The 224,120-nt window shown below is 58.4% G+C and carries 230 protein-coding genes and 1 tRNA gene (2 of these 231 running past the window's edge); 123 read left to right on the forward strand and 108 right to left on the reverse strand.

Annotated elements, in window-relative coordinates; all coding sequences use genetic code 11:
- Positions 1-296: the beginning of a dimethylsulfonioproprionate lyase DddP gene (gene dddP / locus ACR0DS_RS04315; RefSeq protein WP_480558189.1), read on the reverse strand. It extends 1,048 nt beyond the left edge of the window; 296 of the gene's 1,344 nt are visible here — the first part of the coding sequence; it begins with the start codon at positions 294-296; its stop codon lies off the left edge, out of view.
- A 122-nt stretch (positions 297-418) separates the two neighbouring features.
- On the opposite strand from dddP, the gene ACR0DS_RS04320 reads away from it, so the two are divergent.
- Entirely contained in the window at positions 419-1,162 is a 744-nt protein-coding gene (locus ACR0DS_RS04320) for a heme-dependent oxidative N-demethylase family protein (protein ID WP_480558187.1), read from the forward strand.
- Between the two features lie 36 nt (positions 1,163-1,198).
- On the opposite strand, the gene ACR0DS_RS04325 is transcribed toward ACR0DS_RS04320, so the two are convergent.
- From ACR0DS_RS04325 to ACR0DS_RS04340, 4 genes are all read right to left on the reverse strand, one after another.
- Complete coding sequence (locus tag ACR0DS_RS04325) at positions 1,199-2,101, reverse strand: hypothetical protein (RefSeq protein ID WP_480558185.1); 903 nt, start codon at positions 2,099-2,101, stop codon at positions 1,199-1,201.
- Positions 2,102-2,301: 200 nt separating this feature from the next.
- On the reverse strand, positions 2,302-3,090 hold the full coding sequence (locus ACR0DS_RS04330; RefSeq protein ID WP_480558183.1) for a lytic murein transglycosylase: 789 nt from the start codon (positions 3,088-3,090) through the stop codon (positions 2,302-2,304).
- Between the two features lie 287 nt (positions 3,091-3,377).
- Positions 3,378-4,784 (reverse strand): type I glutamate--ammonia ligase, encoded by a 1,407-nt coding sequence (gene glnA, locus ACR0DS_RS04335; RefSeq protein WP_480473395.1) that lies wholly within the window; start codon positions 4,782-4,784, stop codon positions 3,378-3,380.
- A 33-nt stretch (positions 4,785-4,817) separates the two neighbouring features.
- Positions 4,818-5,156, reverse strand: coding sequence for a P-II family nitrogen regulator (locus ACR0DS_RS04340; RefSeq protein WP_209503542.1), 339 nt, complete (start codon positions 5,154-5,156; stop codon positions 4,818-4,820).
- A 169-nt stretch (positions 5,157-5,325) separates the two neighbouring features.
- Between ACR0DS_RS04340 and ACR0DS_RS04345 the strand changes: the two genes are divergently transcribed.
- The 3 genes from ACR0DS_RS04345 (at position 5,326) to tig (ending at position 9,908) form a co-directional block, all read left to right on the forward strand.
- The gene (locus ACR0DS_RS04345) at positions 5,326-6,969 is read left to right on the forward strand and encodes an NAD(P)H-hydrate dehydratase (RefSeq protein ID WP_480558181.1); all 1,644 of its coding nucleotides are present in this window, start codon (positions 5,326-5,328) and stop codon (positions 6,967-6,969) included.
- 309 nt (positions 6,970-7,278) lie between these two features.
- On the forward strand, positions 7,279-8,403 hold the full coding sequence (locus ACR0DS_RS04350; RefSeq protein WP_480504712.1) for a porin: 1,125 nt from the start codon (positions 7,279-7,281) through the stop codon (positions 8,401-8,403).
- Positions 8,404-8,576: 173 nt separating this feature from the next.
- Positions 8,577-9,908, forward strand: coding sequence for a trigger factor (gene tig, locus ACR0DS_RS04355; protein ID WP_480504714.1), 1,332 nt, complete (start codon positions 8,577-8,579; stop codon positions 9,906-9,908).
- 102 nt (positions 9,909-10,010) lie between these two features.
- Here tig and ACR0DS_RS04360 read toward each other — a convergent pair whose 3' ends face one another.
- The 6 genes from ACR0DS_RS04360 to rpsF form a co-directional block, all read right to left on the reverse strand.
- A complete protein-coding gene (locus tag ACR0DS_RS04360) occupies positions 10,011-10,865 on the reverse strand; it encodes an acyl-homoserine-lactone synthase (protein ID WP_480480382.1) in 855 nt (284 codons plus the stop codon).
- A 107-nt stretch (positions 10,866-10,972) separates the two neighbouring features.
- Entirely contained in the window at positions 10,973-11,674 is a 702-nt protein-coding gene (locus tag ACR0DS_RS04365) for a LuxR family transcriptional regulator (protein WP_267364591.1), read from the reverse strand.
- Positions 11,675-11,909: 235 nt separating this feature from the next.
- Complete coding sequence (locus ACR0DS_RS04370; RefSeq protein ID WP_480480384.1) at positions 11,910-12,395, reverse strand: transglycosylase SLT domain-containing protein; 486 nt, start codon at positions 12,393-12,395, stop codon at positions 11,910-11,912.
- Positions 12,396-12,560: 165 nt separating this feature from the next.
- Positions 12,561-13,181 (reverse strand): 50S ribosomal protein L9, encoded by a 621-nt coding sequence (gene rplI, locus ACR0DS_RS04375; RefSeq protein ID WP_480485272.1) that lies wholly within the window; start codon positions 13,179-13,181, stop codon positions 12,561-12,563.
- Between the two features lie 12 nt (positions 13,182-13,193).
- Positions 13,194-13,421 carry a 30S ribosomal protein S18 gene (gene rpsR / locus ACR0DS_RS04380; protein WP_005608650.1) on the reverse strand — a complete coding sequence of 76 codons (228 nt, stop codon included), beginning with the start codon at positions 13,419-13,421 and terminating at the stop codon, positions 13,194-13,196.
- Positions 13,422-13,449: 28 nt separating this feature from the next.
- A complete protein-coding gene (gene rpsF / locus ACR0DS_RS04385; protein WP_209503558.1) occupies positions 13,450-13,803 on the reverse strand; it encodes a 30S ribosomal protein S6 in 354 nt (117 codons plus the stop codon).
- Between the two features lie 353 nt (positions 13,804-14,156).
- Here rpsF and ACR0DS_RS04390 point away from each other — a divergent pair, with 353 nt between their 5' ends.
- Both ACR0DS_RS04390 and ACR0DS_RS04395 read left to right on the forward strand, forming a co-directional pair.
- The gene (locus ACR0DS_RS04390) at positions 14,157-14,603 is read left to right on the forward strand and encodes a hypothetical protein (RefSeq protein ID WP_480473389.1); all 447 of its coding nucleotides are present in this window, start codon (positions 14,157-14,159) and stop codon (positions 14,601-14,603) included.
- A gap of 125 nt (positions 14,604-14,728) precedes the next feature.
- Positions 14,729-15,301, forward strand: coding sequence for a YceI family protein (locus tag ACR0DS_RS04395; RefSeq protein ID WP_480558179.1), 573 nt, complete (start codon positions 14,729-14,731; stop codon positions 15,299-15,301).
- 57 nt (positions 15,302-15,358) lie between these two features.
- Here the strand turns inward: ACR0DS_RS04395 and ACR0DS_RS04400 are convergent, their stop codons facing one another.
- Entirely contained in the window at positions 15,359-16,582 is a 1,224-nt protein-coding gene (locus ACR0DS_RS04400; RefSeq protein WP_480558178.1) for a cytochrome b/b6 domain-containing protein, read from the reverse strand.
- A 174-nt stretch (positions 16,583-16,756) separates the two neighbouring features.
- Between ACR0DS_RS04400 and fabD the strand changes: the two genes are divergently transcribed.
- From fabD to mltG, 7 genes are all read left to right on the forward strand, one after another.
- On the forward strand, positions 16,757-17,695 hold the full coding sequence (gene fabD / locus ACR0DS_RS04405) for an ACP S-malonyltransferase (RefSeq protein ID WP_480558177.1): 939 nt from the start codon (positions 16,757-16,759) through the stop codon (positions 17,693-17,695).
- A 42-nt stretch (positions 17,696-17,737) separates the two neighbouring features.
- Positions 17,738-18,475, forward strand: coding sequence for a 3-oxoacyl-[acyl-carrier-protein] reductase (gene fabG / locus ACR0DS_RS04410; RefSeq protein ID WP_209596801.1), 738 nt, complete (start codon positions 17,738-17,740; stop codon positions 18,473-18,475).
- Positions 18,476-18,682: 207 nt separating this feature from the next.
- Positions 18,683-18,916 carry an acyl carrier protein gene (locus tag ACR0DS_RS04415; RefSeq protein ID WP_050602116.1) on the forward strand — a complete coding sequence of 78 codons (234 nt, stop codon included), beginning with the start codon at positions 18,683-18,685 and terminating at the stop codon, positions 18,914-18,916.
- 138 nt (positions 18,917-19,054) lie between these two features.
- On the forward strand, positions 19,055-19,594 hold the full coding sequence (locus ACR0DS_RS04420; protein WP_267364575.1) for a GNAT family N-acetyltransferase: 540 nt from the start codon (positions 19,055-19,057) through the stop codon (positions 19,592-19,594).
- Positions 19,595-19,717: 123 nt separating this feature from the next.
- On the forward strand, positions 19,718-20,461 hold the full coding sequence (locus tag ACR0DS_RS04425) for a 1-(5-phosphoribosyl)-5-[(5-phosphoribosylamino)methylideneamino]imidazole-4-carboxamide isomerase (protein ID WP_480480391.1): 744 nt from the start codon (positions 19,718-19,720) through the stop codon (positions 20,459-20,461).
- Positions 20,462-20,640: 179 nt separating this feature from the next.
- On the forward strand, positions 20,641-21,906 hold the full coding sequence (gene fabF / locus ACR0DS_RS04430) for a beta-ketoacyl-ACP synthase II (protein ID WP_480480393.1): 1,266 nt from the start codon (positions 20,641-20,643) through the stop codon (positions 21,904-21,906).
- A complete protein-coding gene (gene mltG, locus ACR0DS_RS04435) occupies positions 21,907-23,064 on the forward strand; it encodes an endolytic transglycosylase MltG (RefSeq protein ID WP_480473382.1) in 1,158 nt (385 codons plus the stop codon). It abuts the gene before it with no gap.
- Between the two features lie 90 nt (positions 23,065-23,154).
- Here the strand turns inward: mltG and ACR0DS_RS04440 are convergent, their stop codons facing one another.
- Positions 23,155-24,420, reverse strand: a complete 1,266-nt coding sequence (locus ACR0DS_RS04440) for a DEAD/DEAH box helicase (protein WP_480558338.1) — start codon at positions 24,418-24,420, stop codon at positions 23,155-23,157.
- 701 nt (positions 24,421-25,121) lie between these two features.
- On the opposite strand from ACR0DS_RS04440, the gene ACR0DS_RS04445 reads away from it, so the two are divergent.
- From ACR0DS_RS04445 to ACR0DS_RS04535, 19 genes are all read left to right on the forward strand, one after another.
- Positions 25,122-25,466, forward strand: coding sequence for a hypothetical protein (locus tag ACR0DS_RS04445; RefSeq protein WP_480473381.1), 345 nt, complete (start codon positions 25,122-25,124; stop codon positions 25,464-25,466).
- Entirely contained in the window at positions 25,444-26,745 is a 1,302-nt protein-coding gene (locus ACR0DS_RS04450; protein ID WP_480616693.1) for a DNA-packaging protein, read from the forward strand. The genes ACR0DS_RS04445 and ACR0DS_RS04450 overlap by 23 nt, the downstream gene beginning before the upstream one ends.
- A 163-nt stretch (positions 26,746-26,908) precedes the next feature.
- A complete protein-coding gene (locus ACR0DS_RS04455; protein WP_480538122.1) occupies positions 26,909-27,775 on the forward strand; it encodes a hypothetical protein in 867 nt (288 codons plus the stop codon).
- Positions 27,776-27,878: 103 nt separating this feature from the next.
- The gene (locus ACR0DS_RS04460) at positions 27,879-29,042 is read left to right on the forward strand and encodes a phage portal protein (RefSeq protein ID WP_480558176.1); all 1,164 of its coding nucleotides are present in this window, start codon (positions 27,879-27,881) and stop codon (positions 29,040-29,042) included.
- Positions 29,035-29,253, forward strand: coding sequence for a GTA head formation protein, RCAP_rcc01685 family (locus ACR0DS_RS04465; protein ID WP_267365006.1), 219 nt, complete (start codon positions 29,035-29,037; stop codon positions 29,251-29,253). Before ACR0DS_RS04460 ends, ACR0DS_RS04465 begins: the two co-directional genes overlap by 8 nt.
- Positions 29,254-29,267: 14 nt before the next feature.
- A complete protein-coding gene (locus ACR0DS_RS04470) occupies positions 29,268-29,825 on the forward strand; it encodes an HK97 family phage prohead protease (protein ID WP_480538118.1) in 558 nt (185 codons plus the stop codon).
- Positions 29,826-29,860: 35 nt separating this feature from the next.
- Positions 29,861-31,039 (forward strand): phage major capsid protein, encoded by a 1,179-nt coding sequence (locus ACR0DS_RS04475; protein WP_480504738.1) that lies wholly within the window; start codon positions 29,861-29,863, stop codon positions 31,037-31,039.
- A 170-nt stretch (positions 31,040-31,209) separates the two neighbouring features.
- Complete coding sequence (locus ACR0DS_RS04480; RefSeq protein WP_480558174.1) at positions 31,210-31,809, forward strand: head-tail connector protein; 600 nt, start codon at positions 31,210-31,212, stop codon at positions 31,807-31,809.
- Positions 31,806-32,144, forward strand: a complete 339-nt coding sequence (locus ACR0DS_RS04485; protein ID WP_480480407.1) for a phage head closure protein — start codon at positions 31,806-31,808, stop codon at positions 32,142-32,144. The genes ACR0DS_RS04480 and ACR0DS_RS04485 overlap by 4 nt, the downstream gene beginning before the upstream one ends.
- Entirely contained in the window at positions 32,141-32,554 is a 414-nt protein-coding gene (locus tag ACR0DS_RS04490; protein ID WP_267364995.1) for a DUF3168 domain-containing protein, read from the forward strand. Before ACR0DS_RS04485 ends, ACR0DS_RS04490 begins: the two co-directional genes overlap by 4 nt.
- A gap of 20 nt (positions 32,555-32,574) precedes the next feature.
- Complete coding sequence (locus ACR0DS_RS04495) at positions 32,575-32,988, forward strand: phage major tail protein, TP901-1 family (RefSeq protein WP_267364994.1); 414 nt, start codon at positions 32,575-32,577, stop codon at positions 32,986-32,988.
- Between the two features lie 4 nt (positions 32,989-32,992).
- Positions 32,993-33,313, forward strand: coding sequence for a gene transfer agent family protein (locus ACR0DS_RS04500; protein ID WP_267364992.1), 321 nt, complete (start codon positions 32,993-32,995; stop codon positions 33,311-33,313).
- Positions 33,310-33,519 carry a rcc01693 family protein gene (locus tag ACR0DS_RS04505; RefSeq protein WP_480558172.1) on the forward strand — a complete coding sequence of 70 codons (210 nt, stop codon included), beginning with the start codon at positions 33,310-33,312 and terminating at the stop codon, positions 33,517-33,519. Before ACR0DS_RS04500 ends, ACR0DS_RS04505 begins: the two co-directional genes overlap by 4 nt.
- The gene (locus tag ACR0DS_RS04510; RefSeq protein ID WP_480480413.1) at positions 33,506-34,168 is read left to right on the forward strand and encodes a phage tail tape measure protein; all 663 of its coding nucleotides are present in this window, start codon (positions 33,506-33,508) and stop codon (positions 34,166-34,168) included. The genes ACR0DS_RS04505 and ACR0DS_RS04510 overlap by 14 nt, the downstream gene beginning before the upstream one ends.
- 15 nt (positions 34,169-34,183) lie before the next feature.
- On the forward strand, positions 34,184-34,816 hold the full coding sequence (locus tag ACR0DS_RS04515; RefSeq protein WP_480558170.1) for a phage distal tail protein, Rcc01695 family: 633 nt from the start codon (positions 34,184-34,186) through the stop codon (positions 34,814-34,816).
- Positions 34,816-35,703 (forward strand): DUF2163 domain-containing protein, encoded by an 888-nt coding sequence (locus ACR0DS_RS04520; protein WP_480558168.1) that lies wholly within the window; start codon positions 34,816-34,818, stop codon positions 35,701-35,703. Before ACR0DS_RS04515 ends, ACR0DS_RS04520 begins: the two co-directional genes overlap by 1 nt.
- Positions 35,703-36,146 (forward strand): C40 family peptidase, encoded by a 444-nt coding sequence (locus ACR0DS_RS04525; protein WP_480545413.1) that lies wholly within the window; start codon positions 35,703-35,705, stop codon positions 36,144-36,146. Before ACR0DS_RS04520 ends, ACR0DS_RS04525 begins: the two co-directional genes overlap by 1 nt.
- On the forward strand, positions 36,146-40,255 hold the full coding sequence (locus ACR0DS_RS04530) for a baseplate multidomain protein megatron (RefSeq protein ID WP_480558166.1): 4,110 nt from the start codon (positions 36,146-36,148) through the stop codon (positions 40,253-40,255). Before ACR0DS_RS04525 ends, ACR0DS_RS04530 begins: the two co-directional genes overlap by 1 nt.
- Before the next feature lie 8 nt (positions 40,256-40,263).
- Entirely contained in the window at positions 40,264-40,560 is a 297-nt protein-coding gene (locus ACR0DS_RS04535; protein ID WP_480558164.1) for a DUF7742 family protein, read from the forward strand.
- On the opposite strand, the gene ACR0DS_RS04540 is transcribed toward ACR0DS_RS04535, so the two are convergent.
- Complete coding sequence (locus tag ACR0DS_RS04540) at positions 40,541-40,879, reverse strand: TraR/DksA family transcriptional regulator (protein WP_480616695.1); 339 nt, start codon at positions 40,877-40,879, stop codon at positions 40,541-40,543. The genes ACR0DS_RS04535 and ACR0DS_RS04540 overlap by 20 nt on opposite strands.
- An 84-nt stretch (positions 40,880-40,963) precedes the next feature.
- Here ACR0DS_RS04540 and cysE point away from each other — a divergent pair, with 84 nt between their 5' ends.
- On the forward strand, positions 40,964-41,773 hold the full coding sequence (gene cysE / locus ACR0DS_RS04545; protein ID WP_480473363.1) for a serine O-acetyltransferase: 810 nt from the start codon (positions 40,964-40,966) through the stop codon (positions 41,771-41,773).
- 69 nt (positions 41,774-41,842) lie between these two features.
- Here cysE and ACR0DS_RS04550 read toward each other — a convergent pair whose 3' ends face one another.
- The 6 genes from ACR0DS_RS04550 to ACR0DS_RS04575 form a co-directional block, all read right to left on the reverse strand.
- Positions 41,843-43,156 carry a pyruvate dehydrogenase complex dihydrolipoamide acetyltransferase gene (locus ACR0DS_RS04550; RefSeq protein ID WP_480558160.1) on the reverse strand — a complete coding sequence of 438 codons (1,314 nt, stop codon included), beginning with the start codon at positions 43,154-43,156 and terminating at the stop codon, positions 41,843-41,845.
- 14 nt (positions 43,157-43,170) lie between these two features.
- Positions 43,171-44,544 carry a pyruvate dehydrogenase complex E1 component subunit beta gene (locus ACR0DS_RS04555; RefSeq protein WP_480558158.1) on the reverse strand — a complete coding sequence of 458 codons (1,374 nt, stop codon included), beginning with the start codon at positions 44,542-44,544 and terminating at the stop codon, positions 43,171-43,173.
- Positions 44,545-44,559: 15 nt separating this feature from the next.
- Positions 44,560-45,549: a pyruvate dehydrogenase (acetyl-transferring) E1 component subunit alpha gene (pdhA, locus tag ACR0DS_RS04560; protein ID WP_209503593.1), complete on the reverse strand. Its 990-nt coding sequence runs from the start codon at positions 45,547-45,549 to the stop codon at positions 44,560-44,562.
- Between the two features lie 159 nt (positions 45,550-45,708).
- Positions 45,709-46,008 (reverse strand): FtsB family cell division protein, encoded by a 300-nt coding sequence (locus tag ACR0DS_RS04565; protein WP_480558156.1) that lies wholly within the window; start codon positions 46,006-46,008, stop codon positions 45,709-45,711.
- Between the two features lie 141 nt (positions 46,009-46,149).
- A complete protein-coding gene (locus ACR0DS_RS04570; RefSeq protein WP_480558154.1) occupies positions 46,150-46,494 on the reverse strand; it encodes a lysozyme inhibitor LprI family protein in 345 nt (114 codons plus the stop codon).
- Positions 46,495-46,566: 72 nt separating this feature from the next.
- On the reverse strand, positions 46,567-47,757 hold the full coding sequence (locus ACR0DS_RS04575; protein WP_480558152.1) for a phosphoglycerate kinase: 1,191 nt from the start codon (positions 47,755-47,757) through the stop codon (positions 46,567-46,569).
- Between the two features lie 133 nt (positions 47,758-47,890).
- Between ACR0DS_RS04575 and ACR0DS_RS04580 the strand changes: the two genes are divergently transcribed.
- Both ACR0DS_RS04580 and ACR0DS_RS04585 read left to right on the forward strand, forming a co-directional pair.
- Positions 47,891-48,397, forward strand: coding sequence for a peptidylprolyl isomerase (locus ACR0DS_RS04580; protein ID WP_209503601.1), 507 nt, complete (start codon positions 47,891-47,893; stop codon positions 48,395-48,397).
- Positions 48,390-48,947: a peptidylprolyl isomerase gene (locus ACR0DS_RS04585; RefSeq protein ID WP_480480435.1), complete on the forward strand. Its 558-nt coding sequence runs from the start codon at positions 48,390-48,392 to the stop codon at positions 48,945-48,947. Before ACR0DS_RS04580 ends, ACR0DS_RS04585 begins: the two co-directional genes overlap by 8 nt.
- 41 nt (positions 48,948-48,988) lie before the next feature.
- Here ACR0DS_RS04585 and ACR0DS_RS04590 read toward each other — a convergent pair whose 3' ends face one another.
- From ACR0DS_RS04590 to ACR0DS_RS04620, 7 genes are all read right to left on the reverse strand, one after another.
- Complete coding sequence (locus tag ACR0DS_RS04590; protein WP_480558150.1) at positions 48,989-49,831, reverse strand: alpha/beta fold hydrolase; 843 nt, start codon at positions 49,829-49,831, stop codon at positions 48,989-48,991.
- Positions 49,832-49,929: 98 nt separating this feature from the next.
- A complete protein-coding gene (gene aqpZ / locus ACR0DS_RS04595; RefSeq protein WP_209503607.1) occupies positions 49,930-50,619 on the reverse strand; it encodes an aquaporin Z in 690 nt (229 codons plus the stop codon).
- Between the two features lie 102 nt (positions 50,620-50,721).
- Complete coding sequence (locus ACR0DS_RS04600) at positions 50,722-51,543, reverse strand: M90 family metallopeptidase (protein ID WP_480558148.1); 822 nt, start codon at positions 51,541-51,543, stop codon at positions 50,722-50,724.
- Between the two features lie 119 nt (positions 51,544-51,662).
- The gene (locus ACR0DS_RS04605) at positions 51,663-52,163 is read right to left on the reverse strand and encodes a bactofilin family protein (protein ID WP_209596778.1); all 501 of its coding nucleotides are present in this window, start codon (positions 52,161-52,163) and stop codon (positions 51,663-51,665) included.
- Complete coding sequence (locus ACR0DS_RS04610; RefSeq protein ID WP_209503613.1) at positions 52,153-53,484, reverse strand: DUF5930 domain-containing protein; 1,332 nt, start codon at positions 53,482-53,484, stop codon at positions 52,153-52,155. Before ACR0DS_RS04610 ends, ACR0DS_RS04605 begins: the two co-directional genes overlap by 11 nt.
- Before the next feature lie 173 nt (positions 53,485-53,657).
- Positions 53,658-54,476, reverse strand: a complete 819-nt coding sequence (locus ACR0DS_RS04615) for a ferritin-like domain-containing protein (RefSeq protein WP_209597550.1) — start codon at positions 54,474-54,476, stop codon at positions 53,658-53,660.
- Positions 54,477-54,565: 89 nt separating this feature from the next.
- Positions 54,566-55,027: a peroxiredoxin gene (locus ACR0DS_RS04620; protein WP_209503615.1), complete on the reverse strand. Its 462-nt coding sequence runs from the start codon at positions 55,025-55,027 to the stop codon at positions 54,566-54,568.
- A gap of 68 nt (positions 55,028-55,095) precedes the next feature.
- Here ACR0DS_RS04620 and ACR0DS_RS04625 point away from each other — a divergent pair, with 68 nt between their 5' ends.
- The 4 genes from ACR0DS_RS04625 to ACR0DS_RS04640 all read left to right on the forward strand — a co-directional run bounded on the left by ACR0DS_RS04625 (position 55,096) and on the right by ACR0DS_RS04640 (position 61,645).
- Positions 55,096-58,482, forward strand: a complete 3,387-nt coding sequence (locus ACR0DS_RS04625; RefSeq protein ID WP_480558146.1) for a YhdP family protein — start codon at positions 55,096-55,098, stop codon at positions 58,480-58,482.
- 42 nt (positions 58,483-58,524) lie between these two features.
- A complete protein-coding gene (gene queA / locus ACR0DS_RS04630; RefSeq protein WP_480480446.1) occupies positions 58,525-59,574 on the forward strand; it encodes a tRNA preQ1(34) S-adenosylmethionine ribosyltransferase-isomerase QueA in 1,050 nt (349 codons plus the stop codon).
- 108 nt (positions 59,575-59,682) lie between these two features.
- Positions 59,683-60,960 (forward strand): MFS transporter, encoded by a 1,278-nt coding sequence (locus ACR0DS_RS04635; RefSeq protein ID WP_480485322.1) that lies wholly within the window; start codon positions 59,683-59,685, stop codon positions 60,958-60,960.
- 109 nt (positions 60,961-61,069) lie between these two features.
- Positions 61,070-61,645: a DUF924 family protein gene (locus tag ACR0DS_RS04640; protein WP_209504864.1), complete on the forward strand. Its 576-nt coding sequence runs from the start codon at positions 61,070-61,072 to the stop codon at positions 61,643-61,645.
- Between the two features lie 38 nt (positions 61,646-61,683).
- On the opposite strand, the gene ACR0DS_RS04645 is transcribed toward ACR0DS_RS04640, so the two are convergent.
- A complete protein-coding gene (locus ACR0DS_RS04645) occupies positions 61,684-62,118 on the reverse strand; it encodes a hypothetical protein (protein ID WP_480558145.1) in 435 nt (144 codons plus the stop codon).
- Positions 62,119-62,333: 215 nt separating this feature from the next.
- On the opposite strand from ACR0DS_RS04645, the gene lpdA reads away from it, so the two are divergent.
- Positions 62,334-63,728 (forward strand): dihydrolipoyl dehydrogenase, encoded by a 1,395-nt coding sequence (lpdA, locus tag ACR0DS_RS04650; protein WP_480558143.1) that lies wholly within the window; start codon positions 62,334-62,336, stop codon positions 63,726-63,728.
- A 156-nt stretch (positions 63,729-63,884) separates the two neighbouring features.
- On the opposite strand, the gene ACR0DS_RS04655 is transcribed toward lpdA, so the two are convergent.
- Complete coding sequence (locus ACR0DS_RS04655; RefSeq protein WP_480558141.1) at positions 63,885-65,270, reverse strand: M20/M25/M40 family metallo-hydrolase; 1,386 nt, start codon at positions 65,268-65,270, stop codon at positions 63,885-63,887.
- Positions 65,271-65,597: 327 nt separating this feature from the next.
- Between ACR0DS_RS04655 and hemA the strand changes: the two genes are divergently transcribed.
- The 4 genes from hemA (at position 65,598) to ACR0DS_RS04675 (ending at position 70,334) form a co-directional block, all read left to right on the forward strand.
- Entirely contained in the window at positions 65,598-66,821 is a 1,224-nt protein-coding gene (hemA, locus tag ACR0DS_RS04660; RefSeq protein WP_267364005.1) for a 5-aminolevulinate synthase, read from the forward strand.
- A gap of 129 nt (positions 66,822-66,950) precedes the next feature.
- Entirely contained in the window at positions 66,951-68,156 is a 1,206-nt protein-coding gene (locus ACR0DS_RS04665) for a helix-turn-helix domain-containing protein (protein WP_480558139.1), read from the forward strand.
- 71 nt (positions 68,157-68,227) lie between these two features.
- Complete coding sequence (gene ispG / locus ACR0DS_RS04670) at positions 68,228-69,349, forward strand: flavodoxin-dependent (E)-4-hydroxy-3-methylbut-2-enyl-diphosphate synthase (protein WP_480558137.1); 1,122 nt, start codon at positions 68,228-68,230, stop codon at positions 69,347-69,349.
- Positions 69,350-69,515: 166 nt separating this feature from the next.
- Positions 69,516-70,334 (forward strand): DUF2189 domain-containing protein, encoded by an 819-nt coding sequence (locus ACR0DS_RS04675; protein WP_480558135.1) that lies wholly within the window; start codon positions 69,516-69,518, stop codon positions 70,332-70,334.
- A 57-nt stretch (positions 70,335-70,391) separates the two neighbouring features.
- Here ACR0DS_RS04675 and ACR0DS_RS04680 read toward each other — a convergent pair whose 3' ends face one another.
- Both ACR0DS_RS04680 and ACR0DS_RS04685 read right to left on the reverse strand, forming a co-directional pair.
- Positions 70,392-71,150, reverse strand: coding sequence for a DsbA family protein (locus ACR0DS_RS04680; protein WP_480558133.1), 759 nt, complete (start codon positions 71,148-71,150; stop codon positions 70,392-70,394).
- Positions 71,147-72,529 (reverse strand): M48 family metalloprotease, encoded by a 1,383-nt coding sequence (locus ACR0DS_RS04685; RefSeq protein ID WP_480558130.1) that lies wholly within the window; start codon positions 72,527-72,529, stop codon positions 71,147-71,149. Before ACR0DS_RS04685 ends, ACR0DS_RS04680 begins: the two co-directional genes overlap by 4 nt.
- On the opposite strand from ACR0DS_RS04685, the gene ACR0DS_RS04690 reads away from it, so the two are divergent.
- The 3 genes from ACR0DS_RS04690 to ACR0DS_RS04700 all read left to right on the forward strand — a co-directional run bounded on the left by ACR0DS_RS04690 (position 72,528) and on the right by ACR0DS_RS04700 (position 77,562).
- On the forward strand, positions 72,528-73,691 hold the full coding sequence (locus ACR0DS_RS04690) for a pyridoxal phosphate-dependent aminotransferase (RefSeq protein ID WP_480558128.1): 1,164 nt from the start codon (positions 72,528-72,530) through the stop codon (positions 73,689-73,691). The two genes, ACR0DS_RS04685 and ACR0DS_RS04690, sit on opposite strands and share 2 nt — an antisense overlap.
- 66 nt (positions 73,692-73,757) lie before the next feature.
- On the forward strand, positions 73,758-74,978 hold the full coding sequence (locus ACR0DS_RS04695; protein WP_480558126.1) for an N-acetylmuramoyl-L-alanine amidase: 1,221 nt from the start codon (positions 73,758-73,760) through the stop codon (positions 74,976-74,978).
- 94 nt (positions 74,979-75,072) lie between these two features.
- Positions 75,073-77,562, forward strand: a complete 2,490-nt coding sequence (locus ACR0DS_RS04700) for a penicillin-binding protein 1A (RefSeq protein ID WP_480558124.1) — start codon at positions 75,073-75,075, stop codon at positions 77,560-77,562.
- On the opposite strand, the gene ACR0DS_RS04705 is transcribed toward ACR0DS_RS04700, so the two are convergent.
- A complete protein-coding gene (locus ACR0DS_RS04705) occupies positions 77,556-78,386 on the reverse strand; it encodes an aminoglycoside phosphotransferase family protein (protein WP_480558122.1) in 831 nt (276 codons plus the stop codon). The two genes, ACR0DS_RS04700 and ACR0DS_RS04705, sit on opposite strands and share 7 nt — an antisense overlap.
- A 77-nt stretch (positions 78,387-78,463) precedes the next feature.
- On the opposite strand from ACR0DS_RS04705, the gene prfB reads away from it, so the two are divergent.
- The 4 genes from prfB (at position 78,464) to ACR0DS_RS04725 (ending at position 82,608) form a co-directional block, all read left to right on the forward strand.
- Positions 78,464-79,591, forward strand: a complete 1,128-nt coding sequence (gene prfB, locus ACR0DS_RS04710; RefSeq protein ID WP_480558120.1) for a peptide chain release factor 2 — start codon at positions 78,464-78,466, stop codon at positions 79,589-79,591.
- Between the two features lies 1 nt (position 79,592).
- The gene (locus ACR0DS_RS04715) at positions 79,593-80,297 is read left to right on the forward strand and encodes a M50 family metallopeptidase (protein ID WP_480538082.1); all 705 of its coding nucleotides are present in this window, start codon (positions 79,593-79,595) and stop codon (positions 80,295-80,297) included.
- A 102-nt stretch (positions 80,298-80,399) separates the two neighbouring features.
- Positions 80,400-81,800, forward strand: a complete 1,401-nt coding sequence (locus tag ACR0DS_RS04720) for an amidase (protein WP_480558118.1) — start codon at positions 80,400-80,402, stop codon at positions 81,798-81,800.
- A gap of 22 nt (positions 81,801-81,822) precedes the next feature.
- Positions 81,823-82,608, forward strand: coding sequence for a DUF2189 domain-containing protein (locus tag ACR0DS_RS04725; protein WP_480558116.1), 786 nt, complete (start codon positions 81,823-81,825; stop codon positions 82,606-82,608).
- A 9-nt stretch (positions 82,609-82,617) separates the two neighbouring features.
- On the opposite strand, the gene ACR0DS_RS04730 is transcribed toward ACR0DS_RS04725, so the two are convergent.
- The 3 genes from ACR0DS_RS04730 to ACR0DS_RS04740 form a co-directional block, all read right to left on the reverse strand.
- The gene (locus ACR0DS_RS04730; RefSeq protein ID WP_480558114.1) at positions 82,618-83,337 is read right to left on the reverse strand and encodes a helix-turn-helix domain-containing protein; all 720 of its coding nucleotides are present in this window, start codon (positions 83,335-83,337) and stop codon (positions 82,618-82,620) included.
- 313 nt (positions 83,338-83,650) lie between these two features.
- A complete protein-coding gene (gene ilvN / locus ACR0DS_RS04735) occupies positions 83,651-84,211 on the reverse strand; it encodes an acetolactate synthase small subunit (RefSeq protein ID WP_209503637.1) in 561 nt (186 codons plus the stop codon).
- A gap of 68 nt (positions 84,212-84,279) precedes the next feature.
- Positions 84,280-86,031: an acetolactate synthase 3 large subunit gene (locus tag ACR0DS_RS04740; protein ID WP_480558112.1), complete on the reverse strand. Its 1,752-nt coding sequence runs from the start codon at positions 86,029-86,031 to the stop codon at positions 84,280-84,282.
- A 69-nt stretch (positions 86,032-86,100) separates the two neighbouring features.
- Here ACR0DS_RS04740 and ACR0DS_RS04745 point away from each other — a divergent pair, with 69 nt between their 5' ends.
- Both ACR0DS_RS04745 and ACR0DS_RS04750 read left to right on the forward strand, forming a co-directional pair.
- Positions 86,101-86,337, forward strand: a complete 237-nt coding sequence (locus ACR0DS_RS04745; protein ID WP_209596746.1) for a hypothetical protein — start codon at positions 86,101-86,103, stop codon at positions 86,335-86,337.
- Positions 86,338-86,451: 114 nt separating this feature from the next.
- Positions 86,452-87,297 carry a HalD/BesD family halogenase gene (locus ACR0DS_RS04750; protein ID WP_480558110.1) on the forward strand — a complete coding sequence of 282 codons (846 nt, stop codon included), beginning with the start codon at positions 86,452-86,454 and terminating at the stop codon, positions 87,295-87,297.
- A 104-nt stretch (positions 87,298-87,401) separates the two neighbouring features.
- Here ACR0DS_RS04750 and ACR0DS_RS04755 read toward each other — a convergent pair whose 3' ends face one another.
- Together ACR0DS_RS04755 and ACR0DS_RS04760 are read right to left on the reverse strand one after the other, a co-directional pair.
- Positions 87,402-88,049, reverse strand: coding sequence for a response regulator transcription factor (locus tag ACR0DS_RS04755; RefSeq protein WP_480558108.1), 648 nt, complete (start codon positions 88,047-88,049; stop codon positions 87,402-87,404).
- Complete coding sequence (locus ACR0DS_RS04760) at positions 88,046-89,479, reverse strand: cache domain-containing protein (protein ID WP_480558106.1); 1,434 nt, start codon at positions 89,477-89,479, stop codon at positions 88,046-88,048. The genes ACR0DS_RS04755 and ACR0DS_RS04760 overlap by 4 nt, the downstream gene beginning before the upstream one ends.
- 245 nt (positions 89,480-89,724) lie before the next feature.
- Between ACR0DS_RS04760 and ACR0DS_RS04765 the strand changes: the two genes are divergently transcribed.
- The 3 genes from ACR0DS_RS04765 to ACR0DS_RS04775 all read left to right on the forward strand — a co-directional run bounded on the left by ACR0DS_RS04765 (position 89,725) and on the right by ACR0DS_RS04775 (position 94,228).
- Positions 89,725-90,807 carry a TRAP transporter substrate-binding protein gene (locus tag ACR0DS_RS04765; protein WP_267363846.1) on the forward strand — a complete coding sequence of 361 codons (1,083 nt, stop codon included), beginning with the start codon at positions 89,725-89,727 and terminating at the stop codon, positions 90,805-90,807.
- Between the two features lie 122 nt (positions 90,808-90,929).
- A complete protein-coding gene (locus tag ACR0DS_RS04770) occupies positions 90,930-91,856 on the forward strand; it encodes a TRAP transporter small permease subunit (protein WP_267363848.1) in 927 nt (308 codons plus the stop codon).
- Between the two features lie 17 nt (positions 91,857-91,873).
- Positions 91,874-94,228, forward strand: coding sequence for a TRAP transporter large permease (locus tag ACR0DS_RS04775; RefSeq protein ID WP_480480486.1), 2,355 nt, complete (start codon positions 91,874-91,876; stop codon positions 94,226-94,228).
- Between the two features lie 134 nt (positions 94,229-94,362).
- Here ACR0DS_RS04775 and ACR0DS_RS04780 read toward each other — a convergent pair whose 3' ends face one another.
- From ACR0DS_RS04780 to ACR0DS_RS04795, 4 genes are all read right to left on the reverse strand, one after another.
- Entirely contained in the window at positions 94,363-94,752 is a 390-nt protein-coding gene (locus ACR0DS_RS04780; protein WP_480558104.1) for a VOC family protein, read from the reverse strand.
- A 7-nt stretch (positions 94,753-94,759) separates the two neighbouring features.
- On the reverse strand, positions 94,760-95,584 hold the full coding sequence (locus ACR0DS_RS04785) for an arginyltransferase (RefSeq protein ID WP_480480490.1): 825 nt from the start codon (positions 95,582-95,584) through the stop codon (positions 94,760-94,762).
- Positions 95,585-95,659: 75 nt separating this feature from the next.
- Positions 95,660-96,091 carry an RDD family protein gene (locus ACR0DS_RS04790; protein WP_209596678.1) on the reverse strand — a complete coding sequence of 144 codons (432 nt, stop codon included), beginning with the start codon at positions 96,089-96,091 and terminating at the stop codon, positions 95,660-95,662.
- 66 nt (positions 96,092-96,157) lie between these two features.
- Entirely contained in the window at positions 96,158-96,580 is a 423-nt protein-coding gene (locus ACR0DS_RS04795) for a DUF2852 domain-containing protein (protein WP_480558102.1), read from the reverse strand.
- 148 nt (positions 96,581-96,728) lie between these two features.
- Here ACR0DS_RS04795 and ACR0DS_RS04800 point away from each other — a divergent pair, with 148 nt between their 5' ends.
- Genes ACR0DS_RS04800 through ACR0DS_RS04820 form a run of 5 tightly spaced genes read left to right on the forward strand, consistent with a single transcriptional unit; the run spans position 96,729 to position 101,993 of the window.
- Positions 96,729-97,112, forward strand: coding sequence for a DUF4440 domain-containing protein (locus ACR0DS_RS04800; protein ID WP_480545449.1), 384 nt, complete (start codon positions 96,729-96,731; stop codon positions 97,110-97,112).
- Between the two features lie 49 nt (positions 97,113-97,161).
- Positions 97,162-99,957: a [protein-PII] uridylyltransferase family protein gene (locus ACR0DS_RS04805; protein ID WP_480558100.1), complete on the forward strand. Its 2,796-nt coding sequence runs from the start codon at positions 97,162-97,164 to the stop codon at positions 99,955-99,957.
- Positions 99,941-100,213: a hypothetical protein gene (locus ACR0DS_RS04810; RefSeq protein ID WP_480558098.1), complete on the forward strand. Its 273-nt coding sequence runs from the start codon at positions 99,941-99,943 to the stop codon at positions 100,211-100,213. The genes ACR0DS_RS04805 and ACR0DS_RS04810 overlap by 17 nt, the downstream gene beginning before the upstream one ends.
- Positions 100,214-100,251: 38 nt before the next feature.
- Positions 100,252-101,454, forward strand: a complete 1,203-nt coding sequence (locus ACR0DS_RS04815; protein ID WP_480558096.1) for an RSP_2647 family RNA methyltransferase — start codon at positions 100,252-100,254, stop codon at positions 101,452-101,454.
- The gene (locus ACR0DS_RS04820) at positions 101,451-101,993 is read left to right on the forward strand and encodes an RSP_2648 family PIN domain-containing protein (RefSeq protein ID WP_480538068.1); all 543 of its coding nucleotides are present in this window, start codon (positions 101,451-101,453) and stop codon (positions 101,991-101,993) included. Before ACR0DS_RS04815 ends, ACR0DS_RS04820 begins: the two co-directional genes overlap by 4 nt.
- A gap of 71 nt (positions 101,994-102,064) precedes the next feature.
- Here ACR0DS_RS04820 and ACR0DS_RS04825 read toward each other — a convergent pair whose 3' ends face one another.
- The 7 genes from ACR0DS_RS04825 to ACR0DS_RS04855 all read right to left on the reverse strand — a co-directional run bounded on the left by ACR0DS_RS04825 (position 102,065) and on the right by ACR0DS_RS04855 (position 107,685).
- Entirely contained in the window at positions 102,065-102,751 is a 687-nt protein-coding gene (locus tag ACR0DS_RS04825; protein WP_480480500.1) for a M48 family metallopeptidase, read from the reverse strand.
- A 101-nt stretch (positions 102,752-102,852) separates the two neighbouring features.
- The gene (locus tag ACR0DS_RS04830; RefSeq protein ID WP_480480502.1) at positions 102,853-103,449 is read right to left on the reverse strand and encodes an NAD(P)H-dependent oxidoreductase; all 597 of its coding nucleotides are present in this window, start codon (positions 103,447-103,449) and stop codon (positions 102,853-102,855) included.
- A gap of 100 nt (positions 103,450-103,549) precedes the next feature.
- Positions 103,550-104,734, reverse strand: a complete 1,185-nt coding sequence (locus tag ACR0DS_RS04835) for a vWA domain-containing protein (protein WP_480558094.1) — start codon at positions 104,732-104,734, stop codon at positions 103,550-103,552.
- A gap of 4 nt (positions 104,735-104,738) precedes the next feature.
- Positions 104,739-104,909: a hypothetical protein gene (locus ACR0DS_RS04840; protein ID WP_209503658.1), complete on the reverse strand. Its 171-nt coding sequence runs from the start codon at positions 104,907-104,909 to the stop codon at positions 104,739-104,741.
- Positions 104,910-104,916: 7 nt separating this feature from the next.
- Positions 104,917-106,284, reverse strand: a complete 1,368-nt coding sequence (locus tag ACR0DS_RS04845; RefSeq protein WP_480558092.1) for a DUF2927 domain-containing protein — start codon at positions 106,282-106,284, stop codon at positions 104,917-104,919.
- Positions 106,281-106,730 carry an N-acetyltransferase family protein gene (locus ACR0DS_RS04850; RefSeq protein ID WP_480480508.1) on the reverse strand — a complete coding sequence of 150 codons (450 nt, stop codon included), beginning with the start codon at positions 106,728-106,730 and terminating at the stop codon, positions 106,281-106,283. Before ACR0DS_RS04850 ends, ACR0DS_RS04845 begins: the two co-directional genes overlap by 4 nt.
- A gap of 109 nt (positions 106,731-106,839) precedes the next feature.
- Positions 106,840-107,685, reverse strand: coding sequence for an AAA family ATPase (locus tag ACR0DS_RS04855; RefSeq protein WP_480558090.1), 846 nt, complete (start codon positions 107,683-107,685; stop codon positions 106,840-106,842).
- A gap of 381 nt (positions 107,686-108,066) precedes the next feature.
- On the opposite strand from ACR0DS_RS04855, the gene dksA reads away from it, so the two are divergent.
- Both dksA and ACR0DS_RS04865 read left to right on the forward strand, forming a co-directional pair.
- A complete protein-coding gene (gene dksA / locus ACR0DS_RS04860) occupies positions 108,067-108,489 on the forward strand; it encodes an RNA polymerase-binding protein DksA (RefSeq protein ID WP_209504868.1) in 423 nt (140 codons plus the stop codon).
- A gap of 71 nt (positions 108,490-108,560) precedes the next feature.
- Complete coding sequence (locus ACR0DS_RS04865; protein WP_480558088.1) at positions 108,561-109,709, forward strand: FAD-dependent monooxygenase; 1,149 nt, start codon at positions 108,561-108,563, stop codon at positions 109,707-109,709.
- A 4-nt stretch (positions 109,710-109,713) separates the two neighbouring features.
- Here ACR0DS_RS04865 and xth read toward each other — a convergent pair whose 3' ends face one another.
- A complete protein-coding gene (gene xth / locus ACR0DS_RS04870) occupies positions 109,714-110,493 on the reverse strand; it encodes an exodeoxyribonuclease III (RefSeq protein WP_480538056.1) in 780 nt (259 codons plus the stop codon).
- A gap of 280 nt (positions 110,494-110,773) precedes the next feature.
- On the reverse strand, positions 110,774-111,097 hold the full coding sequence (locus tag ACR0DS_RS04875) for a HesB/IscA family protein (RefSeq protein WP_480558086.1): 324 nt from the start codon (positions 111,095-111,097) through the stop codon (positions 110,774-110,776).
- A 76-nt stretch (positions 111,098-111,173) separates the two neighbouring features.
- On the opposite strand from ACR0DS_RS04875, the gene ACR0DS_RS04880 reads away from it, so the two are divergent.
- From ACR0DS_RS04880 to scpB, 6 genes are all read left to right on the forward strand, one after another.
- The gene (locus ACR0DS_RS04880; RefSeq protein WP_480545461.1) at positions 111,174-112,313 is read left to right on the forward strand and encodes a deoxyguanosinetriphosphate triphosphohydrolase; all 1,140 of its coding nucleotides are present in this window, start codon (positions 111,174-111,176) and stop codon (positions 112,311-112,313) included.
- Between the two features lie 252 nt (positions 112,314-112,565).
- On the forward strand, positions 112,566-114,311 hold the full coding sequence (argS, locus tag ACR0DS_RS04885; protein ID WP_480558084.1) for an arginine--tRNA ligase: 1,746 nt from the start codon (positions 112,566-112,568) through the stop codon (positions 114,309-114,311).
- An 88-nt stretch (positions 114,312-114,399) separates the two neighbouring features.
- Positions 114,400-115,464, forward strand: a complete 1,065-nt coding sequence (locus tag ACR0DS_RS04890; protein ID WP_480558082.1) for an SPOR domain-containing protein — start codon at positions 114,400-114,402, stop codon at positions 115,462-115,464.
- Positions 115,461-116,468, forward strand: coding sequence for a beta-N-acetylhexosaminidase (nagZ, locus tag ACR0DS_RS04895; RefSeq protein ID WP_480558080.1), 1,008 nt, complete (start codon positions 115,461-115,463; stop codon positions 116,466-116,468). Before ACR0DS_RS04890 ends, nagZ begins: the two co-directional genes overlap by 4 nt.
- Positions 116,458-117,252: a segregation and condensation protein A gene (locus tag ACR0DS_RS04900; protein ID WP_480517368.1), complete on the forward strand. Its 795-nt coding sequence runs from the start codon at positions 116,458-116,460 to the stop codon at positions 117,250-117,252. Before nagZ ends, ACR0DS_RS04900 begins: the two co-directional genes overlap by 11 nt.
- Positions 117,245-117,892, forward strand: coding sequence for an SMC-Scp complex subunit ScpB (gene scpB / locus ACR0DS_RS04905; protein WP_480558078.1), 648 nt, complete (start codon positions 117,245-117,247; stop codon positions 117,890-117,892). Before ACR0DS_RS04900 ends, scpB begins: the two co-directional genes overlap by 8 nt.
- 93 nt (positions 117,893-117,985) lie before the next feature.
- On the opposite strand, the gene ACR0DS_RS04910 is transcribed toward scpB, so the two are convergent.
- The 8 genes from ACR0DS_RS04910 to ACR0DS_RS04945 all read right to left on the reverse strand — a co-directional run bounded on the left by ACR0DS_RS04910 (position 117,986) and on the right by ACR0DS_RS04945 (position 123,336).
- Positions 117,986-119,065, reverse strand: a complete 1,080-nt coding sequence (locus ACR0DS_RS04910) for a 2'-deoxycytidine 5'-triphosphate deaminase (protein WP_480558334.1) — start codon at positions 119,063-119,065, stop codon at positions 117,986-117,988.
- 61 nt (positions 119,066-119,126) lie between these two features.
- Positions 119,127-119,203: transfer RNA gene (locus ACR0DS_RS04915), tRNA-Pro, on the reverse strand.
- Positions 119,204-119,264: 61 nt separating this feature from the next.
- The gene (locus ACR0DS_RS04920) at positions 119,265-119,864 is read right to left on the reverse strand and encodes a MerR family transcriptional regulator (protein WP_480558076.1); all 600 of its coding nucleotides are present in this window, start codon (positions 119,862-119,864) and stop codon (positions 119,265-119,267) included.
- A 17-nt stretch (positions 119,865-119,881) separates the two neighbouring features.
- On the reverse strand, positions 119,882-120,184 hold the full coding sequence (gene ihfA / locus ACR0DS_RS04925; RefSeq protein ID WP_209503673.1) for an integration host factor subunit alpha: 303 nt from the start codon (positions 120,182-120,184) through the stop codon (positions 119,882-119,884).
- A 96-nt stretch (positions 120,185-120,280) separates the two neighbouring features.
- Complete coding sequence (locus ACR0DS_RS04930; RefSeq protein WP_480504849.1) at positions 120,281-121,252, reverse strand: beta-ketoacyl-ACP synthase III; 972 nt, start codon at positions 121,250-121,252, stop codon at positions 120,281-120,283.
- A gap of 22 nt (positions 121,253-121,274) precedes the next feature.
- A complete protein-coding gene (gene plsX / locus ACR0DS_RS04935; protein ID WP_480556341.1) occupies positions 121,275-122,363 on the reverse strand; it encodes a phosphate acyltransferase PlsX in 1,089 nt (362 codons plus the stop codon).
- A gap of 24 nt (positions 122,364-122,387) precedes the next feature.
- Positions 122,388-122,594 (reverse strand): 50S ribosomal protein L32, encoded by a 207-nt coding sequence (gene rpmF, locus ACR0DS_RS04940; protein ID WP_008756996.1) that lies wholly within the window; start codon positions 122,592-122,594, stop codon positions 122,388-122,390.
- A 205-nt stretch (positions 122,595-122,799) separates the two neighbouring features.
- Complete coding sequence (locus ACR0DS_RS04945) at positions 122,800-123,336, reverse strand: YceD family protein (protein ID WP_480480538.1); 537 nt, start codon at positions 123,334-123,336, stop codon at positions 122,800-122,802.
- An 85-nt stretch (positions 123,337-123,421) separates the two neighbouring features.
- Between ACR0DS_RS04945 and ACR0DS_RS04950 the strand changes: the two genes are divergently transcribed.
- The 3 genes from ACR0DS_RS04950 (at position 123,422) to ACR0DS_RS04960 (ending at position 126,613) form a co-directional block, all read left to right on the forward strand.
- A complete protein-coding gene (locus ACR0DS_RS04950; protein ID WP_480545467.1) occupies positions 123,422-123,895 on the forward strand; it encodes an outer membrane protein assembly factor BamE in 474 nt (157 codons plus the stop codon).
- A gap of 100 nt (positions 123,896-123,995) precedes the next feature.
- Positions 123,996-124,736, forward strand: coding sequence for a GNAT family N-acetyltransferase (locus ACR0DS_RS04955; RefSeq protein WP_480558074.1), 741 nt, complete (start codon positions 123,996-123,998; stop codon positions 124,734-124,736).
- Positions 124,737-124,804: 68 nt separating this feature from the next.
- Positions 124,805-126,613, forward strand: coding sequence for an ABC-F family ATP-binding cassette domain-containing protein (locus tag ACR0DS_RS04960; protein ID WP_480558072.1), 1,809 nt, complete (start codon positions 124,805-124,807; stop codon positions 126,611-126,613).
- On the opposite strand, the gene ACR0DS_RS04965 is transcribed toward ACR0DS_RS04960, so the two are convergent.
- The gene (locus ACR0DS_RS04965; RefSeq protein WP_480504857.1) at positions 126,610-127,140 is read right to left on the reverse strand and encodes a sugar O-acetyltransferase; all 531 of its coding nucleotides are present in this window, start codon (positions 127,138-127,140) and stop codon (positions 126,610-126,612) included. The two genes, ACR0DS_RS04960 and ACR0DS_RS04965, sit on opposite strands and share 4 nt — an antisense overlap.
- A 27-nt stretch (positions 127,141-127,167) precedes the next feature.
- Positions 127,168-127,923, reverse strand: coding sequence for a 3-hydroxyacyl-CoA dehydrogenase (locus tag ACR0DS_RS04970; protein ID WP_267363947.1), 756 nt, complete (start codon positions 127,921-127,923; stop codon positions 127,168-127,170).
- Positions 127,924-128,143: 220 nt separating this feature from the next.
- Between ACR0DS_RS04970 and ACR0DS_RS04975 the strand changes: the two genes are divergently transcribed.
- Complete coding sequence (locus ACR0DS_RS04975) at positions 128,144-128,842, forward strand: hypothetical protein (protein WP_480616698.1); 699 nt, start codon at positions 128,144-128,146, stop codon at positions 128,840-128,842.
- A gap of 79 nt (positions 128,843-128,921) precedes the next feature.
- On the opposite strand, the gene tyrS is transcribed toward ACR0DS_RS04975, so the two are convergent.
- Positions 128,922-130,175 (reverse strand): tyrosine--tRNA ligase, encoded by a 1,254-nt coding sequence (tyrS, locus tag ACR0DS_RS04980; protein ID WP_480473227.1) that lies wholly within the window; start codon positions 130,173-130,175, stop codon positions 128,922-128,924.
- Positions 130,176-130,480: 305 nt separating this feature from the next.
- Here tyrS and ACR0DS_RS04985 point away from each other — a divergent pair, with 305 nt between their 5' ends.
- Complete coding sequence (locus ACR0DS_RS04985; protein ID WP_480558332.1) at positions 130,481-131,575, forward strand: anhydro-N-acetylmuramic acid kinase; 1,095 nt, start codon at positions 130,481-130,483, stop codon at positions 131,573-131,575.
- 27 nt (positions 131,576-131,602) lie between these two features.
- Here ACR0DS_RS04985 and ACR0DS_RS04990 read toward each other — a convergent pair whose 3' ends face one another.
- Both ACR0DS_RS04990 and ACR0DS_RS04995 read right to left on the reverse strand, forming a co-directional pair.
- Positions 131,603-132,379: an extensin-like domain-containing protein gene (locus tag ACR0DS_RS04990; protein ID WP_480616700.1), complete on the reverse strand. Its 777-nt coding sequence runs from the start codon at positions 132,377-132,379 to the stop codon at positions 131,603-131,605.
- 90 nt (positions 132,380-132,469) lie between these two features.
- Positions 132,470-132,889: a cupin domain-containing protein gene (locus tag ACR0DS_RS04995; RefSeq protein ID WP_480558066.1), complete on the reverse strand. Its 420-nt coding sequence runs from the start codon at positions 132,887-132,889 to the stop codon at positions 132,470-132,472.
- 85 nt (positions 132,890-132,974) lie between these two features.
- On the opposite strand from ACR0DS_RS04995, the gene ACR0DS_RS05000 reads away from it, so the two are divergent.
- The 7 genes from ACR0DS_RS05000 to ACR0DS_RS05030 all read left to right on the forward strand — a co-directional run bounded on the left by ACR0DS_RS05000 (position 132,975) and on the right by ACR0DS_RS05030 (position 139,212).
- Entirely contained in the window at positions 132,975-134,393 is a 1,419-nt protein-coding gene (locus tag ACR0DS_RS05000; RefSeq protein WP_480558064.1) for a protein adenylyltransferase SelO, read from the forward strand.
- Positions 134,394-134,689: 296 nt separating this feature from the next.
- Positions 134,690-135,394 carry an endonuclease/exonuclease/phosphatase family protein gene (locus ACR0DS_RS05005; protein WP_480481649.1) on the forward strand — a complete coding sequence of 235 codons (705 nt, stop codon included), beginning with the start codon at positions 134,690-134,692 and terminating at the stop codon, positions 135,392-135,394.
- Between the two features lie 83 nt (positions 135,395-135,477).
- Positions 135,478-135,891, forward strand: coding sequence for a Fur family transcriptional regulator (locus tag ACR0DS_RS05010; RefSeq protein ID WP_209503686.1), 414 nt, complete (start codon positions 135,478-135,480; stop codon positions 135,889-135,891).
- Positions 135,892-136,026: 135 nt separating this feature from the next.
- Positions 136,027-136,905, forward strand: a complete 879-nt coding sequence (locus ACR0DS_RS05015) for a DMT family transporter (protein WP_480480558.1) — start codon at positions 136,027-136,029, stop codon at positions 136,903-136,905.
- Between the two features lie 136 nt (positions 136,906-137,041).
- Positions 137,042-138,319, forward strand: a complete 1,278-nt coding sequence (gene eno / locus ACR0DS_RS05020) for a phosphopyruvate hydratase (RefSeq protein WP_480517345.1) — start codon at positions 137,042-137,044, stop codon at positions 138,317-138,319.
- A gap of 48 nt (positions 138,320-138,367) precedes the next feature.
- Positions 138,368-138,907, forward strand: coding sequence for a GNAT family N-acetyltransferase (locus ACR0DS_RS05025; protein WP_480517343.1), 540 nt, complete (start codon positions 138,368-138,370; stop codon positions 138,905-138,907).
- Between the two features lie 140 nt (positions 138,908-139,047).
- Positions 139,048-139,212 carry a hypothetical protein gene (locus ACR0DS_RS05030; RefSeq protein WP_480517341.1) on the forward strand — a complete coding sequence of 55 codons (165 nt, stop codon included), beginning with the start codon at positions 139,048-139,050 and terminating at the stop codon, positions 139,210-139,212.
- Here ACR0DS_RS05030 and ACR0DS_RS05035 read toward each other — a convergent pair.
- From ACR0DS_RS05035 to mazG, 3 genes are read right to left on the reverse strand one after another with little or no spacing between them, the layout of a single operon-like run.
- Positions 139,209-139,658: a GNAT family N-acetyltransferase gene (locus ACR0DS_RS05035; RefSeq protein WP_480558062.1), complete on the reverse strand. Its 450-nt coding sequence runs from the start codon at positions 139,656-139,658 to the stop codon at positions 139,209-139,211. The genes ACR0DS_RS05030 and ACR0DS_RS05035 overlap by 4 nt on opposite strands.
- Complete coding sequence (locus tag ACR0DS_RS05040) at positions 139,655-140,596, reverse strand: nucleoside hydrolase (RefSeq protein ID WP_480558060.1); 942 nt, start codon at positions 140,594-140,596, stop codon at positions 139,655-139,657. The genes ACR0DS_RS05035 and ACR0DS_RS05040 overlap by 4 nt, the downstream gene beginning before the upstream one ends.
- Before the next feature lie 54 nt (positions 140,597-140,650).
- On the reverse strand, positions 140,651-141,517 hold the full coding sequence (gene mazG, locus ACR0DS_RS05045; protein ID WP_480558058.1) for a nucleoside triphosphate pyrophosphohydrolase: 867 nt from the start codon (positions 141,515-141,517) through the stop codon (positions 140,651-140,653).
- 66 nt (positions 141,518-141,583) lie between these two features.
- Between mazG and ACR0DS_RS05050 the strand changes: the two genes are divergently transcribed.
- From ACR0DS_RS05050 to ACR0DS_RS05065, 4 genes are all read left to right on the forward strand, one after another.
- Positions 141,584-142,747 carry a M20 aminoacylase family protein gene (locus tag ACR0DS_RS05050; RefSeq protein WP_209503692.1) on the forward strand — a complete coding sequence of 388 codons (1,164 nt, stop codon included), beginning with the start codon at positions 141,584-141,586 and terminating at the stop codon, positions 142,745-142,747.
- Between the two features lie 30 nt (positions 142,748-142,777).
- Complete coding sequence (gene speB, locus ACR0DS_RS05055) at positions 142,778-143,752, forward strand: agmatinase (RefSeq protein ID WP_480558056.1); 975 nt, start codon at positions 142,778-142,780, stop codon at positions 143,750-143,752.
- An 89-nt stretch (positions 143,753-143,841) separates the two neighbouring features.
- Complete coding sequence (speB, locus tag ACR0DS_RS05060; protein WP_480558054.1) at positions 143,842-144,789, forward strand: agmatinase; 948 nt, start codon at positions 143,842-143,844, stop codon at positions 144,787-144,789.
- Between the two features lie 66 nt (positions 144,790-144,855).
- Positions 144,856-145,257, forward strand: a complete 402-nt coding sequence (locus tag ACR0DS_RS05065) for a DUF1499 domain-containing protein (RefSeq protein ID WP_480558052.1) — start codon at positions 144,856-144,858, stop codon at positions 145,255-145,257.
- 15 nt (positions 145,258-145,272) lie between these two features.
- Here ACR0DS_RS05065 and ACR0DS_RS05070 read toward each other — a convergent pair whose 3' ends face one another.
- Positions 145,273-145,554, reverse strand: coding sequence for a hypothetical protein (locus ACR0DS_RS05070; protein ID WP_480558050.1), 282 nt, complete (start codon positions 145,552-145,554; stop codon positions 145,273-145,275).
- A gap of 62 nt (positions 145,555-145,616) precedes the next feature.
- Between ACR0DS_RS05070 and prfA the strand changes: the two genes are divergently transcribed.
- From prfA to ACR0DS_RS05085, 3 genes are all read left to right on the forward strand, one after another.
- Positions 145,617-146,672 (forward strand): peptide chain release factor 1, encoded by a 1,056-nt coding sequence (gene prfA / locus ACR0DS_RS05075; RefSeq protein WP_480481653.1) that lies wholly within the window; start codon positions 145,617-145,619, stop codon positions 146,670-146,672.
- Complete coding sequence (prmC, locus tag ACR0DS_RS05080) at positions 146,669-147,514, forward strand: peptide chain release factor N(5)-glutamine methyltransferase (RefSeq protein ID WP_480558048.1); 846 nt, start codon at positions 146,669-146,671, stop codon at positions 147,512-147,514. Before prfA ends, prmC begins: the two co-directional genes overlap by 4 nt.
- 239 nt (positions 147,515-147,753) lie before the next feature.
- On the forward strand, positions 147,754-148,347 hold the full coding sequence (locus tag ACR0DS_RS05085; RefSeq protein WP_267364566.1) for a DUF4167 domain-containing protein: 594 nt from the start codon (positions 147,754-147,756) through the stop codon (positions 148,345-148,347).
- Positions 148,348-148,402: 55 nt separating this feature from the next.
- Here the strand turns inward: ACR0DS_RS05085 and rsmA are convergent, their stop codons facing one another.
- The 5 genes from rsmA to lptG all read right to left on the reverse strand — a co-directional run bounded on the left by rsmA (position 148,403) and on the right by lptG (position 154,799).
- Positions 148,403-149,245, reverse strand: coding sequence for a 16S rRNA (adenine(1518)-N(6)/adenine(1519)-N(6))-dimethyltransferase RsmA (gene rsmA, locus ACR0DS_RS05090; RefSeq protein WP_480485400.1), 843 nt, complete (start codon positions 149,243-149,245; stop codon positions 148,403-148,405).
- An 85-nt stretch (positions 149,246-149,330) separates the two neighbouring features.
- On the reverse strand, positions 149,331-150,296 hold the full coding sequence (gene pdxA / locus ACR0DS_RS05095) for a 4-hydroxythreonine-4-phosphate dehydrogenase PdxA (protein ID WP_480558046.1): 966 nt from the start codon (positions 150,294-150,296) through the stop codon (positions 149,331-149,333).
- Positions 150,293-151,546 carry a peptidylprolyl isomerase gene (locus ACR0DS_RS05100; RefSeq protein ID WP_480480584.1) on the reverse strand — a complete coding sequence of 418 codons (1,254 nt, stop codon included), beginning with the start codon at positions 151,544-151,546 and terminating at the stop codon, positions 150,293-150,295. The genes pdxA and ACR0DS_RS05100 overlap by 4 nt, the downstream gene beginning before the upstream one ends.
- Positions 151,537-153,699, reverse strand: a complete 2,163-nt coding sequence (locus ACR0DS_RS05105) for an LPS-assembly protein LptD (protein ID WP_480558044.1) — start codon at positions 153,697-153,699, stop codon at positions 151,537-151,539. Before ACR0DS_RS05105 ends, ACR0DS_RS05100 begins: the two co-directional genes overlap by 10 nt.
- The gene (lptG, locus tag ACR0DS_RS05110; protein WP_480480588.1) at positions 153,699-154,799 is read right to left on the reverse strand and encodes an LPS export ABC transporter permease LptG; all 1,101 of its coding nucleotides are present in this window, start codon (positions 154,797-154,799) and stop codon (positions 153,699-153,701) included. The genes ACR0DS_RS05105 and lptG overlap by 1 nt, the downstream gene beginning before the upstream one ends.
- A gap of 229 nt (positions 154,800-155,028) precedes the next feature.
- Here lptG and ACR0DS_RS05115 point away from each other — a divergent pair, with 229 nt between their 5' ends.
- From ACR0DS_RS05115 to ACR0DS_RS05125, 3 genes are read left to right on the forward strand one after another with little or no spacing between them, the layout of a single operon-like run.
- Complete coding sequence (locus ACR0DS_RS05115; protein ID WP_480558042.1) at positions 155,029-156,495, forward strand: leucyl aminopeptidase; 1,467 nt, start codon at positions 155,029-155,031, stop codon at positions 156,493-156,495.
- A gap of 4 nt (positions 156,496-156,499) precedes the next feature.
- Entirely contained in the window at positions 156,500-156,958 is a 459-nt protein-coding gene (locus ACR0DS_RS05120) for a DNA polymerase III subunit chi (protein WP_480558040.1), read from the forward strand.
- A gap of 29 nt (positions 156,959-156,987) precedes the next feature.
- Positions 156,988-158,034 (forward strand): aldo/keto reductase, encoded by a 1,047-nt coding sequence (locus tag ACR0DS_RS05125; protein WP_480558038.1) that lies wholly within the window; start codon positions 156,988-156,990, stop codon positions 158,032-158,034.
- Positions 158,035-158,101: 67 nt separating this feature from the next.
- Here the strand turns inward: ACR0DS_RS05125 and ACR0DS_RS05130 are convergent, their stop codons facing one another.
- A complete protein-coding gene (locus ACR0DS_RS05130; protein WP_480558036.1) occupies positions 158,102-159,088 on the reverse strand; it encodes a GlxA family transcriptional regulator in 987 nt (328 codons plus the stop codon).
- A 133-nt stretch (positions 159,089-159,221) separates the two neighbouring features.
- Here ACR0DS_RS05130 and bcoG point away from each other — a divergent pair, with 133 nt between their 5' ends.
- The 3 genes from bcoG to ACR0DS_RS05145 all read left to right on the forward strand — a co-directional run bounded on the left by bcoG (position 159,222) and on the right by ACR0DS_RS05145 (position 162,443).
- Positions 159,222-160,136, forward strand: a complete 915-nt coding sequence (bcoG, locus tag ACR0DS_RS05135; protein ID WP_480517312.1) for a 3-dehydrocarnitine:acetyl-CoA trimethylamine transferase BcoG — start codon at positions 159,222-159,224, stop codon at positions 160,134-160,136.
- A gap of 85 nt (positions 160,137-160,221) precedes the next feature.
- Positions 160,222-161,688: a carnitine 3-dehydrogenase gene (locus tag ACR0DS_RS05140; RefSeq protein ID WP_480558330.1), complete on the forward strand. Its 1,467-nt coding sequence runs from the start codon at positions 160,222-160,224 to the stop codon at positions 161,686-161,688.
- Positions 161,685-162,443, forward strand: coding sequence for an SDR family oxidoreductase (locus tag ACR0DS_RS05145; RefSeq protein WP_480485410.1), 759 nt, complete (start codon positions 161,685-161,687; stop codon positions 162,441-162,443). The genes ACR0DS_RS05140 and ACR0DS_RS05145 overlap by 4 nt, the downstream gene beginning before the upstream one ends.
- Before the next feature lies 1 nt (position 162,444).
- Here the strand turns inward: ACR0DS_RS05145 and ACR0DS_RS05150 are convergent, their stop codons facing one another.
- Both ACR0DS_RS05150 and ACR0DS_RS05155 read right to left on the reverse strand, forming a co-directional pair.
- Positions 162,445-162,627, reverse strand: a complete 183-nt coding sequence (locus ACR0DS_RS05150) for a hypothetical protein (protein WP_267366128.1) — start codon at positions 162,625-162,627, stop codon at positions 162,445-162,447.
- 79 nt (positions 162,628-162,706) lie between these two features.
- On the reverse strand, positions 162,707-163,576 hold the full coding sequence (locus ACR0DS_RS05155; protein WP_480558034.1) for a helix-turn-helix domain-containing protein: 870 nt from the start codon (positions 163,574-163,576) through the stop codon (positions 162,707-162,709).
- 105 nt (positions 163,577-163,681) lie between these two features.
- Between ACR0DS_RS05155 and ACR0DS_RS05160 the strand changes: the two genes are divergently transcribed.
- Genes ACR0DS_RS05160 through ACR0DS_RS05170 form a run of 3 tightly spaced genes read left to right on the forward strand, consistent with a single transcriptional unit; the run spans position 163,682 to position 165,704 of the window.
- Positions 163,682-163,885 (forward strand): DUF2061 domain-containing protein, encoded by a 204-nt coding sequence (locus tag ACR0DS_RS05160; RefSeq protein WP_267366130.1) that lies wholly within the window; start codon positions 163,682-163,684, stop codon positions 163,883-163,885.
- Complete coding sequence (locus ACR0DS_RS05165) at positions 163,878-164,780, forward strand: fatty acid desaturase (RefSeq protein WP_480558033.1); 903 nt, start codon at positions 163,878-163,880, stop codon at positions 164,778-164,780. Before ACR0DS_RS05160 ends, ACR0DS_RS05165 begins: the two co-directional genes overlap by 8 nt.
- Positions 164,781-164,801: 21 nt before the next feature.
- Positions 164,802-165,704 carry an EamA family transporter gene (locus ACR0DS_RS05170; RefSeq protein WP_480558031.1) on the forward strand — a complete coding sequence of 301 codons (903 nt, stop codon included), beginning with the start codon at positions 164,802-164,804 and terminating at the stop codon, positions 165,702-165,704.
- On the opposite strand, the gene ACR0DS_RS05175 is transcribed toward ACR0DS_RS05170, so the two are convergent.
- From ACR0DS_RS05175 to ACR0DS_RS05190, 4 genes are all read right to left on the reverse strand, one after another.
- Complete coding sequence (locus ACR0DS_RS05175) at positions 165,701-167,047, reverse strand: DEAD/DEAH box helicase (protein ID WP_480558029.1); 1,347 nt, start codon at positions 167,045-167,047, stop codon at positions 165,701-165,703. The two genes, ACR0DS_RS05170 and ACR0DS_RS05175, sit on opposite strands and share 4 nt — an antisense overlap.
- A gap of 186 nt (positions 167,048-167,233) precedes the next feature.
- On the reverse strand, positions 167,234-168,163 hold the full coding sequence (locus ACR0DS_RS05180; RefSeq protein ID WP_480480607.1) for a glycosyltransferase family 2 protein: 930 nt from the start codon (positions 168,161-168,163) through the stop codon (positions 167,234-167,236).
- Entirely contained in the window at positions 168,160-168,903 is a 744-nt protein-coding gene (locus tag ACR0DS_RS05185) for a hypothetical protein (protein ID WP_480558027.1), read from the reverse strand. Before ACR0DS_RS05185 ends, ACR0DS_RS05180 begins: the two co-directional genes overlap by 4 nt.
- A 49-nt stretch (positions 168,904-168,952) precedes the next feature.
- Complete coding sequence (locus ACR0DS_RS05190; protein WP_267366522.1) at positions 168,953-170,557, reverse strand: peptide chain release factor 3; 1,605 nt, start codon at positions 170,555-170,557, stop codon at positions 168,953-168,955.
- Positions 170,558-170,666: 109 nt separating this feature from the next.
- Between ACR0DS_RS05190 and ACR0DS_RS05195 the strand changes: the two genes are divergently transcribed.
- The 8 genes from ACR0DS_RS05195 to ACR0DS_RS05230 all read left to right on the forward strand — a co-directional run bounded on the left by ACR0DS_RS05195 (position 170,667) and on the right by ACR0DS_RS05230 (position 178,106).
- Positions 170,667-171,029, forward strand: coding sequence for a nuclear transport factor 2 family protein (locus ACR0DS_RS05195; protein WP_267366520.1), 363 nt, complete (start codon positions 170,667-170,669; stop codon positions 171,027-171,029).
- 72 nt (positions 171,030-171,101) lie between these two features.
- Entirely contained in the window at positions 171,102-171,881 is a 780-nt protein-coding gene (locus ACR0DS_RS05200; RefSeq protein ID WP_267366518.1) for an SDR family oxidoreductase, read from the forward strand.
- A 2-nt stretch (positions 171,882-171,883) separates the two neighbouring features.
- Positions 171,884-172,996 carry a hypothetical protein gene (locus ACR0DS_RS05205; protein ID WP_480558328.1) on the forward strand — a complete coding sequence of 371 codons (1,113 nt, stop codon included), beginning with the start codon at positions 171,884-171,886 and terminating at the stop codon, positions 172,994-172,996.
- A gap of 106 nt (positions 172,997-173,102) precedes the next feature.
- Entirely contained in the window at positions 173,103-174,152 is a 1,050-nt protein-coding gene (locus ACR0DS_RS05210; RefSeq protein ID WP_480558025.1) for a methyltransferase domain-containing protein, read from the forward strand.
- Between the two features lie 107 nt (positions 174,153-174,259).
- A complete protein-coding gene (locus tag ACR0DS_RS05215) occupies positions 174,260-175,327 on the forward strand; it encodes an ABC transporter ATP-binding protein (protein WP_480558326.1) in 1,068 nt (355 codons plus the stop codon).
- 114 nt (positions 175,328-175,441) lie between these two features.
- Entirely contained in the window at positions 175,442-176,224 is a 783-nt protein-coding gene (surE, locus tag ACR0DS_RS05220) for a 5'/3'-nucleotidase SurE (RefSeq protein WP_267364192.1), read from the forward strand.
- Positions 176,221-176,871, forward strand: a complete 651-nt coding sequence (locus ACR0DS_RS05225; RefSeq protein WP_209503723.1) for a protein-L-isoaspartate(D-aspartate) O-methyltransferase — start codon at positions 176,221-176,223, stop codon at positions 176,869-176,871. The genes surE and ACR0DS_RS05225 overlap by 4 nt, the downstream gene beginning before the upstream one ends.
- A 62-nt stretch (positions 176,872-176,933) precedes the next feature.
- Positions 176,934-178,106, forward strand: a complete 1,173-nt coding sequence (locus ACR0DS_RS05230; protein WP_480558023.1) for a peptidoglycan DD-metalloendopeptidase family protein — start codon at positions 176,934-176,936, stop codon at positions 178,104-178,106.
- A 62-nt stretch (positions 178,107-178,168) separates the two neighbouring features.
- Here the strand turns inward: ACR0DS_RS05230 and ACR0DS_RS05235 are convergent, their stop codons facing one another.
- Together ACR0DS_RS05235 and ACR0DS_RS05240 are read right to left on the reverse strand one after the other, a co-directional pair.
- The gene (locus ACR0DS_RS05235; RefSeq protein ID WP_480480622.1) at positions 178,169-178,840 is read right to left on the reverse strand and encodes a helix-turn-helix transcriptional regulator; all 672 of its coding nucleotides are present in this window, start codon (positions 178,838-178,840) and stop codon (positions 178,169-178,171) included.
- Positions 178,841-178,861: 21 nt separating this feature from the next.
- Positions 178,862-179,167, reverse strand: coding sequence for a hypothetical protein (locus tag ACR0DS_RS05240; protein ID WP_267364188.1), 306 nt, complete (start codon positions 179,165-179,167; stop codon positions 178,862-178,864).
- Between the two features lie 222 nt (positions 179,168-179,389).
- Between ACR0DS_RS05240 and ACR0DS_RS05245 the strand changes: the two genes are divergently transcribed.
- From ACR0DS_RS05245 to ACR0DS_RS05260, 4 genes are all read left to right on the forward strand, one after another.
- The gene (locus ACR0DS_RS05245) at positions 179,390-179,605 is read left to right on the forward strand and encodes a twin-arginine translocase TatA/TatE family subunit (RefSeq protein ID WP_480473142.1); all 216 of its coding nucleotides are present in this window, start codon (positions 179,390-179,392) and stop codon (positions 179,603-179,605) included.
- A 6-nt stretch (positions 179,606-179,611) separates the two neighbouring features.
- Positions 179,612-180,070 (forward strand): Sec-independent protein translocase protein TatB, encoded by a 459-nt coding sequence (gene tatB / locus ACR0DS_RS05250; protein ID WP_267364187.1) that lies wholly within the window; start codon positions 179,612-179,614, stop codon positions 180,068-180,070.
- Complete coding sequence (gene tatC / locus ACR0DS_RS05255; protein WP_480558021.1) at positions 180,067-180,945, forward strand: twin-arginine translocase subunit TatC; 879 nt, start codon at positions 180,067-180,069, stop codon at positions 180,943-180,945. The genes tatB and tatC overlap by 4 nt, the downstream gene beginning before the upstream one ends.
- A 117-nt stretch (positions 180,946-181,062) precedes the next feature.
- Positions 181,063-181,905, forward strand: a complete 843-nt coding sequence (locus ACR0DS_RS05260; protein ID WP_480558019.1) for an ATP-binding protein — start codon at positions 181,063-181,065, stop codon at positions 181,903-181,905.
- Between the two features lie 60 nt (positions 181,906-181,965).
- Here the strand turns inward: ACR0DS_RS05260 and ACR0DS_RS05265 are convergent, their stop codons facing one another.
- The 10 genes from ACR0DS_RS05265 to alr all read right to left on the reverse strand — a co-directional run bounded on the left by ACR0DS_RS05265 (position 181,966) and on the right by alr (position 191,103).
- Positions 181,966-182,610: an SDR family NAD(P)-dependent oxidoreductase gene (locus ACR0DS_RS05265; protein ID WP_480558017.1), complete on the reverse strand. Its 645-nt coding sequence runs from the start codon at positions 182,608-182,610 to the stop codon at positions 181,966-181,968.
- A 42-nt stretch (positions 182,611-182,652) separates the two neighbouring features.
- Entirely contained in the window at positions 182,653-182,901 is a 249-nt protein-coding gene (locus ACR0DS_RS05270; RefSeq protein WP_209503732.1) for a hypothetical protein, read from the reverse strand.
- 298 nt (positions 182,902-183,199) lie between these two features.
- On the reverse strand, positions 183,200-184,723 hold the full coding sequence (gene purF, locus ACR0DS_RS05275; RefSeq protein ID WP_267364182.1) for an amidophosphoribosyltransferase: 1,524 nt from the start codon (positions 184,721-184,723) through the stop codon (positions 183,200-183,202).
- A 653-nt stretch (positions 184,724-185,376) separates the two neighbouring features.
- Positions 185,377-185,970: a CvpA family protein gene (locus tag ACR0DS_RS05280; RefSeq protein ID WP_267364181.1), complete on the reverse strand. Its 594-nt coding sequence runs from the start codon at positions 185,968-185,970 to the stop codon at positions 185,377-185,379.
- 39 nt (positions 185,971-186,009) lie between these two features.
- Positions 186,010-187,371 (reverse strand): DNA repair protein RadA, encoded by a 1,362-nt coding sequence (gene radA / locus ACR0DS_RS05285; protein WP_209503735.1) that lies wholly within the window; start codon positions 187,369-187,371, stop codon positions 186,010-186,012.
- Between the two features lie 67 nt (positions 187,372-187,438).
- On the reverse strand, positions 187,439-187,888 hold the full coding sequence (locus ACR0DS_RS05290; protein ID WP_480545509.1) for a paraquat-inducible protein A: 450 nt from the start codon (positions 187,886-187,888) through the stop codon (positions 187,439-187,441).
- A 77-nt stretch (positions 187,889-187,965) separates the two neighbouring features.
- Positions 187,966-188,448, reverse strand: coding sequence for a cytochrome b (locus ACR0DS_RS05295; protein ID WP_267364177.1), 483 nt, complete (start codon positions 188,446-188,448; stop codon positions 187,966-187,968).
- 98 nt (positions 188,449-188,546) lie between these two features.
- On the reverse strand, positions 188,547-189,293 hold the full coding sequence (locus ACR0DS_RS05300) for an ABC transporter ATP-binding protein (RefSeq protein WP_480558015.1): 747 nt from the start codon (positions 189,291-189,293) through the stop codon (positions 188,547-188,549).
- Complete coding sequence (locus tag ACR0DS_RS05305; protein ID WP_480480639.1) at positions 189,290-190,072, reverse strand: MlaE family ABC transporter permease; 783 nt, start codon at positions 190,070-190,072, stop codon at positions 189,290-189,292. Before ACR0DS_RS05305 ends, ACR0DS_RS05300 begins: the two co-directional genes overlap by 4 nt.
- A complete protein-coding gene (gene alr, locus ACR0DS_RS05310) occupies positions 190,069-191,103 on the reverse strand; it encodes an alanine racemase (protein WP_480616703.1) in 1,035 nt (344 codons plus the stop codon). Before alr ends, ACR0DS_RS05305 begins: the two co-directional genes overlap by 4 nt.
- Before the next feature lie 240 nt (positions 191,104-191,343).
- Here alr and ACR0DS_RS05315 point away from each other — a divergent pair, with 240 nt between their 5' ends.
- A complete protein-coding gene (locus ACR0DS_RS05315; RefSeq protein ID WP_480558013.1) occupies positions 191,344-191,883 on the forward strand; it encodes a GNAT family N-acetyltransferase in 540 nt (179 codons plus the stop codon).
- A 155-nt stretch (positions 191,884-192,038) separates the two neighbouring features.
- On the opposite strand, the gene ACR0DS_RS05320 is transcribed toward ACR0DS_RS05315, so the two are convergent.
- From ACR0DS_RS05320 to ACR0DS_RS05370, 11 genes are all read right to left on the reverse strand, one after another.
- The gene (locus tag ACR0DS_RS05320; protein WP_267366870.1) at positions 192,039-193,529 is read right to left on the reverse strand and encodes a replicative DNA helicase; all 1,491 of its coding nucleotides are present in this window, start codon (positions 193,527-193,529) and stop codon (positions 192,039-192,041) included.
- A 259-nt stretch (positions 193,530-193,788) separates the two neighbouring features.
- Positions 193,789-194,466 carry an orotate phosphoribosyltransferase gene (locus ACR0DS_RS05325; RefSeq protein WP_267366868.1) on the reverse strand — a complete coding sequence of 226 codons (678 nt, stop codon included), beginning with the start codon at positions 194,464-194,466 and terminating at the stop codon, positions 193,789-193,791.
- A gap of 148 nt (positions 194,467-194,614) precedes the next feature.
- On the reverse strand, positions 194,615-195,607 hold the full coding sequence (locus tag ACR0DS_RS05330) for a type II secretion system F family protein (protein WP_480558011.1): 993 nt from the start codon (positions 195,605-195,607) through the stop codon (positions 194,615-194,617).
- Between the two features lie 13 nt (positions 195,608-195,620).
- On the reverse strand, positions 195,621-196,589 hold the full coding sequence (locus ACR0DS_RS05335) for a type II secretion system F family protein (protein ID WP_480480649.1): 969 nt from the start codon (positions 196,587-196,589) through the stop codon (positions 195,621-195,623).
- A complete protein-coding gene (locus ACR0DS_RS05340; RefSeq protein ID WP_480558009.1) occupies positions 196,586-197,974 on the reverse strand; it encodes a TadA family conjugal transfer-associated ATPase in 1,389 nt (462 codons plus the stop codon). The genes ACR0DS_RS05335 and ACR0DS_RS05340 overlap by 4 nt, the downstream gene beginning before the upstream one ends.
- A gap of 12 nt (positions 197,975-197,986) precedes the next feature.
- The gene (locus ACR0DS_RS05345) at positions 197,987-199,174 is read right to left on the reverse strand and encodes a CpaE/TadZ family protein (protein ID WP_480616705.1); all 1,188 of its coding nucleotides are present in this window, start codon (positions 199,172-199,174) and stop codon (positions 197,987-197,989) included.
- A 38-nt stretch (positions 199,175-199,212) separates the two neighbouring features.
- Positions 199,213-199,860 carry a TadE/TadG family type IV pilus assembly protein gene (locus ACR0DS_RS05350; protein ID WP_267367915.1) on the reverse strand — a complete coding sequence of 216 codons (648 nt, stop codon included), beginning with the start codon at positions 199,858-199,860 and terminating at the stop codon, positions 199,213-199,215.
- The gene (locus ACR0DS_RS05355) at positions 199,857-200,354 is read right to left on the reverse strand and encodes a TadE/TadG family type IV pilus assembly protein (RefSeq protein ID WP_480558004.1); all 498 of its coding nucleotides are present in this window, start codon (positions 200,352-200,354) and stop codon (positions 199,857-199,859) included. Before ACR0DS_RS05355 ends, ACR0DS_RS05350 begins: the two co-directional genes overlap by 4 nt.
- A gap of 13 nt (positions 200,355-200,367) precedes the next feature.
- Positions 200,368-201,906, reverse strand: coding sequence for a pilus assembly protein TadG-related protein (locus ACR0DS_RS05360; RefSeq protein ID WP_480558002.1), 1,539 nt, complete (start codon positions 201,904-201,906; stop codon positions 200,368-200,370).
- 8 nt (positions 201,907-201,914) lie between these two features.
- Complete coding sequence (gene cpaB / locus ACR0DS_RS05365; RefSeq protein WP_480558000.1) at positions 201,915-202,874, reverse strand: Flp pilus assembly protein CpaB; 960 nt, start codon at positions 202,872-202,874, stop codon at positions 201,915-201,917.
- A gap of 135 nt (positions 202,875-203,009) precedes the next feature.
- Complete coding sequence (locus ACR0DS_RS05370; RefSeq protein ID WP_209503749.1) at positions 203,010-203,186, reverse strand: Flp family type IVb pilin; 177 nt, start codon at positions 203,184-203,186, stop codon at positions 203,010-203,012.
- Positions 203,187-203,859: 673 nt separating this feature from the next.
- Here ACR0DS_RS05370 and ACR0DS_RS05375 point away from each other — a divergent pair.
- Positions 203,860-204,537, forward strand: coding sequence for a helix-turn-helix transcriptional regulator (locus tag ACR0DS_RS05375; RefSeq protein ID WP_480492696.1), 678 nt, complete (start codon positions 203,860-203,862; stop codon positions 204,535-204,537).
- Positions 204,538-205,008: 471 nt separating this feature from the next.
- On the forward strand, positions 205,009-205,194 hold the full coding sequence (locus ACR0DS_RS05380; RefSeq protein WP_480557998.1) for a hypothetical protein: 186 nt from the start codon (positions 205,009-205,011) through the stop codon (positions 205,192-205,194).
- Positions 205,195-205,429: 235 nt separating this feature from the next.
- Here ACR0DS_RS05380 and ACR0DS_RS05385 read toward each other — a convergent pair whose 3' ends face one another.
- Positions 205,430-206,476, reverse strand: a complete 1,047-nt coding sequence (locus ACR0DS_RS05385; RefSeq protein ID WP_480557996.1) for a hypothetical protein — start codon at positions 206,474-206,476, stop codon at positions 205,430-205,432.
- Between the two features lie 209 nt (positions 206,477-206,685).
- Here ACR0DS_RS05385 and ACR0DS_RS05390 point away from each other — a divergent pair, with 209 nt between their 5' ends.
- From ACR0DS_RS05390 to ACR0DS_RS05400, 3 genes are read left to right on the forward strand one after another with little or no spacing between them, the layout of a single operon-like run.
- The gene (locus tag ACR0DS_RS05390) at positions 206,686-207,285 is read left to right on the forward strand and encodes a PepSY domain-containing protein (protein WP_480485466.1); all 600 of its coding nucleotides are present in this window, start codon (positions 206,686-206,688) and stop codon (positions 207,283-207,285) included.
- Between the two features lie 38 nt (positions 207,286-207,323).
- Positions 207,324-207,983 carry a response regulator transcription factor gene (locus tag ACR0DS_RS05395; protein WP_209503754.1) on the forward strand — a complete coding sequence of 220 codons (660 nt, stop codon included), beginning with the start codon at positions 207,324-207,326 and terminating at the stop codon, positions 207,981-207,983.
- Positions 207,983-209,338 (forward strand): ATP-binding protein, encoded by a 1,356-nt coding sequence (locus tag ACR0DS_RS05400; RefSeq protein ID WP_480557994.1) that lies wholly within the window; start codon positions 207,983-207,985, stop codon positions 209,336-209,338. The genes ACR0DS_RS05395 and ACR0DS_RS05400 overlap by 1 nt, the downstream gene beginning before the upstream one ends.
- A 125-nt stretch (positions 209,339-209,463) precedes the next feature.
- Here the strand turns inward: ACR0DS_RS05400 and ACR0DS_RS05405 are convergent, their stop codons facing one another.
- The 4 genes from ACR0DS_RS05405 to ACR0DS_RS05420 all read right to left on the reverse strand — a co-directional run bounded on the left by ACR0DS_RS05405 (position 209,464) and on the right by ACR0DS_RS05420 (position 212,943).
- Positions 209,464-210,645: an ammonium transporter gene (locus ACR0DS_RS05405; protein WP_480557992.1), complete on the reverse strand. Its 1,182-nt coding sequence runs from the start codon at positions 210,643-210,645 to the stop codon at positions 209,464-209,466.
- Between the two features lie 209 nt (positions 210,646-210,854).
- Positions 210,855-211,322, reverse strand: coding sequence for a CinA family protein (locus ACR0DS_RS05410; protein ID WP_480480675.1), 468 nt, complete (start codon positions 211,320-211,322; stop codon positions 210,855-210,857).
- Positions 211,319-211,816, reverse strand: a complete 498-nt coding sequence (locus ACR0DS_RS05415) for a phosphatidylglycerophosphatase A family protein (protein WP_480480677.1) — start codon at positions 211,814-211,816, stop codon at positions 211,319-211,321. The genes ACR0DS_RS05410 and ACR0DS_RS05415 overlap by 4 nt, the downstream gene beginning before the upstream one ends.
- Positions 211,813-212,943, reverse strand: a complete 1,131-nt coding sequence (locus tag ACR0DS_RS05420; protein ID WP_480557990.1) for a bifunctional 2-C-methyl-D-erythritol 4-phosphate cytidylyltransferase/2-C-methyl-D-erythritol 2,4-cyclodiphosphate synthase — start codon at positions 212,941-212,943, stop codon at positions 211,813-211,815. Before ACR0DS_RS05420 ends, ACR0DS_RS05415 begins: the two co-directional genes overlap by 4 nt.
- Before the next feature lie 181 nt (positions 212,944-213,124).
- Here ACR0DS_RS05420 and dusB point away from each other — a divergent pair, with 181 nt between their 5' ends.
- The 7 genes from dusB (at position 213,125) to ACR0DS_RS05455 (ending at position 222,200) form a co-directional block, all read left to right on the forward strand.
- Complete coding sequence (gene dusB, locus ACR0DS_RS05425; RefSeq protein WP_480557988.1) at positions 213,125-214,108, forward strand: tRNA dihydrouridine synthase DusB; 984 nt, start codon at positions 213,125-213,127, stop codon at positions 214,106-214,108.
- Entirely contained in the window at positions 214,105-215,193 is a 1,089-nt protein-coding gene (locus tag ACR0DS_RS05430; protein WP_209503761.1) for a two-component system sensor histidine kinase NtrB, read from the forward strand. The genes dusB and ACR0DS_RS05430 overlap by 4 nt, the downstream gene beginning before the upstream one ends.
- Positions 215,193-216,560 (forward strand): response regulator, encoded by a 1,368-nt coding sequence (locus ACR0DS_RS05435; protein WP_209503762.1) that lies wholly within the window; start codon positions 215,193-215,195, stop codon positions 216,558-216,560. Before ACR0DS_RS05430 ends, ACR0DS_RS05435 begins: the two co-directional genes overlap by 1 nt.
- Positions 216,561-216,683: 123 nt before the next feature.
- Complete coding sequence (locus ACR0DS_RS05440; RefSeq protein ID WP_480558324.1) at positions 216,684-218,948, forward strand: sensor histidine kinase NtrY-like; 2,265 nt, start codon at positions 216,684-216,686, stop codon at positions 218,946-218,948.
- On the forward strand, positions 218,945-220,354 hold the full coding sequence (gene ntrX, locus ACR0DS_RS05445) for a nitrogen assimilation response regulator NtrX (protein ID WP_480473070.1): 1,410 nt from the start codon (positions 218,945-218,947) through the stop codon (positions 220,352-220,354). Before ACR0DS_RS05440 ends, ntrX begins: the two co-directional genes overlap by 4 nt.
- Before the next feature lie 42 nt (positions 220,355-220,396).
- Positions 220,397-220,990, forward strand: a complete 594-nt coding sequence (locus tag ACR0DS_RS05450; RefSeq protein ID WP_480557986.1) for a helix-turn-helix transcriptional regulator — start codon at positions 220,397-220,399, stop codon at positions 220,988-220,990.
- Between the two features lie 43 nt (positions 220,991-221,033).
- Positions 221,034-222,200, forward strand: a complete 1,167-nt coding sequence (locus ACR0DS_RS05455; protein ID WP_480557984.1) for an MFS transporter — start codon at positions 221,034-221,036, stop codon at positions 222,198-222,200.
- Between the two features lie 41 nt (positions 222,201-222,241).
- Here ACR0DS_RS05455 and ACR0DS_RS05460 read toward each other — a convergent pair whose 3' ends face one another.
- Positions 222,242-222,721: a hypothetical protein gene (locus ACR0DS_RS05460; protein WP_209503766.1), complete on the reverse strand. Its 480-nt coding sequence runs from the start codon at positions 222,719-222,721 to the stop codon at positions 222,242-222,244.
- A 96-nt stretch (positions 222,722-222,817) separates the two neighbouring features.
- Here ACR0DS_RS05460 and trkA point away from each other — a divergent pair, with 96 nt between their 5' ends.
- Positions 222,818-224,120, forward strand: partial view of a Trk system potassium transporter TrkA gene (gene trkA / locus ACR0DS_RS05465; RefSeq protein ID WP_267366209.1) — the 5' portion only. It continues 74 nt past the right edge of the window; only the first 1,303 of its 1,377 coding nucleotides appear in the window; it begins with the start codon at positions 222,818-222,820; the stop codon falls past the right edge of the window.

Below are 224,120 nucleotides of genomic sequence, written 5' to 3' on the forward strand. Positions count from 1 at the left end.
TTATGCGTATTCCACAACTGCATGTTCGTGCTGTCGGTCGCATAGCGGATGTTCAGCGGGTCAAAAACCAGCAAACCTCCGTATCCGCGATCAACGATGGCCTGCGTCAGACGCTTCCAGCGGTGTTCCCGCATCCGTGCAAGGTTGGGCAGTTCCAGACCTGCCGCAGCCCATTCGTCAAAAGCCAGCTGTGTCGGTCCGATCTCGATCCGGTCATTTTCGTTTGGCGTGCCATCACCCAGCGTAGCGCCTCGGCTGGGGTCAATCTTGCGCGTGTCTCGGTAATGCTTGTTCATGACGGACCTCGTTGCTTGTTCAGTCAAACCTAAGGTGCCCATGTGGATCGTCTTGGAAAAATGCGACGGCGATCCTGTCGTTTTCGACCGACAAATATTTCGACCCATGCTAAGTCGCTGGCATGAATAAAATTCTGCAAGAAAAAATACCGTATGATGTCGGCGACCCGCGTGCTTTGCCGGGTATCCAGCCTGCAACGATGGAAAACTGGTTGCATCGGGACGAGGCTTTTGCCGGTCAGATGCGATGCCGGGAAAAGCTGCTGACGGAACGCCGCGATGACGTTCTGGCGCTTGATCCGCAGGCAGAACCCGCCGCTCGGGAACTGCTCGACCTTGTGCTGTCGCAGGTCTATCCCAATGCAGGTGAAGAAGTCGTCAGACCCGATGGTGTAACGGTCGCAGTCGACCGGGCCCAGCCGCTTGATACATTGTGTAGGCTGGTTCAGGAGGATTTTTGCATCCTGCAAAAGCGTGGAACTGAACATGTTTTGACCGGCGCAATCCTGTGTTTCCCGGCCAGCTGGCTTTTGTCCGAAAAATTCATGCGACCACTGATCGACATCCATGTGCCTGTCGCAAGTTACGACGAAAATATCGCCAAGCGGGTGCAGCGCCTGTTCGACGGGATACAGCCCGGTCGTCCGCTCTGGCGCTTTAACGCGCTTTGGTATGAAGACCCCGAACTGTTTCAACCCCGAAGCGCCAGTGACAGGCGGGGCGACACAGATCGACGTAAAACGTCCTACTTGCGAAGCGAGCGGCAAACCCTGCTGCGCTTGCCGAAAACGGATGCGGTCGTCTTTTCAATCCACACTTATGTTCTGGCCGCGAACACGGTTCCCAAAATGGAAAACCCCGCCTGAAGGCGGGGCATCCAAGGAGGGTCTTCTGTAGTTCTCTTATTGGCCCAAGGCGGCCGCAACATCGGCAAACGCGTTCGTTGCGTTCAGGGCAACTATCGCGAAGGTAAAGACAAGCACCTGTGTGTTGAGGCGAAAATCCTCACCCCGGATCAGATTGACGGCAGCCATTGACAGGGCAATCGGGGTCGAAACGCCTGCCAGTACACCCGTCATGCACCAACTGCTGAGACGCAAAACGTCGCTTGGCTTTACGACCCCATCTTCGTCATCCAATGTTTCCTGTCCTGGCCTGTTTGTATCTTCACTGCGAAACGCGATGCTGAGCAATTGTTCATCTGTCAGCTGGATCGGGCGGGACGTCGAAGCATGAAGAACACTTATGGTGTCATCGTTCTCGGGCACATTCACCCCCGAGAATTGCCCGGTCAGCGACTGAAAAATTTGTTTTCTGTCGCGTGTTCGGCTGGGGGCCAGAGTGTCAAAGGCGCTCATGAACTGCTCGACCGTCAGAACCGTGTGTGGCGACAGCCATTCAACGCGCCGGGTCGAACAAATATCGACCATGCGATACAGAATGACGACCATCATCAGTTCCGAAATCTCGGAGTCATCCAGCAGGGGGGAAACCGGCGTGATCGAAAGAACCAACCTGTTTTGCGGATTTGCGGCGCGGGGTTTTGTTATCGTTTTTAGCCCCGCGGCGCGATCCATACGCTCGTACCGGTCTTCCTGCTCGGGGGTGCCTGTATCCAAGGTCAGTCGCACAAGGTACTGACTTGAAACAATGCTTGCTTCGGAATTGCTCAGCAACGCCTTGCGTTCGACCAGATGGCCGTAATCTTCCAGCGTCGTGGCAACGATTGTGCCAAAACGCTCGATCGCGCCATTTGCGTCGCCATTGAATTGCAGGCCGCCATGGTAGCTGTGCTTCCGAGCCACTGCACTGTCCTTTTTTGCGTACTGTTCAGCAAACACTGTAACAACCATTCGTGAGGAGAATTTGGCGGAAAATGCAAAAAAGGTGATTTTACCCCGGCATTGGTTACGCATTGGAAACCAAGAAACTAAAGGCTTTTGTTTGTCACTGTGGCGGAAATGTGGCGAAAGAGGGTGCGGAGTGTGTTTTTGGTGCGACCGGGCTATTGGTCGATTCGGGCGGCCATGATTGCTATGGATTGCTGATAAACAGAGGCCGCGTTCCACTGTTTCAGCACTTGAAAATTCCGCTCCCCTGGCTGATAGCCACGCCCTGGCTTCCACCCTTTCTTGCGAAGATAATTGGCGGTCGAGGCAAGCGCGTCGGTCATGTCATAGAAGTCCACCCGACGGTCGCCGGTGGCATCGACGCCATAGGTCAGGGCGTTGCCCGGCAGGAACTGAGTGTGGCCCAACTCGCCATGTTTTGCCCCTTTTGTCGCCACGGTAATGCTTCCTGCATCGACCAGTTTAAGTGCCCCAATTGCGTGCGGAACAAAGAACTCGGACCGGCGACAATCATAGGCCAGTGTTGTGATTGCGGAAACAACCTGACTGTCTCCCATAAAATTGCCAAAGCCGGTTTCCATGCCGTGAATGGCGATCAGAATGCCCGGCGGAACACCGTATTGCCGTTCAAGCGCAGCATAGAAATCGGGATTTGCAGCCTTGCGTTTGCGCCCCTGCGCGACGATTGCATCAGCACCTCTGACACGCATGAATTTGTCCAGTGTGTATTTGAAGCTTTTCTGATTGCGGTCTGCCGCAATTGTGCCCGTGGCGTATTGAGCTTGGGCAAGCGCCTGAAGGCCCTTTTTTTTCACACCAGCCTTGCGGGCCTGCTGGGCGAAATCGGCCTTCCAGGCCTCGAACCCCGCGCTGGTATTCCCACAAGGCGCGGCCAGAAGGGGTGAGGACACAAGCAGGGCGAATAATACGTAAAGGCGAAACATGCAGGTAATCCGGTTGTGTTAAAATCTGAGGCCAGCCTACTTTGAGCTTTGAATTGGGCAAAGCAGTTCGTTGGAGTAGCACCAACCGCTCCTGCAAAAGCCTGTTGATTGGTCTGCAGAGCGCCTTTGAAGGGTTTCAGATCCTCAGCATCGGGCAGATAGCAAGGGCGAAGGTAAAAAGTGTGTATTCTGCGTCATGGCGCTCGAAAAGGCTGAACAGCGACAGACCGGCGCAAATGAAACAGGGGCGCCCGTTTGGGCGCCCCTGTAAATCCATGCCGTGTTGCTTAGCAGCTGTAATACATGCCGTACTCAACCGGGTGTGGTGTGTGCTCGTAGGTTTCGACCTCTTCCATCTTCAGGGCGATATAGCCGTCGATCTGGTCTTTGGTGAACACGTCACCTTGCAACAGGAAGTCGTGATCGGAAGCCAGCGCTTCCAGAGCTTCACGCAAGCTGCCGCAGACTGTCGGGATACCGGCCAGTTCCTCGGCAGGTAGATCGTACAGGTTCTTGTCCATGGCTTCGCCCGGATCGATCTTGTTTTTGATGCCGTCCAGGCCAGCCATCAACAGAGCGGCAAACGCCAGGTAGGGGTTCGCTGCCGGATCGGGGAATCGAGCCTCGACACGTTTTGCTTTAGGGCTCTCGGTCCACGGAATACGGACACAACCTGATCGGTTGCGGGCCGAGTAGGCGCGCAGAACTGGGGCTTCGAAACCGGGGATCAGGCGCTTGTAGCTGTTGGTTGCCGGGTTGGTGAAGGCGTTCAGTGTCTTGGCGTGCTTCAGGATACCACCGATGAAGTACAGCGCTTCGTCCGAAAGATCAGCGTATTTGTCACCCGCGAACAGTGGCTTGCCGTCTTTCCAGATCGACATGTTCACGTGCATGCCGGTGCCGTTGTCACCTGCGATAGGCTTCGGCATGAAGGTTGCCGATTTGCCGTACGCATGAGCCACGTTGTGGATGACGTATTTGTACTTTTGCAGTTCATCCGCCTGCTTGGTCAGGCTGTCGAAGATCAGGCCCAGTTCGTGCTGGCATGACGCAACTTCGTGATGGTGCTTGTCGACCTTCATGCCCAGACGCTTCATGGTGGACAGCATTTCCGACCGCAGGTCCTGCGCTTCGTCGATCGGGTTCACCGGGAAGTAGCCACCCTTGACGCCCGGACGGTGGCCCGTATTGCCCATTTCGTATTCGGTGTCGGTGTTCCATGATGCGTCAGTTGCATCAACTTCGTAGGATACCTTGTTGATCGTGTTCGAATACCGGACATCGTCAAACAGGAAAAACTCGGCTTCGGGGCCCATGTATGCAACATCGCCGATCCCCGATGCCTTCAGGTAGGCCTCGGCTTTCTGCGCTGTGCCGCGCGGGTCGCGCTCATAGGCTTCGCCTGTATCGGGCTCGACGACCGTGCAGTGTACGCAAATGGTTTTCTCAGCGTAGAACGGATCAACATATGCGCTTTCGGTGTCGATCATCAGCTTCATGTCCGATGCTTCGATCGACTTCCAGCCTGCGATGGACGAGCCATCGAACATGAAGCCTTCGTCCAGGAAGTCTTCGTCGACCTGATCGGCCATCAGGGTCACGTGCTGCAGCTTGCCGCGGGGGTCGGTGAAACGGACGTCGACATATTCGGCGCCCTCTTCCTTGATCAGCTGAAGAACTGCGTCCTTGCTCATTCTCTTGATTCCTCTGACTTGAAGATTGGTATGTTAGAGCGCGTCCGAGCCGGTCTCGCCGGTGCGGATGCGAATGGCTTGTTCAACCGGAGAGACAAAGATCTTTCCGTCGCCGATTTTGTCGGTCTTGGCAGCCGACACGATGGCTTCGATGGCGGCATCAACCTGGTCATCGTCCAATACGACCTCGACCTTCACCTTGGGCAAAAAGTCGACAACATATTCCGCGCCACGATACAGCTCGGTATGGCCTTTCTGACGGCCGAAACCTTTGACTTCGACGACGCTGAGACCCTGAACACCTACGTCCTGCAACGCCTCTTTCACTTCGTCCAGTTTGAACGGCTTGATGATCGCTTCGATCTTTTTCATTCCGGCTCACCTTGAATGGTTGTCTCAGGCGCAGTGATCACGTCTAAGATCGGGCGGCAACGTGATTGCGGTATCGGTTGGGTCGGTATCCGTTGAAATCAGGCTCTGTGCTAAATTTTAGGCGGTTTGCACAAAAAGTAATCGAAATTGAATCGTGCGAAGGTGTGATATGACGGAATTGCTGACAGCAGCGCAGATGAGAGCCATCGAGCACGCGGCCATCAGGTCCGGTGAGGTTACGGGTTTGGAGCTGATGGAGCGGGCAGGGCAATGTGTTGTCGAGGCGATCTTTGAGGAATGGCCGGATCTGGACAGGCGAGGGGCCAGCCCCTCGCGCTCCCCGGAGTATTTGGAAAAAGATGAAGAGGATCCGCTGCGTGCAGTCGTATTGTGCGGGCCCGGAAACAACGGCGGTGACGGGTTTGTCGTGGCGCGGCTTTTGCGGGAACTGGGCTGGAGGGTTGAGGTATTCCTGTATGGCGATCCCAAAAAGTTGCCGCCGGATGCCCGGGTGAGTTATGAGCGATGGGGTGGTTCGACAAAGGATGTATCTGAGATCGCACGGGGCAGAATCTTGTATCCGGATATTCTCATCGACGCATTGTTTGGGACCGGTCTAACACGATCGATTGAAGATGTGAGGCTATGGGAAGTTCTTTGGGCATATGATGACGCAGAGACGGCATGGGAGTTGCGGCGTCAGGATGGAGGTACGCACACAGTTCCTCCACGCACGGTCGCGATAGACGTTCCTTCAGGTCTTTGCGCAGACTCAGGCAAAGTCGTGGGAGAACTTTTCCCTCAGCATGGACGTCGCTGTGCACGATCAGCACTTACGGTTTCGTTTCATTCGAGAAAGCTTGGCCACGTGCTGAGTGAGGGACCATATTTTTGCGGACATGTTGTCACGAAAGATATCGGGTTGAGGCAGGATGCGGGGGGCGACGAGATTTCGAAGGCTGTGGATAATCTGCCTGGGGTTTGCCTTGGTAAGAGTATGAATGAGCACAAATACACCCATGGGCATGCCCTGATCCTTTCGGGTGGGCCCGGCAAGACAGGTGCGGCGCGACTGGCCGCGCGGGGGGCGTTGCGGATTGGGGCAGGGTTGGTGACGCTGGGGGTGCCATCCTTGGCTTTAGCAGAGGTTGCGAGCCAGATCACCGCCCTCATGCTACAGTGCGTTGATGGTTCTCAAATGCTGTCAGACGTACTGCAGGACGTGCGAATGAACGCCCTTTGTCTGGGCCCCGGTTTGGGGTTGGAGCGAGCGCGGGACCTGGTGCCGGTCGCCCTGATTGCGAAACGTGCGACGGTTCTGGATGCTGATGCGCTGACGGCATTTGCGGGCGATCCCGGAAACTTGTTTGAAATGTTGCATGACCGCTGCGTTCTGACCCCGCATGGCGGTGAGTTTGCGCGGCTGTTCCCCGATCTGGCTGAAAAGCTGAGCGAAACGCCGGTCAGAGGCCCCGCCTATTCCAAGGTGGACGCAACGCGAGAGGCGGCGGCGCGCGCGGGATGCATCGTGTTGTTCAAAGGGCCGGATACTGTCATAGCGGCGCCGGACGGGCGATGTTCGATCAATGCCGCATGCTATGGTCGCGCGGCCCCTTGGCTTGCAACCGCCGGGTCAGGCGATGTGTTGGCCGGTTACATCGCCGGGCTATTGGCGCGGGGATTCGATGCGATGGCGGCGGCTGAGACAGCAGCGTGGCTGCACGTGGAATGCGCGCGTCGTTTCGGGCCGGGATTGATCGCCGAGGATCTGCCTGAGCAGTTGCCCGATGTTTTCAAACAGCTGAATATCTAGTTGTTTTGGGCAGAAAGCAGCTCAGGCTCTGTCAGAATGGCATGTTTTCGCTGTCAAGATGTGCGCAGATGCATACCGCATATTTGCCAGATGCATAGGCAGGCATCACTAATCGTTTGCAAGCTGCCAGTACGAGCTGGAGCCGTATCTTGTAAGTTAATGAAAAATAATGTAAAATGTCAAAGTTATTTGTATGTTCTGTTGCTAAAATACAATTCTTGCGTAAGACAGGGCGCAGACCACTGGAACGCTCGGATTCAGTAAACAAATGGGCAGTATCTGAACCCCGAACCAACTATGGTGAGTGAAATGACCCCAAATATCAAAAAGATATCGGTTGCCGCCTTTCTGACTGCCACGGTCGCTGTTCCGGCAGCCGCAGAGCTGAAATACGAAAATAACAGCGGCGGCTATGTGCTGCTTTACGGGCAGTTAAACCCGGCCTTGATTTCGGTTGATGACGGCCAAGATACCGAGACCCGGGTCCTCGACAACGATCTGTCGAACAGCCGGGTTGGCCTGCGTCTGATGCAGCCATTTGGCCAGAACGAGTTTACCTTCCGCTTGGAATCGGCGTTGGGATTGCCGAATTCGACTGAATGGAACCAGAACGGTACAAACTTTAGCGGCTGGACCCGCGACGATATCCGGTTTGTGGATTTTGCCTTGAAGGGCAGCTACGGCAAGTTCTCGGCAGGTCAGGGCAGCATGGCGGCAGATGGTGCTGCAGAAGTGGACCTGTCCTATGTCGGCACCGCGCTGTATTCGTTCACAAACGATGAGAACTCTGGCTTTTTCTATCGCGGCACAAACGGTGTGCTGAGCGGTATTACGGTTGGTGACAGTTCCAGCAACTTTGATGGCTCACGTCGTGGGCGCGTCCGGTATGACACTCCAACGGTTAACGGATTCTCGGCCGCTTTTGCATATGGTCAGAACATTCTGTCCAGCAGTGACGATGATGACTACTACGATGTCGGCGTGTTCTATGAAAACACCTTTGCAGGCGGTGTAGAGTTTGCGGCAGCTGTCGCGTATTCGGTGCGGGAGCGGGATGACAATTCAGGGGATCGCAAGGATACACTCGGTTCGGCCTCGGTGCTGTTGCCCAGCGGTCTGGGGTTCACGATTGCCGGCGGCACGCGTGACGATGACCGAGCTGGCCAGACGGACCCGAATTACTGGTACGGCAAGGTCTCGTACGAGGGGAACTGGGTATCCTGGGGTAAGACAGGTGTCGGCATCGACTATTATGACGGCGCGGATTTCGAGACCAACGGGTCCGACACCAAGGCATGGGGTATCGCTGTCGTGCAGAAGGTCGAAGCGATCAATACCGATGTTTACCTGAAGTATCGCAACCACGATTTCGATGACGGAACGTCGTTCGAAAACAACGAGGCCTGGGTTTTGGGCGCGCGCTGGAAGTTTTAATTGCCTTCCAGCGATCCAACACGAACGCCCCGGTTTTCGGGGCGTTCTTTTTTGCCAAAACCAGGTTGATTCAGCCTTTGCCCCTTGCACGTTGGCGGCAGGGCAAATAGAAGGCGTCAAATTTGCCCGGCGCGCCCGTTTTGCGCGCCCCGAATCCTATGGGGACTACCAAAATGCAGGTTACCGAGACGCTGAACGAAGGTCTGAAACGCGGCTACAACATTGTTGTGACCGCAGCCGAACTGGACGACAAGGTCAATGAAAAGCTGACCGAAGCACAGCCGGAAATCGAAATGAAAGGCTTCCGCAAAGGCAAGGTGCCGATGGCGCTGCTGAAAAAGCAGTTTGGCCAACGCCTGCTGGGTGAGGCGATGCAGGAATCCATCGACGGTGCAATGAACAAGCATTTCGAGGACAGCGGCGACCGCCCCGCGCTGCAGCCCGAAGTCAAGATGACCAACGAGGACTGGAAAGAAGGCGACGATATCGAGGTCGCGATGTCCTACGAAGCGCTGCCCGCGATCCCTGAGGTCGATCTGAAATCGGTTGCGCTGGACAAGCTGATCGTCAAGGCGGATGACGCCGCTGTCGAGGAAGCGCTGAACAACCTGGCTGAAACCGCTCAGGACTTCAAAGCCCGCCGCAAGGGTTCGAAAGCCAAGGATGGCGACCAGATCGTGTTCGATTTTGTCGGCAAGGTTGATGGCGAAGAATTCGAAGGTGGATCGGCCGAAGATTACCCGTTGGTTCTGGGGTCAAACAGCTTCATCCCCGGTTTTGAAGAGCAACTGGTCGGTGTGAAGGCCGAGGAAGAAAAAGACGTCAACGTGACATTCCCGGAAGAATATGGTGCCGAACACCTGGCCGGAAAAGACGCGGTCTTCACCTGCACGATCAAGGAAGTGAAAGAGCCGGTTGCAGCCGAGATCAACGATGAGCTGGCGATGAAGTTCGGCGCCGAGGATCTGGCCGCTCTGAAAACTCAGATTTCGGAACGTCTCGAAGCAGAATATGCGGGCGCGTCGCGCGCGGTCATGAAGCGGGCCCTGCTGGACGTGCTGGACGAAAAAGTGTCGTTCGACCTGCCACCGTCGCTGGTTGAAGCCGAAGCCAAGCAGATTGCACATCAGCTGTGGCACGAGGAAAACCCTGAAGTAACCGGTCATGACCACGGTGAGATCGAACCCACCGATGAGCACAACAAGCTGGCCGAACGCCGCGTGCGTCTGGGTCTGCTGCTGGCCGAGCTGGGCCAGAAGGCAGAGGTGGAAGTCACCGACGCCGAGATGACCCAGGCGATCATGAACCAGGCGCGTCAGTACCCGGGTCAGGAACGCCAGTTCTTCGAGTTCGTGCAGCAGAACGCTCAGATGCAGCAACAACTGCGCGCTCCGATCTTCGAAGACAAGGTTGTCGACTATGTGTTCGAGCTGGCGCAGGTCAGCGACAAGGAAGTCAGCAAGGACGACCTGCAAAAAGCCATTGAGGCATTGGAAGAGGAATAATCCTCTTCCTTCCCTCTTTGTTCAGAGAGGGGCAAAAAAACGGAGCCGCCTGTAAACAGACGGCTCCGCATGGGTGGCTTTTGTATCTATGAGGTGAGGGGGTCAGGCCTCATGAGCAAAAGCACGGGGGGTATCTAGCAGAGCGATCTTCTGCTCTGGTGTGAACGTATCCGAGAGCGCTTCGATCAGCTTCAGAACGTCTTGGCGTTCAGCTTCGTTTCTTGCGGCGCTCATCTGTTCCACAAAATACTTCTCAAGATCAGTCAGTGGCTTGTGATCCTGATTGGCCGGGCTCTGGGTTGCTGCCTTCTTGGCTGCAAACAGTGCCAGTGCCTCTTCGTCATCCATAAAGACGTTCTCATGGATGCCTGCAAACTCACGCAGGCCCGAGATGCGTTCATCAGTACAATCCAACAGCGCGGCCAGTGCCGAAACTTTCCCCATGGGAACCGTTTCGCCGACATAGTCATATGGCGCGCAGTTCGACCGTTTCAGGACCCGGTCCATAACCGGATCGATTACGGTGATGATATCCTGAATGCCTGCGTTCTTGGCATATTCCAGAGAGCCGATCATCAGCTCGCAGGTGGCATAAGAGACAGAATTCTTTTCCTTGCCGCGTGTAAGACGCTGCGTGTCCACGCAGAAGCGTGTCGATTCCCACATGGTTGCGCTGCGAAGTGGTGCTTCCCCGCAAAGGATTGCCGAAAACACATCCGACAACATATGAGGTCCTGTGGTCTGAAGGGCACGCACGGCTGCGACGACATTCCCCCCGTCGTCGAGTCCGATTACATATGCCGGGTCCAGATGATCGAATTCATCAATTTCCTTACCGTCTTCGATCTTTACGTCCCATCCAAGACGTCCGCCAAAAACACGTGCTCTCAACTCGAACATTTCGTCAAGAACTTCGCTGAACATATGTCTGTTCAGGCCATCTACCACGATGATCATTTCTTCCCCCTTCGAGTGGTTGTTCGGTAATATTGACGTTACCGCTCTCGAAGGATTTTTCTATTGGGGGATTCCCGTATTTTGGCGGAATTTGGGGATTTTTTTGTTTATCCCGGGGTAATAAGCCCGATCGCTATCGCCCGCCCTACGGCCTGAGGGGTGGTCAGCGCACTAAGCTTTTCCCGGCTCGAACGCAAGTGTACTTCTACGGTTCGGTGCGAAATCGACAAAATATCGCCGATATCCTGCTGCGACTTACCTGCAGCGACCCATTGCAGGATTTCCGCTTCGCGAGAGGACAATGTCGGATGATATAGTGCGCCGGTCAGCTGATCCGAGGACACGACGTTGTCGTGGATGTGCACGGCCATGGCCTGCAAATCGCCGATAAAGTTCGTGTAAAGCTTACGCCACTCTTCCTTGCTGCAATTTCGGGTAGCGCTCAGCAGGCCAATATCACCGTAAGGGCCGCGTACCGGGATCGTAACACCCTGACTAGGCAAGCCAAAATCATGAGCATCCCGGAACACGCGTTGAAAGTCCGGACTTCTTTCCAGACGGCTCCAGTCCACCGGCGCAATACTGCGGCGAGCCATGTGGATGGTCGGATCAATCATGATCAGACCCTGTTTCTGGTAGTGCTCAGTCCAGGCGTCGTCATAGGTGACAAAGCCAGCCACAGTTCCTGCCGCCGGATTCATACCAGCATAGGCAGCATGATCCATGTCATGCTTCTCACAGATTTGCCTTAGAAATTCGGTATATCGAACTTCTGAATCCGGCAGGGTGCTCAGATCGACAATTTCCATGTGGCGCCTACCAGCTGTGGCCCATCTTGCTGCCCGATGGTGTCGTCGAGCATGCGTATTACACAGAGTGGAACCCGTTTACCTCACCAAGTCAGAACATCATACTTTTCTAAACATGACAAGGAGAGGTCTAAATTGTCTGTGCAATATCGCATATTGCGACACCCAATAGAACATTTTTGTCACTATTCAGTTTCAAGTGCTGATTCCGATCGAATTCTGACGCGAATGACCGTCAGGGTGTTGGCCTAAGCCCGGTTTCGACCAGCATTCCTCGGGCTTTAGCTTCGGGATAAAAACCTTTGGCGTACAGAAAAATTGCCCTGCGTTGGTCCCCATCTGAAAGCATCCACGCCCCGCGCAAGTACTTCCCGGCAAACTCAAGGTTGGTGTCGGCGTCCAGCAAACCTTCGGCTTTGCCGGTGTATCCCATCGAGCGCGCCGTGGCTGGCAGGATCTGAAGAAGGCCGTAATAGGGCCGGTTGACGGCCCATGGTCGATGTGTGCTTTCGCGAATGGCCAGCTTGTGAACCAGCTCCCGCGGAATTTCGTAATGGTCCGCCCATCTGTTGATCGAAGCTCTCAGCTCGGGCGTTTCATTCGGGTGGAGCGGCGGGTCAAAATGTGGCGTACCCGCCTTGGAGACCTGGTCTGCCCCGCAGGCAACCAACGACACAAATAGAAACAGTGCCAGGAAACTATGGCGCAGATAAACAAGCATTTTTCGGTCCTCTGGATTTCGGCGGCAATGATACGGAACGACAATGAGCCTTCAAGCGTACACGGGAAAATGGGCTGAAATTTGCCGGTACGACCTGTGAACACAAAGGGAAAAAGAAAAGGCCGCGCTTTGGCGCGGCCTTTTAAGTACTCACAAGCAGCCGGATCAGGCTTTGGCTTCGTCTTCCGCAACCGGTGCTGCGTCGGCAACCATGTCATCATCATCCGAAGCGGCCGAGCCGATGTCGTCGAACAGTTCGGCGATCTCGAATTCAGCAGCGGCTTCTTCTTCAGCAGCCAGCTCCTGAATCGATTTGCCCGAAGCCTGCAGTTCAGCTTCTTCTGCCGAACGGGCCACGTTCATCTTGATTTCGACTTCAACTTCGGGGTGCAGTTTAACGGCGACAGTGTGCAGACCCAGTTCCTTGATCGGGGCGATCAGGACAATCTGTTTCTTGTCGACGGTGAAACCTGCGTCGGTTGCGGCGTCAGCGGCGTCACGCGGGGTGACCGAACCGTACAGAGCGCCGGCATCCGATGCCGAGCGAATCACGATGAACTGCTGACCGTCCAGCTTTTCAGCCAGTGCTTCAGCTTCTTTCTTGGTTTCCAGGTTGCGGGCCTCAAGCTGCGCTTTCTGGGCTTCGAACGACGCGATGTTGGCGTCGGACGCGCTCAGGGCTTTGCCTTGGGGCAGCAGGAAGTTGCGGGCGTAGCCGGGCTTGACGTCAACGACGTCGCCCATCTGACCCAGTTTCGCAACGCGTTCCAGCAGGATAACTTGCATGTCAGTCTCTCCTTACTTCACAGCGTAGGGCAGCAGGGCGAGGAAGCGGGCGCGTTTGATAGCACGGGCCAGCTCACGCTGCTTTTTCGCCGAAACGGCGGTGATGCGCGAAGGCACGATCTTGCCACGCTCAGAGATGTAGCGCTGCAGCAGACGAGTGTCTTTGTAGTCGATTTTCGGCGCGTTCTCACCCGAGAACGGGCAGACCTTGCGGCGGCGGAAAAATGGTTTTGCGGCCATGGTTTAGTGTCCTTTACTCAGGCGTTGATCAACGGCGCTCGCGGCGTTCGCCACGTTCGTCACGCTTCTGCATCTGAACCGACGGACCATCTTCGTGGCCGTCGACTTTGATGGTCAGAACGCGCATGACATCTTCATGCAGACGCATCAGGCGCTCCATTTCCTGCACCGCGCCCGAGGGGGCATCGGTTTTCAGAAAGGCATAGTGGCCCTTGCGGTTTTTGTTGATCTTGTAGGCCATCGTCTTGACGCCCCAGTACTCGCTATCAACCAGCTTGCCGCCGTTGTCAGCCAGAACGGTGCCGAAATGTTCGACGAGGCTTTCCGCCTGCGCGTTGGACAGATCCTGACGCGCGATCATTACATGCTCATACAGTGGCATGTGCACTCCTGTTTATATCAAGGCGCATTTCATAGGCGGGGCCAAACGTTCCTTCGCGACCCTGCCACGAGAGGCTGCGCGATTCATACGACTGCGAAGGATGGCCCCGTATACACGTCTGAGCCGCAAGGGCAAGCCCTGCCACATATGCCTTTGAGACGCCGCCCAAATTCCTTTAGGCCGCCCAATTGCTGACGCTTTTCGGCTCAAAGTTGTTTTGCATACCGGACATCAACCGGATCAACAGAATTTCGAAAGTAACCTTAAAAGGGTGACGTGTTATGACCGCTACTAACACAAACGCATATCAGGAAAACGTTGCCGGCTCGCGATTTGAGAATTCAGTGCCGGTAATGATCACGTTTGCACCTAACTGGAAGGCCCGCCTGATCCTGGCGCGGATGGTCGGGGCGTTTTTGATCGTTTCTGCGTTCTCAATGTGGTTGATGCCCGGATCGGTGGTCGGCGCAGATGTTTGGCCGATCAAGATGGCGGCATCCATGCTGTTTCTGGTCGTTGGTGTCGCCCTGCTGACAATCGAGGTTCTTGACCCGCGCCCTGACGCCTATTTCGACCCGATCCGCCGCGAAGTCCGGGTGTTGCAGAAAAACGAAGACGGACGCCCTCAGACTGTCCTGCGCCGCAGCTATGACTCGCTGGGTGGGGCACGTTTCGAAGAGAATGAAGTTCATCTGTTTGACGTGGACGGAAGTCTTTTGATGAAGCTGCCACTTGAATCGGCGGACGTCAGCCGGGCGCTGAAAGGTCAGCTTAGCAAAAGCGTAACAATTTTCGGCTGAGTTTTATTCTGTTCAAAAAAGAACAGAAGTTGTGAATCAAAAAAGGTTGTGTGCTGCCCTTGGGTGGCACATTTTGCATTCAAGCAGTCCTGACGGACTGCATTCACAAAACCGCGGAGATTGATATGAAATCCACCCTTCTTGCTGCTGCATTGGCCGTATCAGCGACAACGGCATTCGCCAGCGCCGAGAAATACGTGTTGGATCCCAGCCACAGCCAAGTCATTTTCAGCTATGACCACCTTGGGTTTTCAACCACGACTGGCATGTTTTCCGGCTTTGAAGGCGAGATCATGTTTGACCAGGAAAACCCCGCCGCTTCGAGCGTGAGTGTGTCGATGCCCGTTTTGGAGATGTTTACCGGCTGGAAACCCCGTGAAGATCACTTCATGACCGAGGATTTCTTTGGCGCGTCCGAAGGAGATTTAATCACATTTACTTCGACAGGAATCGAGGTGACCGGTGACAACACCGCGAACATCACCGGCGATCTGACGATGAACGGTGTGACCAAATCGGTTGTTCTGGACGCAAAGCTCAACAAGGCTGACACCCACCCGATGGCAAATCAGCCCTGGGCGGGTTTCAACGCGACAACAACGCTTGTCCGCAGCGAATTCGACCTGGGTCAGTTTGCACCGTTTGTCAGCGACGAAGTGCAAATCCAGATTTCGGTCGAGGCACAAAAAGCCGAGTAATCACAGAATCACGAACAGAAAAACGCCGGTGATCAAATCACCGGCGTTTTTTTTGCCTTACTGACCGCGTGCCGCTGTGAGTTCTACGGATACTGCGACGGTAAAGCCCAGCGAGTCTTCGGTAGGCTGCGATGTGCCTACATCAAACTCCAGCCGGTTAAGCTCGATTGTGCCCGCCATTGTGGCTGTGTCGCCCTGAAGATCCAGCGAGAAGGGCAAAACGACATCGATCGACTTGTCGCGAATTGTAAGCGGACCGCGCGCCTCGTACCCACTTTCGGTTTTATAAAGGTCGGCCTTGAACTGAGCAGTCGGGAACCGGGCATTGTCGAAGAAATCCGGTCCCATGGCCTGATCGGTTACGGTTCCAAGACTAAGCGAACTTACGGCTATTGTGACATCGACAGATCCTGCCGGGCCCGGCTCTGTGGGTTCGTCAAAAGTAATTGCGGCCGTCCAGTCAGAGAACGTACCCGTGACGGGGCTGTTCAGTTGCGAAATCGTAATCGACAGCGTGCCGTTCTGAACCTGCCATTCGGATTGAACCTCGGCCAGTTGGACATCCGGTGCTTCACTTACGTTAGGGGTAAGCTTACCCGTTGCCCAGCCTCCGGTGACGACGACACCCCAGACCACCAATGCGGCGACGGCTGGAGTCAGTGAATGGGTTTGATGTGGTGGTTCCGGCACATCAGACAGGCCCGGTAACATCCGGCGCAATGTGCCGTCCTTGTCGATGACGTGATGTTTCAGCGCACCTGCAACGTGTAGGACAAGGGAAACAACCAGAACCCACATGAAAAGCCAATGCAGAACTCCTGTAACCTCGGCCACGGCGGTGGATTTCGGTACAAAAGGCAGGTTTTGGCCGAAGGGCCAAAGGATTGGGGCAAAGCCTTCGGTCGCGGCGTGGTGAATCCAGCCGGTCAGCGGCACAAGGACCAGCGAACCGTAAAGCAGCCAGTGGACGGTTTCAGCGGCGAAGGCTTCGGGCTTGTTGTCAGCATTCAGAAGGCCGGGCTTGGTTTGCGTGAACGCCCAAAGAATGCGGGCCAATGCCACGAAGAACACGCTAACCCCCACGGTTTTATGCAATGAGAACACGCGCGCCGCACGGGCAATTTCCAACTCGGTAGGGGCCGTTGCCGAGTGCAGTACCGCATGCGCCAGATTATCTGCGACCCAGCCGAGGGGCAAAGCCGTGAAGATCAGCAACGCGGTCAGCCAATGAAACGTCTTTGCGATGCTGCCGTAGCTTGAAAAGGAATTGGTCGATTGCATATGTCGGGCGCTCCGGGATTCTAGGGTGTGCCCAAGGTAAAGCCGGATGAAACAGACACAAGTGAGCGCGGGTGCACACAAAAGGTGCCAGAATGCAGAAAGCAGGCAATGCTTGTGCCAGACGGTCAGTCAGTTTACACCCCGCCGCAACCTGACACCATCCATGAGGTTGCAATGACACTCGCGTTCGTTTTCCCGGGGCAAGGCGCCCAGACCGTAGGTATGGGCAAAGCTCTGGCTGAGGCTTACCCGGCGGCTCAGGCCATCTTCGATGAGGTGGACGACGCGTTGGGCGAGAAGTTGAGCAGCCTGATCTGGGATGGCGATATTGCTGACCTGACACTGACCCAGAATGCCCAACCCGCGTTGATGGCAACATCGATGGCAGCCATGCGCGCTTTGGAAGCCGAAGGCGTATCTGTCAGCAAGGCGGCTTTTGTGGCGGGGCATTCACTGGGTGAATACTCGGCCCTGGCCGCGGCGGGTGCCTTGTCTGTTGCAGATACAGCGCGTCTGTTGCGCACCCGTGGTCAGGCCATGCAAAGCGCCGTACCCGTGGGCGAGGGGGCCATGGCCGCCATTCTGGGGCTGGATCTGGAGGCCGTGCGCGCTGTGGCGGAAAAAGCCGCACAGGGCGAGGTCTGTCAGGCCGCAAATGACAACGATCCTACGCAGGTCGTCGTTTCGGGTTCAAAAGCGGCTGTCGAACGCGCAGCCGAGATCGCCAAGGAAAAAGGCGCAAAACGTGCTGTTATGTTGCCTGTAAGTGCTCCATTTCACTGCGCGCTGATGAAACCTGCTGCAGATGTAATGGCAGAAGCGCTTGCTGCCGTCGAAATTAAGGCCCCTGTCATACCTTTGGTGGCTAATGTGCGCGCCGAGGCTGTCAGCGATCCGGATCTGATCCGTCAATTGCTGGTCGAGCAGGTGACAGGTTCGGTTCGCTGGCGGGAAAGCGTGCAATATATGGCGGCAAAAGGCGTGACCGAAACATGGGAAATCGGCGCTGGCAAAGCGCTGTCCGGTATGATCCGCAAGATCGATCGCGAAATCGCGGGTAAGGCTGTGGGCACACCGGAAGACGTCCAGAAGGCCATTCAGGCCGAATCGTAAGCTCAATTCGCGTTGTAACCGACGCAGCAAGAGGGAAACCGAATGTTTGATTTAACAGGTAAGAATGCGCTGATCACCGGTGCTTCGGGCGGTATCGGAGGCCACATCGCACGTGCGTTGCATGGCGCAGGTGCAACGGTTGGGTTGTCCGGTACACGCGTTGAACCGCTTCAGGCTCTGGCCGACGAACTGGGCGAACGCGCGCATGTTCTGCCCTGCAATTTAAGCGATCCGGAAGCCGTGGAAGCGTTGCCAAAGCAAGCGGCCGAGGCGATGGGATCGGTGGACATTCTTGTAAACAACGCCGGAATCACCCGCGACAACCTGTTCATGCGCATGTCTGATGAGGAATGGCAAAGCGTCATTGATGTGAACATGACCTCGACCATGAAACTGTGCAAAGGGGTGATCCGGGGTATGATGAAGGCGCGCTGGGGCCGGATCGTCAATGTCTCGTCCGTGGTGGCCGCAATCGGTAATCCGGGGCAGGCGAACTATGCCGCGTCGAAGGCCGGTATGATCGGGTTTTCCAAAGCTTTGGCTCACGAAGTTGCGACGCGCGGAATTACTGTGAATGCCGTGGCACCTGGATTTATCACGACGGCAATGACAGAGAAACTGACCGAGGAACAGAAAAAGGGTCTGTTGCTCAAGGTTCCAGCCGGGCGCATGGGCGATCCGGAGGAAATTGCAGCTGCGGTTCTGTATCTTTCCAGCCCCGAAGCGGGCTATGTTACCGGAAGCACCTTGCATGTGAATGGCGGTATGGCCATGTTGTGAGCGCGACAGGGGCGAGTGCGAAAGCGTTTGCCTCTTGCGTCGACTATGCTATAGGCGGCGCATCTATGCGGGGCCGGTCGTTCAGGTCGGCCTTCTATTTCCCGGTTCGCCGGGACCGAAACCGCCCAAAACGGGCAAACCAAAGCCAACCCGTGCGGGCAAGGGCAGAATCGGGCGGACCGCCCTGTAAAGGAATGAGGAATAGACATGAGCGACGTCGCAGATCGCGTTAAGAAGATCGTTGTTGAGCACCTGGGTGTTGAAGAAGATAAAGTCGTGGAAAACGCGTCCTTCATCGACGATCTGGGCGCAGACAGCCTGGACACTGTTGAGCTGGTCATGGCCTTCGAAGAAGAGTTCGGCATCGAGATCCCCGATGACGCAGCCGAGACCATCCAGACCTTTGGCGACGCCGTCAAGTTCATCAGCGAAGCGTCCTAAGCGTTTCTTTCTGATTAAAATCGGCGCTTCCGGGCAACGGGGGCGCCGTTTTTTTATGCCCGGCCGAATTTCGGGCTTGCGTGGCTATTGTGGCCTGCGCACTGTTTCCACTGAGGCAAAACTCAAAGTGGACAGGGCATGATAAGATCCACTCCGATGATAAATACCGCGCGTTTGACGCTGTGCGCTATGCGCCCAGAGGACTTTGACCGGTTCGCAGAAATCTGGCGTAACCCTTGCGTCGTGCGGCATATCGGCGGTTCTCCCCGATCGCGTGGCGAAGCGTGGGATTCTTTCCTGCGTAATGCGGGGCATTGGCAGATGGCCGGTTTTGGTCAGTGGGGCGTAATGCAGCAATCGAATCGCAAGCTGATCGGGCAAGCCGGATTCTTCTATAGCAACCGATGCATGGGCGACGATTTCGACGGCTTCCCCGAGGCAGGGTGGGTTCTGGTCCCCGAAGCACAGGGGCAGGGATTGGGATACGAGGCCGCCAAGGCTGCGCATGACTGGTTTGACCGGGTGATTCCCGGACCGTTGGTCGCGATGATAAACGCGTCCAACACGTCTTCGCAGAAACTCGCCAAGAAGCTTGGCTATGTTCTGATGCGGGAAGGGGTGTATAATGAAACCCCGGTGCATTTGTTACGACGCAACGGACCGCCAGCCCGCGCATAGATTCGCCACTTAATCAGTATGCCGCAAAATGGCCAAACTGTGCCGATCCCGGAGATTTCGGGCGGGCTTTCTGGATGTATGCTGCCGGGGATTTTCAGAGCGATTGAGCGGAGGACCAAGCTCATGAGGATTTACCCCACGATGGAACTGCAGAACGGCCGGTGCGTCTCGCTGGACAAGGGTCGTCTGGAAGAAGCGATGATCTGGCACGTGAATCCGGTAGAAACCGCACGGAGCTGGGCAGAGGCGGGTGCCGAATGGATGCACCTGACGGATTTCGACGCGATCGAGGGCAAGGATACCAACGCGCAGCTGGTCGAAGATATCATTCGCAAGGCCGAGATTCCGGTGCAGTTGGCGGGTGGCATGCGCTCGCGCGAGCAGATTGAGCGCTGGATCGACAAGGGCGCGGGTCGCATCGTGGTTGGTACGCTTGCTGCGCGTGAACCGAACCTGGTCAAGGATCTGGCCAAGCTGCACCCGGATCAGATCGTGCTGTCGGTTGATGTCTGGCAAGGCTTTGTCATGACTGACGGCTGGCGCAGCCAAAGTGCGTTCACGCCCGAAGCCTTTATTGACGCGTTCGGTGATGCGCCTTTTGCCGCCATCGTGGTAACCGATATCGACAGCGACATCGAAGATGTCGAGGCAAAGCTGGGTCTGATCTCGCGATTGGCAAACCATTCGCGTACCCCGGTGATTGCCAGCGGTGTCGTGCGCACGGCAGACGATATCTCGCGGCTGGCATACATCCCCAATATCTCGGGCGCGATTGTCGGGCGCGCGTTGTTCCGCAAGACACTGGACTTGGCCAAAGCACTTGAAACTGCCAAATCGGCCCACGAGCCAGTCGCGCAGTTTCAGTAAGCAACTCCGCCCTTTCGGCTGAACGCGCGAAAGGGCGGTTTTGACAAGCGCCGAATTTCCGGTTTCCTTGGGCATTCGGCGGCAGAACGCCGGGGCGGAAAGAACCGTTGCTCTTGCCCCCGCACCCCGGGCCGGGGTATGAGCGGTTCTCATAACAGGAAGCAGGCAAGAGGCACTTCATGCGCAGAGTCGTTGTAACCGGTCTTGGATTGGTCACTCCTTTGGCCAGCGGGGTCGAGGAAACCTGGTCGCGGCTGCTGGACGGAGAGTCCGGCGCAGGCCCAATCACGCATTTCGATGCAGAGGCAAGCGGGGTCACAACGACCTACGCCTGCGAGGTGCCGCGCGGCGACGGAACCAACGGGACCTTCAATCCCGATGACTGGATGCCGCTGAAAGAGCAGCGCAAGATCGAAGACTTTATTCTGTATTCCATCGCAGCCGCCGAAATGGCCTGTAAAGATGCAGGCTGGTTGCCGGAAGACGAAGAATCGCGCCTGCGTACTGGTGTTCTGATCGGCTCGGGCATTGGTGGTCTGGGATCGATTGCCAATACCGCGAACCTGATCCGCGACAAGGGTCCGCGTCGGGTATCTCCGTTCTTCATTCCGGGCGCACTGATCAACCTGGCCTCGGGTCAGGTATCAATCCGCCACGGGTTCAAAGGGCCGAACCACTCGGTCGTGACGGCATGTTCAACCGGGGCGCACGCAATCGGCGACGCCAGCCGCATCATCCGGGCGGGTGACGCGGATGTCATGGTGGCAGGTGGCGGCGAGGGCTGCATCTGCGAGATCGGTATCGCCGGGTTCAACGCATGCAAGGCGCTGTCGACCAAATACGCAGATAATCCCAAGGCTGCCAGCCGACCCTATGACGTGGACCGTGACGGTTTTGTTATGGGCGAGGGCGCTGGCATCGTGGTTCTGGAAGATTACGAGCACGCCAAGGCGCGCGGTGCCAAGATATACGCCGAAGTTCTGGGCTATGGTATGTCGGGCGACGCCTATCACATCACCGCCCCGTCCGAGGATGGCGACGGGGCCGAACGTTCCATGAGGGCGGCGTTGCGCAGCGCCGGGCTGGAGCCAAAAGACCTGGATTACATCAACGCGCATGGCACCTCGACCATGGCGGACACGATCGAACTGGGCGCGGTTGAGCGCCTGTTGGGCGAGCATGCCGGGAATGCGACGATGAGCTCGACCAAGTCGGCAACCGGTCACTTGCTGGGTGCTGCGGGTGCGATTGAGGCGATATTCTCAATCCTGGCGATCCGCGATCAGGTTGCACCGCCAACAATCAACCTGGACAACCCGGCAGTTGAAACCCCGATTGATCTTGCCCCCAACGCCAAACGCGAGCGTGAGATTAACGTGGCGCTGTCGAATTCGTTCGGGTTCGGTGGAACCAATGCCAGCGTGATTTTCGGAAAGGTCAGTTAAATGTGGCGGGCCATCGCTTCGAATGCGCTGACCATCCTGGTGGTCGGCCTGTTTCTGGTGGGCGGTCTGATCCTGTGGGGACAGTCGCAGTACAAGGCCGAAGGCCCGCTTGAGACCGCGATTTGCCTTCAGGTCAAAAGCGGTTCGAACATGACACGTGTCAGTCGCGATCTGGAAGATCAGGGTGCCATTCGAAGTTCAATTCTGTTTCGAATGGCCGCTGACTATACCGATCAGGCGCAGCGGTTGAAAGCGGGCAGCTTTCTGGTGCGCGAAGGTGCGTCGATGGCGCAGATCATCGAAGAAATCACCAGCAGCGGCGCCAGCACTTGCGGGTCGGAAATCGAATACCGTATCGGTGTGACACGCACCCAAACCCGCGTGCGTGAACTGGATCCGGCAACACTGGATTTTGTCGAGATTGCTTCATTTGATGCGGCAGAGGAACAAACGCCTGAGGCCTATACCGAGAAACGCAACGAGTCTGATACGCGCTATCGCGTGTCGCTTGCCGAAGGTGTGACCTCGTGGCAGGTGGTTGAAGCTCTGAAATCATTCGAAGCGCTGTCGGGTGATGTGACCGAGATTCCGGCTGAGGGCATGTTGGCCCCGGACAGTTACGATGTTGTGGCCGGACAGGATCGCAATGCGATTTTGCAAGCCATGCAGGACAAGCAACAACTGCGGATCAACGCGGTTTGGGAAAGCCGTCAAGGCGGGTTGCCGCTGGACACTCCTGAAGAGATGCTGATCCTTGCGTCTATCATCGAAAAGGAAACCGGTGTTCCGGAGGAACGCGGCCAGGTCGCCAGTGTGTTCGTGAACCGCCTGAAACAAGGGATGCGGTTGCAAACCGATCCGACCGTCATCTATGGCGTGACAAAGGGGCAGGGCACATTGGGTCGCGGGTTGCGGCGCAGCGAATTGAACCGTCCAACACCGTGGAACACCTATCAGATCGACGGGCTGCCTCCGACGCCGATTGCAAATCCAGGTCTGGCGAGCCTGGAAGCAGCGGTTGCGCCGGATGACACCAACTATGTGTTCTTCGTCGCTGACGGCTCGGGCGGGCATGCGTTTGCAGAAACCCTGCAGGAGCACAATCGCAACGTTGCCAAATGGCGCGAAATTGAAGAACAGCAGAGCTCGGGGAATTAAGCCGGGCGGATTGCTGGTTTTGTTAACAAAATACGCCGACGCCGGTATAAAAACTGGCGTCGGCGTTTTCTTTGGCAGGCTCTTCAGTTCTTAGGCGGCTGAGCGTCTTTTGTTGGGACGGCGCCGTCTGGAGCTGGAAGGTTTCCCATCGCCGTTGGCCGGCTTGGGCTTGAACCCGCGACGGCGGTTGTTTTGACGACGTGCAGGTTGCTGAACCTCGACCCCTTCCGGCATGGTGCCGCTTGTGACAGGGATTTCAATTTTCATCAGCTTCTGGATCTGACGCAACAGGTCGACTTCTTCCGGTGCACAGAACGCGATCGCTTCCCCTTCGCGCCCGGCACGGGCGGTGCGCCCGATACGGTGGACGTAATTGTCGGGCACGTCGGGTAGGTCGAAGTTGATGACATAGGCGACACCGGGGATGTCGATGCCACGCGCGGCAACGTCGGTGGCCACCAGTATGTTCACCTCTCCAGCGCGGAAGGCATTAATGGCCCGGTCACGCTGGCCCTGGCTTTTGTTCCCGTGAATGGATGCTGCGTTGAAGCCATCGGCGACCAGCCCTTTCATCAGCCGTTCAGCGCCGTGTTTTGTGCGGGTGAAGACCAGCGTCAGTGCATCCGCGTCCTGCGACAGGATTTGGCGAAGTTTAGAGGGTTTTTCGGCTTTTGGAACAAAATGAAGGGACTGGGTGATCTTGTCCGCCGCCTTGCCCGGGGGTGAAACCTGCACCCGCTGTGGATTGTTCAGATAGGCGCGGCTGAGCTCCTCCATCTGTTTCGGCATTGTGGCCGAGAACAGCATGGTCTGGCGGGGTGTTCCCAGTGCAGGCGCAATGCGACGCAGAGCGTGAATGAAGCCCAGGTCAAGCATCTGATCTGCTTCGTCCAATACCAGATGGCGCACCGAACCAAGGTCAACAGCGCCCCGTTCCATCAAGTCAATCAGGCGGCCCGGTGTGGCAACCAGAATATCGGTGCCGCGCGCGAGGAACATCACTTGTTTGTTGATCGACTGGCCACCAACAACTGTTGCGACTCGCAGCTTTGTTCCTTTGGTGAGGGTGCGCAAACTGTCGGCGATCTGGTTCACCAACTCGCGGGTGGGGGCGAGGATCAGCGCTTTGGCTGTTTTGGGATCGGGCTTGCCGGGTTGTGCCAGCAGGTGGTCGATCAGAGGCAGGCCAAAAGCCAGTGTCTTGCCGGTGCCGGTTTGGGCCAGCCCGAGGATGTCATGCCCGTTCAGGGCCAGCGGAATGGCCTGGTTCTGAATCGGGGTGGGTTGTGTAAAATTGGCGCGTTTCAACGCGTCGTTCAGTGTCGGCGCGAGGCCGAGCATATCGAAGTCGAACAAAAAATTATCCTTTACGGCCCGCAGGTTAAACCCCACGAGCAGGTGGTGACTGGCCACGTTCATGTGACCGGCAGGGTTGAGCGAGACCTCGGGATGCGCGAGCGAATCCAGCGCCATCCGGCCATCGCGTAAAGAACCCTGCGTGAAGGGGAACTGGGAGTTATGTGTTGGCGCTGTGGGGCCTGAAGCCCGACGATGCTCACGCGGTGGCGCCGTGATGAGGGGCACATGAGGGTTTCGGGAGGGAATGTCAAGGACTGGTTTTGCCGCGGGCAGGTTGCGCGCAGGACCCTGCGGCGCCGAAATCGGGTGATGCGGGCGATTTTGAGCGCGATTTCGGAAAATGTCAGTTTTGTACACGCGTCCGCGCGGGGGTTGTGCAATTTGTACACGCTGAAAGCGGCACGGGGGTAACCCTGTATTAATCCCTCTGGTCGGTGAGGCCGTCAGGAGTTGGATTGCCGAAGGGCCGGGCGGCGTTTAGGCCGAGGGTTACCACAGCCGGAAATTCACTTTCCGTTAACCCGCACCGTACGATCCCTGTTGCGCACCTGTTGCGTAAACCCTTGACTTTGCGCGCTTTATCCCGTATAGGTTGCGTCATGCTAGAAGAAGTGGGCGAACGGCCTCGGGGTGACCCGGTGGCCGTTTTTTCGTTTCTCTCGTGCGGAGAACACTCACGCATGAGGTCACAGGCAAACATGACTTTGATTACCCCGGAAGAGCGGATTTCCCAGACGGCTGAACTGTTGCAGTCCCTGGAAAGGTCCATTCGCGATCTGCGGCAAGCGGCAGAAGACCTGCGCAAACAGATCGGTGCCGGGGAGGATGCAGATCTTGCTGGTTCAGCCAAGCAACTCGGTCAGCTGGAGGGGCTGATCCGAAGTTGCCAGAAAGTGGAGACAAGCTTTGTCGAACAACATTACAGACAAGCCGGAATTGCCCAAGGAGGGTACGCGCTCGACCTTGAGCGGGCCCGATTTGAGATCGGGTGCAGGCTGGCTCGCCTCCGCCAATGCTGCGGTGCGGGAGAGATTTCTGAGTGAGATCGGGGAGGGGGGGCTGTGTGCCCTCCCTTTCCTGTTTGAATTCTGGGCGCTGCCGCATCAATTGCCGCCCGAGGGCGACTGGCGGTCCTGGGTGATCATGGGCGGGCGTGGCGCGGGCAAAACGCGGGCAGGGGCCGAATGGGTGCGATCGATGGTCGAGGGTCCGAAACCGCTGGACAAGGGCGAGGCGTGCCGCGTGGCGCTGGTGGGTGAAACATTCGATCAGGTGCGCGACGTGATGATCTTTGGCGATAGCGGGATATTGCAATGCTCGCCCCCGGATCGGCGGCCCACGTGGAAGGCATCGGAACGCAAGCTTATCTGGCCCAACGGGGCCGAGGCGCAGGCGTTTTCAGCGCATGATCCCGAAGGGTTGCGCGGGCCGCAATTTGATGCGGCCTGGGTGGATGAGCTGGCCAAGTGGAAGAAGGCGGGTGAGACCTGGGACATGCTGCAATTTGCGCTGCGCTTGGGCGAGCGGCCCCGGGTTTGCGTGACCACAACGCCGCGCAATGTGAAGGTTTTGAAGGAGTTGCTGGCGTCGTCGTCCACCGTGCAGACCCATGCGCCGACCGAAGCGAACCGGGCCAATCTGGCGGCGTCGTTTCTGGAAGAAGTGCGCGCGCGCTATGCGGGTACTCGGCTGGGGCTGCAGGAGCTGGACGGGGTGCTGCTGTCAGACGCGGAAGGAGCGCTGTGGACGGGTTCGATGCTGGAGGCGGCGCGCTGTGCGCAGGTGCCCGAATTGGATCGCATCGTGGTGGCGCTGGACCCGGCGGTGACGTCTGGGTCAGGAGCGGATGCCTGCGGGATCGTGGTGGTTGGCGCGCAAGTGCAAGGCCCGCCTGAGGCGTGGCGGGCGTTCGTGCTGGCTGACCGGACGGTGCAGGGCGTTGGCCCGGCGGGCTGGGCGCAGGCGGCGATTGACGCGATGGATGAGTTCGGGGCCGAACGGCTGGTGGCCGAGGTCAATCAGGGTGGGCAACTGGTGGAAGAGGTCGTGCGGCAGGTGGACCCGCTGGTGCCTTATCGGGCGGTACGGGCGTCACGCGGCAAAGTCGCGCGGGCCGAGCCTGTGGCGGCGCTGTACGAACAGGGGCGGGTGCGCCATGTGGCCGGGTTGGACGCGTTGGAGGAGCAGATGTGCCAGATGACCGCGCGCGGGTTTGAAGGGCAGGGCTCGCCCGACCGCGTCGATGCGCTGGTCTGGGCGCTGCATGAGTTGGTTGTGGGGCCTGCGGGGGTGTTTAGAAGGCCGAGGGTGCGGGCGTTGTGAATTGAATAGCAAATACCGCTAGAAGTCTGAGTAAGGAATTCCAGAATGGATATTTGAGACAGGCAGATGCATCTTGAATTCAAAGGGTATTTGTCATTTGTTTCCAATAAATTCGCCCACACTCTTTAGCTTGACCTTGGTCGCAGTCGCAATGTGTGCTGCTATGGCAGTTCGATTTAGGTCATTTTGGCGACTGCTCTTCACTGCGTTGCTCGCCGCGCTGCCATTGCTGTTTATCAGACAAATGCCTTCAGGCACGCAGTATGATGGGCTTGGCTATGTAATCGTTGTTGCAGCGTCGTTGCTTGCTGCCGGGGCTGGTGCCGGTTGGGGTGCAATTTTGCGTTTGCTCGGAGTGCCAGCAGTGGTTTCAGCAATTGTTGTTTGTGGATTAGCAGCACTGGTCGCAGGAAGTATGTTGTGGGGGCAGTACGTGCCAAACTCCTGCGACGGTAAACCTCTGCTGGTAAACGTTGCAGGTCAAAAACTAAGTATACCCTCGGAAATGCGCCCACTCGTATGGCCCGAAGAGAAGCAAAAATACTGGGCCAACCCAGAGAGAAAAAGAGAGCACTCCTACCTGTGTGGGATCAGCGAGAATGCTTCTCGAGTAATTTCTGTGAATGAGATCAAGATCAACCCTGTAGCCGTACACAAATCCTTGTCTGCTGTTTGTATGGCGTCTGATCCGCCGTCTTGGTGCAGCAATTACTCTAACCACTTCATGCCGTTGTTGGTGGAGTTCAGTGTTTCTTCCCCGGCAGACCCTGGGAAACCTGCATACTACTGGAATTGGGACTCACCTGATGTTTTTAGGCAAGGTGACGTGCGGGAGGGTTTTAGTTGTCTTTGGGATGCTGAAACAAAATTAGTGAGGGAATGTTCGATTTGGCAACCTTTCGGAACAGGTTTTCGATTGACGGTCGAAACTACAAATCGTCCTGGTGATTTCGAAAGTCTGTCCATTGACGAAGTGCGTGAAGGTATGATTGCAGCACGTAGTTCACTTCTTTCCTCAATTCAGAACTGACCCGTTGCCCCCCCCCCGTACGCCCCATTCCCAAGGCTTAAACGTCTTTCCGTCATAACTCCTTTCAACAAGCCGGGCAGAGCGGCGGCAGAAAGGAGCACAGATGGTATTCGATTTCTTGCGTCGTGGATCGGCTGAGGCAGCGCCCGAGGCGAAGGCGAGCGCGACGGGGCCTGTGGTGGCGTGGCAGACCGGCGGGCGCGTGGCGTGGAGCCCGCGGGACACGGTGTCTCTGACGCGGACGGGGTTTTCGGGCAATCCAGTGGGGTTTCGGTCGGTCAAGCTGATTGCTGAATCGGCGGCGGCTCTGCCCTTGATATTGCAGGGTCAGGGGCAGCGTTTCGATGCGCATCCGATCCTGGCCCTGTTGCGACGCCCGAATGCGGCGCAGGGGCGGGCAGAGATGCTGGAGGCCCTGTTCGGGCAGCTGCTGCTGTCGGGTAATGCTTATGTCGAGGCGGTGCAGGCCGAGGACGGGCTGCCGGTTGAGCTGCATGTTTTGCGCTCGGACCGGATGAGCGTGGTGCCGGGGGCGGATGGGTGGCCCAAGGCCTATGATTACAGTGTCGGCGGCAAGACGCACCGGTTCGCGACCGAGGCCATCTGTCATATCAAGACGTTCCACCCGCAGGATGATCATTACGGGTTCTCGCCGATGCAGGCGGCGGCGACGGCGATTGATGTGCACAACAGCGCCTCGCGGTGGTCGAAATCGCTGCTGGACAATGCGGCGCGGCCCTCGGGGGCGCTGGTGTGGAAAGGCGGTGATGGGCACGGAATGATGGCCGAGGAGCAGTTCCGTCGCCTGTCCGACGAGATCGAGCAGAACTATCGCGGGGCGCGCAATGCCGGCCGTCCGATGGTTCTGGAGGGGGGGTTGGATTGGAAGCCGATGGGCTTTTCCCCCTCGGACATGGAGTTTCAGAAGACCAAGGAAGCCGCCGCCCGCGAGATCGCGCTGGCCTTTGGGGTCCCGCCGATGCTGCTGGGGATACAGGGCGACGCGACCTATTCGAACTATCAGGAGGCCAACCGGGCGTTTTACCGCCTGACCGTGCTGCCCCTGGTGACGCGGGTGGCGGCGGCGGTGTCGGAGTGGCTGACGGGCTTTACCGGCGAGGATCTGATGCTGAAGCCGGATCTGGATCAGGTAACAGCCCTGTCTGCCGAGCGGGATGCGCAATGGGCGCGGGTCAACCGGGCGGAATTCCTGAGCGATGTGGAAAAACGCAGGTTGCTGGGGCTGCCGGAGCGTGCAGATGGCTGAGGGGTATCCTCCGTTCGAATGCGCGCCGGGGTTGCGTCTGGCCGCGCATGAGCGGGTGGCCGAGATCCAGCACGCGCATCTGTGCAGGCGGCTGGATCAGATCGAAGAGATGATGGAGCGGCTGGAGAAACGGCTGTGGCTGACGGTCTATGGCGTGGCCGCAGTGATCCTGGCGCAGGCGTTTCAATCATTCCTGGTGGTAACGCCATAAGTTCAGTGGGTTACATGGAGAAGTTCATGGATTTAGAACATAAGTTCGCAGGGTTCGGTGACATCCTGTCAGTGACCGAGGATGCGATGATCGAAGGCTATGCCAGCCTGTTCGGGCAAGTCGATCAGGGCAGTGACATGGTGCAACGCGGGGCCTATCGCGCCTCGCTTGAGGGGCTCGCCAAGGCGGGTCAGCGGGTCAAGATGCTGTGGCAGCACGACCCGGCGCAACCCATTGGTGTCTGGGACGAGGTGCGCGAGGACGAAAAGGGCCTGTGGGTCAAGGGTCGCCTGCTGGAATGCACCCAGAAAGGCCGGGAAGCGGCCGAGCTGATCCGGGCGGGTGCGATGGACGGCCTGTCGATCGGTTATCGCACCAAACGGGCCGTGAAGAATGACAAGGGCCAGCGGGTCCTGACGGAACTGGAGCTGTGGGAGGTGTCGCTGGTGACCTTCCCGATGCTGCCCAGTGCGCGGGTGGCGGCAAAGGGGAGCGACCCCGACGCCGAGAACACCTGGCGCAGTATTGCCGAGGTGTTCAACAACGCCCGGCAGGAGCTGGCGCGGACCTAGCGCGCCTCAAACCCACCCAAAAACAGGACATGCTGATGAGCAAGACCGAGACCCCGGCCTTGACCGGAGAGGGTGCGCCCCTGGTTCAGGAGGTGAAGCAGGCGATGGCTGGCTTCGTGAATGAATTCAAGGGCCTGAAGGCTGAAGTTAAAACAAAATTGCAACAGACAGAAGAGCGACTGACCATGCTGGATCGTAAATCAACCATCGCGGCGCGCCCGCATCTTGCGGCCTCGACCCTGGACGGAGCCCCGCACCAGAAGGCGTTCGACGCCTATGTGCGCTCGGGCGAGGATGACGGGTTGCGCGGGCTGGAGATGGAGAGCAAATCGCTGTCCACAGCCGTCAACAGCGATGGCGGGTATCTGGTCGATCCGCAGACTGCCGAGACGATCAAGTCGGTTCTGAACGCAACCGCGTCAATCCGTTCGATTGCGTCGGTGGTGAATGTCGAGGCGAATTCGTTCGATGTACTGATCGACCATACCGATGTCGGTGCCGGCTGGGCAGATGAGAATTCGGCCACTTCCGAAACCGGAACCCCGTCGATTGACCGTATCTCGATCCCGTTGCACGAGTTGAGCGCGCTGCCCAAAGCCTCGCAACGTTTGCTGGATGACAGCGCGTTCGATGTCGAGGGCTGGCTGGCCGGTCGGATTGCCGACAAGTTCGCCCGTGCCGAGGCGGCGGCCTTTATCACGGGTGACGGTGTGGACAAACCCAAGGGTCTGATGATCCACCGTGCGGTATCCGATGACACCTGGTCCTGGGGCAGCCTGGGGTACGTTGCCACCGGCATCGATGGCGGCGTCGATGCGGATGCGATTGTCGATGTGGTTTATGCGCTGGGCGCGCAATACCGGGTCAATGGCACTTTCGTCATGAACTCGAAAACGGCGGGTGTGATCCGCAAGCTGAAGGACAGTGATGGCCGTTTCCTGTGGTCGGACGGTCTGGCCGCCGGTGAGCCCGCGCGCCTGATGGGCTATCCGGTGCTGATTGCCGAGGACATGCCGGACGCCGCCTCGGACAGCTTTTCGATCGCGTTTGGCGACTTCAAATCCGGTTACACCATCGCTGAACGCCCCGATCTGCGCGTGCTGCGCGATCCGTTCAGCGCCAAGCCGCATGTCCTGTTCTACGCGACCAAACGCGTGGGCGGCGATGTGAGCGACTTTGCAGCCATCAAGCTGGTGAAATTCGGCATCGCCTAAGCGGTGACGAATCCGGGGGGCCATCGGCCCCTCGGGCGGCGGGCGCGGGCCGGGGTGAGATCCCCCGCGTTGTCTAGCTGCTCCCCTCCGTCCGAGCAACGTGGGGCGGCGCGTGCCCGTCATTTTCCTGACTGAGGCCCCGGTGGGGTCCGAGATTGCGGAGTGAATGGATGATGTTGATCGAAGAAACCGCCATCGCGGATGCGGCGCTGCCGGTGGATCAGTTCAAGGCGCATCTGCGGCTGGGCAGGGGCTTTGCCGAGGATGACGTTCAGAACGAGGTGCTGAAGGGGTTCCTGCGGGCGGCCATGGCCGCGATCGAGGCGCGCACTGGCAAGGTTCTGATCGAGCGCGACTTTTCATGGAGCCTGAGCGGTTGGCGCGATCCGTCGGGCGAGGTTTTGCCGGTTGCTCCGGTGACATCGGTGCTGGCCGTGACGCTGACCGATGCGGCAGGTTCTGAAACCGTTGCGGATGCGGCGGTGTATCGGCTGGAACGCGATGGCCAGCGCCCGCGGGTGCGGCCGGTCGGGTCGGCCCTGCCTGCGATTGCAACGGGGGGTGCGGTGAAGATCGCCTTCACGGCCGGGATGGCCACGGATTGGGCCGGTTTGCCTGCCGATCTTGGCCAGGCGGTACTGTTGCTGGCGGCGCATTATTACGAATACCGGGACGAGACCGCGCTGGGCGCGGGGTGTATGCCGTTTGGCGTCACCAGCCTGATCCAGCGCTATCGGATGGTGCGCTTTGGGGCGGGGGTGGTGCAATGAACACGCCGCGTCTGAACCGCAAGCTGGTGCTTGAGGCCCCGATGCGCAGCGCTGACGGGGCCGGAGGATATACCGAGGCATGGGCCGCGCTGGGAACGCTGTGGGCCGAGGTCACGGCGCGCAGTGGCGCGGAACGGCAGATCGCCGGCGTTTCCGTCTCGCGCGTGGGGTATCGCATCGTGGTGCGGGGCGCGCCCGAGGGATCGACCATGCGCCCGGCGCCGGATCAGCGGTTTCGCGAAGGCAATCGCCGTTTCGTCATCCGCGCCGTGGCTGAGCGCGACGCGCGCGGCCAGTACCTGACCTGTTTCGCGGATGAAGAGGTGGCGGCATGAGTTATGGCGTATCAGCCGCCCTGCAGGCGGCGGTGTTTCAGCACCTGACCGGGGATGCGGATGTCAGCGGCCAGTCCGGTGGCGCGATCTATGACGCGGTGCCGACGGGAACGGTTCCGCAGACCTATGTGACATTGGGCCCGGAAGAGGTCCGCGACGCTTCGGACCGGTCGGGCGCGGGTGCGATCCACCGCTTTACGGTTTCGGTGGTGTCCGAAGCCGCCGGGTTTGGCGCGGCAAAGACGCTGGCTGGGGCGGTGTGTGACGCGCTGGACAATGCGCCGCTGGTTCTGAGCCGCGGGCATCTGGTCGGGCTGTGGTTCGAGCGCGCCTCGGCCCGGCGGACCGGGACAGGCGGCAGCATCCGCCAGATCGACCTGAGGTTCCGCGCCCGCGTGGAAGACGACTAAGCAATCAACGGAGAGAGCACATGGCTGCCCAGAACGGAAAAGACCTTTTGGTCAAAGTGGATATGAACGGCACGGGCCTGTTCCAGACCATTGCGGGCCTGCGGGCCACGCGGATCAGTTTCAACGCCGAAAGCGTGGATGTCACCAGCCTGGAAAGTCAGGGGGGGTGGCGCGAGCTGTTGTCGGGGGCGGGGGTCAAATCGGCCTCAATCTCGGGCTCGGGCGTGTTCAAGGATGCTGGTACGGACGAACGTGCGCGGCAGCTGTTCTTTGACGGCGAGACCCCGGCGTTTCAGGTGATCATCCCCGATTTTGGCATTGTCGAGGGGGCGTTTCAGGTGACGGGCATCGAATATGCAGGCTCGCACAACGGTGAGGCGACCTATGAGATGAGCATGGCAAGCGCCGGTGCGCTGAGCTTTACGGCGCTGTAATCGCATGGCCAATCCGTGGACGGGCGAGGTGGCACTGACCATCGATGGAGAGCGGCGGGTGCTCAAGCTGACGCTGGGCGCTTTGGCGGAACTGGAGCAGGAGCTGAACACCGGATCCCTGGTCGAGCTGGTGCAGCGGTTCGAGGGTGGCGCGTATTCCAGCAGTGACGTGCTGGCGCTGATCGTTGCCGGGTTGCGGGGCGGGGGCCGGGATACCAGCCGCGCCGACCTGCTTCATGCCGAAATCGAGGGCGGCCCGATGGCTGCGGCCAAAGCGGCGGCCGAACTGCTGGCCCGCGCCTTCATGGTGCCGGAAACGACATGAGCGGGTTTGACTGGCTCGCCCTGATGCGGGCCGGGTTTCTGGGGCTGCGGCTGACGCCGGATCAGTTCTGGCGTCTGACTCCGGCAGAACTGCGGCTGATGCTGGGGCAGGGCGCCGGGATGCCCGCGATGAACCGGGCAGGCCTTGACGCGCTGCTGGCCGCCTTCCCGGACAAGCAACAAGGAGAGCGTGATGACGGATCGTGACGGGTTTGACGACTTGCAGGAACGGGGTGCAGCGCTGGGCGATGCCCTGGGTGATGCTGCGACGATGGCCGCGGCGTTTGACAGCCAGATGAAGCGGATCAGCGCCGCGTTCGAGGAAACCGGCAAGGATGTCGCCACGTTGGAGCGGGGCATGTCCAGCGGTTTGCGCAAGGCGTTCGATGGCGTGGTTCTGGACGGGATGAGCCTGTCGGGCGCACTGGATGTGCTGAAGAACTCGTTGATCCAAACGGCTTATGCGGCCGCAATCAAGCCGGTGACGGATCATTTTGGCGGATTGCTGGCAAACTCGGTCGGCGGGTTGGTGCAGGGTCTTCTGCCCTTTGCCGATGGTGGCAGTTTCAGCCAGGGCCGGGTGATGCCCTTTGCCAATGGCGGCGTGGTCAGCAGCCCGACGATGTTTCCGATGCGGGGCGGCACCGGGCTGATGGGCGAGGCCGGCCCCGAGGCGATCATGCCGCTGGCGCGCGGCGCGGACGGCAAGCTGGGCGTGCGCACGCAGGGCGGCGGGCGTTCGGTGAATGTGGTGATGAACATCACGACCCCGGATGTGCAGGGGTTCCGCCGCTCGCAGGGACAGATTGCAGCACAGATGAGCCGTGCGTTGGGGCGCGGCAATCGCAACAGGTAAATCAGGGAGCAGGTGATGACTTTCCACGAGGTGAGATTTCCCGCCAGCCTGAGCTTTGGCTCGGTCGGGGGGCCCGAACGGCGCACGGATATTGTGACGCTGGCCAACGGGTTCGAAGAGCGCAACACGCCCTGGGCCCATTCCCGGCGCAGGTATGACGCGGGGCTGGGGATGCGCTCGCTGGACGATATCGAGACGCTGATCTCGTTCTTCGAGGCGCGGCAGGGCCAGATGTACGGGTTTCGCTGGAAGGACTGGTCGGATTTCAAATCCGGCAAGGCCACGCTGGATGTCGATGTCGGAGATCAGGTTATCGCACGCGGCGACGGTGTGCGGACTGTGTTTCAGCTGATCAAGACCTATAGCTCGGGCGGGGTCAGCTATGCCCGCCCCATCGTCAAGCCGGTGCTGGGGACGGTGCGTCTGGGGCTGGATCAGGATGAGATCCGGGAGGGTGTGGAATTCGAGGTTGATCTGGCAACCGGCCGGATCACCTTTGCCGACCCGCCACCGGAAGAGGTGGATATCACCGCCGGATTCGAATTCGATGTACCGGTGCGGTTTGACACCGACAAGATCCATACCAGCGTCGCCAGTTTTCAGGCCGGAGAGGCGCCGAACGTTCCTGTGGTCGAGGTGCGTGTCTGATGGCTGTGGATGAACAGGGCCTGCACGCGCATCTGCAAAGCGGAATGACCACCGTGTGCCGGTGTTGGGCGATCAGACGCCGGGATGGTCAGGAATACGGGTTCACCGATCATGATCTGGAGCTTGGCTTTGACGGATTGACGTTCCGGGCCAGCACCGGATTGACGGCGGCGGCCATCGAACAGGCCACCGGCCTGTCCATTGACAACACCGAAGCCATGGGCGCGCTGTCGGATGCGGCCATTCGCGAGGAGGATATCGAGGCGGGGCGGTTCGACGGGGCCGAAGTGCGCGCGTGGCTGGTCAACTGGGCCGACCCGGATCAGCGTATCCTTCAGTTCCGGGGCTCGATCGGGGAATTGCGGCGCGCAGGCGGTGCATTCCACGCCGAGTTGCGTGGCCTGACAGATTTGCTGAACCGCCCGTTGGGGCGCGTGTATCAGAAGCCTTGTACTGCCGTATTGGGGGACCGGACCTGTCGGTTCGACATGGATACGCCCGGCTATTGGATTGAGGGCGCCGTCACCGGTTTTGATGGCGGAACCGTTCTGCTTGTTGCGGGCGGGGCAACCATCGATGACGGCTGGTTCGAACGCGGCAGGGTCGACGTTGTGTCGGGAGCGGCGAAGGGGCTTTGGTCTTCAATCAAGCATGACGGGCAGGTAGCGGAAGGGCGGCAAATCACGCTCTGGTCCGGTTTCGGGGAAAGCCTGGTGCCGGGTGACATGGTCAGGCTGCGGGCGGGGTGCGACAAACGCATGGAGACCTGCCGCCTGAAGTTCAACAACCTGCTGAACTTTCAGGGCTTTCCAGATCTTCCGGGCGAAGACTGGGTGATGGCCGTTCCCAAACAGAGCAAAGCCAACAGCGGAGGGAGCCTGAGGTGATGATGCACAGGCAGGATATTGTCGCAGAAGCGCGCAGCTGGTTGGGGACGCCTTATGTGCATCAGGCCTCGACCAAGGGGGCGGGCACGGATTGTCTGGGCCTGCTGCGCGGCGTCTGGCGCGCCGTGATCGGGCAGGAGCCCGAGGCGGTTCCGGTCTACAGTCTGGACTGGTCCGAGCCGCAGGGCGAGGAACGCATGTGGGCGGCGGCGCGGCGGCATCTGGTCGAAAAAACGGCCGCCGATTTTGCGGTCGCAGATGTGCTGCTGTTCCGGATGCGCGATGGCAGCGTGGCCAAACATCTTGGCATCGTCAGCGTCGCAGGCTCTGAGCCGAGGTTCATTCACGCCTATTCCGGCCATGGCGTCGTCGAGAACGCGCTGAGCGGCCCTTGGCGTCGCAGGGTCGTTTCCTGTTTCGAATTCCCGTTGGAGGTGCTCTGATGGCTACTATTCTTCTTTCCGCTGCCGGGGCCGCGCTGGGCGGGTCAATCGGTGGCACCGTCGCGGGCCTGTCCACCGCGATCATCGGCCGGGCCATTGGCGCGACGGTCGGGCGGGTTATCGACCAAAGGTTCTTCAGTCAATCCGTCATGGGCAGTGGCAGTGAAGTCGTCGAAACAGGCCGCATGGACCGGTTCAGGCTGACGGAAACCGGCGAGGGCGCGCCGGTGACCACTGTCTTTGGGCGTATGCGCGTGGGCGGTCAGGTCATCTGGGCCTCGGACTTTCTGGAGACCGAGACCCGGGAAACGCAGGGCGGCGGAGGCGGGGGCAAAGGCAAACCCAAGGCCCCCGAAGTGACCACCGTCAGCTACAGCTATTCGATTTCGCTGGCCATTGCCGTTGGTGCGGGTGAAATCGCCGATGTCGGGCGCATCTGGGCAGACGGGGAAGAACAGGACCGATCCGGGCTGAACATGCGCATCTATCACGGGACGCAGGATCAGTTGCCCGATCCCCTGATCGAAGCAATCGAAGGGGCGGGCACGGTACCAGCCTATCGCGGTACAGCCTATGTGGTGATCGAGGATTTCCAGCTTGCGAGTTTTGGCAACCGGGTGCCGCAGTTCTCGTTCGAAGTGGTGCGCCCCGCGCAGCGCGACATGCCTGATTACCCAAGCTCCTTGCCGCAAATCGTGCGCGGGGTGGCGATGATACCGGGCACGGGAGAATATGCGCTGGCCCGTTCGCAGGTGAATTATACGCAATCCGGGACAAGCTGGGCGGCCAATGTGCATTCTGCGTCCGGTGTATCGGATCTTGTGAGCTCGACCCGTGCGCTGGAGACCGAGCTGCCAAATTGCGATGCGGCCTCGTTGGTGGTTTCGTGGTTCGGTGACGATCTGAGATGCGGCACATGCACGATCCGGCCCAAGGTCGAACAGAGCGACACGGACAGCCGCAACATGCCCTGGATCGTGTCGGATCAGGTCCGCAGCACGGCGGGCCAGGTCGCGCGGCAGGACGGTCGCCCGGTCTATGGCGGAACACCCGCAGACCCGGCAGTGGTCGAGGCGATCCGTCACCTCAACCAGTCGGGTAAGCGGGTCATGTTCTATCCGTTCATCCTGATGGAACAATTGCAGGGAAACGGGCTGCCTGATCCCTGGTCGGAGGCCGCAAGCCAGCCCCATCTGCCTTGGCGGGGACGGATCACGCTGGATGTGGCACCGGGGCGCGCGGGGTCTGCTGATCAGACCGCTGCGGCGGACGCGCAGGTGGCCGCGTTCTTTGGGACAGCAAGTGCTGCGGATTTTACGATCAACGAAGGCTTTGACGACCCGGTGGACTCGGGCGGTGGCGGCGGCAGCAGTGGCTCGGGCCCGGTGCTTGGCGGGCGGCCGGATGATCGCGGGCCTGGTGATCTGCAATGGGTAAACGGTGGTGGCACGTTTGGCGGCTTGCTTGGCAATGGTCCGGTTCCGGCCACGAAAATCGTCAAATATTCTGGTCCGCAGGAATGGGGCCTGCGCCGGTTCATTCTGCACTATGCCATGTTGTGCAAGGCGGCTGGTGGAGTGTCGTCCTTCTGTATCTCGTCCGAGATGCGTGGCCTGACCCAGATCCGCGGAGCCTCGGGCTTTCCCGCTGTTGCGCAACTGCGTGCGCTGGCGGCAGAGGTGCGCCAGATTCTGGGCCCGGACACCAAGATCGGCTATGCGGCGGATTGGAGCGAGTATTTCGGATATCAGCCCGACGGAAGCGGAGACAGGTATTTTCACCTCGACCCGTTGTGGGCGGATGACAACATCGATTTCATTGGCATCGACAATTACATGCCGTTGTCTGACTGGCGTGATGGAGAAAACCACGTGGACGCCGAGGCGGGTGCGCCGTCAGTCTATGACCTTGGGTATCTGCGCGGCAATATCGAAGGGGGCGAGGGGTATGACTGGTATTATGCCGCGCCGGAAGAGGCCGAGGCACAGATCAGAACGCCCATCGAAGATCAGGAGCATGATGAGCCATGGGTCTGGCGCTACAAGGACCTGCGCGGCTGGTGGTCAAATCTGCACCACGAGCGGATCGGTGGCGTTCGTCAGCCCAATCCGACCGACTGGGTGCCCGGATCAAAGCCGATCTGGTTTACCGAGTTGGGATGTGCGGCAATCGACAAGGGCACGAACCAGCCGAACAAGTTTCTGGACCCGAAATCGTCTGAATCGCTGCTGCCCGCATATTCAAACGGGCTGCGCGACGATTTCATTCAGGTTCAGTACCTGGCGGTGACCCTTGGATATTGGAGCGACCCGGACATCAACCCGGTGTCGCAAGTCTATGGCGGGCCAATGCTGGATTTGGCGAATGCCTATGTCTGGGCGTGGGATACCCGCCCGTTTCCGACCTTTCCAAATTTGCGAAGCCAATGGGATGATGGGGCGAACTATGACCGGGGGCATTGGCTGAACGGCCGGTCCGGCTCGCGCACGCTGGCCTCGGTCGTGACTGAGATATGCCACGCGGCAGGGGTGACAGATATCGATGTTTCCGGGCTTTATGGCGTGGTTCGAGGATATGTCATCGAAGATGTGACAAATGCGCGGTCGGCTTTGCAGCCGCTGATGCTGCGCTATGGGTTCGACGCGATCGAACGGAACGGCATCTTGCGCTTTCAGATGCGCGATGGCTATGGCGCGATTGCCCTGAATCCCGATCATCTGGCGATCAGCGGTGATCTGGATGGCACGGTTGAGCACCGGCGAGAAGCCGAGGCCGAGATGACGGGCCGCGTGCGCCTGCGTTTTGTCCAGTCGGATGCGGATCACGATCTGGTTGCGGAAGAGGCGGTTCTGCCCGAGGACAGCACGCATTCGGTCTCGGTCAACGAGATGCCGTTGTCCATGACACGCACCGAAGGCCGGCAAACGGCCGAGCGCTGGTTGAGTGAGGCCCGTGTTTCCCGCGATACGGTGCGGTTTGCCTTGCCGCCATCGCTGCTGCATCTGGGCGCAGGTGATCTGGTGCGGTTGTCAGAGACCGAAAACAGCCCCCTTTACCGGATTGACCGTCTGGAATCTGCCGATCTGCAACTGGTCGAAGCGGTCCGGGTTGAACAGGGTGTGTATAAGGCATCGCAATTGCGCGACGACCCGGCGGTTGTCAGACCCTATGCTGCGCCCGTTCCCGTGTTGCCGGTGTTTCTGGACCTGCCGCTGATCACCGGGGCAGAGGTCCCGCATGCACCTTATCTTGCGGTGACCGCTGATCCCTGGCCGGGGGCCGCGACGGTTTATTCCTCCTCAACCGATGAGGGGTACAGCCTGAGTGATGTGATCCCCGGTCAGGCCATTGTGGGCGTGACCGAAACACCGCTGAGGCGCGCCAGTATCGGCGTCTGGGACGAAGGCCCGGCCGTGACGGTGCGGCTGTTGGCCGGTCAGTTGGAATCGCGTCCGCGTGGCGCGGTTCTGAACGGTGTCAATCTGGCGGCCATCGGCGACGGAACACCCGGCAACTGGGAGGTGTTCCAGTTCTCGGATGCCACGCTTGAGTCCCCCGGCGTTTACGCGTTGTCCGGGCGGTTGAGGGGCCAGTTGGGGTCGGATGCCCTGATGCCGGATGTCTGGCCGGACGGGTCCATATTCGTGTTGCTGAACGATCAGGTGCAGCAGATCAACCTGTTGCGTAACGAGCGGGGTTTGGCCAAACACTATCGCATCGGCCCGGCGACCCGTGGTTACGATGATCCGGCTTACCAGCATCTGATCGCCTCATTCGACGGCAATGGTTTGCGCCCGTATTCACCGGTTCACCTCCGGGTGCGATCCGACGCAACCGGCGATCACCTGACCTGGGTGCGGCGCACCCGGTTGGATGGGGATGACTGGTCAGGGCTGGAGGTTCCACTGGGCGAGGAAAGCGAATCCTATCTTGTGCGTGTCTTTGCTGGGGGAACCCTTGTCCGTGAAGAGATGACATCCCTGCCAGGGTGGTCCTATTCGGCGGCATTGAAGGCGGCAGATGGTCTGACCGGGTCATATGAGGTCGGGATTGCGCAGGTGTCGGCCATTTACGGCCCCGGTGCGATGGCGCAACTGGTTGTCGGGTAAGCGGCCCGATGCGACCGCTATTGCACGGTGATGTAAGTGCCGCGGCGCGCGCCTTGTTGGCGGCGCCGCCGCCAGAGCGGACCCGCTTATGCGTCCGGATGATCCATGAGGCGGAACTGGCCGACAATCACCGCGCACGCACGGGTCGGCTGCATCCGGTTCACGGCAACGGATCGTTGATGGCGGTTGCGCGCAACAGGGTGCTGGCCGATGAGCCGGGGTTTGACGATTTGCAATATTGTCAGTGTTTCTCGCTGGTTTTGCACCATCTTGCCGAGTTTCTGATCACCCGGTTGCGCAGCTGACGCATTTGCTGGCGGCCAGATCCAGATACAATCGCCCATCGGGAATACGGTCGCCGCAATCCTCGCAATAGCCGTATTCCCCCTCGTCCAGCCGCATAAGCGCGGCCTGAAGGCGGCGGGTTTCGACATTGCGATTCACCTGTTGCGCCTTTGCCATCGCCTGGTTTTGCAACGCATCCATGCGGCTGAGCCGACCAACCGCCTGCTGATCCAGTTCAACAACGGCCTGAGCCTGCTGGCCTGATGCGGACAATTGATCCAGTTCGGCCAGACGCTCGTGGATTCGTGTTTCAAAATATGCGCGTTCGGACTCATTCATTTTCGTTGTATCGCGGATCACGGGTTTGCGTTTGGCCTTTTTGCCACTAAATGGCATTCTAGGCGCAGCAAAGGATCAAAAGCTATGTTTGAAAAACGCAGCCCTGTGACACCGGTCGATCCGGTCTGGAACCGTATCACATCCGAAGCCCAAGCAGCCGTCGAGACGGAGCCGCTTATGGGCGGGCTTGTACACGCCTGTATTCTGCATCACCGCAGCCTTGAGCGTGCACTGTCCTATCGGATCGCGGCCAAGCTGTGTTCGAACGAAATGTCGATGATGGTTCTGCGTGAGATCGTGGACGAGGCCTATGCAAACGATCCCGGATTGCTGGAAGCCGCCCGCGCCGATCTGATGGCGGTTTATGAGCGTGATCCGGCCTGCCACCGGTTGTTGCAGCCGATCCTGTATTTCAAGGGCTATCAGGCCATGCAGGCCTATCGCGTGGCGCACTGGCTGTGGCGCAAAGGACGTTTTGATCTGGCCTATTTCTTCCAGATGCGATCGTCGGAGATATTCGGCATCGATATTCACCCGGCCGCGAGGATCGGCAAGGGGATCATGATCGACCACGCCCATTCCATCGTCATCGGTGAAACCGCCGTGGTCGGAGACAACGTGTCGATGCTGCATTCAGTGACGCTGGGCGGAACCGGCAAGGAGGAGGAAGACCGCCATCCCAAAATCGGAGATGGTGTTCTGATCGGGGCCGGGGCAAAGGTTCTGGGTAACATCAAGGTCGGCCATTGCAGCCGTATCGCCGCCGGTTCGGTGGTGTTGCAGGACGTTCCGCCGTGCAAGACCGTTGCCGGTATCCCGGCCAAGATTGTGGGCGAGGCCGGATGCGATCAGCCGTCGATCTCGATGGATCACATGCTGGGCAAAGATCAGTAGGTTGATTTGAACTAACAAAAAAGGCCGCCTCGATATTCGAGGCGGCCTTTTTTGCGAGGTCGGTATGGCTTACGCCAGCATGACCATCGGGTTTTCCAGATTGTCGACAATGGCCTTGAGCAGCTCGGCCCCCAGCGCGCCGTCGATGACCCGGTGGTCAACCGACATGGTGACAGACATCACCGTTGCCACGGTCAGCTCGCCATCATCCCCGACAACCGGTTTCTTGACGCCGGTGCCGACGGCCAGAATTCCGGCATGGGGCGGGTTCACGATGGCGTCGAAATTGTCGATGCCGAACATGCCCAGGTTCGAGATGGCAAAGGTGCCGCCCTGATATTCATGCGGAGCCAGCTTGCGCTCGCGTGCGCGGGCGGCAAGGTCTTTCATCTCGGTGGAAAGGGCTGACAAGGATTTCATGTCAGCGTCTTGCAGGACCGGCGTGAACAACCCGCCTTCGATTGCGACGGCAACAGCCACATCTGACGGTTTCAGTTGCAGCACCCGGTCACCTGCCCAGACGGCGTTGCAGGCCGGAACCTGTTGCAGCGCGTTGGCGACGGCCTTGATGATGAAGTCATTGACGCTGAGCTTGACGCCGCGACCTTCCAACTGCTTGTTCAACTGACCACGGAATTTCAGCAGCGCATCAAGCTTGATATCGCGGCGCAGGTAGAAATGCGGAATGGTCTGTTTGGCCTCGCCCAGGCGTGCAGCAATGGTTTTACGCATACCGTCGAGCTTGATTTCCTCGTACGGGCGGCCTTGGTACATCCGCGCGACCATATCCGCCGATGGACCAGACGGAGCTGTTGGGGCAGCTGCGGGCGCGGCGGCGGCGGGAGCAGTGGCAGGAGCCGCTGCCGGCGCGGTGGCAGTTGCGCCTTCGACATCGACCTTGACGATGCGACCATGCGGGCCGGAACCGGAAATCTGTGTCAGGTCGAGACCTTTTTGCGCAGCAATCCGGCGGGCCAGAGGCGAGGCAAAAATCCGACCGCCATCTGCCTTGGCCGGAGCGGCCGGGGCAGGGGCGGGCGCCTCGGGTGCCACTGGCGCGGCAGCCTCGTTGCCCGCGACGGCTGCGGGGGCAGCCGCCGGAGCAGCCGCCGGAGCCGTGCCGATGTCATCGGCGCTTTCGCCGTCTTCCAGCAGAACCGCGATGGCGGTGTTGACCTTGACCCCTTCGGTGCCCTCGGGAATCAGGATCTTGCCGATGGTGCCTTCGTCAACGGCCTCGAATTCCATCGTGGCCTTGTCGGTTTCAATCTCGGCCAGCAGATCACCGGAGGAGACGGTATCGCCTTCCCTGACCAGCCATTTGGCGAGCGTGCCTTCCTCCATGGTCGGGGACAGGGCGGGCATCAGAATTTCTGTAGGCATCTGTCTGTCGCTCCTTACCGGTAGGACACTTGTTTGACGGCGGCGATCACCTCATCCGTGGTGATCAGGGCCAGCTTTTCGAGATTGGCGGCATAGGGCATCGGAACGTCCTTGCCAGTGCAATTGATGACCGGCGCGTCGAGGTAATCAAACGCCTCCTGCATCACGACCGAGCTGATGTAGCTGCCGACAGACCCCTGCGGCCAGCCTTCTTCCACTGTCACCAGACGGTTGGTCTTCATCACCGAGTTGATGATAGCGCCAGTGTCCATCGGGCGGATGGTGCGCAGGTCGATCACTTCGGCGCTGATACCATCTTCGGCTAGCTTGTCGGCGGCTTCCAGCGCGTATTGCATGCCGATGCCAAAGCTGACGATGGTCACGTCCGAGCCCTCGCGCCAGATGCGGGCCTTGCCCAGCGGAATGGTCAGGTCATCCACCTGCGGCACCTCGAAAGAGCGACCGTAGAGGATTTCGTTTTCCAGGAACACAACCGGGTTGGGATCGCGGATGGCCGATTTCAGCAGACCTTTGGCATCAGCGGCTGAATAGGGCATGACGACCTTCAGACCGGGGATCTGCATGTACCACGCGGCATAGTCCTGGCTGTGCTGTGCGGCCACGCGGGCCGCGGCCCCGTTGGGCCCCCGGAACACGATGGGGCAACCCATCTGACCACCGGACATATAGAGCGTTTTGGCCGCAGAGTTGATGATCTGGTCAATCGCCTGCATGGCGAAGTTGAAGGTCATGAATTCGACAATCGGTTTCAGACCGCCAAAGGCCGAACCCACCGCGATACCGGCAAACCCGTGTTCGGTGATCGGGGTGTCGATCACGCGTTTGGAGCCAAATTCATCCAGCAGACCTTGCGAGATTTTATAGGCCCCCTGATATTCAGCGACTTCCTCGCCCATCAGATAGACGTTTTCATCGCCGCGCATTTCCTCGGCCATTGCATCACGCAAGGCTTCGCGCACGGTTTCGGATTTCATTTCAGCATCCGCGGGCCAGTCGGGTGACAGGTCCACCGCTGGAGCCGCGGGGGCTGCTGCGGCAGGAGCCGGGGCCGGGGCTGCTGTGGGGGCGGCCTCGGGCGTTGCTGCGGCTGCGGGGGTTGCCGCGGGCAGGGCAGAGGCGTCTTCGCCTTCTTCGACCAGCACTGCGATAGGGGTGTTCACCTTGACCCCTTCGGTGCCTTCCGCGATCAGGATCTTGCCAACGATGCCTTCATCGACGGCTTCGAACTCCATCGTTGCCTTGTCGGTTTCAATCTCGGCCATGATGTCGCCCGAAGATACGGTATCGCCTTCCTTGACCAGCCATTTGGCCAGCGTGCCCTCTTCCATCGTGGGGGAAAGGGCGGGCATGAGAATTTCGGTTGCCATGTCTTATTCGTCCTCTCAGGCGTAAATGTCAGTCCAGAGCTCTTCGACCGAAGGCTCGGGGCTTTCTTTCGAGAATTCGGCGGCCTGATTGACGATCTCCTTGATTTCCTTGTCGATCGCTTTCAGGTCATCCTCGGTCGCGTGCTTGCCGGTCAGTAGCAACTCGCGCACATGTTCGATCGGGTCGCTTTGTTCGCGGACCTTCTGAACTTCTTCGCGGGTCCGGTACTTGGCCGGGTCGGACATCGAGTGGCCGCGATAGCGGTAGGTCTTGATTTCCAGGATATAGGGGCCTTTGCCCGCGCGGCAGTGCGCGACAGCCTTTTCGCCTGCTTCCTTGACCGCCAGCACATCCATGCCATTGACGATCTCGCCCGGAATGCCGAATGCCTCGCCGCGATGGAAGATGTCCTTGGTCGAGGTCGAGCGGGACTGAGCGGTGCCCATGGCGTACTGGTTGTTCTCGATCACGAAAATCACCGGCAAGCCCCAGATGGCCGCCATGTTGAAGGTCTCATACACCTGACCCTGGTTCGCGGCACCGTCCCCGAAATAGGTGAAGGTGACGCGGCCGTTTTCCTTGTACTTGTCGGCAAATGCCAGCCCCGCGCCCAGCGGAACCTGCGCGCCGACGATACCATGCCCGCCGTAGAAGTGCTTTTCTTTCGAGAACATGTGCATCGAGCCGCCCTTGCCCTTGGACAGGCCACCGATGCGCCCGGTCAGTTCGGCCATAACGCCGCCCGGATCCATGCCGCAGGCCAGCATGTGACCGTGGTCGCGATACGAGGTGATGCGCTTGTCGCCTTCCTCTGCTGCGGCCTCAAGCCCGACAACAACGGCCTCTTGTCCGATATAAAGGTGGCAGAACCCGCCGATCAGGCCCATACCATAAAGCTGACCGGCCTTTTCCTCGAATCGGCGGATCAGCAGCATCTCGCGGTAGTATGTCTGGAGTTCTTCCGCAGAAACATTTGGTTTCTTTGTGGTTTTTCGCGCAGCCATCGTGGCGATCTCCCCCTTTCGGACAGATAGTTTAGCGTTAAACTATCTCATAAAGCATTTGGGGCTTTCTGGCGAGGGTAAATGTGACGCAGCGTTCGCCACGGCGCATCCCGGCCGAAACGCCGGGCCTGAGTTGCCTTTTCTGAATAGGGTATTTGATCAGCGGATCACGATTTCGTCCGACCGGATCATGCCCAGAACCGAGCGCGCCTGCTGGTCCAGCAGGTCCAGATCCAGATAGGTGTCGGACAGACGCCGTGTCAGGTTTTCCATCTCGGCGATTTCGACATTCAGTTTTTCCAGACGGCGTGACAGAGCGTCCCGTTCCGCCGCAATTTCGACCCGCCGAAACAGGCCGTAATCCCCCTGAACGGCGGCAAAGGTGAAATACACACCCAGCATGAAAGCCACCGAGAAGAAGAGAACTGCACCCAAACCGGGCCGATGGGAACGGGACACTCTGTTTACCGCCGTATGAAAACTTGCCTCAATAACGGGCTCTTTCCGAGCCTCTGATCGCACTATGTCACAGGCGATTCGGGTTGTGAATCCCCTGATTCGGTTTTTTCATCAGTATTTCGTGTGTGTCCCGGTTAAAGCTCAGCGCCAGGACTGAAGCTGCTGATTTCTTGCACGCGTCTGCTCTTTCATACAGGTCCAGTAGAACATGGGCGCAGCGCTGCCGCCGCCGGACAGTTCCTTGTCGCAGGTGGCGTCCCGCGCCTTTAGCCACGCACGTTGTTCATCCAGAAGGGCATCGCCGTTGCCACGTGCATCAGCGACCGGCTTGATCTGTTTCCACAACCGGTTGAGGTCGCGGTCAACGGCTTCCCATTGTTCCTTGGCACAGAAATTTGCATCAAGCTGTGTCTGGCCACCGCAACTGGATTGTGCTGTTGCAGGCCACGGCATTGCGAGAAGGATGAGCAGGTATAATGACCTCATGACATAATCCCCCGTTCAAATAGGGGATAATACCATGAACCGTGACAAGCGGCCAAATGCGATCAGTGCCGCTTATTGTTCCAGCGCAGCGACACCGGGCAGGGTTTTGCCTTCCATCCATTCAAGGAACGCACCGCCTGCGGTCGAGATATAGGTGAAATCCTTGGCTGCCCCCGACGCATTCAGCGCCGCAACCGTGTCACCGCCACCCGCGACCGAGATCAGCTGACCCGACCGGCTGAGGGCTGCGGCTTTCAGGGCCGCGGCATTGGTGGCCGCGTCGAACGGCTCCAGCTCGAACGCGCCCAGCGGGCCGTTCCAGATCAGGGTCTGGCTTTTGTCGAAAATCGCGGTAATCGCGGCGACGCTTTCAGGGCCCGCGTCCAGGATCATGCCATCCTCGGGGCACTGGTCGGCTGGCAGAACCTTGTGGGGTGCGTTGGCTTCGAATTTCTCGGCCACCACAATGTCACGCGGCAGGACGATCTGGCAGCCCGAGCTTTCGGCTTTGGCCAGAATTTCGGCTGCGGTGTCCTTCATTGCGGTTTCAGCCAGTGATTTGCCAACGCTGATGCCTTGGGCGACAAGGAATGTGTTCGCCATGCCACCACCGATCACCAGATAATCGACCTTGTCGATCAGATTGCCCAGCAGTTCCAGCTTGGTCGAGACCTTGGCGCCGCCGACAACCGCCGTTACCGGGCGCTTGGGCGCACCCAGCGCGCTTTCCAGCGCCTGCAACTCGGCCTGCATCAGACGGCCCGCACAGGCGGGCAGCAGACGGGCGATGGCCTCGGTCGAGCTGTGGGCGCGGTGCGCGGCTGAAAACGCATCGTTGCAATAGACATCCCCCAGCTTGGCCATGCCAGCGGCCAGATCGGCGTCGTTCTTGGTTTCGGCCGCGTGAAAGCGCGTGTTTTCGAGCAGCAGGACCTGACCGGGTTGCAAGGCTCCGGCGGCCAGTTCCGCCTCGGCCCCGACGCAATCGGCGGCAAACAGAACCTTGGCACCAAAAGCGCTTTCCAAAGTCGGGACCAGTTGTTTCAGTGACAGGCTTTCACGCCGTTCGCCACCAGGACGGCCAAAATGGGCCAGAAGGATCGGTTTGCCGCCAGCGGCCAGAATATCGCGCACCGAGGGGACGATCCTTTGGATACGGGTGGCGTCGGTCACAACACCGTCAACCACGGGCACGTTGATATCCACACGCACCAGCACGCGTTTGCCGTTCAGGTCCATATCGTCCAGTGTTTTCCAGCCCATTGTGCGATCCTTGTCGTTGGCAACCGATTTAGGCGGTTCTTTTCCTGCATTTTGCCCTCAGGTCAATGCGTCACTTGGCATTCGCACGCGTGCGTCATAGGTATTTGCGCAAGATAAACGACAGGAGGGCCTCATGGCCGAGATCAAAGACCCCGAAAACACAATCATCATCGAGCTGAAAGGCGGCAATGTCGTCATCGAGCTGCTGCCGGATGTAGCGCCTTTGCACAGTGCGCGGATGAAGGAACTGGCCCGTGGCGGTGAATATGACAACGTGGCGTTTCACCGTGTGATCGACGGTTTCATGGCGCAAACCGGCGACGTGCAGCATGGTGATATGGAAGACGGGTTCAACCTGCGCATGGCGGGCACCGGCGGTTCGTCGCTGCCGAATGTTCCGGCAGAATTTTCCAAGCTGCCCCATGATCGCGGCACGCTGGGCGCGGCGCGCTCGCAGAACCCGGATTCGGCCAATTCGCAGTTCTTCATCAACTTCAAGGACAATCACTTCCTGAACGGTCAGTACACGGTCTATGGCCGGGTCATCGACGGTATGGAGCATGTGGACGCCATCGTACGCGGTGAGCCGCCTGCAAGCCCAGACCGCATGATCAGCGTCAAGGTGGCCGCAGATGCATAAACTGGCTGCGGCTTTTGCCTTGCTGGCAAGCCCGGCGCTGGCCAGCGGTTTGCAGATCGAGGTCGAAGGGGAAGGGGCCAATGGCACAATCTCGATCGACCTGTTCGAAGATGTGGCACCCCAGCATGTGGAACAGATCACCGCTCTGGCTGCTGACGGTCAGTATGACGGCGTCGTGTTTCATCGCGTAATCGATGGCTTCATGGCGCAAACCGGCGACGTGCAATACGGCAACTCGGGCGCGGACGGCTTCGACATGCGCTATGCCGGGCGCGGCGGGTCGGATCGCGCGGATCTGCCGGCCGAGTTCTCGGACGTGAGTTTTGACAGGGGTGTTGTCGGCATGGCCCGGTCCAGCGATCCGGATTCGGCCAATTCGCAGTTCTTCATCATGTTCGCCCCCGGCCCGTTTCTGGACGGCCAGTATACCGTGGTTGGTCAGGTGACCGACGGTATGGATGTGGTCGACGCGATCAAGCGGGGCGATGGCCAGAACGGTGCGATCATCGGTGCACCGGATGTGATGAAAAAAGTTACCGTTACCGAATAAGATGATTTAGCCCGGCTCAAGCGCCGGGCTTTTTCTTTGGCCTATTGATCGATGAAATCGCGGATGGCACGGGTATAGGCACCGGGATCCTGAAAAGATGCGAAGTGGCTGACATCATCCAGAACAAGCAACTTGGCGCCCGGAATCGCGTCAGCAATTGCTTGTGAATGCGCCATCAGAATGGCCTCGTCATGTGCGCTTTGAACCACAAGTGTCGGGACGGTGATCGATGACAGCGCCTCAAGCCCACCGGGTTTTTCGGTGCCCCACATGGCGGCCACCCCACCAAGGAATGCCTCGAACCCGTCAGGAGTCGGGGACATGGCCGCATAATCTTGCGCCATCATGCCCACATAAGTGCCAAACACCTCGTTGGTTTCCACCGAAGGATCGATCCCGTCCAGTGTGACATTGCCTGCATGGGCAAAGTGACTGACCAGCCGATCCGGGTTGGTGGTCGAGATTGAATACCCGATATTTGCCCCGTCGGACCAGCCGACCAGATGCACCTGATCGACACCCAGATGATCCAGCAGCGCCAGATAATCCTGCGACAACAACGCGTAGGAATAGGGGCTGCCATCGTTTGTGGATCGTCCGTGCCCGCGCGTATCCGCCACGATTACCCTGTGGTCCTGGGACAGGTCGGCAACCTGCGCGGCCCAAACATCGCCATGGGCAAGCCCGCCGTGGATCATCAGAACCGGGGTGCCGCCCACATCGCCATATGTGGCGTAATACATGTTGATGCCGTTGATCTCTGCCGTGCCCGCTTCGGTGGCGGCGGGCATCTGGGGGGCTTGCGGAATGCTCAGCCATTTGTCTTCGGCCCAGCCTGCCGTCGCGGCGCAGCTTAGGAAAAGTGCTGTGGTGAATGTCTTCATTGTATCCTCCCGTTGAACCAAAGGCCGTAACCAAGCCAGATTTGACGGAAGGATACCGTGTTTTTCAGTAAACGGGATAATTACCTTTCCCGCGCGGATCAGTCATCCGAGGACATTGCCTTCCAGATCAAAGCGCCGATTGCGCCGCCAATCAGGGGGGCCACCCAGAACAGCCAGAGCTGAGCCAAAGCAGGGCCGTCGGCAAACAGGGCAACGCCGGTCGAGCGCGCCGGGTTGACGGAGGTATTTGTCACCGGGATTGAGATCAGGTGGATCAGGGTCAGCGCCAGACCGATGGCAATCGGAGCGAACCCTGCAGGTGCCTTGTCCGACGTCGCGCCCAGAATGATCAGAATGAAGAAAGCCGTCATCACGATTTCGATGATCAAAGCCGACATCAACGAATATCCCTGTGGCGAGGCCTCACCATACCCGTTTGACGCGAACCCACCGACACCAGCGAAATCGGGTGCGCCACTGACGATCAGGTACAGAACCACTGCGGCGGCAATTGCGCCAATGACCTGTGCAACCCAATAGGGCAGAAGGTCTTTGGCCGGAAACCGTCCTCCAATCATCAGACCCAAACTGACGGCCGGGTTGAAATGCCCGCCCGAGATTGGGCCGACCGTGTAAGCCATCGTCAAAACGGTAAGGCCAAAGGCAAAGGAAACACCAAGCCAGCCGATGCCGACATCTGCCACACCAGCCGCCAGAACGGCACTGCCGCAGCCCCCCAGAACCAACCAGAACGTGCCGAAGAACTCGGCAAGTAGTTTCGATGACATAGAAAATCCTCCGCCCAATAATGAGGTTAACCGTAATTCAAGAATTAGCTTATGTTAAATTGTTGCGAACGGGGAATTTTTTTCGACGCTTCCTCAATCGGGTCAGAACGGACCGCTGTGCCATTGAGCGGGATCAAGATGAAAAAGCTTTGACAGCTGTTCATAGATTGCCGGGTCAGAGGATTTCAGTGCATGTGGACGTTCAAAGAACACTTCGACCGAAACGGCAAAGAATTCTTCGTGACCTTCCGCGCCGTAGGGATCGATCACTGTAGGTTTTCCGTTTTCCACGGCAAGAACATGTGTCTTGTAACCGTTCAGAAAGGCGGTTTCCCATTCGCCAAAACTTTGTCCATTGCTGAGCACGGGAACACCATTGGTTGCGCCCGAGAGGTCATCAAGCTGGTGCGCGAACTCGTGAAAGACGACGTTCCGGCCATCGTGATCATTCAGGGCTCCGCGCTGGCTGTGGGCCCAGGACAGGATCACGGGGCCGCGGTTCCAGCTTTCCCCGCTGCGGATGATTTCCTGTTCGGTGACGACATAGCCACTGTGGCGACGCTGTTTTGACTTGAAGGCACCGGGGTAAACCAGAATGGTCGTCAGGTTGTCATACCACTGGTCCGTATTCACCACGAGCAGACAGGCTTGCGCGGCAATCGACACCTGCATGTCTTCGGTGACGTCCAGCCCGTCGCAGCCGACGAAATCGACCTGATCAAGAAACAGGTTGATCTTTCCTTCCAGCGCCCCGCGCAGGTCTTTGGGCAGTTTCCGGATAATTGGTACCTGAGCGTTCACAATATCGCGCTGGTGCCGGGACAGCGACGTGGCCAGCAAGGTCAGGCGGGATTGTCTTTTCGACCAGAAGTGAAAGGCCGCAACGCCAGCGATCAGCGCGACAACCGTCAGAAAAAGCAACATGGATCGACTGTAGCGCGATCAGAAAGGGACGAAAACGGGAATCCCGACCCCAAACGGTCACGCAAAAGAAAAGACGCCACGGGTTGCCCCACGGCGTCCTGACAAGAAATGCAGTCTGCTTACTGTTTGACTTCTGCCGCCGGGTTCGATCCGGCTTTGGCACTGCGGCCAGGGTTGAGGGGGTCGTCCTGACGCTGAACCGAGCCTTCGAAATGCGCGCCGCTTTCGATGGCAATGGTCTTGTGGATGATGTCGCCTTCGACCCGGGCCGTCGATGTCAGGCGAACCTTGAGACCACGCACGCGGCCAACGATGCGACCGTTGATCACAACGTCATCTGCGGTGACTTCGCCCTTGATCGTTGCCGATTCACCAATGGTCAGCAGATGGGCGCGGATGTCGCCTTCGACAGTGCCTTCCACCTGAATGTCACCGCTGGTCTTGATGTTGCCGGTGATGTGCAGATCCGAGGACAGGACCGAGGCCGGCGGCTTGGGCTTGGGTGCCATTGCAGGTTTCGCGTCAGCCGGAGCAGGGGCCGCTGGGGTCGCCGGAGCGGCAGGTTTGGCCGCCTCAGGTGCTTTGGGTGCGGGCTCGTTGATTTTGCTTTTAGAAAACATTTTTCGCAGCCTTGATGTAAGTCATTGGGTTTACGGGATTTCCGTTCACGCGCACCTCATAGTGCAGATGCGTGCCGGTGGACCGTCCGGTGCTACCCATATCAGCAATATGATCCCCGCGCGAGACCCTTTGGCCGACCTTTACGTTGATCTTGGTGTTATGAGCATAAAGTGTCTCAATTCCGAACGCGTGCTTGATCTTCACAAGGCGTCCGAAGCCTGATTGCCAGCCGGCATGCGTGACCACACCATCAGCGGTCGCGAATATATCGGTGCCTTGCGGTCCCGCAAAATCGACACCGTTATGCTGCCGACGACCACCGGACTTGGGGTCACGCCGGTTGCCGTAGCCACTGGTGAAACGCACGGCAGAATGTACGGGATTGGCGAAGGGGGCCTTTTCCGCAGCAATCCGGTACAGGTTCAGCTGATCCATCTGGCGCAGCAACGTGTTTGCGCGGACTTCTTCGGGCGAAAGCTCGTCTTCTTCGCCGCGTGTGCTAAGGGATAAAGGGGTCAGCGGACCGCCCATACCGCTATATCCGCGCCGGACCTCTTCGATGATGCGATCGGTGGGCATTCCGGCCTGACGGAACATCTTGTCCAGAGGTTCGACCGAGATGACCATCGCCTCTTCCAGCTGGCGGAAGATTTCGTCGCTGCGTTCCTGCATCAGACGGATTTCAAGTTCCAGATCGTCCCGCTGTTCCAGCGCGTCCTGCGCGTTGGAGGCGATCAGATCGCGTTCTTTGGCCGTCCTCGCCAAGGCGTCGGTCATGAAGGCCATCTGTACCGGGGCGCTGGAAACCGCGGCATACATATCAGAGCCGCTGGTGTCCTGTTTCAATTGGGCCAGCTCTGAGCGCGCCTCTTCGCGCTGTTTCATCGTGGCGCGCAATGTCGTCTGGATAACTTCGATACCTGTCTCAAGCTCGCGGCGACGGTTTTCCGAGGCCAGCAGTTCCGACTGCATCGCGGAAATCTGGTCCAGCGCGGCATTGAACCGGTCCTGAGCGGCCAGTGCTTCATGTGCGCGGGAATCGCGTTCTGCCGACAGGGTGTTCAGGCGTTCCTGATAGATGGCCTGATCGCGCTTTGCCTGTTCCCGGAAATTCCCGGCCCCGATGCTGTCCATCAACAGTATGGCTGTCGCAACCGCTGTCCATCCGACCATGACGGCAACTCCGGCCACTGCGACCACCTGAGTTTCCGAACTGAGCCGGATAAACCTTGTGTCCTTGTCGGATTTCAGAAAGACCCGGCGTTCCGGGAAATGCCTCTCAAGCAGTGAGTGCAGTTTTATTGTCAGACGTGTTCGCACGCGCCCTACCTTTCATCCCCAAGATCGGAACCGGTCGTGAGTGCCTGCCGTCCCTTGCGCCGATTGCATAAAGCGGCAGGGGCGTTCGGGCAAGTTTGTTGACCAATCAAGTGCAAATGGCGCTGATATCCCGCAAAGATCGGCGAGATTTTGCCGAATATTACGCAGAAGTGTCAGTTCGAGAGGTCTCCGGGCGCGGGCAGGTCTTCGGTCAGGGGCCAGTAGAAATCGGGGGGCAACCCGGCTTCGGCCCGTTTTTCTTCGTTGAAGGGCGGTTTGAGAACACCGTGGAAATACCGTCGGACCAGAGCGTGAAACACGTCCTTGGGGTCGGCGTTTTCGCGGCCGCACAGGAAGTGGAACCATTTTGAGCCGTAAGCGACGTGGCCGACCTCTTCGGCATAGATTACCTCGAGCGCGGCGATGGCCTGCTCGGCCTTGGCTTTGCGGAATATCTCGATCATGCCGGGGGTCACATCCAGCCCACGCGCCTCAAGCACCATGGGAACAACGGCCAGCCGTCCCATCAGGTCGTCTGCGGTGTCCTCGGCCGCGCGCCACATGCCTGCATGGGCGGGCAGGGCGCCATAGTGGCTGCCCATCTGTTCCAGGCAATCGCAGACCATCTCGAAATGGCGCGATTCTTCTTCGGCGCATTTCACCCAGTCATCGTAGAACCCGATGGGCATGGGTACATGGCCAAAGCGCGCGATGATGTCCCAGTGCAGATCGACAGCGTTCAGCTCGATATGGGCAACCGCGTGTAGCAGGGCAATGCGCCCGGCCTCGGTACCTGGTTTCCGTTTGGGTACCTCACGCGGGGACAACAGCGCGGGCTTGTCCGGGCGCGCGGGGGACAGGGGCGGTGATGCGGTGCCGATCTCGATGGGTTCACCCTCGGCCTTGCGGGAGGCAAACCACGCGGCGGCATGGGCTTTGGACAGGGCGGTTTTGGCCCGCCCGTCCGCTGTTGTCAGAACCTCTGTCGCCATCTGTGTCAGTGTTTTGGGCACCGGGTCGCTCCGCCTTTGGCATGTCAGCGCGGGTGATAGACCGGATGGCGCGGCAGGTCGAGGGGGGCTTAGATCGCCTTCACCGCTTCCAGCACCTCATCCACATGGCCGGGCACCTTGACCTTGCGCCAGACCTTGGCAATGCGTCCTTCGCTATCAATGACAAAGGTTGATCGCTCGATCCCCATCGATTTCCGGCCATACATGTTCTTTTCAACCCATACGCCATAGTCCTCGCAGACGGTCGAGCCTTCGTCCGACAACAGCGGAGTGGTCAGCCCGTGTTTGGCGACAAACTTGTCATGCTTGGCGACGCTGTCCCGCGAAATGCCGAAAACGTGAGCCCCTGCATCGGTAAACGCCTGAAGCTGCTCTGAGAAACCGATGGATTCCTTGGTGCAGCCCGGCGTATCATCACGGGGATAGAAGAACAAAACCACGGTGCCACCGCGCAACGCCGAAAGCGTCACCTCGCCACCGCCGTCGCGCGGCAAAGTGAAGTCGGGGGCGATGTCTGAAACGTCGGGCATTGGAAACTCCGCTAAAGGTTTTTAAAGGCTGCCCATCATCATAGGGCAACGCGTGCGGGTTGGAAGGCGTGGATAGCAAATTGAAGCAGCACGAAGACGACGAAGCAAAGCCGGGCAAGCCTGTTCGCCGTCGGTCGCGCCGCCGCACCGCTGGTCTGTGGGCCATGCGTGGGGCCATCGTGCTGGTGCTTCTGGCGATGTTCACCGGTTTCATGGTCGTGGGGCAGAGGATGCACGCGCCGGTCTGGCTGCGCGACAGGGTCGAAGCCCGGCTGGAACGGGCGCTGGGCGGGCTGCAAATCCGGTTTGGAGACGTCAGTTTCATCATCCACGAAGGCTGGCGCCCCCGTCTGCGGCTGACCGATGTTGCCATCAGTGACGCCGCAGGCCAGCAGATTGCGCAGGTATCCGATATGCGCGCCAGCCTGGCCATGCGCCCCTTGCTGCGCGGTCAGGTCCGGCCCAAGCGCATCATTCTGAGTGGCGCGCAGATCGCCATGACCCGCGATCAGGACGGGGCGCTGACCCTGACCGTGGGATCGGGCAGCGCGCCGGTTCAGGAAGCGCCGGACCTTGCACAGCTGATCGAGACCTCGGACGAGGTCTTTCAATCTCCGATACTGTCGGCGCTGACCTCGGTCGAACTTGATGCGATTACGCTGGATTACCGCGACCTGCGGCAGGGGCGGTCGTGGGTTCTGGACGGTGGGCATATTCAGGCGAACCGCAGTGATAACGAAGTGCGGCTTGCAACCGGGTTTTCGGTTCTGTCGGGGCGTGACTATGTCAGCAGTATCGAGGCCAACTATACCAGCGTACTGGGCACGCCTGCCGCCAGCTTTGGCATCTCGGTCACCGATCTTCCGGCCGAGGATATAGCAGGCCAAAGCCCGGCCCTTGCCTGGTTGCAGGTTCTGCGCGCACCGATTTCAGGGGCTTTGCGGGGCAGTGTCGATGAAAACGGGGCAACAGGAACCGTGTTCGCAACCCTCAATCTGGGGGCCGGGGCGGTGCAGCCCAACCCGGAAACACGCCCTGTCCCGTTCGAATCTGCCCGTACATATTTCACCTATGACCCGAACGCCCAGATGCTGGACTTCAATGAGGTGTCGGTGGTGTCGGCCTGGGGCACAGTTCAGGCCGATGGAAAGGCGTTTCTGCAAGGGGCTGAAGATGGTGTGCTGGACAGTCTGGAGACACAGTTGCGCTTGTCCGGGATCAATGTGAACCCGGCGAACCTGTTCCCGGAGCCGATTCAGCTGTCGCGCGCCAGTCTGGATTTCAAGATGGCGTTCAACCCGTTCCAGTTGCGCCTTGGCCAGATGACCATCGAGGATCCGGGCCACACCGTGCGCGCCTTTGGTGTTTTGCACGGACGTGCAGATGGCTGGGCTGTGGCGCTGGATGCCCATCTGGATCAGATGAGCTCGGACAATGTTCTGAGCTACTGGCCGGAGCGTCTGGCACCCAAGCCACGGGAATGGGTGACGGAAAACCTCTATCAGGGGGTTTTGTCGGACATGGATTTCGCCCTGCGTCTGGAGCCCGGTTCCAAACCGGACCTGTATCTTGATTTCGGGTTCGAGCAAGCCAAGGTTCGCTTTGCAAAGACCCTGCCGCCAATCGAAGATGCACAAGGTCAGGCCAGTCTGATCGACAGCCGGTTTACGGTCACCGCGCAGCAGGGGGTGGTGGTCGCCGATGACGGGGGGAGTGTGGATGCCGCGGGGACGTCCTTCATCATACCTGACACGGATATCAAGAAATCCGCGCCCGGCATCGCGCGTATTCAGGCAAGGGGCAGCGTGACCTCTGCGTTGTCGCTGCTGGACCGACCACCGCTGGAATTGCTGAGCAAGGCCGGGTTACCCGTTGATGTTGCCAAAGGCACGGTTGCGTTGACCGGAACGCTGTCCCTGCCGCTCATAAAAGAGTTAAAGTTTCAGGATACCGAATTTCACTTCAACGGAACGCTGGCCAATCTGTCCAGTGACCGTCTGGTGCCGGGATTTTCCGTAAGTGCCCCGATGCTGGATATTTCCGGCAATCAGTCGGGTGTTCAGATTCAGGGACTGGGTCAGTTCGGCGATGTTCCGCTAGAGGCGCTTTGGCAGCAGCCTATTGACGGCGAAACCGAACAGCGTAGCACCTTCACCGGCCAGATCGAACTGTCCCCGCGTCTGATGGATGAGATCAGGGCCGGCTTGCCGCCGGGGATGCTGACGGGCAAAGGGGTTGCTGATATTACGCTGGGTCTGGGCGCTGGGGCTCCTCCGAAACTGTCTGTTGTTTCGGACCTTCAGGGCGTCGCACTTGCCATCCCTGAACTCGGCTGGCGCAAAGAGGCAAACACCACAGGATCACTGACTGCGGACGCGACGTTGGGCGCGCAGCTGAAGGTGGACGACCTGCGGATCAATGCAGCGGGACTGCGCACAACCGCATCCATTTCCTTTCACGAAAACGGTGAATATGACCGCGTCCAGTTCAGCTCGTTCGACCTGGGGGACTGGCTTGCGGTTCCAGCGGAGCTGATCGGGCGGGGGGCTGCTGTCCCGGATATCCGCGTCTTAGGCGGTGTGCTGAACATGGGGCGTGCGAATTTCGGGGAAAGCGGCGGAGGATCGGGTGGCGGCGGGGCCCCCGGGCCGAAGCTGGACGTGGCACTGGACCGTCTTCAGGTCACCGAAACTGTCGCGCTGACAGGTTTCCGGGGGGCGTTCCAGACAACCGGTGGCGTAAATGGCACCTTCACAGCGCGGGTGAACGGCGGTGCGGCTGTTTCCGGTCAAGTCACCCCGCGAGGAAATCGAAGCGCCGTTGACCTGACGTCGAAAGACGCGGGGGCCGTTTTGCGATCAGCCGGGGTTCTGACACAGGCGCGCGGCGGTGATCTGGACCTGAAGCTTGAGCCAGTAGCTGCGCCCGGCAGTTACGACGTGATCCTGAAGATCGTTAATACCCGGATCACCGATGCCCCGGCCATGGCCGCGATCCTGAACGCGATCAGCCTTGTTGGTCTGCTGGACGAGATGGCCGGGCAGGGGATCTTCTTTTCGGCGATTGACAGCCGCATGAGGATATCGCCCACCGACATCAAAGTGCTGAGTGGCAGCGCTGTTGGCCCGTCAATGGGGCTTTCGTTTGATGGCACAATCGACACCGTGAACAGCCTGCTGAACCTGCGGGGGGCGATTTCACCGATTTACCTTCTAAATGCCGTTGGCAGCGTATTTACCCGCAAGGGTGAAGGCGTCTTTGGGTTCAATTACACACTCACCGGGCCGATATCCTCGCCCAAAGTCGCGGTGAACCCTCTGTCCGGTCTGGCGCCCCTTTTTCTGCGTGATCTCTTGCGTCAGCCTGCGCCAACGGTCTCGGACGGCCCCAATGCTGCGCCGGTGGAACCTGACGAGCCGAAACCGACTTTTGGCTCTCCTCCCAGTGACCGCTGACGGGATATGGCAGAATCTTTTGCGGGGTTGTAAGGCGCGGTCATGAAGCTCAGCGATTTTGATTTTGACCTGCCCGACGACCTGATTGCAACGCGGCCTGCCTGCCCGCGATCCTCTGCGCGCCTGCTTGTGGCGCAGGGGGGTGGTACAGTGGACAGCCACGTGTTCGATCTACCCGATTTCCTGCGTCCGGGTGACCGGCTGGTGTTGAACGACACACGCGTTATCCCGGCGCGCCTGAACGGGCGGCGCCACAGGGACAGCGCGCAAGGCCCGGTTTCCGCCGGGATCGAGGCCACTCTGCTGGACCCACAGGCCGATGGCACTTGGTCTGCGCTCATCAAGCCGCTGAAGAAAGTGAAGCCGGGGGAAGAGATTGTATTTTCCGCCGATCTGAGCGCGACGCTGGATCGGGTGGAAGACGGGCAGGCCTTTTTGCGCTTCAATCTCAGCGGTCAGGATTTCGACAAGGCGCTGGATCAGGCCGGTGTAATGCCGTTGCCGCCCTATATCGCCGCCAAACGTCCGGCGGACGAGCAGGACAAGATGGATTATCAGACCATCTGGGCCCGCAGGTCCGGTGCGGTGGCAGCGCCGACCGCCTCGTTGCATTTTGACGATGCCCTGATGCAGGCTTTGTCGGAACGGGGTGTCGCCGTCACACATGTGACCCTGCATGTTGGCGCCGGAACCTTCCTGCCGGTCAAGGTCGAGGATGTGACAACCCACAAGATGCATGCCGAATGGGGGCAGGTCAGCGCCGAGGCTGTTGCCGAGATACAGGCCACAAAAGCTGCGGGCGGGCGTGTCATCCCGGTGGGCACCACTGCCCTGCGCCTGATCGAAAGTGCTGCGCGTTCGGGCGCGATCGAACCGTGGGAAGGTGACACCGATATCTTCATCTATCCCGGTTTCCGGTTTCATGTGACCGATGCGCTGATGACAAACTTTCATCTGCCAAAATCCACGCTGCTGATGCTGGTTTCAGCGTTAATGGGTCAGGACCGGATGCGCGAGGTTTACACCCATGCCATCGCACAGAAATACCGGTTCTTTTCTTATGGCGATGCGTCGCTTTTGATCCCCGGATAGGCGCGCATACGGCATCACCGACAGGGAATGTCGTAGACAAGCGCGATGGAAGCGGTCTTTGATCGCAGAACAAAACTCAAACAAGGTTGGCACCTATCGGAGGCCCAAATGATTCAGGTTCTGTCCAGCGCATGGGCATTGTTGCTCGGCATGGGGTTGCTGATGGTCGGAAACGGCCTTCAGGGCACGATCTTGGGTGTTCGTGGGCAGCTTGAGGGATTTTCGACCCTTGAGATGTCTTTTGTAATGTCAGCTTATTTCGTTGGTTTTCTGGGCGGTTCACGGCTTGCGCCCGAGATGATCCGGCGTGTTGGCCATGTGCGGGTCTTTGCGGCACTGGCGTCTTTCATTTCGGCCGTGATGATCATGTATCCGATGCTGGCAGACCCGATTGCCTGGGTTCTGGGGCGCGTGGTGATCGGGTTCTGTTTCTCGGGCGTTTACGTCACTGCGGAAAGCTGGCTCAACAACGCAGCCAATAACGAAAATCGCGGGCAGGCCCTGTCGCTTTACATGATCGTTCAGATGTTGGGTATCATCGGCGCGCAGGGCCTTTTCCTGTTGGGCGACCCTGCCGGGTACGAAACATTCGTGATTGCCTCGATCCTTGTTTCGGTTTCTTTCGCACCGATTTTGCTGTCGATCTCACCAACTCCGGCGTTCGATACTACCAAGCCGATGACGCTGCGGGAGTTGATGAAAAGCTCTCCGCTGGGGTGTGTCGGCATGTTCCTGCTGGGGGGCGTGTTCTCGGCGCAGTTCGGGATGTCGGCGGTTTATGGGGCTCAGGCCGGATTGTCCTTGGTTGAAATCTCGGCATTTGTGGCGGCGTTCTATGTTGGGGCAATTGTCCTGCAATACCCGCTGGGCTGGTTTTCCGACCGGATGGACAGGCGTTTCCTGATCCTGTTGGTCGCGGCAACCGGTGCAGTTGGCGCCGTCAGTGGTATGCTTTATGGCTTTTCCTTCGAAATCCTTCTGGCGTCTGCTTTTGTGATCGGCGGAATGACCAACCCTTTGTATTCATTGCTGATTGCGCACACCAACGATTTTCTGGAATACGAAGACATGGCCGCGGCATCCGGCGGCCTGATCTTTATCAACGGCCTTGGTGCAATTACCGGACCTGTTATCACAGGTTGGCTGATGGGGGATGCAGTGTTTGGCCCTCCGGGCTTTTTCCTGATCATCGCCGTGTTGCTTGTCGCATTGGCCGCCTATTCGGTCTACCGGATGACCCAGCGTGCAGCAGTTCCTGTTGATGAAACCGGCACCATGTCGACGCTTTATCCCACCGCGTCGCCCGTTGCATTCGAGGTTGCACAGGAAGTTGCGATAGAGGCGGCAGAAGCCGAGTTCGAAGAGGGCGCGCGCGAAACCGCTTGAGACACGAAATTATGTCGTTTGTGTTGCAATATGTTACTGTAACAGTTCTGTAAAAGGGACTTAAATGACGTTACGTCTGGGGCGCGGGCAATTGACGGAGTTTAAGGCAATGGTAACGCCTGAAGAAGTATTGAGTTTTTGGTTAGATGAAGTTGGCCCTAAGGGTTGGTATCTTGAGGATGAGGCGCTGGATGCAGACATTCGGGCGCGGTTTCAGTCAACTTGGGAAGCAGCGGCAGCGGGTCGGTTCTCGCTCTGGCTGACTTATCCCAGTGGGGCGCTTGCCTATATCATCCTGACAGATCAGTTCCCGCGCAACATGTTCCGGGGGGAGGCGCGTGCCTTCTCGACCGATCGTGCGGCATTGGCGGCAGCAAAATGCGCAGTCGACAAAGGCTGGGACAAGAAGATCGACGAACCGGCCAGACAGTTCTTTTACCTGCCCATGATGCACTCGGAAAACCTGTGTGATCAGGAACGCTGTGTGCGTCTGATCTGCCAAAACATGAGCAGCGACGCAAGCAACCTGCTGCACGCCAGAGCGCATCGCGAGGTGATCCGCAAGTTTGGTCGTTTCCCGTATCGGAACGCAGCGTTGTCCCGCAGCTCGACCCCGCACGAAACTGCTTATGTCGACATGGGCGGGTACGGGACAACCGTGCGCGAACTACAGGCAACGGGCTAAGCGCTAAACCGCAACCGCGCTTTGGCCGCGGCTGCGCTTTATGACTTAGGCGTGCATCCACTTAATGCCAGAACGCGTTCCGCTGCGATATCGGCACCGGTTTGGATCGCCTGCGCAATCAGCACTTCTGGCGTGTCAGCAAGTTCCGAAATCCGCTCCTGAACCGTTTGCAGCTTCTGTTCTGCTGCATTCAGGCGGCCCAGCGTTGCCTGGAGGTTTTGCGCGGCTTGGCTGTCTGCCAACGTGTCTTGATGTGAAATCGCCGCCAAATCAGTCCGCAGCGCCGCAAGCTCGTCCCGAATGCCCTTCGCCTCATCCCGGAGGGGGGCCACGGCCTGAACCGTATGCGAGACTTCAGCAGTGATGCTTTCGGCTTTCGACGCCAGTTTCCAGCCCAGAAACAGGCACAGCGCAACAAGTATCAATGTGGCGTTGAGCAGGGCAAGCAGCAGATCTTTCAGAGTTTTGGCCATGGTCAGCCCCTTGAATGGGTTGAGAGAAGAATAGGTCCGACCGGTGTCGGCGTTTCTTTTCTAGCCATTGCATGGCCCGGGGTATAGGCTGAAATCCGCAAGTTCAGGCATCGCTTACCCTGCGTCCTATTTGTCGCGGGACGGGCATATTGATGCGTTCCGAATAATAGTTTAATGGTAAACTAAATTTTCAACTCCTGCGCCGAGAGGAACACATGGCTGCACAATCCTATGATCTGATCGTAATCGGGGCTGGCCCCGGCGGCTATGTCGCCGCAATCCGCGCAGCCCAGCTGGGTTTGAAAACTGCGATTGTCGAGCGCGAGCATTTGGGGGGGATCTGCCTGAACTGGGGCTGTATTCCCACCAAGGCGCTGTTGCGGTCGTCCGAAGTGTTCCATCTGATGGAGCGCGCCAAGGATTTCGGTCTGAAAGCCGAAAAGATCGGATATGATCTGGATGCGGTGGTCAAACGATCCCGTGGCGTAGCTGCGCAGCTGTCAGGTGGCATCGGCCATCTGCTGAAGAAGAACAAGGTTGCCGTTGTGATGGGTCAGGCCACGATCCCCGCAAAGGGCAGGGTCAGCGTCAAGACCGACAAAGGCACCGAGGAACTGACCGCCAAGAACATCATTCTCGCAACCGGGGCACGGGCACGGGAACTGCCGGGCCTTGAAGCTGACGGCGATCTGGTCTGGACCTACAAGCACGCGCTGCAACCGCCGCGGATGCCGAAAAAACTGCTCGTCATCGGGTCTGGTGCAATCGGCATCGAGTTTGCCAGTTTCTACAATACACTGGGCGCAGACACCACGGTCGTTGAGGTGATGGACCGGGTGTTGCCGGTAGAAGATGCCGAGATCAGCGCATTGGCCAAGAAGGCGTTCACCAAACAGGGCATGACCATCATGGAAAAGGCCATGGTCAAGCAGTTGGATCGTGGCAAGGGGAAAGTGACCGCGCATATCGAGGTTAAAGGCAAGGTTGAAAAACACGAGTTCGACACAGTGATCTCGGCCGTCGGGATCATTGGCAATGTCGAAAACCTCGGTCTGGAAGCTCTGGGCGTCAAGATCGACCGGACACATGTGGTCACGGACGCGTATTGCCGCACCGGGGTTGAGGGACTTTATGCGATCGGTGACATCGCGGGCGCGCCCTGGCTTGCGCACAAAGCAAGCCACGAGGGTGTCATGGTCGCGGACCTCATCGCGGGTCAACATGCGCATCCGGTCAAACCCGAAAGCATCGCAGGGTGCACCTATTGCCAGCCTCAGGTTGCCTCGGTTGGATATACCGAAGCAAAAGCCAAAGAACTGGGTTACGACATCAAAGTCGGTCGCTTCCCCTTTATCGGCAATGGCAAGGCCATCGCCTTGGGTGAACCGGACGGGCTGATCAAAACCGTGTTTGATGCGAAAACAGGCGAGTTGCTGGGTGCCCACATGATCGGTGCCGAAGTTACCGAACTGATTCAGGGTTACGTGGTCGGTCGCCAGTTGGAGACAACGGAAGAAGACCTGATGAACACCGTCTTCCCGCACCCGACACTGTCAGAGATGATGCACGAAAGCGTGCTGGATGCCTATGGCCGCGTGATCCATATGTAAGATCGGCGTATTTGCCCCGACCGGGTGGGGGGGGCTCTGCCCCCGCCGCGCGTGCCGCGCGCCTCCCCCGGGATATTTTGGGCCAGGTGAAGCAGGGATCCTTTATTCATCTGGCTGCAAATATCCCGGAGCGCGAGGCAGAGCCTCGCAAAAAACCTATGTGTTCAAAGCATCCAGAATGCGCGCCCATGACCGGATGCCCTTGTGGAAACTTTTCACGTCATATTTCTCGTTCGGCGAATGGATGGCATCATCTTCGTTTGCATATCCAACCAGCATCGAGTCGAGCCCCAGAACGGTGTTGAAATAGCCGACAACAGGGATTGATCCCCCCATGCCGGTGAACACTGCCTCGCGGTCCCATTCATCCGACAGCGCACCGCGCGCGGCTTCGAATTCGGAGCGGGTGATATTCATGACCGAAGCGGGAGAGCCTTCCATGTCGTTGTCCCAGACCACTTTGGCGTCAGGGGAGAGCCGATCCTCGACATGTTTGCGGATTTTGGCGCGCAGTGCGTCCGGGTCCATGTCACCAACAAGGCGGCAGGTAATTTTGCAATGGGCCTTGGACGGAATAACGGTTTTGGAGCCCGCACCGTTATAACCGCCCCACAGACCGTTCACTTCGAGCGTCGGTCGTGCCCATTGTTGCTCCAAGGTGGAGTACCCCTTTTCGCCATGCGGTTGGGTGTAGCCGACCGAATTCAGATAATCCGCTTCGTCGAAGCCGCAATTCTGCCATTGGCGCAACTGGTCTTCGGGTACTTCATGCACACCTTCGTAAAACCCGTCGACCGCGACCCGCCCGGTTTTGTCGTCATAAAAAGAGGTCACGATTTTCGACAGTTCGCGCAGCGGGTTCAGGCCCGGGCCGCCATAGTGGCCGGAATGCAGGTCGATGCGCGGTCCCACGATGGTAAATTCGTCCTTCAGCATGCCCCTCAACTGCGCCGCAATCGACGGAACGCCGCGTGACACCATGGATGTATCGCAGACCAGCGCCAGATCCGCTTTGAGTTCGGCGGCATTTTCCTTGAGGAAAGGAACCAGTGAGGGTGAGCCCGATTCTTCTTCGCCCTCGAAAAAGAAAGTTATGCGGCACGGCAAGGATCCGTGCACGGCCTTCCAGGCGCGGCAGGCTTCGACAAAAGTCATCAACTGACCCTTGTCGTCTGATGCTCCGCGTCCGCGGATGACCGGACCGGTTTCGGTGTCCTCAATGGCGGGATCGAACGGATCCCGGTTCCACAGATTCAGCGGATCGACCGGCTGCACATCGTAGTGGCCGTAAAACAGGAAATGCGGCGCAGTCGCCTCCTCACCCACGTGACCGACAACCATTGGGTGGCCCGGTGTTTCCCGTTTCTCAGCCGCAATTCCGATACTGTTCAGATCGGCAACCAGCCAGTCTGCGGCGCGGCTGACCTCGGCCTTGTATGCGGGGTCGGTCGAGATCGACGGGATGCGCAGCAGTTCCATCAGGCGGTCGATCGAGGTTTGCAGATCTTCGTCAATCCGGTTCAACACGGCGTCTAGCGACATGGGGGGCTCCTGCCTGTTTTTTGTTCCCGCGAACCCTAGCAGCGTTGTCAGCGCCGTCCAGAGTTGTTGACACGAATTGCGGCCCGGCAGCGTAAGCTTTGGGTAGGGAGGCGAGACCTGCGTCGTTTCCACGCGTTCGATGGCCGTAACTTTACTTGTCGGATGGGGTGCAAACTTATATTTGATGCAAATCAAAGTTGGGTTCACCTTTTCGGCTGTAACCAGCTGAATAAGGGAACACAAAGCCACCAAAACAGGGTAAGCTGTGGGAGGTGGCGAAAATATCGCCCAATGGGAAACCGGATACGGGCGTTCAAGGAGGGTCCTTTGGACTATACTGCTCAGCTCGATTCAGCGATTGCCAGGCTGCATGATGAAGGTCGTTACCGGACCTTTATCGATATCGAACGTCGCAATGGACATTTCCCCCATGCGGTGCGCACGCGTCCGGACGGGTCACAGCAGAATATCACCGTATGGTGCGGCAACGATTATCTGGGCATGGGGCAAAACCCGGTCGTTCTGAATGCAATGCACGAAGCTGTTGATGCAGCCGGTGCAGGTTCGGGCGGTACACGCAATATCTCGGGCACCACAGTTTATCACAAAAGGCTTGAGGCTGAACTAGCCGATCTGCACGGCAAGGAAGCCGCGCTGCTTTTTACCAGCGCCTATATCGCCAATGACGCAACGCTCAGCACGCTGCCCAAACTGTTCCCTGGCCTGATCATCTATTCTGACGCGCTGAACCATGCCTCGATGATCGAAGGCGTACGCCGGAATGGCGGAGCTAAGCGCATCTTCCGGCACAATGACGTGGCGCATCTGCGCGAACTGCTTGAGGCGGATGACCCTGCCGCGCCCAAACTGATCGTATTCGAGTCGGTTTATTCAATGGACGGCGATTTTGGTCCAATCGAAGAAATCTGTGATCTGGCAGATGAATTCGGCGCACTGACCTATATCGACGAAGTTCATGCGGTAGGCATGTATGGCCCCCGCGGGGGCGGTGTGACCGAGCGCGATAACCTTGCCCACCGGATCGACATCATCAACGGCACGCTGGCAAAAGCCTATGGCGTGATGGGCGGCTATATCGCGGCCAGCGCCAAGATGTGCGACGCCGTGCGGTCATACGCACCGGGCTTTATCTTTACCACTTCCCTGCCACCTGCGGTTGCGGCCGGGGCTGCCGCATCTGTTGCCTACCTGAAAACTGCACCTGAACTGCGCGAGCAGCATCAGACGCAGGCCAAAATCCTCAAGCTGCGATTGAAGGGGATGGGACTGCCGCTGATCGACCACGGAAGCCATATCGTGCCCGTGATCGTCGGAAACCCGGTCCATACCAAGAAGCTCAGCGATATGCTGTTGGATGATTACGGCATTTATGTGCAACCGATCAATTTCCCGACCGTTCCGCGCGGAACCGAGCGTCTGCGCTTTACCCCTTCTCCGGTGCATGGACCTGACGAAATGAACCGTCTGGTACAGGCGATGGACGAACTTTGGTCACATTGTGCGCTAAATCGCGCCGAACTTGCCGGTTAACCTCACGCCAAAGTGTGCAACGTATTTGCCGCGTGTTAAGCTTACGCTAACAAAATTGGCAGACGAATCGTTTTGGGGATGATTCGCCGCTAACGCGAAACACGCGACAGGCAGAATGGGGCAGCAGGAATGATTGGGCGCAGATCACAGCGCGAATCTGATGAGGACGTAGATGTCAGACCCAAAGGGTTTGATGATTACGAGGTACGCCTTGGTGACAAGATGCGCGGCGAACGCGCAACCATGGGCAAATCCCTGTTGGATGTTCAGCGCGAGTTGAGGATCAAAGCCAACTACATTGCTGCCATCGAAAACGCGGATCCCGACGCCTTTGACACGCCCGGCTTTATCGCCGGGTATGTGCGTTCTTATGCGCGTTATCTGGGAATGAACCCGGATGAAACATTCTCGACTTTCTGCGCGGAAAGCGGTTTTTCGGTCGCGCATGGCATGTCGGCCGAGGCTTCGGTGGTGCGAAAGCCGACCGGCGCGCTTCCGGCGCGTGGGCCAATGGGGCGCGATCCCTTCATCTCGCCCAATACGCCGTACATTCCGGGCAAGGAATCTCTGGTCAGTCAGATTGAACCGCGCGCCATCGGCTCGTCGCTGGTGCTGTTGGCGGTAATTGGCGGCATCGGCTATGGCGGGTGGGCCGTTCTGAACAAGATCCAGCAGGTGCAGGTCAGCCCGGTTGAACAAGCGCCTGTGGTGCTGTCCGACCTTGATCCGCTGGATGCCGTGCGCGGCGGCGTTGTCGATGATGTGGTTGCTGCGGCGAATACCGAGGCACTGGACCGTCTCTATCGTCCGCAGGCGTTGGATGTTCCGGTTCTGGTTGCCCGCGATGCGCCGATTTCGACCCTTGATCCGCGTGATGTCGGAACCTTCCGCCCGCCAAGCCTGCCGCAGTTCGAAGTTGCCGAAGTGCACACGGTTGAACGACCAGCTTTGCCTCAGGTCGTGGAACAGGTTGATACCACGCTGAAAATCGTTGCTGTCGATCCTTCTTGGATGCGGGTAACGGCGGCAGATGGCAGTGTCATTTTCGAAGGGACGCTTGGGACGGTCGAGCAAGGCAGTGTCTTTGAGGTTCCGCTGACAGAAGAACCGCCGCTGTTGCGGGCAGGGGCGTCGGGATCGGTTTATTTCTCGATGAACGGCGAGCACTATGGCCCGGCAGGGGCACCCGGCACGGTTGCCAAAGGGGTGATCCTTTCGAAAGTCGCAGTTTCGGAAGTTTATGCCGTTGCTGATCTTGAAGCGGATCAGAACAGCGCGCTCAAGCAGCTGGTGGCTGAACTGCAAACCGCGGCGACAGAAGCGCCCGCCGAGTGATCTTGCCATTGCGGTAACCCCTTTGCCGGACTATCTACTGTCGCAACTCAGGCAGACGCGGATCCGTCCTTATGTCCCTTAATCACGTGCGCCCCTGGCGCGACATTTATCGTCGTAAATCCCGTCAAATCATGGTCGGCAACGTCCCTGTCGGGGGCGATGCCCCGATCGCCGTTCAGACCATGACCAACACCCTGACCACCGATGTGGCGGCAACAGTGGCGCAGGTTCAGGCCGCAGCCGAGGCTGGCGCGGATATCGTGCGCGTTTCAGTCCCCGATGAGGCGTCGGCTAAGGCATTGAAAGAGATCGTGCGCGAAAGCCCGGTGCCCATCGTTGCGGACATCCATTTTCACTATCGCCGTGGTATCGAGGCGGCCGAGGCAGGCGCTGCCTGTCTGCGCATCAATCCCGGCAACATCGGCGATGAACGCCGGGTGAAAGAAGTCATTCAGGCCGCGCGCGACCACAATTGCTCGATCCGGATCGGCGTGAATGCGGGCAGTCTGGAAAAGCACCTGCTTGAGAAATATGGCGAGCCGTGCCCCGAAGCGATGGTCGAAAGCGGGTTGGAACATATCCGCATCCTTCAGGACAATGATTTTCACGAGTTCAAAATCAGTGTGAAGGCCAGCGACGTATTCCTGTCCGCCGCCGCATATCAGGGCATAGCCGAAGCCACTGATGCGCCCATCCATCTGGGTATCACCGAGGCGGGCGGACTGGTGTCCGGCACCATCAAATCTGCCATCGGGTTGGGCAACCTGCTGTGGATGGGGATCGGCGACACGATCCGCGTCAGCCTGTCTGCCGATCCGGTGGAAGAGGTGAAGGTCGGCTTTGAAATCCTCAAGTCCCTTGGTCTGCGCCACCGGGGCGTCAACATCATCTCATGCCCGTCCTGCGCACGGCAGGGGTTTGACGTCATCAAGACCGTCGAGGCGCTGGAACGCCGTCTGGAACACATCAAGACACCGATGAGCCTGTCGATCATCGGCTGTGTGGTCAACGGACCGGGCGAGGCGTTGATGACCGATGTCGGGTTTACCGGTGGCGGGGCAGGGTCCGGGATGGTCTATCTGGCAGGCAAGGCCAGCCACAAGATGTCCAACGATCAGATGATCGACCACATCGTGGAACAGGTCGAACAGAAAGCCGCGGAACTGGATGCGGCTGCGGAAGCCGCAGAGTAGTGTGGGGTTGGCTGTGTCGGTAAGGCAGGCATAGCGACCTTACTCATCCCTTGCCCTGATGCCTGAGCTGTTGCAAACTTGTTTCGTGACTGAACGATGCCTGTTTCGCCGCCGGTTCTGTCGGTAAACAGACCCGCGCGGACCCATGCTTTGGGAGGAGTGTGTCATGACATCCAAGACCGCAGGCCCTACGCCACCTGAGAACCTGACGCCAGACCAACAGGCCATGCCCAATGTCATTCGGGTTACTTCGGATGATATAAAGGCGTCGCTGAAAGCTGGGTTTTCCGACTTTCTGGCGCGCCCCTTCATGAGCGGTTTCTTCGGGCTTTTCTATGCGGTTTTTGGAATCCTGATGGTCTGGAGCTTGGTCTGGCTTGGCAAGATCTGGATGATCATTCCAGCGATTGTCGGGTTTCCTCTGGTCGCGCCTTTCGCCGCTGCGGGACTTTATGAGATGTCCCGGCGGTTACAGAAGGGAGAGGAATTTGGCTGGTATGAAATCCTCACTGTCATGGCCGATCAACGCAAGCGCGAAATGGGCTGGATGGCCTTTGTCACACTGTTCATTTTCTGGGTTTGGGTTTACCAGATTCGCCTTTGGCTTGCGATCATCCTGCAGAATTCATCCTTTTCGGATTTCGATGGATTCTTGAACATCATCTTGTTCACTCCGCAGGGGTGGACATTCCTTGCAATCGGCACCTGTGTCGGAGCGTTTCTGTCGGCTGTCCTGTTTTCGGTAACTGTCGTCGCCATGCCCATGCTTCTGGACCGGGAAACCAATTTCGTTTCAGCCATGTTGACGTCCTTACGCGTCGTCTCGGAAAGCCCTGTGGTCATGCTCGGCTGGGCAGCGATCATCTCGGTCACAATGTTGTTGTCGATGGTTCCGGCGTTTATGGGCTTGATCTTCACCTTACCGATCCTTGGCCATACAACGTGGCATCTCTATCAACGGGCCGTGGAACCGGCAGACGGCTGAGGTCAGCGATCAGTTAGTCTTTTTGTCTGGGGGCAGCTGTGCCGCCCCCAATACCTATCAACCCTGTTCCGCGCGAACGCCATCTGCAATCTGCTGCATCTGATCGGCGGGCAGATAGCCGCGCAGCAACTCGGTTCCCAGCACGAATGAGGGCGTGCCCGAAATCTGCATCCGTTGCGCCAGGGCACGGGTGCGGCTGATCTCATCCGTGACGCTGTCGCTGTCCATCGCGGCGATGATCGCGTCGCTGTCCAGGCCCAGCCCGTCAGAGATGCGGCGCAGGGTAACTTCGGACGGTTCGCCGTTGAAGGCCATCAGGGCATCGTGAACCTGTTTATAGGCGTCACCACCAGCGACGTGTTTGGTGGCCACGGCAAAGCGCGAGGACAAAACAGATGCGTCGCCCAGAATTGGCAGCTCTTTGATCACAAACCGGATATTGCCGTCGCTGGCCAGCAGGTTTGCCACTTCGGGCACCGCACGGCGGCAATAGCCGCAGCGGTAGTCCATGAATTCGACCAGCGTGATATCGCCATCCGGGTTGCCGCCGACCCAGCTATAGCCATCGTCGAACAGTTCGGCCGCATTGGCGGCGACCAGTTCTTTGTCGGCGGCCGCTTCGGCCACTGCGTTTCGCTGTTCGAGGATATTGATTGCCTCGATAATGACTTCGGGGTTCTCCAGCAGGTATTCGCGTACCTGAGCACCAAACTCTGCCTTTTCGGCATCATTCATCGCGTTCAGGTCCAGCGCCTGTGCCGAGGTCGCCGCCATGGAAAGCCCCAGAAGGGCAGGTGCAGCATGTCTGAGGATCATTTCCGTTTCCTTTTATCTTTCTTGAGTCGTTCTGAGGCAATCAGCACGTCTTGTGCCCTTTGCCAACCCGGAGAGCCTTCGGGCAACTGTCCTACAGCCCGTTTCGCGTGAATTCCGGCATCCTCCATCCGACCTTGCAGCGCATAGCGTTCTGCCGTCACGGTCGAAGCCATGCCGTTATTTCCGACCTGCGCATAAGCCACACCCAGATCCTGCATCAGGCGCGCGTTACGAAAATCGCGCGCGCGCGCCTGTTCCAGTGCGTTCAATGCCTGTTTCGTTTCCCCCTGCGCCAGCAGGGCACGCCCGTAGCTCGCAAGGATCAACGCATTGTTCGGGGCCATTTCAACAGCGCTAGCATAAGCTTTAACAGCCTCGCTTACACGTCTGTTTTCCAACAGTATTTGCCCCTTCAGATCGTAATAGAACGGGTCATCAGGACGTTCGGCAAGTGCTGCGTCAATTGCGGCACGGGCGCGGGACAGATCGCGGTTCTGATGATAGGCCGAAGCCTCTCGCATCAGGCGGATGTCTCGGTAGGATTCTTCGCCAGCGCGCCGCAAGGTCCAACTGGGCGACCGCAGAAAGGCCGAAAGCTTGCCTTTGACCCGCGCAAACCAGTAGTCCGCATTGGGGTTTGGAACGGCTCGGTCGCCAAACTCATCCAGGAACGCCTCGGCGGCACGCAGGCGGTCACGGCTTGTCGGGTGTGATCGCATATAGGGGTCCTGATTGGCGACACTCAGCAGTTCCTGACCGGCGAACTTCCGGTGCAGTTCCACCATCCCGCTGGGCGAGATTTCGGCCCATCGCAGGTAACTTGCCGCACTGCGGTCGGCGGATGCCTCTTCTGCGCGGGTGTGACCCAGAAAACCGCGAATTGCCGCGCCTTGGGTGCCAGCGGCAATTCCGATGGCGGCCTCGCCCCCACCCGCCGCAGCTGCCAGCAGGGCCAAAGCCGTGCCGAGACTGGCATTGCGCTGCGCAGCTTTCAGGTTCTCAGCCCGCCGTGCCAGATGACCATTCGAGATATGGGCGGCCTCGTGCGCGATGACAGCCTGCAACATCTCGGGGCTTTCGACGGTCAGAATCAGCCCGTAATTCACATAGATCGCGTCGTAGTCGATGACGAATGCGTTGAACGTGTTGTCGTTGACGACCAGAATCTGAACCCGGTTCGTGTTCAGCCCCGCAGCCCGCAACACCGGAAAGGCCAGTTCACGCAGGCCATGTTCGATATCAGGGTCGCGGATCAGGCTTTGCGCGTGCGATTGCACCGCTGCCGCCAGCCAGACGACAACGGCAACCATCAAGGCCGGGATTGACGCCAACCGGGATACGCGCTCAAAAGCCATGACTGCAACATGGGAGATGGGCATGAGAAACTCAACCCGGTCCGGGGTCGATCCCTTCATCGTGATGGATGTGATGGAGGCGGCACGCAAGGCCGAAGAGGCAGGTTGCCACGTGATCCACATGGAAGTCGGCCAGCCCGGAACCGGCGCGCCAAAGGGTGCGACCGAAGCTTTGGCCGCGGCGATGGAGCAAGGCCCGCTGGGCTATACGGTTGCCCTGGGTCTGCCCGCCCTGAGGCAGCGGATCGCCCGGCTTTACGGCGATTGGTACAATGTCGACCTGAACCCCGAGCGGGTGGTGATCACACCTGGCTCGTCCGGCGGATTCCTGCTGACCTTTACCGCTTTGTTCGACAGTGGCGACCGTGTCGGTATCGGGGCGCCCGGCTATCCGTCCTATCGCCAGATCCTGAAGGCGCTGGGTCTGGTCCCGGTCGACCTGCCGACCGCGCCGGAAAACAGGTTGCAGCCTGTCGCAGCGGATATTCAGGGGATGGACCTGAAAGGGCTGATGGTGGCTTCACCCGCAAACCCGACCGGTACGATGTTGGATCGCGCCGCCATGGGTGCCCTGATCGAGGCGGCTCATGGGCAGGGCGCGTCGTTCATCAGTGACGAGATTTACCACGGGCTGGAATACGAAGCCAAGGCCGTGACGGCGCTGGAACTGACAGATGAATGCTATGTGATCAACTCGTTCTCGAAGTACTTTTCGATGACCGGATGGCGCGTAGGCTGGATGGTGGTGCCCGAGGATCAGGTGCGCGTGGTCGAACGGATCGCTCAGAACATGTTCATCTGCGCCCCCCACGCCAGTCAGGTCGCGGCGCTGGCTGCGATGGATTGCGACAACGAATTGCAAGCCAATCTGGACGTGTACCGCCGCAATCGCGCGCTGATGCTGGACGGGCTGCCCAAGGCCGGGTTTTCGAACATCGCGCCGCCCGACGGGGCGTTTTATGTCTATGCCGATGTGTCTGATCTGACCGATGACAGCCGCGCATTTGCGGCCGAGATTCTGGAACAGGCCGGTGTGGCTGTGACACCCGGGCTGGATTTTGACCCGCAGCGCGGCCATACCACATTGCGTTTTTCCTATGCGCGCGCGACGGATGACATTCAGGAAGGGCTTGAGCGTTTGCGCCTGTTTATGATCCGGCGCGGTGCTGTCACGGAACGGGCCTGAGCCGTTCACAAACCGCCCCTTGTGGTATAGGGTGACCGACAAACGATCTCGGGAAAACTTGAGGCCATGAGCAGGATCTTCTTTAGCATTGCGCTGTTCTGGGCGTTGGCTGGTGGTGCCATTGCGCAGGATTTCAGCGCGTTGGCGCGTGTCCAGCCTGACCAGAGCCGTATTACGGATGTCGGGCGTACCGGTGTTCGGGTGGACATCGCCCTCAGTCAGGGCGTTCCCTACAGGATTTTCACCTTGCAGGATCCCTACCGTATGGTTCTGGACTTCAACGAAGTGGATTGGGCCGGGCTGACCCGCGAAGATTTCCTGCAATCCGATCGCATCAGCGGTGTGCAGTTTGGCGCATATGTTCCGGGTTGGTCACGTCTGGTGCTGGAACTGGGTGCGCCGATGGCAGTGACGAAAGCAGAATTGTCGGTGGCAGAGGATTCGGGGGCCGCATTGCTGTCGCTCGACCTCAAGGGGACGGATTTCGATGCTTTCAACGCCTCGGCGGGTGCGCCGCGAAACCCGGGCTGGGACCTGCCGGAACCGGCGGATGTGCCGCAAGCCGCGGTGCGCAGTGCCGACCGACCCTTGCGTGTCATGCTGGATCCGGGCCACGGAGGCATTGATCCGGGGGCCGAGACTGACGCGATTGATGAAAAAACCCTTATGCTGACTTTCGCGCGTGAGCTGCGCGAAATCCTTCTAAGATCAGGCGGGTACGAGGTGGTTCTGACACGGGTCGACGATCAGTTCGTCTCGCTGGAGCGCCGAATTGCGCTGGCGCACCGGGCCGGTGCGGACCTGTTCATTTCGCTGCACGCTGATTCCCTGTCCGAAGGGCGGGCGCATGGCGCGGTGGTTTATACCCTGTCTAACGATGCCTCAGATGTGGCCAGTGCGAAGCTGGCGGAACGGCACGACCGCGGGGATTTGATTTCCGGTATCGATCTGAACGGGGCGGATGATCAGGTCACCGATGTTCTGCTGGACATGGCCCGTCAGGAAACGATGCCACGCACAAGCGCGCTGGCCAAGGCCATCGCAAACGGCCTGGCACAACAAGGCGGGCCGATGAACGGCAAACCCTTGCGTACCGCATCTTTTTCAGTACTCAAGGCGGCGGACATCCCGTCGGTTCTGGTCGAGCTTGGATTTCTGTCCAGTCCCAGAGACCTGAAGAACCTCAAAGATCCTGATTGGCGTGCAAGAATGGCGCTGGGAATTCATCGGGGGCTTGAGGATTGGCGCCAGCAGGATGTGATCCGCAAATCCCTTATTGGTCAGTGACCTTGCGGCGCAAAACGGCTAGAATACGCTCGGTGTTTTGACCCTTGGGCGGCGCATCACTATATATGCAGCACCGCGAAAAAAAGGCAGTAACGTGATCCGGTTCATTCTTTCGATTTTCGGGGCGATTTTCAGCCTCGTGACATTGGGTATTTTCATGGCCGCGCTGGTGATCGGCGCGGTGTTCTGGATGTATGGGCGCGACCTGCCCAGCCACGAGTCACTGGCACAGTACAAACCACCCACGATCAGCCGGATCTATTCGGGTGAAGGCAAGCTGATTGATGAATTCGCGCAGGAACGCCGCCTGTTTACGCCATCCGAGGAAATCCCGGATCTGGTGAAGCAGGCGTTTATTTCGGCGGAAGACAAGAATTTCTACAACCATCAGGGCTATGACCCGCGCGGCATCATTGCCGCCGGGGTCGAGGCAGTGCGGACCAAGGGCGAAACCGTACGCGGTGCATCAACCATCACGCAGCAGGTCATGAAGAACTTTCTGCTTTCCGGTGACCGCCGGGCCGAGCGTAAGATCAAGGAAATCATTCTTGCGACTCGGCTTGAGGATACATTGGACAAGGAACAGATCCTCGAACTTTATATGAACGAGATCTTTCTGGGCCAGAACTCGTACGGTGTGACTGCCGCCGCGCAGACCTATTTCAACAAGACCCTGCAGGAACTTGCCCCGCATGAGGCCGCCATGCTGGCTGCCATGCCCAAAGCGCCGTCAGATTACCACCCCGTTTGGCAAAAAGAGCGCCTTCTGGCCCGGCGCAATTACGTGTTACGCGAGATGCAGCAGAACGGTTACATCGATCAGGCGACTTATGAGGCCGAGGTCGAATTGCCTCTGCGCTCGGTCCAGAACGGAGATTTTGAAAGCTTCCGTACGGCCCTGCCGCCCCGCGACTATTTCACCGATGAAATCCGTCGCCAGCTGAGCGAAGATTTTGGTGAAGGCGAGTTCTTTACCGGGGGTTTCACCGTGCGTGCATCGGTGGATGAGGAAATGCAGGTTGAGGCCGCACGTGCCCTGCGCGAGGCGCTCGAGAAATATGATCGGTCCCGTGGCAAATGGCGCGGAACAGGTGACGTGATCCCGGAAGAAAAACTGGCGGATGAGACGCAATGGCGCGAGGCGCTGGCGGCCATGGAAATTCCGCGCGACGTTATTCTGCCAACCCGTTGGTATCCCGCCGTGGTTCTGGGCGTGACCGACCAGCAACTGACTGTTGGTGTCGAAGAAGGTCCTGCCGATGGGTCTATCCCGCGCGCGGACATCAAATGGATGCAGGGTGATTTTGCGGCCAACTTCAAGCGCGGCGATGTCATTCTTGTTGTTGCGGGTGAAGATGGGCAATGGTCGGCGCGCCAGGTGCCCGAGGTACAAGGCGGCTTTGTCGCGATGGACGTGAACTCGGGTCGTGTTCTGGCGATGCAGGGCGGGTTCTCGTATCAGGACACCGTGTTCAACCGGGCCACACAGGCACAGCGCCAGCCGGGATCGTCGTTCAAGCCATTTGTCTATGCTGCTGCGCTGGACAGCGGATACAGCCCCGCGACCATCGTCGTCGATGCGCCGATCGAAGTGAACACGCCGCAGGGGCTGTGGCGCCCCAAGAACTCTTCCAACAAATTCTACGGTCCAACTCCTTTGCGCACAGGGATCGAACAGTCGCGGAACCTGATGACCATCCGTCTGGCGCAGGAAGTTACAATGCCTGTCGTTGCGGGCTATGCGGAACGGTTCGGTGTCTATGACCGGATGGGCGCATTCTTGGCCAACTCGCTGGGGGCCGAGGAAACCACGCTTTACAAGATGGTCGCGGCCTATGCGATGTTCGCCAATGGCGGCCAGCGTGTGGAACCCACTCTGGTCGACCGCATTCAGGACCGGTTCGGAAAAACCATCTATCGCCACGATGACCGTCAGTGTCTGGACTGTAACTCGACCTGGCTGGAACCAGATGAATCGCCCACCCTTGTCACGGATCGCGCACAGGTCATGGATGCGATCACCGCCTATCAGCTGACATCGATGATGAAGGGTGTGGTCGATCGCGGGACGGCATCCAGCGTTGTGAATCTGCCCGTGCCAACAGCGGGCAAAACCGGAACCACCAACGACTCCAAGGATGCGTGGTTCATCGGCTTTACGTCGAACATCGTGGCCGGTTGCTACATCGGTTATGATCGACCGCGTCCGATGGGACGTGGGGCCTATGGTGGCACGCTGTGCGGCCCTGTGTTCCAGAGCTTCATGGAAAAAGCGGTCGAGAAATACGGCGGCGGTCCGTTCGAAGTGCCCGAAGGCGGCCATTTCATCAAGATCGACCGCTTCAGCGGGGCCCGTCTGCCCGATGATGCCACCGGTGACTATGTCGTGGCCGAATTCTTCCGCGACGGTGTCGATGGTTTCATCGACCGTGTCTATGATGGTGGTTTTGCCATCGGATCGGACCTGCCATTGTTTGAAGAAGTCCAGCGCGCGGGGGTTCAGGTTCAGACGTCAACGGGCGAGACCGTGACCGTTGGACCGAAAGCTTCCCAAGGGGACCTGAGCACCGGTGGGCTTTACTGACCGGCCGCTTTCAGAAACAGGTTTAGTAGATCAGCTTCTGCGTCACCGCAGATCGGGCCGTCAGATCGCCAGTAGATGGACAATGCGCATTTCGCGGCAGCCCATTGAGCCAGCCGTATTCGTGGAACACTCATTGCTTTGGAATACTCCGACAGACAGGTTTCGATTTGCAGGGGTTGGCGCACAAGATCCGGCATTCCCTTAGGGTGTCGCAACGCGTTGGCCAGTTCAAAAGCGGGATCGCCTAGATAACCTTTTGCATCGATGATCCGGGGTCCTGATAGTGTCATAATGACATTGTCTGGGTGAAAATCCCCGTGAAGAGGTACGGGTGAAGGTTGGCTGTCTAACAGGTCTTCACTTAGTGCAATCGCTGACTTCACCGCGTTACGCAGTTGGGCAGGGCACTCGGCCGCAAAGGCGCATTCAGTCAAGGGGGCGAACACCTGTTGCAAGGGTTTCATTCCAGTGGCGCTGACCGGGTCCCCTGCGTGCAAACACGCTGCTGTTTCCGCAAGTGTCTTGACGGCTTCTTCGGGCCTGCCCGCGCGGGCGATATCTCCCAGAGATGGTCCATCCAACCACTCCATCAGTACGGCGCTCCGTGCCTCTTCCAAAATCCGAACAGCGCCCCTGTCGCGCCACCCGACCAACAAGTTTGTGCCCGGTTTTTCGTTCCCGCGATCTTGCCTGCGATAAAGCTTCAAGGCAGCCGGGCCGCAATTGGATTGTACTTTCCACACTCTTGCATGGCCGGTGTCCGCAACCAGTTCAGGAAAGTGCAAATCCCATCTGCCCAGAAACTCTTCGACTGTGTTTTGCATTCAGGTCCAGCCTGTCTTGTGGTGTCTCGCACCTCTTGCTATCACGCAGGCCTGATTGAGCAAGTTGGGACAAGACCATGCGCGCCGAAACCCAGAACATCGTGGCGGATATCAAAAAGTCACTGGAGCTGCTGGCGCAGCGTATGGACTATGAAACCGCGCCGCATCGCCTTGAAGAATTCAACGCGCGCGTCGAAGACCCCAACCTTTGGGATAACCCTGAAAATGCGCAGAAACTGATGCGCGAACGGCAGTTGCTGGTCGATGCAATCGAGACGTATGAATCCATCAAGACCGACCTCAACGACAATATCGAACTGATCGAGTTGGGCGAGATGGAGGAAGACCAAGAAGTCGTTCAGGATGCCGAAGCCGCGATCAAGACGCTGAAAGCCAGAGCCGCCAAAAAAGAGCTTGAGGCGCTGCTGGACGGTGAGGCCGACAGCAATGATACGTTCCTCGAAATCAACTCGGGCGCGGGGGGAACCGAAAGCTGCGACTGGGCGTCGATGCTGGCGCGCATGTATGTGCGCTGGGCCGAGAAAAAGGGTTACACGGTCGAGCTGCAATCCGAGACACCGGGCGAAGAAGCGGGGATCAAATCCGCAGCTTACAAGATTTCCGGTCACAATGCCTATGGCTGGCTGAAATCGGAAAGCGGCGTGCACCGGCTGGTGCGGATCTCGCCCTATGACTCGGCTGCCAAGCGCCATACGTCTTTCAGTTCGGTCTGGGTCTATCCGGTGGTCGACGACAATATCGAGATCGAGGTGAACCCGGCCGATATTCGCATCGACACCTACCGCTCTTCGGGGGCTGGCGGCCAGCACGTGAACACCACCGACTCGGCTGTTCGGATCACGCACATCCCGACCGGGATTGTTGTGACCAGCTCGGAAAAGTCGCAGCACCAGAACCGTGATATTGCCATGAAAGCCCTGAAATCGCGCCTGTACCAGCAGGAACTGGATCGCCGCAACGCGGATATCAACGCGGCGCACGAGGCTAAGGGCGATGCGGGCTGGGGCAACCAGATCCGGTCTTACGTCTTGCAGCCCTATCAGATGGTCAAGGACCTGCGAACCAATCACGAAACCTCGGATACCAAAGGGGTTCTGGACGGGGACCTGGACGGATTCATGGCGGCAACCTTGGCCCTGAACGTGGCAGGCAAAAGCCGATCCGAGGCGCAGGGCGACAGCTAAGGTGACACGCCAGCGTTCCTTTCCGGACCTGCTGAAAGGGCACTGGCAGCTAATCCTGATCACCGGTCTGGTCTTTGCGCTCTGGAACACGCCGTTTGTTGTTCCGCTAAAAATTCTGGTTGTCTTTCTGCATGAGCTGTCTCATGCCGTGACAATCCTATTGACTGGCGGCTCGGTCGAGAGTTTCACGATCTCACCCCAGCAAGGCGGAATGGTGATCGGCCGGGGCGGCAGCAGGTTTCTCAGCCTGTCCGCCGGCTATCTCGGCTCGCTTGTGTTTGGTATTGCGCTTTTGATCATTGCCTTGAGGACAAATGCTGACCGGGCTGTTTTGGCTGTTTTCGGCGCAATCATGTGTCTGATCGCACTGCTGTACATACGCGATGCTTTCGCCTTGCTGTTTTGCGCAGGCGTCGGGGCGGCAATGATTGCGACAGCGTGGTTCATGAGCCACGAGGTCAGTGATCTGGTGCTGCGCGTTGTCGGGCTGACCAGCATGATCTACGTGCCGTTTGATATCTTTGATGACACCATCCGACGATCCGGCGCACGCTCGGACGCGTTCCTGTTGGCCGAGGAATTCGGCGGCACCGCGATGCTGTGGGGTGGGGTCTGGCTGGTGTTGAGTGGTGGCGCCATTGCCCTTTGTCTACGGTATTGGTTGGGCCGGGACAGCAACCTGCCATTGCACCGCAGAGCGTTGTGATGCTGTTGTTTGTGAGACAAGAAAAGATACATCTAAACAGTGGGTTTAAATGAGGTGAACCGCTCGCTAGGCTGTTGAAGACCAACAACAGACTGGCGTGTTATGGACCTGACCCGGATATCTGCCACAGAGCTTCTGAACCAACTGGCTACCCGGCAGGTTTCGGCCACAGAAGTCATGCGGGCCACGCTGGATCGCATTGCCAAAGTCAACGGTGACGTGAACGCCATCGTGGCGCTGCGGGACAAGGGCGAGCTGATGGCCGAAGCGCAGGCCCGCGACAGCGGCCCTGTCACTGGCCCGCTGCACGGCCTGCCAATTGCGGTCAAGGATTTGGTCAATGTGGCAGGTATTGTTTCGTCGCACGGATCGCCTGTTTTCAGGGATGCCGTCCCTGACAGGGATGATCTGATTGCCGCCAGGATGCGGGCCGCGGGCGCCATCCTGATCGGCAAGACCAATACGCCGGAATTCGGGCTGGGCTCGCACACGTTCAACCCGGTCTATGGTGCGACGCGCAACCCGTATGACGCCAGTTACACCTGCGGCGGCTCATCAGGTGGGGCAGCAGTGGCTTTGGCGACGGGTATGGTCGCATTGGCCGACGGGTCCGACATGATGGGCAGCCTGCGCAACCCGGCGGCCTGGAACAATGTTTACGGCTTTCGCCCAAGCTGGGGCAGTGTGCCGTCTGATCCGGTCGGCGATAGTTTCCTGCATCAGCTGTCCACATTGGGTCCAATGGCGCGCAGTCCCGAAGATCTTGGCATCCTGCTCGACGTGATCTCGGGGCCCGATCCGCGCCTGCCATTGGTCGGAGAATATGCACCGGTTTCCCCGGTTGTCGCAGCAGATCTGAACGGGCTGCGCATTGGCTGGCTGGGCGATTGGGGCGGGGCCTTTCCAGTTGAAGCCGGAATCCTTGAGCTGTGCCGGGATGCGTTGAAGGTGTTCGAAGCGCGGGGCGCGCGTGTTGAACATGTCGCCCCGCCTTTCGATGCCGAACGGTTATGGACCAGTTGGATCACCCTGCGGTCCTGGACTGTCGCCGCAGGGCTGGAACCTTTGGCTGAACGACGGGACCATCTGAAAGACACAGCCCAGTGGGAGCTGGACCGGGGTCTGACGATGAGTGCCATGGACGTGCATCACGCCAGCGTAATTCGGTCAGAATGGTTCCGGCGCGCGGCGGAACTGTTCGAGCAGTTTGATGCCCTGGTCCTGCCATCCGCACAGGTTTGGCCGTTTGGGATCGAAACGCCATACCCCACCCGGATCGCGGACCGCGCAATGGATACATATCATCGCTGGATGCATGTCACGGTACCGGTCAGCCTGATTGGCTTGCCTTGTCTGGCCGCGCCCGCCGGGTTTGGTGTGCAGGGCCTGCCCATGGGCTTTCAACTGTTTGGACCAAAAGGATCGGATCAGAAATTACTGTCGGTCGGGGCGGCGTATCACACCGAAACCGACTGGCCTAACAAGAGGCCGGCGATGTCATAACGCCGATCAGGGAGGAGACTAAATGGAAAAGCCATTTGGCGTTCCGGACATGCGTCCGGTAGATACAGCCATGCTGCGCACAGCGTTGAAGCGCGCCTGGGCCGACTTTCGGCGCGCGCCGCAGTTCGGGTTGATCTTTGCCGGGTTCTACGTGCTTGCGGGATGGGCGATGGCATGGGTCACCATCCAGACTGGTACAACCTTCTGGCTGGTTCTGGCAGCTATCGGCTTTCCACTGATCGGCCCGTTTGCCGCTGTTGGCCTTTACGAGGTGTCGCACCGGCTGGAACAGGGCGAACCGCTGGATCTTGGTGCAATCTTTGGTGTCGTGCTGCAACAAAGCCGCCGGCAATTGCCGTCGATTTGCGCCGTCATCGTCGTGGTGTTTCTGTTCTGGTTTTTCCTGGGGCACATGATCTTTGCCCTGTTCCTTGGGCTGGCCACGATGACTAACGTGTCATCCTCGCTTGAGGTCTTTCTGACGGCGAATGGCCTGACAATGCTGGCTGTGGGCACGGTGGTTGGGGCGGTATTCGCAACCGTTCTCTATATGATCACCGTATTGTCGATCCCACTGCTGCTGGATCGCGAACTGGATTTTGTCACGGCAATGATTGCAAGTTTTACCTATGTGTCCGGGAATTTTCCGGTGATGCTTGCCTGGGGGGTAATCATCGCTGTTCTGACGTTCCTGGCCATGGTGCCCTGGTTTCTGGGCCTTTTGGTGGTTCTGCCACTGTTAGGCCATGCCAGTTGGCACCTGTATAGGCAAATCACCCAAGTCGAAGGGGAGGGCACATCGTCCTGAGAAAACCGCTCAGGGATACTGTGCCGGATTGTTGGTCGACAAGCGCGCAGCGGCGAAAATCGCCGTTGCATCGTGCCCGAGATATTTCAGAACCACGGGTTCCGGTGCCTCAGGGGCGGCCGGGCTTATGACCGTGCCGCGCCACTGAACCGCTGTTCCCGTGGGATCGGGTGAAATCATATAAACGCGGCTGTTCTGACCCGCTCGCTGAGAGGTCAGCATATAGACGGAACTGCCGGTGCAGGCGACGATCCCTTGTATTTCGCGCGCCTGCGGCGTTGCTTCGGGCATCGCGGCGCGCGAGACATATCCGCGTATCAATGTGCATTGGGCCAGTGGTCGGGCGTGCAGCAAGGTCATGCGGTGCGAGGCCGAGACGCTTTCGATCACGGCATAAAACCCCGGAGAAAACGCAGTTCTGGCGATCATGTCCACACCTGATCCCAGAAACTCAGTCAAGGCCGCCGCTGCGGGGTGGTCCTCGATCTTTTCAATTTCGTCCAGGGGCTTCAGGAGGATGCGCGCATCCACGTCGAAAAACCGGCAGATGCGATCCAAAACATCCGGCCGTGGAACACTTTCGCCCGAAAGATACCTGTTGAACTGCGTCCGATTCACGCCAAGCTTGCGGCACAGTGCCGAGACCGACCGATACCTTCGTGCCAGTTGCCGCAGATTCGCGCCAAACATAGCGCGAAGTTCAGCCGGGCTGCGAATGTCGTCGATCATGGATGCCCACGCCTTGCTAAGTTTCCTGAAAAACCATCGCAGCACTGGAACCAAGCCCCGGCGCGCATTGAAAAATCGTACAGATTGACCCCAAGCAACGTATCCCCACGTCGCGTTGCGCGTTGAGGCTAATGCCATAAAGCGCAATGGCAATGGGCTTTATCTGAAAATGCCTAATCTTTACCCGGAAAAGCTTACCCTATGGCAAATTTAGCGCATAGAAGGACGTGTGGGTTGATTTTGCAAATGCCCACCAACTCAAAGATGTGCTCCCGCCTTGGATGCAGGAAAAGCCCCAAGGCGGGTATATTGTTCAGTCGCCGCGCAGCAGGGCCGCCACGCCGGTGCGGGCGATTTCCATCAGGCCCAACGGGCGCATCAGGTCAGCAAAAGCGTCGATCTTGTCCGGCGCACCGGTGATCTCGAAGATGAAAGAGTTCAGGGTGCTGTCGACCACATTGGCACGGAAGATGTCAGCCAGGCGCAGCGCCTCGACGCGTTTGTCGCCTTCACCCACGACCTTGATGATGGCCAGTTCGCGTTCAACCGAAGGGCCTTCGACCGTCAGGTCATGCACGTCATGGACAGTCACGATCCGCCCCAGCTGCGCCTTGATCTGTTCGATCACCTGCGGTGTGCCGGTGGTGACAATGGTGATGCGGCTCAGGTGTCCTGTGTGATCCACCTCGGCCACGGTCAGGCTTTCGATGTTGTATCCGCGCCCCGAGAACAGACCGATCACACGGGCCAGGACACCGGGTTCGTTCTCGACCAGCACGGCAATGGTGTGGCGTTCCTGCACGTCCGAAAAAGTAGGCCGTAGGTTATAGGCCGAATGGCGGTTGGAGCCTTTTTTGATATGTAGGGCAGACATTTATGTCCCTTTCATCATCCTGTGTTTGCCGGGCGCAACGGTCGCCCGGCGGTAATCCTCGGACGGTATCAGACCAGAACCGAACCTTTGCTGTCGATCACGCCCTGCGTCTCGGCCTCGCCCAGCAGCATCTCGTTATGTGCCTTGCCCGACGGGATCATCGGGAAGCAGTTCTCGTGCTTCTCGACCAAACAGTCGAAGATGACCGGGCCGTCGTAGTTAATCATCTCCATGATCGCATCGTCCAGATCGGCGGGGTCGGAACACAGGATACCTTTGGCGCCAAACGCCTCTGCGAGTTTGACGAAATCGGGCAGGGCTTCGGACCAGGAATGCGAATACCGCTCGCCATGCAGCAGTTCCTGCCACTGGCGGACCATGCCGAGGCGTTCGTTGTTCAGGATGAACTGCTTGACCGGCAGGCGGTACTGAACGGCCGTGCCCATTTCCTGCATGTTCATCAGCCAAGAGGCTTCACCGGCGACGTTGATTACCAGCGCGTCAGGATGAGCCATCTGCACACCGATCGAAGCCGGGAAGCCGTAGCCCATCGTGCCCAACCCGCCCGATGTCATCCAGCGGTTGGGATCTTCGAACCCAAGATATTGTGCCGCCCACATCTGATGTTGCCCAACCTCGGTCGTGATATAGCGATCATGCTTTTTCGTGAGCTCTTCAAGACGTTGCAGCGCGTGTTGCGGTTTGATCGACTTTTCGCTGTTGGTGTAGGACAGACAGTTGATTTTGCGCCACTCGGAGATCTGCGCCTGCCATTTCTTGACGGCTGCCGCATCGGTCTTGCGCCCGCGTGACTTCCACACCTTCAGAATGTCTTCCAGTACATGCGCCACGTCGCCGACAATCGGGATGTCCACACGGATGACCTTGTTGATCGAAGACGGATCAATATCGATATGGGCTTTCTTCGACTTTGGAGAGAACGCGTCGATGCGCCCGGTGATCCGGTCGTCGAACCGTGCGCCGATGTTGATCATCAGGTCACAGCCATGCATCGCAAGGTTCGCCTCGTAAAGGCCATGCATCCCCAGCATCCCCAACCAGTTTTCGCCCGACGCCGGATAGGCACCCAGACCCATCAGGGTTGAGGTGATCGGGAAGCCCGTGGAATCCACCAACTCGCGCAGCAACTGGCTGGCTGCGGGGCCAGAGTTGATGACGCCACCGCCCGTATAGAAAACCGGCTTCTTGGCTTTTTCAATGGCTGCAACAAGCTCGTTGATTTCCTCCAGATCGCCTTTCAGCACCGGCTGGTAATGCGAGGTCGAAGGTTTGGGACTGTTGTATTCACCCGTGGCAAACTGCACATCCTTGGGAATGTCGATCAGAACCGGGCCGGGACGGCCCGACTTGGCCACATGGAAGGCCTCGTGCAGCGTCTCGGCCAGCGAATTCGTGTCCTTTACCAGCCAGTTGTGTTTGGTGCAGGGGCGGGTGATGCCAACGGTGTCGGCCTCCTGAAAGGCATCCGATCCGATCATGAAGGTCGGGACCTGCCCGGTCAGAACCACAATCGGAATCGAATCCAGCAACGCATCAGTCAGGCCAGTAACGGCGTTTGTGGCACCGGGACCAGAGGTAACAAGCGCAACACCCGGCTTACCGGTCGACCGCGCATAGCCTTCGGCGGCGTGGATCGCACCCTGTTCGTGACGCACCAGAATGTGGCGAATGTCGTTTTGCAGAAAGATCTCGTCATAGATCGGTAGGACGGCGCCACCGGGGTATCCGAATACCGTGTCCACGCCCTGATCCTTAAGGGCCTGAACCACCATCTTTGCGCCGGTCATCTCACGTGTCATCTGCTTTGCTCCGTTCGCGACATGTGTCTTGCGTTTGACAAAAAAAAGCCCCCGAATTTTCGGAGGCGCATGGGTTCGATTATGGTTTACCGTTACCGGCCCATGCGCGTGGTTCCTACGATTACGACTAGCGTTCTCATCGCCAGAGGCTCCTTTTTGCTTGCAGGGGACATTATGGTCGGGGGGGAGGAGCGTCAACAGGCAAATCTACCAATTTTCTATCTCAATGGCGGTATTTTGCGAAATTTTGTTGCGCAGATTGCCGCATGCCCGGAATTTCCGGGAAAAGGGCGGTCGTTCTCCTGAGGGCGGGACATTTATGAAGGTCTGAATGCGGCAGGCCGATGTCTGAAACTGGCATGATCCGGCGTTTTGTCTGGGTCACGCTGACCTTGTGTGCGCAAACGAGGGAGGCAGAGCATGTTACAGGACCTGGTAGATCTGGGGCGGTATCCGATCGATCGCCCGGATTCGCCAGCTTACAGGCGATTGATCGGGGATTTGCGACGCGAGTTGGAACAGGACGGATGTGCGGTTCTACCGGGTTTCGCACATGCGCAGGGGATCGAGCTGTTGGTGCAGGAGGCAGATGAGGTGGCGCCCAATGCACACCGGTCTTTCAATCGAACAAATGCCTATTTCACCAAAGACGACCTACGGTTCGACGCCGCCCATCCGATCAGACGGTTCTATGACCGTTCGAACGCGTTTGTTCCTGCCGACAATTTTGCGCATTCCGGTCCTTTGCGCAGGATTTACGAGTTTAGCGGATTTCTTCCCTTCATTCGGGACGCGCTGGATGAGCCTGAGGACCGCTTCTTTCGTTACGACGATCCATTGGCAGACGTGATCATCAATGTCGTGGAAGAGGGGCAGGGCTTTCCCTGGCATTTCGACACCAACAACTACACCGTGACACTGGCGATCCAGAATGGCGAGCAGGGCGGTGCATTCGAATACGCGCCCAATCTGCGCTCAGCCGAGGATGAGAATTTCGATCAGGTCGCTTCGGTTCTGGATGGAAACACGGCGCGTGTTCATCGGCTGGAATTGCGACCTGGGGATTTGCAGATATTCAAAGGCCGCTATTCCCTGCACAGGGTCGCCCCGGTCAAGGGCACGCGGCGGCGGTATGTGGGCATCTTTTCATTTGTCGAGGCCGAAGGCATGTGTGGTGGGATCGAACGGACGCAGCAGCTCTATGGACGCGTGTTGCCACACCATTATGAGCGTGCGGGTTTGCGAAAAGATCAGTTGCTGGATTGAAGGGGCACTACCGGAGGTCAAGGCTCCCGCCCGTCGTCAACGCGCCTGTGGCGCGTCTTATCTGCTTGGGCCGGGCAGCGCTGCGCGCTGCGGTTGCGCAAAGATCAGAAGCCGACCCCCGTGCCTTGCAGCATGCCATGTTCCAGCGCATAGCGGGTCAGCCCGGCGGTCGAGGATATTCCCAGTTTGCGCTTGATGTTCTTGCGATGCGTTTCAACCGTTCGCACCGAGATATCCAGCTTTTGCGCAACTTCTTTGTTTGATTTGCCCTGAGCCAGTTCCAGCAGAATTGTTTGCTCGCGCCCAGTCAGCGCCTCGCGTGCGTTGTCGCCTTTGGGTTTCAGGGACCCACTTGCACCTGTGCACAGATACTGCTCACCCCGCATGACCGCATCGATGGACTGCTTGATCTCTTCGGTTGGGACATCTTTGAGAACATAGCCTTTTGCGCCGTGGCTGAGCGCGGTCGAAATGTATTCGGGGCTGTCATGCATCGACAGGATCAGGATGCGCGTATCGGGCAGACGTTCCAGAATGATCTCCGTGGCGCTGAGTCCGCCGAGGCCAGGCATGTTCAGGTCCATCAGGATGACATCCGGGGCGAGGCCAACCGCCTGATCAACCGCGGCCTGACCGCTGCCGAGTGTTCCAACCACTTCGATATCGTCGTAGCTTTCAAGGATCGACTGAATGCCCTCGGCCACCATGGGATGATCGTCGACAATAAGAACTCGGATGTTTTTGGCGCTCATGTACCGGCCTTTCGGTTCGGAGTTGCGTCTTCCTGCGGAGGCAACAGGTGGCTCAGCGGCAGGCTGGCCTCGATTACCGTACCGCCGCGCGGTCCGCGTGATGACAGAATACGCAGCGATCCGTCAAGTTGCTCAATTCGCTCCTGCATGTTGCGCAGACCGATGCCGGTGGTCGGGGTCCCGGATTCTGCGCGCAACCCACGGCCATTGTCGGTGATCCGCATGGTTGCGCCTTTCTTGTGGCCGCGCAGGTCAATCGTCACATAAGAGGCATCCGCGTGGCGTTCGATATTTGTCAGCGCCTCTTGTGCGATGCGGTAGAGTGCGATCTTGCTGTCCTGATCCAGCCGGTTGCGGAATACGACGGTGGAAAACTCGGTCTCGATCCCGGTTCGTTCGCGAAAATCGTCGGTCAGAGCCTTCAACGCAGGTCCAAGGCCAAGGTCATCCAGCACGCCGGGGCGCAGGTCGCGGCTGATGCGGCGCACCTCGGTGATAGCGGTGCGAAGATGGTCAATGCCTTTGTCCAGCGGATCGCGCGCGCCTGCATCATCGCCGCGCAACAGCCGGCGGCGCGCATTGTCCAGCGCATAGCGAACCCCCACAAGGATCTGGCTTATGCCATCATGCAGTTCGCGGGCAACCCGGCCGCGTTCCTCTTCCTGCGCGTCGAAGACACGCTGCGTCAGTTCTTTCAACTTGGCATCCGCCAACCGTCTCTCGCGAATGTTCAGCAACATGCCCGAAGCAAAAACAATCAGAACCGCAGCAACAACAATGGCGCCGATATACATGAAGGTGCGCTGCACGCGGGTCTCAACCTCGGCCCTTGCGTTGGCGACCGTGGCGACAATGTCGTCAATGAAGACCCCGGTACCCACGACCCAGCGCCAGTCCTGCAACCCGACGACATAGGCGATCATCTGCGCCTCATCCCCGGTCGAGGGTTTTTCCCACATGAAGCTGTGCCACCCGGCTCCCTGACGGGCGAGGCGAATGAACTCGTCAACGATAGGTGTGCCATCGCTGTCGGTCAGACCTTCCCAGTTGCGGTTGATGAATTGTGTCTGACGGGGGCTGACCAGATTGTTGCCATCATAATCGTAAACGAAAAAGAACCCGTCCTGCCCATAGATCATTGCCGAGAGAATCTGCGAGACAAGGTTCTTTGACACCTCGTCATCCGGTTCAGCGCGGCCATAGATATAGGCAAACCCATTTCGCGCCTGCGTCACGTAGTTGCGAAGTTCTTCTTTCTTGGCCTCGATCAGGCTGCGCTCCAGGGCTTCGATCTCGCGCTCGGCGGTCGCACGCGCCTCATAGGCTACAAGCACAGCGATTGCGGCCACGGCCACAACCAGCGGGATTGCGGCCACCAGCGACAGTTTCTGCGCATAGGTCAGCGAGACCAGATGTCGAAGTCTTTGCATGGACGAATCGATACGCAAGCGGCGTCAAAAATGCAAAAAGATTGGCGTTGGTCTGTGAAATTCCGGTGTTTGGGCCGTTTTTGTTGGAGTTTTCGTTCGGAAATTTCACCGCATCCCCAAAAGAAATCGATTCTCTACGCAGTAGTAGGTATTCCCTTTCGCTTCGCTCACATTAGGCTGACGCGCACTGAATGCGACAGGTCCGGTTCTGCCGGATCGTGACTATGAAGGGGAGGAACACTCATATGGATCGTCGTTCATTTCTGAAAAAATCCGCGCTGGGCGGTTCGGCAGCTGCAGCAACCGCTCTGGCGGCTCCGGCCTATGCACAGGGACAGCGCACACTGACCATGGTGACCTCGTGGGGTCGTGGTCTGGCTGGCGTGTTTGACAGCGCACAGCGTTGTGCCGACAGCATCAACGCCATGTCGGATGGCAGCCTGAATGTTGAAATCAAAGCGGCAGGCGAACTGGTTGGCGCGTTCGAGGTGTTTGACGCGGTGTCGTCCGGTCAGGCCGACATGTATCACGCCGCTGACTATTACTTTGTGGGTCAGCACCCAGGTTACGCCTTCTTTACGGCTGTGCCTTTCGGCATGACCGCGCAGGAACTGGTGAACTGGTACTATCATGACGGCGGTATGGAGCTGCATGATGAGCTGGGCGAAATCTTTGGCCTGAAGTCCTTCCTGGCCGGTAACACCGGTGCGCAGGCGGGCGGCTGGTTCTCGAAAGAAATCAACAGCCCCGAAGACTTCAATGGTCTGAAGTTCCGTATGCCCGGTCTGGGCGGCAAAGCACTGGGCAAACTGGGCGCGTCTGTTCAGAACATCCCCGGTTCCGAAGTGTATCAGGCGCTGTCGTCTGGCGCGATTGACGGAACCGAGTGGATCGGACCCTGGGCCGACGAAAAGGCGGGCTTCCAGGAAATCACCAAGACCTACTACACCGCGGGCTTCCACGAGCCAGGCGCAGGTCTGTCGCTGGCAACCAACCGCGACGTGTTCAATGAACTGACACCGGCCCAGCAGAAGATCATCGAGATTGCTGCCGCAGAAGCACACCAGTGGAACCTGGCGCAATTCCTGGCCAACAACGGTGCAGCGCTGCAGCGCCTGCAGGCCGGTGGTGTCAAGGTCCTGGAATTCCCTGACAGTGTCTGGGATGCGTTCGGCAAGGCCAGCCAGGAAGTTCTGGACGAGAACATGGGCGATGAGCTGTTCAAGAAGATCCACGACAGCGCAATGCCGTCGATGGCGGCTTCGTCGGCATGGAACAACCTGTCGTCGGGTGTCTACACCGCACAGCGTGACCGTGTTCGCGGCTAATCCTTCCTGATCAAAGGAAAAACGGTTTCCCCGCACCTTGCGGGGAAACCTTTCCCGTTGCGTGAAAGGACTTGGGCAAGCCACAATAGGCCTGCGCGCAACTGAGACGACCTGGGGACAACATGCAGGACGAAAACGGTATCTCGTTCTTCGGCGCCCTGTGGAATGGACTGGTCTGGTTCATTCAGAACATTGCCGAAGCCTTCTATAATTTCGGATATGCGATCACGCATCCGCAGCTCTGGCTGGACTGGTCTGACAAGGCGTCGATCATGCGCTTTGTGTATTACGGCGGTTCGGTCGAGTTCTTCTTTGTGGTGTTCACCTTCTTTTTGGTTCTGACAGCCGTCGGGTTGTATTACCGGAACTTCATGTGGGCCATCGTGCGCGGCCTTGAAGGTTTTGCAAACACCACCGGGCGGTTCTTTGCCTGGGCGGGGCTGCTGATGGTGATTCAGCAAATTGTCATCGTATTCATGCAACGGGTCTTTACCCGTCCTGATATGTCCTTCGGTCTGGGCATACCGTTCCAGATGGATATCAGCTGGTTCGCGGAAGAGCTGAAACTGTATAACGCCATGGTCGTCTGCCTGTGCTGTACCTACACATTTGTGCAGGGCGGGCATGTGCGCGTTGATCTGATCTATGCCGGTATCAGCCACCGCGCCAAGCGTGTGGTCGATATGTGCGGCGCGTTGCTGTTCATGATGCCAATGGCGGTGCTGACCTGGATGTACGGCTGGTTCTTCCTGTGGCGTCACTTGATCGTGCCGAACCCTTCCGCCAGTGATGCGTTGGACCGTCTGGTTGCCAAATCCCGCGCCCTGCGTTGGAACGTGGAAACCATCGGGTTCAGCCCCAACGGGTTCAATGCTTACTTCCTGTTCAAGATCCTGCTGGTGGCGTTTGCAGCCATGGTGTTCCTGCACGCCATCGCGTTTTTGTACCGGTCGTATCTGGAATACGTGGAAGGACCGGACAGCGTTGGAAAATACCTCGACAAGGACAGCCTTGGTGAGGGTGAAGAAGCCTATGAAGGCGCGCATTAAGGGCGGAGACAAAGACAATGCTATTCGGACTTGATGGCGTCGAGATAGGCCTCATTATCGTATTCTTTTGCCTTTTCGGGGGCATTCTTTCCGGCTTTCCGGTGGCTTTTGCCATCGGCGGGGCAGGGATAATATCCTTTGGCATCATCGCCGCGCTGGACAGCGCGGGGTTGCTGATCCACCAGGCGATTGACGTCGGATCGCAAAGTTATCGGGACCTTGTGAACTCCGGGATCAAGCCGGACACCATATCCGTGTTCCGATACCCGGATTTGCCAAGGCTCGCCGAACCTGTTTTTGCCTCGGGCTGGGAAACCGCGCTGGACCGCAACGTGTCGTTCATCGTGAACCGAATGAACGAGCGCGTGCTGGCCGGGCAATCCATCGAGACCCTTCTGGCCGTGCTCATGTTCGTCCTGATGGGCATCACGCTGGAACGTTCAAAGATTGCCAACGATCTGCTGACGACGATGGCACGTGTTTTTGGCCCGCTTCCGGGTGGTCTGGCCGTGTCAATTGTGGTTGTGGGGGCGTTTCTGGCGGCTTCGACCGGTATCGTTGGCGCGACCGTTGTGACGATGGGCCTGCTGGCGCTTCCAACCATGTTGCGCAACAACTATTCGCCGGAACTGGCGACCGGTGTGATCGCGGCATCGGGCACCTTGGGGCAAATCATTCCACCGTCGATCGTGATCGTCCTGCTGGGCACATTGGCGGGGGATCTGTATTCGACAGCGCAGGAAACCCGGGCTGTTGAAGCCGGTTGTACCGACGCGCTGACCTATCTGGGTGAGCCTGCGGTTGTCTCGGTCGGGACATTGTTCCAGGCTGCGCTGTTGCCAGGGATCATGCTGGCGCTGCTCTATGCGCTCTATGCCTTTGGTTATGCATTGCTGAATCCACACAAAGCGCCCGCTGTGGCTGTGTCCGGTGGTTCCGGGGAACCCATTACGCGGTCAGAAGGCCTGACATGGTTGCTGGGTGCGCCTGTAGCCCTGATCGTCGGTGCGGTCCTTTTGGGCAATGTCGGTGTGATCGGAAGCCAGAATATCTCGGTCTCGGCCTTCTCGGATATCGGCGAGGGTGCGTCGCTGAGGACCAACGTTTCGGCAGAGTGCAAGGCGTCGATGATCGATCTGCACGGGCAAGTTGCCTGGGATCAGGCTGTTGCCGAGCAGGAGGCCATTGATGCCGCTGGCGGCACAACCGAAGCGCATCGCCTGACAGAAGAGGAACTGGCTGCTGAACAACAAAAAAGGATTGCCGACGCGGCGCCGATCGGCACTGGAGTGGCGGTTACCCTTGTTCTGCTTGGTCTGACCCTGGTTCTCGGCCGTGGTATCGCACCGTCGCGGTCACCGCAGCCGCTGATCCTTGGCGCGATCGGGCTGTTGCTGATGGCACTGGTCGATATCCTGATGATATCGCCGACCACATCCTCTGGCGTGACTTTCGTGCTGCTCGCCCTGCCGTTCGCGCTGGCCATGTATGGTTGCAAAGAGGCTGCGGCCCGCTGTGCCACAAACGATCTGATCCGCGTGGTCTTCCCGCCGCTTGTTCTGATCATAGCGGTGCTGGGCTCGATCCTGGGAGGTGTCACCAATCCGACACCAGCGGCTGCGCTGGGCGCGGGTGGCGCGATCATGCTGGCGGCCTATCGCAAGCTGCAGGATCAGGGCCGTTCGGGCAAAGTGGTCATCTGGTCGACCTTCGCCGTTGTCATTGCACTGCTGATGGGGGTCAACTTTGACCTGCGTATCAATCAAGGCAGTGTGACGGTGGAAACCTGGATCGCCTTCATCATTGCTTATGCGGCCTATCTGTACGCCCTGTTCGGGCTGCTGTACGGATGCTGGGTGCTCTATTCCAGCGGTGTTTTGACCCCGGTGGTGCGTGAGACAGCCAAAGTGACCTCGATGGTGTTCACCATCCTGATCGGATCGCAGTTGCTGAACCTCGTGGTCATTTCATTCGGAGGGGAGCATTATATCCAGCAATTCCTGAAGAGCTTTGACAACGAGTTCACGGTTTTCCTGATCGTGATGCTGGTGCTGTTCATTCTGGGGTTCGTGCTGGATTTCCTCGAGATCATCTACATCGTGATCCCCATCGTGGGCCCGGTGATCTATGGCGGCTCGTTCGATCCGAAATGGGTCACGATCATGGTGGCGGTGAACCTTCAGACGTCGTTCCTGACGCCACCTTTCGGGTTTGCGTTGTTCTACCTTCGAGGGGTTGCGCCGAAAGAGGTCACAACAGGTCATATTTATCGCGGGATCGTTCCGTTTGTTCTGATCCAGGTGATGGGGATCGCGATCTTGTGGTTCTTCCCGACGATTGTCACGATCGTTCCGGACCTGATGCCAAACTGATCCGATCCGGAAGAGAATATTGCAAAGGGGGCCGGCTGGCCCCCTTTTCTGTTTATTTCGGGCAAGGGGCCAGCCCCTTCTTGGCCTGCGGCCAATTCATCCCCGGGATACTTATAGCCAGATGAAGATGCGGATCAGGTGAACTGGATCAGGTCCCAGCGATTGCCGAAGGGATCACGCCAGACAGCGACGACGCCATAGGATTCTTGGCGGGGTTCTTCTTCGAAGTGGATATCCCTGGCGCGCATGTTCGCATGGTCGCGATAGAAATCATCGGTTTGCAGGAAGAACCCAACGCGCCCGCCGGTCTGGTTGCCTATGGCGGCGGTTTGTTCAGGTCCGTCAGCCTTTGCCAGAAGAAGGCAGCCGCTGTCTGAACCGGGAGGCGCGACCAGAACCCAGCGCTTGCCATTGCCGAGGTCGATGTCCTTGATAAGTTGGAAGCTGAGCGTCTTTGTATAAAACAAGATGGCGTCGTCGTAATCCGGCACCACAAGGGTGACGGCATGCAGGCTTTGTTTCATCGCGCGGTCAGCCTTTGGTCGGGTGCCGGTCAGGGAGCTGGATATTGGCGACCTGTTCGGCGATTGGCGGCGCCGACAAGGGGTGATGCGATGTGCCGGTATAGGCATCCGGATCGCTGATTTTTTGCCAGCCCCCCTGAATATAGGCCTCGAGCCCTGAAAACTTGGCTTTGTAGCCCATCTTGGGGCTGCCGGGGACCCAGTACCCCAGATAGATATAGGGCAGGCCCGCCTCACGTGCGATGTCGATATGGTCGAGGATCATGTAGGTGCCGAGTGAGTTTTGCGGCTGTTCCGGGTCGTAGAAAGAATAGACCATACTTAGCCCGTCATCGAGCACATCGGTCAGGCTGACGGCGATCAACTCGCCCGTTTCAGGATCGGCATATTCCACAACGCGGCTGCGGATCGGTGTTTCCTCGATCATCGCGGCGAATTCGAAAACATCCATGTCAGCCATGCCGCCATCGGCGTGACGGGTATCAAGATAACGGCGGAACAGCTCGTATTGCTCATCCGTGGCCCATGGCGAGGTTGCGCGGCGTTCCAGGTAACCATTCCGCCTTGCTGCGCGCTTCTGGCTTTTGGTCGGCCGGAAGGCTGAAACATCGATCCGGGCCGACAGGCAGGCTGCGCAATCCGTACACGAAGGACGGTAGAGTACATTCTGAGACCGGCGAAATCCTTGTTGAGACAGGGAGTTGTTCAGCTGTTCAGCCCCTTCGCCTTGCAGGGCGGTGAACAGTTTACGTTCCATCCTGCCGCCAAGATAAGGGCAGGGCTGCGGTGCCGTGACATAGAATTGTGGCGCAATTGGCAGCGTATGTCGCATGAAATCCCCATCCAACCTCGGGAGGGATGATAGCAACCGTTCCCGAGACCGCCAAGTGTTTCACGCAACCTTGCGTCAGGCCCGTTGGTTGATCATCACGGTGCCCAGAAAACTGTCGGTCAGACCCTGGCCACGGGCGCTGGTCATCATCATGATGACCGAGATGATCTGGACCACGGGAAAGGCCATGCTGACAAAATAGCCGGCAGTGTGGGCAAGCGCCTTGCCCAGGTCCATTCGTTCTCCGAACGCGTCACGCAGCTCGATCCCCATAAAGCGCATACCCAGCGTGGCTGAGCCGTTGGCGATGGTCACCACCCGGTAGACGAAACTGACAACGGCGTAGATCAGGGCCAGGAAAAACAGACCCAGAAACGCAGTAAAGAGGATTGCCACCGTGCAAAGCAGCGAAATGAAGGCGATATCGAACAGCCAGGCGACAAAGCGTTTGGTTGTCACGGAACGATAGAAATCGGGTTGGGTGTCCGGGTTGGGCAGATGGTTCATTCGATAGGTCCGAAAAACTGGGGTGGGGGCACCCTGTCCCGAAACACCGGGGCAGGGCAAGGTCAATCAGGCGGGCTCGCCCTTGCCTTCTTCGTCATGGTTCTCGCGGGCGCGTTCATCCATGAATTGGTCGAATTCGGCCTTGTCCTTGGCGTCACGCAGGCGGCGCAAAAATGCTTCGAAATCCTGTTGTTCGCGTTCCAGGCGGGCCAGTGTATCTGCTTTGTAGGCGTCAAAGGCGCTGTTGCCCGAGGGCTTCATTGCACTCATGTGGCTGTGCCAGGATTTGCGGCGGTTGCAGGATTTGCTGAACATGCGTTTGCTCCAGATCATATAGGCCAGCAGGGCAAGGCCAACGGGCCAGAAGAAGATAAATCCAAGAACCATGGCGGCGATCCAGGCCCCTTTGCCTTTGTCGTCCAGCCAGGCTTCGGTTCGATAAAGCCATCCCGGATTCGCGGGGACGGCGGGGTCGGACAATGCGGTCATTTGAGCTCTCCAGGGTTGATGTAAACTCTATTCACATTGCATAGATGGGGTATCGTTTGGTTGGGTGCAAGGGGTAATGTGAAAAAGATTTACATTAAGCAATCCGGTTGACGTTTCAGGATCTGGCTCGCAGGTTCTGGGTATGGATATGACGGACAACAAAGCTGCCCCTGCACTAAAGGACATTCTTGAACTGGAAACGCAGGTCTGGGTGGCGCTGGTTGAAGGCGATGCAAGCGCCGACCGCGCCTTGCTGAGCGCGGATTTTCTAGGCGTTTATCCCACGGGTTTTGCCAATCGGGACGATCACGTCGGGCAATTTGCAGATGCGCCAACGATGGCCGAGTTTGATCTGAGTGATGCCCGGTTACGCATTCTGACCCCGGATATCGTCTTGTTGTCCTACCGTGCCGACTACCTGCGCCCGGGCGCAGATCGGCGCGAGGCAATGCTGATTTCATCTTTGTGGGAAAGAAGAAACGACGTTTGGATCAACAGCTTCAGTCAGGATACGCCGGTTCAGGTAACCTGATCAGAATGCCCCATTGACGATTACGCGCCGCAATGCGCAGGGTGCGCGCATGACTGACGCTCTTGCCATTACCCGCCTTCCGCGTGCGTTTGATCCGTCTCTGGGCGATGAAACCCGCGCTCTGATACCTGATCTGTCGCAGGAGATGGGAGAGCTGGTGGCGGGAACCGCCGGGTCCAGCCCATATCTGAAAGGCTTGATCGAGCGTGAAAGGGAATGGCTGCCTGATGCCTTATTGCGCCCGGATCAGGCACTGTCTGAAGTCATGGCGGATGCGCGTAAGCTGCCGACGGATCAGCTGAAATCCGGCTTGCGGCAGGTCAAGCGGCGGGTGGCGCTGTTGACCGCGCTTGCCGACATTGCAGGTGCCTGGCCGCTTGAAAAAGTCACCGCGGCACTGACCGATTTCGGGGCACTGGCCGCGGATACTGCGGCCAAGGCCGAGATTGCGACGTTGATCCGGCGCAACAAACTGCCGGGTATGACCGAGGACGATATCGAAACTGCCGCCGGGATGGTCATTCTGGCCATGGGCAAGATGGGCGCGCATGAGCTGAACTACAGCTCGGATATCGATCTGATTGTGCTGTTTGATGAGACGCGGTTTGACCCCGATGACTTCTACGAGGCCCGGCAGGGCATGGTGCGGGCAACGCGGAACTTCTGCGCGACGCTCAGCGACAAGACTGCCGATGGCTATGTTTTCCGTACCGATCTGAGGCTGAGGCCAGATCCTGCCGTAACACCGGTCTGCATGGCGATGGAGGCCGCTGAACGGTACTACGAAAGCCTCGGCCGCACGTGGGAGCGCGCGGCATATATCAAGGCCCGCCCCTGCGCCGGAGACTTGGCCGCGGGGCAGCGGTTTCTGGACACATTGCGCCCCTTTGTCTGGCGTCGCCATCTGGATTTTGCCGCCATTCAGGACGCGCACGATATGCGTCTTCGGATTCGCGAAAACAAAGGTACGGGCGGTGCCTTGTCGATCCCCGGCCACGACGTGAAGCTGGGGCAGGGCGGTATTCGCGAGATCGAGTTCTTCACCCAGACCCGTCAGCTGATCGCAGGTGGTCGCGATCCGGATTTACGGGTGCGCGGAACGGTTCCGGGGTTGGCGGCGTTGGCGTCAAAAGGCTGGGTGCCGCAGGATGTCGCGGACAAACTGACCGATCATTACCGGGCACATCGCGAAATCGAACACCGCATTCAGATGGTTCATGATGCACAGACGCATAAGGTGCCGAAATCACCGGAAGGCATTGAACGCATCGCCTGTTTGATAGGGATCGGCAGCGATGAACTGAAACAGGACCTGAAAAACCGCCTGACCGAAGTGCACGAACTGACTGAAGGATTTTTTGCGCCTGGACCCGGTCCTGCACCTGTGGCGGCACAGGATGTGGAGTTTGACCAGAGTGTTCTGGCCCGGTGGACGACCTATCCGGCCTTAAGGTCCCAGCGCGGGTCGCGGATATTCGAAAGGTTGCGGCCCGAGTTGCTGTCGCGTCTTGCCAAGACCGCCAAACCGGATGAGGCGTTGATGGCGCTGGATGGGTTTCTGTCTGGCCTTCCCGCCGGGGTTCAGCTGTTTTCCTTGTTCGAGGCCAATCCGCAACTGATCGACCTGCTGGTCGATATCGTTGGCACATCTCATGCTCTGGCTTCGCATCTGTCGCGCAATGCCTCGGTTTTCGACGCGGTGATCGGCGGCAGTTTCTTTGCCGATTGGCCGGGGCAGAAGGCATTGCAAATCGAACTGGACCGTGCGCTTGCGGAAGAGCCTGACTATGAAACCCGGCTCGACCTTGCACGGCGCTGGTGCAAGGAATGGCATTTCCGGGTCGGTGTCCACCACTTGCGGGGTCTGATCGACGGGGCACAGGCAGGCCGGCAATATGCAGAACTTGCACAATCGGTGATTGCCGCCATCCTGCCATATGTTGCCGAGAATTTCGCCCGCAAACACGGGCCCGCCCCGGGGCGCGGAGCGGCGGTGTTGGGCATGGGGTCGCTGGGCGCAGGACGGATCAATTCGCAATCCGATCTGGACATGATTGTGATCTATGATCCGCAGGATCAGGACATGTCCGATGGTCCGCGTCCTTTGGCCACGCGCACCTATTATGCGCGGTTCACGCAGGCGCTGATCACGGCACTTTCGGCTCCGATGTCACAGGGGCGGCTGTATGAGGTCGACATGCGACTGCGCCCGTCCGGCAATCAGGGACCAGTCGCCACCAGTTGGGCCAGCTTTACCAATTATCAGCAGAATGAGGCCTGGGTGTGGGAACATCTGGCCCTGACCCGTGCTCATGTCGTTGCGGGTGATGCCGGTTTGGCAAATGATATCGAAGCGTTCCGCGCCGGGTTTCTGTCGCGCCCACGCGAGCGGGACAATGTCTTGCGCGAAGTCGCCGAGATGCGAACGCGTCTGGCCGCAGCCAAGGCACCCGCCGGGACCTGGGATGCCAAAAACGGGCCCGGCCGCCTGATGGATATCGAACTGATGGCCGAAACCGGTGCCTTGCTGGCAGGGACTACGGCACGCGATGTGTCCTCGGGCCTCGATGGAGCCGTCGCTGCCGGGTTGCTGGATGTCGCGCAGGCGCAATCCCTGAAAGACTGCTACAGCCTATGCTGGTCGGTGCAATGTGCGGCCCGGCTTCTTTCGGGCAAGGTCATCGAGGCGGAACAGATTGGTGAAGGAGGTGTGGATTTCCTGTGCCGCGCCACCGGATTTGAACAGGTCGATGCACTGCAACGGGCATTGCAGAAGAGTTACACAACCGCGGCCGACCTGATCGGCAGCGTGATCCAAGAGGGCGAAGATGGCACGCAGCACTGATCCCAATGACCACAAAGGTCTGATCCAGGAAGCCTATCGCATCGAAGGCATCACCTTGCCGGAATGCCGCAGCATATTTCTGGATTGGGCGCTCAGCCTGCCCGAAGAGCGTGACCAGAACTCGGCGCTGACCGAGTTGCATGCGGCATACGCGCTGCACAGCCCGGACCATCCCATGACTCAGGTTCTGTCCGAGGGCCTTCAGGCGGCCCAAACCCCGAAACGACGTGGTGGCTGGCGCTCTCGGAACCGCTAGGGCTTTTCCATCGGCACATTCGCGACTAAGAGGGCGCCATGACCCAATCTGCCGACCGCCCCCGTATCCGCCTGAAACCCAAAGCCAACGCGCGCGGGCTGCGCCATGGCTTCCCCTGGGTCTATGCAAATGACATTGTCACCGACCGCCGCACGCGCAAGATCCCCGCAGGCGCTCTGGCGATTCTCGAGGATGACAACCGCGCGGCGCTTGCGCTGGTGGCGGTCAACCCTGACTCAAAAATCATATGCAGGGTGCTGGATCGCGACACCAACGCGCAGTTGGACAATATTTGGTTCGAAACCCGCCTCAGCCGCGCCGTTGCACTGCGTGAAACTCTGTTTGATGCGCCTTTCTATCGTCTGGTCCACGCCGAGGCCGATGGCTTTCCCGGTGTGATCATCGACAGGTTTGGCGATAGCTGTGTCATCCAGCCCAACGCGGCCTGGGCCGAGATGCATCTGGATACGCTCACCGACGCGCTGATCAAGGTCGCAGGCGTGACGACGGTGCTGAAAAATGCCTCGGGCCGTACGCGCGGGCTGGAAGGGCTGGACGATGAGAACCAGACTTTGCACGGCACCGCACCCGACGCACCCCTGCCTGTGCCGATGAATGGTGCCACGTATATGGCCGACCTGACCGGAGGTCAGAAAACCGGCTTGTTTTACGATCAACGCCCCAACCATGCCTTTGCCGCACGGCTGGTACATCCCGGAGCGCAGGTGTTGGACGTGTTCAGCCATGTCGGCGGCTTTGGTCTGGCAATGCTGGCCGCAGGTGCCGGACAAGCCCTGTCCGTCGATGGGTCTGCGGCCGCGCTGGAACTGGCCACCAAAGGCGCTGCGGCTTCGGGCCTTGCCGACAGGTTCCAGACCCGGCAGGGCGACGCGTTCGATGTGTTGACCCAATTGGGGGACGAGGGTGCGGCGTTTGACGTGGTCATCTGTGATCCACCTGCCTTTGCCCCCTCAAAACAAGCGCTGGATGCGGGATTGCGCGCTTATGAGCGTATCGCACGGCTTGCCGCACCTCTGGTCAAACCCGGCGGCTATCTGGGGCTGTGTTCGTGTTCTCATGCCGCCGATCTGGGGCGGTTCCGCGACGCCTCCTCCCGCGGGATCGGCCGGGCGGGCCGACAGGCGCAACTGATCCACACCGGATTTGCCGGGCCGGATCACCCGCAACTGCCGCAACTGGCGGAAAGCGGCTACCTCAAAGCGGTGTTCTATCGCCTATGAAGGCTGTTCTCGACACTTGCGTCCTCTATCCCACGGTCATGCGCGAGATGCTGTTGGGTGCCGCGCGATTGGGGCATTTCACCCCGCTCTGGTCCGCCCGCATCCTTGAAGAATGGGCCCGCGCCGCCCGCAAGCTGGGCCCGACAGGTGAGGCGCAGGCGCGCGCCGAGATCGCGTTGGTGCAAGCGGCCTGGCCGGATGCCGAACGTCCAGCGAACGAGGGTCTTCAAAACCGCCTGTGGCTGCCGGACGCCGCAGATGTCCACGTGCTGGCCACAGCAATAGCTGCTTCCGCTGATCTGATTGTCACGGTTAATGCCAAGGATTTTCCCAGAAATATCCTGACTGATGAAGGGCTTGACCGGCAAGATCCCGACAGCCTGCTGTACGGCTTTTGGCAATCCAATCCAGAAGGCATGAGCACACTTGCCACTCAGGTCCTGACAGAGGCCAATCGCCTCTCAGCCGAAAAATGGACCCTTCGCGCGCTCATGAAAAAAGCCCGGCTTCCGCGATTGGGCAAGGCACTCGCCACCTGAGCGAGATCCAGCTTCATCTGGCCAAAAATATCCCGGAGAGCGCGAGAGGCTGGCCTCTCGCAGCACAGGCTTCACTGCTGTGCCCAACGCTGTTCAAGCTTTTCCAGCGCCGCAACACGTTCATCTGTCTTGGGATGGCTCATCAGCCATGCCGGGACCACCCCGGCGCGTTGCTGTGTCAACTCTTCCAGCTTATGAAACAGTGATTTCTGCGGACCGATTCCGATACCGGCTTTTGTCAGCAAGGCGGCCGCATATTCATCCGCTTCATATTCATCCCCCCGCGACAGGCGCGAGGCGATCAGTGCGGTCAACGCGTTGGCAATCATCGCTCCGACAAAAGGGATGAACCGGTTCAGGACCATGATCAGCGCCGTCCGCATCGCATTCTGCCCCGAAAAATCGATCATCCGCCGCCGCGCGTGACCTAGTGCCACATGGCCCAACTCATGCGCGATTACACTGGCCATTTCCTCAGCCGAAACCTCGCCGTTGCGGAACTTGCGGTAAAATCCCCGCGTGATGAATATCCGCCCGTCCGGTGCGGCCAGCCCGTTCACCGGGTCGATCTCATAGATATAAACCGGAACCCGCTCGATCTCGAGCGCGGCAGCCAGCCGGTCGGTCATGCGCTTGAGGGCCGGGTCAACAAGTTCGGTCGACTTTGCGTCCAGTTCCCGATGGGTGCGCCAGACGGAAATCCGGTACATCACAATTCCATAGGCAATGGCCAGCAGGATAGGGGTCAGACGCAGCATGGGCTAGATATGGGTTTTCAACACCCCAAGAGCAAATGGAAAATAGAAGCTTCTCACAATCCAGCCGCATTTCAAAGTGAGGCTGCAGAGCGCGACCGTGTTCATGGATCGCTTTCAGGTTGCGGAAGCGTACGTCCAATTTCATAGCAACGTTCCAAAAGCGCCTGTCGCCGCGGGGCTGATCCGGTCGCGCCATGCAACAGCTCGAGTTTCCGGGGTGAAAACCCGAAATACCCGAACGTGCCTTTGGTCCAGAGTGTCTCAAGCGCGTCGGTGTATCCTTTGGCTTCCATTTCGTCAGAACGCGCACCGGCTGGCACCAACAGTAATCCTGTTCGCGACCTCTGGAGGGACTTTTCCGGGTCGTCCAACTGATCGTAGGCCCAGTCCCACATCCACACGCGGTCGACCCAGCCTTTCATCATCGAAGGCATTCCCCACCAGAACAACGGAAAGGCCAGGCAGATTGCATCGGCGCGCGCAATCCGTGTTTGTTCCGCAAGTATGTCTTGCGGTGCGCCCGTGCCTGCTTCGCCTTCTATATCCGCCATTGACCAGCGTGGATCGAACCCTTCTGCATGCAAATCCGCAACCTCGGTGGTATGGCCAGCCGCCTTTGCGCCTTCGCAGAGTTTCGCGACAGCGGCGGCCGTAAAGGAGTTCGGCTTTGGGTGATCCAGGATTGTCAGCAGATGCACAGTCAGCTCCTCAGGTTTTTAAACGGCAACCGGGATACTGTGAAAGCTCAACCCTGCTTGAGGTCAAGGTTAAATCAGCAGGAATACCTGAAGGTGTGTTTCACCGCGTCAGCTCGCGCATTCCCTTTTCAAGACCAGCCAGTGTCATGGGCACCATGCGATCTTCAAAGATGTCGCGGATCATGCTGATGGAATGGGTATATTCCCAGTATTTCTCGGGCACCGGGTTGATCCACAGGTTTGACGCCCACTGTTCGCGCGCGCGTTGCAGCCAGACCTGACCGGCTTCCTGATTCCAATGTTCATTGGCACCGCCGGGATAGGCGATCTCATAGGGGCTCATCGAGGCGTCGCCGACAAAGATGCACTTGTAGTCGGACCCATAGGTGCGCAGCACTTCGTGGGTCGGGGTCTGTTGGTTCCAGCGGCGGCGGTTGTCGCGCCAGACCCCTTCATACAGGCAATTGTGAAAGTAGTAATATTCCAGATGCTTGAACTCGGTTCTTGCAGCGGAAAACAACTCTTCAACCACCTTGATATGCGGGTCCATCGAGCCGCCGACGTCCAGAAACAACAGTACCTTCACCGCGTTGTGGCGCTCGGGCCGGGTTTTGACATCCAGATAGCCATGCTCGGCCGTGGCACGGATGGTGCCGTCCAGATCCAGCTCTTCGGCTGCTCCCTCCCGCGCCCAGCGGCGCAGGCGTTTCAGGGCGACCTTGATGTTGCGGGTGCCCAGTTCAACCGTGTCATCAAGGTTCCTGAATTCCCGCTTGTCCCAGACCTTGACCGCACGCTGGTGGCGGCTTTCTTTCTGACCAATACGGACGCCTTCAGGATTGTACCCATAAGCCCCGAACGGAGAGGTTCCTGCGGTGCCAATCCATTTGTTACCGCCCTGGTGGCGGCCTTGTTGTTCCTTGAGTCGTTCGCGCAGTGTTTCCATCAGCTTGTCGAAACCGCCGAGCGCTTCGATCTCGGCCTTCTCCTCATCCGACAGGTGTTTCTCGGCCATCTTGGCGAGCCAATCGGCGGGGATATCGACAGCTTCCAACACCTGATCGAAACTGATCTCGACCAAGCCCTCAAAGCTGGCGGCAAAGGCGCGGTCGAACTTGTCGATATTGCGCTCGTCCTTCACCATCGACACGCGGGCAAGGTAGTAGAACGCTTCGACATCATAGGTGACCAGACCCTTTTTCATGCCTTCCAGAAAAGTCAGATACTCCCGGAGCGATACCGGGATGCCAGCTTTGCGGAGGTTTTCGAAAAAGGGCAGGAACATCGCGTCACGCCACCATGCGAAGCAGAACCAGCGAGATCACCAGCCCCACAAGCGCAAAAGCGATCCCATATCCGGCGGCATACTGCGCCATGTCGGCGCCGTTTCCATTGCGTTTTTTTGCGGTCAAAGCACCCAGGATTGCACCCAGTATCGCCATTCCCAGTACTAGCAACATATGCGTTTCATCCGTCTTTCGTGCTGTCAGCGGGGCGTCGGCTACTGTTTTGAGCCAGAGATTGAGCCACCAAATCCGAACCGAACCCGTATCGCGCCCATCCAAGGCTGTCCAGCCTGACGGCACGTGCCTGCTGCAATTGACCGGCCTGTTTCAAGGCCTCGGATTTCAACAGCAGCAACGTTGCCAGCAGCGAAGCGTTTTCCGCGCGGGTCATCACGTCGATGGCCTGATCCAGTTCGGGCAGAACCTCGGGCCCGCGATCCTGCGCAAGCGCAAAGGCTGCGGTTTGGGTTGAGACATAAGCCTGATGAACCTCGGTTCCGGGCGTCGCGCGAAGAAATTGTTGCGCGATCTTGAACTGCCGCTGGGCTTCTGCCGGATCACGAAACTGCTCCATCCGGCCCATCAGGTAGTGGGGATAGGCGCGGCGGTGATCCGTCCATCCCTGTTGCTGCCCGATGCGGGCTGCCTTTTGCGCGGCGCGCATCTGTCGGGGGGAACCCGGCCCCGGTCCCAGTGATTTCTGGATCGCGTTGATCCACTCTCGGGGGGTATTTGTGGGGGGTTGCGCAGCTAGTCGGTCGCCGCGTGGATTCAGACGGCTGAGAATTCCGGGGATAACGGCAGCGACCTGATCGCGGGTCATGCCGGTGTGCAGTTCGGGCGCATAAGCCGCGCGCAGGATCAGCATGTCGAACCCGGTCAAGACCGTATGAATATTGTCGTCGTTGAACACCGAATCCGGCAGATGATAGAGGTCGTTCAGAGGACCGAGGGCCTGTGCCAGTTCTTCGTGCAGACAATCGCGCATTTCCTGCGGGCTGACGTCGTAGGGGATAAAAATCCCCAATCTTTCGCGCTGGCGCAGCTCAACCCAACTGCTTTTGGGTTTGCGGCGGTCGCGCTGATACTCAGCCAGGCTGGACGCGTTTGGCACCACGAAACAGGCCGCGTTTGGCAGCATTTGCAGAATGTCCTTCTGGCTGACCGCTTCGATCGTGATATTGGTCTGCCCGTCGTTGATTTGTCGGATGTTGATACCCGCCTCGCGCTTCAGGCGGTTCAGCAGCCGGGTCAAATCCTGCTGCATACTTTGTGTCGGCGATCCGGTCAGGCGAACGGTGATCGGCGTTTCGAACCGGGTGAAAACGGGCAGGGCGGCCCCGCTTTCGAGTTCGAAATGCAGGGACAGGAAATCCGACGCGATGTTCGTATTGGACCGTGCCGGTGGAGAGGGACGCGGTGCCGCAAAAGACTTGGCCGGCGGCAACGCCACTTCGACATATGGGACATCGTTCCCGAGTTCGATTGTCTCGACAGATGTGCAGCCAGCGACAACCAGCGCCAGAAAAAGGGCGCCCAAACGCATCATGGGCGGGCGTACTTGATGAACGGTGTCAGGGTGCCGATGCGATCATAAAGGTGGCGTGCCGTGGTGTTGAATTCTTGCGTCAGCCAGTAAACGGATGGGGCGCCCTGGCGATCCGCCTCTTCATAAACCGCCTGAATCAAGGCGCGACCGACGCCCGTTCCTCGGGTTTCAGGTCGGGCGAACAGGTCTTGCAGATAACAGACCTTTTCCACTTTCCAGGCGTGGCGATGAAACAGGTAATGCGTCAGTCCGACCAAAACACCATCCTGTTCCGCGACAAAACAGGAAAAATCCTGCGGGTCGTCGCCGACCAATCTGGAAAAGGTTGTTTCATACACGTTTTCAGGCAGGGTGGTTTCATAAAACGCCAGATAATCCCGCCACATTTCGGCCCACTGATCTTTGTCCTCGGCCCGCAGGGTCCGGATTGTCAGAGCGTTCGCCAAGTGATGACCCCAATATTGCTGCTTCGAAACGCGGTTGCGTCAGGTATCTCGATGCTGACACCCGAGATACCCAATGGCAAGCCGTGATCACAGATTGTTCACACGCAGGCTAGCGTTTGCCACGTGCCATGAATGCAAGACGTTCGAACAAATGCACATCCTGTTCATTTTTCAGCAAAGCGCCATGCAGCTTCGGCAGCGCGCTGGCCCCGTCACGCCTGAGGTCTTCCGCCGTCAGGTCTTCGGCCAGCAACAGCTTCAGCCAGTCCAGCACCTCTGAGGTCGAGGGCTTTTTCTTGAGCCCTTGCGTCTCGCGGATTTCATAGAATTGCGTCAGTGCGGCAGTCAGAAGTGCGTCCTTGATGCCGGGGTGATGCACATCAACGATCCGGCGCATCGTCGCCTCATCCGGAAAGCGGATATAGTGGAAGAAACAGCGGCGCAGGAAGGCGTCGGGCAGCTCTTTTTCGTTGTTCGAGGTTATGATGACGATAGGGCGGTGCTTGGCCCTGACCGTCTCGCCCGTTTCATAGACATGGAACTCCATCTTATCGAGTTCCTGCAACAGGTCATTGGGGAACTCGATATCCGCTTTGTCGATTTCGTCGATCAGCAGAACAACCTTTTCGTTGGCGTCGAAGGCCTGCCACAACTTGCCCTTGCGGATATAGTTCGACACATCATGGACACGCTCTTCGCCCAATTGGCTGTCACGCAGGCGGCTGACGGCATCATACTCATAAAGACCCTGCTGCGCGCGGGTGGTGGATTTCACATTCCACTCGATCATTCTCAGCCCCAGCGCACCGGCCACCTGCCTGGCCAACTCGGTCTTGCCGGTACCGGGCTCGCCCTTCACCAGCAGGGGGCGTTCCAGCGTGACAGCGGCGTTCACGGCAATGGTCAGATCGTCGGTGGCGACATATTCGGCTGTACCTTGGAAACGTGCGGTCATGGGCCTCTCGTACGTATATTGTGTTGGACGGGCAGGTTGTGGTTTCCGGGTTACAGAGCGGCAAGGTTTTTTACAACCCGCGTCCTTGCGTCGCCCGGCGGGAATTGTGCTGCAACTCCAAGCCCTTTTGCTTGATTCCGATATAGACCAATCCCGGGCGCCGTGCCTCTCGCCCCAAAAAAGCCTGTCAAATTTCGTAGAAATACAAGGTTTTGTTGATGTTTGTCTCATAGTTAGACAAATCCGCAGGGGTGCACTGTTGCGCAACGTTTGTGTAGTGACATTCCACCGCCCGTCGGCTAAACGCTGCGCAGAAGGGAGAGCCAAATGTCAGCTGAAACAGCCTCGAACGACGTCACTGGCCATACCGAGGGAGCAAATATGAAGCAGGAAGTTTTTCTGCCGGAAGATTACCGTCCGGCCGAAGATGAGCCTTTCATGAATGATCGTCAGCTTGAGTATTTTCGCCGCAAGCTGCTGGATTGGAAGACAGAGTTACTGGCTGGTAGCCGCGACACCATCGAAGGGCTGCAAGACAACACCCGTAACATTCCGGACGTCGCGGACCGCGCCAGCGAAGAAACAGACCGTGCGCTGGAACTTCGGACCCGTGATCGTCAGCGAAAGCTGGTCGCCAAGATCGACTCAGCCCTGCGCCGGATTGATGATGGCGAATACGGGTATTGCGAAATGACGGGCGATCCGATCTCGCTGAAACGTCTGGACGCACGACCGATTGCAACCATGACACTTGAAGCGCAAGAGCGCCACGAGCGTCGCGAAAAGGTCCACCGCGACGATTAATCGCCGGGTATGTGTGAGAAATCCAAACGCCGGGGCCTGTGGCTCCGGCGTTTTTGCGTTATGCGGGTGTCATGAAGATAGACGGATTGAAATTCTGTGTAATCGGCGGTGGAATCGGCGGCCTGGCCTCGGCACTGGCGCTGCAACACCGTGGCGCGCATGTCACGCTTCTGGAGCAAGCCCCGGCTCTGACCGAAGTCGGTGCTGGTTTGCAGATCAGCGAGAACGGGATGCGCGTTCTTCATGCACTTGGCGTCACAGGTCTTTCTGTCGGGCAGAAATCCCATGGAACTGTCTTGCGCGATTACCGAAATGGGCGCGTGGTCAGTCGGCTGCCAGGCCCCGCAGCTGGTCCGACCTACTACTACCACCGTGCCGACCTTCTGAACCTTCTTCATGATGCGGCCTGTGACGCAGGCGTGGATCTCCGGTTGGGTGCCAATGTTTCGCATGTGCAAAAGCACCCCAACGAGGCAGAGGTGGTCTTGGCGTCAGGCGAGCGAATTCGCGCAGAATGCGCCATTGCGGCCGATGGCGGCCGCAGCGTGCTCCGCCCGGCTCTGAACGGGGCAGAGGCGCCGGAGTTCACGCATCAGGTAGCGTGGCGCGCCACCATCCCCTGGCAGCCCGGTCGCGACCCGGTTTCGGCGTCCCTGACCATGGGGCCTGGGCGGCATGTGGTAACCTATCCGTTGCGTGACGAAAGCCTGATGAACATTGTCGCGGTCGAGGAGCGTTCGGACTGGCGGGAAGAAGGATGGCGTCAGACGGGCGATCCTGACGAGTTGCGTAAGCGATTTGCCGATTTCGGTGGCCCCGCGCGCGACATTCTGTCGAAAGTCACGGATGTGCATCTGTGGGCATTGTTTCTTCGGCCTGTCGCCCAAAACTGGCAGAATGGTCGGTTGGTTCTGCTAGGGGACGCGGCCCATCCAACATTGCCGTTTATGGCACAGGGTGCATGTCTGGCCCTCGAGGACGCCTGGGTGCTGACGCGCGCGTTTGACGAACGATCGGGTATCACCAGCGCGTTGGCAACCTATGAAACGACCCGCAAACCAAGGGCGCAGCGCGTTGTCGCGGCGGCCGGATCAAATGCGCGGAACTTTCATCTGCGCGGCCCAGCCCGATTGGCTGCGCAATGTGTGCTGAGAGTCGTTGGTGCCCGGTTGTCCCAACGCTATGAATGGATCTACAGTCACGACGTCACGGTTGCCTAGGGCCTCAAAGATCCAGGTCAATCCAGACGGGAACGTGATCGGATGGCTTTTCGTGCCCCCGAACAGCCGCATCAATCTGGCAATCCTGCATGAGGTCGGCCGCTTGTGGCGTCAACAGGAAATGATCAATCCGAATTCCGTCATTCCGGTTCCACGCGCCAGCCTGATAATCCCAGAAGGAATAGTGGTCGGGACCCTGCGTTGTCGCGCGGAAGGCCTCGGTAAAGCCAAGGTTCAGGATTTTTCGAAAGGCGGCCCGGCTTTCCGGGCGGAACAACGCGTCTTCCCGCCAGGCATCGGGGCGTTTGGCATCCTCGGCCTGTGGGATGATGTTATAATCGCCCGCCATTAGCGCCAGCTCTTCTGATTCCATCAAACCCTTTGCGCGTTCATAAAGCCGTTCCATCCAGGCCAGCTTGTAATCGTATTTCGGTCCGGGTGCCGGATTCCCGTTGGGCAGATACAGCCCACAGAGGCGCAAGGCCTTTTTGCCCACGACGGTCGCCTCGATCCACCGCGCCTGTTCATCATTGTCATCACCGGGAAGGCCGCGTGATACATCCTCCAGCGGAAGCCTCGACAGGATCGCAACACCATTGAAGCTTTTTTGACCGTGTGTTTCCACGTTGTACCCGCGATCTTCAAACATCTCGCGGGGGAAGTTTTCGTCGACGGATTTGATTTCCTGAAGAAGAACAACGTCGGGTTGGGCATCGTCCAGCCAGCGGGGCAGCGCCTCGGTTCGCGCCTTGATGCCATTGATGTTGTACGTGGCGATTTTCATGCGCGATCCTCCGAAACCTTGTGGCAACCTATCGCTCAGAACGGGCCCAGCGGCAAGTCGGAGATCGGATTAGCGAGGCTCTGCCTCGCGCTCCGGGATATTTTTAGCCAGATGAAGAAACGGATCCTTAACCATTTTCTCGATACTTGAAAGGGCGGTACAGGCGGGGACGCCGATGACCTCGCCAGGTGAAGCTCTCTGGTCGTTATGGTCAGAGAGTGGATTCCTGCTTCATCTGGCTGAAAATATCCTGGGGGTGTGGGGGCAAAGCCCCCACCGGTTACATCGAAAACGACGTGCCGCAGCCACAGGAAGAGGTGGCGTTGGGGTTGTCGATCACAAACCGCGCACCAATAAGCTCCTGAGTGAAATCTATCACCGCGTTTTCAAGAAAGGGCAGAGAGATCGGGTCGACGATGACTTTCTGCCCTTTGCCTTCAAGAATGAGGTCGTCGGAGTTTGGCGTATCCAGAGCAATTTCATATTGAAAACCGGAACATCCACCGCCCTCCACTGCGACACGCAGGGCTTGCCCCTGTTCCGCGGCACCGATTTCGGCAAGGCGGTCGTAGGCGCGTTCGGTGACTGATGGGGGCAGATTCATGCCGGTCTCCAAAGGTTTATTTCCCAAGCGTCCTACAATATATGAAACCAAAAGACAGGCGACAAGGACAAGGCCTTTGGACAGAGCAGGTTTTGCTTCGGACCCAGACCGCGCAAGGGGGCGGCTGGTTCCAGAGGAAGAAAGCAGCTTCCGGTCAAGCTTTCAGCGCGATCGCGACCGGATCATTCATGCCAGTGCGTTTCGACGGCTCAAGCACAAGACGCAAGTCTTTGTCGAGCACGAAGGTGACAGCTATCGAACACGGCTGACCCATTCCATCGAAGTCGCTCAGGTCGCGCGAACCATTTCAGGGGCGTTGGGCCTGAATCCTGAACTCACCGAAGCTGTAGCCCTGGCGCACGACCTGGGTCATACCCCCTTTGGTCATACGGGTGAGGACGCCCTCCACGCGCTGATGGCGCCTTACGGGGGGTTTGATCACAACGCTCAGGCCATTCGGATCGTAACCAAGTTGGAGCGGCATTATGCCGGGTTTGACGGATGCAATCTGACCTGGGAGTGCCTGGAGGGTATCGCCAAGCATAACGGCCCGGTTGTTGGCGAATTGCCCTGGGCCCTGGCGGAATGCAACCAGGGCTTTGACCTTGAACTTCATACCCATGCAAGTGCCGAGGCGCAGGTGGCGGCCTTGTCTGATGACATTGCTTACAACAATCACGACCTTCTGGATGGGTTGCGTGCGGGGTTGTTTGAAGATGATGATCTGCGCCACCTTCCGATCGTGGGGGCGTGTTATGCGGATGTGGATGCGAAATACCCCGGTCTTGATCCGTATCGGCGGCGTCATGAAGCACTGCGGCGGGTTTTTGGGGTCATGGTGGCAGACGTCATCACAACGTCGCGCGACTTGATCGCGGCCTCGGGCGCGCAGTCGGTCGAAGAGATTCGCCATCTTGGGCATCCTGTCATCCAATTCTCGACCGGGACTTGGGCGGATCTGAAACAAATCAGGGCGTTCCTGTTCACCCGGATGTATCGCGCACCCAGCGTCATGAAGGTGCGGGCCGAGGTTGCAACGGTTGTCGAAGACCTGTTCCCGATCTACCTGAACGATCCGAAACAGATGCCGGCACGCTGGCACGAGGATATTGAAGCTGCGGCGGACGAGACTGCTCTGGCCCGGATCGTATCGGACTATATTGCAGGAATGACCGACCGCTTCGCTTTGCAGGATCACGCCCGGCTGACGGGCTGATTGCGCCGCAATGAAACGGGTAATGGTCCATGTTTGCGACCTTTATTGCGGGTTGATTGGTACCTTGCGCAGGCGGGAAGCGATGATCAGAAGCCGTACGACGGACAGTGCGCAGGGTACTTGAAATCTCAGACAGAGGATATCTGGGCGCCATTGGCAGACATTGGGCGCAAACCATGTCCAAACAATAGGCGTCCATTGACCTTGCCGTGATGCATGGTAAACCGCCGGGCAAGCAAAAGGACATCCGAAATGAACCTGTTTTCCGAGATCCGCGGCCTTGTACTGGACGCGCTGGCACAGATGCAGTCCGAAGGCGCGTTGCCCGAGGGGCTGAGTTTTGACAACGTGGCGGTCGAACCGCCGCGTGATGCGGCGCATGGCGACATGGCGACCAATGCGGCGATGGTGCTGGCAAAACCGGCCAGGATGAAACCGCGTGACATTGCCGAGGCATTGGCAGGGAAGCTGGTGGCAGATGACCGCATCACCAGCGCCGATGTGGCAGGTCCGGGCTTTCTCAATTTGCGGCTGGCACCGTCGGTCTGGCAAGGCGTGCTGGCGGCTGTGCTGGAGAAGGGCACCGATTATGGCCGCTCGACTATGGGCCATGGGCAAAAGGTCAACGTTGAATATGTTTCGGCCAACCCAACCGGTCCGCTGCACGTGGGTCATACACGGGGTGCGGTATTCGGTGACGCTCTGGCAAGCCTGCTGGCCTATTCGGGCCATGACGTGACCCGTGAGTATTACATCAACGACGGCGGTGCGCAGGTGGATGTGCTGGCGCGCTCGGCTTACGAACGCTATCGCGAGGCCAATGGTCTGAGCCCCGAGATTGCCGAAGGTCTTTATCCTGGCGACTACCTGATCCCGATCGGTGAGGCGTTGAAAGAGAAATACGGCGACAGCCTGATCGACAAGCCGGAAAGTGACTGGCTGGAAGAGGTGCGTGAGTTCTCGACCGACGCGATGATGGATCTGATCCGCGCTGACCTGAAAGCGCTGGGCGTCGAGATGGATGTGTTCTTCTCGGAAAAATCTCTCTATGGCACTGGTCGGATTGAGGCCGCATTGCAATCGCTGACTGACAAGGGCCTGATCTATGAAGGCGTGCTCGAGCCGCCGAAGGGCAAAAAGCCCGAGGATTGGGAGCCACGCGAACAGACGCTGTTCAAATCGACCGAACATGGCGACGACGTCGACCGCCCTGTCAAGAAATCGGATGGCAGCTGGACTTATTTTGCCCCGGATATTGCTTATCACTATGACAAGGTGACCCGTGGTTTTGACGCACTGATCGACGTGTTTGGCGCCGACCATGGCGGCTATGTCAAACGGATGAAGGCGGCTGTTTCGGCACTGTCCGACGGTAAGGTGCCGCTTGATATCAAGCTGACACAGCTGGTGAAGCTGTGGAAGAATGGTGAGCCGTTCAAGATGTCCAAGCGGGCAGGGAACTTTGTCACGCTGCGCGATGTGGTCGATCAGGTGGGCCCGGATGTGACGCGGTTTGTTATGCTGACCCGCAAGAACGACGCGCCGTTGGATTTCGATTTTGACAAGGTGCTGGAACAAAGCCGCGAGAACCCCGTGTTCTACGTTCAGTATGCACATGCCCGTGTCATGAGCGTGCTGCGTCGTGCGGCCGAGGCTGGAATTGCGGCTGATGATGCGATCCTTGCGGGTGCTGACCTGAGCAGGAACGATCATGTCTCGGAACTGGTTGTTGCGAAGAAGCTGGCAGAATGGCCACGGCTGGTGGAGATTGCGGCCCGAACCAATGAACCGCACAGGGTCGCCTTTTATCTCTATGAACTTGCAGGCGACTTTCACGCGTTGTGGAACAAGGGCAATGACGAGACGCAATTGCGTTTCATCCAGGATGGCGATGTTGCCACAAGCCAGTCAAAAATCGCTTTGGCCCGGGCCGTTTCTGTTGTGATTTCAGCGGGCTTGGGTATTCTTGGCGTTACTCCGGCGCAGGAGATGCGGTAACGAATATCGCCCGAACCGCCGGTACGAGGTAGGCAAGAAATGACCCGCGGGCCTTATTTTCAGGCGCGAAACGGGCAGTGAGGCGGACATGGCGAGTTACGATTACTCGGGGCACCAAAGCCCCGGGCAGATTCATTACCCGAATCAAGCGCATTCTGATGATGTGTATGATTTTCCCGAAGACATGCAGGGAGATGACGCGCCGCGTGGCTCGTTTGGTCTGGGCAGGGCGGTCAATTTCCTGGGGGCTGTTGCATCCTTGGCGCTGGTCGCCGGTGTCGGGGTCTGGGGCTATCAATTGATCATGCGCGATGTCAGTGGCGTGCCGGTTGTTCGCGCCGCCGAAGGGCCGATGCGTGTACAGCCGGAAAATCCGGGTGGAACTCCGGCCGATCATCAGGGCTTTGCCGTGAATGCCGTCGCCGCCGAAGGCAGTGCTGCGGCGCCAGCCGACCGGTTGATCCTTGCGCCGCGCCCGGTGTCCTTGACGGACGAAGATCTGCCCGCCGGAGAACTGAAGCCGACCCCTGCGCTGCATGTGGTCGAAGAACCGATCACCACGCAGGAGGCCGCGCGCTTGCGCCAGAACGCAGTAGATGCGCTGGTTGCGGAATTGGCGGGTGCGGCAGCAGAAACGCAGCAAGAGTTCGAAGACGGTGTGCAACTGGCATCGCTGACCACCCCTGATGAAGAACCCGCCATTGACCCGGCAGATTTTGCTGCGGCCTTGCCGGACCCGAGCTTCGCAGAGTTGCCGGGTGTGCGCCGATCGTTGCGCCCTGTGACGCGTCCGGCACGGTCCACCCGCAGTCAGGTCGCGCCCAGCGAGAATTCCGAAGACGCCATCAATGCAGCGGTGAAAGCCGCGGTCGGGGTGGATGTTGATCCGGATACGTTGGCAAAGGGAACCCGGCTGGCGCAGCTTGGAGCTTATGACAGCACGCAAGTGGCACAGGTCGAGTGGGACCGATTGAATGGTCTGTTTGGTGATTATTTGTCGGGAAAACAACGAGTTATCCAGAAAACCTCAAGTGGTGGACGGACCTTTTACCGCTTGCGTGTTCTGGGGTTCGAAGACCTGAGCGACTCGCGCCAGTTCTGCGCTGCTCTGGTCGCGCAAGGCGCTGATTGTATCCCGGTGGCCGTGAGGTGAAGTTCGGAGCAGCGATCACAGATGCTGAAGGACTGCGCCTGACGCAGGAGGAAAGAGACCTGTTTCACCAGATGAACCCGTTTGGGTTCATCCTGTTCTCCCGCAATATTGAAAGCGCCGATCAGGTGCGGGCCTTGTGTGATGATTTCCGCGAGGCCGTTGGGCGCAACTGTCCCATTACCATTGATCAGGAAGGTGGGCGCGTACAGCGTTTGCGCGCACCCTTGGCTCGCGAATGGCTGCCGCCGCTGGATCATGTGATCAGGGCGGGTGATCAAGCGGAACGCGCCATGTACCTCAGGTACCGCCTGATTGCGGATGAGCTGTTTGGTCTGGGCATCGACAGCAATTGTGCCCCTATGGTCGATGTGGTGCGGCCCGAGACACACGCGTTTCTGAAAAACCGCTGTTATGCCTTTGATCCTGAGCAGATTTCCAGGATCGGCAGGGCTGTGGCGCAGGGCCTATTGGACGGGGGCGTTCTTCCGGTACTCAAGCACATTCCCGGCCATGGCCGTGCCACTCTGGACAGTCACCATGACCTGCCGCACGTTGATTTGCCGCTGGAAGAGTTGGAATACAGCGATTTCGCGCCGTTCCGTGCCTTGAACGACCTGCCGATGGGGATGACCGCGCATCTGGTCTTTGATCAGATAGATCCCCGGCCGGCCACCATTTCCGCGGCCATGATGGGTCTGATCCGAGACAATATCGGCTTTGGCGGGCTGATCATGACCGACGATATCTCGATGAAAGCGCTCAGCGGGGCGTTGACGGACCTCTCCCGCCAATCTTTGAAGGCGGGCTGCGATGTAGTCCTGCATTGCAATGGCAGTTTTTCTGAACGTGCCGCTGTAATGGAAACTGCCGGAGAAATGTCGGATGTGGCACAAGCCCGCGCAGAACGGGCGCTGGCGATGCGCAAACGCCCGCGGGAACTTGACATCCAAGCCGCCGAAGCGGAACTATCTGCCCTAATGGGCGGGCAGGTATATGAACGATAATCTTTTTAGCGAAGACCCTGTCTCGGTCGCGGATCGTCTTGCGGCCGAAGCGCTGATTGTTGATGTCGACGGGTTCGAAGGCCCGTTGGACGTTCTGCTGACCCTGTCACGCACGCAAAAAGTGGATCTGCGCAAGATCTCGGTTCTTGCGCTGGCGCAGCAATATCTGGCCTTTGTTGAAAAGGCGCGTGCGCTGCGCATTGAACTGGCCGCCGATTATCTGGTCATGGCGGCGTGGCTCGCCTTTCTCAAGTCCCGTCTGTTGCTACCGCCAGATCCGGATGACGATGGGCCATCGGGTGAAGAACTGGCCGCACATCTGGCGTTTCAACTTGAACGCCTGCAGGCAATGCGCGACGTCGCTGCGCGGCTGATGGCCCGCGACCAACTGGGTCGTGATTTTTTCAAGCGCGGGCAGGGCGAGGACGTAACCCGCATCCGCACCGTAACATATTCCGCCACGCTGCTGGATCTGATGCAGGGATATGCCCGTATTCGCACCCGTGACGAGTTCCGCCCCTTTGTGATGGACCGCGACTCGGTGTTCACGATGGAGCAGGCACTGGAGCGGATGCGCCCGCTGATCGGTTTTGCGGGGACGTGGACCGATATGGAAACCTATCTGCCCGATGGTTGGGATACTGACCCGGTGCGCCGCAGGTCGGCGACGGCTGCGACCTTTGCGGCCTCGCTGGAACTGGTGAAAGAAGGACATATGGAGATCAAGCAGAGCGAGACATTCGCACCGATCCATTTGCGCAAGAGGACCCAGACACGTGACTGACGCCCCAGAAGAAACCGGCACCCTGTTCGAGGCGCCACCATTGGCGGAACAGGAGCGTATGGTCGAGGCCGTTTTGTTTGCCAGCGCCGATCCGGTGACGATTGCCGACCTTGAGGCGCGGATGCCGCATGGAAGCGACGCCGCACAAGCCGTTGAGTTGCTTCAGAGACGTTACGAAGGGCGCGGCGTGCGTGTGGTGCGCGTTGGAGAGGCATGGGCGATCCGTACGGCCCCTGATCTGGGCTTTCTGATGCAAAAGGAAACGGTTGAAACTCGTAAACTCAGCCGAGCCGCGATCGAGACATTGGCCATCGTCGCGTATCACCAGCCCTGCACCCGCGCCGAGATTGAGGAAATTCGCGGTGTGTCAGTTTCTCGCGGGACGATTGACCAGTTGCTTGAGATGGAGTGGATCAGGTTGGGCCGTCGCCGTATGACACCGGGTCGTCCGGTGACATTTGTGGTAACGTCCGAGTTTCTGGATCATTTTGGTCTGGAGAACGCCCGCGACCTGCCGGGTCTCAAGGAACTAAGGGCTGCGGGTTTGTTGGAAAATCGACCTCCGCCGGGGGCGATCCCGTTGGGCGAGGCGCGCGAAGACGAAGTGGACGAAGACCAGTCGGAACTGTTTGAGGAGTAAAAATCCGGACAGGTCACTACAGGTCAGACGCAGAACCTACGACAGGCAACGCGGGTTATCTAGCACAAGCACCGTTGCAAGAAATTCTGAGGATTAGCCAACCGCTTTGAAGTGCTTGGACAGTTTCAGGCCTTGCCCCTGATAGTTCGATGCAATCCCGGCACCATATAGCTGCGTGGGCATCTCGGCCATTTTTTCATAGACAAGACGCCCGACCACCTGTCCGTGCTCCAGGACGAAAGGCGCTTCGTGGCATCGCACCTCAAGCACGCCACGCGACCCGGCCCCCCCGGCGGCTGCATGGCCAAAGCCGGGATCGAAGAATCCGGCATAATGCACCCGGAATTCACCAACCATCGCCAGATAAGGTGCCATTTCGGCGGCAAACATCGGCGGGATATGGACCGCCTCTCGGCTGACAAGGATATAGAATGCACCGGGGTCAAGTATGATGCGACCGTCCTTGGTGCGTACTTCCTCCCAATAGTCCTGGGGGTCGTATTCGCCAATTCGGTCCAGATCAATTACCCCGGTATGGGGCTTGGCGCGATAGCCGACCAGATCGGTGTCGGGCAGTTGCAGATCGACCGAAAAGCCAAGACCGTCCTGAATTACAGCAGGGCCGTCTACCAACGGCGATTCGGCGTGCAGGGCGGTCAGTTCCGCGTCAGACAAGACGGCCTGACCTTGACGGAAACGGATCTGGTTCAGACGCATACCGGGCCGGACCAGAACCGAAAACGAACGTGGACAGATCTCGGCATAAAGCGGGCCTTTGTAGCCTGCGGGCACGCGATCGAACTCGGTGCCACCATCGGTGATGGTACGGGTCAGAAGGTCAAGCCGCCCGGTCGAGCTTTTGGCATTGGCGACGGCGGTTATATCGCGGGGCAGGGCAAGCGATTCCATCAGAGGCACCAGATAAACGCAGCCCTTTTCCAGAACAGCGCCGCCCGAGATGTCGATGCGGTGCATCTCGAACTCGGCCAACCGATCCGTAACGGTCCGTCCTTCGCCCGCGAGGAACGAGGCACGAACGCGGTAGGCCACTGTTCCCAAACGCAAATCAAGGCTGGCCGGTTGAATTTGCGCTGGCAGGACATCGGGGTTGGCGGCAATCTCTCCGCGCGCGATCATTGCTTCGATTTGCTGGTTCGCGCAAACACCTGTCATCTCGATCCCCTCATGTGCCAGAGCGGGATCTGGCCTTTGTGCCATAAACGTCGGTGTGATTTGGTCGGGCTAGCAGGACTCGAACCTGCGACCTTCCGTCCCCCAGACGGACGCGCTACCAGGCTGCGCCATAGCCCGACGTTGGGCCGTTCATAAAGATTTTCCCGGCAGGGGCAAGAGGAAAACACTGCCTTTTTTCCTAACCCGTCGCCTGTGTTTCGACCCGATCCAGCCAGCGGCGCAGGTCTTTTGCAATTGGTGCAATCCGGCGCAGAAGTTCGTCGTCAAACTCGGCACGCTTCCACGCCAGAGAAGCAATTCCACCCATCAGGGGCGCTGTGTTCAGGTCTGGTTCTTGTTCTGACACAGCCGTGGGACGTGCGTTGGCCTGCATGCATTCATTCACCGGCTGCTCGGACGGTCCGTCCAGATCCATAGGGATTTGTTCGGTGGCGGCAGCGGGTTTGGGTTCGAACGGCACCACAGTACCTTGAACGGGTTCAATCAGGGCAGGACCCGGTTCGTCCAGAGGCGGAGACAGTGCTGCGACATGTGCGACGCCTTGCTCGCGCAGGATTCGCTGTACGCCCTTGATTGTGGTCCCGTCTTCGTGAAGCAGTTTCTTTATGCCCCCCAAAAGACGCATGTCATTGGGGCGATAATACCGGCGCCCGCCCGCGCGTTTGACCGGTTTGACCTGAGCGAACCTGCTTTCCCAGAATCGCAAAACATGGGCCTGAACCCCAAGCCAATCCGCTACTTCACTGATCGTGCGAAACGCGTCGGGAGACTTGCTCATATCCGCGTGACCCAGGGTTACTTGCGATTCCCGACGGCGACGCGATCTTTCATAAGATGCGACGGGCGAAAGGTCAGTACGCGGCGGGGCTGTATCGGAACTTCTTCGCCGGTTTTGGGGTTGCGGCCGACTCGCGCGGTCTTGTCGCGAACACTGAATGTACCGAAGGACGAAATTTTCACCTGCTCACCGCGCACCAGAGCGTCGGACATGTGGTTCAGAACGCTTTCGACCAGCTGCGCACTTTCGTTGCGTGAAAGCCCGACTTCGCGAAAGACGGCCTCGCTCAGATCCATTCGAGTCAGTGTATTGTCGCCCATGTCATTTCCCCTGTTGCTGTCAAAGCATATGGGTATGGCAAATTCGCTGTCAATATCAATGAATTGCAAGCAGCTGTGTAAGCTGGATTGCGCCGGTTACCAGCGCAGAACCACCGCGCCCCAAGCCAGACCGCCGCCAATCGCTTCGGTCACGATCAGGTCGCCGGGTTTGATCTGCCCGCGTTGTTTACCAACCGACAATGCCAATGGGATCGATGCAGCCGAGGTGTTGCCGTGATCCTGAACGGTCACAACTACGTTTTCCATTGGCAGGCCCATCTTTTTGGCCGTGCCCTGAATGATGCGAATATTGGCCTGATGAGGAACAATCCAGTCTACGTCAGCGCTGCTCAGCCCCGCGCGGCCCAGGGCTGTCTCAGCGGTTTTGGTAAGCTTTTCAACGGCATGTCGGAAGACCTGATTGCCCTGCATACGCAGATGCCCGGTGGATTGGGTCGAAACACCCCCATCGACATAAAGCAGGTCCTTGTAGCGCCCATCCGAGTTCAGATCGGTTGCAAGTATGCCGCGATCCGCAGCGGTGCCTTCGCCGTCCTGCGCTTCGAGTACCAATGCGCCGGCGCCATCCCCGAACAAAACGCAGGTCGAGCGGTCGGTCCAGTCCATAATCCGGGAAAAGGTTTCGGCACCAATGACCAGCACGCGTTTGGCTTGGCCGGACAGGATCAACGCATTTGCGTTGCTGAGCGCGAAAACGAATCCCGCGCAGACAGCCTGTACGTCGAAAGCAAACCCCCTGGTCATGCCCAGCCGGGCCTGAACCATGGTCGCGGCAGAAGGAAAGGTCAGGTCCGCGGTCGAGGTCGCCAGGACAATCGCGTCGATATCATCCGCTGTCAGGCCCGCATCGGCCAGCGCAGCCTCGGCGGCCTTGGTGGCCAGGTCCGACGTCGTTTCGTCATCGGCGGCAAAGTGACGGCGTTCGATCCCCGACCGGGTTCTGATCCACTCATCCGTCGTGTCCAGCGTTTTCTCGAACTCGGAATTTGGAACAATACGTTCCGGCAAATAATGCCCGACACCTACTACAACTGAACGGCCTGCCATTTTTGAGGTACTGCCTTTTTTGTTATTTATCGGTCTGCGGCGCAGCTTGCGCGGCATCTTGTGCAAGCTGGGCCGTGGATGCAACCCGCGCAGCTAATTTTTCGGCAAAGCCGGACTGTGCCAGGGTAAAGGCCAGTTTGATCGCCGCCGACACTCCGGTCGCATCTGCCCCGCCATGGGATTTAATAACTGTCCCGTTCAGACCCAGAAACACGCCACCGTTCACGCGCCGCGGATCAATACGCTTTTTCAGGCGCTGCAGCGACGTGATGGCCAGGACCGAAGCCAATCGGGACAACGGAGAGTATTTGAACGCCTCACGCAGAAGTTCTCCGATCAGGCTGGCGGTGCCTTCGCCCGTTTTGATCGCAACATTGCCCGTAAACCCATCAGTAACAATGACATCTGCCTTGTCACCGGGAATATCACTGCCTTCGACAAAGCCAACAAATTCGAAATTCGCCTGTTCCGCGAAATCCGAGATCAAGGCGTGCGCTTCTTTCAGTTCCGCGCGGCCCTTATGCTCCTCGGTGCCAACGTTCAGCAGCCCAATCCGGGGGCGGTTCAGGGCCATGCCGTTGCGCGCATAAGACGCGCCCATCAGGGCGAATTGCAGCAAATCCTTGGCGTCGGCGCGTACATCGGCGCCCACATCCAGCATTACATTGAACCCTTGCGGGTTGCGCGAAGGCCACAGGATCGCGATTGCGGGGCGGTTCACACCCGGCAATTTGCGCAGACGCATCATCGACAGGGCCATCAGGGCACCGGTGTTCCCGCAGGACACCGCGCCATGAGCTTCGCCCTGACGAACCGCTTCCAGCGCGGACCACATCGAGGTCTGCTTGCCGTTGCGCACAACCTGGCTGGGCTTGTCCTCCATCGTGACAACGTCGGGGCAATCACGAAAAACGACGCGCCCTTCAAGGACACGTCGTTTGGCAACCAGCTTGCGCAATACCTGTTCGGGCCCGTGCAGCAGGAACCCGATATTCGGGTTCTTGCCAGCCGATTTTGCCAGACCTGCAACGACGACAGCGGGGCCTGCGTCCCCTCCCATTGCGTCAACCGAGATGGTGATCCGTCCGGCGTGCGTGGGCTGATCGTTCATGCCTTGGCCTGTGCTCGATCAGGCTTAGGCTGCGTCTTCGTCCAGATCGATTTCGTCGGCCTGTGCGACGACTTCGCGATCGTCATAGTGGCCGCAAGATGCACAAACGTGGTGCGGGCGTTTCAGCTCGCCGCAGTTCGGGCATTCGTTCGGGTTTGCAGCAACCAGAGCGTCGTGTGCGCGGCGGTTGTTGCGACGCGACTTGGAAACTTTGTTCTGTTGGACGGCCATGGTCTCAACCTTTGTCTGACTGGGGGCCGCAGATTCGCTGCCGACCCGGGTTTCGTAGTTCGTTTATCGTGGTTTGACGCGCGTTTAGGCGACGAGCCCCGCAATGTCCAACCCAAAATCCGATGAGCGCGCGAAAATACTGCGATTCTCGGCATGTTCAAGCGATTTTTCTGACCGCCTGCTATGACAGGAAATCCGGCACCTGTCACTCGTCTTTTTTTAGCACATCGCGCAATCCTGCCAATCCTGCAAAGGGTTTGGCATCGTCATCCGTCATCGCCTGTTTGCCCGGTTCTGTGTAGGCAGCCTGACCCAGTTCCGCGCCGTCTTTCCGTGGATATTGTGGCAGAGCCAGAGACAGGGTCTCGATCATGACAAGGGCCGGATCGATTTCAGGTCCCAAAGGTTCAGATTCGTCATCTTCCGGGATCTCGAACTCTGGATCATCAGGGTCCGCCCAATCCGCAAGAAATGTCCGGTGCACTGGAATGTCGATCCTTGTCGTCACCGGTTCCAGCGTCACCACGCAAGGTTGGGTGACAGTTGCGCCGAGTTTGCCGTTCAATACCCAGTCCCGTTTGCCTTGTGCCCGCAGTTCGCCGGAAAAGCTGAGCTTTCGCAGCCCCAGCAGCCCAAGGTCTTGCCTGATTTGCTCAAGCACGGTGGTTGCAGGGCGCAGATCAAACCGTGTCGGGGCGTTCTGCGGCAGGTCAGACACCCGAAATGATGTCGTGTTGCTCATTCGTGAGCCTTTCTATGTGTTGAACCGTGGCAACGGTTTATGTAATCGGATAGAAGCCGAAGAAGGCCAAGGCAAGAGGGTGCAGATGTTGAAGGTAGTGAACCGGTTGAAACCAGCTGCGAAATCGCTTGTGTTTGTTGCCTGTCTGGCTGCGACCGGAGCTTGTACGGCTGTCTTCAAGAATCACGGCTATGTGCCACCGGCCGAGGAACTGGCGGAAATCAAAGTTGGCGTAGATACGCGTGACAGCGTGCAAGAGGCCATCGGCGCGCCGGGCGCATCCGGCGTGGTTCGGGATTCGGGCTATTACTATGTCCGCTCTCGCGTGCGTCACTACGGTCCGAAACGGCCCGAGGTGGTATCGCGCGAACTGGTTGCCATCAGTTTTGATCAGCGCGGTGTTGTCAGAAACATCGAACGCTTTGGTCTTGAAGACGGGAATGTGATTGCTCTGGAGCGCCGCGTTACCGATTCCAACGTTCAGGACAAGGGCTTCCTGCGTCAGCTGCTGGGCAATATCGGCAACTTCAATCCGGCCAACATTCCGGGCGCCAACTAATTTGCGCCAAAACCTTGCGGTGGTCACAGGGCAGTCACATGTCTTGTGCTAACGGTGTCGTACCGACGCCTGAGGGTCGGTAACCGTGGAGGACGCGACCGTGGCAACGGCAGTTTTGTTAAGCAAGGGGCGCTATCGCGCCAGACTGGCGCAGTCGCCCGAGGATATCAGAACAGCTCAGGCATTGCGGAGCTTGGCTTTTGGCACAGAGCAACCGGACTGCGACGAGTTTGATGCACGCTGTAGCCATATCCTGATCGAGGATATGCGCTCGGCAGACCGGCTGGTCTGCTGCTTTCGGATGCTGACCATGGATAATGGCGGCGAGATCGGACAAAGTTATTCAGCACAGTTCTATGACCTGACCACGCTCGAAGGCTTCGAAGGCCGGATGGTTGAAATGGGACGATTTTGTATCCACCCCAATCACAGCGACCCCGACATCCTGCGTGTCGCTTGGGGGGCAATGACGGCCTACGTTGACCGGAACAACGTCGAGATGCTGTTTGGATGTTCCTCTTTTGCCGGAACCGAAACTGAGCAGTATCTGGATGCGTTTGCGATGCTCAAACACCACCATCTGGGCCCGAAACGTTGGTTGCCACGCGTGAAGGCTCCGGATGTGTTTCGATTTGCCGCGCGTCTGCGGCGCAGACCGGATGTGAAAAAGGCAATGCTGCGGATGCCACCCTTGTTGCGGACCTACCTGATGATGGGCGGTTGGGTCAGCGATCATGCGGTGGTGGATCGCCACATGAACACGCTGCACGTTTTTACAGGGGTGGAAATCGGTGCGATCCCCCCGGCACGCAAACGTCTGTTGCGGGCGGTGGCCGGGTAGATTGAGTATTTTTCAAAAGGTGAAGACGGGGCGTTGACGCAATGTGTCAGCCGGTTTAGCTGGCGCACATGGCGAGAATTCCTTTGTTGCAGATGTCCGGCATTTCCCTGACTTTCGGGGGTGACCCGGTGTTTTCCGAACTGGATCTGGTGGTTCAGCCCGGTGATCGTGTTGCGCTGGTGGGGCGAAACGGGTCCGGAAAATCCACGCTGATGAAAGTGATGGCCGGTCTGGTCGAGGAGGATCGGGGCGAGATTGTCGTGCCGCCCGGAAAATCCGTTGGCTATATGGAGCAAGATCCGACGATGGTGGGCTTTGCCACGTTGGGGGATTACGCGTCCAGCGGGTTGGAGCCGGGAGAACTTTACAAGGTTGAACGGGCCGGTGAAGGGTTGAAGTTCGATCCTTCACGGGCAGTTGAGACGGCTTCGGGCGGAGAGAGGCGGCGGGCTGCGCTGGCCAAGCTGATGGCCGAAGCACCGGATCTGATGTTGCTGGACGAGCCGACCAACCATCTGGATATCGAAGCCATCGCGTGGCTGGAACGCGAACTTGGCGCGACCCGAGCGGCCTTTGTGCTGATCTCGCATGACAGGGCCTTTCTAAGGGCGCTGACGCGGGCAACACTTTGGATCGACCGGGGGGCTGTTCGGCGACAGGAACAGGGCTTTGAAGCCTTTGAGGCCTGGCGGGACAAGGTATGGGAGGAAGAAGACCAGCAACGCCACAAGCTGAACCGCCTGATTAAGTCAGAAGCGAAATGGGCGGTTGAGGGCATTAGCGCCCGACGCAAACGTAATCAAGGCCGGGTGCGGGCCTTGCAGGCGTTGCGGGCCGAAAAGGCGGCGCAGATCAAACGTCAGGGTTCGGCTGCAATGGCATTGGAGGCCGGGCCAAAATCAGGCCGTAAAGTGATTGAGGCCAGGGCGCTGGCCAAAGGGTTTGGCGACAAGCAGATCGTTCGGAACTTTGATCTGCTGGTACAGCGCGGCGACCGGGTGGCCTTTGTCGGGCCGAACGGTGTTGGCAAAACAACGTTGCTGAAGATGCTGCTGGGGCAGGTGGAGTCGGACGAGGGCTCGGTTTCCTTGGGGACGAACCTTGAAATCGCGGTGTTCGATCAGACCCGTGCCCAACTGGACCCCGAGATGAGCCTGTGGGACAGTCTGACCGGCGATCCGGAAATGCGGGTGTCGGGCAAGGCCGATCAGGTAATGGTGGGCGGGCAGCCCAAACATGTTGTAGGGTATCTCAAGGAATTTCTGTTTGACGAACGGCAGGCCCGAGCAGCCGTCAAATCCCTGTCGGGTGGGGAAAAAGCCCGGTTGTTACTGGCCAAACTGATGGCGAAACCCTCGAACCTTCTGGTGCTGGACGAACCGACCAACGATCTGGATGTCGAGACGCTGGACCTGCTGCAAGAGCTTTTGGATGATTATGACGGCACCGTTCTGCTGGTGAGCCATGACCGGGATTTTCTGGACCGCGTGGCGACAACCACCATCGCGATGGAGGGGAACGGACGGGCGGCAGTCTATGCTGGCGGCTGGTCGGATTACATCGCGCAGCGTGGCGACGTGATCCAAAAAAGCGTAGAAAAAGCAAAAGCTTCAAAGCCAAAGATCAAGCAGGAAGAAAAGCCGAAATCCGGCCTATCCTTCTCGGAAAAGCACCGGCTGGAGAAACTGCCTGCCGAGATCGCGCGCCTTGAGGCCGAGATTGCCAAGCTGGAAGAGCTGATGTCCGACCCCGGGCTGTTCACGCGCGAACCGGTGAAGTTCCAAAAAGCGACCGAGGCGCTGGTTGAGCGGCAGGAGAAACTCTCGGCCGCTGAAGAGGAATGGCTGACGCTCGAAGAGAAGGCTGAAAGCGCTTAGCGCGCCAGACGTTTTGCCGGATTACCTGCCACGGTTTCTCTGGCGGGGACGTCTTTGGTGACGACGCTGCCTGCGCCGATTGTGGCGTAGTCGCCTATGGTAATGCCGGGCAACAGGATCGCTCCGCCGCCAACCCAAACCTGCCTGCCGATGGTGACGGGCAGGCCGATTTCCAACCCTTGTGCCCGATCAGCCGGGTCTTTGGCATGATGAGCGCAGTAAATCTGAACATTGGGGCCAAACATCGTGTCGTCGCCGACCCGAACGAGGGCCGTGTCCAGAACCACGCATCCGGCATTGAAGAAAACCCGGCTGCCCAGATGGATGTTCATTCCATACGCGCAGTGAAAAGGGGCTTCGAGAAAACAGTCCTCGCCGACATGGCCCAGCAGCGCGTGTAGTTCCGGGGCCATCGCGCCGCGTGTGTCGGGCGGACAGGTGTTGTGAGCGTGAACAGCCCGTCGTGCCCGCGCGCGCAGATCGTCCAACTCAGGATCGAGACAGCAATACCACTGCCCGGACTGCATTTTCTGGCGCTCCAACATAGAGCTGTCTTATCGCATCCGCAGAGCGCCGTCGATGCGGATGACCTCGCCGTTCAGGTAGCCCATTTCAACGATGAAACCGGCCAGCCGCCCGTATTCCTTAGGGTCGCCCAGGCGGGCCGGGTTCGGGACGTCGGCGGCCAGTTGTTTCTGCACGTCTTCGGGAAGGCCCGCCAGCATCGGGGTCATAAAGATACCCGGCGCGATGGTCATGACGCGAATCCCGGTCGAGGCCAGATCACGGGCCATTGGCAGGGTCATGCCAACAACCCCGCCTTTCGATGCAGCGTATGCCGCCTGTCCCTTTTGGCCGTCGAATGCGGCAATAGATGCAGTGTTGATGATCACACCGCGCGCCCCGTCCGGTTCGGGTTCGTTCTTTGCCATCTCGGCAGCGGCCAGCCTTGAGACGTTGAATGTGCCGACAAGATTGATGTCGATCGTACGCTGGAACGCGTCCAGCGGGTGGGGCCCATCCTTGCCGACTGTCTTGATTCCATAAGCGATACCCGCGCAGTTCACAGTCGCGGTGATCTTGCCCATCTTGTCCATGCCGTGGCGCACGGCAGCAGCGACCGAGGTTTCGTCGGTTACATCCGTCAGCGCAAAATATCCGCCGATTTCGGAGGCGACTTGAGCGCCACGGTCCGCGTCACGGTCCAGAATAGTGACTTGCGCGCCCTGCGCGGCAAAGTGACGGGCGGTGGCTTCGCCCAGACCGGATGCGCCGCCGGTGACAAGAGCGGCTGTGGTGGACAAGTGCATCGGAGCTCCTCCCTGGGATATGAACAACTGTTCAATAACTGCTTTGCAGGGGCGGTGTCCACATCTTTGAGCCTGAACGCCAAAAGGGGCGGGGCGGACTGACCGCCGCCGGGTCAATACGCATCTTTAAGGCATCTTAATCCGCGCTTCACGAAAACGCGCCTGTTCGTGAACGAAGTAATCACAGCCATTGCGTGTTTTTTCGTCAGGAGGTTCCGATATGGTAAATGGTATGAAACAAACACTGGGCGCTGTTCTGGCTGCACCTGTCTTTGGGATTGTGGTTGCCGGCAGTGCTGTTGCAGCGCCGGAAACGTGTAACTGGAAAACGGCTCGAAATCTTGCGAATGCAGGCGACTATGCCGGTCTTTGCGATTGTGTTCAGGTGACCCCGAGCTTTCTGGACAGACTTCAGAAGCGACCGGATTTTGAGACAACGCTGCGCGTTACCGGGGCGCAATGCCCGGGCCTGGCCGCTTTGCTGACAGATGTGCCAACGGCAAGCCAGTCCGGTCTGGCAGAGAATCGGGGTGAAAGTCGCGGTTCAGAACCCGGCGGGGCGGGATTTGCGAATGCGGTTGGTCCTGACGGCCCCGGTGGCGGAGGACAGCCTGACAACGGCGGCCAAGAACCCGGTGGTGGCGGTGGTGAACCCGGCGGTGGTGGTGGAGAACCCGGCGGTGGTGGTGGAGAACCCGGCGGTGGCGGTGGAGAGCCCGGCGGTGGTGGTGGAGAACCCGGCGGTGGCGATGGTGAACCCGGCGGTGGCAAAGGCAATAACGGCGGCGGCAAAGGTGGCGATAAGGGTAACAATGGCGGCGGCAATGGCGGCGAAGGCAGTAGTCCGGGTCGCGGAAACAACGCCAATGACGATGAAGGCGAAAGCGACCGGCCCGGTCGCGGAAAGGGACGTCAGTAGCCTTGCCCATTCCAAATTAGATACGGCCACCCAATCGGGTGGCCGTTTCCTGCTTTGCAATCAAAGGTGAAAAGGGGCGTCAGCCCAGTTGCACCAATGCGTGGCGTTTCTTGCCTGCACTCAGCTTGATCGGAGACGTCAATGCACCCGCGTCGATCATCAAGCCCGCATCCGTCAGCGGAGCGTCGTCCAGTTTGGCCCCGTTTTCGGCAATCAGGCGCTTGGCCTCTTTGCCGGATTTGGCGAGGCCTGATTTGACAATGATCTGCACGATGGACATGCCGTCGCCCAGCTCGTCCGCGCTGAGGGTCAGGGTGGGCAGATCGTCTCCAACGCCACCTTTTTCGAACACTTCACGGGCCGTGGCTTCGGCCGTTGCCGCAGCTTGCGCCCCGTGCAGAAGGGCTGTCACCTCATTGGCGAGGCGGATTTTGGCCTCATTGATTTCGGACCCGGCAAGCGCGCCAAGACGGTCACATTCATCCACGGGCAATTCGGTATAGAGCTTCAGGAACCGCCCGACATCCGCATCGGTGGTGTTGCGCCAGAACTGCCAGAATTCATAGGGTGAGCGCATCTCGGCGTTCAGCCAGACCGCGCCATCCTGCGATTTGCCCATCTTCTTACCGTCGCTGGTGGTCAGCAGGGGAGAGGTCAGGCCGTAGATTTCGTGATCCAGCACCCGGCGGGTCAGGTCGATACCGTTGACAATGTTGCCCCACTGGTCGCTGCCGCCCATTTGCAGAACACAGCCATAGCGACGGTTCAGCTCCAGAAAGTCATAGGCTTGCAGGATCATGTAGTTGAACTCGAGAAACGACAGCGACTGTTCGCGATCCAGCCTGGATTTCACCGATTCAAAGCTGAGCATCCGGTTGACGGAAAAATGCCGCCCGATGTCGCGCAGGAAATCGAGGTAGTTCAGATCATCCAGCCATTCGGCATTGTTCAACATCAGTGCCTTGTTTTCGGCGTCAGTGTCGTAATCGATATAGGCCGCGAACACTTTCTTGATGCCCGCGATGTTTTCGTCGATCTGTTCGGGTCCCAGCAGGGGGCGTTCATCCGCGCGGAACGAGGGATCGCCCACCTTGGTGGTGCCGCCACCCATAAGGGTGATCGGCTGGTGGCCGGTCTTCTGGAACCAGCGCAACATCATGATCTGGATCAGGCTGCCCACATGCAACGACTTGGCCGTTGCATCAAAGCCGATATAGGCCGGCTTGCACCCACTGATCAGCGCGTCGTCAAGGCCCTGATAATCGGTGCAGTCGGCGAGGAAGCCGCGCTCGATCATCGTGGCGATGAAATCCGATTTGGGGTGGTAGGTCATATCGTGCCCTCGGGGTTTGTGTTGCGCCGCACTGTATAGGCGGCGCTGCGGATGAGGAAAAGCCACCTTTTCACTCTAAAAGCGCGTGCCGTGATATGCGCGCGCAACTTGATAGCAGGGGTGTTGATCCTGAAGCGCGGCGTCGGAAAAAAACCGACGCCCCCAATCAGAAGGCTTGCCAAGGCGGCATAACAAAAGCACCTTGACCAAGCTGCAACCCAGAGGTGAAGTCCAGAGCTTCGGGCACGGCGGAAACATTGCCAGATCAGGAGGCGGGCGTGGGCCAAACCATCAAGAAACACGGAATGGTTCGGGCATTGGGCGCGATGTCCGGTACGTCGCTGGACGGGGTGGACGCTGCGGTGGTGGAAACCGACGGGCATTCCATCGCCGGATTCGGGAAAAGCGGCTATCGCGCCTATACCGAAGCCGAGCGCGAAGTGCTGCGGGCGGCTTTGGGGCAATGGCACGGCCCGCAGGTCGATGCGGCGGCTGAAATGGTGACCTTTGCCCATGCCGAGGCGCTGTCCGAGTTCGAAGATGTGGATCTGATCGGCTTTCACGGCCAGACGCTGGCGCATGAACCGCGCGGGCGTGGCACATTGCAGGTGGGTGATGGTCTTGGTCTGGCGCAGGCGCTGGGGCGCCCGGTGGTCTGGGACTTCCGAAGCGATGACGTGGCGATGGGGGGCGAGGGTGCTCCGCTGGCGCCGTTTTTTCACTTTGCTTGCGCCAAGTGGTTTGGCGCGGACCGCCCGTTGTGCTTTCTGAACCTGGGCGGTGTTGGTAATCTGACCTATGTGGACCCAAGCTTTGATGGTCCCGAGGCGCCGGGGGCGCTGCTTGCCTTTGATACGGGGCCGGCGAATGCACCGGTCGATGACCTGATGCAGGCCCGGCTGGGGCAGCCGATGGACCGGGATGGTGCGGTTGCGCGCAATGGCACCGTCGAAATGGGTGCGCTGGAGCTGTTCCTGGCTGAGCCTTTCTTCGCACGCATGCCGCCCAAGTCGCTGGACCGGAATGATTTCTCTGAGATGATCGACCTGGTGAAAGAACTGGGTGACGCTGACGCGGTGGCGACCCTGACCGGGATGTGCGCAGCGGGGGTGGTGCAGGGGATGGAACACTGTCCGCAACCGCCGTCTTGCGTGCTGGTTACAGGCGGTGGACGGCGCAATCCGGTGTTGATGGAGATGCTGCGCGTATCTCTCGACTGCCCTGTCGAACCGGTCGAGGCCGTGGGGCTGGACGGCGATATGCTCGAGGCGCAGGCTTTTGCCTATCTGGCCGTGCGCGTGGCGCGGGGATTGCCAACCTCGTGCCCCGGAACAACCGGGGTGAAAGCGCTGGTAGGCGGCGGTATGGTCAGTACAGTGAACGCTCAACCGGTGGGTTGAGGCTACATCCAGGTAACGGCTAACGCGTTATCGACACACAGGCTTGCCACTGCGACGGGCTGTGTCGAAGTGAAAATGCCCTTTGTGATACCGGTCAGCATCAGGACCAAGAACAGTTCCAAACAGGCCACAGGCTCCGCTGTGCAACTCTCGTAACACGGTGCTTTGATCGGTGTCGCTCCATCCGTTCTGAACGGTGATCTGCGTTCCGTCCTGCAACACGAAGGTCGAGATATCGATGGCCCGACCTCGCGCATGTTCGGAGATGCGCGCATAGGGCTGGTTGTTCTGCGTCTTGCAGGCATAGTGGCCAACAACGCGCATCCCCTTGAGCCCACCACCCAGTTCGGCGAAGGCGGGTTTGGCGACGTTTTCGATCCACGTTTTCAGCGTAACGGCTGTCTGACAGTCCATCAGCGAGAACTGGCTGAGCGCAATGTCCGAAATTCTGTAAATCCGGACCGGGTTGGCGATGCCGCAACCTTGCGCTTTTCCAGCCAAAGACGCGCGGGTTTCGCCCAAGATGGTCCAGTCACCACAGACCGCGCCGCGGTCGCGCATACGCTGACGACCCACTTCAAACTGGCGGAACTTGCAAGGGCGCAGCGCAGGGCGTTTCGAGATCAGCACCGCAGGTTCAACAGTCGCAGCAGGTTCGATGTGTTCAGTTGCGACTTCCTCCTCCAAATCGGGTAGTGCCAATTCGGATGAATGGGGGGATTCTGCACAGGCGGTCTCTGCGCTCGCAAGACAGGTGCTTGCGAACAGAAGCAGAAGGACCAGAAAGATGTGTTTCACAATCACCCGATGCTCCGATACCTGCGGTTGCGTTTACAGAATGATAAATGCGTAACTTTCTGTAAACTCACCTTTTCAGAGCATCCCCAGATCAACCTATCCCCGAGGGATATCAAACCCAGGTTCTGCCAGTTGGAACCCATCGAATTGAAATCCGGGAGACACTGTACAACTGACCAGCGTGTAATCACCGGTGCTGCGCGCGGCCTGCCAATGGCCGGTGGGAACAATCAGTTGCGGTGCGCCCCGAGACAAATCGGGTGACAGCACATGGTCAACCGCCGGGCCCTTGTCTGTTGCGCTCAAGGACAGGATTAATGGCGCGCCCGCGTGGTAGAGCCAGATCTCGGTCGCGTCGACCCGGTGCCAGTGGCTGCTTTCCCCCGCCTGCAGCAAGAAGTAGATGCAGGTGCCGGTCGGGCGGCCCTCGTTCTCGGCGCGCCAGGTTTCCGCGTACCAGCCGCCCTCGGGGTGAGGTTGCAGGTTCAGGCGGTCGATGATCTCTTGTGCGGTCATGTGGCCCTCGTGTGTTTGACGCGATTATGCACGGCAAGGTGTGATCCGCTATGGTATTCGTGCGCACGGGGAATATGTATGCCGCATGACACTGACCATTCCATTCGATAACTCATATGCCCGCCTGCCGGACGCGTTTTTCGCGCGACAGAATCCGGTGCCTGTACGCGCGCCCAAGTTGATCGCGTTCAATGATGATCTGGCACGGCTGTTGCAGGTCCATCCGGGCGACGTGCAAGAGATGGCGGAAGCCTTTGCAGGTAATCGCATCCCCGATGGTGCGGACCCCATCGCGCAGCTTTATTCCGGGCATCAGTTTGGCCAGTTCAACCCGCAGCTTGGGGACGGGCGCGCGGTGCTGTTGGGCGAAACTGTCGGAACGGATGGTGTGCGGCGGGATGTTCAGCTGAAAGGCTCGGGCCCGACGCCGTTTTCACGTAGGGGCGACGGCAGGGCGTGGCTGGGTCCGGTTCTGCGCGAATACGTGGTGTCCGAGGCGATGCACGCGCTGGGCATCCCCACAACACGCGCACTGGCGGCGGTAGAGACCGGTGAAACCGTGTTCCGGGAGGGTCCGATGCCCGGTGCGGTGCTAACCCGGGTTGCAACCAGCCATTTGCGAGTAGGTACCTTTCAGGTCTTTGCCGCGCGGGGGCAGTTGGACAATCTGCGGTGCCTGACAGACTACGCCATCGCGCGCCACTACCCCGGCGTCGAAGGGCCAATGGGCCTGCTGCGGGCCGTTCGGGATGCGCAGGCCCGCCTGATCGCTTGGTGGATGAGCGTGGGCTTTATCCATGGGGTCATGAACACCGACAATTGCTCGATCGCGGGTGAGACCATCGATTATGGCCCCTGTGCCTTCATGGACGTTTATCACCCCAATACGGTCTACAGCTCGATAGATCGGATGGGCCGTTATGCCTATGCCAACCAGCCAGATATTGCAGTGTGGAATCTGGCGCAGCTGGCAACCTCACTGATCCAGCAGATGGACAACAAGGACGCCGCTGTTGAGGAGGCGACCGAGATCGTGCATGCCATGCCGGACCTGCTGCAACAGAACTGGTTGACCCGGTTCCGGGCAAAGGTCGGACTGACGACCGCTGAAGAAGGCGATCAGGCGCTGATCACCGATCTGCTAAAACGCATGGCCGAGGGGCAGGCTGATTTCACCAACACCTTCCGTGCGCTGGGCAAAGATACCGCGCGCGATCAGTTTATCGACCCGCAGGCCTTTGACAGCTGGGCAGAGGGCTGGCGTCCACGCTTGGCACGTGAGGCGTTACCGCATGACGTGATGACCGCAGCGAACCCAGCCTTTATTCCGCGCAATCACCGGGTCGAGCAGATGATCCAATCAGCGGTGGCGGGGGATTACCAGCCGTTCCATCGGCTGAACGCCGTCCTCGCACGGCCTTACGACGATCAGGCAGATGCGGAGGACCTGAAACGGCCCCCGACCGATAACGAGGTCGTGCACGCCACGTTCTGTGGTACGTGACGGTCAAACATCTCTGGTAGTCGCTCGGTGCGGTATGGTTTCGCGGGGAGGGGCGAATTGTTTTGTCCGGTCTAAATCGGTGTTGGATGCGCTGAAACTGCGGCACTTCCGTTCTGCCGCTCCCGGATGAAATGAGGGGAAACCCATTTGTTTCCGGCCGCGTCACGTGCCGGGTTTTTAAGCGATATACCATGCCAAGGCGACTTCCCCGGTTGCCGTTGCTGCGAAGTGAAACTGAAGGGTTGCGTCCGGCGGCAGGCGTGTCACTTTGGGTCAAGCCCACTGGTCAGATCTATATGCAGTCATCTTCCACCCTTCGCATTGCCAGCTATAACATTCAGAAATGCCTCGGGCTGGATTTCCGGCGCCAGCCGCAGCGCATTTTGCAGGTCATCGAACATATGCAGGCCGATATCGTTGTGTTGCAGGAGGCCGACAAACGTCTGCCGCCGCGCCCGGCGGCCCTGCCGCATTTCATGCTGGATGAAGCCGGTTGGCAGATCGTCGATCTGGGCGGTGCCGGCAGTCTGGGCTGGCATGGCAACGCGGTGATCTGGCGTGGCGAGGGCCTTTCGGTCCGGCGGACCGGACATCACGAATTGCCCGGGCTTGAACCGCGCGGCGCGGTCCGTGTCGAATTTGATACCCCTATCGGGCCGTTGCGGGTGATGGGTATGCATCTGGGGCTGTTGCCCGCATCGCGACGTCAGCAGATCTCGCATATCAGGCGGTTTGATAAAGAGCTGGAGCAGATGCCGACTGTCTGGGCGGGGGATTTCAACGAATGGTCCCGACAGCCGATTCTGGATCACCTGGCACCCGAAATGCGTTTCCTGCCCCCCAAGCCAAGTTTTCCCGCCGCGCAGCCGCTGGGCGCGCTGGATCGGATCGCGCTGGGCGCGGGCGTCAGGGCCACTGCGCATGGTGTCCATGACGCGCGCCCCGCACATATCGCATCGGATCATTTGCCGGTTTGGGCTGATTTGGCGCGCGTGGCTTAACTTCAACGGAAAAGAAGAAATCCCTGTGGCGCAAAGTGCGCAGACATACTAAGACAGACACCCGAGCAATTCTGAGGGGCATCATGTCGGAAACGATTATTGGACGTTGTGAGGCCAAAGGTCTGCGCATGACCGGTCAAAGAAGGATCATCGCGCAGGTATTGGAACAAAGCGACGACCATCCGGATGTCGAAGAACTGTACGCGCGTGCTTCTGCCATCGACACAGGCATCTCGATTGCGACGGTGTATCGTACGGTCAAACTGTTCGAAGAGGCCGGTATTCTGGAGCGTCTGGAGTTCGGCGATGGGCGGGCCCGTTACGAGGATGCCGAGCGCGATCACCACGATCACCTGATCGACATGCAGTCGGGCGAGGTCATCGAATTTGTCGATCCCGAGATCGAAGCCCTGCAGGAAAAGATCGCCGCCAAGCTTGGGTACAAGCTGAAAGGGCATCGGCTGGAACTGTACGGCGTACCGCTCAAGCAGGAGTGATCCATCACAAATCGCGAACGGCCCCACCACGTTAATTCATTGAACGTTTCGGGAATTGGCTTGCCAGACGTCGCCGGTTGCGGTTCATGTGCCCGGACACTGCACCCCAAGTACCCTTTTCCTGTGGACGCGCGCATGAATAACGTAAACGGCATCCTTTTGCTGATCGGCTCGATGGCGGCCTTTTCGCTTGAGGATATGTTCATCAAGTTCCTGTCGGGCGCTGTGCCGACCGGTCAGATCATGGTGTGTCTGGGTGTGTTCTGCGGGCTTGTCTTTGCGGTGATGTCGGTGGTCACCCGCAAACGCATCTTCGATCCCGTGGCGTGGAAACTGCTGCCGATGCTACGCGCAGGGACAGAAGGATTCGGTGCCGTGACCTTTGTCACCGCGCTGTCGCTGATCGATCTGTCCACTGTCGCCGCCGTGTTTCAAGCCATGCCGCTTGCCGTGACCATGGGCGCGGCCCTGTTTCTGGGAGAGCAGGTCGGCTGGCGCCGCTGGAGCGCCATTGGTGTCGGCTTTGTCGGTGTTCTGATGATCATTCGCCCCGGATTGGAAGGGTTTCAGCCAGATTCACTGTTTGTCGTTCTGACCGTGTTTGCGATTGCGGCGCGTGATCTGATAACCCGCAAGCTGGATGTTCGGGTGGCTTCATCCGTTGTGGCGATGCAGGCGTATATCGCAGTGGCGCTGGCCGGGTTGCTGTTGATGGTTATTTCAGGAACACCCTTCGTGCCGGTACAAAGCGACCAGGCAGGTCCGTACCTGGGGGCGATCGGTTTTGGTGTTCTAGGGTATTACGGCATCGTCACGGCCATGCGGGTTGGCGAGGCTTCGGCCATGATGCCATTCCGTTACACGCGTCTGGTGTTTTCAATCCTTGCCGGAATGCTGATGTTCGGGGAACGCCCTGACGCGCTGACAATGGCAGGGGCGAGCCTCATCATCGGATCTGGCCTGTACACCTTTATCCGCGAGCGACGTTTGGCGCGCAATCTGGTCCCGGCGTGAACCTGTTGGCGCAAACAGCAAACTGTTAGCCCTAAAGGTCGGTAAATATGCGTGTTAGCGATAACGGAACCGGTTTACTTTTGGCCGGTTGCTGTTATGACGCGTGCAACCGACTGCAGCCATAGGGACAGACCTCATGAGCACCATTATTGACATCCACGCGCGCGAAATTCTGGACAGCCGGGGCAACCCGACAGTCGAGGTCGACGTGATTCTGGAGGACGGCACCATGGGCCGCGCCGCCGTACCGTCCGGTGCGTCCACCGGCGCACATGAAGCCGTTGAAAAACGCGACGGCGACAAATCCCGCTATATGGGCAAAGGGGTTCTGGAAGCCGTGGCCGCCGTGAATGGTGAGATCGCCGAGGAATTGGTGGGCTTTGACGCGACAGAACAAGTGGCCATCGATCAGGCGATGATTGAACTGGACGGAACCAATAACAAAGGCCGTCTGGGTGCCAACGCCATTCTGGGCGTCTCGTTGGCCACAGCAAAGGCAGCAGCCGATTTCACCACGCAGCCCCTTTATCGCTACGTCGGCGGCACCTCGGCCCGCGTACTGCCGGTGCCGATGATGAATATCATCAATGGCGGCGAACACGCCGACAACCCGATCGACATTCAGGAATTCATGATCATGCCAACCTCGGCCGCGAATATCCGCGAGGCCGTGCGAATGGGGTCCGAAGTGTTCCATACGCTGAAGAAAGAACTGTCTTCCGCGGGGCTGGCCACGGGCGTGGGCGATGAGGGCGGTTTTGCCCCCAACATCGCCAGCACCCGCGAGGCGCTGGATTTCATCCTGAAATCCATCGAAAAGGCGGGCTACAAACCCGGCGAAGAAATCCACCTGGCCTTGGATTGCGCGGCGACCGAGTATTACAAGGATGGTAAATACGTTCTGGCGGGCGAGGGGATCACCCTGACACCCGAAGAAAACGCAGCCTATCTGGCGGCTCTGGTCAATGACTATCCAATCATCTCGATCGAAGACGGCATGTCCGAGGATGACTGGGACGGCTGGGAAGCCCTGACCGACGCCATCGGCGACAAGGTGCAGCTCGTGGGCGACGACCTGTTTGTGACCAATCCGGCGCGCTTGGCCGAAGGGATCAAGCGCGGCTGCGCGAACTCGATGCTGGTTAAGGTGAACCAGATCGGATCGCTGACCGAAACCCTGCGCGCCGTCGATATGGCGCACCGTGCGCGTTATACCAACGTGATGTCGCACCGTTCGGGCGAGACCGAGGATGCCACTATTGCCGATCTGGCGGTGGCGACCAATTGCGGTCAGATCAAAACCGGCTCGCTGGCGCGGTCGGATCGGTTGGCCAAATACAACCAGTTGATCCGCATTGAGGAATCGCTGGGCGAGGTTGCGGAATACGCAGGCGCGTCGATCCTTCGCAAATAACGCGCTTGGCGCTAGGCTGGCCCCTGGTTTTAATCCGGGGGTCGCGTTGTGCTGAACATCATCGAACCGGAAACGCCGGACCAGATTGAAGCGGTTCGGCGTTTGTGTTGGGATTACAGGGATTTCCTGCTGGCACTGGATGAAAGAACCGCCCAGATTGTGCAGGCCTTCTACCCAAGCGAAAAATACGCCCGCGTGATGGACAACATCGACACGGAACACACACCGCCGACCGGTGGGATCAAACTGGCATTGCTGCATGGGGAACCGGTCGGCTGCGGTATGTTTCACACGTACGAACCCGGTGTAGCTGAAATCAAACGTGTATTTGTAACTGACGCAGCAAGGGGGACCGGAGCAGGCCGTGCCATCATGCTTTCGCTGATCGAAATGTGCCGAGATATTGGGTTCGACTATATTCGAATGGACACCGGCAAACCCCTGGAAGCGGCGACTCGGTTATACCTGTCTTTGGGCTTTCACTTGCGCGACGCCTATTACGAAACTCCTGAAATCGCACGCGACCACCTGCTTTTTTTTGAGATGCCGCTATTTGAGAATGGCACCCTCAGGCCAGAGAAAAGTTAAATTTTTCAGGGACATGTTCGTTTGCGGTTGAGGTGTTTGATAAAAAAAATGTGGCTTATCTATTCTTATGTGTGAACTTGTTACTTATCACGCCCGCACAGAATGCCGTAGTTTGTCTTCATTGCAGAAAGGAGACTACGATGTCTGTATCCAAATTCCTTCTGATAATCGTCACAGCGTCCATCACAGTATTGTCCGCCTGCGCGGGTCCGGGAACGTATCCGATAACCGGAGAAGAGGTTTCGTCGAATGACCCGGTTCAGCATATGAATCCGGCAAATATCTTCCGCGGCGAGTCGCGCTAAAGTACCTTGCTCATCAGCATATACCTGTCGCGTTGTCTAAACCCGGTACGCAGATAGAGCTTATGGGCAGATTCATTGTTTCGGTCGACTTCCAGATGAAGAGCCATCAGGCCTGCCCCGGCAAGAGCTTTGGGCAGATCCAAAAGAACCTCGGTGGCAATGCCGCGGCCCCGAACGGCGGGGCGTATATAGATTTCGTCCACGAAACCGTCCATGCCGCCAAACTCGACTGACCAGCCAAAGGTTAGGATGATATATCCCAAAGGCGCGCGCCCGGGCCCAATCAGATAGACACAGCCATGAGGGATACCATCCAGCATGGGGGCGAGGGCATTGCGTGTCTTGTCGGCGTCCTGTGTCAGCCCGGCCTCGGTATGAAAGGCGGTGACCAGCGTCATCAGGCGATCCAGATCTTCGGGGCGCGCAAGGCGGAGGGCGGCGCTCATAATCTGGCCAGCCTTTCTGTCAGCAAGGTGAAAAAGCCGTCAGCGTCGATTTCCCCCATGAACAACGCATTTGGTGCGCGGTTGGTGACACCCCACCAATCCGCAACGGTCATGCCCAGGGTCAGGTCGGACCCTGTTTCAATCTCGACATTCACGTGGCGACCCGAAAACAGCTCGGGGCGGATCAGATAGGCGGTGACGCAAGGGTCGTGCAGGGGGGCGCCTGCGCTGCCGTATTTCTCTTTGTCGAAGCGTTCAAAGAAATCCGTCATCTCGGCCACGGCATGTCCAACCTTGCTGTCCAATGCGCGGAACGCGTCGTTTCGTGATTTGGTCACCAGCGCTTTGTGTGTGACATCCAATGGCATGACAACGATTGGCCTTCCGGATTTAAAAACGATATCAGCAGCTTCTGGGTCGACATAGATGTTGAATTCAGCAGTGGGGGTGATGTTGCCGACTTCGAAATACGCCCCACCCATCAAGACGATTTCCTGCACGTGGTCGATGATATCGGGGGCCTTGCGAAATGCAGTCGCGATGTTTGTAAGCGGACCCAGTGGACAAAGGGTCACGGTCCCCGGCTCTTCAGCACGCAGGGTGTCGATGATGAAATCCACAGCGTGACCTTTGGCCAGGGGCATCTGCGGATCCGGCAGGACCGGGCCATCCAGCCCGGTTTTCCCGTGCACATGTTCTGCGGTGACAAGCGGACGGTTCAGCGGTTTGTCGCAGCCCGCATAAACCGGCACATCCGTACGTCCGGCCAATTCACAAACGATTCGGGCGTTCTTGGCTGTAAGGGCGAGCGGGACGTTACCCGCGACGGCCGTGATACCCAGAACCTCGATCTCGTCCGGGCTGGCCAGCGCCAACAGTATGGCGACGGCGTCATCCTGTCCGGGATCGGTGTCGATGATGATCTTGCGAGGGGGCATGGGCGTCTCCGGGGGTCGTGAAGGTGGGACACTCGCAAGTGTCGGATCGCTTGTCTACCCGTTTCTGGTCGCCGCCAGTGCATCCACCGGCGGGAGTTTGCCATTGGCGCGATGCTCTTCCGTTTTGACCTCGTCCCACAGCGCATCCATCTCGGCCAGATCGCTTTGCGTGGGGGTCTTGCCCCGTTCGGCCAGCCGGGCTTCGACCTTTTCAAAGCGACGGGTGAACTTGGCATTGGTGCGACGCAGGGCGGCTTCGGGTTCGATGCCAAGATGACGGCCCAGATTGACCATCACGAACAGCAGATCGCCGAACTCGTCTTCCAGCGCGTCGGCATCCATTTTGTCGCGCGCCTCTTCCAGCTCGGTCGCTTCTTCGGTGATCTTGGCCAGCACATGGCTGGCGTCAGGCCAGTCGAACCCCACCCGAGCGGCTCGTTTTTGCAGCTTATGCGCGCGCAACAGGGCGGGCAGGTTTGCGGCCACACCGTCCAGTGCACCTTTTTGTTCTTTGCCCGCCCGCTCGGCGGCTTTGATGGCTTCCCAATCTTTGGTTTGCTGGTCGGCCGACTTGTCGCGGGATTCATCGCCAAACACATGCGGATGGCGGCTGACCATCTTGTCGGACATGGTGCGCACCACGTCCTGAAAGGTGAAATGTCCTGCTTCTTCTGCCATTTGGGCGTGAAACACGGATTGGAACAGTAAGTCCCCCAGCTCTCCCTTAAGCTCGTCATAGGCTTCGCGTTCGATGGCGTCAGCGACCTCATAGGCCTCTTCGATCGTATAGGGGGCGATGGTCGCGAAATCCTGTTCGATGTCCCACGGGCAGCCAGATTGCGGATCGCGTAGGCGGCGCATGATTTCCAGCAGCCGTTCGATACCTGCATTGCTGTCATGGATCAGAGGATTTTCAGCCATTGCGAACCCTTTCATTCCGGTGTCAGATGCATCCATTCCGCAGTCCCGATCAGGAGTCCACCCCAGATGCCCGTCGTCAACCGAATTGCCGATTTCTCTGCCGACATGACCAGATGGCGCCAGTATCTGCATACCATCCCCGAGTTGGAATTCGAATGCCATGAAACGGCAGCCTTTGTGGCCGAACGTCTGCGTGAGTTCGGGGTTGATGAGTTGCATGAGGGGATCGCAAAGACCGGGATGGTCGCGATCATCAACGGGCAGGGCGACGGGCCGACGATTGGCCTGCGCGCCGATATGGATGCGTTGCCAATTACCGAGGAAACGGGCGTTGACTATGCCTCTCAGAACCCCGGAAAGATGCATGCCTGCGGCCATGACGGGCATACTACCATGCTACTGGGCGCGGCACGTTATCTGGCCGAGACGCGAAATTTCAGCGGTCGCGTGGCGCTGATCTTTCAACCCGCCGAGGAAGATGGCGGTGGTGCTGGTGTGATGGTCGAAGAAGGCATCATGGACCGGTTCGACATCTCGCAGGTCTACGCGCTGCACAACGCGCCGGGATTTGCCGAAGGGACATTCTATACAACGCCGGGGCCGATCATGGCGGCTGTCGATACATTCGAAGTGCATATTCAGGGTGTCGGCGGCCACGGTGCGATGCCGCATGAAACCCGTGATCCGGTTATGGCGGCCTGTGGGATTGCGCAGGCCATTCAGACCATTGTCAGCCGCAACCATTATGCGTTGGATGATCTTGTCGTCTCGGTCACGCAGATCCACACCGGCACGGTCAACAACGTTATCCCGGATACGGCCTATATCAACGGCACCGTTCGAACATTCGACCCGAACGTCCAGCAGATGGTGATGCGGCGCATGGCCGAGATTGTCGAGGGGCAGGCCAAATCCTATGGGGTCGAGGCGCGATTGGAATACAATGTAGATTACCCTGCCACCATCAATGATGCCGAAAAGGCGGGCTTTGCGACCGAGGTGGCGCGTGAAATATCCGGTGACGACCGGGTCACCGGCAATACCGGGCGCGAGATGGGGGCCGAGGATTTCTCGTATATGCTGCAAAAGCGCCCCGGTGCTTATTTGTTCCTTGGGCAGGGCGAAGGCGCAGGGCTGCATCATCCGAAATACAACTTTAACGACGAAATCGCGCCGGTGGGCGCGTCGTTTTTCGCGCGGATCGTGGAAAAAGCGCAGCCGTTGAGCTGATAAAGGTTCGGGAAAGGGACTACGGAAGACATGGCACTGGAAGACGCAAGAAACCAGGTGGATGAGGCATTCACCAATCCGGACCTCAAGGGGTTGTCTTATGAAAACACGTTCGGCGGGGCGACGTCTTTTTTGCGGCGGCTTTACACCAAGAACCTGAAGGGTGTGGACATCGCCGTTACTGGCGTGCCGTTTGATCAGGCGGTTACGAACCGGCCCGGCACGCGCCTTGGCCCTCGGGCGATCCGTGAGGCCAGCGCTTTGCAATCGCCTGATGCGCCCTATGGCTGGCCCTTTGATGCGCTGAGTGAACTGGCGATCGTGGATTATGGCGATATGGCTTATGATTACGCCAATATCCCGGCCTTTCCTGACACGCTGACCGACCACATCCGAACCATTCTGGCTGCTGATGTGGCGTCGGTTGCGCTGGGTGGCGATCACTATATCAGCTTTCCGATCCTCAAAGCCTATGCCGAGAAATTCGGGCCAATGTCCCTGCTGCAATTCGATGCGCATACCGACACATGGGCCGATGATGACATGTCTCGCGTGGATCACGGGACAATGTTCTACAAGGCTGTAAAGTCGGGCATTGTCGATCCGAAACGCTCGGTCCAGGTGGGTATTCGCACGACGAACGAGGATACGCTGGGCGTGAACATCATTGATGCGCGCGAGGTTTATGAATCGGGACCAGCTGCTGTGGCAGAGAAGATCAAGAACATTCTTGGTGACAGCCCCGTTTACCTCAGCTTTGACATCGACGGTCTTGACCCGGCTTTTGCCCCTGGTACGGGCACGCCAGTCTGGGGTGGGTTAAGCTCGATTCAGGCGCAAATCATCCTGCGCGACATTGCCGGGATCAATATCAAGGGCGGGGACGTTGTCGAAGTATCGCCGCCCTTTGACACCTCAGGTGCGACAGCGATTGCTGGGGCCCATGTGGCGACGCAGATCATTTGCCTGTTGGGGTGGAACAAGCTGGATAAAGAAGATGGGTAAACCCGCAAGGGTTCACGTTAACCAACAGTTAGCCATGCTTAGGGTATGTGCTGGATCAAGTGACGAACAGGGACGGGACCATTACGCACATGACCGAATACAACCAACCACTTAGCGGGAATGATCTGGCGCGGTTTTCCGGGCCGAACACATTCATGCGCCTGCCGCAGGCCTCCTCGCTTGAGGGGTTGGATGTGGCGGTGCTGGGGGTGCCGATGGATATCGGCACGTCGTGGCGGTCGGGCACGCGCTTTGGCCCCAAGCAGATCCGCGGCGAAAGCGCGATGATCCGGCCCTATAACATGGCCACCAGAGCGGCCCCGTTCGACAGCTTGCAGATAGCCGATATTGGGGATCTGGCGATCAACACCTTCTCGCTTGCAGACAGCCTCAGGATCATCAAGGAAAGCTATGACGCCATTTTGGCGAAAGGCGTGATCCCTGTGGCGATGGGGGGCGATCATTCGATCACCCTGCCGATCCTGCGAGCCATCAAGGCCAAACACGGTCCCGTGGCGCTTGTGCATGTGGATGCCCATGCCGATGTGAATGACGAGATGTTCGGTGAACGCGAAACCCACGGCACCGTTTTCCGCCGCGCCTATGAAGAGGGGTTGATTGTTCCCGACAAGACGTTCCAGATCGGCATTCGGGGCTCGGGTTATGCAGCCTCGGATTTTACCGAAGCCAAGGACTGGGGCTTCCGCCAGTTCCCCGCATGGGAGCTGTGGCAGCAGAATCTGACCCAGATCGGATCGCAGGTTCGCAAGATCATTGGGGACCACCCGGTTTACATCTCGTATGACATCGACAGCCTTGATCCCGCATACGCTCCGGGCACCGGCACGCCGGAAATCGCGGGTCTTTCGACACCGCAAGCGCTGCAACTGATCCATGCACTGCATGGGGTAAACGTAGTGGGATGCGATCTGGTCGAGGTCTCACCTCCTTATGATCCATCGGGCAACACTGCACTGACAGCAGCCAACCTGATCTATGAGATGCTGTGTATCCTGCCGGGTGTGACGTCGCGGTAAGACGCGGTGGAATGTCTTGCCGCCGGTTTTGTTCCGCTTAGGGTTCACCAAAAAGGATAGAGCGGGATGAAAAGGATGGTTTTGTGGGCGGTGGTTGCGCTTGTGGTTGGGGCGGGCGCCTATGTCCGGCTGGCACCGTCAGACCCTGCGCGGTGGCACGTCGCTTTGGTTTCGACCGAAAGCCAGAACTTGCCCGGTGGTGTGTTGCGCGTTGTTGAAACCGGTCCCGACGGGTTGCAGCGTCTTGATGAGATTGCCCAAGCCACGCCGCGCACCACGGTTTTGGCGGGTTCGGTCAGTGAGGGCATGATCACCTATGTTACCCGCACGAAATGGATCGGCTTTCCCGACTACACCACGGTACAGCAGGACGGAGACATCTTGCGCATCCATGGCCGTTTGCGGTTCGGTCGCAGGGATTTCGGTGTGAACAAGGCGCGGGTCGATGGGTGGTTGGCACAATTCTAGTCGTTGCGCAAACGGTCAGGACGCATCGTCCAGATCTATGGGGTCGAAAGGCTCACTCTGTAATTTGGACGACAAACACCCCTCCTGAACCTCGCGCCACATGGGAACGTTAAGGGACATCTGGCATTGCGCGGTGAACATGCGTCCGTCGACCTGAAGGCAGATCATCTCACCCAGTTCGATGCGAGACCCGGATGTGTCGGTGCAATAGCAATCCCGCGTCTTGCCATCAGGGCCGATGTAATCCGCGAATGCAGGCGTCGTTGTCAGCAGCAGAGTAATTAAAACCCGTTTCATGGCCGCAAGCTTAGCATGACGTTGCCCTTGACCAAAGCCCCCGGATGAGAGACACCGCCGGGATGATCCCCGAAGAACGTCTTGAACAGATCACCCAGCGTTTCCAGTACCTCGAGGCAGCCATGGCCGATGGCGCGTCGGGTGGTGACATAGCGGCGCTGGCCAAAGAATATTCCGACCTCAAGCCTGTCGTCGATCAGATCATGGCCTGGCGACAGCTGGTGGGAGATCTGGCCGAGGCGCAGGCGATGCTGACTGACCCGGACATGAAAGAGCTTGCCGAGGAGGAGATCCCCGAGTTGCAGGCCCGCATCCCCAAGGCGGAAAACGCGCTCCAACTGGCATTGTTGCCAAAGGACGCGGCGGATGCCCGTCCGGCGATGCTGGAAATCCGCCCCGGCACCGGCGGGGACGAGGCCGCTTTGTTCGCAAGCGACCTGTTGCGCATGTATCAGCGTTACGCCGAGGCGCGTGGCTGGAAATTCGAGATTATCGAAGAACAGGCCTCGGATCTGGGCGGCATCAAGGAAGTAGTAGCCCATATCAAAGGCGACAACGTCTTTGCGCGACTGAAGTACGAATCCGGCGTCCATCGGGTGCAACGCGTGCCCGAAACCGAAAGCGGCGGGCGCATTCACACCTCGGCGGCGACTGTGGCGGTTCTGCCCGAGGCCGAGGATGTAGACATCCAGATCGACGCCAATGATATCCGAATCGATACGATGCGAAGCTCGGGCGCGGGCGGACAGCACGTGAACACGACTGACTCGGCTGTGCGGATCACGCATCTTCCGACGGGATTGGTGGTGACAAGTTCCGAGAAGTCCCAGCATCGCAACCGCGAGATCGCCATGCAGGTTCTGAAGACGCGCTTGTACGATCTGGAGCGGCAGCGGATTGACAGTGAACGCTCGGCAGATCGTGCCAGTCAGGTTGGCTCGGGGGATCGATCGGAACGCATTCGTACTTATAACTTCCCGCAGGGGCGCATGACCGACCACCGGATCAACCTGACGCTATATAAGCTGGATCAGGTGATGCAGGGTGATCTGGACGAGGTGATTGATGCGTTGACGGCGGATGATCAGGCCCGGCTGTTGGCCGAGATGGCACAATGACGGCTCTGCAAACAGCGGCACAGGCGATGGTCGCGGCGACAGCGCGTCTGCGTGCGGCCGGAGTGGACGATCCGGCACGCGACGCGCGTCTGTTGCTGGCCCATGCTGCACGGATTGAAGCCAGCCGCGTGACGCTGATTGCCCCGGAAGAATTACAGCCCGAAATCGCCGAGCGTTATGACCAGTTGATCTCCTTGCGGGCCATCCGGGTTCCGGTGTCGCATCTGTTGGGTGAGCGGGAGTTCTACGGCCGCAGGTTCCGCGTCAGCCGGGATGTCCTTGATCCGCGCCCGGAAACTGAAACCCTGATCGAAGCAGCGTTGAGCGAACCATTTGATCATGTCCTCGACCTGGGGCTGGGCTCGGGGTGTATCCTGATAACCCTTCTGGCCGAACGCAGCAGTGCCACGGGCGTGGGTGTTGATCTGAGCGAAGCCGCCTGCCTGCAAGCCAGTGCCAATGCGGTTCAGCATCAGGTAGAGACGCGGATTGAGATCCTTCGATCAAACTGGTTCGAAAACATTGAAGATAAATTCGACCTGATTGTTTCCAACCCTCCGTATATCTCAGTGTCTGAGATGGAAGAACTTTCGCCCGAAGTGCGTGAGCACGAGCCGCGCATGGCCCTGACGGATGAGGGGGACGGGTTGGGCGCGTATCGTCGGATCGCAGCGGCGACCCCGGATTTTCTGTTGGCGGGCGGGCGAATTCTTGTCGAAATCGGTCCGACGCAGGCGGCAAAAGTGTCAGCCTTGTTCGATGCCGCTGGGTTGGTGGACGTCCGGGTAATCCCCGATCTTGACGGTCGCGACCGCGTTGTTGGCGCAAGAATGCCGGATTGAGTGGCGGGTTTGCGGCAAAAAACGCCAACCCGAACAAAAAAGCTTGTGAAAACCCGAGATTCCTCTTGTCTGCGCCGTCAGGACATGTTTACTCAGGATTAGTCGGCGAGGTTGACGCTGTTGCAGCGCACCCCTGACGCCAAGCCCAAAAAGTCGACTTCCCGTCACGGCAAACGCCTTAGAGCAGTGCAAAACACGGGTTGAGCGACAGCGCATTGATAAGGCTGACGTAAAGTAAGATGAGATCTTCCAAACCCCGTTCGCGGGCCAAGAATAACCGCAATCGTCCTTCTGGCGGCAACGTCGTAAACCGGGTTTTTGACAGCTCGGGTCCCGAAGGCAAGGTCCGTGGCACGCCGCAGCAGATTATTGACAAATACAACCAGTTGGCACGTGACGCTCAGCTGTCGAATGACCGCGTGGCGGCAGAAAACTTCCAGCAACACGCGGAACACTACCTGCGGATGCTGAGCGAAGCGCAGCGCGAGATTGACGCGCGCCGTGAAGAGCAGGAGCGCCAGAACCGCGAACGCCAGGCCGAGCGCGACCGTGAACGTGCCGAACGTCAGGAACGCGAAGCGACCCGCCAGGCTGATCCGGCCGAAGCACCGCAGCCTGATGTAATGGACCTGTCTCAGCAAGTTTCAGAGCCCGATAGCGGTCTGGTGGAGACCCCGGAAAACAAAGAAACCCCGGCGGCTGAAACACCGGAAGAGGCTCCGCGCAAGGAAAAACCCGCGCGTAAGCCACGCGCCCGGAAGCCCAAAGCTGCGCCCGAGGCAAAAGAGGATGCTCCTGCCGACACGGGGGACGCACCGGAGGCGGCAGAATAAAGCCGATGTCAAAAGAACCAAGCCCCGAGGTTTAACTCGGGGCTTTTTCGTTTGATCAGGTTTTCTTAACTTCGCGCGCCAAAGCGCAGAACGCTTCCAGCGGGACTTGCTCGGCACGGTCCGTGGGCTTGATACCTGCGGCCAGAAGGCGGTCTTCGATATCCGGGGCAATGCCTTTGAGTGAGGCGCGCAGCATCTTGCGGCGTTGGTTGAAGGCGGCAGCCACGACGCGCGACAGGGTGGCGGCATCGGCGGGATAGCGTGGCTCGGGCAAGGCGGTCAGGTGGACCACGGCGCTTGAAACCTTGGGCGGCGGAGTGAAGGCCCCGGGGGGAAGCAACATGGCGATACGTGCCTCTGCCCGCCATTGGGCAAGGATGGCAAGGCGTCCATAGGCTTTGCTGCCGGGTTGGGCAACAATACGCTCGGCCACTTCGCGTTGGAACATCAGCGTCAGGCTCTGCCAGAATGGGGGCCATTCGGGCGGTGTCAGCCAACGCACCAGCAGCTCGGTGCCGACATTGTAGGGCAGGTTGGCGGCGACGCGGATTGGCGGTGTCAGATATTCAAGCGGGTTGATCTCCAGTGCGTCGCCGTTGATCACCTCAAGCCGACCCGGATACGCGGCGGCGATGTCGTTCAGGGCGGCAATGCACCGTGTATCTTTTTCGACGGCCACGACCTTGCGCGCGCCTTCGGACAGCAGGCCTCGTGTCAACCCACCGGGACCGGGGCCGATTTCAAGCACATCGCATTCTGACAAATCGCCGGCTTGTCGGGCGATCTTGGCAGTCAGGTTCAGATCCAACAGGAAATTCTGCCCCAGCGATTTGCGCGCCGAAAGCTGGTGGGTTGCGATGACCTCGCGCAGAGGGGGAAGCGTGTCTATAGCGCTCATGATCGGAATACCTTGGCGCCTGTGAAAGGGGCTGTGCCCGAGATTTTTGTGCCTCCGGCGGGGATATTTTCAGCCAGGTGAAGGATCAAGAGCTTTTTACCATGCGTTGGGCAAGTTTCAGGGCTTCGATAAGGCTGGAGGGGTTGGCGATGCCTTTCCCCGCGATGTCCAGTGCTGTTCCGTGGTCGGGTGAGGTACGGATGAACGGCAGGCCAAGGGTGACATTCACGCCCCGGTCGAAATCCAGCGTCTTGATCGGGATCAGGGCCTGATCGTGATACATGGCGATGGCGGCGTCATAGCGGGCGCGGGCGGCTGCGTGAAACAGCGTATCCGCAGGGTGGGGGCCTGTAATCGTCGCGTCCTCGGGGTTCAGATCAGCCAGCATCGGAGCAATCCAGTCGAGCTCCTCTGTGCCCATCTTGCCGCCTTCACCTGCATGCGGGTTCAGGCCTGCAACTGCGATCCGGGGATGCGCGATATCGAACTGATCACGCAAACCGCGTGCAGTGATTTCAATCGTTTCGCGCAGAAGATCAGGGGTAAGTGCCGCGGGAGCTTGTGACAATGGAATGTGAATCGTCGCGGGAACGACGCGCAACTGCTCGCTGGCCAGCATCATGACTACCCGGCGGGTTCCGGAAAGGGCTGCCAGAAACTCGGTATGGCCAGGAAAGGTGAACCCTGCGCCGTCAATCAGGGCTTTCTTGTTGATCGGTGCGGTGCAAAGCGCTGCGGCCTCACCGGTCTGTACCAGTTCGGTACCGGTTTCGATGGCATCAACCACCGATGGCGCGTTGGCCGGATTCGGCTGGCCGAATACGTTCGCGGCGGGAAAATCCATCTGAAGAACGGGCAGGGCCCGGCCACAGGCTTCAGCAACCTGACTTGGGTGTTCGATTTTAGCAACGGGTGTGCCTGCTGGCAGGTGGCTGGCGTCCCCGATATAGAAGAACGGGCAGGCATCGCGCAGTTCAGCCCACGCCTTGGCCGCGATTTCCGGGCCGATACCGGCCGGTTCGCCGCAGCTGAGCGCGACGGGCCGTATCATTCCTGAGTAATGACAGCGTCAGCCCGCAGCTGCTCCACCAGACTGGCCGCAAAGGCCTGAAGACGTTGCTGCGCCAGCGCGTTGGCGACATCGCCCCGAGAGGTGTCTTCGCCCAGATCCCGCGTGCGGTTGCACAGCATCAGAAACACAAGCGTCTGACCATTGTTGCGGGTCAGAGTCGCCGACGCTTCGTTCCGGTCCAGCTTGGCCAGTTCCACGGCAATATCACCGGGCACCTCGGAAGGTGCGGCTTCGACCCGGTCCAGAACTTCGGCGGGCTGATCCTTGGCAATGCCATAGAGATCATCACAAGTGTCGATTTCTTCTTTCAACTTCGCGGCCCGCGAAAGGGTTTCGGCGCTGCGCCCGCCAGGCAGGTAATAGGCGGCATAATCCAACTTTGAAATGCGCGGAGCGCCGGTTGCGACTTCGCGCAAGCCCCGCATCTGAAACAGCGCAACCGCGTTCGGCAGGGTGATCGGGTCGGTGATCTCACCGGTCTGAAGCCCCAGGATGACAGGTTGAAGCGCCGGGGGCAGGTTCGAGATGTTCAGCCACTCCAGACGTCCACCCTGACCCCGTGTTGCGGCTGCGGAATACTGAGCGGCGGCGGCAGAAAACGCGTCCTGCCCTTCAAGGCGCGAGATTTCTTCGGCCAACAGCTCGGTCTGGGCAACCGTTTGCGGGTTTACCGGGATAATGATTTCGGACAGCAGGACCTGCAATCCGCCACCGCCCGTCTGGCCCAGCGCGCGATCAATCTCATCCTCGGTCGGGCGCGCCTGCGACAGATAGCGCGAGCTGATGTAGTCGCGCCATGCCAGTTGATCCGCGACATAATCCCGGACCGTTTCAGGGTCGACGCCCGCGTCGCCGAGAAGTTTCAGGAATTGTTCGGATGACAATTGTCCGCGCGAGGCGAATTCGTCGATGCCCAGCTGAACGGCCTCGGGCGTCGCTTGTACGCCGGCGCTGCGCATGACCTGCCTGCGCAGTTTTTCATCAATCAGGGCATCCCTGACGTCAGCTTCGTTACCACCGGGCAAACCCAGAACATTCAGGAATTGCAGGCGCTGTTCAAGCTCGTACCAGGTGACAATATCCTGATTGACGCGGATCGCGGGTGAGAACAGGCTTTGCGCGCTTCCCTGAAGAGGCGCGATTGCAAAAACTGCGGCAACCAGTGCCGGTGTGACCGGTTTAAGCCAACCGGAACGGAGAAACCTGGAGAAACCTGATATCAACTGCATGTTCTCTTGTATGTCTTGCCACCGCCTTCAAGGGCGTACCCTGTCAGAGAAAGGGTAAAGCCGAATTCTGTCGAAGGCTCAATAGTGGATGTTGAAGTAAAGCGCCGACTTACGGACATGTTAACCCGAACGCATTCGTTCTGATAGGTCACACCCAGACCCAACCGGATCGGTTCCGACTCAGCCAGATCGTAGCGCGCCAGAGCATTGGTCAGCCAGTTCTGATCGACCTGGTAGCGTCCGAGAAGCAGAATTTCCGAGATTTCTTCGGTGATGTTTTCCGCCGGGTCCGGTTCCTGCCAGATATAGCTGCCGGAAAGGCCGGCATTTTCGGATGCCCATGCGCCGCGCAGTTCGGCTTTGACAAAGCTGAAATCCCCGTCGATCAGACCGCGTCCGGCAAGTGACCAGCCATTGGCCGTGCTGATCTGCCCGGCCACCAGCAAATCCGACGATGTGCCCTGCAATCCCGATGTCAGCGTGAAGTTTGGATCGGCGTCGGCCCGAAACACTTGGCCCACAGTCGCTTGGGCCTGCCAGCCACCCGCGCCATACCGGGCCCAGTTCAGGCCAACCACACCAGTGGCACTGTTCTCGCGCTGATCTTCAGCAGGGAACCGCGAGAGGGACAGAAGGTTACCCTGATCGAATTCCTGAAAAGTGCTTTCATCATTCGGAACATCGGTGTCCGATACATGTGTCCATCCGAACTGCGCAATCGGTTCGAGGAACTGAACAGCCCCCGATTCCTCGCGCCGGGTCATTGGATAACGGAGAGTCAAAGCCGCGCGCGGCGTAGATCGGGTCACGTTGTCGGGGTAGTTGCTGTCGTGACGAATGTTGAAAGTGTCAACCGACGCCCCAAGCGTGGTATCGACCCGCAACCCCGATGAGAAAGTCCAGCTGCGTAGCCATTCGGCATCGAAGGTGGCCCGTGCCATGTCGCGACCAACAACATCTGTATCGCTGGTGCGTTCGTGCGCATGACCGATGAATGCCAGCCGAACCTCGCCCCCTAGCGTGCTGGGAAAATAGCGTTTTTCATAGTTGAGGTCGAAGACGCGGGACGGGATTTCGTCCTGATTTTCGCTGTCCCGAAGTGTTTTGTAGTAGATCAGGCCGGTTTTGAACGCACTATCGCGCTTGATCCGCTCCAGTGCGATTTCGCTGCGCAAGCGGTCCAGATCCGGCAAGCCGTAATCGGCTAGGTAGGCATCGTCGGATGTAGTTTCCAGATTGAAGGTCAGACGGAAATCGTTCTTCAGATTAAACCAGCCGGTGGCAAACAGGTAGCCGCGATCCTGATCGGGTTGCACATCATCCCGTGTATAAGCGCCTTCCACCTGAATGCGTCCGTTCACAAAGGCCTGACGATAGCGGTATCCCAGAGTTGTCGTCTTGGCTGAGATGTAAGGCGTAAGTGTCAGGTCCTTGTGATCGCCAAGTTTGAAGAAATACGGAACCTGAACGCCAGTGCCCAATTGCGAGGTGCTGCGGATCGAAGGAACCAGAAAGCCGGTTGCCCTCTCTAGCGTTGGGTCAGGCAAGCGCAGATAGGGAAAGTAGAATACCGGATAATCCAGGACCCGAAGCTGCGCGCCTTCGAAATATAGTTGCCGTTCCAGTTGATCATGCGTGACTTTGCGCGCCCTGATCTGCCACAGAGGCGGCCTGCCGTCGGTGCAGACATGACAGGATGTGGCTGAAACCTTGCTGAATTGCGTATAACGTCCTGCGGCCCGTTTCGCCTGAACCGAGGCGATCTGTACCTGCTGTTCAAACACCATGCGTGCACCGATCAGCAGTCCGTTCTGAATTCCGCTGTCCAGTTGCCCTGAATCCGCCAGCAGCGTGGTCTGACCACCCTGATCGATACGAATGGGGCCTTCCAGTATCAGCTCGCCAGTCTCGCGGTCATACGTGATACGATGGGCGGACAACTTGGTGTCGCCCTGAAAGGCTTCGACATTGCCTTCAGCCACAAGTTTGCGCTCAGGCGTGATGAATACCTTGTCGGCCACCAGCAAGGCGGGCTCTTGCTGCGCTTGTGTGCCCTGTGGTTGTGGCCGGCCTTGGGATGTCTGTGCTGCAGTTCCCGCCGGGACGGACAAAGCCAGTGCACTGGTAAGCAATACAGGAACGATGTGCCGCATCAGCCGTCCTCCGCATGCAGTAGCAGACCAAGAGACAGCAGAATTGCGGCAAAGGGCGGTGCCCAGGCAGCGATATAGATGGGCAATTGTCCGTTTTCCCCGAGGATTTGCGCGAAATTGCGCACGAAATAGATGGCAAATCCAAGCAGAACGGCTGTCAGGACGGCGATCCCTGTGCCGCCGAACCGAACGTGGCGCATGGTAAACGCGGCCCCGATCAGAACCATCGAGATCAGAAAGAAAGGCCGGGCCAGCTGTACCTGCAGCCAAACCTCATATTGTTTGGTCGAAAATCCCGCCTCGCGCAGGTCGCTGATCAACTGGGGCAGGTCATAAACAGAAACCGAATCCTGTTGCCCAAACGTATCCATGATCCGCTGTCGGGTCAGCGAGGTCGGCAGCTCCAGACGCTCGTGCACAACTGAATTGGATTCAGGGTTTTGCCCATCCTGCAAGGCCCAGGTTTTTGCCTGATACAGAACCCAGTTCCCGTCTTCCAACTCTGCCCGATCCGCAACAATTTGCTGGGTTGGTTTGCCATCCCGCCCAAAGGTGATGACGGTAACACCGTCCAGCCGCAGCTTGTCTTGGTTCGATGTTGCCCGGGCGTGGATAACGGCCTGCCCATTCTCGGCAGACTGGCGCAGCCACAGGCCCTCGCTGCTGATCGAAAGGGCCGAACTGCCGTTGTTTCGGTATGAATCCGACAAGCGGCGGAACTCTTCGGATGTGGCCGCCGCGATGGGATTCAACAGTGCAACGGCCAGAGCGCCGATGATCAGCGACAACAGGACAGGGGCGACCAAAGCGCGGATGCCCGAGCGGCCAGTTGCACGGGTCACCACAAGTTCGGACGTACGTGCCAGCCCAACGAACAGCGCGATGGTGGACAGGATGACCAGCAAAGGCAGCATTTCGCTGATGGCGGCCGGTGTATTCAGCAGTGTGAGGTGGAGCAGCTGGGCAAAAGACAGGTCGAAATCGTCAAAGCGGCGAATCTGTTCGATCAGATCGATGAGAATCATCAAGGTCAGGAAAATACCTCCGATGACCATGAAGCTTTGCAGAAACCGGCGGGCAAAATAACGGTCCAGGATCATAGGCGCGACCCCGCTGCGCCTGTAGTGCGGGGCGTCGGGCCGATATCGCGCCTGCGCAATGCTGTGCGCGACGGCGTATGCCTGCCCTCTCGTACCACGTCTTTCTCCCCCGAGCCTGCCGGTCATTTTTTCGGGACCTTAATGCAATTGAAAGGCGGGGAAAACTGCTATCTGGTCAATGCGTGCCCCGCGGGCTAGGTCTTGGGGAACAGAATTCGAGGAGTGTACAATGAGCAGTCTGATACCGATCCGTTTTCAGGAATTTGACCTGGAGGCTATGGCGCAGGCCGGGGGGCGCGTCGCTATCATCATTCCGGATGACGGTAAGATGAGCCCGGCAGCCCGCCGGGCAAACCGTCTGACGAAGGGCGGCTTGGCGCGGCTTGTTGAAAGCGAGAGTTTCAGAAAGTCGAAGACAGGTGATGTCGTCTCGATGGCATGGCCCACAGGGATGGCGGCAGAGGCGCTGGATGTTCTGGTTCTGCCACGTCGCCCCGAGGCCGGCGAAGCCCGCAAGGCAGGGGCGGCGCTGGCTAAGCTGGCAGGCGGCAAGGACATGCTGGTGATGGTGGGCAATCAGGCGCGGGCCGAGGATCTGGCACTGGGGATTGTTCTGCGCAGCTATGATTTCGACGCGCATAAGACCAAGGAAAGCCAGAAGGCGGGCACAGTGACAATCAGCCACGCAAAGCCTGCGGAGGCCGAGGCAGATTTTGCACCTCTCTATGCAATTGCTGATGGCGTTCGGATGACGCGCGATCTGACCAATGAACCAGCAAATGTTTTGACCACCACTGAATTCGCGGACCGCCTGGTTGAGATGCAGGGGCTGGGTCTTGAGGTCGAAGTACTGGACGAAGACAAGCTGGCCGAGCTGGGAATGCGCACGTTGCTAAGCGTCGGGCAGGGCTCGGACAGCCCTTCGAAAGTGGTGGTGATGCAGTGGAATGGCGGGGCCAAGGATGACGCGCCTTTGGCACTGGTCGGAAAGGGCGTGGTGTTCGACACGGGTGGTATCTCGCTCAAACCCGCTGCTGGCATGGAAGAGATGACCATGGACATGGGCGGCGCCGGCGTTGTTGCGGGCACCATGCGCGCGCTGGCCAAGCGCAAGGCAAAAGCCAATGTCGTGGCGCTGGTCGGTCTTGTCGAGAATATGCCATCAGGTAACGCCACCCGTCCGGGTGATGTGGTCAGGTCGATGAAGGGCGATACGGTCGAGATCATCAACACCGACGCCGAGGGCCGCCTAGTTCTGTGTGACGTGATGTGGTACGCGCAGGAACGATTCAAGCCGGTCGGTATGATTGACCTGGCAACTTTGACCGGTGCGATCATCATCGGGTTGGGCCATGAAAACGCTGGTGTCTTTTCGAACAATGACACGTTTTGTGATGCCTTCCTGAAATCTGCCAAGGCCGAGGATGAAGGCGCTTGGCGGATGCCATTGGGCGACGCCTATGACAAGTTGCTGAAATCGCGCATTGCCGACATGAAGAACGTGGGCGGTCGCCCCGCCGGTTCAGTCACCGCCGCGCAGTTCCTCCAGCGGTTCGTGAAAGAGGAAACGCCGTGGATTCACCTGGACATCGCGGGCGTCGCCTCGGTGGCTGAAGAGACCTCTTATGCGCCCAAAGGTGCCACCGGCTGGGGCGTGCGCGCATTGAGCCGGTTTGTGCAGGACAATTTCGAGTAAGCATATGGGCGCTGTCTATTTCTACCACCTGACCCGCCTGCCGCTGGAGCACACCTTGCCGGTGCTACTGGAAAAGGCGCGGCAAGCCGGGTGGAGGATTGCCGTGCGGGGTACTGACCCTGCGCGGATGGACTGGCTGGATGAAAAGCTGTGGCTGGGCCCCGAGGAGGGATTCTTGCCGCATGGTCGCGCTGGTGGCCCGCACGACGCGGACCAGCCGATCCTGCTGACCACCGGCGCCGTTGCGGGAAATGGCGCGACCTGCATCATGGCTGTGGATGGCGCGCCGGTCGAAGCGGAAGAAGTCGCCGCGCTGGAACGGGTTTGTATCCTGTTCGATGGCAATGACGACATGGCTGTACAACAGGCGCGCGGGCAGTGGAAAGCGCTGACGGATGCCGGATGTTCCGCACAATATTGGTCGGAGGAGTCCGGGCGGTGGGAGAAGAAGGCTGAAGCCTGACCGGCCCGCGTTTTTCAGGAGATACGACAATGCAGAAGAAGCCCTTGGGCCGTACCGGAATTATGGTGAGCGATCTGTGCCTTGGCACGATGACATTTGGCTCTCAAACATCTGAAACGGATGCGCACCGGCAGATGGATATGGCGCTGGACGCGGGGATCAACTTTGTCGACGCGGCCGAAATGTACCCGGTGAACCCTGTCGCGAAGGAAACGATCGGGCGCACCGAAGAGATTTTGGGAAACTGGAATGCCGCCAATCCTACCCGCCGGGGTGATTATGTTCTGGCGACCAAGCATTCCGGCGCGGGGCTGTCCTTTGTCCGTGATGGTGCGCCGATCACCGCCCGCACCATACCCGAAGCGATTGAGGGGTCTTTGCGACGATTGCAGACCGGGTACATCGACCTCTACCAGTTCCACTGGCCCAATCGGGGCAGCTATATGTTTCGGCAGAATTGGGATTATGCGCCGTCTGGCGAAAACACGAACGAAGTGCTGAGCAACATGCAGGAATGCCTTGAGGCATTGCAGGCTCAGGTGGACAAGGGCAATATCCGTGCCTTTGGCCTGTCGAATGAAAGCGCTTGGGGAACCGCGCAATGGCTGCGGCTGGCCGAACAGATGGGGGCGCCGCGCGTGGCATCGGTGCAGAACGAATATTCATTGCTGTGCCGCCATTTCGACACCGACCTGGGTGAGTTGAGTGTGCATGAAGATGTTGGGCTGATGGCGTTTTCCCCTTTGGCGGCAGGATTTTTGACCGGGAAGTATCAAAATGACTGCGTCCCCGACGGATCGCGTATGTCCTTTGTGCCCGAGATGGGAGGCCGGAAATCCGGTCGTGTTTTCGAGGCGGTTGCAGCTTATCTGGACATCGCCGCGCGGCATGGTCTGGATCCGGTGCATATGGCACTGGCGTGGTGCCGGACGCGCCCGTTCATGATGTCGGCAATCTTCGGGGCCACGACTGTTGCACAGCTGGATCATATTCTGGAGGGCGTGGATCTTGAATTATCCAAGGATGTCTTGGCCGAGATCAGCAGGGCACATCGGGCGCACCCAATGCCGTTTTAGGGGCTCTGCCCCCGTCGCCTTTGGCGACGCCCCCGGGATATTTTTGGCCAGATGAAGGCGGATCTGGTCAGTGATGGGTGGGATGCGCGCGTTCGTGTCTCAGGTCGCGGGCCGATTGACCGTGGGCGGTGCGGAAAGCGCGGGCAAAGCTGGATTGCGAGGCAAAGCCGGTGGCGAGCGCCACATCCATCAGTGGCATGTCGGTGTCGGTGACCAGACGGCGGGCCTCGGCCAGGCGCAGCTGCAGATAGTGGTCCTGCGGCGTCGTGTTCAGGCGCAGTCGGAACTGTTGTTGCAGCGTCCGTGGGCTGGTGCCCAGGCGGTCTGCGATGTAGGCCAGCGGCAGAGGATCATCCAGTGACGCCTGCATCATCGAGTTGGCCTTGGCGGTCAGCGCCGTGTGGCGATGTGGCGCGCCTGTGCGGCTTTGCGGTTTTCCAGGGTCGGGAGCACCATCGTAAAGGAACAGGCCCGCAACGCGCGCGGCGAAACTTGCGCCATGACGGGCGGCGATGATGTGCAGCATCATCTCGACAGCCGGAATTGCGCCACCCGAAGTCAGGCGGTTGCCGGAAACGGTGAAGCGATCGGTGCGCACATCAACTTCGGGAAACCGAGTGGCAAAATTTTCGAGGTCTTCCCAGTGGGTTGTTGCCAGATGGCCATCCAGTAGCCCGGCCTCGGCCAGGAGCCACGGGCCGCCATCAATGCCTGCCATCGTTGCGCCTGTGCCCGCGATGCGCCGCAGACCAGCCAGCAGGCTGGGGGTGGCGTGGCGGGCCAGTTGGAAACCGGCGACCACGATCATCAGGTCGCAGGATTGCAACCGGGCCAGTGGGATACCGGGCACTTGCAACGCACTGGTAAGCACCGCGGGTTCTGGCGTCGCGGTCACATAGTCCCAGTCAAAGGCCGGGCGGTCCGCCAGACGGTTCGCGGCCCGCATCGGGTCCACCGCAGAGGCAAAGCTGAGCGTGTTGCATTCGTCCAATACAAGCACCGCAGTTTTTAGGGCGCGGTGTTCCGGTTGCAGTATGTTTTTTGCGGATTTCATCAAGTTTGATTCGCATATTGCCAAGTGGGTTTCCCAAAGCTGCGCCAGAGTCGGGTCAGAACGCAAATCGGAATCCGGGGAAAAGCCTGGGGAAAACCCAAGGCAGAACCGGGTATAACTTGGGGAAAACATCATGCCTCTGGAAATGAACCGCGAAGTCTTCATTACCTGTGCCGTAACCGGCTCGGGCGGGACGCAGGACCGCAGCCCGCATGTGCCGCGGTCACCGCGGCAGATCGCCGACAGCGCGATTGCCGCCGCCAAGGCCGGGGCGGCAGTGGTTCACTGCCACGTGCGTGACCCTGAGACCGGCGTGCCAAGCCGCCGGCTGGATCTGTATCGCGAGGTAACGGATCGCATCCGCGACGCTGATGTGGACGTCGTATTGAATCTGACGGCCGGGATGGGCGGCGATATCGTGTTCGGCGGTGTTGAAAACCCGTTTCCAGTGGCCGCGGGCACGGACATGGTCGGAGCATCGGAACGCGTGGCGCATATTGCAGAATGTTTGCCCGAAATTTGCACCCTGGACTGCGGCACAATGAACTTTGCCGAGGCAGATTATGTTATGACGAATACGCCCGGGGCATTGCGCGCCATGGGCAAGATGATGACCGATCTGGGTGTCAAGCCCGAGATCGAAGCCTTTGACACTGGCCACCTGTGGTTTGCAAAGCAACTGGTGAAGGAAGGGATTCTGGCACCAAACGCTTTGGTCCAGCTGTGCATGGGGGTACCGTGGGGCGCGCCGGATGATCTGAATACCTTTATGGCGATGGTGAACAACGTGCCGGATGACTGGACCTTCAGCGCGTTTTCGCTGGGACGGAACGAGATGCCGTTTGTCGCGGCTTCGGTTCTGGCGGGCGGCAATGTGCGCGTTGGGCTTGAGGACAACCTGTGGCTGGATAAGGGCGTAATGGCCGAGAACTGGCAACTGGTGGAACGTGCAGGATCCATCATCGAGAATATGGGCGCGCGCGTGATCGGCCCTGACGAAGTCCGTGCGAAGCTGGGGCTGACCAAGCAGGCACCTGTTGCAAAATAATGGACACGCAGGTTTTTGGGGGCCAGCCCCCAAGCCCCCGGAGTATTTCTAAAAAGATGAAACATGAGCAGCCAGTAGGTGGGGAATCATGAAAACGGCGGCAATTATTGGGGGCGGAGTTATCGGCGGCGGATGGGCTGCGCGGTTCCTGCTCAATGGCTGGGATGTGCGGGTGTTTGACCCTGATCCCGAGGCGGAACGCAAGATTGGCGAGGTGTTGGACAACGCAAGACGGTCCTTGCCGGGGCTGAGTGACGTTCCGTTGCCAGCCGAGGGTGCGCTGAGCTTTCACAGCGACATGGCCGAAGCGGTTAAGGGTGCGCGTTGGATACAGGAGAGCGTGCCGGAGCGTCTGGATCTGAAACTGAAGGTTTACAAAGGCTTGCAGGAGGCTTGCGATCCGGGCGCGATCATTGGATCCTCGACCAGCGGGTTCAAGCCGTCCGAACTTCAGGACGGAGCGCTGCGCCCCGAGCAGATCGTAGTGACGCACCCCTTCAACCCGGTTTACCTGCTGCCTTTAATCGAGCTTGTACCAACGGACAAGAACCCGCCCGAGATGATCGAACAGGCCCAGGACCTGTTGAATTCGCTTGGGTTCTTCCCGCTACACGTCAAGAAAGAGATCGATGCGCATATTGCCGACCGGTTCCTGGAAGCTGTCTGGCGCGAGGCGCTTTGGCTGGTCAAGGATGGCATTGCGACGACCGAAGAGATTGACGAGGCCATCCGTATGGGTTTCGGCATCCGCTGGGCGCAGATGGGTCTGTTCGAAACCTACCGCGTGGCCGGTGGCGAGGCGGGGATGCGGCATTTCATGGCGCAGTTCGGACCTGCCTTGAAATGGCCGTGGACCAAGCTGATGGATGTTCCCGAGTTCACTGACGAACTGGTCGATTTGATCGCCAGTCAATCTGACGCACAATCCGGGATGCATTCGATCCGAGAGCTGGAGCGTATTCGCGACAACAATCTTGTTGGCATGATGCGGGCCCTCAAGGCGCAGAATTACGGCGCGGGTGCGGTGCTGAACCAACATGACGCACGGTTGAAACCTGGAGCGCTGCCGACGCTGGATCAGGCGGATTTGAGCCAGCCCATCCTGACCCTGTCGCGGGCCGTCCCGCTGGACTGGACGGATTACAACGGCCACATGAACGAAGCGAGATATCTGGAGGCCTTTGCCGCCGCCACCGATCGGTTCATGGAAATCATCGGATGCGATGCGGATTACATTGCCTCAGGCGGCAGCTATTTCACAGCGGAGAACCACATTCGCTATTTGGATGAAGCTCATGCCGGTGCAAAAATCGACGTGCGCACGCAGATGCTGTTGGGGCAGGGCAAGAAGCTGCATGTGTTCCACAGCATGTATGAGGACGACAAGCTGCTGGCCACGGGTGAAAGTTTTCTGCTGCATGTCAGCCTGGAAACCCGCCGCCCCAGCGCGCCATCTGCTGAAATCGAAGCGGCTATGGCGCGGGTTGCAGAGGCTCAGGCCGGATTGCCTTATCCCGAGGGCGCAGGCGCAGCGATCAGGAAGCCTTCATGACGCGCCGGGTTCTGGTGACGGCTGGCGCGTCAGGCGTCGGCCGGGCCATGGCCGAGGCGTTTGACGCGGTTGGCTATGACGTCCGGGTTACTGATATCGATCAGGCGGCGTTGGATACTTTGCCCGAACATTGGACCGGGCACCGAGCCGATGTTGCGGACGAGGCTGACATGCGCGCGGTATTTGACGCCGTCCGTTCGACAGGCGGGTTGGATGTGCTCTGCGCCAATGCCGGTATTGCCGGCCCGACAAATGACATTGAGAATATTGATCTGGACGCGTGGCGTTCTTGTGTCGCGGTCAATCTGGACGGTGCTTTTCTGGCGGCAAAATATGCAGCGCCGCTGATGAAAACGGCGCGGGCGGGCAGCATCATTCTGACCTCGTCGACAGCCGGGCAGTATGGCTACCCGTTCCGGGCGCCCTATGCGTCGGCAAAATGGGCGGTCATCGGGTTGATGAAAACACTGGCGATGGAGCTGGGGCCCTATGGCATCCGTGCCAATGCCATTTGTCCGGGCGCAGTTGAAGGCCCTCGGATGGAGGGCGTCCTGACCCGCGAGGCCGCAGCCAAGGGCATGACCCGTGATGAGGTCTATCGGGGCTATGCCTCGGGCACCTCAATGGGGCGCTTCGTCGAAGCGCAGGATGTCGCCAATATGGCAGTCTTCCTTGCCTCAGATGCGGCACGTCTGGTTTCAGGTCAGGTGATTGCGGTGGATGGCCACACGGTCAACCCGGACCCGAAATTGTAACTCAGCCCTGGTTTGGACCACGGATCTGGCGGATGGTCTGACGGACTGCCTGCCAGTCCTGGGCTTCTTGCCGGTTTCCGGCAGCTTCGCAGTCGCGCATTTTTTGCGCGGCTTCGGCCTCGGCTTGGTCTCCATGGGCGGCAAAAAGTGCACGTGCGTATTGAGCGGTTTGAATTGCGTCCATTCCTGTGCTCCTCCGTCTGTGTTCGGAATGCCTTATGGTTCGCGCCACAGTAGAATAGCACAGGTTGGATGGCGCTGCATCACCAGTCGCGGGAAACCGCCGTTCTGAGGCGACGCAGGTGGTTTGGAAAGTCCCGGGCGGCCACGTCGGCCTCGCGTACCAGTGTGTCGAAATGGCGTGAGAATGTCTCGATCCGATCCCGGTCGCGGAAGGCCATATAGTGACTTCCTGCGTAGAATACACAAAGCAGCGGGCCGAAAATCGTCACCGGTGCCGAATAAAGCCGTTTTGCGTCAAACAGATAGATGCGCATCCGCGGATAGAGCTGTTCGCACAGCGCCAACAGGTGATCGATCTGTTCCAGCCGAACTTCGGGGCCGAGACCCTGATAATACCCGGTCGCGTATGCAAAGCTTTCGATTTCGAATAACGGCATAGCGATCTCATAGTCCGACTGGGCGCTGCGCATCCATGCCAGACGATCCGCCGACGCGCCGATGGCTTGATCAGCGGTCCGACCCAGATGCGGGGCGTATTCCCATTCCAGTATCGCACGCGTCTTCAGCATGTCGGGCAGGGTGGCCGGGACATAGCGGATCTTGTACCCGGCGGCCTCCTGGTGCCACTCGAAGATACGTTCATCGACAAGGGCGCGGGGGGCCTCGGTAAAGGTCAGCGAGCTAGCCAGAAGCTCGGCCGCGCTTTCCGGCCTGTCAGAAAGGCTCAGCAACCAGTCAGCCGACACGCCAAGTGCCGCTGCGCATCCGCCAACGACATGCGCGTTGGGCAACCGCGCGCCATGATCTGTCAACAGTTGGGAAACGGTCGAGCGGTCAACGCCAATATTGCGCGCAAGGGCACTTTGGCTGACATGGCGCTCTTCCATCGCGCGGGCGAGGCGGAGACGAAATTGCGCGGCACGATCGCGCTTGTCGATATTTTCCTGCATGCCGTGATTTTTATCATATTTGATTAGTTTTGTTAATCATATTCAGAATTTTCAATGCCGGGGTCCGGATGTAACGCTTTGAGTAAGAAAAAAACGGGGTTCGGAATGGAAACGCGGCGAAGATCAGTCGTGAAAGCAATCGTTTGGAATGCGATGGGGTTGGCGATCATGACAATGGTGGGCCTGTTGGCAACAGGCTCTGCCGCTGTAGGAGGGGCGCTGGCGCTGGTGAACACGGCCATCGGCCTGACGATGTACGTGATTTACGAAAGAATTTGGGCGAACATTTCGTGGGGCCGAAATGGCTGACCCCACGACACCCAAATCGCCCGAATGGGGCACGTTTTTCCTGATCGTCTTGTGTTATGCTGCGTGGCTTGCCGGTCTGTTCTGGCTGGCAAACACATCCTTGTGGTTGGCTATCCCTGCTCTGGGTGTTGTTGCGGCTTTGCATTCGTCACTGACGCATGAGGCCCTGCACGGGCACCCATTTCGTGCCAAATGGCTGAACGAGGCGTTGATGGCACTGCCGTTGACATTGGCAATTCCGTATAACCGCTTTCGGGACCTGCATCTGGCGCATCATCAGGATGCCACCCTGACAGACCCTTATGACGACCCGGAATCGAATTATCTGGATCCGCATATCTGGTCGGGATTGCCGCGGCTGGCGCAGATGATCCTGAGCCTGAACAACACGCTGTTGGGGCGGATGGTACTGGGGCCTGTCCTTGGTCAGGTTCTGTTTATGCGTGACGAATGGCGTGGGTTGATGCGCGGGGACAGGGCGGTCCTGCTGGCATGGGCTGTGCACCTTCCCGGCGCGGTGGTGGTTCTGTGGGTAGTTGCGCAATCGGCCATGCCGGTTTGGGCCTATCTGGTCGCGGCCTATATGGGGCTGTCGCTTTTGAAGATCCGCACGTTTCTGGAGCATCGTGCACATGAAAAATCCCGCGCCCGCACGGTGATAGTCGAAGATCGCGGACCTCTGGCATTTTTGTTTTTAAACAATAACCTACACGTCGTTCATCACATGAATCCGGCGGCTCCGTGGTATCGCTTGCCTGCATTGTACCGCGACGGAAAGGACAGGTACTTGGCTTGCAACGAAGCCTATGTTTACCGGTCCTATGCACAGATACTCCGGCAGTATTTCGTTCGCGCAAAAGACCCTGTGCCACATCCTCTCTGGCCAAAGCCTTGAATTGACGACACAACGGGTGGCATGAGTCTCTGGATCCCCGTCACCATCGCCGCCGCCAGTTTTCAGACTGTGCGTTTCATGCTGCAAAAATCTCTGGCCAGCGTGAAACTATCTGCTGCAGGTGCAACTTTTGCGCGGTTTGCCTATTCCATGCCGTTGGCGGTTATCGGGCTATATGTTGCGTTGCAGATAACCGGGGCGAGCATGCCTCGGCTTGGCAGTTTGTTCTGGCTTTACGCGGTCATCGGAGGGACAGCGCAAATCCTTGCAACGATCTGCGTGGTGGCGTTGTTCAAACAACGTAATTTTGCCGTTGGAATTACCTTCAAGAAAACCGAGGTGATCCAGACTGCGATAGTTGGCTTCCTGATCCTGGGGGACAGTGTGTCGCGCGGCGCGTTGATCGCGATCCTGTTGGGGTTGATGGCTGTGCTTTTGTTGTCAAAAACACCCGGTGGGGACGGCCCCTGGTGGCGCCATCTGACCAATCGGGCCTCGCAATTGGGGCTTGGATCGGGTGTCTTGTTTGCGTTTTCCGCCGTCAGCTATCGTGGGGCTTCGCTGCAACTGGGCGATATCGATGCGTGGTTCCGGGCGCTGGTAACATTGGCAGCCGTGGTGACACTCCAGTTTACCGGCATGGGGATATGGCTGCTGTGGCGCGACCGGGCCGAACTGCGCGCAGTCTGGCAAACGCGAAAGACCGGGGTATTTGTCGGCCTGACCAGCCTCGGTGGCTCGTTTTGCTGGTTCTGGGCCTTTACCTTGCAGAATGCGGCTTATGTCAAAGCGCTGGGGCAGGTAGAGCTGATCTTTAGCCTGATGGCGTCGATCCTGTTCTTCCGCGAGACGATCACCCGGCGCGAAATCGCCGGGATGATGTTGCTTGGGTTTTCGATTTTAGCGCTTGTTCTGGCAATCTAGCTGGCGCGACGTTCGTCAAAGCTGAGCGCGATGAAGCTGGGCAGGTGATCTCCCATGCCCACGACGGCCGGGCCGGTGTCTTCCTTGCGCCCACGACTGCGCCCCTTCGGTTCGCGAACCTTTTTGCCTTCTTTCGGGCTCTCGGGGGCTTTGGCCTTTTTCTCAGGCTTTGGCTGTTCGGGTCTGGGGTCGTCCTGAACCGGGTTGTCTATGCGCGGGATGTCTTTCTGGATCAGCTTCTCGATCGCAACCAGTGCTTTTTCGTCGCGTCCCGAACAGATTGTGATGGCTTTACCTTCACGGCCGGCGCGGCCGGTGCGGCCAATGCGGTGCACATAATCCTCGGGGTGGCCGGGGACGTCGAAATTGAACACATGGCTGACGGCTGGCACATCCAGGCCACGCGCAGCCACGTCTGAGGCGACCAGCAGGCGCAATGATCCCTCACGGAAACCGTCCAGTGTTTTCATCCGCTGCGACTGGTCCAGATCGCCATGGATGGCGGCCGCGTTGTAGCCATGTTTTTTCAGGGATTTTGTGCAGATATCCACGTCAGTCTTGCGGTTGCAGAAGATGATCGCATTTGTGCATTTGTCGCCTTCAGCATCGATCAGCGCACGCAGAACCTTTCGTTTGTTGCTGGCTTCGCGGTCCCGACGGCCGCCTTTGAACATGACCACGCCCTGTTCGATGGTCTCGGATGCGGTCGCCTGACGGGCAACTTCGACTCGGGCAGGGGCCGACAGGAACGTGTCGGTGATCCGCTCGATCTCGGATGCCATGGTGGCTGAGAAGAACAGGGTCTGACGGGTGAAAGGTGTTAGTGAGAAGATGCGTTCGATATCGGGGATGAACCCCATGTCGAGCATACGGTCCGCCTCATCCACCACCATGATCTGCACGCCGGTCAGCAACAGCTTGCCGCGCTCGAAATGATCCAGCAGACGGCCCGGCGTGGCGATCAGAACGTCGACGCCACGGTCAATCAGGGCTTCTTGCTCTTTGAAGCTGACACCACCGATCAACAGCGCTTTGGTCAGTTTCAGGTGTTTGGTATAGGTGTCGAAATTCTCGGCCACCTGAGCGGCCAGTTCCCGCGTCGGGCACAAGACCAACGAACGTGGCATACGGGCACGCGCCCGGCCACGGGCCAGCAGTGTGATCATCGGCAGCGTAAAGCTGGCGGTTTTTCCCGTGCCTGTCTGGGCTATGCCCAAAACATCGCGCCCTTCCAATGCGGGCGGAATCGCACCTTCCTGGATCGGAGTTGGGGTTTCGTATCCGGCTTCCTCAATGGCTTTGAGGACCTTCGGGTTCAGGTTCAGTTCGCTAAACTTTGTCATGTAAGTCCGGTTGAATGCGGACACTTGACCTGGCCCGCGCGTATAAGATGTGCCGGGCCCGGATGGCCATGCGCATGATGCGACATTTCGGCTTGGACGCGGACATAACAAAAACGTTGGTCGGGGTCAAATGAAGACCGCTACATCAGGGTTTCATCGAGACAGGTTCGAGTTTTGCGCAACAATTCAGCAACTTCCGGGAAAGTGTTTCGCCAATTTCCCGTCCAGATTCAACACGCGGTGGCGGATCAGCCCTTTCTGCTCCAGCCGGGCGCGGACTTCTGGGTCAGCGCCGCTCATCTCGTTGAAGAACGCGCGCAGCCCGTCCTCGCCGTGTTCGCTTTCAATCCAGCTGAGCAATTCATTCTTGTTCAGCCCCCCCATCTCGCGCGGGGCATTCGGGGCCATGCCAGCCTGATACGAGCCGCGATCCAAGCGGAACGGATAATGTGCAATCCAGTGATCCCAGTCCGGCGCGTGGCGGTGGCATAGATCGACCTGCGCAAGTTCGTATTTACACGGCAGCAATTTCCCGTTCTGAAACAGGTTGTGGATACGAAAACTCAGACGTTTCAATCCCGTGCGCGCAAACAACTTGCCCTGTACATGGCTGAGGAACCCGCCAAGGACGAAAGCCCCATAGTTGGGATAAAGCATCTCAATCAGCTGTGTTCGGGCCGGGCTTTGTGGAACATGCGCCTTGTACAGGTCTTCACCGCCCGCCAGCGCCTCGATTGGGCGGACCCGGGCGGCGTGAACCTTGTCCCCGATATCGCGCAACACATCCGAGATTGGGGTCGGCGACCACAGAAACTCGTCAACATCGATATGGGCCAGCCAATCCAGGTGCGTTTCACGATAGGCATAGGTGGCGTTGACCGATTGGCGAACCTGGTGCTTGTCCGGTCGTGTGCGTTTTAGCTTTTGCCAATAGGCATCATCGCAAACCTGTACGCAAACACTGGGATGTGCCTTCAGCGCCTCGAACGTGCGCTGGTTCGGCTCATCCAGATAGATATAGATGGTCTCGGCACCCAGATCGAGGTGATAGGCTACGAACCGAAGGACGTCTTCGGTCGGTCCCCTGACCATCGACACGACACCCCATGTGGTCATGTGCGCTGCGCGCGCGCTTCGCGCATGAGTTTCAGGCGGCGAAAGACACCGCCGGGATCACTGTTGAGCTCGGTCATCAAGTGATCGACCAGCGGCGCGATGGTGGTGTCGCTTAGGGCCTTGGTCCAGACCGGAGCAATCAGATTGACGTCCAGCCCGCCACTTCCAAGGGAAAACCCTTTCATCTGATAGGGCAGCGGGACGCGTTTCAATTTTTGATACGGAAACGGTGTTTCCGGGGGCAGCCCGGAAAAGCGCCTCTCGAACTCATAAAGCTTCATCATGCCGAACAACATGCGCAACGCATGACCAACCTCGCGCTGGGTTGCAGTTTGGCCGTGGTCCGCAAAGGTCTGAACCGACGAGACCAGCCATCGCAGGTCAAGCGTGGACAAAAGGTGGTCAGACTGTTCGTCCCAAAGGCGGCAAAACAGAAGCGGGGCGTGGCGCGGGAAGGACCGCTTTCGCAGGTTCGAGATCAACTGGGCATTCAGGAAGGCAAGTTCCGAATTTCCGACAAATTCCCGCGCAATCTGAGCACGCTTGCGATCCCAGCTTGTATTAGGCTTCGGCGGGGGCACAGTCGCGCTTTCGGGCAATGTGCGACCGGCCAGTTCAATAAGGTCAATGTCAAGGTCAGGCAACGAGGTGGTGCCGAACTGAAACGGGCTGCGCCGGTTTTCATACCTGTCCAGCATGTCGGGCAGACCGCCGGGGAAAGTCAGTTCATCCTTGCTCATGCGCGCAGAATTGCACAGGCAGACTCGGCTGTGCAATCAGTCAGTTGGATCACACCATCATCTCTTTGGTGGCGGTCAGGTTCAGGGCGGGATAGTCCCGAACCACCCGGTCGATGTCCCATTGCAGCCGGGTCAGATAGACAATGTCGCCGTCATGGTCGTGCGCGATGTGCTGCTTGTTTGCATTCACAAACTTTTCGACCTCGGCCTTGTCACCGCTGACCCAGCGGGCCGAGGTGAACTGAGACGCCTCGAAACGCACGGGCAGGCCGTATTCCATCTCGATCCGGCTGGCGAGCACTTCGAATTGCAACGCGCCGACGACACCCACGATAAAGCCTGACCCGATCGAAGGTTTGAACACCTTGGCCGCGCCTTCCTCGGCGAACTGCATCAGGGCTTTCTCCAGATGCTTGGCCTTCATCGGATCACCCGCACGGACGCCTTGCAGCAGTTCCGGCGCGAAAGAGGGGATGCCGGTGACGCGCAGCGCCTCACCCTCGGTCAGCGTGTCACCAATGCGCAACTGGCCGTGGTTGGGAATGCCGATGATGTCACCGGCCCAGGCCTCTTCTGCCAGTTCCCGGTCAGATGCCAGAAACAGCACTGGGTTTGAAATCGCCATCGGTTTCTTTGACCGCACATGGGTCAGTTTCATGCCGCGCTTGAAATGGCCGGAGGCCATGCGCACAAACGCCACCCTGTCACGGTGCTTGGGGTCCATATTGGCCTGCACCTTGAAAACAAAGCCTGCGACCTTCTTTTCATCCGGCGATATCTGGCGGGGTTCGGCGGACTGAACCTGCGGCTGTGGGCCATAAGCGCCGATGCCTTCCATCAGTTCCTTGACGCCGAACGAGTTGATGGCCGAGCCGAACCAGATCGGTGTCATATGCCCTTCAAGCACCGCCTGCGGGTTCAGCGCGGGCAGCAACTCGCGCGCCATCTCAACCTCTTCCAGCAGCTTTTCCAGCAGGTGCGCAGGAATATGTTCCGACAGTTTCGGGTCATCAAGCCCGTTAATCTCGATGCTCTCTGCCACCTTGTTGCGGTCGGCGCGGTCCATCAGCTCCAGCCGGTCGCGCAGCATGTCGTAGCAGCCGATGAAATCACGACCTACGCCAATTGGCCATGCGGCGGGGGTGACGTCGATGGCCAGCATCTCTTGAATTTCGTCGATGATCTCGAACGTATCGCGGCTTTCGCGGTCCATCTTGTTACAGAAGGTCAGAATCGGCAGATCACGCAGGCGGCAGACCTCGAACAGCTTTTGCGTCTGGCTTTCGACACCCTTCGCGCCGTCGATCACCATCACGGCCGCATCCACGGCCGTCAGCGTGCGGTAGGTATCTTCCGAGAAATCGCTGTGGCCGGGCGTGTCAACAAGGTTGAACCGGAAATTGCCATAGTCGAACGACATGGCCGATGCGGAAACCGAGATTCCGCGATCCTTCTCCATCTGCATGAAGTCCGAGCGTGTCCGCCGGGCCTCGCCCTTGGCGCGCACCTGACCAGCCATCTGAATGGCGCCCCCGTAAAGCAGGAACTTTTCAGTCAGCGTCGTCTTGCCCGCATCCGGGTGCGAGATGATGGCGAATGTCCGGCGACGGGCAATCTCGGGCGGCAGGGCAGGTTGGTTCGAGGTATCAAGCATGACCGCGCGTATAGGCGGGGAATCCTGCCGAAGCAAGACAAAGGGGGTGGTTCGAATCACAGGCTTGTGGTTATAAGAACATATAGTGAACAAATTGTGGAGAAGACCAATGGATTTGAAAGAGATTGCCAATGAATTGGTGGCTGGCTGCCGTGAGGACCGCGCCAAGGAAAATCTTGAGAAATTGTATGCGTCGGACGCAGTTTCTGTTGAAGCGGTCGATTACTCAGGTATGGGGCGCGAAATACAGGGGCGTGACGCGATCCGTGGCAAACATGAATGGTGGGAAGGAGCCCACGAGGTTTCTGGCGCTTCGGTCAGCGACCCGTTTGTGCACGGCGAGGACCGCTTTGCGGTGATTTTCGAAGTGCAGGGTAAGGTAAAGGAAACCGGCGAAGCCTTTGATATGCGTGAAGTGGGTGTCTATCACGTCGCAGATGGCAAGATCGTACGCGAAGAGTTCTTCTACTGATCCCAAGCCATTTCTGGTCTTCCCTGTCTGGCCGATGCTAGACATGCGGCAATGACTGACAGGGAGGATCCGATGGACCTTGGTATAAAAGGAAAGCGCGCGCTGGTCTGTGCCAGCAGCAAAGGGCTGGGTTTGGGCTGTGCCGAGGCTTTGGCTGAGGCTGGCGTAAATCTTGTGATGAATGCGCGTGGTTCGGACGCTTTGGAGAGCGAGGCGGCACGCCTCAGGTCAGAGCATGGCGTCGAGGTACAAACAGTCGCGTGTGACGTGACGACTGCGGAAGGGCAGGCGCGGGTGATCGAAGCGGCGCAGGGCGTTGATATTCTTGTGACAAATGCCGGTGGACCGCCGCCGGGTTTATGGTCGGACTGGGAGCGTGATGATTTCATCAAGGCGCTGGATGCCAATATGTTGACCCCCATTGCGTTCATGAAGGCGCTGCTTCCCGGAATGATGGACAAAGGTTGGGGGCGGGTGGTGAACGTCACCTCACAATCCGTGCGCGCGCCAATTGCGGTGCTGGGGCTTTCAAATGCAGCCCGCACGGGTTTGACCGGATATGTGGCGGGAACTTCACGCCAGGTTGCACCGCATGGCGTGACCATCAACAACCTGCTGCCCGGCATTCACGCAACGGATCGTGCGGATGCGCTGGACAGCGGCGTGGCCTCCCAGCAAGGCATCTCGATCGAAGACGCCCGCGCAAACCGTTCGGCAACCATTCCCGCGCGACGCTATGGAACGCGTCAGGAATTCGGGGCTGCCTGCGCGTTCCTGTGCTCTCAACATGCGGGGTTCATCGTTGGTCAGAACATTCTGCTGGATGGCGGCGCAACCAATTTGACGATGTGACCATGGCGCAAGGGTTTTCGTTGAAAGATCAGATGTTCAACGCTGAGAAAGTGAATTATCTCAGCGGTTTGTTTTCCGGTTCTCATGCAGAATTTGATGCTCCGGCATTCCGATCTGCGGTCATGTCGCGATTGCTGGATCTAGAGCTGAAGGATCGGATCATCTGGATCGCCACTTGTCTGCAACAGGCGGTGCCCGGTGACTTGCCTGCTGTTGCCCCGACGATCCTGCGCGCCTTGCCCGCACCTTTGGATCCGACGAAAACGGATGACGATTTTGGCGATTTCATCTTTGCGCCGGTCGGTGAGTGGGTAGCGACCATAGGTCTTGAGCATGTTGATCTGGCTTTAGACGTGATGGAGGAACTGACACAGAGGTTTTCCATGGAATGGGCAATCCGTCCGTTCCTGAACCATGACCCGGACCGGGTGTTGCGGCGGATGCAGGACTGGTGCTCTCATGACAGTTACCATGTGCGCAGGCTGGTCAGCGAAGGGACGCGCCCCCGATTGCCATGGGGGCAGGCGGTCGCATTGGGTTTGCAGGACCCGCTGCCGTTGCTGGACAAGTTGCACATGGATTCGACGCGGTATGTCACCCGGTCCGTATCCAATCACCTGAATGACATCACCAAGAAAGACCCGGATCTGGTATTGGATCGCCTGACGGCGTGGCGCAACCAGGGTCATCAGACTCAGGACGAACTGGACTGGATGACGTCACACACCCTGCGCGGGCTTGTGAAAGCGGGGCATCCCGAAGCAATGAAGATGTTAGGCTATGACCCGGACGCGGACATCGAGGTCGCGGTCAACCTTAAATCGGAAGCTCGGATTGGTGACGCTCTGGCCTTTTCCGTCGCTTTGAAAGGGGTCGGAGAGCTGCCAGTTCTGGTTGACTATATCATTCATTTTCAAAGACCTGGCGGGAAAATCTCAGCCAAGGTGCACAAGTTGAAGCAGGCGGCTTTGAAGAACGGGAAACTGACGCTGGAAAAACGCCACAAGTTGAAGGGTGATGCCACAACGTTCAAACTGGTTCCCGGCGCACACCTGCTGGAGGTTCAGGTAAATGGCAAAATTCGCGCAGGCGTGGACTTCGACCTGCTTGGGTAAAACCGCGCGGGACCGCTCACGCTTTCGTCAATAACGCCTTCCCCGGATTGCGAACGCCCGGCGGCTGCATTAGCTCGGACATGACCATTTGCGAGGGAAAAGCGCGATGAAACATGAATCGGTGCAGAACTATTATGGTGAAGTCCTGCAAAGCAGTGCTGACTTGCAGACCAATGCGTGCTGCACGCCTGACGACATGCCCGACCATGTCAAAAAGATCCTTTCAAAGATTAATGACGACGTTCTGACTCGCTACTATGGCTGCGGTCTGATTGCCCCACTTGATCTTGAAGGCACGTCGATCCTTGATCTGGGGTGTGGGGCCGGGCGGGATGTATATGCCTTGTCCGCCATGGTCGGTAAGACGGGCCGGGTAGTGGGTGTCGACATGACGACCGAACAACTGGACGTCGCCCGCGCGCATCAGGAATATCACGCCGAGGCGTTTGGATATGCCCGCAGCAATGTGGAATTCCATCACGGCTATATAGAAAAACTGGATGAGCTTGATCTGGAACCCGGATCGTTCGATATCATCGTCTCGAACTGTGTCATCAACCTGGCCACGGATAAGAATGCGGTTCTGCGCGGCGCACATAGGTTGTTGAAAGAGGGCGGCGAGATGTATTTCTCGGATGTCTATGCAGACCGCCGTATTCCGCAGGCGATGGCCGAAGACGAAGTTCTTTATGGCGAGTGCCTGTCCGGCGCGCTTTATTGGAATGATTTCCTGTCAATGGCTCGAACGGCCGGTTTCGGCGACCCGCGCCGCGTGACACATCGTCCGCTGACGATCGAAAATCCCGTACTGGAAGAGCGTGTTGCGCCGTTGAAGTTCCTGTCCGCGACATACCGTCTGTTCAAACTACCTGCATTGGAACCGGCTTGTGAAGATTATGGGCAAGCCGTGATCTATAAGGGAACCGTGCCAAACGCACCGCATGAATTTGGTCTGGATGACCACCACGTTATAGAAGCCGGCAAGGTGTTTCCGGTTTGCGGCAATACCTGGATGATGCTGAAAGAAACGCGATTTGCCCGTCATTTTGACTTTATCGGCGATTTTTCGACCCATTATGGTATTTTCGAAGGCTGTGGTGGCGAAAGCCCGTTTGAAGCCATGGGTGCATCTGTCGCTTCTGGCGGGTGTTGCTGATCCCTTGCACCTGAGGGGCGGGGTTGCTATCCCCGCTCAAGCCCGATGGATTTGATCGGGAAAGGTAACGGGGTCCATCGGTGACAGGTAACGCAATTCCACCGCGTCTGGAAATTCGCAACATTATCCGTCGGTTTGAAGGCCGGGTTGTTGTGGATGATGTTTCACTGACCGTTCAGGCAGGCAAGGTGACCTGTCTGCTGGGGCCGTCGGGCTGCGGGAAATCCACTACGTTGCGCATGATCGCCGGGGTCGAAATGCAGGACTCGGGTGAGATTTATGTTGATGGCAAGCTGATCTGCGACACCGTCTTCCGGGTGCCTCCGGAACGGCGCGAGATCGGTCTGATGTTTCAGGACTTTGCGCTGTTCCCGCATCTGAGTGTGGCTAAAAATGTGGCCTTTGGTCTGAAGGGCAGTAAGGACGAAAAACGCGCCCGGGTCGAGGAGTTGTTGCAGAAGGTCGACCTGATGCGATTCATCGATGGTTTTCCGCATCAACTATCGGGTGGCGAGCAACAACGCGTGGCGTTGGCGCGTGCCCTGGCGCCGCGCCCGCGCATCATGCTGATGGACGAGCCGTTTTCGGGCCTCGACAACCGTTTGCGTGATGGTATCCGTGACGAAACGCTGGCCATTCTCAAGGAAGAAGATGCCGCCGTACTGCTGGTCACGCACGAGCCTGAAGAAGCGATGCGCATGGCCGACGAGATCGCCCTGATGCGGCGTGGCAAGATCGTGCAACAGGGCGCTCCCTATAACGTCTATACGCGTCCCGCAGACAAGGCAGCGGTGGCGTTTTTCAGTGATGTCAACGTTTTGCGAGCGCAAGTGAATGGCGCATTGGCGGACACGCCCTTTGGTCAGTTCCTGGCGCCGGGCATTCCGAATGGTACGGATGTCGAGATCGTTTTTCGCCCTCAGCACATCAAGCTGGACTTTGACCGCAACGGCAAGGGGCCATTGCCGACACCAACAGATGGTGTGGCAGCCCGTGGTGTCGTTGAACGTGCGCGATTTCTGGGCAATGAAAGCCTGGTGGAGTTCCGCATGGACTATGATGGTTCGATCCTGAGGGCGACGGTTCCGAACGTGTTTGTCCCCAACCAGGGCCGGGTGATGTGGCTGACCATCCGCCGCGACAGATGTTTCGTTTTTCCCGAGACTAGGCGCTGATCCTTCGATTTCCGCCCAAGTGGTGCGCGAAATCCTCAGATTGCGGGGCCACGTCGCTTGCCGCAACGCAGGCCCGGGTCTATCAAGAGCCAAACGCGGGGGTAAATCGGGCACATGCGAATTCTTCTGACCAATGACGACGGGATCAATGCGCCGGGCTTGATCACGCTAGAGGCGATTGCAGCTGAGCTGGCCGGACCGGATGGAGAAGTCTGGGTGGTCGCGCCCGCGTTTGAACAGTCCGGGGTCGGGCATTGCATCAGCTATACCCACCCGATGATGGTCGCCAAGCTGGGAGAGCGGCGCTTCGCAGCCGAAGGATCGCCTGCCGATTGTGTATTGGCAGGGCTTCACGATGTCATGTTGGATACCCCTCCCGATCTGGTTCTGTCCGGCGTGAACAGGGGTAATAACTCGGCCGAAAACACGTTGTATTCCGGTACGATCGGCGGCGCGATGGAAGCGGCATTGCAGGGCGTCCCAGCGATTGCCCTGTCGCAATACTTTGGCCCTCGCAACCTGGGCCTTGACGACCCGTTTGAGGCGGCCGCCCGGTATGGTGCAGATCTGGTGCGCCGGATTCTGGACGCAACTCCGGCAGAACAGGGTGACTATCGGCTGTTCTACAATGTGAATTTCCCACCGGTTCCGGCAGACGATGTTCTGGGCACGCGGATTGCGGCGCAGGGGTTTCGGCGCGATACGCGTTTTTCGGTCGAACCGCACAGTTCGCCTTCGGGGCGGAGGTTCCTGTGGATCAAGGGCGGCTATCAGCACAATCCGACCGCACCCGGAACGGATGCGGCTGTTAATCTGGAAGGCTATATCTCGGTCACGCCGATGCGCGCTGACCTGACTGCACATGACATGCTGGAGGCATTGAAGGCGGTCGAATGAGCGGACTGGACCCTGAAACCGTAATGCAATTCCTGTTTGCCCTGCGCAAACGGGGGGTCACGGATGCGCGCGTGTTGGCTGCGATGGAGCAGGTGGACCGCGGTCGCTTTGTCACCGGCCTGTTCGCAGGGCGCGCTTACGAGGACATGCCGCTGCCGATTTCCTGCGGTCAGACGATCAGTCAACCCTCGGTCGTTGGTCTGATGACGCAGGCCCTGAACGTGAGGCCCCGGGACACGGTGCTCGAGATTGGGACAGGTTCGGGTTATCAGGCAGCTATCCTGTCCAAACTGGCCCGCCGGGTCTACACAGTGGAACGCCACAGGCGGTTGGTGAGCGAAACAAGCAAGCTGTTTGCCGACCTGGGCCTGACGAATATCACTTCGATGTTGTCGGATGGGTCATTTGGCCTGCCGGAACAAGCCCCTTTTGACCGGATCATTGTAACAGCCGCAGCTGAGGATCCTCCGGGCCCGCTCTTGGCGCAGCTGAAAATCGGGGGTATTATGGTTTTACCCGTGGGCCAGTCGGACGCGGTGCAGCAGTTGATCAAAGTGACGCGCACCGAAGATGGTCTGGACTATGACGAATTAACGTCTGTCCGTTTCGTGCCCCTTCTGGAGGGGCTTGGAAAGGACGAGGCGTAATAGGCTTAAAGAATTGGTCGCCGGAACTCCGGGTAACAGGGGCAGGCGTTGAGGACAGAATTATGAGAGCAGTATCCAAATCAGCAATGCGCCGCTGTGCGACCGGGGTGGCCGCTCTGGCCATTCTGGCCGGGTGCGAGGGGCCTCTGGATTATGACCTTCGCGGGCAGATCGGTGGCTTTTCGACCACCAATGCAGCGCAATCCGCGACGGCATCCCGCCCGGCACCAGACAGCAGGGGTGTCATTACCTATCCGAACTACCAGGTGGTCGTGGCGCGCCGCGGCGATACGGTGCGGGACGTGGCCGCGCGGGTTGGCCTGCCCGAGGGCGAGCTTTCGCGTTTCAACGGCCTTCAGACAACGGACACGCTAAGAGAGGGTGAGGTTCTTGCACTGCCACGCACTGTTGGTGCTGGCAGCGGTGTGGACATCGCGTCGGTTGCCGGGTCTGCAATTGATCAGGTGCCGTCGTCGGGTTCGGTTCAGACCACAACACTGGAACCCGCGAAACCGGCACCAACACCCGCGCTGGTGTCAGCTGGGCCGGAGCCGGTCAGGCACAAGGTCAAGCGGGGTGAGACGGCCTATACAATCTCGCGCCTCTACCAGGTGCCGGTTGAATCTCTGGCGGAATGGAACGGGCTGGGATCTGATTTTACCGTGCGTGAAGGTCAGTACTTGTTGATTCCGGTCAAGAACCAGCCAGCGCCCAGGAAAAATGCGGCTAGTGTCGCGCCCGTTCCCGCCACGGAGGTGACGGAACCGGGACAGGGATCACCGACGCCGACGCCACCCAGCGCTACGCAGCCCTTGCCGGATGAAAAAGTTGCGCCTTTGGCCGAGGCCCCCGACGTGACCGCCGAAGCGCCAACCAATACGCGCACATCCGCGCTGTCCCTGCCGGTTGGCGGCACTATCATTCGCGGCTATGACAAGGGCAAGAATGAGGGCATCGACATCGCTGCCGCTCCGGGTACGTCGGTCACAGCTGCCGAGGCTGGTACTGTCGCGGCGATCACAGCGGACGCGGATCAGGTGCCGATCATTGTGGTCAAGCACAACAACGATCTTCTGACTGTCTATGCAAATGTCGACAAGATCACTGTCAAGAAAGGCGATAAGGTACGCCGTGGCCAGAAGCTGGCTCAACTGCGGGGCGGCGACAATGCCTATGTGCATTTCGAAGTCCGCAAAGGGTTCGAGTCCGTGGACCCCGAGCCCTATCTGAAGTGAAGCTGGATGGCCCGTACCGGGCCATGCCTTCGGCGAGAGTATTTCTGAAAAGATGAAGCCTGTCAGGCGTACGGGTCATAATCACTCAGGCGTTTTCCGGGTTCGTCGGCGAAGATCTCCGGAAGGGGTGAAACTGCTTCGATCAGGTCGATGCGAAAGACACGAAATCCATTGCGCAGCTCGCACCAGGCGGTAAGGGTCCAGACCCGCCCCCAGTATTCCATATGGAGCGGGCGGATGGTGCGTTCGGTCAAAACGCCGTCAATGCGGCGATAGGACAGGTGAAGTTTCTGACGTGATTTGATGGCTGCACGGATCGGGGCCATATGGGCAAGGCCCCTTGCGGCATCGGCAAATGGGTAGACCGCGAATTTCCAGCTGTCCGCCTCGGCCACGACCTGCGTTGGCAAAACAGCGTCGATCTTGTCGGCAAGCGACTGTGCGGCAGCCTTCAGGTCAGTATCCGCGGCCTCGGCCACGATGGCCATGCCAAGATTCAACGCCTCAAGCTCGGCTGTGGTCAGGTTCAACGGGGGCAGGGTGATCTGCTCGCGCACCATGTAGCCGACACCGCGCTCTCCCTCGACCGGAACGCCCGAGGCAACAAGCGTATCCATGTCGCGATAGATGGTGCGGACCGACACTTCAAGCCGGTCCGCAATGTCCTGCGCGCGGTGCAGTTTGCCATCGCGCAGGATCTGGATGATATCGAACAGTCGGTCAGTGCGGCGCATGACACGCCGTTCTGACTGCGTTTAGGCAGTCATGTTCCATAGGACTTTCTCGTGACGCATCTGGATACTATCGGGATTGATGACCGCCATCATGCCTGCCGCACATTCCTGTTGCGGAAACTGCGCAGCGGCGTCCTCTGCCGCTTTCAAATCGGTCCAGACAACATAATCGGTCCAGCGACCATCTTCGCCCTGGCTAAGCTGCCGATGGGCGAAGCCCGGCGCGCTGCGCACAAAGGCCTCAGAAGCCTGACTGAGTTTCACGAACTCTTCCGGCGTGGTGCCATTGGCCAGCGTGAAGGTGACGATTTCAGCAACGTGGGTCATTTAATTCTCCATTGACCTTGTTTCGATGCCAAAGCCCTAACGGATAACAACTGACATAAACCTGTCAGTTGAAAATTGCGACCCCTTAGGTTTCACGCGTTTTCCACAAATTTTGCCCGCAACCCGTTGCAGATCCCTTTTGAGACCAGCGATCGAGGCGTAAAGACTGAGTCAGTTCATGTTCCCGGCGCGCAAACGTGCCGACGAAAAAGGAGAGAAGACATGCTCAACAATATCGGCCTTCCTGGCCTGCTGCTGATCGCCGTTGTGGTTCTGGTTCTGTTCGGGCGCGGCAAGATCAGTTCGCTGATGGGCGAAGTTGGCAAAGGCATCACCGCGTTCAAGAAGGGCGTCAAGGACGGTTCGGAAGAGCTGGAAAAGGACGCTTCTGAGCTGGCCAAGGACGTCACACCTGAAGCCGAGAAAGACAAGGCGTAAGCGCAGATGTTTGATCTGGGCTGGACCGAGCTTCTGGTCATCGGCATCGTTGCCCTGATCGTTGTGGGGCCAAAGGACCTGCCGGTGCTGTTCCGCAATGTCGGACGTTTTGTCGGCAAGGCACGCGGAATGGCGCGCGAGTTCAGCAGCGCCATGAACGAAGCCGCCGATCAGGCAGGGGTGAATGAGATCAAGAAAGGTCTCAACGCTGCCGTGAACCCTGTGGGATCGGCCATGGACGGTGTCAAGCAAGCCGCGCAGGAGATGGCGAAAAGCATCGATCCCACAAAGTTCGATCCTGACAGCGAAACAGGGAAACTGGCGGCCGAGCGGGCCGAGCAGGCCAAAAAGGTTCAGGCGTCAGCCGCCCGGGCCACCGCCGAGCGCAAGGCCAAAGAAGCAGCCGATGCGCTGGCCAAGGCAGAAGAGGCCGAAGCCGCGCTGAACACTGAAAGCAAGACATGAGCAAAACCGACGAGATTGACGATTCTTCGGCCCCGTTGATCGAACATCTGGCCGAACTGCGCACACGGCTGATCCATAGCGTTGTGGCGTTTCTGGTCGGTATGATCATCTGTTTTTCAGTGGCGACGCCGACCTTTAATTTCCTGACCAATCCCCTGTGTGACGTTCTGGCTGAGCGCGGGCAGGATTGTGGCCTGATCTTCATCTCGCCACAGGAAGGGTTCTTTGTTGCGATCAAGGTTTCCCTATTGGGTGGGTTCATTCTGGCATTTCCCTATATCGGGATGCAGATGTGGCGCTTTGTAGCACCGGGCCTCTACAAGTCCGAGAAAAACGCGTTCCTGCCTTTCATGCTGGCTTCGCCCTTTATGTTTCTCCTGGGCGCAAGCTTTGCCTTCTATGTCGTCACGCCTCTGGCCTATGACTTTTTTCTCGGGTTCCAGCAATTCGGGGCTGAGGGTGAAGCCGTGGCCGACGGGGTCAACGCGGCACCGCTGAGTGTGGTGTTCCAGGGCTCAGCCCAGGAATATCTGAACCTGACGATCAAGTTCATTGTGGCCTTTGGATTATGTTTCCAACTGCCGGTTCTCCTGACCCTCATGGGTAAGGCAGGACTGGTCAGTGCCGAGGGGCTGGGCGCTGTTCGGAAATATGCGGTAGTTGGCATTCTGGTTCTGGCCGCAATTGTCACACCACCGGATGTCATCACACAGATCATTCTGTTTGTGGTGGTCTACGGCCTATACGAGATTTCGATCTTCCTGGTCGCGCGGGTGGAAAAGAAACGCGAGGACCAGTTGCGCGCTGACGGTTATTACGATGATGAGCCGGAAGCGGATGATGACCTGATGCAGGAATTCGACGACGACAAGTAAGTCTGCCGATGAAAACAAATGGGCGCGCCATCCAAAGGCGCGCCTTTTTTGTTTGAAACTCTTGTTGTGCCAATTGGAACGTGCTTTGACCCCCTCAAGACAAAACCGGAGGCCCACATGGATGACCAAGCCCTGAACCGTATCGCCGAGGCGTTGGAACGCATGGCACCGGCTCCTTTGGCGGCGCCTGATTTCGCCGCTGCTCCGGCTTTTGTGTGGCATGTCGAACCGGATCGACTGGAACCTGTTGCGCATGTCAACCGGGTCGATCTGGACCTCTTGGTCGGCATCAATCGCTCTCGCGACACGTTGTTGGACAACACGCGCCGGTTTGCAGCGGGGTACAAGGCAAATAACGCGCTACTCTGGGGGGCGCGGGGGATGGGAAAGTCCAGCCTTGTAAAGGCGGTGCACGGCTCTCTGAGCGTTGAGTACGCCAACCTTAAGCTGGTCGAACTGCAGCGCGAGGATATGGGCACGGTCGCGCGGCTGCTGAACCATCTGCGCGCAGCGCCCTACAGGTTCATACTGTTTTGCGATGACCTGTCGTTCAGCCACGATGACCAGCACTACAAATCTCTCAAGGCTGTTCTGGATGGTGGTATTGAAGGCAGGCCAGAGAATGTGGTCTTCTATGCCACTTCAAACCGTCGCCATCTGATGCCGCGGGATATGATCGAAAACGAACGCTCCAGCGCCATCAATCCTTCCGAGGCGGTCGAAGAAAAAGTCTCGCTGTCGGATCGCTTCGGCCTGTGGCTTGGGTTCCATCCCTGTGATCAGGACGAGTATCTTGCGATGATCGACCGCTATTGCGCCGCCTATAGCGTTTCTGTTGATGCAGAGATCTTGCGCGCCGAGGCAATTGAGTGGCAAGCCACGCGCGGGTCGCGCTCTGGCCGTGTCGCCTGGCAATTCTTCGTCGATCTGGCTGGGCGCAACGGCGTGCATATCGCCTGATCCAGGCTTCACCTGGCTGCAAATATCCCCGCCAGAGGCATGGCCCGTCAGGGCCATTTCCTAAAGCAGTGCCAGAATCCGCGCAGCTTCATCCTTGGTGCTGTTCAACACGCTCCGGTCTTCCCCGGGATGAAAACGCGCACGGACGGCCGTGGGCATCGGCGCGGGTTCGACAACCGAAACCCGAGGACCGGTGCGTTCGGTTTCGACGGCCCAACTGCGGGCCAGAGCCATCTGCGCGGCCTTGGTGGCACCGTAGATGCCATAAAACTTCTCGCCAGCTTTCGGATCGTCAAAAAACACCGCATGGCCACTCTCGCCCAGAAGGGGTGAGACATAGGGGATCAGAACCGAGGTCGCGTTTGCATTTGTGTTGATCGCCTTGGCCCATTCCTTGGGGTCAACAAAATGCACTGGCGTCAGTGCTGATGTGTGGATGGCTGTGTGCATCCACAGGTCAACCTTGCCCCAACGGTCATGGATGCCACGACACAGGGTCGCCATGGCGTTTGGATCGGTGATGTCCATGGGGGCCAGAGTGGCTGACCCGCCCCTGGCCTTGATACGATCGTCCAGCTCTTCCAGCCCGCCGGTGGTCCGGGCGACGGCGACGATATGGTATTCAGGTGCCAGCGCTTCGGCCAGCGCAGCGCCCAACCCGCGAGAGGCCCCGGTGATAAGGGCGATTTTTGTCTGATCGGTCATGGCTGCGGTTTGAACCCCTGCGCGAGGGGCGTCAAGTCGCGATTAGCTTCCGGGAATGGCGATCCGCTTGGTCTGGCCGCTTTGTCGCAGCATGATGCCCTGTTCGTCGATTGCTATCACCGTACCCGAGGCGACACGGCTTCCGGGTTCAACCTCTTTCACGCGGCCCGATGACAGGCGTACCAAGGCGTGCAGTTCGGTTTTGGGCCCGAACACCCCCAGAACAGAAACAGAGTTCTTGTTTAACGCGCCCTGCTGTGTGGCCGCGCTTTTGACATTGGTGTTTGACATGGTCCGTGGCCCGGCATGAGTTCCGAACCCCTTATTTCGAGTGAGTGGTTGCCGCCCGATATCAAAACGATCAGGTGAGCAAAAGACCCACACAGACTCCACGCTTCACGACGTAGCGACCCATTTGTTAGTCCCTGTGATCGTGCAAGAATCGCCGCCGGGTTGTGGCAGATTTCCACTCATCGGTGGAACAGTATAGATGCGAGCCACCCTGAATAGGGTTGTCCTATCTGCATGCCGAACGGATTGATTCGCGGTCTGAATAGAAGCTGGACGTGCACTCGGTGGGCGGAGTCTTTCAGCCTGAGGCGAGTTTAGCCGCATTCCACGACCCGCCCGGAACCTGCATATCCGCGCGTTTCTGGCTGACACGGCTGCTGTTTTCCAGACTGTCCAGGTAATCCGCGCTAACGCTGCCTGTAATGTAATTGCCATCAAAGCAGGAACAATCAAATCCCTGGATGTCCGGGTTGCCTTCCTGGGCCGCCCAGATCAGGTCCTCCAGATGCTGATAGAACAGTGCATCGGCGCCCAGCTCTTCACGGATCTCTTCGATCTCTTTGCCATTTGCGATCAGCTCGGCCTTGGTCGGCATGTCTATGCCATAGACATTGGGGTATTTAACCGGCGGCGAGGCGCTGGCCACATAAACCTTCTTGGCCCCGGCATCGCGGCACATCTGAACGATCTTTTTGATGGTGTTGCCGCGCACGATGGAATCGTCGATCAACAGAACGCTGTGGCCTTCGAATTCCAGCGGAACGGCGTTCAGCTTGCGGCGGACGGATTTCTGTCGCTCGGCCTGGCCTGGCATGATGAAGGTACGCCCGACATAGCGGTTCTTCACCAACCCCTCGCGATAGGGGATGCCGGTGATTTTTGCCGCTTCCAGTGCCACGGGGCGGGCGCTGTCGGGTACGGGAATGATCCGGTCGATTTCCAGGCCGGAGTCCTGAATTTGTTTCGCCAGCGTCTGTCCCATACGCATCTGGGTTTTATAAACCGAGACACCGTCCAGCAGTGAATCCGGGCGCGCCAGATACACATACTCGAAGATACAGGGCGTCAGCTTGCCTTCGACCGCCTGAAACTCGTGCATGTTGCCTTTCAGGTCGATCAGGATGGCCTCGCCCGGGCGCAGATCGCGCAGCTTTTCAAAACTGTTGATACCAAAGGCTACGTCTTCCGAAGCAAAGGCATAATCGTCCCCCTGACCGTCGACATTGCGTTTTGCGACCGAAAGGGGCCGAATGCCAAATGGGTCGCGGAACGCCAGCATGCCAACACCTGCCACCAGACAGATGACTGAATAGGCGCCCTGAACCCGCTCCATCGTCATCTTCACACCGGCAAAGATGTTTCGGATCGGGTCCGAATTGCCGTTCACCTTGATGGCGTCAGCCACTTTGTCGGCCAGCACGTTCAGCAGGATTTCCGAATCCGATGTGGTGCGCAGGTGGCGGCTGTATTTCCCGGTCACCTTCTCGCGCTGTTCCGCTGTGTTGGTGATGTTGCCGTTGTGAACAAGATAGATACCGTAGGGTGCGTTCACGAAGAAAGGTTGCGCTTCGGCCGCGCTGAGTGATCCGGCCGTGGGATAACGAACATGACCCATGCCGATATGACCCAGAAGGGTTTCAGCATCCTGGGCGTTGAACACGTCCTTGACCAAACCATTGGCTTTCTTTTCCCGGAAGAATTCGCCGTTGTAGGTCACGATCCCGGAGGCATCCTGACCCCGGTGCTGTAACATCAGCAACCCGTCATAGATCTCAGCAAAGACATCATGTGTCCGGCTTGCGATTCCTAAAATCCCACACATTCAAGGGGCTCCAACTTCTATGACGATATCATTCGAGGATTGACCGCAGTTCGGCACCGAACTTTCTGCATCTTCAGCGCGGAAATGTTCGCTACACAGGAACAAGACGCCGTTAGGGCGACCATCACTGCGATCAGCGCGCATTCATACAGAAAGTACAAGATGGGTGGCTCCGATTCCGTGGCAGGTTGGCCCCCACATAATGCCTATTGGCGTGGCTGTCATCAAAGGATCACAATAGCCAAATGCCGCAGGCCAAGTTTGCGTATGTCGACGTAGAAAAACGAAGATGGTGACATGCGCAAACATATGTGCTGTCATGCATTTGATTGCATACATTAACTGCTAAAACTCAGCACCTCGGGGGGACCTGAATGTGGCAGCATAAACCTCCTCACAAAAACCAGGAACGGATCAGGCAGCGGTGCCATCGGTGCCGAGGATTGGGGCGCGCATCGTGCCAGATCTGTAACGGAGCGGGTGAGATCGCCAAAAGCAGAGATATCTTTGGAAAACCGATCTTCAGTCGATGTGACGGGTGCTTTGGTTTGAAAACAATCCGCTGTACCGTGTGCGGTGGCGAGGGGTTTGTCTGATCTGCAACAAAAAAGCCCGGCAGGGCCGGGCTTTCATGAATTGGTGATCTGCCTCTATCAGCCGTTGGAAGGTGCAGTTGTTGCCGGTTCAGCGTTTCCTGCCGTGCAACTGGCGACCAGCTGTTCATACTGAGTCGTAACCCACCCCAGAGCCGCCTCGGGGTTTTGTTCCTCAATCTGGCCGCTGAACTGTTCAAACACCTTGGCCGACCGGCTTTCATCAACAATTGTGTAAGACTGGCCGGTCATCACGGTGTCGTAAACGAAGAATGCGATCGCAACCAGAAGAATGCCACGAGCGATGCCGAAGAACAGCCCCAGAGCCTGATCCAGACCGCCAAGGGCCGAGCGCTGGACCAGTGATGAAAACAGCGGTGTGAAGATACTGACCACGATCAGCGCCACCGCAAAGACCGCTGCAAACCCGGTGATCACGGACAGTTCGCAACTGTCACGCAGGAAATCTCCGACGACCGGGATTTCCTTGACCAGAGGTACAGCCTGCGGGGCGAAGATGAACGCCAGAACGGCCGCCGCAACCCAACCCGCGATGGCCAGAACTTCGCGCATAAAACCGCGCGAATAGGCCAGCAAGCCTGACAGCACGATGATCAGGGCAACCACCCCGTCGATTATTGTAAAACCTTCCATGGCCCTCGCCTGTTCTTTTCTGCCCCTCAAGGCGCGACTTTAACCTGCTCCGAAGGTTTCGCCAACAAACCCCACCAAATCAGAGGGCCGGGTGAGTGTCAGACCTGCCACAGTACCGGTTTTGCCACCTGCCGGAGCAATTGCTGCTGTGAAACCAAGTTTTTGTGCTTCTTTCAACCTGTTTTCTGTCTGCGGAGCCGGTCTAAGTGCGCCGGATAGCGAGATTTCCCCGAAAACGACGGTGTCTGAGGGCAGGGCCGTGTCCTCGCGTGCGCTCAGCAATGCAGCAGCAACGGCCAGATCGGCGGCGGGTTCACTGACTTTCAATCCACCGGCCACGTTCAGATAGACATCGAGACCCGCAAATGGAATGCCGCAACGCGCTTCGAGAACGGCAAGGATCATTGCCAGCCGCCCGCTGTCCCATCCCACCACTGTCCGGCGTGGTTGTGAATGGGGGGACGGGGCGACAAGGGCCTGCAATTCGACCAGAACGGGCCGTGTGCCCTCAATCCCGGCAAAGACGGCAGAGCCAGGGCTGGGCGTACCACGTTCCGACAGGAACAAGGCCGAGGGGTTGGTGACCTGTGCCAGCCCTTTGCCTGTCATCTCGAATACGCCAATTTCGTCGGCGGGACCAAAGCGGTTCTTGACCGCCCGCAGAATACGAAACTGATGGCCGCGCTCGCCCTCGAAATACAGCACCGTATCAACCATGTGTTCGACAACACGGGGCCCCGCGATCTGACCTTCCTTGGTGACGTGGCCGACCATGATGATCGACACACCATGCCGTTTCGCAAAGGCGGTCAATTCATGAGCAGCCGCCCGGACTTGCGACACGGACCCCGGCGCGCTGTCGACATTGTCCGCCCACATGGTCTGGATCGAGTCGATGATCGCCAGACCGGGTTTCTCGGCTTCAAGCGTGGTGAGAATGTCGCGCAGGTTGGTTTCGGCAGCAAGTTGCACCGGCGCATTCTCCAGCCCAAGGCGGCGCGCCCGCATGCGAACCTGCGCACTGGCTTCTTCACCCGAGACATAGATCGTCTTGACGCCAGCACGGGCAAATCGGGCAGCCGCTTGCAGCAGCAGGGTGGATTTACCGATGCCGGGGTCGCCGCCCACCAACAGGGCAGATGCGGGAACAAGCCCGCCGCCAAGCACCCGGTCCAGCTCTTCCACTCCGCAGAGTGTGCGGGGTGGCGGGGTTTCCTCGGTCGACAGGTCGGTGAGCGTCATCGACCGGCCGCGTTTCGAGCCCAGCGATTTCTTGGCTGGGCCTGCCGACAGAGGTACGTCTTGGATGATCGAGTTCCACTCGCCGCACCCGTCGCAGCGGCCCGACCAGCGAGAATGGGATGCGCCGCAGGCGGAGCAGGAGAAGGTTGGTTTTGCCATGACGTCTTGGTGCCCGAGGACGGGCGGTTCTTCAAGCCCTTGCTGGGCTTTCCTCGTCGTCAGCGCCCTATGTCCGAGCGATGGATTTGCAGTGGCGTTCGGTGAGAATGCCCAAAGCGATGGAGGCAAGGATGCAGGCCGTGAACAGGTAGAGACCCCATGCGGTCTCAACAGTGGCGTAAGAGATGCCCTTGGCCAATGTGATGTAAAGCGCGATCAGGAAGATATCCGCCATCGCCAGCTTGCCTAGGATACTCAGCGCAGGCTGCACACGGGCATCTAGCAGGTTCCACTGTATCAGCGCGGTGCCAATGGTTTTGATGTAGGGCGCGAAGAGGGCAAAGATGGTGACGACCAGCGCAAGGAAGATGTCGGATTTCCAAAGCGACTGGAGGCCGGTGATGACGCTGATTTCGCTAAGGCCAAAGATCGGCAGGAACCCCGCGCGCATCAGCGGGGCGAACCACGCGACGGGGTAGAAAACCAAAAGTGACAGTGTTGCGAAACGCAATATCATGGCGGCCAACGCTATTAAGTGTGACCGCATGACATTACGGTGTTGGATCGTGGGTTCAAGGATGCTTGTTCAAAAGCTTATCCTGCGCGCTTCATACGAGCCATCAGGTTGGTTTTGAGAATGAACTGATGGAACAAGGCAGCCAGAAAATGCAAGACAATCAGAACAAGCATTAGCGTTTTCAGGATCTCATGCACTTCGGCGGACGCTGCTATCCCACCAAACCAGGCCAAGGCACCTGAGGCGGGCACCAGCACCATCAACGCATAGAGTGAGAAGTGCGTGATATGTGCGGCGAGCTTCATCGCGGCTGTTTCTTTTTCCGGTAGCGGCGGCGCGCCGCGGGTCAGACGTAGTGCAATCCGCCAAATCGCGAGCGCAAGGACAAGCAATCCTCCGAATACATGAAGAGCAACTGGTGCTTGAAAAGAGACAGGCAATCCGCGTTCGAATTGATCCCAGGCTTCAGACATCGGCTCGTGAAAGAGAAATTGAATTGCGATCAGAACGAAAATGACCCAGTGAAGGGCGATTTGCGCGCGAGAATACGAAGTAGGCATGGGGAAGCTCCGACAAACTTTAACGTTGCGCTGGTTTAACGCAAAACTGTCAGATTTCCGTCGATGATTTTTGATTTATTTGTCCAGCATCACTGCTATCAACGCACCGCCTCAATCGGCCCCTCAGCGCTCCCGCTGATGAACTGCTCCACATAGGGATCACCTGAGGCATCCATCTGGCTGACCGGGCCCGTCCACTGGATCACCCCTCCGTGCAGCATGGCCACGTTGTCAGCAATCGCGCGGACGGAGCTCATGTCGTGGGTGATGGTCATCGCGGTGGCGCCCATCTCGGTCACGATTTCGCGGATCAGGTCGTTGATGACGCCGGACATGATCGGGTCGAGGCCGGTGGTGGGTTCGTCAAAAAAGATAATCTCAGGCTCGGCGGCGATGGCGCGGGCAAGGCCCACACGTTTTTGCATCCCGCCTGACAGCTCTGCCGGAAAGCGGTCGGCCACGTCGGATTTCAGGCCTACGCGGCGCAGTTTTTCGATGGCGATCTCGCGCGCTTCCTCGGTTGGGCGTTTCAGGGATCCACGCAGCAGGCGGAATGCGACGTTCTGCCAGACGGTCAGCGAGTCAAACAGGGCCGCACCCTGAAACAGCATCCCGAACCGGGCCAGAAACGCGTCGCGGTCGCCTTTGGTTGCGTCCTTGCCGTCGACATAGATCATGCCGCTGTCGGGTTTGATCAGGCCCAGGATACATTTCAGGGCAACAGATTTCCCCGTGCCGGAACCCCCGATGATGACCATCGAGGTTCCTATGGGTATCTCTAGGCTCATTCCACGCAATACGTGGTTGTCGCCAAAGGCTTTTTCTACGTTCTCCATCCGGATCATAGCGAGAAGAACACCCCTGTGAGAACAAAGTTTGCGGCCAGGATCAAAACGGCTGCGGCTTCGACCGAGCCTTTGGTTGCGCGGCCGACGCCCTGTGCGCCGCGGCCCGAGTTCATGCCGTAATAGCAGCCCATGATAGCCGCGATCACACCAAAGGCTGCGCCCTTGACCAGAGACGATACAATGTCGCGCATCTCGAGGAAATCGACGGTGTTTTTCAGATAGGCCGCCGGGTTGAAGCCCAGGTTCTGCGTGGCGACAGTGTACCCGCCCGCAATCCCGATAACGTCACCCACCGCGACCAGCGCAGGTACGGTGATCAGGGCGGCTAGCACACGCGGAGCAGTAAGATACTTCATTGGGTGGGTCGACAGCGTGACCAGAGCGTCGATTTGCTCGGTCACTTTCATCGTGGCGATCTCGGCCGCGATGGACGAGGTCACGCGCGCGGCGATCATCAGGCCGACCAGCACGGGGCCAAGCTCTCGCACCATGCCGATGGCGACAATCTGGGGCACGACGGCTTCGGCGTTGAACCGCGCACCGCCCGCATAGATTTGCAAGGCCAGCGCGCCGCCGGTGAAAATGGCGGTCAGGCCGACGACGGGCAGGGACAGCCAGCCGATATTCAGCAGGGCCATCCCGAATTCGCGCGGATAGAAGGGTGGGCGCAGGATGTGCGACGCTGCATCAAGCGCAAACAGGGCCACCCGGCCAAAGGCCGCAAGCAGGCCCAGCACGGTGCGGCCCAGCCCCCCCAGCGCGCTGATTGGGTTCATTCCACGTAGCCCCGCGAATAGCGATTGCCCATTGATGTCAGGATTTCATAGCCAATTGTACCAGCAGCCTCGGCCAGATCATCAACGGTTTGATGACCGTTGAGAATGCGCAGGCGCTCCGGGTCTTTCGGCAGGTCCGTGACGTCCACGGTGATCAGGTCCATTGAGATACGTCCAACAACCGGGCAGGGTTGGTCGCCCGCAAATGTGTCGATGCCGCCGCCAATGGCGCGATGCAGGCCATCTGCATAGCCGGCAGCAACGGTGGCGATCCGGGACGGCCGTCGCGCCACCCAGGTGTTTCCATAACCCACGGTCTCGCCCACGGCCAACTTGCGCACCTGGATGACAGGAAGGTCTACGGTTACGACAGGCTTTGCACCGACAAAGGGCATTCCGCCATAAAGACCAATACCCGGGCGACAGAAGTCAAAATGAAACTCAGGCCCCAAAAGCATCCCGCCCGTCGCTGCCAGGGAGCGCGGCGCAGCGACCCCATCAGTCATGTCGCGGAAGGTTTTCAGTTGTTGCTGGTTCATCGGGTGTTCCGGCTCGTCCGAGCAGGCCAGATGAGACATGATGAGTGCCGGGTTCAAGGCTTCGGCCTTGGAACGCAACTCAGCCCAGTCAGCAGGTTCAAGACCAAGCCGGTTCATACCACTGTCCAGTTGGATACCAAACGGGTGGTCGGGCAGGGTCTCTGTATGGCGTAGAAACTGTTCTGGCGAGTTGATCAGCGGTATCAGGTTGTTGCCGCGCAGCAGATCGGCATCGCCTTCCATATGTCCCGAAAAAACGAAAATCATCGGGCCGGGGCCAACGGCCTCGCGAACGGTTGTGCCTTCTTCTGCAGCAGCCACGAAAAACTTGCGAACACCTTCTTCTGCCAACGTGTCGCTGACAGGTCCTGCGCCCAGCCCATAGGCATCTGCCTTGACCACGGCGCCGGTTTCGACCCCGGTTTTCGCGTCGAGTGCCCGCCAGTTTCTGGCGAGGGCCTGAAGATTGATCGTCAAACGTGCAGTACTCATGGGACTGTTCATGACATTGCGCCGTCCAAGGTCAAGAGGGAAAGGGCTTTTTCCGCGACAGATTGCGCCCACCAAGCGACAGATACGGCGGAAAACACCCAAAAAAGCAGACATTTTGGCGACTTACTGCTGTATTAAGCCGTTTTCGGGATTGTCTTCACATAGGTGTTAAAGTGATGTTGAGAACAAGATCGTCCCATCGCTGCAATAAACGGTGCTGCGGCATATCCCGAGGAAATCATGGATTTTTATACCGATCAAACGCCAGATCCGTCCGAAACAGCCCGGTTTTTCGCAGAAGTATTTTCGGCGTCGGAAGGCCCGGACGAGGGGGCGATTATCGAAGCTTTCGTGCAAGAGATGATCGATACCACCCCACCACAGGACCTGATGGTGTGCACCGCGCGACGCGATCAGGTGCTGCTTGGCTGCGCCATCTTTTCCCGAATGCTGTTTCCACAGGATGCGCGCCGGGTATTTATCCTGTCGCCTATGGCTGTCCGAACAGACAGGCAAAAAGCCGGGGTTGGACAGGCTTTGATTGCCTATGGTCTGGATTGCCTGCGGGCATCAGGCGTGAACGTGGCACTCACCTATGGTGATCCCGCTTACTATCGAAAAACAGGTTTTGAGCAGATTTCTGAGGCCACTGCACAACCGCCGCTAAAGCTGAGCCATCCGCATGGCTGGCTGGGGCAGTCGCTGGATGGTCAGGCGCTTGCGCCACTTAGCGGCCCGTCGCACTGCGTGTCTGCGTTGAACAATCCGACGCTTTGGTGAGTGCGGGGTTCAATCTGTCAGAATACAGGCGGGCGGACCTCATTCTTGGTTCGCGCACCAGATCCTGAATCGCGCGACAGGTTCACAGAACCTTTTTGCTTTGCCAACAATCAAAGGAAAGTCGGGAAAACCCAAGTAAGTCTGTCCTTTCGCGATCAATAACCTTCAATCTCGCCACCCTGCTGCCACGGCTTGACCAGATTGCCAAACCGGGTGAATTGCGCCTCGAATGACAGCTCGACCGTGCCGATTGGACCGTGGCGCTGTTTGCCAACGATAATCTCGGCCTTGCCGTGCAGGCGTTCCATGGCCTGCTTCCATTCTTCCATCTTCTCAAGCTCGTGATCGCCGGGTTTTTCACGTTCTTTGTAGTATTCTTCGCGGAACACGAACATCACGACATCGGCGTCCTGTTCGATCGAGCCTGATTCCCGCAGGTCAGACAGCTGCGGACGTTTGTCGTCGCGGTTTTCGACCTGGCGGGAAAGCTGCGACAGGGCAATCACCGGAATGTTCAGTTCTTTGGCGATTGCTTTCATGCCCATTGAAATCTCAGCAATCTCGTTAACCCGGTTGTCGGACATGCCGCGGCACAGTTGCAGATAGTCGATCACCAGCAGGTCCAGCCCATGTGTGCGTTTCAACCGTCGCGCGCGTGCGGCAAGCTGAGAAATCGGAAGGGCGGGCGTGTCGTCGATAAAAAGCGGGCAGGCTTCAAGTTCTTTGGCCGCATCAACGAAACGGCGGAATTCGGCCTCGGTCATGTCGCCCTGACGGATCTTGTGGCTAGAGATTTCGGACGCCTCGGCCAGAACGCGCCCGGCCAGCTGTTCAGCGCTCATCTCAAGTGAGAAAAAGCCGACGACCCCGCCGTCAATTGCGCCTTCGGAACCATCCGGTTTCAGACCGCGTTTGTATGCTTTGGCCACGTTGAAGGCCACGTTGGTCGCCAGCGAGGTTTTCCCCATCGACGGACGACCTGCGAGAATGATCAGGTCCGAGGGGTGAAGACCACCCAGTTGTTTGTCGAGATCGACCAGACCGGTCGAGATCCCAGCCATGCCGCCACCGCGCTGGTAGGCTTCGTTGGTGACATTGACGGCTTCTGTGACCGCCTTGAGGAAGGACTGGAACCCCTGTTCGGTCTGGCCCTGCTCGGAAAGCTGATAAAGCTGTTGTTCGGCCTCGACGATTTGTTCTTTCGGTTCGCTGGCTACATCGACCCGCGCGGCCTTGTCGGAGATGTCGCGGCCCAAACGGATCAACTCGCGCCGGATGGCGAGGTCATATATCATCTGGGCGTAGTCATGTACCGCAAAGGCGCTGATCGACGCGCCGGCAAGCTTGACCAGATAAGCTGGCCCGCCCAATTCCTTCAGGCCCTCATCCTCGGCCATGAAGGATTTCAACGTCACAGGCGAGGCCAGCGCGTTCTTTGCAATGCGTGCGGCGGCGACCTCATAAATGCGGGCATGAACCGGGTCATAGAAATGCTCGGACCCAATGATCGAAGCGACCCGGTCGTAAAGGTCGTTATTCGTCAGAATTGCACCCAGAAGCTGCTGTTCAGCCTCAATGGAATGCGGCATGGTTTCGGCGTTCTGAATATGCGCCGCTGCCTGCTCGATACTGCTGATCTCGTTCATCATGTCCCCGCTGCCCGTTCCGAGGTTCTACACGCCACACCCCGGTTCAAGCTATCTGCAAATGAATGGGGGTAAGTTGGTATAACTGCCCCCCGCCTTGGGATAACTGCCCACCCCAATGGGGATAACTTAGCCCTAGTTTTACACGGGCGCAGCGTTACCGCAACATTTGGTGTGTTGGCTGGATATCTTGACTAGATAGGCGCGCTTTGATGCGATTCGAAAATCAACTATCCCCAAGCCATCCACAGGCTGAAAATCACGATTTTCGCGCGTCCTGCCAGCCTCGCGGGTCGTTCAGAAACGCCTCGACCCCGTCAAGTGTTTCCTGATCAAAGGCTTTTTGCGCCTTGGCCTCGGCCAGAACATCCCACCACGTGCAAAGGTGATGCAGCTTTACACCATGGTCGCCCAGCGTCTTCTCGGTTTCGGGAAAGATACCGTAGTAGAAGATCACAGCCGTATGCCCGCAGGTGGCACCAGTCTCGCGAATTGCATCGACGAAGGACAGTTTCGAACCGCCATCGGTAGTCAGGTCCTCGACCAGCAACACGCGTTCACCTTCGCTCATCGCGCCTTCAATACGGGCGTTGCGCCCGTAACCTTTGGGTTTTTTGCGCACATAGGTCATCGGCAATGCCATACGTTCGGCCACCATCGCGGCAAAGGGGATGCCCGCAGTTTCGCCGCCCGCAATGTTGTCAAAGGCTTCAAAACCCGCGTCCCGCATCACCGTAACGGTCAGAAAATCCATCAGCGTGGAACGAATGCGCGGGTAGGAGATCAGCTTGCGGCAATCGATATAGGTCGGGCTGGGAAGGCCACTTGCCAGCGTGAACGGCTCGCGCGCGTTGAAGTGGACGGCCTTGATCTCCAGCAGCATCCGGGCCGTCAGGCGAGCGATTTCAGTGCTATCGGGAAAAGAACTGGGGATCATGGCGGGACCTCGGCGATGAAATGATGTTTCGGGCTGATAGCCCGACCCTTGGCCCGGAGTCGAGAGCTGTTGGAACAAAAGAAAAGCGGACCCCCCTAAGGTCCGCTGTTTCCGGGCATACTGCTATGCGAACACCATCGTCGCTGTGTTACCCTTGCCCGAACATGTTGACCCACCGGATCAGCATTGGTGCCAGACAAATCAGCAATAGGACAGGCATCATGCACATGGCCATCACGGCAGACATCTGCACAGGCAGACGGTTTGCCTTTTCCTGGGCGCGAAGCTCTCGGTCAAGCCGCATGTCAGTGGCGAAGCGGCGTAACGATGCGGATATGCTGGTTCCGTACTGGTTGGATTGCAAAAAGGCGTTCGCGAACGAGTTCATCTCGTCGATACCGACCCGGTTCGCCATGTCCAGAAAGGCGGCCTGACGTTCTTTGCCTGCCTGCAACTCCAGTTGAAGAACCGAAAACTCCTGCGAGATTTCCGGAGCTGCCTTGGCCATTTCATGCGAGACCCGGATCATCGCCGCGTCAAAGCCCAGCCCGGCCTCGATAGCGACTTGCAGCAGGTCAAGCGCGTTAGGCAGGCTGTGTTCGATGGCCTGGCGGCGTTTCTTTATGCGGCGCCGCAACCACAGTGCCGGGCCATAAAAGCCCAGGGCCATCAGTGCCGTCACGATCTGCATTGTGTTTATCCAGGTAACACCCTGCAAAAGGTCGGCGATCCCTAACTGAACTTGCGTTTCGATCGGCAATGCCATGGTTGCGACGAACGCGGCAGGCAACACAAATCCCAGGACGACCCGAAAGGTATAATAGGTGCGAATGGCGTGCTTTTGCCGAATCCCGGCCTGTTTCAACAGCTTCCCGATCCTGGAGCGTTCGCGTTTTGACGACGGGACGAAGGCCTTCAGCAGCCCGTGCGGGTCGCTATTGTCACCCTGGATAAGGTCAAAATCCTGCCCATGCCCTTGTGAAACCGACCCAACGCGCATACGGCGTGCTGCCGTGTTTTCACTTGCCGTAAATCCGGAAAGGCCCATGACGACAAAGAAAACACTAAGGGCAATTCCGACCAACAGGATCAACTGCGGTGTGATGCGCGGATCGTTTAGAATGTCCTGAAATATATCCATACCCCAATTCCCCTTAGAATCTGAATTTAACCAGCCGCTTCAGGATGAAACCCTGGGCAATTGTCAGGCCAATGATCACCTGGGCGAAATACGGAAACAGCGGATCGCTGCGTACGTCGCCGTAAAATGTTGGGGAGGAGACCTCGATCGAAAGATAAATGATGACCGGCAAAATCGTGAGGATAAGGCTGCTCAGGCGACCTTCGGCGGAAATTGCCTTGATCTTCTTTTGCATCGTGTGCCGGTCCCGGATGGTCTGGGACAGAATGCTTAGAACGCGGGACAGGTTGCCGCCAGTTCCATGCTGAATGCCGATACTTACAGCAAGGTATTTTGCATCCTCTGTTCCGACGCGGTGCGCAAAGTCGTGAAAGGCGGTCGCGACGTCATCACCATAGTTGATCTGGTCTTTGATGATGCCAAACTCTGACCCGATCGGATCCGGCAGATCAGAGGCAACGTTTCCAACCGTCACTGCAACGGGATGCCCCACCTTCAGCCCCCGGGCCATCAGGTCTAACGCGTCTGGCAGTTGTTTCGTCAGTTTCTTCGCGCGGGCGTCTTTCATGGCGACCAGCACGATAACCGGGCCGATGAGGCCGAACACAGCGCTCAGAATGACTGCCAGTTCCGGTGCAAGGAACCGGGAGGCCCCGAAAAAGATCATCAAAACCAGAAGGGAGACGGCGAGAACCACCCAAACCGGGTTGACCGCCAAACCGGCTTGCACAAGCAGACGACGAAACCGCGTAATCAGCCCGGCTTTTTCACCAGCAGCCAGCATTGCGGGATCGCGAAGCAGCTGCAACACCTGATCCGTCGAAGCCCCGTTCTGGATCAGTTTCATGCGGCGGTTTCTGGCTTCGCCATGCGTTTCCTTGCGCGCCAGAAGCTGGTGAACGCCTTCGTAGGCAAGCAGAATACCCAGAAAAATCGAAATATAGATCAGGATGTTCAGTATGTTGGGCTGAAGGTCAATCATGATGTCGTCACCCCATGAATAAACATGTTGGTGTCCACATCGACACCCGCCGCCACCAGCTGGTCGAAGCATTTTGGCCGTATTCCGGTTGGCAGGAACTCTCCCAGAACGTCGCCGTTTTCAGACTTGCCACGGCGCTTGAAGACAAAGATGTCCTGCATCGTGATCGTATCGTCTTCCATGCCCGTGATTTCGGAAATACTGACGACCCTGCGTGTCCCGTCGCTCAGACGGCTGAGTTGCAGGACGATCTGAATGGCCGAGGCGATTTGAGACCGGATGGTTCTGACGGGCAGGTCCGCCCCCAGCATCGTCACCATCTGTTCGACCCGGCTGAGCGCATCGCGGGCCGAATTCGCATGTACGGTCGTCATGGAGCCGTCATGTCCCGTATTCATGGCCTGAAGCATGTCAAAGCATTCGGAACCACGGACTTCGCCGACAATAATGCGGTCAGGCCGCATCCTGAGCGCGTTGCGCACCAGATCGCGTTGCGTGATCACCCCTTGACCTTCCGAGTTTGGGGGGCGGGTTTCCAAGCGTACGACATGGCTTTGCTGTAACTGAAGTTCCGCTGCATCTTCGATTGTCACGATACGCTGCTTGCCGTCGATATAGGATGAAACGGCATTCAGCATTGTTGTTTTGCCCGAACCGGTGCCCCCCGAGATCAGAATGTTCAGCCTGGCTTCGACCAACGCGGCCAGAAGCTTGGCTGCCTGTTCGTTCATGCTGTCCCGTTGAACCAGCTTGTCGATGGTCAAAGGATTGCGCGAGAATTTGCGGATCGACAGCGCAGGCCCATCAACCGAACACGGGCGGATAATCGCGTTGACCCGGCTTCCATCTTCCAGACGCGCATCGACCCATGGCTGGGATTCATCAATACGGCGGCCGACCCGGCTGACGATCTTGTCAATGATCCGAAGCAGATGGCGTTCGTCGCGGAAGCGTACGGAGGATTGTTCCAGCAGGCCAAATCGTTCCACATAGACCTGATCATAAGAGTTGACGAGAATGTCGTTGATGGTCGGGTCTTCCAAAAGGGGTTCCAGCGGGCCCAGACCCATCACTTCGTGAATGAGTTCATCAACAAGGGCTGTAAATGCCTCGGACCGTAAATGAAGGCGTTCGGCCTCGATCAGCCCGGTAACCAGCGCGGCGATCTGACGTTTCAGTTCGGACCGTTCGACCTTGTCGATCACCGACAGGTTCAGACGGTCGAGAAGCTCGCTGTGCAGACGGCTTTTAAGCTCCAGATGCGCTTGCAGGTCAACGTCCACCGGCTCTGGTGTTGCTTTGGACTTTGACACCTCGATCGGCCGTTCCAGAACCAACACGTTCGACTTGGACGCGGCCCGGCGTGATTTGTACTCGTTAAACACGGCGATCTCCCATTATGCAGTTTTTTGTGTGGCTGGCCGGGTGCCTTCGGACATGGACGCAGCCAGTTTCGTCAGGGCCTTGCCAAGATCCGAATGCGGCTTCATGTCCACAATCGGTCGTCCCAGATCGACTGCGTTTCGCGCAATCTTGGGATTGTCCGGCAGCCAGTGCTTCAGTTTCGTTTCCAGCACTTTTTCGGCCTCGCGAACATGTGCAGGTTTGATCATCGTCTTTCGTTCGCGGTTCACGACAACCTCGACCGGTAGGGCTACGTTTGCCTCGCGATAGAAATCGATCAGGCGCCGGGTCTGGCGAACGCATGGAACCGTCGTGTCAGTAACCAGTGCAAGTTGGTTCGCGCGTTTAAAGATGGGTTCGACCCATTCCACAACGGCACAGGGCAGGTCGATGACAACATAGTCGTACCGGCGCTGAAGCAGGTCGAGCACCCCCTCGATCAAGCCCGGTCGTATGGATTGAAGCGGAACCAGCGGCACGGGCGCGCACAACACATCAATGCCGAGCGTATGGTTCTGAAGGATCGACGTCAGGAAATGATCATCCGGCTCTTCCTGATTTTCGATGAGTTGGAGGCATCCCCCGTTATCTTCTAGATCCAGAAACACGTTCGCGTTTCCGAATTGCAGATCAAAATCCAGAAGCGCGACGCGGTTTTTCGCCTTTTTCCTCAGGAAGGATCCTTTCCCGCCCACCAGTGAGCAGGCAAGGTTGACTGCGACCGTTGACGCTCCGATTCCACCGCGGGATTTTGCAACCGGGATCACCGTGCCAAGGGCAGAGGGGCCATTTCGAATGAACCCTTGCGGAAGTGATCGGGAAGAGATTTTTTCTGCTACTGCAGCTTTCAGCCCATCCTCGTCAATGGACAGGGGCAGAACCTCGTCGATGCCGATTTTCCGCAGTTCGCGGGCGACCGAGATCGAAACATCATTCTGCGTCAGCGCGACAAACAAGGTGTCGTCTTGTCGATGGGTCAGCAGGTCTTTGACAGCCAGAACCTCGCCCGCGTCGCAGGGGTCGATTTCGAAAATAACCAGGTCATGCTTGAATGCCAGATTGCGTGCTGTTCCGTTCAAAGCTTTGAAAGAACCCGCATTCTCTGAGATTTCGTTATTTTGACCGGCGGGAAAGGCATTGGCGACCACCTGAGCGACGGTTTCGCTTTCAGATACAAGCATGACAGAATGTGAATTGAGATTGGAAACGTTCTTAACCATTAACCTGACTCTCCTGATGCCAGGTCTTCGGCAGGCAGCGAAACGCTGAAATTGGAAAACCCGGCTGTTGAAGGAATTGTGCTGCTGGTCGCGCCCGCGGCATTTGCAAGCGCGGCCAGCGGCGACACGAACTGAAAATCATTCAGGTTCAGCTCAACCGTGACCATGGGCGTGTAAGGGCCACCCAGGAAGCCCAGATTGGAATTGAAATCATAGGAAAACTGCAAGGCGTCAATCGTCGTGCCGGGGGGCAGCAACGGGTTGATGCGCCCCCAGATTTCAGATGCTGTGGTGTTGGTGGCGTCACCCACACAAGCTGGCGTTACGGGGTCGGCACATACGCCAGCCGACGCACTGCATGGGGTGCCAAAGCGAGGGGACAACGCGGATGTTCCCCGCGTGTGGGTTTGTGGCACACCCGGACAGGCCGCAGGGCGCACCACAGCGATGCGCGCCGCCAACTGTGCGGCTTTTTGCGCGTTCACTCCGCTGTATGATAGCCGACCAAAGTCCAGCAATGCCAGGAACAGGAAGGAAAACAGGGACACCACCAAGGCAAACTCAACAAGAACCCCACCATTCTGGTCGCGCAGCATCTTGTCCGCGACCTGGCGCAAGATAGCGCGGTTATTCCGCAACCGTGTCATTGGCCAAATATCCGCGATGTGTCAGCGACGTCGGTGGTTATCGATGACGCGCCGCTGCCGAAAAGCTTCAGAATGCCCCCCAGCGGGAACTGAACGGTGATATTGGCGCTTACCTGACCGACGGGTGCCGGGTTCATGCGATACGTGCCCGACACGCAGGACAAGCTGGGCGTTACTGAGTTGACGGTTATACTGGGTGGAAACAGGCTGTTGCCATGAATGTCACGCTCGACAATCCCTTTCAGAGTTGTGCTGAGCCCCGCGACAGTTCCGCCAGACGAACAGATATCCGAGGGCGTGACGCGCGACATATAACGGCTGGCATCACGGACCCCGGCAATGACCGACTGGTACGACCACATGAGGCGTGCGGATTCCAATGTCACCGCCAACAGCAGCAGCATAATCGGCATGACGAGGCCGAACTCGACAAGGATCGCTCCATCGTCGCTTTTGGCGAAGCGCTTGAAAGGGAATTTTAGGCGAATACACATGAACCCTCAGCCCCTACCGATACAACTGTACGACGTCGCGAAAGATGCCGCCAAACCCGTTGCCGCCGCTGCCAACTCCGGTCACATCGGGGAAACCGACGACCTCTCCGTGGATGTCGAAACTGGGGGGTGAGCCACCGTCATCACCCACCGGTTCAGTCAGGAACACGGCTACGAATTTTGTGACTGGAACTCCGGTAGTCGAACCGGACACCGGGTTCTGCGCGCAATCGACACCAGCAGCCGTAACAACGCGTCGCGCCGGGTCCTCGGACATCTGGCTGGAACACATTGGACGACCGGTTTCGGCAAGCGAAGGGTCCAGAATGGAGTTTGCATTCGGTAGCGCGTAAGGGTTTGTATTTCCGTAGGCTATTTCCCTAAGATACATTCCGTACCGCGTTCCTGCGAAAACGGTATCCGATCCGGACAGTGCAGGCAGATGCGCGTCGCTGCCTATGCCGTCGGCAATCCCATCTGCCAGATCGTGGTTTCGATTAAGGTACCCGGTTCGATCCCAGTTGCCGTCGCCGAAGCGGTTGTTTCCACCGCAGGTGCCCGCCGTCATGCACAGGTCGCGCCCCAAACCGGTTGTATCAGGGGTCGTCTGTTCATTACCCTGAATGCAAGCGCCGCCACCGTTGCTTTCAATCCCCTTGATAACATTCGGTGCGGGCGCGAAATCGATGTTGTTCTTCTCACCGTTGAGAACCGAGCGGTAGATGTCAAAGCGGACGTTGAATGCAGCGTTGGTAATGCCGTTTTTCTGGCCGGGTTCGGTGTTCAGACCATTGGTCAGAACACATTGGGTGATCTGGCTTTGCGCCGCGATCAGACAGGCCAGCTTATTGCCCCCTTCGTCGGCACATACACCCGAGCTGTCTTGGAAATTCGCCAGATCAATAAAGCCGAAATTACCCGGACCCCAAGCCGTTCCGTTGCCGCCGCTGCGCAACAGAATCTGGTCGCCCACAGTCAAAGTGGATTCCCAATTCGGGGGCAGGCAGAACATCAGGGGTGAGATATCGCACGCCGCTTTCGAGTATCCGGCCACTGCCTCGGCTGAAACGCTGGCAGCAGAAAACCCAGCCCCACCAAGCATTTTGTCCAGCGCCGAAGCCAGGCTCATCGTCAGGGACTTGGGTGTCAACACGATCTGCGCGAACCTGGCCTTTCGTGGATCGGTTGTAATATCTGCGCCAAGCGGGGTCAGATCCGATGCCGGAAGCGCCGAGTGAAACAGGAGGGTATAATCCGAAGATCCTGAAAGCGTGGTCGCCCCGTTCGCGAATGTCTGGCTGTCGCTGACAAGGTTTGCTGCTGCATTTGTGGCGCGTGTAATCGCGTCCGGTTGGCCGTCCAACTCTCCCGCTGCGGCCAAAGCTACATTGTCGGCGAATGACTGAAGCTCTGCATGTGTCGAATTCAACCGGCCAACGTCCAGTGTGATTGCAAAGAACCCAAGGAATGCGACCAAAGCAGTGCCCCACAGGATCGCGACGGTGCCGTTCTCCTCTTGGGCGAATGCGGATATGATAGAGCGAGTTGGCATGGCTGAACTTATTGACCGGGTGTCTGACTGACTTTGATTGGGCGAATGCGGGGTTTGACGCGCGGAGTCGCGGACGCCGGCGCAAGCTGCGCATCTTTTTGGGTATCAGGTTGCAATTCGGCGGCGGGCGCAGTTTCTGTTGCCTGTTCCGCTTCTTCCTGTTGCCGCTGGATGGTCACAACCTCAGTCTCGGTTCCCCGGCGCAGCTTTACAGTGGGTTGAATATCAACCTTTTCCACCGGTCCTTCCTCCTGCAACAAATCGCGCAGGCGAACCATCTCCATGGGTTCATCCTCGACGCTGTCCAGGGTGCGAAGTGTCAGGCTCAGGGTTCCGGCCTTTTGAGCCAGGGCCAGACGTTGACCTTGCTGCGGGGTCACTTCCACCGTAATCGTGCGGGCGACCTCCGGCTGATCGCTTAATTCTTCCGACTGCTGGTCCACGCCAATGACGCGAATGTTCTGCAAGATGGTGACCGCGCGCAGGTCCTGCTTGGCACCTTGGGTCAAGACGATATCAACGTGATCGCCTGGGGTAACAAAACCGCCCACGGCTGTTACAGCATCGACCTCGATCGCCATGGCGCGTGTGTTTTCACCCAACTTCTGAACAAGGGTGACTTTTTCTCCAAAGTTCGAAACCTTGGAAAGAAGCATTACTTCGCCGGGATAGAACCGACCCTTGGCGCGCCGCAGCTGACGGCGATTGTTTGGAACAAGTACATCGATGTCCGTGAAAACTCCGGCCGGGAGCGCCTCGCGCGGCCAGGGGTGAATTGTGACGTCGTGCGCTTCGATCGTTTGGCCAAAAGCGATTTCTGATCGGGCCACGTAGATCTCAACCAGATCGGCATCTGGTGAGATACCTGCAGTGCTTGTCTTAAACTGAATGTGATCCTTCGCCAGGTAAACGGAACCGGACGCTATCGCGATTCCAAACAGTGTAGAAATGATTGGCCTGATACGCATCACTCTCTCCAACAATTACGTTCTGAAATATGGAACTTCGGTCGTCCTGCTTTCGCGAAATTCCTGGCGGTGAACTCTGCGCCGCAACAGTGGCGCGGCGGCACAGAGCTCTGTATTTTGGTAAGTGTGTTTGGGTCAGCAGGTCGCGCTACCCAGAGCAGCGCATGCACCAGTCACGTTTGTGTTGGTAGTGGTGCCCAGATACGAGAATGCGCCAACTGCAATCGACGCCACGACCAAAAGAGCCAGGCCATATTCGACAATTGCTGCACCGCTTTCATTCTTAACAAACTTCTTCATGAATTTAGTCATTATTTCCCCCAAATAGGTTAGACGTTATCAGCGCTCCGTATTCTTGAGCGCAAGCCAGGCGAAAATGCATTAGCTCGGGAATCAGAATAGGAACGGGGGAAATGCGTGCCTTCCTTCAAAGGTAATTGAAATACACCTTTTGGTTGAATCAATTGAAGAAAATCACCCTTTTGGGCGAATACATTTAACCCTGCGTTAACAACGTATTAACGTTCAGCGAATCGCCCTTTTTCGGAAACAATGAATTGAGCCGGGTCGCAATTGTGAGCGGGATGGTGGTTGATTTTTACTGACCGGTCTGGCGTTTGCGGATTGGCATCGTGCGGTTCAGTGATGACAAGACTTAGAAAAGCATATTAAAAACAGATATATAAAGTTTCTTAAAAGCCTTTGTTTGAAAACTTCCCGCGCAGACAAGCCGATAATTCCGGTTGCTGTGACTTCGAAAGGAACACAAATTTGTTGTAGTAACCCGAACCTGTTTGTTTGGTCGGTCTGTTTAGTTGAATGGTTAATTGTTATGAGTGTGAGTTTTTTAAAGAGCGCTCAGGCGAGGGAGAGTCTGGACTTTGTAGTGGAGTGGACTCAGGCCCTATGCGGTAATGGCTCCGTGTCTCGATCCGTAAATTGTTTAATGCGCCTGGCAAATGCTGATGCGGTTCTAATTGTCAGAATGCAGAAAAAGGATTGGAAGGCAAAGCATATTGCGCGCTGTTGTGTCCAGCAGGGGAAAATCTGGCCTTCACAGCCGCAAACGCAGGCAGAGTTGGTTATTGGAGAATGTATATCAACGGCAAGGCCGGGTTCAGTCTGGAAACTATCAGACTTGGTGTTATCCGACGCATCACCAATCTCCCATTGTCGGCCCCAAAGGCCTGAGGGGCTGGTGGAGGTTATCCTGATTCCGCTGGACGTAACCGGGGCGCAGGTTGATTACATTGAGCTTCACTACAGTATTCACCCGCAGACCTTCGAACTTGATCTGATAAGTGCGCTGGCTCCAACATTATCGTCTGGCTGGAGCAAACGCTTGCCTGGAACAGTTGCTGCCAACTCCGAGGTTCTTCGGAGTCACCGGTCCAAGTTCAACAGCAACAATCGCTTTGTTCCGATCCTTGATCCACATAATCCGGCCGACCTCAGCAGATGCGAGTTTCGGGTATGTGCGATGATGAAAGAGGGAATGACAGTGAAGACGATTTCGGAGACTCTGTCCATTGGCCCGACAACAGTTCGCTCGCACCTAAGTTCCATATTTTCCAAAACAGGGGCGACGAGCCAGGTCGAGCTTTTGCATCTATTGAACCGAAGCGTTGATGCTGACAGGGGTTTTGCTCAGATCGCGGGTTAGCGAACCGAATGGATTGCTATCAGGACGGTCTGAAGACCTTTTCTTGATCTTTTAAGGATCCATCTGTCGTCATGGTCCTACCCATTGTTGTTCCATGACGGTCGAACAACTGCTGAACTTAGTCGCAATTTCGTCGGCTGTCTTGTAAGTTTCTAAATTTCGGCCGCAATTTTGCTCTCTATAGCAATGTAGGGAATCTGACTCGTTCGCCATGACCAACTGCCGCTTTCGTGGGGAGGAAACAACCCTACGGAGTGGGGAGAACGCGTCAGATTTTTATGCTCTTCCAGTTTGATTGTATCTGTTGACGAAAAAATATCCTGTTTTGTTAGCTACTTAGTCGTTGTTCATGATTTCGCGACAACATTAACATAATGTGAACAATGTATTCTCTGAGTGTTCAACTGGCTCGGGGCATACTGATCGCACAGGCCGGGCAAACCACGTCCGGTTGAATGGAAGGGGAACAGCATGATCAAGACTGCTATTGAGGTTGCGCCGTATGCATGTACGACAATGCAACCCCATGATCCCGTCATGAACGGTGAAGTTTCTAGTAATACAAATTCGAGCAGCAGTCGCTTCCCTCCTATCGAAAATGCACTGACAGAAATCGTAAATAACAAGCGACTAGAAGAGGCGAACCGGGACTTCTGAAAATCAGACGTCCGATGGATTTCCGGATCAACTTGATCAGGGAAAGATAAAGCCCGCTCCGAATTGGAGCGGGCTAAATTTTTTCTCAGTAACCTTTGCCAACTTGCGTCGGGCATAAGCGCAATACAACCTGGCGGTCAGGATCTTAATGAGAAAGTCGGGCCAGCCAAACGGCTGGTAATCACTTAGCTGGCCCGGTCTTCTGCCCACTTCATGAGAATGAAGGCAAAAGCTATTAGCTATCCAATCCGAGCATTGCCTTTACAGCAGCCTCGACCTCGTCGGTGACGGGTTTGTTCGCAGCGTCTTCCAATGCCGCGCGCTCATTGAGTGACTGCTGCTCAACGGCGTCTGCCAGGTCTTCGACGTCTTGCACGGCTTCCTCGTACTCCAAGGCTGCCTGTTTTTCGGCATTCAGGCTGTCAGCGGCATCTTTGGAAGCTTGCAGATCATCGTTTGCGTCCTGAAGTGCGTCCTCGATGTCAGGATTGGTGCCTCCCGCATCTGCCAGTTGCTGTTCGAGATCATCGACGATGTCCTGCTTTTCCTGAACATCGGCCAGCGCATCCTCAAGGTCGTCATTGATTTCAGCGCTGGAGCGCTCCGGCGGGGTCATATCATCCAGAAGGTCTTGTTTTTCGGCAAGCTCAGCTCGGATGCTGTCGCCAGCCAAAACCGTGTCGCGATAGGTTGCAATGCGACCGACGCGCGAATTCGGGGCAGCGTTCTGGAGGGCCTTCTCACTTGCGTTGGCTGCGTTCAGTGCGCCCAGTTCCGAAGGGTGGACGCCCAGCGCGGCAGCCAGTTTATTCCCCTTCTTGTGGGAATCGGTCAGGTCCGTTTCCTCGACCTGAACCTTAGATTTTGTCGCGTGCGCTGACGGTGCGGTCTTGGTCTGAGTTTTCGTGGACTTCTTACCGGTAAACAGTTCTTTCAAAGAGAACGATTTTCCCTTCGAAGATTTTGACTTCGAACCCTTTGCGCCAGAGGTAGTGCGCCCTGACTTGCCGGCGGATTTTGAGCCGCCACTTTTGGTCGCGCCATTACCGCCGCTGTTGCCTTTGCCCTTTCCGGCACTGTCGCTGTTTCCTTTGCCACCACCGTTACCACCGCCGTTTCCGTTACCACCACCATTGCCACCGCCGTTTCCTTTACCGCCGCCTTTGCCATCTTTTGCATAAGCCACGTCAGGAAATGCAATCGCGCCAACAATTGCGGTGGAGCCTAACATTGCGATTGCGAGTGCAGAGGCTTTCAGCAAGCCGGTCATATTGGTTTTCATAGCGTTCCTCGTAAATCGAAGGCGTGTTTCAGTGGTCCGACATAGTTTTCCAAGATTCGCACACAGGCAAACCGCTTGCCGGAATCAAGATCTGACAGGTGCTATCTAAACCGATCATCATTGAACCCACGCCAAACTGGTCGTTCATCCCCAGTTCATGTTGAAATCGGTAGATTATGTAGGTGGTTGCGCAGTAAAGAGTGCCGAAGATGAGAAAGCTCTTAACCATTATGTTTCTTATTGTCTTTCTCCAGCCCGGAGAAGGCAATGCAGCCGTTCGTGAGCTGAAGCAGGCAGAACTGCGCAAAGCAACAACCTCGGGCAACGCAATCCGGTTGCAGAAAGTCATCAAAGGGGTCGAACAGGTCTTTGGCGGTACGCCTATTGATGCGCGAGCTTTTCAGGCCGACAAAGTTTACTACCGCGTACTGGTCAAAAAGCCGAACGGGAAGATTGTCAGTGTTATTGTTAACGCAAAAACCGGCGTTGTCGTTTCCAACGGGTCCAAGATCGGCAAACAAATCTCAGAAGCGGCCAAATCTGCGCCCGGAAACTCGGCCAATGCGAAATCTCAAGGCAAGTCTTCAGTCAAAGCAAATGGCGGTCAAAGCGGCAACCGCGGGAACAGCGGTGGCGGTCGCGGCAACTCTGGTGGCAATGGCGGAGGCAACTCCGGAGGTAACGGCGGCGGCAACTCCGGTGGTAACGGTGGTGGCAATGGCGGTGGTAACGGTGGTGGCAATTCTGGTGGCAATTCTGGCGGCAACGGTGGTGGAAACGGTGGCGGCAACGGCGGTGGTAAAAAGTAATGGTTAAACTGCCATTCGCACGCCTATAATTCCCAAGTATGAGAGTCTTACTGGCAGAAGACGAACCGCACCTTTGCGAGCAGATCAAGAAACTGTTGAACGCTGAAGGTCGGGTCGTGGACATTGTGAACAGCGGCCTGGAAGCTTTGCATCTGGGTGCAACAGAACCCTATGACATGATCATCCTCGATATTGGATTGCCGGAACGCGATGGCATTTCAGTTCTGCGGGAATGGCGCAGTGCGGGCATCAAGACTCCGGTGCTGATCCTCACGGCCCGCGATGGCTGGAGCGAAAGGGTCGACGGATTGGACGCAGGCGCGGACGACTACATGACCAAGCCGTTCCATATGCCCGAACTGGCAGCGCGGGTCCGTGCCATACTGCGGCGGCAGAGCGGTCAGTTGAATCCCGTCGTCGAAATGGGAAATGTTGTGCTGGATACCCGCAACGGGCGTGTAACGGCGGATGGCGTGCCCATCGACCTGACCGCGCAGGAGTTGGCTGTTCTTACATATCTGGCCCATAATGTTGGGCGTATGATCTCAAGGACCGAGTTGTCGGAACATATCTACGAATACGATGGAGACAGGGACTCGAACACCATTGCGGTCTTCATAACCCGTCTGCGCAAAAAACTTGGCCCTGATCTGATCACAACGATTCGGGGCCGCGGATACATGATCGACTCTGCCTGATGTTATCTCTGCGTCAACGGGCTCTACTGGGGGGGATCGCGTCGGGTGCCCTTTCAGTGGGTGTTGGTACGCTGGCCGTGTTCTCGTTCATCAATGCCCGCGTTTCGGACAGGTTTGATACCGCACTACTTGATCGTCACACGCAACTGGTCGTTGGGTTGAGCGTTACGACCCATGACCCGGATGCGCTGCGCGATCTGATGTTCGATCCGGCCTATGGCACACCGTATTCTGGCCGATACTGGCAAGTCAGCAACAGCGAAGGCGAAATCTTTACGTCGGCTTCCTTGTTTGATGAAGTCATTGCCGAACCCCTTGGCACCCCTGATGTAACGACGCTTTGGAACACTCCCGGTCCGGAAAGCGAAGCTTTACGAGGAGCCTTTCAGAAAATTACCTATGAGGATGGCACGGTCTGGGGGGTCAGCGTTGCCGAAAGTCAGGCCCAGCTTGTCGCGGAACGCCGCGCTGCACAACAAAGCCTGCTTCCGGTTTTTGCGCTGGTCGGTCTGATCGGTGTCGTTGGGTCACTACTTCTGACGTCAATCATCCTGACGCCACTCAGAAAGCTTCGGTCAGATGTGGCGCATCGTTGGGATCGGGACGAAGACCTTAGACCAGGCGATTATCCAGAAGAGGTGTCTCCTCTGGTCGAGGATCTGAACCAGCTCTTGCGTCGAAACCGGGAAATCGTATCGGGATCACGTCGTCAGGCGGCAGATTTGGCCCATGCCCTGAAAACACCTACTGCAATCATGCGCAATGAACTGCTGCTGTTGTCCGAAGCGGGAGGTTCTACGGAAACCGCTGTGGAAGCTCTCGACCGCATTGACGCGCAGCTGGGCCGGTCGCTTGCCCGAATGCGGGCGCTGAATACTGCGGACTTGACCCATTCTCGTACCGATCTGTCTCATTCGATTGATCGACTAGCGCGTCTGTTCACCACCATGGCCGAGCGCGAAGGAAAGTCATTGGAAATCGAACGCGACCCGGGTCTTTGGGTGCGTATGGACGCGCAGGATATCGAAGAAGTTTTGGGCAACCTGCTGGATAACGCGGTCAAATGGTGCAAACATAAGGTCCGCGTGACGGCTATGAGAACCTCGAACGGGATCGAAGTTGTGATTGACGACGATGGTCCGGGAATTCCTCAGGGCGCTCACCGCGAGGCACTGCGATCGGGGGGGAGGCTGGATACCTCTGTTTCGGGCAGCGGCCTTGGGCTGGCCATCGCGGTTGATTTGTTAAAGGCCTATGACAGTCGGCTTGATCTGGGTGCATCCAGCTCGCTTGGCGGTTTGGAATGCCGGATCGTAATTCCCAAGGGAACCAATGCGCATCCTGCGACGGGCTGATCATTTGCCCTGAAGGTTCAGGGTGCTTTGGGTGTGTCGTAAGTGGACAAGGCACGAAAACAAGAAAAGCGGACCCATGACAGGTCCGCTTTTGCCCTTGCGGGCGATAGGCAGCCAAGGTGGGCTTAGCTGCTCATGTCATAGGCCCGCTCACCATGTACCGAGAGGTCGAGGCCATTTGTCTCGGTCTCGGCGTTTACGCGAAGTGGTGTGATCTGTGCAACCAGTTTGACCAACACAAACGTGACAACTGCCGTGAAGGCACCCACGATAACCAGCCCGCCCAACTGGGCGGTCCATGTGCCAAGGCCAAACAAGGCGATCATGATGGTGCCAAAGATGCCTCCGACGCCATGTACCGCGAACACGTCCAGCGTGTCGTCGATATTCAGCTTGTTGCGCACCAGACTGACGGCTTCCTGACACAGAATGCCCGCGACAGCGCCGATGATAAGGGCCTGAATCGGCCCCACAAAACCCGAAGCGGGCGTGATCGAGGCCAGACCTGCAATTGTCCCGGTGACAAGACCCACCATCGAGGCTTTGCCAAAGCGGATGCGTTCCCAAAGCGCCCATGTCAGTGACGCAGTTGCGGCGGACAGGTGGGTAACGGTCATCGCCATCGCAGCGCCACCGTCCGCGGCCAGTTGCGAACCGCCATTGAAGCCGAACCAGCCGACCCACAGCATCGCGGCGCCGACCATGACATAGCCGGGATTATGCGGCGGGGTCGTTCGGTTTCGGCGCGGGCCAAGGATGACGGCGATGATCAGGGCTGCCAGACCAGCGGTTTCGTGCACCACGATACCGCCAGCGAAATCACGCACGCCAATGTCACCCAAAATACCACCATCGGACAGCATTCCACCGCCCCAGATCCAGTGAACCACCGGCGCATAGCACAGCAGCATCCACAGCGCCGAGAAGGTGAGCACAAAGCCAAAGCCCACCCGTTCAACATATGCGCCCACGATCAGGGCCGGGGTGATGATGGCAAAGGTCATCTGAAAGGCAAAGAACAGGATTTCTGGGAGAGTGCCAGCAAGGCTGTTCACATCAACACCGTTGAGGAAAGCCTTGCCCAAACCACCCCAAAGCCCACTTTCACCGGGTCCAAAGGCGATGGAGTACCCGGCCACCAGCCACAGAATGCTCATCAAACAGGCAATGGCAAAGCAATGCATAAAAACGCTGAGCACGTTTCGGGCACGTACAAGCCCGCCGTAAAACAAGGCCAGACCCGGTAATGTCATGAAAAGGACCAGTGCTGTAGCAACTATGATCCAGGCTGTATCGGCTCCATTCATGGGCCGCTCTCCTTTTCCCTGCATGGTTTCCCGGGCAGGTCATCTGACAACGCCCGGGATCGAGTGAGTGTATGTGCAGAGCCTTGAAGCGGAGGGCAGGTGAGGAAAAAAGAGGCAATACCCGAATTGGTCGCCTATTTTGTCGCCTTTTGTTCAAGTGATGACAGTTTTGGCGGCTATGGGCAGATAATGCCTAAAAAAGGTGCGCGTTATGAAAGCCCGGTCAGAAGCAACGCCAGCGCATGATCCCGCGCGGCGCGGCGCACCGCATCCCGCCCTTGCGCGCCAAACTCAATCGTTTCTGTTCGGGTTTCCCGGCCTTCTCTGGCCAGTCCGAAACATACGCGCCCTTCGGGTTTGAATTCAGACCCGCCCGGCCCGGCAATGCCGGTAATCGCGACGGCAAGCTGCGCTTGTGAGTTGCGCAATGCGCCTTCGGCCATTTCGCGAGCGACCTGCTCGGACACTGCGCCGAAAGCCTGCAGGGTTTCTGCCAGCACACCCAGCATGTCCTGCTTGGCCCCGTTGGTATAGGTAACAAAACCCCGATCCACGACGGCCGAGCTGCCGGGTATATCCGTCAGGGCCGCAGCGACCATACCGCCGGTGCAGCTTTCCGCAGTGGCGATCATAACGCCCTGCGCTTTGGCGCGGTTCAGCAGGTCGGGCACGTTCATAGGCCCAGAACCCCGTGCGTGATGCCAGCCAGAACCATCACGCCAACGGCTGCGAAAATACCCGCAATCACGTCGTCCAGCATCACTCCCATAGGATCGCCGCGACGATCTGCCCAACCGACGGGGCCGGGTTTGGTGATGTCGAACAGGCGGAACAGAGCGAACCCGGCAACCCAGCCGGGCCAGAGGGCGGTAATGTCGATCCCATGCGCCCAGGACGGATATGAGATCGCCCAGAGGGCAATGAACTGGCCCGCGACCTCATCGATGACGATTTCCGACGGGTCGTGATCGTCCTGGCCGTCGGTCATCACGCGCGTGGCCCACAGGCCGCCTGCGAACACCACGAGCGTTGCGATTGCCAGCAATGGGAATCCGCCCAGCGTGTGCAGGACCCAAGCCATCGGCAGCGCGGCCAGCGAACCCCAGGTGCCGGGGGCAGGGCGTATATATCCGACGCCGCCAACGGTGCCAATCAACTGCGCCGCGTTCATGATTTCACCAGACAGGCCGTCGCAATCGATGCGATGCCTTCACTGCGACCGGTGAAGCCCAGACGCTCGGACGTGGTGGCCTTGATCGAGACCTGATCGGCACGCAAGCCCATGATTTTGGACATTTCTTCGCGCATAACAGCGGCGTGAGGGCCAATCTTCGGGTATTCACAGACCAGCGTACAATCCACGTTCGAGATGCGATACCCCATCTGTCCAGCCAGTTCGACCGCGTGACGCAGAAAGATCTCGCTGGCGGCCCCTTTCCATTGCGGATCCGAGGGCGGAAAATGCTGTCCGATATCCCCTTGCGCCAATGCGCCATAAATCGCGTCGGTTACAGCATGCATCCCGACATCCGCATCCGAATGCCCCTGCAACCCGCGATCATGGGGAACCTTCACACCGCAAAGGACCACATGATCCCCGTCGCCAAATCGGTGCACGTCATAGCCGTTGCCAAGTCTTACATCCATATCCATTCCCATGATATGTTCCGCCCGGGCAAAATCCTCGGGGCGGGTGATCTTCAGGTTGTCCGCATCGCCCGGTACGATGCAGACATCTACCCCCGCCGCGCGTGCAACCTCAACATCATCAGCAGCACCGCCCGGATGCGCCGCATGGGCGGCGGTGATGGTGTCATAGTGAAAGCCTTGCGGTGTTTGCGCCGCAAACAGGTTGCTGCGGTCTTGTGTGCCAGTCACGACCCCGTCTTGTCCTATCCACAAGGCGTCAGTCACCGTCAGTCCGGGGGCGGCGGCCTGATGTGCATCCAATGCGTTCAAGACGTCCTGAATGGTGCGCGACGAAACGCAGGGTCTGGCAACGTCATGAATCAGGACGCGCTTCACGTCGAGGTGCGCCAGGGCCTTCAAACCGTTGCGTACAGAACCCGTGCGATCTGTGCTGCCCGAGGCGAGGATCAGATCGGTATCACGAAACTCCTCCCAGACCAGAGTGTCTTCGTCGGATAAGACCAGAACGATATGGGCGACCTGTCCGCGGAACCGATCGATTGTCCAGTCTGCCACGCGGCGTCCTGCAAGGCCGCGCCACTGTTTTGGGACGTCGCCCCCTGCGCGCAGGCCGCGGCCTGCGGCGACTATGATGGCAGCTGTGGTCATGCCGCGCGCCCTCCATTTTGTTGCGTTTGTTTAGGCGGCGGTGATTGCAGTGGCAATCACCTATGGTCTGGTGATTAAAAAATAGGCAGATGATGGTTTTGCGGGCTTGTTGCGCGTCGTTTTGTTGTTCATATGCGTGGAATTCGATATCAGAACTGCAATTGCCCAAGGATTAAGCACGTTGACTTTCCGCTTCGCTGACAAACTCGTAACATCGCCGGTTTTGCTGGCCCCGATGGCCGGAATCACAGATCGCCCGTTTCGGGATCTGGTTATGCGCTTTGGCGCCGGCATGGTCGTCAGCGAAATGGTCGCCAGTCAGGAGATGGTGCAGGCCAAACCCGGAGTGCGGGAACGCGCCGAACTGTCCGCCGATGTGGAAAACACAGCTGTGCAACTGGCAGGGCGCGAGGCGCATTGGATGGCCGAGGCCGCCCGTCAGGTTGCTGATCGGGGCGCGCGGGTGATCGACATCAACATGGGGTGTCCCGCCAAGAAGGTGACAAATGGGTATTCCGGTTCGGCCCTGCTGAAAACACCGGACCACGCACTGACGCTGATTGAGGCCGTTGTCAGTGCAGTTGACGTTCCGGTGACATTGAAAACCCGTCTGGGGTGGGATGACACCCTGCTGAATGCCCCCGAGGTTGCGCGCCGTGCACAAGAGGCAGGCGTTCAGATGGTTACGATCCACGGACGCACGCGATGCCAGTACTACAAGGGGCGCGCTGACTGGAGCGCGATCCAGGCCGTGAAACAGGCCGTGTCGATTCCGGTTATTGCGAACGGAGATATTGTAGACACAGCTGCCGCACGAACCGCTTTGGAACAATCTGGTGCAGATGGGGTCATGGTCGGGCGTGGCGCACAGGGTAAACCCTGGCTTCTGGCGCAGATCAGTCACGACCTTTACGGGGCGGATGCGCCGGATATTCCGGTCGGGAATGACCTGATCGACATGGTGCGCACGCATTATCAGGCGATGCTGGGGTTCTACGGTGCCGATCTGGGCCTGCGTGTCGCCCGTAAGCATCTGGGATGGTATATGGATCAGGCCGCAACCCCTGCGCCGCTGCGCCGGGCGGTTCTGACGTCGCGCAACACGGATGATGTCCTGCGCCTTCTTGGGGATGCACTTGCCGAAACGGGCGAGGCGGCGGCATGAACTCCAACGCCAACATCTGGAACTCTTTGCCGGTTCCGGCTTTCATTATTGATGAAAACGACCGCATCGCAGATGTGAATTCGGCGGGCGAGGGGTTTTTGAATGCCTCGCGCCGGTCGGTAATCGGGCATCCGGTATGGGACCAGATCGCCGTTGATGCGCCGCTTGAGGAAGCATTCCTGCGCGCCCGGTCGCAAGGCACGCCACTGTTCGTTAATGACGTGGATGCGGGTTCTGGGAATCGTGCACCCTTGCAATGTGCGTTGCAAATCGCGCCTCTGGTCGGGCATCCGGGGTCGATGATCATGATCATATCGCCTCGTGAACTGGCGGGCCGGATGACCTTGGGCAACACGGTCAAGTCAGCGGCGCAGTCGGCGATTGGCATGGCCGAGATGCTGGCGCACGAAATTAAGAACCCACTGGCCGGGATTACCGGTGCAGCGCAACTGCTGAGCATGAATATTTCGTCACAGGATCTTGAACTTACAGACCTTATTGTGGCCGAAAGCCGCAGGATCGTGAAGCTTCTGGAACAGGTCGAGCAATTCGGCAACTTGCAGAAACCGGACCTCAGGCCGGTCAATATCCACGATGTACTGGACCGTGCAAGGCGGTCCGCGCTGCTGGGATTTGGCGCGGATATGACAATCATCGAGGATTACGATCCGTCATTGCCGCTGGCCTATGGCGATCCGGACCAGTTTCTTCAGGTGGTTCTGAACCTGCTGAAAAACGCATCCGAGGCCGCGGGGCCTCAGGGCGGAACAATCCGTCTGCGCACGTATTTCGAACATTCCTTCCGCCTACGCCGAAGTGATGGATCGGGTCATTCCCTGCCGTTGCAGATCGAGATCATCGATGACGGTCCGGGCCTGCCCGAGGATATCCGCGGTGACATTTTTGACCCGTTCGTGTCGGGCAAGGAAAACGGCACCGGTCTGGGACTGGCGCTGGTCAGCAAGATTGTTTCCGACCATGACGGCTGGATTTCAGCCGACTCCGTGCCCGGTCGCACCGTTTTCAAACTGTCGCTGCGCCGCGCGCCGCGAGATGCAACAGAGCACAAGAAGGAGAGCACCTGATGGATGGCACCGTACTGGTTGCGGATGACGACCGCACAATCCGCACCGTTCTGACTCAGGCGCTGACGCGGGCCGGATGCAAGGTGCACGCAACGTCTTCGCTGACCACCCTGATGCGTTGGGTCGGCGAAGGCAAAGGCGACGTGGTCATCTCGGACGTTGTCATGCCCGATGGCAACGGTCTGGAGATGCTGCCGAAGATCGCAAAGGATCGCCCTGGATTGCCGGTTATCGTGATTTCCGCGCAAAACACGATCATGACGGCGATTCAGGCGGCTGAGGCTGACGCATATGACTATCTGCCCAAACCGTTTGACCTGCCGGATTTGATGAAACGCACGGCGCGGGCGCTGGATCAGAAGCAGCGCGCACAGCCGGAACCCATACAGGCAGGTGGTGAGCGTCCGGATGAGCTGCCGCTGGTCGGTCGCACGCCAGTCATGCAGGCTTTGTATCGGTTGGTCGCCCGCGTGATGAACACCGACCTGCCAGTTATGATCTCGGGTGAAAGCGGAACGGGTAAGTCGCTGATTGCCCGGGCAATTCACGACTTTTCGGACCGGCGTACATTACCCTTTGTCACAGTCACCGCAGCCGACCTAAGCGATCTGGAGGGCCCGGCCCGCGTGATGGCGCGGGTGCGTGGCGGTACGCTGCTGATAGATGAAATCGCGGATATCGGCGATGAAATTCAAGCCCGCGTGGTGCGTATGATGGATACGCCCGGCGATCATGTTCCGCGTTTCATGGCAACCAGCCAGACAAACTTGACCGATGGAATGGAAAACGGCCGTATCCGGCAGGACCTGTACTATCGTTTGTGCGGGGCAACGATCCACGTGCCCTCGTTGCGTGAAAGGGTCGACGATATTCAACTGCTGGCCGAACATTTCCTGGCCCGGGAAGAGAAGGAAAGCGGAAACAAGCGGTGGCTCAGCCCGGAAGCGGTTGAGTTGGTGCGGCGCTATTCATGGCCAGGGAACGTCCGGCAACTGGAAAACGCCGTTCGCCGTTTGGGGCTGACCAGCCGGGCAGATGAGATTTCGAAGGCCGAGGTGGAAATGGTGTTGGGCAGCCAGCCCGAGGCTGCGCCTGTTCTGAGCGGCGGCGAACGCGAGAAGCTTTCAACCTCGGTCGAGCGTCACCTGCGACGGTATTTCGATCTGCACGGCAATATTTTGCCGCCGCCGGGCCTTTATCAGCGGATTTTGCGTGAGGTTGAGGCCCCGCTGATCGAAATCGCACTGGATGCAACTGGTGGGAACCAGGCAAAATGTGCTGATTTACTGGGGATTAACCGAAATACGCTGCGAAAAAAGATTACAGATCTCGATATACAGGTGACACGGCGCCGCAAACTGATGTAATATCGCCACACAAACCGTGGCATCCCGGCATCTGTCGGGAAAAGATCACGATATATGGCGGTAAGCCGCACAAGCGGCACTTCAGGATGAGGGCAGACGGTGGCAACCCGAGCACAGAGCGGGATGATCCCATCGATTGGTCGATGGCGTAAATCACGGAAACTTCGCAATTTCGGCACCTTTGGGCTGGTCCTCATGGGGCCAGTTCTGGCGCTTGCCACATACCTCGTCATTGGTCCTTTTGACCTAGGTGCGACCGCGCCGACATTGCGGCTGATTCTGCTGGCTGATCTTGTCTATGTTCTGGTTGTGGCAGCTTTGGTGCTCAGTCAGTTGGGCAGCCTGATTGCTGCAAGGCGGGCCAAGTCGGCGGGCTCGCGCCTGCATTTGCGTCTGATTGGGGCGTTTACGCTGCTTGCGCTGGTTCCGACCGTTACGGTCGCCATTTTTGCCGGCCTGACCGTGAATATCGGCCTGGAAGGCTGGTTTTCGGATCGCGTGCGCCAGGTTGTCGGGTCTTCCCTGACAGCAGCAGAGGCTTATGAGCAGGAACATCGCAGCGGTCTGACGCAGGACGCTACGGTTCTGGCGCGGTTCCTGAACAATGCACGTTCGGTGGAGTTCTACATTTCTGATGCCGAACTCCGCGAGGTTCTGGCGCAGGGGCAGGCCCGGATTCAGCGCGGGTTGCGCGAAGCCTATGTCATCGACGGCACGGGCGAAATCCGGTCGCGCGGGGATCGATCCTATCTGTTCAACTATGAGGAACCAACAGCCGAGCAAATGACGGAAGCGGCAGATAAGGGGCTGCTGATCATTGCCGACTGGCCGAATAATGAATTCCGCGCGCTTGTACCTCTGACCGCTTATCTGGACCGCTACCTCTATGTCAGCCGCGAGGTGGATGGGCAGTTGTTGACACTGCTGGATGACACCAAGGAAACGGCGCAGTTCTATCAGCAGCTGGAAAGTGAACGGGGCAGGGTGTTGTTCGAATTCGGTCTGCTTTATCTGGGCTTTGCGCTGATCCTGATCCTGGCTGCGATGTCGCTGGGGATGTGGTTTGCCGAACGCCTGTCGCGCCCGGTCGGACGTTTGACCACAGCGGCGCAGCGGGTCGGCGCCGGAGACTTGAGCGTTCAGGTCATCGAAGAGGCCAGCGACGACGAAATTGCGATGTTGGGCCGATATTTCAACCAGATGACCCGACAACTAAAAGGGCAGCGGGACACGCTGCTGGAAAACACCCAGCAAATCGAAAGCAGGCGTCGCCTGTTTGATTCCGTGCTCAGTTCGGTCACGTCCGGTGTTGTCGGCGTGGACCCCGATGGATGCGTTACGTTTGTCAATCGCTCGGCTGAACGCTTGCTGGACTGGTCGCGAGGTGAAGAACACCTGGCTATCGGCATTGCGGTTCCCGAGTTTCTGCCTTTGTTTGAAAGCCTCAAGGACAGCGGGCAGGAGGCTGTTCAGGGTGAGGTTAAGGTCACACGTAAGGGGCAGCTTGAAAACCTGCTGGTTCGCATGGCTATCCGTCGTGGAGAGGATGGCGGGCTGGAAGGCTATGTGGTTGCTTTTGACGATGTAACCGATCTGGTCAGTGCGCAGCGAATGGCGGCGTGGGGTGACGTGGCCCGCCGCATTGCACATGAAATCAAGAACCCATTGACGCCGATCCAGCTCAGCGCAGAGCGCATCAAGCGCAAGTTCGCCCGCAAACTGGATGAGGAAGACAGCGGCAGCCTTGAATCGATGACCGGCGTCATCGTGCGGCAAACCAATGACCTGCGGCGTATCGTGGATGAGTTTTCCAAGTTCGCGCGGATGCCCGAGCCCGTTCGCCGCGAAGAGGACCTTGTCGAACTGGTGCGCGAAGCCGTACTTTTGCAACAGGCGGGACAGCCGGACGTACAGATTGATGCCGACCTGCCGCAGCAGCCGATCATGGCGGATGTAGATGCGACCATGCTTAATCAAGCGTTGACGAACCTGATTAAGAATGCCGGAGAAGCCATTGCAACTCTGAAAGAAAAAGGGGCCCCGGACAACCTGGTGCCGCAGATCAAGGTGGCGGTTTCAAGCGATGATGCGGGTACAGTCATCACCATTGCAGACAATGGGATCGGTCTGCCGGAAGACCGGGCGCGTTTGTTTGAACCTTATGTAACGACACGCGACGAAGGTACCGGGTTGGGTCTTCCGATCGTCAAGAAAATCATAGAAGAGCATGGCGGCGCGCTGACCCTTGAGGACGCGCCCGTATTTGACGGGCAGGACCATTTTGGCGCAATGGCTGTGATCCGTTTGCCTGGGGCAGGTATGTCCCCAACCGTTGCGCCGCAGAAGCAGGCAATTAGAACCAACAAACTGAAAGCAGGCCAAAGATGAGCGACATTCTGATCGTAGATGACGAGCGCGATATTCGCGAGCTGGTGTCCGACATTCTGGAGGACGAAGGCTATTCAACCCGGCTGGCAGCCAACTCGGACGAGTGCATGGCGTCGATCAATTCCGAACCGCCGGGGCTGTTGATCCTAGATATCTGGCTGAAGGACAGCCGTATGGACGGGATTGATATCCTCAAGTCGGTAAAACGCGATAACCCGGATGTGCCGGTGGTGATTATTTCGGGCCACGGCAACATCGAAATCGCTGTTGCTGCTATCAAACAGGGTGCTTACGACTTTATCGAGAAGCCCTTTAACATTGACCAGTTGATGGTGGTGATCCGCCGCGCGATGGAGACGTCTCGTCTACGGCGCGAGAACGCGTCGCTGAAGCGGAAAGAGGTCAACAACTCCGACATGATCGGCAAATCCGCGTCGTTCCGGGCGATGCAGGGGCAGTTGGACAAGGTTACCAAGTCAAACGGTCGCGTCATGCTGCGCGGGCCTGCGGGTTCTGGAAAGGAAATTGCCGCGCGCTATATCCATGCCCACTCCAACCGCGCAAACGCTCCCTTCGTGACCGTCAACTGTGCCGGGATTGAGCCTGAGCGTGTGGAAGAAGTTCTGTTTGGCCGGGAATCGGCCGAACGTGGTGTGGAATCCGGATTGCTGGAAGAAGCCCACGGCGGCGTGGTCTATTTTGATGAAGTGTCCGACATGCCTTTGGGTACACAGTCCAAAATCCTGCGTGTGCTGGTGGATCAGCAATTCCAGCGCGTGGGTGGCTCGGACAAAGTGCGCGTGGATCTTCGGGTGATCTCATCGACCAACAAAGATCTTGATGATGAAATCGCGGCCGAGCGGTTCCGGGAAGAGCTGTATCACCGTCTGAATGTGGTTCCGATCACCGTTCCATCACTCGAGGACCGGCGCGAGGATATTCCGGTTCTGGCCCAGCATTTCATCGAAATGTGCAACGAAACCCAAGGGTTGCCTATGCGGGAGCTGTCGGACGAGGCGGTCGCTTTGCTTCAGACAATGACGTGGCCGGGTAACGTGCGCCAGCTGAAAAACTTGATCGAACGTGTTTTGATTCTGGGTGACGGCACCGGCCCAATTGAGGCGCGCGAGCTGCCAAGCGAAGAAGACAAGGCCGAAGAGTCGGGCCGCGTTGTCTTGTCGGGGGCGCTGGCCACTTTGCCGCTGCGCGAGGCCCGCGAAGCGTTCGAGCGTGAGTATCTGCTGACCCAGATCAACCGCTTTGGCGGCAATATCAGCCGCACCGCCAGCTTTGTCGGGATGGAACGCAGTGCGCTGCATCGCAAGTTAAAGTCGCTGGGTGTTGTGACCTCGAACAAATCTGGTGCGCGGGTCGCGCAAATCGACGAACCCGAACCAGCAGAATGAGTCTGGGGTCATAGTTCACGGGCAGATGGATGTGTGGAAGGGATGGCGAGAACGGTGAACTCTGATCGGTCTGGCCGGTTCGTCGAAGGCTACCCGGCTTTTGGCAGGCGGTTAAAGCGACTTCGACGGTCGATCGGATTGAAACAATCCGCGCTGGCAGAGGTTCTGGAGGTCGATCAGACCACGGTTTCCAGATGGGAAAACGGGATTCAGATTCCGACAACTGATCTGCAACACTCGGTGTTTGCTGCGCTGGCTCCTTTCAGGGCGGATGACAACGCGTTAAGACGGCTTGTCGTGAACTCGGCCGACTGCATCCATCTGGTTGAGGAGGCCAGCCATATGTGCCTGGCCTATTCCCGCCGGCGGGCGCGGGACTGGAAAACCACCCAACGGGCACTGCTTGGCGTGTCCCTCTGGCAATTTGCGACGGACGAAATCCGTCAGGCTGAGGCCGAGCTACAGGACGAGGGATGGTGGGATTTGCAAGCGCCCAACCCCAAGTCGTTTGTAACCTCCGAAGCGCGGCACGACCGTATCCGGATCAGTGCCGGACAGATCACCTGGGAACGGTTGTACCTGTCGGATGGAACGCCGGTCCGGCTGGTCAGTGGGGCACGGTCGGGACGCGCATAATTTATGCGTATTCCTGTGCGGTCGGGTGCAGTAGAACCGGCTTATGCCCCATCCATTACGCATCTTGTTACAGGTTTTGTTGCTTTGGCTTGCCGGGCTAGGTGCGGCGACCCAATTCGCCAAGATTGCGGTTCCTTTTGCTCAGGTCGCAGCCCTCTATCCTGCGCACGCGGACAAGATTGGCTGGCTTTTGTCAGTCATCAGCCTGATTGGCGCGATTCTTGGTGCATTGTCCGGCGCGATAGCCGGGCGGGTTGGGCCTGTCCGGTTGCTGATGTTTGGCTTGACCCTTGGCGGGGCGGTGTCCCTGTTTCAGGCCAGTATCCCCGGTTTGGGCCTGATGCTGGTCAGCCGCGTTGTCGAAGGGGTCTCTCATCTGGCTATCGTTGTCGCAGCACCAACACTGATTGCGCAAATCACGATTGGAAAATGGCGCAACGCGGCAATGGTTTTGTGGAGCAGTTTCTTTGGCGTCGCCTTTGCCCTGAACGCATGGCTTGGGCTTCCATTGATCGCTCAGGTCGGGCTGCCGGTTTATTTTGCTACCCATGGCGTTCTGATGTTTCTGATCGCCGTCCTGATCGTATCTTTCCGTCCCAACAGTGCATCGGCTTTGGTGAACAATCCTTTTTGGAGCGTTCGAACACTGATTGACATACACGTACAGACCTATCGCTCTGCATTTGTGTCGGCTCCGGCGCTCGGATGGTTCTTTTACACGCTGACCTTTGTCTCGCTGCTGGCCATTCTTCCGGGAAGATTGCCGGAAGATGTCAGTGCGATGATCGCAGGTTTGATGCCGTTGGCCGGGATCGTGATTTCCTGGCTTACCGTCCCAGTGTTGCTGAACGTTTGTTCTGGCGTATTCGTTGTTACCCTTGGTTTCGGGCTGTCTATCCTGACGATAGGCGCCCTGTTTCTTGGTGCCCCGTTGCCCGTTGTCTGCGTTGCGCTTTTTGCGGTGCTGGGGCTTGTTCAGGGCGGCAGCTTTGCAGCGGTACCGCAGTTGAACTCGACACCCGAAAACCAGGCGCTTAGCTATGGTGCGATGGCGCAGATGGGGAATGCGGGTAACCTTTTGGGCACACCTGTTTTGCTTGCAATTCTGTGGCGGACCAGTGAAGCAGGCATGTTGATTGCCGTGGTCGGGTTCTATGCTGTTGCCATGGCGCTGCATCTGTGGCTAGCCGCGCGGCGCAAACGCGCTTGAACCGGACTGGAATGATCAATCGCGCGGTACCGTGGTTTTGCTTACCCGGCTTGCCCCGGAGTGATGATCTGAAACGACCCGTCATCGAATTTCACAAAGCATGAGGCACTGTTGAGGGGCGGCAATGTTGTTGTTCGCGCCAATGGTACCCGCGATTTCACATTTTGCTTGCAGGGCGGCAAACTGACAGGGCGAAATCCCTTTTCGGCCATGCATTGCGCCTCAACCGTGTTTCGCAGACCCTGATTCACATCGACGGTATAGACCCTGCCGGGCTGCCACCAGCCCGGGGATTGATAGCAACGACCTCTGCCGTCGCAATACGTGCGCCCGGGCCAATATGTCGGCGGGCTTTGGCGGATCTGATTGGCAACTGGCACCTCTTTGACCGCCCTAAGCTGGCACTGGGTGGTCTCTTTTTGCAGACGTGACACGGTTTCACCCTCGCGATAGTAAAGCGAGAGCGGCCCGCACGAGGACAGCACCATCAGCGGCACAAGCATAGGAAACAGCGTTTTCATATGCTTATCTTGCCGCAGCTGATCGGCGATGACAATTCAATTGACCGCTTTGGGGGCATCTGTCATTCAATCCTTTCAGGCAGAAGGGCCAGAAACATGAAGGTCATTATTTGCGGCGCGGGTCAGGTCGGCTGGCAGATTGCGCGGCACCTTTCGGGTGAATTGAACGACGTCACCGTTGTCGACAACAATCCCGACCTGGTTCGGCGGGCGACCGAAACGCTGGACGTGCAGGGGATCGCCGGGTTTGCAAGTTATCCCGATGTGCTTGAAAGGGCAGGCGCGCGCGATGCGGACATGATTATCGCTGCGACCCATTCGGATGAAGTGAACATGGTCACTTGCCAAATGGCGCATTCGGTCTTTTCGATCCAGCGCAAGATCGCGCGACTGCGGTCAAAATCCTATCTTGAGGCGATCCACTCGGACCTTTACCGGCGCGATCATCTGCCGATTGATGTGGTGATCAGCCCCGAACGCGAAGTGGCCGCAGCCGCGATGCGCCGACTGTCGGCCCCGTCCGCCTTTGACACCGAGATTTTCATGGACGGCAAGGCGCAGCTTTTGGGTATTCGCGTGGATGAAGACTGCCCGATTGTGAACACACCCTTGCGGCAATTGACCGATTTGTTCTCGACGCTCAGTTCGATCGTAGTCGGGGTGCGTCGCGATGGCACGCTGTTTGCACCAGAATCCGAGGATCAGCTGTTTGTGGGCGACGAATGCTACGTCTTTACCAATGTAAAAGACGTGGATCGCACTATGGAGGTGTTTGGCAAGACCCAAAAGCGTCAGGATCGTGTGGTGATCGTGGGCGGGGGCAATGTCGGGCTTGAAGTGGCGCGAACTCTGGAAGAACAAAAAAGCCGCGTGCGCGCCAAAATCGTCGAGCGGGATCGCCGATGCGCCGAGATCGCCGCCGAGGCGTTGGAACGAACGATTGTGCTGCACGGTGATGGCCTTGATGCCAGTTTGTTGAGCGAAGCCGGTATCGACAGAGCGGATGCAATGCTGGCGGTTACGGATGACGACCGCACGAACATGCTGGCCGCTGTACGCGCCAAGGCCGAGGGTTGTGCCCTGGCGATCGCTTTGATCAATGATCCCAGTATGGTGGCCCTGATGGGACCTTTGGGGATTGATGCGTATATCAATCCGCGGGCAACCACCGTCAGTTCGATCTTGCGCCACATCCGTCATGGCCGGGTGCGACAGGTCTACTCGATCGGAGATGCTGAGGCCGAAGTGATCGAGGCTGAGGTTCTTTCAACCTCTCCCATGGCGGGTCAAAAGCTGCGCGATATCGATTTTCCCGAGGGCGTACTGGTGGGGGCCGTGCGCAAAGGAGATGAGGTTATGCGACCGACGGGCAGCCTCAGGATCGATGAAAAGGATGTCG

Source organism: Ruegeria sp. AF5, assembly GCF_056541905.1.

Coding starts and splice junctions, on each gene's coding strand:
- ACR0DS_RS04520 (WP_480558168.1), top strand. CDS start 34,816: ATGGCTGTGGATGAACAGGGCCTGCACGCGCATCTGCAAAGCGGAATG.
- ACR0DS_RS04695 (WP_480558126.1), top strand. CDS start 73,758: ATGAGCAGGATCTTCTTTAGCATTGCGCTGTTCTGGGCGTTGGCTGGT.
- ACR0DS_RS04730 (WP_480558114.1), bottom strand. CDS start 83,337: ATGATCGACGACATTCGCAGCCCGGCTGAACTTCGCGCTATGTTTGGC.
- ntrX (WP_480473070.1), top strand. CDS start 218,945: ATGAGCGACATTCTGATCGTAGATGACGAGCGCGATATTCGCGAGCTG.
- ACR0DS_RS04540 (WP_480616695.1), bottom strand. CDS start 40,879: ATGAATGAGTCCGAACGCGCATATTTTGAAACACGAATCCACGAGCGT.
- ACR0DS_RS05450 (WP_480557986.1), top strand. CDS start 220,397: ATGGCGAGAACGGTGAACTCTGATCGGTCTGGCCGGTTCGTCGAAGGC.
- surE (WP_267364192.1), top strand. CDS start 175,442: ATGCGAATTCTTCTGACCAATGACGACGGGATCAATGCGCCGGGCTTG.
- ACR0DS_RS04645 (WP_480558145.1), bottom strand. CDS start 62,118: ATGGCCAAAACTCTGAAAGATCTGCTGCTTGCCCTGCTCAACGCCACA.
- ACR0DS_RS04590 (WP_480558150.1), bottom strand. CDS start 49,831: ATGAAGACATTCACCACAGCACTTTTCCTAAGCTGCGCCGCGACGGCA.
- ACR0DS_RS04515 (WP_480558170.1), top strand. CDS start 34,184: ATGACTTTCCACGAGGTGAGATTTCCCGCCAGCCTGAGCTTTGGCTCG.
- ACR0DS_RS05455 (WP_480557984.1), top strand. CDS start 221,034: ATGCCCCATCCATTACGCATCTTGTTACAGGTTTTGTTGCTTTGGCTT.
- plsX (WP_480556341.1), bottom strand. CDS start 122,363: ATGAACGATCAGCCCACGCACGCCGGACGGATCACCATCTCGGTTGAC.
- ACR0DS_RS04835 (WP_480558094.1), bottom strand. CDS start 104,734: ATGTTCCTGCCCTTTTTCGAAAACCTCCGCAAAGCTGGCATCCCGGTA.
- ACR0DS_RS04320 (WP_480558187.1), top strand. CDS start 419: ATGAATAAAATTCTGCAAGAAAAAATACCGTATGATGTCGGCGACCCG.
- ACR0DS_RS04960 (WP_480558072.1), top strand. CDS start 124,805: ATGGCGAGAATTCCTTTGTTGCAGATGTCCGGCATTTCCCTGACTTTC.
- ACR0DS_RS05265 (WP_480558017.1), bottom strand. CDS start 182,610: ATGACCGATCAGACAAAAATCGCCCTTATCACCGGGGCCTCTCGCGGG.
- aqpZ (WP_209503607.1), bottom strand. CDS start 50,619: ATGTCATCGAAACTACTTGCCGAGTTCTTCGGCACGTTCTGGTTGGTT.
- ACR0DS_RS04365 (WP_267364591.1), bottom strand. CDS start 11,674: ATGGAAATTGTCGATCTGAGCACCCTGCCGGATTCAGAAGTTCGATAT.
- ACR0DS_RS05395 (WP_209503754.1), top strand. CDS start 207,324: ATGAGAGTCTTACTGGCAGAAGACGAACCGCACCTTTGCGAGCAGATC.
- ACR0DS_RS05165 (WP_480558033.1), top strand. CDS start 163,878: ATGGCTGACCCCACGACACCCAAATCGCCCGAATGGGGCACGTTTTTC.
- ACR0DS_RS04555 (WP_480558158.1), bottom strand. CDS start 44,544: ATGGCAACCGAAATTCTCATGCCCGCCCTTTCCCCCACGATGGAAGAG.
- ACR0DS_RS04370 (WP_480480384.1), bottom strand. CDS start 12,395: ATGCTTGTTTATCTGCGCCATAGTTTCCTGGCACTGTTTCTATTTGTG.
- ACR0DS_RS04775 (WP_480480486.1), top strand. CDS start 91,874: ATGCTATTCGGACTTGATGGCGTCGAGATAGGCCTCATTATCGTATTC.
- ACR0DS_RS04965 (WP_480504857.1), bottom strand. CDS start 127,140: ATGCAGTCCGGGCAGTGGTATTGCTGTCTCGATCCTGAGTTGGACGAT.
- mltG (WP_480473382.1), top strand. CDS start 21,907: ATGTGGCGGGCCATCGCTTCGAATGCGCTGACCATCCTGGTGGTCGGC.
- alr (WP_480616703.1), bottom strand. CDS start 191,103: ATGAGTACTGCACGTTTGACGATCAATCTTCAGGCCCTCGCCAGAAAC.
- ACR0DS_RS05350 (WP_267367915.1), bottom strand. CDS start 199,860: ATGACACGGTTGCGGAATAACCGCGCTATCTTGCGCCAGGTCGCGGAC.
- ACR0DS_RS04465 (WP_267365006.1), top strand. CDS start 29,035: ATGGCTGAGGGGTATCCTCCGTTCGAATGCGCGCCGGGGTTGCGTCTG.
- ACR0DS_RS05375 (WP_480492696.1), top strand. CDS start 203,860: ATGCAGAAAAAGGATTGGAAGGCAAAGCATATTGCGCGCTGTTGTGTC.
- ACR0DS_RS04475 (WP_480504738.1), top strand. CDS start 29,861: ATGAGCAAGACCGAGACCCCGGCCTTGACCGGAGAGGGTGCGCCCCTG.
- ACR0DS_RS04690 (WP_480558128.1), top strand. CDS start 72,528: ATGAGAAACTCAACCCGGTCCGGGGTCGATCCCTTCATCGTGATGGAT.
- ACR0DS_RS05000 (WP_480558064.1), top strand. CDS start 132,975: ATGACACTGACCATTCCATTCGATAACTCATATGCCCGCCTGCCGGAC.
- ACR0DS_RS04500 (WP_267364992.1), top strand. CDS start 32,993: ATGGCCAATCCGTGGACGGGCGAGGTGGCACTGACCATCGATGGAGAG.
- ACR0DS_RS04950 (WP_480545467.1), top strand. CDS start 123,422: ATGTTGAAGGTAGTGAACCGGTTGAAACCAGCTGCGAAATCGCTTGTG.
- ACR0DS_RS04550 (WP_480558160.1), bottom strand. CDS start 43,156: ATGCCTACAGAAATTCTGATGCCCGCCCTGTCCCCGACCATGGAGGAA.
- ACR0DS_RS04330 (WP_480558183.1), bottom strand. CDS start 3,090: ATGTTTCGCCTTTACGTATTATTCGCCCTGCTTGTGTCCTCACCCCTT.
- ACR0DS_RS04685 (WP_480558130.1), bottom strand. CDS start 72,529: ATGCCCATCTCCCATGTTGCAGTCATGGCTTTTGAGCGCGTATCCCGG.
- xth (WP_480538056.1), bottom strand. CDS start 110,493: ATGAAAATCGCCACGTACAACATCAATGGCATCAAGGCGCGAACCGAG.
- ACR0DS_RS04530 (WP_480558166.1), top strand. CDS start 36,146: ATGGCTACTATTCTTCTTTCCGCTGCCGGGGCCGCGCTGGGCGGGTCA.
- ACR0DS_RS04680 (WP_480558133.1), bottom strand. CDS start 71,150: ATGATCCTCAGACATGCTGCACCTGCCCTTCTGGGGCTTTCCATGGCG.
- ACR0DS_RS04470 (WP_480538118.1), top strand. CDS start 29,268: ATGGAGAAGTTCATGGATTTAGAACATAAGTTCGCAGGGTTCGGTGAC.
- ACR0DS_RS04865 (WP_480558088.1), top strand. CDS start 108,561: ATGAAGATAGACGGATTGAAATTCTGTGTAATCGGCGGTGGAATCGGC.
- ACR0DS_RS04360 (WP_480480382.1), bottom strand. CDS start 10,865: ATGATCATCGTGGTAGATGGCCTGAACAGACATATGTTCAGCGAAGTT.
- argS (WP_480558084.1), top strand. CDS start 112,566: ATGAACCTGTTTTCCGAGATCCGCGGCCTTGTACTGGACGCGCTGGCA.
- ACR0DS_RS05150 (WP_267366128.1), bottom strand. CDS start 162,627: ATGGACGCAATTCAAACCGCTCAATACGCACGTGCACTTTTTGCCGCC.
- ACR0DS_RS04825 (WP_480480500.1), bottom strand. CDS start 102,751: ATGCTGCGTCTGACCCCTATCCTGCTGGCCATTGCCTATGGAATTGTG.
- ACR0DS_RS05380 (WP_480557998.1), top strand. CDS start 205,009: ATGATCAAGACTGCTATTGAGGTTGCGCCGTATGCATGTACGACAATG.
- ACR0DS_RS04945 (WP_480480538.1), bottom strand. CDS start 123,336: ATGAGCAACACGACATCATTTCGGGTGTCTGACCTGCCGCAGAACGCC.
- ACR0DS_RS05130 (WP_480558036.1), bottom strand. CDS start 159,088: ATGAAATCCGCAAAAAACATACTGCAACCGGAACACCGCGCCCTAAAA.
- ACR0DS_RS05195 (WP_267366520.1), top strand. CDS start 170,667: ATGGATTTGAAAGAGATTGCCAATGAATTGGTGGCTGGCTGCCGTGAG.
- ACR0DS_RS05385 (WP_480557996.1), bottom strand. CDS start 206,476: ATGAAAACCAATATGACCGGCTTGCTGAAAGCCTCTGCACTCGCAATC.
- ACR0DS_RS04790 (WP_209596678.1), bottom strand. CDS start 96,091: ATGAACCATCTGCCCAACCCGGACACCCAACCCGATTTCTATCGTTCC.
- ACR0DS_RS05210 (WP_480558025.1), top strand. CDS start 173,103: ATGAAACATGAATCGGTGCAGAACTATTATGGTGAAGTCCTGCAAAGC.
- ACR0DS_RS05290 (WP_480545509.1), bottom strand. CDS start 187,888: ATGATATTGCGTTTCGCAACACTGTCACTTTTGGTTTTCTACCCCGTC.
- ACR0DS_RS04705 (WP_480558122.1), bottom strand. CDS start 78,386: ATGCAAAACACAGTCGAAGAGTTTCTGGGCAGATGGGATTTGCACTTT.
- prfB (WP_480558120.1), top strand. CDS start 78,464: ATGCGCGCCGAAACCCAGAACATCGTGGCGGATATCAAAAAGTCACTG.
- ACR0DS_RS04845 (WP_480558092.1), bottom strand. CDS start 106,284: ATGATGCGTTTGGGCGCCCTTTTTCTGGCGCTGGTTGTCGCTGGCTGC.
- ACR0DS_RS05230 (WP_480558023.1), top strand. CDS start 176,934: ATGAGAGCAGTATCCAAATCAGCAATGCGCCGCTGTGCGACCGGGGTG.
- ACR0DS_RS04745 (WP_209596746.1), top strand. CDS start 86,101: ATGGGTTCGATTATGGTTTACCGTTACCGGCCCATGCGCGTGGTTCCT.
- ACR0DS_RS05065 (WP_480558052.1), top strand. CDS start 144,856: ATGAAAAGGATGGTTTTGTGGGCGGTGGTTGCGCTTGTGGTTGGGGCG.
- fabG (WP_209596801.1), top strand. CDS start 17,738: ATGTTTGATTTAACAGGTAAGAATGCGCTGATCACCGGTGCTTCGGGC.
- ACR0DS_RS04675 (WP_480558135.1), top strand. CDS start 69,516: ATGACATCCAAGACCGCAGGCCCTACGCCACCTGAGAACCTGACGCCA.
- ACR0DS_RS04930 (WP_480504849.1), bottom strand. CDS start 121,252: ATGGCAGGCCGTTCAGTTGTAGTAGGTGTCGGGCATTATTTGCCGGAA.
- ACR0DS_RS04620 (WP_209503615.1), bottom strand. CDS start 55,027: ATGCCCGACGTTTCAGACATCGCCCCCGACTTCACTTTGCCGCGCGAC.
- ACR0DS_RS04725 (WP_480558116.1), top strand. CDS start 81,823: ATGGAAAAGCCATTTGGCGTTCCGGACATGCGTCCGGTAGATACAGCC.
- ACR0DS_RS04615 (WP_209597550.1), bottom strand. CDS start 54,476: ATGGCGACAGAGGTTCTGACAACAGCGGACGGGCGGGCCAAAACCGCC.
- ACR0DS_RS05120 (WP_480558040.1), top strand. CDS start 156,500: ATGGGCGCTGTCTATTTCTACCACCTGACCCGCCTGCCGCTGGAGCAC.
- queA (WP_480480446.1), top strand. CDS start 58,525: ATGAAGCTCAGCGATTTTGATTTTGACCTGCCCGACGACCTGATTGCA.
- ACR0DS_RS04890 (WP_480558082.1), top strand. CDS start 114,400: ATGGCGAGTTACGATTACTCGGGGCACCAAAGCCCCGGGCAGATTCAT.
- ACR0DS_RS04400 (WP_480558178.1), bottom strand. CDS start 16,582: ATGCAATCGACCAATTCCTTTTCAAGCTACGGCAGCATCGCAAAGACG.
- ACR0DS_RS04445 (WP_480473381.1), top strand. CDS start 25,122: ATGACTTTGATTACCCCGGAAGAGCGGATTTCCCAGACGGCTGAACTG.
- ACR0DS_RS04455 (WP_480538122.1), top strand. CDS start 26,909: ATGGCAGTTCGATTTAGGTCATTTTGGCGACTGCTCTTCACTGCGTTG.
- ACR0DS_RS04420 (WP_267364575.1), top strand. CDS start 19,055: ATGATAAGATCCACTCCGATGATAAATACCGCGCGTTTGACGCTGTGC.
- ACR0DS_RS05100 (WP_480480584.1), bottom strand. CDS start 151,546: ATGCAGTTGATATCAGGTTTCTCCAGGTTTCTCCGTTCCGGTTGGCTT.
- ACR0DS_RS04580 (WP_209503601.1), top strand. CDS start 47,891: ATGGCCGAGATCAAAGACCCCGAAAACACAATCATCATCGAGCTGAAA.
- speB (WP_480558054.1), top strand. CDS start 143,842: ATGACCGAATACAACCAACCACTTAGCGGGAATGATCTGGCGCGGTTT.
- ACR0DS_RS04760 (WP_480558106.1), bottom strand. CDS start 89,479: ATGCAAAGACTTCGACATCTGGTCTCGCTGACCTATGCGCAGAAACTG.
- ACR0DS_RS04665 (WP_480558139.1), top strand. CDS start 66,951: ATGATTGGGCGCAGATCACAGCGCGAATCTGATGAGGACGTAGATGTC.
- ACR0DS_RS04575 (WP_480558152.1), bottom strand. CDS start 47,757: ATGGGCTGGAAAACACTGGACGATATGGACCTGAACGGCAAACGCGTG.
- ACR0DS_RS04875 (WP_480558086.1), bottom strand. CDS start 111,097: ATGAATCTGCCCCCATCAGTCACCGAACGCGCCTACGACCGCCTTGCC.
- mazG (WP_480558058.1), bottom strand. CDS start 141,517: ATGGCTGAAAATCCTCTGATCCATGACAGCAATGCAGGTATCGAACGG.
- ACR0DS_RS05305 (WP_480480639.1), bottom strand. CDS start 190,072: ATGAACCCAATCAGCGCGCTGGGGGGGCTGGGCCGCACCGTGCTGGGC.
- ACR0DS_RS04770 (WP_267363848.1), top strand. CDS start 90,930: ATGCAGGACGAAAACGGTATCTCGTTCTTCGGCGCCCTGTGGAATGGA.
- ACR0DS_RS05320 (WP_267366870.1), bottom strand. CDS start 193,529: ATGAACGAGATCAGCAGTATCGAGCAGGCAGCGGCGCATATTCAGAAC.
- ACR0DS_RS05460 (WP_209503766.1), bottom strand. CDS start 222,721: ATGAAAACGCTGTTTCCTATGCTTGTGCCGCTGATGGTGCTGTCCTCG.
- ACR0DS_RS04480 (WP_480558174.1), top strand. CDS start 31,210: ATGATGTTGATCGAAGAAACCGCCATCGCGGATGCGGCGCTGCCGGTG.
- ACR0DS_RS04855 (WP_480558090.1), bottom strand. CDS start 107,685: ATGACCGCACGTTTCCAAGGTACAGCCGAATATGTCGCCACCGACGAT.
- ACR0DS_RS04785 (WP_480480490.1), bottom strand. CDS start 95,584: ATGCGACATACGCTGCCAATTGCGCCACAATTCTATGTCACGGCACCG.
- ACR0DS_RS05050 (WP_209503692.1), top strand. CDS start 141,584: ATGCCCGTCGTCAACCGAATTGCCGATTTCTCTGCCGACATGACCAGA.
- ACR0DS_RS05185 (WP_480558027.1), bottom strand. CDS start 168,903: ATGAGCAAGGATGAACTGACTTTCCCCGGCGGTCTGCCCGACATGCTG.
- cysE (WP_480473363.1), top strand. CDS start 40,964: ATGTTTGAAAAACGCAGCCCTGTGACACCGGTCGATCCGGTCTGGAAC.
- ACR0DS_RS04460 (WP_480558176.1), top strand. CDS start 27,879: ATGGTATTCGATTTCTTGCGTCGTGGATCGGCTGAGGCAGCGCCCGAG.
- tatC (WP_480558021.1), top strand. CDS start 180,067: ATGAGCAAAACCGACGAGATTGACGATTCTTCGGCCCCGTTGATCGAA.
- ACR0DS_RS05205 (WP_480558328.1), top strand. CDS start 171,884: ATGGCGCAAGGGTTTTCGTTGAAAGATCAGATGTTCAACGCTGAGAAA.
- ACR0DS_RS05070 (WP_480558050.1), bottom strand. CDS start 145,554: ATGAAACGGGTTTTAATTACTCTGCTGCTGACAACGACGCCTGCATTC.
- ACR0DS_RS04975 (WP_480616698.1), top strand. CDS start 128,144: ATGGTAAATGGTATGAAACAAACACTGGGCGCTGTTCTGGCTGCACCT.
- ACR0DS_RS05435 (WP_209503762.1), top strand. CDS start 215,193: ATGGATGGCACCGTACTGGTTGCGGATGACGACCGCACAATCCGCACC.
- ACR0DS_RS04765 (WP_267363846.1), top strand. CDS start 89,725: ATGGATCGTCGTTCATTTCTGAAAAAATCCGCGCTGGGCGGTTCGGCA.
- rpmF (WP_008756996.1), bottom strand. CDS start 122,594: ATGGCCGTCCAACAGAACAAAGTTTCCAAGTCGCGTCGCAACAACCGC.
- ACR0DS_RS04510 (WP_480480413.1), top strand. CDS start 33,506: ATGACGGATCGTGACGGGTTTGACGACTTGCAGGAACGGGGTGCAGCG.
- ACR0DS_RS05010 (WP_209503686.1), top strand. CDS start 135,478: ATGTCGGAAACGATTATTGGACGTTGTGAGGCCAAAGGTCTGCGCATG.
- ACR0DS_RS04535 (WP_480558164.1), top strand. CDS start 40,264: ATGCGACCGCTATTGCACGGTGATGTAAGTGCCGCGGCGCGCGCCTTG.
- tyrS (WP_480473227.1), bottom strand. CDS start 130,175: ATGACCTACCACCCCAAATCGGATTTCATCGCCACGATGATCGAGCGC.
- ACR0DS_RS04345 (WP_480558181.1), top strand. CDS start 5,326: ATGACGGAATTGCTGACAGCAGCGCAGATGAGAGCCATCGAGCACGCG.
- ACR0DS_RS04820 (WP_480538068.1), top strand. CDS start 101,451: ATGAAGGCTGTTCTCGACACTTGCGTCCTCTATCCCACGGTCATGCGC.
- ACR0DS_RS05430 (WP_209503761.1), top strand. CDS start 214,105: ATGAACTCCAACGCCAACATCTGGAACTCTTTGCCGGTTCCGGCTTTC.
- eno (WP_480517345.1), top strand. CDS start 137,042: ATGAGCACCATTATTGACATCCACGCGCGCGAAATTCTGGACAGCCGG.
- ACR0DS_RS04585 (WP_480480435.1), top strand. CDS start 48,390: ATGCATAAACTGGCTGCGGCTTTTGCCTTGCTGGCAAGCCCGGCGCTG.
- ACR0DS_RS04840 (WP_209503658.1), bottom strand. CDS start 104,909: ATGTTGCTAGTACTGGGAATGGCGATACTGGGTGCAATCCTGGGTGCT.
- ACR0DS_RS04655 (WP_480558141.1), bottom strand. CDS start 65,270: ATGTCGCTAGACGCCGTGTTGAACCGGATTGACGAAGATCTGCAAACC.
- ACR0DS_RS05410 (WP_480480675.1), bottom strand. CDS start 211,322: ATGAACGTGCCCGACCTGCTGAACCGCGCCAAAGCGCAGGGCGTTATG.
- ACR0DS_RS05225 (WP_209503723.1), top strand. CDS start 176,221: ATGAGCGGACTGGACCCTGAAACCGTAATGCAATTCCTGTTTGCCCTG.
- ACR0DS_RS04340 (WP_209503542.1), bottom strand. CDS start 5,156: ATGAAAAAGATCGAAGCGATCATCAAGCCGTTCAAACTGGACGAAGTG.
- ACR0DS_RS05415 (WP_480480677.1), bottom strand. CDS start 211,816: ATGAACGCGGCGCAGTTGATTGGCACCGTTGGCGGCGTCGGATATATA.
- ACR0DS_RS04640 (WP_209504864.1), top strand. CDS start 61,070: ATGGTAACGCCTGAAGAAGTATTGAGTTTTTGGTTAGATGAAGTTGGC.
- ACR0DS_RS04755 (WP_480558108.1), bottom strand. CDS start 88,049: ATGAGCGCCAAAAACATCCGAGTTCTTATTGTCGACGATCATCCCATG.
- tig (WP_480504714.1), top strand. CDS start 8,577: ATGCAGGTTACCGAGACGCTGAACGAAGGTCTGAAACGCGGCTACAAC.
- ACR0DS_RS05125 (WP_480558038.1), top strand. CDS start 156,988: ATGCAGAAGAAGCCCTTGGGCCGTACCGGAATTATGGTGAGCGATCTG.
- lpdA (WP_480558143.1), top strand. CDS start 62,334: ATGGCTGCACAATCCTATGATCTGATCGTAATCGGGGCTGGCCCCGGC.
- ACR0DS_RS04720 (WP_480558118.1), top strand. CDS start 80,400: ATGGACCTGACCCGGATATCTGCCACAGAGCTTCTGAACCAACTGGCT.
- ACR0DS_RS05370 (WP_209503749.1), bottom strand. CDS start 203,186: ATGACTAAATTCATGAAGAAGTTTGTTAAGAATGAAAGCGGTGCAGCA.
- ACR0DS_RS05330 (WP_480558011.1), bottom strand. CDS start 195,607: ATGGATATATTTCAGGACATTCTAAACGATCCGCGCATCACACCGCAG.
- ACR0DS_RS05180 (WP_480480607.1), bottom strand. CDS start 168,163: ATGACCACATGGGGTGTCGTGTCGATGGTCAGGGGACCGACCGAAGAC.
- lptG (WP_480480588.1), bottom strand. CDS start 154,799: ATGATCCTGGACCGTTATTTTGCCCGCCGGTTTCTGCAAAGCTTCATG.
- ACR0DS_RS05085 (WP_267364566.1), top strand. CDS start 147,754: ATGAGATCTTCCAAACCCCGTTCGCGGGCCAAGAATAACCGCAATCGT.
- ACR0DS_RS04490 (WP_267364995.1), top strand. CDS start 32,141: ATGAGTTATGGCGTATCAGCCGCCCTGCAGGCGGCGGTGTTTCAGCAC.
- ACR0DS_RS05245 (WP_480473142.1), top strand. CDS start 179,390: ATGCTCAACAATATCGGCCTTCCTGGCCTGCTGCTGATCGCCGTTGTG.
- ACR0DS_RS04495 (WP_267364994.1), top strand. CDS start 32,575: ATGGCTGCCCAGAACGGAAAAGACCTTTTGGTCAAAGTGGATATGAAC.
- radA (WP_209503735.1), bottom strand. CDS start 187,371: ATGGCAAAACCAACCTTCTCCTGCTCCGCCTGCGGCGCATCCCATTCT.
- ACR0DS_RS04995 (WP_480558066.1), bottom strand. CDS start 132,889: ATGACCGCACAAGAGATCATCGACCGCCTGAACCTGCAACCTCACCCC.
- ACR0DS_RS04780 (WP_480558104.1), bottom strand. CDS start 94,752: ATGAAACAAAGCCTGCATGCCGTCACCCTTGTGGTGCCGGATTACGAC.
- ACR0DS_RS05270 (WP_209503732.1), bottom strand. CDS start 182,901: ATGTCAAACACCAATGTCAAAAGCGCGGCCACACAGCAGGGCGCGTTA.
- ACR0DS_RS04920 (WP_480558076.1), bottom strand. CDS start 119,864: ATGAGCAAGTCTCCCGACGCGTTTCGCACGATCAGTGAAGTAGCGGAT.
- ACR0DS_RS04805 (WP_480558100.1), top strand. CDS start 97,162: ATGACTGACGCTCTTGCCATTACCCGCCTTCCGCGTGCGTTTGATCCG.
- ACR0DS_RS05420 (WP_480557990.1), bottom strand. CDS start 212,943: ATGACCACAGCTGCCATCATAGTCGCCGCAGGCCGCGGCCTGCGCGCA.
- ACR0DS_RS05105 (WP_480558044.1), bottom strand. CDS start 153,699: ATGCGGCACATCGTTCCTGTATTGCTTACCAGTGCACTGGCTTTGTCC.
- ACR0DS_RS05145 (WP_480485410.1), top strand. CDS start 161,685: ATGACGCGCCGGGTTCTGGTGACGGCTGGCGCGTCAGGCGTCGGCCGG.
- ACR0DS_RS05335 (WP_480480649.1), bottom strand. CDS start 196,589: ATGATTGACCTTCAGCCCAACATACTGAACATCCTGATCTATATTTCG.
- ACR0DS_RS05315 (WP_480558013.1), top strand. CDS start 191,344: ATGGATTTTTATACCGATCAAACGCCAGATCCGTCCGAAACAGCCCGG.
- ACR0DS_RS04810 (WP_480558098.1), top strand. CDS start 99,941: ATGGCACGCAGCACTGATCCCAATGACCACAAAGGTCTGATCCAGGAA.
- bcoG (WP_480517312.1), top strand. CDS start 159,222: ATGCCTCTGGAAATGAACCGCGAAGTCTTCATTACCTGTGCCGTAACC.
- ACR0DS_RS04525 (WP_480545413.1), top strand. CDS start 35,703: ATGATGCACAGGCAGGATATTGTCGCAGAAGCGCGCAGCTGGTTGGGG.
- ACR0DS_RS05300 (WP_480558015.1), bottom strand. CDS start 189,293: ATGATCCGGATGGAGAACGTAGAAAAAGCCTTTGGCGACAACCACGTA.
- ACR0DS_RS04390 (WP_480473389.1), top strand. CDS start 14,157: ATGATCACGTTTGCACCTAACTGGAAGGCCCGCCTGATCCTGGCGCGG.
- ACR0DS_RS04750 (WP_480558110.1), top strand. CDS start 86,452: ATGTTACAGGACCTGGTAGATCTGGGGCGGTATCCGATCGATCGCCCG.
- rpsR (WP_005608650.1), bottom strand. CDS start 13,421: ATGGCCGCAAAACCATTTTTCCGCCGCCGCAAGGTCTGCCCGTTCTCG.
- ACR0DS_RS05040 (WP_480558060.1), bottom strand. CDS start 140,596: ATGCCCCCTCGCAAGATCATCATCGACACCGATCCCGGACAGGATGAC.
- fabD (WP_480558177.1), top strand. CDS start 16,757: ATGACACTCGCGTTCGTTTTCCCGGGGCAAGGCGCCCAGACCGTAGGT.
- ACR0DS_RS04605 (WP_209596778.1), bottom strand. CDS start 52,163: ATGTTTTCTAAAAGCAAAATCAACGAGCCCGCACCCAAAGCACCTGAG.
- ACR0DS_RS05360 (WP_480558002.1), bottom strand. CDS start 201,906: ATGCCAACTCGCTCTATCATATCCGCATTCGCCCAAGAGGAGAACGGC.
- cpaB (WP_480558000.1), bottom strand. CDS start 202,874: ATGCGTATCAGGCCAATCATTTCTACACTGTTTGGAATCGCGATAGCG.
- ACR0DS_RS05030 (WP_480517341.1), top strand. CDS start 139,048: ATGTCTGTATCCAAATTCCTTCTGATAATCGTCACAGCGTCCATCACA.
- ACR0DS_RS04900 (WP_480517368.1), top strand. CDS start 116,458: ATGAACGATAATCTTTTTAGCGAAGACCCTGTCTCGGTCGCGGATCGT.
- ACR0DS_RS04415 (WP_050602116.1), top strand. CDS start 18,683: ATGAGCGACGTCGCAGATCGCGTTAAGAAGATCGTTGTTGAGCACCTG.
- ACR0DS_RS05175 (WP_480558029.1), bottom strand. CDS start 167,047: ATGACAAAGTTTAGCGAACTGAACCTGAACCCGAAGGTCCTCAAAGCC.
- ACR0DS_RS05325 (WP_267366868.1), bottom strand. CDS start 194,466: ATGATCCCCAGTTCTTTTCCCGATAGCACTGAAATCGCTCGCCTGACG.
- ACR0DS_RS04505 (WP_480558172.1), top strand. CDS start 33,310: ATGAGCGGGTTTGACTGGCTCGCCCTGATGCGGGCCGGGTTTCTGGGG.
- rplI (WP_480485272.1), bottom strand. CDS start 13,181: ATGCAAGTTATCCTGCTGGAACGCGTTGCGAAACTGGGTCAGATGGGC.
- glnA (WP_480473395.1), bottom strand. CDS start 4,784: ATGAGCAAGGACGCAGTTCTTCAGCTGATCAAGGAAGAGGGCGCCGAA.
- ispG (WP_480558137.1), top strand. CDS start 68,228: ATGTCCCTTAATCACGTGCGCCCCTGGCGCGACATTTATCGTCGTAAA.
- ACR0DS_RS04395 (WP_480558179.1), top strand. CDS start 14,729: ATGAAATCCACCCTTCTTGCTGCTGCATTGGCCGTATCAGCGACAACG.
- ACR0DS_RS04795 (WP_480558102.1), bottom strand. CDS start 96,580: ATGACCGCATTGTCCGACCCCGCCGTCCCCGCGAATCCGGGATGGCTT.
- ACR0DS_RS05235 (WP_480480622.1), bottom strand. CDS start 178,840: ATGCGCCGCACTGACCGACTGTTCGATATCATCCAGATCCTGCGCGAT.
- ACR0DS_RS04485 (WP_480480407.1), top strand. CDS start 31,806: ATGAACACGCCGCGTCTGAACCGCAAGCTGGTGCTTGAGGCCCCGATG.
- ACR0DS_RS04800 (WP_480545449.1), top strand. CDS start 96,729: ATGACGGACAACAAAGCTGCCCCTGCACTAAAGGACATTCTTGAACTG.
- speB (WP_480558056.1), top strand. CDS start 142,778: ATGGCACTGGAAGACGCAAGAAACCAGGTGGATGAGGCATTCACCAAT.
- ACR0DS_RS05280 (WP_267364181.1), bottom strand. CDS start 185,970: ATGGAAGGTTTTACAATAATCGACGGGGTGGTTGCCCTGATCATCGTG.
- ACR0DS_RS04740 (WP_480558112.1), bottom strand. CDS start 86,031: ATGACACGTGAGATGACCGGCGCAAAGATGGTGGTTCAGGCCCTTAAG.
- ACR0DS_RS05160 (WP_267366130.1), top strand. CDS start 163,682: ATGGAAACGCGGCGAAGATCAGTCGTGAAAGCAATCGTTTGGAATGCG.
- ihfA (WP_209503673.1), bottom strand. CDS start 120,184: ATGGGCGACAATACACTGACTCGAATGGATCTGAGCGAGGCCGTCTTT.
- ACR0DS_RS05260 (WP_480558019.1), top strand. CDS start 181,063: ATGGATGACCAAGCCCTGAACCGTATCGCCGAGGCGTTGGAACGCATG.
- ACR0DS_RS04635 (WP_480485322.1), top strand. CDS start 59,683: ATGATTCAGGTTCTGTCCAGCGCATGGGCATTGTTGCTCGGCATGGGG.
- ACR0DS_RS05170 (WP_480558031.1), top strand. CDS start 164,802: ATGAGTCTCTGGATCCCCGTCACCATCGCCGCCGCCAGTTTTCAGACT.
- ACR0DS_RS04970 (WP_267363947.1), bottom strand. CDS start 127,923: ATGCACTTGTCCACCACAGCCGCTCTTGTCACCGGCGGCGCATCCGGT.
- ACR0DS_RS05200 (WP_267366518.1), top strand. CDS start 171,102: ATGGACCTTGGTATAAAAGGAAAGCGCGCGCTGGTCTGTGCCAGCAGC.
- ACR0DS_RS05345 (WP_480616705.1), bottom strand. CDS start 199,174: ATGCTTGTATCTGAAAGCGAAACCGTCGCTCAGGTGGTCGCCAATGCC.
- ACR0DS_RS04910 (WP_480558334.1), bottom strand. CDS start 119,065: ATGACAGGTGTTTGCGCGAACCAGCAAATCGAAGCAATGATCGCGCGC.
- ACR0DS_RS04570 (WP_480558154.1), bottom strand. CDS start 46,494: ATGAGGTCATTATACCTGCTCATCCTTCTCGCAATGCCGTGGCCTGCA.
- ACR0DS_RS05295 (WP_267364177.1), bottom strand. CDS start 188,448: ATGCCTACTTCGTATTCTCGCGCGCAAATCGCCCTTCACTGGGTCATT.
- pdxA (WP_480558046.1), bottom strand. CDS start 150,296: ATGATACGGCCCGTCGCGCTCAGCTGCGGCGAACCGGCCGGTATCGGC.
- ACR0DS_RS05035 (WP_480558062.1), bottom strand. CDS start 139,658: ATGAGCGCCGCCCTCCGCCTTGCGCGCCCCGAAGATCTGGATCGCCTG.
- ACR0DS_RS04815 (WP_480558096.1), top strand. CDS start 100,252: ATGACCCAATCTGCCGACCGCCCCCGTATCCGCCTGAAACCCAAAGCC.
- ACR0DS_RS05190 (WP_267366522.1), bottom strand. CDS start 170,557: ATGCTTGATACCTCGAACCAACCTGCCCTGCCGCCCGAGATTGCCCGT.
- prfA (WP_480481653.1), top strand. CDS start 145,617: ATGATCCCCGAAGAACGTCTTGAACAGATCACCCAGCGTTTCCAGTAC.
- ACR0DS_RS05155 (WP_480558034.1), bottom strand. CDS start 163,576: ATGCAGGAAAATATCGACAAGCGCGATCGTGCCGCGCAATTTCGTCTC.
- ACR0DS_RS05015 (WP_480480558.1), top strand. CDS start 136,027: ATGAATAACGTAAACGGCATCCTTTTGCTGATCGGCTCGATGGCGGCC.
- ilvN (WP_209503637.1), bottom strand. CDS start 84,211: ATGTCTGCCCTACATATCAAAAAAGGCTCCAACCGCCATTCGGCCTAT.
- prmC (WP_480558048.1), top strand. CDS start 146,669: ATGACGGCTCTGCAAACAGCGGCACAGGCGATGGTCGCGGCGACAGCG.
- ACR0DS_RS05005 (WP_480481649.1), top strand. CDS start 134,690: ATGCAGTCATCTTCCACCCTTCGCATTGCCAGCTATAACATTCAGAAA.
- ACR0DS_RS05400 (WP_480557994.1), top strand. CDS start 207,983: ATGTTATCTCTGCGTCAACGGGCTCTACTGGGGGGGATCGCGTCGGGT.
- rpsF (WP_209503558.1), bottom strand. CDS start 13,803: ATGCCACTGTATGAGCATGTAATGATCGCGCGTCAGGATCTGTCCAAC.
- ACR0DS_RS05440 (WP_480558324.1), top strand. CDS start 216,684: ATGATCCCATCGATTGGTCGATGGCGTAAATCACGGAAACTTCGCAAT.
- ACR0DS_RS04425 (WP_480480391.1), top strand. CDS start 19,718: ATGAGGATTTACCCCACGATGGAACTGCAGAACGGCCGGTGCGTCTCG.
- ACR0DS_RS04985 (WP_480558332.1), top strand. CDS start 130,481: ATGGTTCGGGCATTGGGCGCGATGTCCGGTACGTCGCTGGACGGGGTG.
- tatB (WP_267364187.1), top strand. CDS start 179,612: ATGTTTGATCTGGGCTGGACCGAGCTTCTGGTCATCGGCATCGTTGCC.
- ACR0DS_RS05390 (WP_480485466.1), top strand. CDS start 206,686: ATGAGAAAGCTCTTAACCATTATGTTTCTTATTGTCTTTCTCCAGCCC.
- fabF (WP_480480393.1), top strand. CDS start 20,641: ATGCGCAGAGTCGTTGTAACCGGTCTTGGATTGGTCACTCCTTTGGCC.
- ACR0DS_RS05115 (WP_480558042.1), top strand. CDS start 155,029: ATGAGCAGTCTGATACCGATCCGTTTTCAGGAATTTGACCTGGAGGCT.
- ACR0DS_RS05355 (WP_480558004.1), bottom strand. CDS start 200,354: ATGTGTATTCGCCTAAAATTCCCTTTCAAGCGCTTCGCCAAAAGCGAC.
- pdhA (WP_209503593.1), bottom strand. CDS start 45,549: ATGGCTGCGCGAAAAACCACAAAGAAACCAAATGTTTCTGCGGAAGAA.
- ACR0DS_RS04600 (WP_480558148.1), bottom strand. CDS start 51,543: ATGTTGCTTTTTCTGACGGTTGTCGCGCTGATCGCTGGCGTTGCGGCC.
- rsmA (WP_480485400.1), bottom strand. CDS start 149,245: ATGAGCGCTATAGACACGCTTCCCCCTCTGCGCGAGGTCATCGCAACC.
- ACR0DS_RS04350 (WP_480504712.1), top strand. CDS start 7,279: ATGACCCCAAATATCAAAAAGATATCGGTTGCCGCCTTTCTGACTGCC.
- ACR0DS_RS05405 (WP_480557992.1), bottom strand. CDS start 210,645: ATGAATGGAGCCGATACAGCCTGGATCATAGTTGCTACAGCACTGGTC.
- purF (WP_267364182.1), bottom strand. CDS start 184,723: ATGTGTGGGATTTTAGGAATCGCAAGCCGGACACATGATGTCTTTGCT.
- dksA (WP_209504868.1), top strand. CDS start 108,067: ATGAAGCAGGAAGTTTTTCTGCCGGAAGATTACCGTCCGGCCGAAGAT.
- ACR0DS_RS05240 (WP_267364188.1), bottom strand. CDS start 179,167: ATGACCCACGTTGCTGAAATCGTCACCTTCACGCTGGCCAATGGCACC.